The sequence below is a fragment of the Streptomyces sp. NPDC086549 genome (genome assembly GCF_044746205.1).
GTDB lineage: Bacteria > Actinomycetota > Actinomycetes > Streptomycetales > Streptomycetaceae > Streptomyces.
The window spans coordinates 55,804-280,276 of sequence record NZ_JBIVBS010000012.1 but is presented as its reverse complement, the minus strand read 5'-3'; the positions used below and the strand labels follow the sequence as shown (position 1 = coordinate 280,276).

Sequence of the window (224,473 nt, the reverse complement as noted above, 5' to 3'; positions counted from 1 at the left end):
CACCAGGCCGTCGACGTGGGTGACCGTCAGGCAGACCTGGAGCCCCGGATCGGCCTGGCCCGTCATCCGCAACGGGCGCGACCCCGTGGAGCCGTGCACGTACAGCCGCTCGCCGACCCGCCCGTACAGCGTGGGCAGCACGACGGGCGCGCCGTCACGGACGAAGCCGAGGTGGCAGACGTAGCCTTCGTCGAGTATCGCGTGCACCAGTTCCTTGTCGTACGACGCCTTCTCCGCGGCACGCGTGGGGACGGTGCGGTCGGTCGCGGTGTAGGCGGCGGGCCGCGGCGGTGTCTGCTGGGTCCCCTGCATGGCGCTCTCCATTGCACTAGTGCATAATAGGCTTTGTGCTAGGAGAGTATCCGATCGAAGGCCGCGGCGCAGCGGAGATCGCGGCGAGTGTCGAGCGCGCGGTGGGCGCCGGTGAGCTGGAGCCGGGCCAACTGCTGCCGCCCATGCGGGAGTTGGCTGCCCGACTGAGAGTGAATCCCAATACGGTCGCGGCCGCCTACCGCACCCTGCGCGAGCGCGGGGTCATCGAGACGGCAGGGCGCCGGGGCAGCCGTGTCCGGCCCAAGCCGGCCACGACAGGACGCGAGAAGCTGCACGTGGCCGTGCCGGCCGGGGTGCGGGACCTGTCCAGCGGCAACCCCGACCCCGCGCTGCTCCCACCGCTGGCGCCCGCCCTCGCGGCGGCGGCGGAGGAGGGGGACCGGGAGCCGGTGCTGTACGGGGCCGAGCCCATGGAGCCGGAGCTGGCCAGGATCGCGCGGGCCGAGCTCGACGCCGACGGGGTGCCCGAGGGCCCGCTCACCGTGGCCTCGGGATCGCTGGACGCCGTGGAGCGCGTCCTCGCGGCCCACCTCAAGCAGGGGGACGCCGTCGCCGTCGAGGACCCCGGCTGGGGCCGGACCCTCGACCTCGTACCGGCGCTGGGGCTGCGTACCGTCCCCGTGGCCGTCGACGACGAGGGCCCGCGCCCCGAGGACCTGCGTGCCGCCCTCGCCTCCGGAGCACGCGCTCTGATCGTCACCGACCGCGCCCAGAACCCCACCGGCGCCTCGGTGAGCGCCGCGCGCGCGCGTGCCCTGCGTGCCGTCCTGCGTGAACACCCGCAGACCCTGCTGATCGAGGACGATCACGGCCACGGCATCGTCGACCTGCCCCTGCACCCCCTCGCGGGCGTCACCCAGCACTGGGCCTTCGTCCGCTCCGTCGCCAAGGCGTACGGCCCCGACCTCCGCCTCGCCGTCCTCACCGGCGACTCCGTCACGGTCGACCGGGTGCGGGGGAGGCAGCGGCTGGGACCGGGATGGGTGAGCCGTCTGCTGCAGCGCGCGGTGGTCCGGCTGTGGACGGACGGCGCGGTGGACGGACCGGCGGTGGCGGCGGCGTACCGGACCCGCCGGGACCTGCTGATCGACGCGCTCGCGGACCGCGGCGTCCTGGCCCACGGCCGCAGCGGCATGAACGTCTGGGTACCGGTCCCCGACGAGACCGGCGCGGTCGCCCGCCTCCTGCACGCGGGCTGGGCCGTCTCCCCGGGCGCCCGCTTCCGTCTGAGCGCTCCGCCGGCCATCCGGATCACCGTCTCGACACTGACGCCGGAGGAGACCGGTCCCTTGGCGGAGGCGGTAGCGGCAGCGGTGGGCCCGGCACCGGTCCGGACTTATGTGTAGTGAAGGCCGGCCGACTCAGGGGCGCGGGGCCGTGTTCGATATGCGGCTCCGCCGCGTGGGCGCGACCAGCCACATGCGACCCGCAGTCGCGCACGCCCCACGCACCCCACCCCGTCAGGCGCCCCGCCTGACCTGAGTAAGCGCCGCCCCGGCAAGAACGATCACCGCCCCCACCGGAGTGGTCCACCGAAGCGCCTCCCCCAAAATGGCAACCCCCGCCGCGGTCGCGATGACCGGGATGAAGTAGGTCACCATCTGGGCAGTCGTGGGGCCGACCTCGGCGACGAGCCCGTACTGGACGAGGACGGCCAGTCCGGTCCCCAGCGCGCCCAGCGCGGCGACCGCGAGCAGGGGAACAAGGGAGAAGTGGTCCGGAACCGAAGTGAACAGCGGTGTCACAACGGCCAGTTGCACCGTGGCCAACAACAGTTGCGCCCCCGTCATCGACAGATGCGAGTGCCCCGACCCGGCCAGCGTCCGCCGGACGTAGATCCAGCCGACCGGGTAGCTGAGCGAGGCGAGCAGAGCCATCGCCGTACCCGTGGCATCCAGGCCGTGGAACCCCTGCCACGCGCCCAGCACCGTCAGCACGCCGAGGAATCCGACGCCGAGGCCGGCGAAGCGAACCCGCGTCGGGCGGTCCTCCGAGAGTGCGACCAGGGACAGCGCCATGCCCCACAGCGGGGACGTGGCGTTGCAGATGCCCGCCAGCGTGGACGGGATCGTGAGCTCCGAGTAGGCGAAGAGCGAGAAGGGCAGGGCGTTCAGCAGGAACGCGGCGACCGCCAGGTGACCCCAGGTGCGCGCACCGCGGGGCAGCCGCTCCCGCTTCACCGCCATCGCCGCCGCGAGCACCGCCGTACCGAACACCAGACGCCCCAGAGTGACCTGGAAAGGCGCGTACCCCTCCGTGCCCACCTTGATGAGCAGGAAGCTGAAGCCCCAGATCAGGGACAGGGCGCCGAAGCGGAGCCGCCAGTCGAGGCGGGCGCGGGGCTGCCGGACGGTGCCGGCCTCGGCGCGGGGGGTGGTGACGGTGCTCATGGACCCTACGATGCTGCAGACAACCTCGTAGCACAATCGAGAATCTTCGCTGGATACCTCGTAGTATTGCTTACATGTTGAACCTGGAGCGCCTGCGCACCCTCGACGCCCTCGCCCGGCACGGCTCGGTCAGCGGCGCGGCCGAGGCGCTGCACGTCACCACGTCCGCGGTGTCGCAGCAGATGGGGAAGCTGGAGCGGGAGGTGGGGCAGCAGCTCCTCGCCAAGAACGGGCGGGGCGTGCGCCTCACGGACGCGGGGCGGCTGCTCTCGGAGCACGCGGCGCGGATCCTCTCCCAGGTGGAGCTGGCCCAGTCGGATCTGGAGGCGCACCGCGGGCAGGTCGTCGGCGAACTGAGGCTGTCCGCGTTCCCGACCGCGGCCCGCGGCCTGTTCCCCACCGCGCTCGCGGCCCTGCGCACCCGGCACCCGGCATTGCGGGTGCGCTCCAGCGAGCTGGAACCCGAGAACGGCATCGCCGGTGTCGTCCGTGGCGACCTCGATCTCGCGGTCGTCCTGGACTGGTACAACAAGCCGATGCCGCTCCCGGACGGACTCGTGCAGGCGCCCCTCCTCGACGACCCGGCCGATGTGGCGATGCCGTCCGGCCACCGGCTCGCGGACCGTGACGAGGTGGACCTCGGGGAGTTCGCCGAGGACGAGTGGATCACCTGGGGCGAGGGCGAGTTCTGCCACGAGTGGCTGATGTTCACGCTGCGCTCGCGCGGCGTCGAGCCGATCGTCGGCCACCGCGCCGCCGAGACACACACCCAACTCGGCCTGGTGGCCGCCGGGTTGGGCGTGTGCATCGCACCTGTGCTGGGGCGGCACCCGGTGCCCGCCGGCGTCGTCATGGTCCCGCTCAAGCAGCGCGTGCGCCGCCATGTGTACGTCGTCTGGCGGGCCGACGCCGACCGCCGCCCGTCGATCCGCGCGGCGGCCGAGGCGCTGCGGGAGGCGGCCGCCACCGTCGGCTGAACGTCCTTGTGCGGGACGGCCGAACGCCCTTACGCGGTTGCGCGGGACGGCTGAACGTCCCTACGCGGCGCCCAGCTTGCGGAAGTCCCAGGAGACGACCTTCTCCGGCGTCAGCCGTGCCCAGGCGTGCCTGCCGTCGTGCGGCATCTCGTCCAGACCGAAGTTCTTGCGCGCGAACAGGGTCTCCGCGGTGTCGAGTTCGGCGCACAGCTCCCCGGTGCGCGGCACCTCGCCCACGAACTCCACGGCTCCGGACAGTTCGACGCCGCGCAGCTGGTCGTACTCCTCGCCCGAGTCCACCACGATCGCCACCCGCGGATCACGGCTCAGCTCGGTCCAGCGCTTGCTGCGCACCACCGAATACAGCCACAGCGACCTGCCGTCCCAGGCGAACCACAGCGCGCTCACGTGCGGTGCGCCGTCCGCGGACACGGTGGCGACCCGGCAGGTGCGCTGAGTGGTCAGGAATTCGTCCAGCTCGCCCGGCGTCATCATGATCTTCCGGCCCCTGCGCTGAGTGACGGTCATGCGGCCCCCTCTTCTCCCACGTCGTGCCAGAGGATACGGTCCAGGTCTTGTCGTTGCCCAGATCCTCTGACATCACGTCAGAAAAGAATGATTCGTCTTCCGTTCGGGCGCAATGGTGGCTAGTCTCGCCCGCTCCGCACCTCGGCGAAAGGGGGCCTCATGGCGTCGTACGAAGAGCTCGGAGAACTCCTCGACCCCGCGAGCACCGTGCTGCTCACCGTGGAGTGCCAGCAGGGGGTTGTCGGTCCCGACAGCGCGCTGCCCGAGCTCGCCCGCGAGGCCCGTGCCTCGGGTGCCCTCGGCAACGTCGCCCGGCTGGTCGCCGCGGCGCACGACACCGGGGTCCAGGTGATCCACGCCGTCGCCGAGCGCCGGCCGGACGGCCGGGGCGCCAACCGCAACGCCCGGCTGTTCCGCGCCGCCGAACGGCTTCCCGTCCAGCAGCTGTCCGGCACCACCGCGGTGCGTGTCGCCGCCCCGATCGAGGTCGCCGAGGAGGACTTCGTCGTACGACGGCTGCACGGGCTGTCGCCCATCCAGGGCACCGACGTCGACGCGCTGCTGCGCAACCTCGGCTGCCGCACGCTGATCGTCACGGGTGTCTCGGCCAACGTCGCCATACCCAACGCGGTGTTCGACGCGGTGAACCGCGGCTACACCGCCGTCGTGCCGCGGGACGCCATCGCGGGGGTGCCCTCCGACTACACCCCCGCGATGATCCGCAACACCCTCGCGTTGGTCGCCACGGTCGCGACCACGGACGAGGTGCTCGGATGCCTCAAGCGTCCACGCCGAGGCGCCTGAGGCTCACGCGAGCTTGATCTCGTCCCCGGACACGGTGATGTTCGCGGCCGTGAGCCCCGTGGTCGCGGGGCCCGCCTTGCGGCTGCCGTCCGTGACGGAGAACTGGCTGTTGTGGCACGGGCAGACGATCACACCGTTGGCGACGCTGCCGACGGCGCACCCGGCGTGCGGGCACTTGGACGTGAACGCCTTGTAGGTGCCCTTCGTCGGCTGCGTGACCACGACACCCTGGTCCTTGAAGATCTTGCCGCCGCCCTCCGGGATGTCCGAGGTCTTGGCGAGCGCGGTGCCGGAGCCGGCCGCGGCGTTGTCTCCGCCGCCCGAGCCGCTGGTGCCCGAACCGGTGTCCTGAGAGGCGGTACCACCGGTCGAACCGGCGGTGCCGGACGAACCGGACACGCTGGAGGAGTTCGAGGAGTCGTCGCCCGATCCGCAGGCGGTCAGCGCGGCGGCGAGCCCCGCTGCTCCGGCCGCCGCCACGACGGTACGGCGGGCCGGTCCCGCTACGGGCTTGGGCGATGCGCTGGTCATGTGGGGGTTCCCTTCCGCGGAGCTTTTTCGTGATCCGTCCAGGGGTACGGTCTGCGGGCACCACCTGTTCAGACGGTGTCGAGATCCTGGCGTCTTCGGGATCAGACGGCCGTAAGCCAGAGCTGTCGTTCCGCTGTCGGTCGGGGACCCGCCGACTCCCCAGTAACCTGGGGCGATGCTCAAGGAAGTCATCGCGACCCGCTACATCACGCCCCTGCGTGAGGGCGGCTCGCTGCCGGGGCTCGTCGAGGCCGACGACTTCGGCACGTACGTCATGAAGTTCACCGGCGCGGGGCAGGGCCGCAAGACGCTGGTGGCCGAGGTCGTCTGCGGGGAACTGGCCCGCCGCCTGGGCTTCCGGATGCCCGGCCTCGTGACGATCGAGCTCGACCCGGTGCTGGGGCTCGGCGAGCCGGACCAGCAGGTGCAGGAGCTGCTGAGGTCCAGCGGCGGCACCAACCTCGGTATGGACTTCCTCTCCGGTGCCCTCGGCTTCGACCCGCTCGCCTTCCGCGTGAGCCGGGAGGAGGCCGGACGGATCGTCTGGTTCGACGCGCTGATCAACAACGTCGACCGCTCCTGGCGCAATCCGAACCTGTTGATGCACCGGGGCGAGCTGTGGCTCATCGACCACGGCGCGACCATGATCTGGCACCACAACTGGCCCGGCGCCGAGGCCTCCGCGGCCCGGCCGTACGACGCCTCGGACCACGCGCTCGTCCGCTTCGGCCCCGATGTCGCGGGCGCCGCCGCCGAACTGGCCCCTCTGGTCACCGAGGACCTCCTCGCCGAGGTCACCGCCGAGATCCCGGACGCCTGGCTGGCCGACGAGCGCGGCTTCGACCGACCGGACGACCTCCGGCGGGCGTATGCGCGTCCCCTGCTCGCGCGGGCCGCCGTGATCCACGAGCGCGTCACCGGCATCGAGGGGGGCAAGTGAGCGAGCACTACATCCACATGGCCGGCCATGTGACCGAGCGATACATCACCAGGGCGGGCCAGGGGGGTGGCCGGGACGTCTTCGAGTACGCGCTGCTGCGGGTCGTACCCCGTGTCGAGCGTGGTGAGTGCATCAACGCGGGCGTGGTCGTGTACTGCCGTGCCAAGGGCTACATCGGCGCCCGTACCCACCTCGACGAGGCCAGGCTGCTGGCCCTCGACCCGGACGCGGACGTGGCGGGCGTGCGGGCCACGCTCGGGGCCGTCGAGGGCGTGTGCGCCGGCGGGGCGGCGGCGGGACCGGCGGCCCAGGACGACGCGGGGCGGCGCTTCCGCTGGCTGATCGCGCCGCGCTCGACGGTCGTGCAGCCCGGATCCGTCCACACGGGTCTGACCACGGATCCGGCGGCCGAGGCGGAGCGGTTGCTGGACCTCCTGGTGAGGTAATGGATCACACGCACCCGGTGTGCCGTTGACACCGGGTGCCAGGGCTTCTAGCGTCACGTGTATCGAAGGTACTAAGCGGTCGCTCAGCGCGGCTGGGGAATTCTCAAGGGCGAGGAGAAGCAGCAATGTCCACCACTGACCAGCGGGTCGCCATCGTCACCGGCGGTGCGCGCGGCATCGGCGCCGCCACCGCCGTACGACTGGCCGCCGAGGGGCGCGCGGTCGCGGTCGTCGACCTCGACGAGGCCGCATGCAAGGACACCGTGGAGCAGATCACCGCGGCCGGCGGCCGGGCGATCGCGGTCGGCGCGGACGTCTCCGACGAGGCGCAGGTCGAGGCGGCCGTCGGGCGCATCGCCGACGAGCTCGGCGCGCCGACGATCCTCGTCAACAACGCCGGTGTGCTCCGCGACAACCTGCTCTTCAAGATGACGGCCTCCGACTGGGACACCGTCCTGAACGTGCACCTGCGCGGCTCGTTCCTGATGACCAAGGCCGTCCAGAAGCACATGGTGGACGCGGGCTTCGGCCGGATCGTCAACCTGTCCTCGTCCTCCGCGCTCGGCAACCGCGGCCAGGCCAACTACTCCGCTGCCAAGGCCGGTCTGCAGGGCTTCACCAAGACCCTCGCCATCGAGCTCGGCAGGTTCGGCATCACCGCCAACGCCGTCGCCCCCGGCTTCATCGCCACCGAGATGACCAAGGCCACCGCGGAGCGCGTCAAGATGGGCTTCGAGGAGTTCAAGGCCGCTGCCGCCACCCAGATCCCCGTGCAACGCGTCGGCGAGCCCGAGGACATCGCCAACGCGATCGCCTTCTTCACGGCCGAGGCGGCCGGATTCGTCTCCGGTCAGGTGCTGTACGTCGCCGGCGGACCGCTCGACTAGCCGGTACCGGGCGATCCGAGGAAGCCAAGGAAGCCAAGGAAGCCAAGGAAGCCAAGGAACTCAAGGAACACGGACATGACTGAACTGCCTGAACTCTCCGGCAAGGTTGCGCTCGTCACGGGCGCCAGCCGCGGCATCGGCTACGGCGTCGCCGAGGCGCTCATCGCGCGCGGTGACCGCGTGGTCATCACCGGCCGCAACGAGGACGCCCTCAAGGAGGCCGTCGAGAAGCTCGGTTCCGACCGGGTCATCGGCGTCGCGGGCAAGGCGCACGACCTGGCCCACCAGACCGAGGCCGTCGAGCGCGCCATGGAGGCCTTCGGCCGCGTCGACTTCCTGGTCAACAACGCCGGTACGAACCCGGTGTTCGGACCCATCGCCGACCTCGACCTGGACGTCGCGCGCAAGGTGTTCGAGACCAACGTGATCTCGGCGCTCGGCTTCGCCCAGAAGACCTGGCACGCCTGGCAGAAGGACAACGGCGGCGCGATCGTCAACATCGCCTCGATCGCGGGCCTCGCACCTTCGCCGTTCATCGGCGCGTACGGCGTCAGCAAGGCCGCGATGATCAACCTGACCCAGCAGCTGGCGCACGAGTTCGCGCCCAAGGTGCGGGTCAACGCGATCGCCCCGGCCGTCGTGAAGACCAAGTTCGCCCAGGCTCTGTACGAGGGCCGGGAGGCGGAGGCCGCCGCGGCCTACCCGCTCGCCCGGCTCGGCGTGCCCTCCGACATCGGGGGCGCCGCCGCCTTCCTCACCTCCGTGCAGTCCGACTGGATCACCGGGCAGACGCTCGTCGTCGACGGCGGCATATTTCTGAATGCCGGGGTGGTCTGACCCCTCGTCCGGCCCCTCGTCCGGTTCCTCTTCCGGGCGTAACGATCGGGTGCACAAAGGCGCCGTTTCCTTGACGGAAACGGCGCCTTTGTCGTTCCGCGAGAGGGGTCGAGGAGGATGACAACGTCGTCATGAACAACTTGATCAAGACCCTGGTACGAACCTGGTTCCCCCGGCGTGTCCCTGCGGTATGGTCTGCCGACCCTTGGTATGGCGGATCGAGGAGCGTGCGCGTTGTTCAACCGGAACCGATGCCTGCAGACACTGGCGGCGGTTGCGTCCATATCCCTGGTGACCGGATGCAGCGTCTTTTCCGACGGCGACCAGGACAGCGGCGGACCGATCGTGGTGGGCACCACCAGCGCGCCCAGCACCCTGGATCCGGCGGCCTCCTGGGACCAGTCCTGGGAACTCTTCCGGAACATCTACCAGACCCTGCTCAGCTACCCCGGCGGCGCGAGCACGCCGCAGCCCGACGCGGCCGACAAGTGCACGTTCACACAGTCGAACACCGTGTACACCTGCGAGCTGCGCTCGGGCCTGACGTTCTCCAACGGGCACAAGCTGGACGCACAGGCGGTCAAGTACTCGATCGACCGGATCAAGAAGATCGACGTCAGCACCGGCCCCGCCGGTCTGCTGGGCAGCCTCGACCGGGTCCAGGCGGTGAGTGACCGCGAGGTCGTCTTCCACCTGAAAGAGCCGGACGCCACCTTCCCGTTCGTCCTGGCCACGCCCGGCATGTCGATCGTGGATCCCGCGGAGTACCCGGCCGACGCGCTGCGCAAGGACGGCAAGGTGCTCGGGTCCGGGCCGTACGACCTGCAGTCCTACCAGGAGGGTAAGCAGGCCGTACTGGTCGCGAACAAGAGCTACAAGGGAGCCGCTCAGCGCAGAAACGATGCGGTGACCATCCGCTACTACCAGGACTCGCATTCGCTGGCCACCGACCTGCGCGACAAGAAGCTCGACCTCACCTTCCGCGGCCTTGCCGCCGACGACGTCATCTCCTTCCAGGCCCAGAGCACCAAGGACATCGACGTCATCGACGGGCCCAGCAACGAGATCGAGTACCTGGTGTTCAACCCGAAGGACCCCTGGGCCGGCAAGACGGCCGTGCGCAGGGCCATCGCCCAGCTCATCAACCGGAGCGAGATCGCACACCGGGTCTACAAGGACACCGTCGAGCCGCTGTACTCCATGGTCCCGGCCGGCCTGACGGGGCACAGCACCGCCTTCTTCGACGACTTCGGAGACCCCAGCGTCACCAAGGCCGCCAAGATCCTCACCGACGCGGGCATCACCCAGAAGGTTCCTCTCACCCTCTGGTACACCACCGACCGCTACGGCTCGGCGACCGCGAAGGAGTTCCAGGAGATCAAACGCCAGCTGGAGACCTCCGGCCTGTTCACCGTCACGCTGCACGGTCGCGCCTGGAACAAGTACGTGCTGGGCTACCAGAAGGGCCAGTACCCGGTGTTCGGGCGCGGATGGTCACCCGACTTCCCCGACGCCGACAACTTCATCGCGCCGTTCGTCGGCGAGCAGAACGCCGTCGGCACGCCCTACGAGTCCCCCAAGATCACTGGTGACCTGCTGCCCGCCTCCCGCCGCGAGAGCGATCGTGCCAAGGTGGTGAAGGAGTTCCGGCAGGCCCAGACGATCCTGGCGGACGACGCGCGGCTGCTGCCGCTGTGGCAGGGCAAGCAGTACCTGGCCACGAGCGCCGACATCTCCGGCGCGGAGCGGTCGCTCGACCCGTCGGCGATCATGATGGTGTGGGAGCTGTTCCGGAAGACCAGCTGGTAGCCGGTGCGTTCACCGGAGCCGGGGTCCGATGTCAGTGGTCGCCTGTAGGTTCTGAGACCTGCACCACCTGCAAGTGACCACACATCGTGAGGACGTTGACGTGACCGACATCGCCATGCTGCCCGAGTCCTGGCGCGGGGCCCTGGGCGACGAGCTGCAGCAGCCCTACTTCAAGGAGCTGACGGAGTTCGTCGAGGAGGAGCGGTCGAAGGGTCCCGTCTACCCGCCGCGTGAGGAGGTCTTCGCCGCGCTGGACGCCACGCCGTACGACAAGGTCAAGGTCCTGATCCTCGGCCAGGACCCGTATCACGGTGAGGGCCAGGGGCACGGCCTGTGCTTCTCGGTCCGGCCCGGGGTGAAGACCCCGCCCTCCCTGCGCAACATCTACAAGGAGATGAAGGAGGAGCTGGGCACGCCGATCCCGGACAACGGCTATCTCATGCCGTGGGCCCAGCAGGGCGTCCTGCTGCTCAACGCGGTGCTCACCGTCCGCTCAGGCGAGGCCAACTCGCACAAGGGCAAGGGCTGGGAGAAGTTCACGGACGCGGTGATCCGCGCGGTGGCCGACCGGCCCGACCCGGCGGTCTTCGTCCTGTGGGGGAACTACGCGCAGAAGAAGCTGCCCCTGATCGACGAGACCCGGCACGTCGTGGTCAAGGGCGCACACCCCTCACCACTGTCCGCCAAGAAGTTCTTCGGCTCCCGACCGTTCACGCAGATCAACGAGGCGGTCGCGGCGCAGGGCCACGAGCCGATCGACTGGACGATCCCGAACCTGGGCTGACCGCCGCGCGGGCGGCCCCGTGTCGTACGCGGGGCCGCCTGACCGGGATTGCCGGTGCCGCCGGTTAGCGTCTGGACGGACGGCCGACGGGGCCTGTCTCTCGGATCAGCCTGGAGGACGCGGTGGCGGAGCGGCAGGAGCAGACGGCGCCGGACGCCGTGCTGACCAGGATCGGGCAGGTCGTCATGCTCCATCACGGCGGGGACCGCGAGGAGGCCAGGAGCCGTCTGCTGGACCTGTGGGCGGAGGTCGGGCAGGACGGGGACCCGGTGCACCGCTGCACGCTGGCCCACTACCTGGCCGACACCCAGGACGATCCCTCGGACGAACTGGCCTGGGACCTGAGGGCGTTGTCCGCGGCGGAGGAACTCGCGGCCGGCAGTGAGGGCCCCACGGCACTGCACACCTTCTACCCCTCCCTGCACCTGAACCTCGCCACCGACTACGTGAAACTGGGCCATTCCGAGGCCGCCCGCATCCATCTGCGCCGGGCCCGCGGCGCGGCCGGGGCACTCGCCGACGACAGCTACGGCGACGGGGTCAGAGCGGCGATGATCCGGCTGGAACTGCGGCTGGGCGAGGCGGACCCGCCGGGCGGAGACCCCTGGGGCCCACCCCGTCGGCAACCGACGTAGTCAGTACCCGTGCGTCTGCCGGGTCAGTGCCCGTACGTCTGCCGGCAGATCGCCGCCTCCGGGCTGTCCGCCCGCCAGCCACCGTACTGCGTGCCCAGCGCACACACGTCGGACGTCCTGGGCACGGACCCGGGCACATCCGCGATGCCGACGGGCGCTTGGTCCCGGGACTCACGGTGCGGCCGCGGCCGAGGGTGTGCGTTCGGCGAGGGGGCCCGGTGGGGCGCCGACCGGGGCGTGGGAGGGGATGGCGTGGGGGTGCGCAGGCGCGCCGGCCGCCGGGGCGGGCCGACCATCTCCAGCGCCTCCCGCGCCGGCGCCTGCACGGCTCTCGGTCCCGCGCTGCCGTCCGACCGGGCAACCAGGGCCCGCGACGGTGCCCCTCCCGGCGGCGGCCCCGGTGCCGACGTCCGCTGGACCGTCACACAGCCGGAGAGGGCCGAGACGGCCACGGTGACCAGAAGCGTTGCGGTGGTCGTCGTTCGATGCACCCGCGCAACTCTGCTGCGTCGGCGCCCGCCCGGGAACAGGGGACCGGCGGAAGATGCCCCGCATGAGTGATCTCTCGCCCCGTACGAGGGGCGCTGGCGGCCCCGGGCTGACGTCAGTCCCCGGTGGCTCCGTCGATCCGCTCACGGACCAGGTCGGCGTGACCGTTGTGCCGGGCGTACTCCTCGATCATGTGGGTGTAGATCCAGCGCAGGCTGAAGGGCTCACCGGTGCGGCGGCTCGTGCTCTTGGAGAGGTCGTCCAGACCGAAGCCGACCGCAGCCCGGCGGGCGGCCTCGATCTCGGCCTGCCAGGTGGTGTACGCCTCTTCCCAGGTGTCCGACTCGGTGAGGTGGAACTCGCCGTCCGGATCCTCCTCGGTGAAGTAGATGGAGTCCAAGTCGTCGCCCACCAGCACGTTACGGAACCAGCCGCGCTCCACCTCCGCCATGTGCCGCACCAGGCCCATCAGCGACAGCTCGGACGGCTCCACCGACGCGGTCCGCAGCTGCGCGTCGGTCAGACCCTCGCACTTCCAGGCCAGGGTCTGCCGGTGGTAGTCGAGCCAACCCTCCAGCATGGTGCGTTCGTCGGCGTTCTGGGCGGGTTCGGGGCGCTCGTTTGTCATGCCCTCATCCTTGCTCAACTCGCCTGCTCCCACCAGGAGTTTTCTGTCGGCCTGCGGCAGCCGGGCCGCAAGGGGCGACGGCTATGCTTCCGAGGAGGCACCGTGGGGACACCACGGACCGGGCAACCGCTGGAGGAGAGCCGTGAAGGTCGGCTGCATCGGACTCGGCGACATCGCGCAGAAGGCGTACCTGCCGGTAATCGCAGTGCAGCCGGGGGTCGAACTCCATCTGCAGACCCGGACACCCGAGACTCTCGCCCGGGTCGCCGACAGCCTCCACCTTCCGGCGGACCGGCGGCACGGCAGTCTGGACTCCCTGCTCGCCCAGGACCTCGACGCCGCCTTCGTGCACGCGCCCACCGTCGCGCACCCCGAGATCGTCACCCGGCTCCTGGAGGCGGGCGTGGCGACGTACGTCGACAAGCCGCTCGCCTACGAACTCGCCGACTCCGAGCGCCTGGTGGAGCTCGCCGAGCGGCGGAACGTCTCCCTCGCCGTCGGCTTCAACCGGCGCCACGCCCCCGCGTACGCGCAGTGCGCCGACCACCCGCGCGAGCTGATCCTGATGCAGAAGAACCGCATCGGGCTGCCGGAGAAGCCCCGCACGATGATCCTCGACGACTTCATCCACGTCGTGGACACACTGCGCTTCCTGGTCCCGGGCCCGGTCGACGACGTGACCGTGCGCGCCCGCCTGGAGGACGGGCTGCTCCACCACGTCGTGCTCCAGCTCGCCGGGGACGGCTTCACCGCGCTCGGCGTGATGAACCGGCTCAGCGGCTCGGCCGAGGAGATCCTGGAGGTCTCCGGCCAGGACACCAAGCGCCAGGTGGTCAACCTCGCCGAGGTGATCGACCACAAGGGGCAGCCGACGGTGCGGCGGCGCGGGGACTGGGTGCCGGTCGCCCGGCAGCGCGGCATCGAGCAGGCGGCGCTCGCGTTCCTCGACGCCGTGCGCGCGGGCAAGGTGCTCAGCGCCCGTGACGCACTGGCAACTCACGAACTCTGCGAGCGGGTGGTACGTGCGGTTCAGGAGCGCTCCGGCGCAGCCTGACCGCCCGCACGCCCTCGGTCGCGCACAGCGCGGCCAGCACGAGCAGGGCGCCGTGCACCGGCCAGTCGCCGTAGCGCACGTACGGCGTGATGCCATGGGCCAGCGGCACCTCGTACACCCGGGCGGTGCTCGCGTCGGTGCCGAGCCACGGGCCCAGGCGCTCTCCGCTCGGGCCGTAGACGGCGGAGACACCGGTCAGCGTCGAGTGCACCATGGGACGGCCGGTCTCGGCGGCGCGCAGCGCGGCCAGCGAGGCGTGCTGCTCGGGGGCCCAGCTCTGCTGGAACGTCGACGTCGCGGACTGGCCGAGGAGTACGTCGGCGCCGTCCTCGGCTAGATGACGGCTCATGTCGGGGAACGCGGTCTCGAAGCACACCATCGGGCCGATACGCAGCCCGTGGCCGACGTTCATCACCACCTGCTCGGTGCCGCGCCGCCGGTCCTCGCCCGCCGCCCTGCCCACGGAGGTGGCCCAGCCCAGCAGGGAGCGCGCCGGGATGTACTCACCAAAGGGGACGAGCCGCATCTTGTCGTACCGGTCGCCGGTGGGGCCGTCCGGGCCGATCAGGACCGAGCTCTTGTAGATGCCCGGGCGGTCGGAGCGGCGGGCATCGACATTGACCAGAATGTCGGCACCGGTCTGCCGGGACAGGGCCGCGATCCGCCGCGACAGGTCCGGCCGGTGGCCAAGGTCGAAGCCGACGCTGCTCTCGCCCCAGACGATCAGGCCGACGTCCTGCCCGGCGAGCTGCCGGGTGAGCCGCTCCTCCCGGTCGAAGCGCTGGTCGGGCCCTTTGATGACGCCGGGCTGTACGACGGCGATCCGGACCCGTCCGTCGACGTCCGGGCGAGGCGACCACACCCAGGCCGCCGAGGTCGCCGCCGCCGTGGCGACGAGCGTGGCGACAGCGGGTATGCGGGATTCACGCACCGCCACCAGCACGGCGACCGCGACATTGACGGCCACCACCAGGAAGCTGAGCAGCCACACACCGCCCACCGAGGCCAGCCGCAGCGCCGGCGCCACCTGCCACTGGCTGGACCCGAGCATGCCCCAGGGACCGCCGAGCCCCTGCCAGGACCGGACGAGCTCCACCGCCAGCCAGCCCGACGGCAGCACCACCAGGGCGGCCGCGCTCCGGCCCGGCGACGGCACCCCGCCCAGGAAGCGGCGCACCAGCCAGCCCCAGGGCGCCCAGAGAGCTCCCAGCAGCGCCGCTATCAGGAAGATGAAGACATGCAGGCTGGGCAGCAGCCAGTGGTGCACCGCCACCATGAACCCGAGCCCGCCCAGCCAGCCGTCGTACGCCGCCCGCCGTCCGGTCGGGGCGGAGCGGGCGAGCAGGATCCAGGGGACCAGGGCGACGTACGCGAACCACCACAGCGAGGGCGCGGGGAAGGCGAACACGGGCAGCGCGCCCGCGGTCACGGCGGTGGCGGACCGACGCCACGGGGAGGCGAGCCAGCGGTCGATCGTCTTCATACGTCGCCTCCTACCCAGCGGCTCCCTCCAGTGTGGCTGGCGGGACCCGCTCCCGGACAGGGGGCCTCGGCTCAGCCGCTCAGGGGAGCCGGGCGAGGGTCGGGCATACGACGCCACTTCTCCTGGACGACGACCTCGCGCAGCCGCCACCCCTCGGCGGTCCGCAGCAGCCCGAAGGAGTACCGGCCGCCGCACACGAGGTCGGGCGCCGTGGACCCGTCGTTGCCGCCCGCGAACCGCATCGGATTGACGTAGTCGGCCTGCACCCGCGCGGTGTCCCCGGTGTCCTGCTCCAGGACCCCGAACCGCACTCGCCGGTTCACGATCAGATGCTGCCGCATCGAGAACAGCCCCAGGCTCTCCGCCAGCCATCCGGCGACCTGGCCGGCGTCTCCCTCGATGCCGCCGGCGGAACGGTAGTCCGCCCGCCCGTCCGCCGTGAACAGTCCCTGGTACGCCGCCCAGTCACCGTCGTCCACGGCCACCGCGTACTCGGTGATCACGCTTTCCACGGCCAGCCGGTCCATCACGGTCGCGAGCTCCACGCGCTGCGTCATCGGCACAGTGTTGAGCACGGGACGGACGGATCCAAGAGGTGTGCGGGGACATTGCGGGAATATTCGGTGGTGTCCGTGCCGGTGGGCCCACGACCCTGTACGCGTGAACGATCAGCAAGCCGAACAAGAACCCAAGTTCCGGATACGGGCCCGGCACACGGAGTCCACGGTCACCGTCTACCAGGCGTACCGCCCCGAGATCGGCGGCCCGGCGGCCCGCGAGAGCCGCTTCCCGTCCACCTGGAAGCGGGATCGCATGACCTGGATCAAGCCCAGCTTTCTGTGGATGATGTACCGCTGCGGGTGGGGCACGAAGGAGGGTCAGGAGACCGTTCTGGCCGTGGAGATCAGCCGGGAGGGCTTCGAGTGGGCGCTGCGGCACGCGTGTCTGTCGCACTATGTCCCGGAGCTGCACAGCGATCAGGCTGAGTGGAAGCGCCAGTTGAAGCGGGCGCCGGCACGGGTGCAGTGGGATCCGGAGCGGGATCTGCGGTTGCAGCCCTTGCCGTATCGGTCATTGCAGTTGGGCCTCGCGGGCGAGGCGACCGTGCGGTATGCGGACGAGTGGATCGTCGGCATCGAGGATGTGACGCCACTGGCGCGGCAAGTTCACGAGCATGTGCGTGCGGGTGAACTGGAGCAGGCGGCCGCGTTGTTGCCGGAGGAGCGGCCGTATCCGGTGGCGGAGGAGGTGCTGACCCATCTGCGGCGATAGGTCCGCAGCGCATGAAGCCCTGACGGGTAACGGCGGTGAGGGCCGACCTTCGGTGAGGAGGGAAACTGGGGCGGATGTGAACTTCGCCTGGATGAGGCCGCGGCAGCTTGTCCGTGACGACAAGGGGCTGCCCGGCCGATCGGTGACCAGCGCCTCGAAACGCGTTCAGGGAGCAGCCGTCGCGTGCCATGATCAGCGTGTGCCCGAGTACTCCTGGCCTTCCGAAAACGGCTGGTGCCAAGCAGCCGGTGCCGCCGGGGCCTGAGCTTAGACGGTTCGCTCCCTGCCTGTGCAGCTTACGGACGAGGAATGGGAGTTCATCGAGCCCTGCCTGCCGATCGGCAGGTTCGGCCCGTATCCCGAGCGGCTGCGGCAGCAGTTCGAGGGGGTGCTCTGGCGGTTCAGGACGGGCGGGCAGTGGCGGGAGATGCCGGCCGAGTTCGGTGCCTGGCCGACCGTCCACAGCCGGTTCCGGCAATGGGGGGACCGCCGGCGTCTTCGAAGCCTTGCTGGAGGGGTTGATCGCGGAGGCCGCAAAACCGGGTGAGGTGGACTTGTCCCTGGTCAGCGTGGACTCCACTACCGCCCGGGCCCACCACGACGCCGCGGGGATGCACCTCGACGAAGACGTCGTGGTCGCCCTGGAGAAAGCCGCGGCAGAGGAGGAGAAGGCCCGTCAAAAGGGGGCAGCCCGGAGGACAAGACAGGCAGGCCTTCGGAAACGACCCCGAGCAGGAGGAACGGCGACGCGTCCGGCGCCGACGCAGGCTCCGGCTGAAGGCTGCCCTGCTCGGCCGGTCGAGGGGCGGGCAGACCAGCAAGGTCCACCTCGCCGCCGACCGGAGGCCCCGCCCACTCGCGTTACTGCTGACCGTGGGGCAGGGGGCGGACAGCCCGCAGTTCACCCCCATACTCGAGAAGGTGCCGGTGCGCGGGCCCGTCGGCCGTCCCCGCACCCGGCGGCGATCTCGAACAGCAGCCGGGCCTTGCCGAGCGGCCGCTCCTGCCCCAGGCAGTGGTCGTCCAGCACACCGGTCCGGCGCATGAAGTAGCGGTTGACCCGCTGAACGCGCCGACCTGTTCCGTCGATACGGGCTCCTTAGTTCTTTGACCCCAGTCAAAGAACCCCGGGACGTCCACGGCCACTTCGGGGTGCGTTCTGACTCACTGAAGTCCCCTCTTGACATTCCGCTTCCATGGACCTCTCTCCGCCCTCTATGCTGATAGTTCCTCAGTTCTGTTGTGAGTGGGGATCATTCGCACCTCGGGGGAGTGCCGTGAGCACCACATTCGTGCCGCAGCAACCACAACAGCCGCAGCCGACGCCGTCGGACGCGCCCCTACCCGTGCCGCCGCACGCCAGCGAGGCCACCCGGCTGCTGTGTGCGGGCACCTATCTGGACCCCGCCTTCCGGGACCGGGTCATCGAGGAACTGCATCTCAACGAGCAGCGGATAGCGGCCCCTTCCTTCGGGTTCGACGCGGGCCGCGTGCTCGCCCACGCTCTGCGCGCCCGCCGTGTGGAGGTGGGCTGGGCCGCGGCGATCGTGGGGCTGTGGATCGTGGGGTGGCCGTTGACCGATGGGCTGATGCTCGCCTATCTGCTGCCCAGCCTGCTGCTGGCGATGGGGGTGTCCGTCCGGAGCAACGACGACCGGGCGCCGTTCGGGCGCAAGGCGACGGCGTTCGTCATCCGGTGGGTGGGCCGTATCGTCTTCGCGCTCTTCCTCGTCGCCACCGGGGTCGCCGCGTTCTCCAGCTCCGACGATCTGGACGCCGCCCGCTACGGCTACTTGACGGGCTTCAAGGGCTTCATCCTGGGGCTGCTGACCTTGCTGCCCCACATGTTCGGCATCGACGCGAGCGTCACGGCGCTGCGGGCCTGGCTCGCGCTCGTGCTGTTCCTGGCCGTCGCCCTGTGCGCGGGCGTCCAGCGCAGCCAGTTCGTCCGCGCCCTGGGCAGCGAACTCGCCCCGGACCACTTCCCGGACGCCGCCTCCGACCCGGCGGAGCGCGCGGACAGCCCCCGCTTCCAGCGGCTGAAGGAGCGCATCCGGCTGGAGCAGCACCACCCGCTGATCATGTACCACGAGGCCCGGCCGTTCTGCGGCGCGGGACAGGCCTACGACACCTGGGTGCTCGCCGTTGAGATGCGGCCCGCGGACGGCACGGAGCCCCGCCCGCTGAGCAACCGCAGGGTCCTGGACACCGTCCGTCCGCTCCTGGAGGGCCTGCGGCTGCCCCCGGAGTACGCGGGCCACGCCGTGCGCGACCGTCTGCGCTGGCTGGAGATCGACGAGTGCGTGTTTCTGCCCGCCGAGGGCCTGGCCCGGCGCGAGGATGCCCCGTACAGCCGTGAGGCCTTCGAGTCGCACCGCGACCGCGCCGTGGAGGAGGGCGCCGAGAAGCGGCGGCACTTCCTGCGCGTGCGGGTCGGCGGCTGGGAGGAGGAGCTGGTCGTCACGGTCTACGTCCGCATCCACACCCAGGGCCGCATGCTGATGCTGGAGATTGCCCCGCATGTGCTGATGCCGGTCCGCGAGGAATTCAAGGACGCCGACCGCACGGCCCATCAGTTTCGCAACAACAGCCCGTTCGGCAAGGCGACCTGGGCCGCGGGACAGGTTCCGGCCTCGGCAATGCGCTCCTTCGCCACCCTGTTCCGGGCCGCCGGCCAGGCCTGGCAGCTGCTCACCGGCGGATACGCGGGCGCCCTGCCCGACGGCCCGGCGGTGTCCGTGCGCGAGCTGGGCGCGGCGGGCTCCCGGTCCCTCTTCCAGCAGATGGACGTCGACCGCTATCTGCGCAGCATCCAGGACCGCGTCGCGCACGGCGTCCGCACGGCGCTGTCCGAACACGGCTACCAGACCGGCGAGTTCGTGCAGAAGGTCGTCAACATCAGCAGCGGCGGCGTGCACATCGACTCCGTCGCGCGCAGCACGTTCGCGATCGGCGCTCACGCCCGCGCGACGTCCGACGGCGCCCAGGGCGACGGCGGCACCACCACGACCACCGGCGGCCCCGGGCCGCAGAAGGGATCCCACAGCGATGACCACGCCGGATGAGCCGGGCGTCAGTATCGGCGACGTCTCGCACAGCACCTTCGCCATCGGCAGCCACGCGCACGCCGAGAGCCACCACCACGAGAGGCAGCGCGATCAGGCCGACCACGAACTCCTTGCGGCCGTACGTGAGTTGCGTGCCGACCTGAGGCGCGTGAACACGAACGACCAGACCCGGGACCTGGACGGGGCTCTGGCCGACACCGAGGACGAGATCACCCGCAGCGGCACCGCCGGGGAGAGCCGGCGGCAGCGGCTGCGCGAGCTGCTCACCGACGCCCAGGCGGTACTGACCCTGTTCGCGTCGGCCGGGACGGTGGCCGGCCTGCTCGGGATGCAGTAGAGCTGGCCTGCTCGGGACACAGGAGACGCAGCAGAGGGGGAGCGCACCGTGACGAACGAGGGCGGGCGGTACTGGAACGAGGAGACCCAGCGCTGGGAGGACGGCAAGAGGGAGGCGGCTCACGCGACCCCGCCGCCGCCCGCCCGGCCCGACCACGCGCCGGCCCCGCCGCCCGGCACGGTCTGGGACCCGGACGCGCCCTCCGGCCAGTGGCCCGTGGTCGTCCCGCCGTCGGCGCCGGTCGCGTCCGGGGGATACAGCCGCTGGGTGGTGTTGACGGTGGTGGGCGGGGCCGCAGCCGTCGGCGTCGCCGTAAGCCTGGTGGTGACGCTCGGCTTCGGCGTAGGCAGCGACGACCACAAGCACGCCGCGCCCGCGAGCACTCCAGCGACCTTCGAGTCGTCAGCCCCCTCGTCGGGGTCGTCACCGTCGTCTACTTCGACGGACCTGTCGGAGGAGTCCACCACCGACACCCCGACCCCGATCGACGTGGAGCCCCCGTCCGGCTATGTCTCCTACGACGATCCGCAGGGCTTCAGGATCGCCGTGCCCGACGGCTGGCAGCGCTCCACGGTGGGTTCGCAGTACGGAATGGACATCGTCAACTACCGCAGCGACACGGGTGACCGGCGGCTCCAGGTGTACGAGGTGGAGGAGTCTTCGCCCGACGCGTCCTTCCAGCTGTACCTCTCCTCGGCCGTCCCGAAGCCCCCCGGCTTCCAGGAACTCGCCCTGGACCACGTGGACACCGCCGGCGTCACCGGCACCCGCCTGGAGTACCTCGCCGCCTCCCTCAAGGGCGAACCGGACAACGGCACCTGGCACGTCTACGACGAACGCTTCGGTGCCGTCGACGGCAGGATCTACGCGATCGCCTCCTACGGCCCTGCCGCCGGCGGCGGAGACGACGAACTGGCCATGCTCAACACGGCGTTGGACTGGTTCTGCCCGCCGGAGCAGACCTGTCCCGCGCCGACGAGCTGACCGCTCACGTGCTCTGCTGCTGCAGCTTCCCGCGAGCATGGCGCTGCGCCCCTATCGTGGCAGCAGGGTTGGCTCGCCCGAGGCCACCTCCCAGCGCCTTCAGGGTCCTCGCAGAACCCCTCCCGACCTGCGGAAACGTCGCGCACCAGAGAAACGGCCTGCGGCGCCCGAAAGGGCGAAACCGCAGGCCAGTAGGCATGTCGTTGCTCCAGAGGCTCCGAATTACGCGGAACGCGGGACAGAGCCGGTCCGTTATGCGCAGACTGCCGCGTCCCCCGGCCTTCGTGTCGGTTCCAGTCAAAGGTCTGTGAACAAGGCTTGACATGAGTCACCACGCCGCGTTCACAGACCGCATCAGTGGTGCTGGACTCGTCCGAGTTGATGGTTCACCGGGTTTTGCGGGAGCGTGTCTGCCTCGGTCAATGGGGAGCGGCGGACCCGTTCGAAAGCTGCAGGTAGTATCCGCGAGCGCTTTGGCCTCCTCGGGCTGTTGAACCATGTGGGTGGGGGATTTCTCGATGACGTTTCGACTGGGCGCTGTCCGCGCGTTCGCGTTGCTGGTCGGCTTCTTCCTGATGGGCGTGGTACTCCGGTCAGCCTGAGAAGCGCGTGAGGGAGGCCCTCCACCGACCGGCCGGATACGCCGCGTCGACAGACCCCGTCGGGGTCGCCGGCAGTCGTCCGGACTCAAGTGCGGATGATCTACTCCACTTCGACGCCGTAGTCCATGACGAGTTCCTCCAGGCCGCCTGTGTAGCCCTTGCCGCCGAGGACGAAGTCCCAGTCGCCGTTGGACCTTCGCCGGAAGGAGCCGAGTACCAAGGCGGTCTCGCGGGGCCGGCCGTCGGAGACCTCAAGCCGTCCCAATTCGGTCATCCCTGGGTCGAGAAGCCTGATACACGCGTCCGTGAAGCCGGAGAGGTCCGCGTCGGGGTTGATCTCTGGGTCGATGGCGGCCACGAGCACGAACCGGTCGGCAGTCTCGGGCAACTCGTCGAAGGTCACGCAGATCGCGGCCTTGTCGGGCGCAGTAGGAGGAAGGGCCCGTACTGTGCCATCGGGCGTTTGGTGGTTGTTGAAGAAGACGAAGTGATCGTCACTGAGGACGCGGTTGCCGTGGCAGACGAGAGCGCACACGTCCAAGGCGACGCTCCCGGTCCATGACATGCCCAGAATGTTGTAGTCGGCGGGCAGCCGCGTGTCCGGACCTGCCGGTGTCGGTTGCACCGTGGTGGGACGGCTTCCTTCGCCCAGTCGCCCACGCAGTCCATGACGATGCAGCAGGTCGACGAGCTCCGTTCCCGAGATCAGTTCCAGCGGTTTGCCGTTGGCGAAGGTGCGTGAGCCGGGGCCGAAGCCTGACGTCGTCACGAGGACGCCCTTGTTGGCGCCGGCGTCCTGCACGGTTCCGTACAAGTCACGCACAGCGGTGGGCGGCACCGTGTTGCGGTAGCGCTTCACCTGTACGACGATCTTGCCGCCGCGAATCGGTGTCGGGTCCAGCGCGTCGACGTCCACTCCGCCGTCGTTGGAGCGTTGGGTGGTCACCGCCTGCATTCCCATGGCCCGGAAGAGGTCGGCCACGAGGTTCTCGAATGCGATCGGATCCATGTCGTACAGGTCCGGCTCCTCGTCGCTGCCATGAGCGACAACGCGGTTGCCGACATCTTGCGGCCGGCGGCCCGGTCGTACTGGGGTGAGCTGGTCCGGTCGTGCCGAAAGCTGCCCTCGAAGTGCGTCGGTCAGGCAACTGACCGCGTCCACCTGCGCCAGGTGCAGATCACGGAACGACGATCGCGATGCCATGACAGTCGTGAGGAAGAGGTGGCCGCGCCGGCCGGTCGTGGGGTCGTGTTCATCCACGAACCCGTTGAAGGTCACGGACTCAAGCGCACCCTCCTCGTCCGCGGCGAAGAGTTCGTGCAGGACGAGCAGCACGCACTGCGCGACGACCTCTCGGTACAGGGCCCGACGCCGGCCCACCGGGCGGGGAGTTTCCTTGTCCTGGTCGAGGGAGGACACGTACCGAACGGACTTCGCTTCGGGGACGACGCCGTACCCGGGAAGCTCCCAATCGAGGACCAGCTGCCGCGCTGCCGAGTCGTACGCCGCGGAAATCTGTCGAGGGAAATTCTCAGGCCATGCGGTCGACGAGTAGAGGGCGGCGGAGAAGTACTCGACGACCGATTCCGGTTCTCTGCGTCTGACCCCCTCGGTCACCTCGCGAACGCCGGTGTTGTGTCGGTGAACCTCCGCAAGCCGGGCGCTGGCCCACTGCTCGTACTCCCGCTGCGATGCGGCGAGCTGCTGCTGTCGCTGAGTCTCTGCCGCTTGCGCGGCCTGCCGGTCCCGTTCGAAGCGCGCCCGCGCTTCGGCCTGTGCTTGCGCGCGGCGGCTCGCAGTCCAGCCGCCCTGTGGCTGGTACTGATCCGGGTTCGGCATGGGCACGGGGTAGGCCAATGCTCCCGGCGAGAAGGGCTGAACCTCCTCGGTCCGCATCAGCGCGGCTGCCCTGAAGGCCGGCGCCTGGCTACCGGCGGCGAGAAGGCCTTGGAGTGACGCCACCTGAGCGTCCAGCTCTTCCGTGCGACGCTGCGCCTCTGCCTGACGGTATTCGCGGTGGCTCTGGGCGGCTCGCCGCTGGTAGGCCCGCGCTTGCTGCTCCTCTTGTCTCCGCCGTCTGGCTTCGGCTTCCAGTTGGCGCTGCTGCTGTCGTTGCATTTCAGCCCAGACGCCGACAAAGCCAGTAGAGCGACGACTCATGTGCTGTTGGCCCTCCCCAGGACGTTGACAGCCGAAAGGCATTCTGGTTGTCCCCACAACCAGATGTAACGAGACGACTCTATCCAGCAATCGCCGACTCGCATGTCCACTCGGCAAAGGCAGCCTGCTCGGGTCATCCTCACAGGTCAGCGCGACTGAAGGGCAGCCAGGACCGCTCCGGGCCGCAGTGCCTGAACGGTTGATGACGTCATCCAGGAAGCGGTGGGTCAACTGAACCCCGGCGAAGCGCACTTCGGTGTCCCCGACCACCCCTGCTGCTCCGAGCTTCGAGCGTTCGGTTGCTCGCCTCCGGGCAGACCCTTGCCATCGCGACGAGCGGCGATCTGTCCCCGTGGTGACGATGGGGGATGGGGAATTGAGCGCCTGGGTACTGCGGGCGCTCACTGATCGCAGCGAACAATTGCTCACTCACCGGGTCGGCATGCCTCCGTGGGGGCTGTTGACCACCAGGGGCAGTGACCCTTCGGCGAGGTAGCAGTGCCCGGGAAAATAGTCGATGTGGAGGTGACCGCCGTCATCGGCAGTGGCCATGTCCCGCAGATTCTCCGCGAGTACTGCCCTGCCGGCGGCATCACCGCTGATGACAAGGATCTGCCGCTCGGCGTCCCGGTGGATGAGGACGCCGGGGCCGGGAGTACTTCTCACCTCGACCCCGGTCAGGGTGTCGCTGCCTGGCGAAAAGGTGGCCCTGGGCAGTGCCTCACCCAGGGCCACCGCGCTTGCCAGCTCCATCAGCTCCTCCGCCGAGGCGGAGAGATCCACTTCGCCGTATACGGGGTCGGAGACCAGTCTCATGTGCATCACTCCTCCAATGTCGGACTCCCATGGTGCCTGACTGTCAAGATCGCCAATCACGTCTCGGACACAGCGAAGACGCCCGAACGGGAGAGCGCGCGGCGGAGCAACTGGTCCGGTGTTCGACGCGCGCCTCTACGAGAGCTTGGCCCACGCAGGGGCTTGCGAACGCGGTTCGACGTGGGTCATCAAGCCGCGCCCACGGACCCGGTCGGTGTGCGAACCCTGTCAACCGACCTGGAAGATCCGGTTCAGGTGACGATTCAGGATCGCGGTTGCGGACTCCGGGCTGCGCCGGCCGACGAGGATGCTGGTGCCGAGCCCGGCTGACATGGCGAGCAGGCTGACCGCTTCGTCTCTCGCGTCGATTCCGGGCCCAGTGAGACCGTCCTCCTGTGTCTGCCGGAGGAGCCCGGTGAGGGTGTCCTCGGCGGCATCAGGGTTCGCGATGAAGGGCCGGGCCGCAAGGGCTTCGTCGGTCACGGCCAGGACGGCGTACGAGGACGCACGTCTACCGGTACGACCCCGACGACCCGGCCGGTGCCTCCCGCATCCCGGTGGTCCTGGTGCACGGCGCCGGCAGCTGCTCCGCGATGTGGTACCCGAACACTCCGGCGCTCAGCGCCGAACGCCCCGTCTACGCGATCGACACACCCGGCGACCCCGGCCGCAGTGTTCAGCGCGAACCCATTCACCAGCCCGAGCGTGCCGCCCAGTGGTTCTCCCTCCGGTCGGACCATTGCCGTCGCGACGAGCAGCGATCTGTCCCTGTGGACACGCAGGACGGACCGTAGCCGCGGCAGCAGCGCCGAGAACTGACCGAGCCGGCCCGAACCTGTCGCGAGCCGCGTCCGGAGCAGGTCGGTCCGAACCCGGCCAGGCTCCGTAAATCGGCTTGTGAGCAGGCGGCTTGACGTGGGTGATCAAGCCGGGTTCATGGCCTCTTCCCCGGCAGGCCTGCCCCACGCACGGCAGTGCCCTCGGCACCTGGTGCTGCCGTGCGTGAAGTCGGGGCGGCACTCGCGCGATGGTCTCCTCACCGGTGGATCTCCGGTGTCCGGATGGCCGCCGTGCGCTGTGCCAGCCACAGGGCGACCGCCTCGGACACCGGCTGCCCGGTCTCCAACTCGACGAAGCCGAACTGGCCACCCTGATTGCACTCCAGGAACCACCAGGCGCCCTCCTCGTCCTCGGCGAAGTCGAAGGCGGCGTACGCCAGTCCGGCGCGAGCGAGGTACTCGTGCACCGACCGGCCGATGCGTTCGGGTACCGGGATCGCCTCCCAGGTGTGCTCGGTCTCGCCGTACCGCCCGTCGACCTGGCCCGGCTCAGCCGTCTTCCGTGCGGCGAACAGCCGATCGCCGACACAGGTCAGACGGATGTCGGCACGCTTGGGTATGTAACGCTGCAGCAACGCGGGGCCCGCCGCGACGGCCGAGAAGTCCGCGTCGGGGCCGATCAGGGTGGTGGGCAGGGCCAGGCCGGGGTCACCGGGAGGCGGCCCCGAGGCGGATTTCACCACCACGTCCCCGTGCTCCTCCGCGAACTGCCGAGCCGAGCGGGGCGCCGTGGTGAAGACGGTCGGCGGTACCGCGAAGCCACTGAGGTGAGCCGTCTTCAACTGCCAGGGCTTCAGGCGGGCCCGGTCGGCGTTGCGCGGATGGTTCATCCACCGAGTGGCGGTGGAGAAGAGCATTCCGAACAGCGCCTGACGTGCCTCGGCCGTCAGCCACGGCGAGGGGTGCGCCGCGTGCGCCGCCGGTTCGCCCGGCCTGCGCACCCATACGGAGCGCAGACCTTCCATGCTGAGCACCTGTCCGTTCACGGACAGGTGTCCGTCGAAGTCGCCGTGGGCGTAGTGGGCGGACATCACTACCTTGTCCGGCAGGTCGGCAGGGTCCAGCCGCACGACGGGGGTCCCCATCTCGTGCAGCCTGGCCACCACCATGTCGGCGGTCACGTCCTCCTCGGACGTGAGGATCAGTACGGTCATTCGATTACGGGGCGTCAGTCATCGAAGTGTGTCTGGGAACCGGCGGTGGACGTGGTCGTGCCGACAGCCAGCAGCAGGTCCGGGTCACTGACGGCCGTCCGGCCGTCGGGAAGTACGTTCAGCTGACGCGACTCGTCGAAATGGTACGGCGTCACCGCGGTCGGAAACGCTTTCGGCAAGGCGTAGTTGAGGGTGAACGGTCGCACTCGGAACCTCCACGGGTGCAGATGGGCTGCATGCGGTGCTTGCGCGCCCTTGCGTAAGGAACTCTTGCTTTCTCCTGCATCACGGTGAAGGTCACCACATATCCGCCGCATGATTCGCACTGCCTGCATCAACGGCGTCACTGTGATCACCTTCCCCACACGTCACACATCGGATGGAGCATCAGATCTGTCACTGCGGTACGAATGGTGACCGTGCCCTCACTCCAAGAGGGTTCAGGCCTTCTCGCCGTCGAGATCGGCCGTGAGGTCTGCGTGTGGGCGCTGCGCGACGCGTGCCGGTCGCCTTGCGTGCGCGCTCTCCATGACGACCAGGCCGCCTGGAGGCGGGAGTTGAGGCGCGCCCTCGCGCTTCGAGGACGTGACACCGCAGGCCAGGGAAGTCCACGGCCTGGTGCCGGCGGGTGAACTCGACTGTGAGGCCGTGCTGTTGCCCGAGGAGCGGTCCTGTCCGCCGGGCGAGGCCGTGCTCGCGCATCCACGGCCGTGGGGCCGCTGGTCCTTGTTGTGTGTCGGGTGGGCGGTGCTGCGCCGAGCCGGTGTCCTCAGGCCGCCTCGATGATCGCGTCACGCATCGCCTCGGCCCATTCGACGACCAGCAGCTCGTACTCCGCGCGGTCCTGGGCCGACAGGTATCCGCCCGCACGCAGCCACAGTGCGCGGATCTGCTCGTTCACCTCGGCAGCAGACCGCACGGAACCAGAGGTCACGGAATCGGGGGACATGCGGACAAGCCTAGGCGCAAGGGCTGACACTGCGCTACCGGGCGGCTACTCAGACCGTATGGGGTTGGTCACGGCCGCGGCGGGGTCCGCCTGCACGCGCCACGGCTGTGCGTGGCCGTGACGCCCCGGGCCGCCAGGCCCGGTCCGGCCCGCCGACTCGGCGGCGTGCGGGCTCAACGCACCCGTCGACACGAGCGCGATGATGACGATCCCGAGGGCGATGCGGTACCAGACGAACGGCATGAAGCTCTTCGACGAGATGAACTTCATGAACCACGCGATGACCGCGTACCCGGACGCGAACGCGATCACCGTGGCGAAGAGCGTCGGCCCCCACGAAACGTGTCCGCTCCCGACGGCGTCCTTCACCTCGAACGCGCCGGACGCCAGTACCGCCGGGATGGCGAGCAGGAACGAGTACCGGGCCGCCGCCTCGCGCTTGTAGCCCATGAACAGGCCGCCGCTGATCGTGGCGCCGGAGCGGGAGACGCCCGGGATGAGGGCGCACGCCTGGCAGAGCCCGAAGATCAGGCCGTCCTTGACTCCGAGGTTCTCCAGGGTCTTGCGCTGCTTGGGCGTCCGGTGCCGGCCGCCGGTCTCGTCGCGCGCGGCCAGCCGGTCGGCGACGCCGATGACGATGCCGATGACGATCAGCATGGTCGCCGTGATCCGCAGATCGCGGAACGGCCCCTCGATCTGGTCCTTGAGCGTCACGCCCAGCACACCGATCGGGATGGACCCGACGATCACCAGCCAGCCCATCTGCGCGTCGTGGTTCCGGCGCATCGCCTTGTCGGACAACGACCGGAACCAGGCCGTGATGATCCGGCCGATGTCCTTGCGGAAGTAGATGAGCACCGCGGCCTCCGTGCCGATCTGCGTGATCGCCGTGAAGGCCGCGCCCGGGTCCTTCCAGCCCGAGAAGGCCGCGGTCAGCCGCAGATGCGCGCTGGAGGAGACGGGGAGGAACTCGGTCAGCCCCTGGACGAGTCCGAGGACGAGCGATTCAAACCAAGACATGGGGTTAGGGCGTCCAAGCGCAGATCGGGGAAAGTCCGGTGAAGGGGTGATCATTTGAGTGGTGATCATGTGTGCCTGAGGCAGCGTAGCGCCCCGCCCTGACGGGCCGGACACAGGGGGTTTGGTCAGTCCTTTACCAACCGGTCCCGGGCTCGGGGTGTTGACCGGCCGCCCGGCTGCCGCTTACTTTGCAGCGTGAGAAAGCGCTTGCTGCACGGCTTGCCGCGGCTTGCCGCACCGCGTGCCGTACCGCTTGCCACCCCGCTTGCCGTACGGGCCCGCCGTCCCGGAGGAGTGCTGATCACGCCCATGCCCCGCTCCACAGCCCCACTCACCGGCAGGCGCATCAGGGCCGCCGTCATCGGCACCGGCGCCATAGGACGCGGTTCCCATCTGCCCGCGCTCGCCCGGCTCGTCGAGGAGGGCGAGACGGAGGTCGTGGCCGCCGTCGACATCGACGCGGGCGCGGTCGAGGCCTTCTGCGCGCAGGCCGGCATCCCGCACGCCTACACCGACCTGGACCGGATGCTCCGGGAACAACGGCCTGACCTGGTCACCATCTGCACGCCGCCGACGCTGCACCGCGAGCAGACCGTGGCGGCGCTGCGCGCCGGCGCCTGGGTGTGGTGCGAGAAGCCGCCGGTGCCGACGCTGGCCGACTTCGACGCCGTCGAGGCGGAGGAGGGCGCCGACGGCGGCCCGTACGCGGCGATCGTCTTCCAGCACCGCTTCGGGTCCGGTTCCCGGCACGTCCGCCGGCTGCTTGCCGAGGGGGCGCTGGGGCGGCCGCTCGTCGCGCACTGCCAGACCACCTGGTACCGGGACAGCGCGTATTACGCCGTGCCCTGGCGCGGCCGCTGGCACACCGAGGGCGGCGGCCCGGCCATGGGCCACGGCATCCACCAGATGGACCTGCTCCTCGACCTGCTCGGCCCGTGGAGCGAGGTGCGGGCCATGGCCGCACGGCTGGTCCACGACGTGGAGACGGAGGACGTGTCGACGGCCCTGGTCCGCTTCGCGAGCGGAGCCCTCGCGACCGTCGTGAACAGCGTCCTGAGTCCTGACGAGGTCAGCCGCATCCGCATCGACTGCGAGCGCGCCACCGTCGAGCTGACCCACCTCTACGGCCACAGCAACGCCAACTGGCGCATCACCCCGGCCCCGGACGTGCCCGGCGACCAGGTGGCGGCCTGGCGTGACTTCGGTCCGGACGTGCCCAGCTCTCACCTGGCGCAGCTGCGGGAGCTGGTCGCGAGCATGCGCGCCGGGGAGCGGCCACGCAGCAGCGGCGCGGACGGGCGCACCAGCCTGGAGCTGATCACCGCGCTCTACAAGTCGGCGTTCACCGACACGACCGTACGTGCGGGGGAGATCGGGCCGGGAGATCCTTACTACACCGCCCTGCACGGGGGTGCCCCCGGCTGGGCGCCGGCCGAGCGCGAGGAGGTGTCCGCGTGAGCGGCGGGCTGCGCGTCGTCCATGCCCACGGTGACCGGATCACGGCGACCGAACCGGCCACCGGGGTGGAGCTGTTCGCCTACGTCTACCGGCCGGAGGCGGCCTGGGAGGCGCCGAAGCCGTACCTCCACCCGATGCGGACCCTGGCCGGCCACGTCGTCACCGACTACCGGCCCAACGACCACCGCTGGCACAAGGGCCTGTCCCTGACCGCCTCCCACCTGTCCGGCGCGAACCTGTGGGGCGGCAACTCGTACGTGCACGGCGAGGGCTATCTCGAACTCCCGGAGCGGGTCGGCTCGATGGCGCATACCGGGTTCGACGAGGTGACCTCGGACGACCAGCGGCTCGTCATCGCCGAGCGGCTGACCTGGCACCCCCGCGACGGTGCCCTGTGGGCGGAGGAGGAGCGCCGGATCGAGGTGCACGACATCGACCCGGCGTCCGGCTCCTGGGCGCTGACCTGGACCAGCGCGGTGACGAACCGCCGGGACGAGCCGCTGCGGTTCGGCAGCCCGACCACCGCCGGACGCGAGATGGCAGGCTACACGGGCCTGTTCTGGCGCGGTCCGCGAGCCTTCCGGGGCGGGCGGATCATCGGGCCGGACGGTGAGGGGCCCGAGCTGATGGGCAGCCAGTCGTCCTGGCTCGCCCTGTCCGGCGAACACGACGGCGCCGACGGCCACGCGACGGTCGTCGTCGCGCACGCCCCCGAGAACGACCACTCCGGTGCGGGCGGCGCCCACCCCGCCCACTGGTTCGTGCGCAACGAACCCTTCGCCGGGATCGCCCCCTCCTGGTCGTTCTTCGACGAACTGGAACTCGCCCCCGGCGACACGCTCCGGCGGCGCTACCGGGTCGTCGTCGCGGACGGGGCCTGGGAGCGGGAGGACATCGCGAAGTACCTGGAGACCCATCCGTGGTGAGCGCAGGGGAGTTCACCGGTCTGCCGGGCGGGATCGCGGTCTCGCGCCTGTGCGTGTACGACTGGCCCGCCGCCGACGGTGTCCGTGGCGGAACTCCCCATCTGCACCTCGCCTGTTCGGAGGCGTACGTCGTCACCGGCGGGCGGGGCGCCGTACAGACACTCACGACCCGCGGGTACGAGGTCACACCCCTCGCGCCCGGCACGGTGGCCTGGTTCACGCCGGGCACGGTCCACCGGCTCGTCAACGAGGACGACCTGCGCATCACCGTCCTCATGCAGAACAGCGGGCTGCCCGAGGCGGGCGACGCGGTGCTCACACTGCCCCCGGAGTACCTGACCGACCCCGAGACGTACGCCGCCGCGACGACGATCCCGGCGGACGCGCCCGAGGAGGAACAGGCGCGGGCCGCCCGTGCCCGCCGGGACCTCGCGCTGGAGGGCTACCGGGCGCTGTGCGAGGCCTCCGGCCCCGAGCCGCTGGCCGCCTTCCACAGGGCCGCCGCCGCGCTCGTACGGCCCCGGCTCGACGAGTGGCGCGAGCGCTGGCGGCGCGGCGCCGAGGCGGCCGCGACGGCCACGGAAGAGCAGCTCGACCGCCTCGGACGGGGCGATGTCTCCCACTTGGCCGAGGCCGTCGTTCGGGCCGAACAGCCTTCGGTCCAGGGGAAGTTCGGGATGTGCGGGCGGCTCGACGTGTACCGGCAGGGGATGCTCGACGTGTACCGGCAGGAGAGTTAGGACCGGCTACGCCGCCGACGGTCCCCTGAGCGTCCAGCCGGGGCTCTGCGGGTGGGGCGTCACGTCCCCGTGGCGCACGGGATCGCCGCAGGACGAGCAGGTGACGACCGGGACGAGCTCGTTGCCGCAGATGTGCTCGATCACCATGGGGCGGTCGTCGTCCCCGCGGAGATGGCGGTCGCCCCACGCCATGAGGGTCAGCAGGACCGGCTCCAGTTCGAGGCCCGCCTGTGTGGGCCGGTACTCGAAGCGCTGCGGGCGCTCGTTGTAGGCGTGCTTGACCAGGATCCCGGCGTCGACGAGCCGGCGCAGCCGGGTGGCCAGGATATCGCGCGGGGCGCCGATGTTGCGGACCAGCTGGTCGAAGCGGCCGTTGCCCAGGCACACCTCCCGCAGCACCAGCAGCGAGTACTTCTCGCCGACGAGCGCGAGGGCATCGGCGATGGAACAGGGGCGCGGATCTTTCGTGGCGGCCATGGAGCCCAGTCTAAAGGAGGGTTTGATTTTCCAACCCGGCGAGTTATGGTGAGTTCGGATTTCCTACTCACCGGTAATCGCGCCGGCCATCGCCCCGGCGGCCAAGGAGGCCCGCACCATGCGTGACGCAGTCATCGTCGAAGCCGTACGCACCCCCATCGGCAAGGGCAAGCCGAACGGCTCCCTGGCCCACGTCCATCCCGTGGAACTCCTCGCCCACACCCTGCGCACCCTCGTCGAGCGCTCGGGCGTCGACCCGGCCCTGATCGACGACGTCATCGGCGGAACCGTCGACCAGGTCGGCGAGCAGGCCATGAACACCACCCGCTACGCCGTCCTCTCGGCGGGCTTCCCCGAGTCCGTCCCGGCGACCACGGTGGACCGCCAGTGCGGCTCCTCCCAGCAGGCCGTGCACTTCGCCGCCCAGGGCGTGATCTCGGGCGCCTACGACATGGTCGTCGCCTGCGGCGTCGAGTCGATGAGCCGCGTGCCGATGTGGTCGAACGTGCCGCCCGGAAAGGACCCCTTCGGCCCCGGAGTCGCCGAGCGCTACCCCGAGGGCCTCGTCCCGCAGGGCGTCAGCGCCGAACTGATCTCCGCCAAGTGGTCCATCACGCGTGAGCAGATGGACGCCTTCGCCGTCTCCTCGCACCACAAGGCGGCGACCGCCTGGGACGCCGGCCTGTTCGACGCCGAGGTCGCGCCCCTGCAGGGCGTCACGCGCGACGAGTGCCTACGGCCCGGCAGCACCCCCGAGATCCTCGGCGGCCTCAAGCCCGCCTACTACGACCCCGGCTTCGCCGAGCGCTTCCCGCAGATCGAGTGGAACGTCACCGCGGGCAACGCCAGCCCCATCAACGACGGCGCGTCCGCCGTGCTGATCACCTCCAGCGAGACCGCCGCCCGCCTCGGCCTGCGCCCGCTCGCCCGCCTGCACAGCTTCGCCGTCACCGGCTCCGACCCGCTGCTCATGCTCACCGGCGTCGTCCCGGCGACCGAGAAGGTGCTCAGCAGGGCGCACCTCACGATCGACGACATCGACCTGTTCGAGGTCAACGAGGCCTTCTCCAGCGTGGTCCTGGCCTGGCAGCAGGAGACCGGCGCCGACCTCGCCAAGGTCAACGTGCACGGCGGCGCGATCGCCATCGGCCACCCGCTCGGCGCCAGCGGAACCCGCCTGACCACGACCCTCGTCCACGCGATGCGCGAGCGCGGCGCCCGCTACGCCCTGCAGACGATGTGCGAGGCGGGCGGACTCGCCAACGCGATGATCCTGGAAGCAGTCTGACCGAGCGTCACCGGGCGCGGAGATGGTGGCGCTTGCGCCAGGCCACCACCGCGCCCACCAGGGCCGGCACGGCGATGCACGCCATCGCGATCAGGAAGGCCGGCGACGTCGGCGACGAGGCGCGGGCCCCGGCGACGGCGTACGCGGCGGTGTTCGGGACCGAACCGAGCGCCGTCGCGAGCAGGAACGTCGGCCAGCCCATACGGGAGACGGCGGCGCAGTAGTTCGCGGCCCAGAACGGCACGCCGGGGAACAGCCGCGCCACCATCATCGCGCGAAAGCCGTGCCGGCTGAGCTGCCCGTCGGCGGCCTTCAGCCAGCGGCCGCGCAGCAACGGGCGCAGCGCGTCCTGGCCGAGCACCCGGCCCAGGCCGAAGGCGACCCCGGCGCCGAGCACCGTACCGACCAGTGCCGTGCCGAGCCCCACCTGGGAACCGAAGAGGGCACCAGCCGCCAGGTTCAGCAGCGGCCGCGGTACGAACGCCACCGTGCACAGCCCGTACGCCCCCGCGAACACCACCGCCGCCGCGGCACCGCCGAGCTGCGGCGGCCATCCGTGGGTGAGCAGTCTCTGCGGCTCGAACAGCAGCATGGTCGACGCGGCCGCGACGAGCAGCGCCACGAGCAGGGACAGCCGCGACCAGGGCGACAGCAGCGCGCGCGTGCAGCGCGACGCGAAACCCGCCCGCGTGAGCGACGGGATGGGAGCCGCCGTGGGTACGGCGGTGACGAGCTCCGTGACGGCGGCCCGGGGAGAGGCCGTCGCGGTGCCCCCAGAGCGGTTGGTGGCATCGAGCATCCGGTGACAGTAACCGACGAACATGTGTGAGCGCCGTATGGTTCGTCTCATGACCGTCACAGGTGCGGGCCAGGTGGACGTACCGCGCAGTGCTCTCGCCGACACCGTTCTGGAGCGGCTCACCGCCGCGTACCCCGCCGCGGCCGATCCCGGGCGGGCCGGAGCCATGCGGGCGTACATGAAGGACGTGGCCCCCTTCCTCGGCGTCCCCACGCCGGTCCGCCGCAGCCTGTCCCGCACGGTTCTCGCGGGCACCCCGCGCCCCGCCGAGGCCGACTGCACGGCGATCGCGCTGCGCTGCTGGGCGCTGCCGGAACGGGAGTACCACTACTTCGCCGTCGACTACCTGCGCCGCCACGCCGGACGCTGCTCCTCGGGCTTCCTGCCGGTGGTCCGGCACCTCGTCACCACCGTCCCCTGGTGGGACACGGTCGACCTGCTGGCCGCGCATGTCGTCGGCGCGCTCGTCGCCGCCGACCCGGAGCCGGCCGCCGACATGGACCGGTGGATCGCGGACGACGACCTGTGGGTCGCCCGTACCGCCCTGCTCCACCAACTGCGCTACAAGGAACGCACCGACGCCGACCGTCTCTTCGCCTACTGCCTGCTCCAGTCCGGGCACGGCGACTTCTTCATCCGCAAGGCGATCGGCTGGTGCCTGCGCGAGTACGCCAAGACCGACCCGGACGCGGTACGGGCCTTCCTGACCCGTGAGCGGGGGAGGTTCGCACCGCTGACGGTCCGGGAGGCGCTGAAGAACATCGGCGGCTGAGGAAGGCCGCCGCTCGAAGGAGTCCGGTGGCTGAACCCGCACCGGGAAAAACCATTCGACGCGGCACAAAGCGTCGGCAATGATCGGCGTCATGTTCCGGTACGCCTTCGTCCTCGCAGCATCCGCGGTCGCGGATGCTCCGAAGGCTGCCGTCCCGATCATCCTGGCCGCTGTCGACGGCGCCCGAAGCTGACCCTCTCCGGATCGTCCGGCGGACCCCGCAGGGGGAGGGTCGGCCAGTCCTTGGGGTCCCCATCACCACTGACAAGGCTTCGAGGTACAGCCATGCCCAAGACGGCATACGTACGCACCAAACCGCACCTGAACATCGGCACGATGGGTCACGTCGACCACGGCAAGACCACCCTGACCGCGGCCATCACCAAGGTGCTCGCCGAGCGCGGCACCGGCAGCACCACCGAATACGTTTCGTTCGACCGCATCGACCGCGCCCCGGAGGAGGCCGCCCGCGGCATCACCATCAACATCGCGCACGTCGAGTACGAGACCGACACCCGGCACTACGCGCACGTGGACATGCCGGGCCACGCCGACTACGTCAAGAACATGGTCACCGGGGCCGCGCAGCTCGACGGGGCGATCCTCGTCGTCTCCGCGCTCGACGGGATCATGCCGCAGACCGCGGAACACGTACTGCTCGCCCGGCAGGTGGGCGTCGACCACATCGTGGTCGCGCTCACCATGGCCGACCGGGCCGACGAGGAACTCGCCGAGCTCGTGGAACTGGAGGTGCGCGAACTGCTCACCGCGCAGGGATACGGCGGCGACTCCGTACCCGTCGTACGGGTCTCCGGCCTGAGGGCACTGGAGGGCGACCCGCGCTGGACGGCCTCGATCGAGGCGCTGCTCGACGCGGTGGACACGTACGTGCCCATGCCCGAGCGGTATCTGGACGCGCCGTTCCTGCTGCCGGTGGAGAACGTGCTCACCATCACCGGGCGGGGCACGGTGGTCACCGGCGCGGTCGAGCGCGGCACGATCCGGGTCGGTGACCGGGTCGAGGTGCTCGGCGTGGACGTCGAGACCGTCGTGACCGGGCTGGAGACCTTCGGCAAGCCGATGGAGGAGGCCCAGGCCGGGGACAACGTGGCGCTGCTGCTGCGCGGGGTGCCGCGGGACGCCGTGCGGCGTGGGCACATCGTGGCGGCGCCCGGCAGCGTAGAGCCCAGCCGTCGGTTCTCCGCGCGCGTGTACGTCCTGTCGACGCGCGAGGGCGGCCGTACTACCCCGGTGTCCACCGGCTACCGTCCGCAGTTCTACATCCGCACCGCGGACGTGGTCGGCGACGTCGACCTCGGGGAGACGGCCCTGGCCCGGCCCGGGGACACGGTCGAGATGACGGTGGAACTGGGCCGCGAGGTCCCGCTCGAGCCGGGGCTCGGCTTCGCCATCCGTGAGGGCGGCCGGACCGTCGGCGCGGGGACGGTGACGGCTGTCGGCTGACGGCTGTGCGGGTTGCGCCGGAGGAGCTGCGCGGCTGGTGGAGCGCGGGCGACTGCAGGTCGTTCGTGGCTGGTCGCGCAGTTCCCCGCGCCCCTTTCAGGGACGCTGCGGCGCCCGGTGCCATCTCTCACCGGCACAATGGAACCGTGAGTGAGTCCATACCCGTCATCCGCGCCACCGACCACGGCACCGCGAAGCTGATGCCCGACGTCGACCGTGAGCGGGCCTGGCTGCTGACGGTCGACGGGGCGCCGCAGTCCTACGTCGACCTGGATGCCCCGACGCATCTGGAGTTCGAGTACGCGCGACGGCTCGGATACGTGCTGGACACACTGGGGGAGCCGGGGCGGCCGCTGGACGTGGTGCACCTGGGCGGGGGCGCGCTCACGCTGCCCAGGTACCTCACGGCGACCCGGCCGGGCTCCCGGCAGGACGTGGTCGAGGCCGACCGGGGGCTGCTGGCGCTGGTGGCCGAGCATCTGCCCCTTCCGGACGGCGCCGGAATCACAGTGCACGCGGCCGACGCCCGCGCCTGGATCGAGGCCGCCCGGGACGACTCGGCGGACGTACTGATCGCCGACGTCTTCGGTGGCTCCCGGGTCCCCGCGCACCTCACCTCGCTCGCCTACGCCCGTGAGGCCGAGCGCGTCCTGCGCGCCGACGGCGTCTATCTGGCCAATCTTGCCGACGCCGCGCCGTTCGCCTTCCTCCGCTCCCAACTGGCCACGTTCGCCGCCGTGTTCGAGGAGCTGGCGCTGATCGCCGAGCCGGGCGTGCTGCGCGGCCGCCGGTTCGGCAACGCCGTGCTCGTCGCCTCGCACCACCCCGTGAACACGGCGGCCCTGGCCCGCCGCACCGCCTCCGACGCCTTCCCGGCCCGCGTCGAACACGGCCCTGCGCTACGGGACTTCACCGGCGGAGCCCGCCCGGTCCAGGACGAGGACGCCGTACCGTCACCCGAGCCCCCCGACGGAGCGTTCGGCATCGGCTGAACCCTTCTCGGGCTCCGGGGCGGTCAGCTCTGCGTGGGGTCCCCGTGCAGCCGTACCGTGCCGAGGATCTTCATGATGGTCGCCTTGTCGACTTCCTCGCTCACGCCCTTGACGCCGTAGAAGTTGAACGACGCGAGGTCTCCGGCCGAGTTCTCGAAGGCGAAGGTGAGTGACTTGCCGTCGGTGGCGCACTTGCCCTTGCGGGGTGTGCCGGTCGAACGTGCCCAGGCGTAGGCGCCCTTGAGGCCCGACCTGGTCGTGTAGGCGGTGGCCTTCTTGTCGTAGGTGATGCTCTTCTTGTCCGGCTGCGTGTAGCCGCCGTACACCCACCAGGGCACTTCGCGGACCGCCGCGTCGCCGGGGTTCTTGGCCCCGCTCTCGCCCTTGGTGCCCACCACGGCCAGCGCCGTGTCGTCGGTCTTTCCGTCCTTGTCGTCGTCCGACGTGCACCACTTCGACTTGTACTCGGCCGGCGCCGACATCGTGATGAGCGCCTTGCCGTCCTCCGACTTCCGGTCGGTGAAGCCGATGGAGGTGCCGGGGGTGTCGAGCTGCCAGTCCGCCGGCACGTCGAAGGCCGTGCCCCACCTCGGGTTGACGACGACCTTCCAGCCCGCGACGAGCGGCTTCTCGGTCTGGTCGCCGCGCGGATTGTCGCCCGAGCCGGACGATGTGGCGCTCGGCTCCGGGGTCGGCGACTGGCTCGCCGGCTGGCCCGAGCCGGCATCCGCCTTGTCGTCCTTGCCGCGGCCGAGGACCAGGAATCCGGTCACGCCGGCCGCGACGACCACGGCCGCCGCCGCGACGATCGCTATCAACTTCGTCCGGTTTCCGCCGCCACCGCCCTGCTGCGGCTGGGGCGCGCCCACGGGTGCCGGAGCGCCCCACTGTGGTTGCTGCCCATAGGGGTTGGGCTGCTGATACTGCTGGTAGCCGGGCTGTTGATACGGATTCGGCTGCTGGTAACCCGGCTGCTGGTACGGGTTGTTCTGCGGGTTCTGCTCGCCCCCGGGCGGCTGCTGTCCTGGCCACATGGGCAGCAACCCTAGTGGCGTCCGCGACACGATTCGGTCACCACCCCTTGTCAGGGTGGTACCGAATCAGGAGTCCGACCCGGTGTCGTACAGCCGCACCGTACGCAGGATGTCACGGACCGTCGACTCCGGAACCGCGCCGCTGACGCCCGTGGCGCCGACGAACGACCAGGACAGCACGCTCCCGTCCGGGTCCTTGAAGGCGAAGGTCGTCGCCGTTCCGTCCGAGTCGCACTTGTGCTGCTTGACGACGCCGGACGACCGCGAGGTGGCGAGGCTTCCCGTGATGCCGGAGGCGGTGGTGTACGACGTCACCGGGCCGGTGGTGACCTTCTTGCGGTCGGGCTGGGCGTACCAGCCGTAGACCCAGTCCGCCGAGTCGGCGCGGGCGGCCTCCGCGGGGCTCTTGGAGCTGTCGTTCCCGCGGGTGCCCACGCTCGCCAGGGAGGTGTTCTCGGTCCTGCCGTTCTTGTCGTCGTCGGAGCTGCACCACTTCTCCTTGTACACGGCGGGTGCCTTCATGCCTACGAGGACCTTGTCGCCGGAGCCGGAGTCGTCCGTGACGTAGGTGATCCAGTCCTTCGGCCGCGGCGCCCAGTCGGCCGGCACGTCGAAGGCGATGCCCACGTCCGGGTTGACCACGACCTTCCAGCCGGTGACGGTCGGCTTCAGGGCTTCGTCGCCGCGCGGGTTGTCCTGCGTGGCGGAGACAGCGGCGGACGGTGAGCCGGACGCCGACGACGGTGAGGCGGTGGGGCCGGGGCCGGCCTCGTCGTCCTTGCCGCCGCCCAGGACCAGGAATCCGGTGACACAGGCCGTGACGACGACGGCCGCGGCCGCGACGACCGCCACGAGCTTCGTGCGCCGGCCCCCGCCGTCCGGCTGCGGAGGCGGTACGGCCGTGGGCACGGCCCACTGGGCGGGCTGCTGTTGTCCGACGTACGGGTTCGGCTGCTGATAGCCGGGCTGCCGGTACGGGTTGTGCTGTGGTTGTGTTCCGCTCCCTGGCGGCTGTTCCCCTGGCCACACGGGCCGTAACGATACAGCGATCATCGGACCGGCTCTGGCCAGGTTCTGCTACTCGTGAGTAACATGGCGGCCATGAGCGCAGACCAGATGTCGATCGGCGAGTTGCTCGCCGCCACGGTCCCCATGGTCAGGACCCTGAACCTGGAGTACCTGGAGACCACTCCGGAGCGGGCCGTGCTGTCCCTGCCGGACCAGAGCGAGTACCGCAACCACGTCGGCGGACCGCACGCCGGGGCCATGTTCGCCCTCGGCGAGTCCGCCAGCGGTGCGATCGTTCTCGCCGCCTTCGGCGACCAGCTCTCGCGCGCCGTGCCGCTTCCGGTCACCGCGGAGATCGCGTTCAAGAAGATCGCCCTGGGCCCGGTCAAGGCCACCGCGACCCTCGGCCGCCCCATCGCGGACGTCGTCGCCGAACTCGACGAGGGCAAGCGCCCCGAGTTCCCGGTGGCCGTCGCCATCCAGCGCGAGGACGGCGCCGTGACCGGGGAGATGACCGTGACCTGGACCCTGCGTCCCAACAGCTGACGTCCGCCCCGCGGATCGCGGGGGAGGGCCCCTCGAATGCGCCGATCAGGCCGGGGCCCTCGTGCGCACGAGGGCCTCGTCAGGCGGCCCGGCGTCCCTCGTCCCGTTCCTCGCGCTCCGCCCCCCGGTTGTCCAGGCCGTCGATGAACTCCTTCAGCCAGGCCACGAATCCGGGACCCAGGTCCGGCCGGTCGCAGGCCAGGCGGACCACCGTGCGCAGGTAGTCGGCCTTGTCGCCGGTGTCGTAGCGCAGGCCGTCGAACACCACGCCGTGGACCGTGCCGTCCGAGGCGAGTTCCTGGAGGGCGTCGGTGAGCTGGATCTCGCCGCCGCGGCCGGGCGCAGTGCGCTCCAGGACGCCGAAGACGGCCGGGTCGAGGACGTAGCGGCCGATGACCGCGTAGGTACTGGGGGCGGCCTCGGGCGAGGGCTTCTCCACGAGGCCCGTCACGCGCACGACGCCCGCCTCGTCGGTCGGTTCGACGGCCGCGCAGCCGTAGAGGTGGATCTGCGACGGGTCGACCTCCATCAGCGCGACCACGCTGCCGGTGTACCGGTCGCGCACGTCCAGCATCCGACTGAGCAGGGTCTCCCGAGAGTCGATCAGGTCGTCGCCCAGGAGAACCGCGAAGGGCTGGTTCCCCACGTGGTGGCGGGCGCAGAGAACGGCGTGGCCGAGGCCCAGCGGGTCGCCCTGGCGGATGTGGTGGATGTCGGCCAGGCGCGCGGGGTCGCGCACGGCGTCCAGCCGCACGGTGTCGCCCTTGGCCGCGAGCGTCTGCTCCAGTTCGAAGGCGCTGTCGAAGTGGTCCTCGATGGCCCGCTTGTGGCGCCCGGTGACCATCAGGATGTCGTCGAGCCCGGCCGCGGCGGCCTCCTCGACGACGTACTGGATGGCCGGCTTGTCGACGACCGGCAGCATCTCCTTCGGCGTCGCCTTCGTGGCGGGCAGGAAGCGGGTGCCGAGCCCGGCGGCCGGGACGACCGCCTTGCGGACGGTGCGGGGGGCCGTGGGGGTGGTTGAGGAGCGCGGGGCGATCATGCGGCCCATGCTGGCGTACGGGGATGAGAGTGCGCCGAGAGATACATGGGAGCTCGCTGTGGAGGGAGCTGTTCCGCTTCCGGCCGGAACGCTGAAGATTTGGTGTGCCATCTGGCGTTCCGTGCACACGAGTTGACCCTTGCGTAACCAGTCCGTCCAATACTGATGCGGATACCGTCGGTAACTCGCCTGAATTCCCCGCACCTTGAACTTGGGTCTCGCGGACTTCTTGTTACCTGTGAGTCAAATGTGCGAAGGTGAGCCCTCCGCTTGGGAGGGCACAGGCCGGTGCCCGTACGGAAAGGCCGACCCCAAAGGTACGCACCAAACAGGAAGGTGTGCACCCGGCAGGCACTGCTTTCCGATGGGACGCCATTCCCTGTGCCCTCCTTCGGCTTGGAAGGAATTGGTTCCGTGCAGTCCCGGTCCGATCGCAACCTCGTGGCACAACTCCGCGCCGAGGGCGACAGCAGCCACTGTGCCGTCACCCTCCTGCTGGCCCGGCACTGGCGGGCGACCTGCGACTACGCGATCGTCTGCCTCGCATCCGCCACCGGAGCGGCCCAGTTCGTGGCCACCACGGCCTTCAACCGCGTGCTCGGCCGACTGGCCGGCGGGGCGGCCGACGGCGCGCTGCGGCCGCAGCTTCTCGTGGCCGTGCGGGAGACGGTCCGGGAGTGGGCCGCCGACGAGGGAATCTGCGTGGTTCTGCCGGAACTGCGCAAACCCACCGGTGGCCGCGGTCTACGCGCGGCAATGCCCGGTCCTCCCGAAAGGAGGCAACTCGCCGAGCTTGCTTTCCGGGCCCTTCCCGGAGCGTCCCAATGCCTGTTGTGGCACACCGAGGTCGAGGCGGATCCGATAACCATACCGGCCGGTCTGCTGGGTGTGGACACCGCCACCGCGGCTGCCACGCTGGAGCAGTCGCGAGAACAATTCCGGGCGGGTCTGGTGCGCGCCCACCGAGAACTCGCGCCCACCAGCGATTGCCGTTTCCACAACAGTCTCCTCGACGTCCCCAAGCGCCGCGGCGGCTCCTTGGCGCCCGATGTGCCACGGCATCTGACGGTGTGCCGGTACTGCCGCCAAGCCGCCGAACAGCTCAGCCATTTCGAGGGCAGGCTGGAGATCCTGCTCGCCGAGGCCGTGCTCGGCTGGGGTGCCCGCCGCTACCTCGACTCGCGCCCGGGACGCGGTGCCGTCGAGGAGCGGCCACCCGCGCCGGAGGCCGTCCATCCGGAGGCCGTACACCTGGAGAACGCACGCCTGGAGGCCGTACCTCCGGGGGCCGGCGGAGGCCACCGCACCACGGCTGGGAGCAGGCGGCGCAAGGCCTTGGCCGTCGGTGTCGGCCTCGCCTCCCTCGCGCTGCTCGCGACCGTGCTGGTGGCGAGGAGCTGGTCCGACGAGAACGGCGTCCCCCGGCCCGGCGTCACCTGGGGAGCCCCCGGCGGCAGCCGCGTCGGCCCCGCCGGGCCCGGCACCGCCGACAAGCCGTCCGTCGTCGCCTCCCCGTCGGCCGCCTCCGCGAGCGACCCCGTCGAGGTCGCCCATGGCAGGCTGCGCAGCCCCGCCACCGGACTCTGCCTGGACGTCGAGGGCGGCCGGGTCGGGCCGGGGGCGGGGACCGCGCTTGCGGCGTGCTCGTCCGCGGAGTCCCAGCAGTGGTCGTACCAGGACGACGGAAGACTCCGCAGCGCCGCCGACCCCGCCCTCTGCCTCGCCGCCGCCCCGGAAGCCCGTACGGTCCAGCTGTCCGGCTGCGGCGTGCGCGCGGGCGAGGTGTCCTACGGCCTGACCGTCAGCGGCGAACTCCTGCTCCGCCGGCACAAGGGGCTAGTCGTCGCCCCGGGTTCGGGCAGGGCGAGCACCCAAGTGGTCGTGGCGAAGCGGGACGGGACCGGGAAACAGCGGTGGGTGCTGGATGCCGGGGCCGACCAGTCGGAGCGGAAGGCGCCGGGGCGGGGCGGCCCCGAGCGGTTGCCGCCGCAGCCGGGGCCGAAGAAGAAGGCCGCCCCCGAGCCGCCGGGGGCGGACACCCCGCGCGAGAAGTCCGGGCAGCCTCGGGAGCGCTACGACACACGGATCGCGCAGGTCGGCTGCTGCGACGACAGCGGCCCGGCGGCGGGGCCGCCGACGCCCGTCGACACCGCGGACAGCTCCGTCCTCGGCGCCCTGAAGCCGCTGCCGTCGCGTGTGACCGGGACCGTGACGGACAACGGGCCGATCCCCGGGCCCGTCCTCGGCTGACGCCAGGGTCACCCCGTGGGGTGAGCCTCGTCCGGGGGCCGCGCGCACGCTGTCGCCCCGTTGCTTCAATGGTTTACAAGGTTTTTTCCTGGTTCGCGTTTGGCTGAATAGAATTCAGTTGCCGGCAGGCTTCTGTCAGGCTGGCGTCAGGCCGGGGTGCGTCCGTGCGGCCGTGGTTTCCGGGTGTCCCGATCTGGCCACGGGCTCGAAGTCATGTGGAATTTACAGAGGTCGGCCGGGCTGCCCGGCTTGTTGCGGACGGGCGACCGAAGGGTGAATCCACCGGACGCTTTGACGGGCTTGTGGTGTTGTGGCGCGTGTGGACCTCGGGGTGAGCGGCCGCACCGCGGACGGGAATTGCTCGGTTTTTCCGCTCTTGCGGCGAGTTTCGGTCGCTGGCCGAATTGATGCCACCGCAGGCGGATTGGCCGCGCCGTTATTGACCGGCGAGTAATGAAGTCGCTAGTTTCCGGTTGCCTCGCACCAGAGCCTCCATGTCGCACAAATCCCCCACCGTGCCGTCTCACCGATTATTCGGAGCATCATGACGTCAGCTGTGCGCGCCCTGGACCTGATCATCTGCATCACCCCTTTCGGGGAACCGGATGCCAGGCTCGCCGCGGCGGCCTGCCGCGCCGGCGCACTCGGGATCCTCGACCTCGGCAACGGCGGCCGAAGATCCCGCGAGGCGCTCGGACGCCTGAGACGGACGGCGCCGGGGCCGTTCGGGGTGCGGGTCACGGGGAGCTGCCGGATGCTTCCCGAGGACCTCGAACCGATCGACACCGTGGTCCTCACGGCCGATGCCTGGTGGCCGCCGCCCGCTGAATTCACCGCGAGACACCGGGTGCTGGCCGAAGTCACCGACCTGGCGCAGGCGAGGGAGGCGGTCCGTGCGGGCGCGTGCGGACTGATCGCCCGGGGCAGCGAGAGCGGCGGCAGGATCGGGCAGCTCAGCACCTTCGTACTGCTCCAGCAACTGCTCGCCGAACCCGGGTTGGATGTTCCGGTCTGGGCGTGCGGCGGCATCGGGCCCCGCACGGCTGCCGCCGCGGTGGCCGGCGGGGCGGCCGGAGTCGTCCTCGACACCCAGCTGGCGCTGCTGGCCGAGTCGACACTCCCCGAGGCGACCGCGGCCGCACTCCGTTCCCTGGACGGCTCCGAGACCGTCGTCGTGGCCGGTCACCGCATACTGCGCCGCCGCGGCCCCGATGCTCCGCACCCGCCGGCCGACGACCCCGGCGGGGTCGCCGCACTGCTGGGCGCGCAGGACCCGTACACCCAACTCCTGCCGGTGGGCCAGGACGGCTTCCTCGCGGCACGCTTCGCGGAGCGCTGGCAGGACGTGGGCCGGACGGTTCGGGGGCTGACGACCGCGATACGGAACACGCTGTCGGAGCCCTTACGGACCGCGGCCGGCCGGGAGACGGCAGCCGGCCCCGTCGGCGTGGCCGCCACAGCCGACCGACCAGCGGATTCGGACACCCCGGCCGACCCCGCGCCCGCCCGCGCACTGCGGCCCGGCTCCCCCATGAGCAGGGCCCTCGGCACACGGCTGCCCGTGGCGCAGGGGCCGATGACCCGGGTCAGCGACCAGGCCCGGTTCGCCGCGGCCGTCGCCGCCGACGGCGCCCTGCCCTTCCTGGCACTGGCCCTGGCCGACGGAAAACAGGCGCGGGCGATGCTGGAAGACACACGTGTCGCGCTGGACGGGCGGCCCTGGGGGGTCGGCATCCTCGGGTTCGCGCCCGAGGACATCCGCAACGCCCAGCTCGAAGCCGTACGGGAGCTACGGCCCAGCCACGCGATCATCGCGGGCGGTCGGCCCGCCCAGGCCGAGGCGCTGGAGCGGGCCGGGATCAGCACCTTCCTGCACGTGCCCTCGCCGGGGCTGCTGCGGCAGTTCCTGGAGGCCGGGTCCCGCAGGTTCGTCTTCGAGGGCTCCGAGTGCGGCGGACACGTCGGCCCGCGGGCCGCCTTCCCGCTGTGGGAGGCGCAACTCGCCGCACTGGAGGACTTCCTGGCCGACGCGGACGACGAAACGGCGCGACGGATCGAGGTGTTCTTCGCGGGCGGCGTCCACGACGAGCGCTCGGCGGCGATGGTCGCCGCGCTCGCCGCACCCCTCACCGCCCGGGGAGCCGCAGTCGGCGTCCTGATGGGAACCGCCTACCTGTTCACCGAGGAGGCGGTGGACCGGGGCGCGATCCAGCCCCTCTTCCAGCGCCAGGTCGTGGCGGCCGCCGCCACCACCCTGCTGGAGACCGCGCCCGGCCACGCCACCCGCTGCGTACCCAGCCGCTTCACCCTGAACTACCGGGAACGCGAGGCCGAACTGCGCGCCCGGAACGTGCCGGACCGTGCTGTCTGGGAGGAGCTGGAACGGCTCAACGTCGGCCGGCTGCGCATCGCCAGCAAGGGCCTCGACCGGTCCGAAAGCGGTGAGTTGGCGCCGGTCGACGAGCAACGACAGCTGGACGAGGGCATGTTCATGGCCGGAGACGTGACCGTCCTGCGCACGGCGACGACCACCGTCGAGGCCCTGCACCGTTCGGTCACCGACGGCGCGGCCGACTTCCTCGCGGTACGCGGCGAGGAACTGGGCCGGCAGCCGGGTGCGCACCCCGCCGCGGAACCGGCGGCTCCCGCCCCCCTGGACATCGCTGTCATCGGCATGGCCTGCATGTTCCCGCAGGCCCCCGACCTCGCCTCCTTCTGGGCGAACGTCGTCTCCGGACACGACGCCGTCACCGAGGTCCCGCCCGACCGGTGGGACCCGGCCGTGCACCACGCCGACGGCAGCACGGCCTCCAAGTGGGGCGGGTTCCTGCCCCGCATCCCCTTCGACCCGCTGAGCTACGGCATCCCGCCGGCCTCGCTCGGCAGCATCGAACCCGTCCAGCTGCTGTCCCTGGAGGCCGCCCGGCGCGCACTGGAGGACGCCGGATACGGCGACCGGGGACGGGAGTTCGACCGCTCGCGCACCTCGGTGGTCTTCGGCGCCGAGGCGGGCAGCGACCTGTCCAACGCCGCCACCCTGCGGGCCGTACTGCCGTCGTACTACGGCAAGGTGCCCGACGGGCTGGAGGAGCAGCTGCCCCGGCTGACCGAGGACTCCTTCCCCGGCATGCTCGCCAACGTCATCTCGGGCCGCATCGCCAACCGCCTCGACCTCGGCGGGGCCAACTACACCGTGGACGCGGCCTGCGCGTCCTCACTGGCCGCCGTGGACGTGGCGTGCAAGGAGCTCACGGCGGGCACCAGCGACGTCGTCCTGTGCGGCGGCGCCGACCTGCACAACGGCATCAACGACTACGTCCTGTTCTCCTCCGTGCACGCCCTCTCCCCGACAGGCCGGTCACGGGCCTTCGACGGCTCGGCCGACGGCATCGCCCTCGGCGAAGGCGTCGCCTGCGTGGTCCTCAAACGGCTCACGGACGCCGAACGCGACGGCGACCGGATCTATGCCGTCATCAAAGGCCTCGGCTCCTCCAGCGACGGCCGCTCGCTCGGCCTCACCGCACCCCGGCCCGAAGGACAACGGACCGCGCTGGAACGGGCGTACCGCAACGCCGGTGTCTCACCCGCAGACGTCGGCCTCGTCGAGGCGCACGGCACCGGGACCGTGGTCGGCGACCGAACCGAACTCACCATCCTCAGCGAGGTGTTCGCCGATGCCGGCGCACAGCCGGGCAGGTGTGTGCTGGGCTCGGTCAAATCACAGATCGGGCACACCAAGTGCGCCGCCGGTCTCGCCGGCCTGATCAAGACCACCCTGGCCCTCCACACCGGCGTGAAACCGCCCACCCTGCACCTCAAGAGCCCCAACCCCGCCTGGCAGGAAGGCACCAGCCCGTTCGCCTTCCACACGAAGACCCAGCCGTGGGCGGCACCGGCCGGTGAACGCGTGGCCGGGGTGAGCGCGTTCGGCTTCGGCGGCACCAACTTCCATGTGGTGCTCCGGGCCCACGGCGACGCCGTACCGCCGGAGCAGAGCCTGGACACATGGCCCGCCGAACTGTTCACCTTCCGCGGCAAGGACCTCGCGGCCGCCGGCCGCGCGATCGGGGACGTGCTGAAGGCCGCCGAGACCGACGGCCGTCCCTGGCGGCTGCGCGATCTCGCGCTGAGCGCGGCCCGGCGCTCCGACACCTCACCCGACCCGGTGCGAGTGGCGGTCGTGGCGACCGACGTGGACAGTCTCGTCGACCGGCTGCGCAGGGCCCTGGCCGGGGAACACGACCCGGCCGCGGGCATCCACCTGGCCGACCCGGCACCGGCGGACGACGACGGCAAGATCGCCTTCCTGTTCCCCGGCCAGGGCAGCCAGCGCCCCGGCATGCTCGCCGACCTCTTCATCACCTTCCCCGAACTCCAGCACTACCTCCGGCTCGCCCCGACCCACGCCGACCGGCTGTACCCGCCCGCCGCCTTCGACGACCCGGGCCACGAGCGCCGACGGGCCGAACTCACCGACACCCGGGCCGCCCAGCCCGCACTCGGCATCACCGGCCTCGCCGCCCACGCCCTGCTCACCACCGCGGGCGTCCTGCCCGACATGGCCGCCGGACACAGTTACGGCGAACTGGTCGCCCTGTGCGCGGCCGGCACCCTCGACCCCGAGACACTCCTGGAGCTGAGCACCGAGCGGGCTACGGCCATCCTGGCGGCCGCGGGCGACGACCCCGGCACCATGGCCGCCGTCTCCGCCGCCGCCGAGGACGTCGAACACGCCCTGCGCGCGGCGCAGACGCCCGCCTCGGTCGTCCTCGCCAACCGCAACTCACCCCAGCAGACAGTGATCTCCGGCCCGACGGAGCAGGTCGCCGCCGCCGTCCGCGCGCTGCGCGAGGCCGGATACGGCGCCAAGCGCATCCCCGTCGCCTGCGCCTTCCACAGCCCCCTGGTGGCCGGCGCGGGCGAACGGTTCGCCAAGGTCCTCCAGGACAAGACCGTACGCCCGCCCGAGTTCCCGGTCTGGTCCAACCGCACGGCCGCCCCGTACGCGCCGGACCCGGACGCCGTGCGCACGGAACTCGCCGCCCAGATCGGGGCCCCGGTCGCCTTCGCCGCCCAGATCGAGGCGATGTACGAGGCGGGAGCCCGGACCTTCGTCGAGGCGGGACCCGGCACGGTCCTCACCCGGCTCGTCGAACAGATCCTCGGTGACCGTCCGCACCGCACCGTCGCCTGCGAGCCCCGCGCCGACAGCGGCCTGCGCGGCTGGCTCGACGCCCTCGCCCGACTGGCCGTCGCGGGAGCGCCGGTACGCACCGGATGGCTCCTGCGGGGCCGTGACGCCGTCGACGCGGTCCGCACCCCGGCACCGAAGCGGCCCGGCTGGACGGTCGACGGCCACCTGGTCCGCACCGCCGCCGGAGAACTCCTCCCCGGTGCCCTGGCACCGGCCCGACGAGTCGTGGAGACGACTGTGACGACGAACCACCCGTACGGCGTCCCGGCCGGCCAGGACGCGCTGATCTCCGAATTCCTGCGCACCAGCCGGGAGATGATCGCCGCCCAGCGCGACGTGCTGCTCACCTACCTCGGCGCGGCGCCGGGCACGACGATCCCGGCACCGGCGGCCATCGGCCCGGTGCCGGGGCCGCAGATCCTGCCCGCCGAGCTCCCCGCCGCCCCGCAGCCCGCCCCGCAGCCCGCCCCGGAGCCGGTCCCGGCCACCGCCGAGACTGGCGCGGACACCCCGGCCGACGTGGAACGCGTCGTCCTGGAGATCATCAGCGAGCGCACCGGATACCCCGTCGACATGATCGAGCCCGACCTCGACCTGGAGGCGGACCTCAGCATCGACTCCATCAAGCGGGCGGAGATCGCGGGCGAACTCGCCAAGCGGCTGGGGATCGGGGCCGGCGCCGACGTGACGACCCTGGACGACGCGGAACTGGAGGAGCTCGCCAAGGCACGTACGGCGGCGGCCGTCACGGGCTGGCTGACGGCACGGCTCGACGGCGCCCGGGAGCAGACGGCAGCCGAGCCGGACATCACCCCGGCCGAACCGGACATCACCCCGGCAGAAACAGAGCTGCCGGAAGAGGCCACGGGCGTCGCCCCGAAGCGTCTCCTGCTCCGCCCGGTGCCCCTGGAACAGCCGGACCGACCGGCGGACCCCGCCTCCGCCCTGTCCGGCAAGCGGTTCGTCGTGCTCGGCGACGGAGAGGGCGCCGCGCCGGAGATCACGGCACGGCTCACTGCGTACGGCGCCGACGTGATGACCGCCGACGCGGAGCACCTGCTCACCGCGGCGGACGGCACGGTCGACGGCGTGCTGTACCTGGGCGCCCTGCCGGGCGCCGAGCCGCCGGTCCTGCCGGACGCCTTCCCCGTGCTGCGGGCCGCCCTGGCACGCGGGCCGCGCCGGCTGCTGGCCGCACGGTCCGCCGACGGCGACGACACGCTGCGGGCGGCGGGACTGGACGGCCTGTTCCGCACCATCGCCCGCGAGTACCCGCAGACCGACGCCCGGACCGTCGGCCTCGACGACACCGGACCGGCCGCGGTCGCCGACGCCCTGCTCGCCGAACTCCTCGCGCCCGATCCGGCACCCGTCGTACGGCGCACCGCCACGCACCGGCACGGCTTCGAACTCGTCGAGGCACCCCTCGGCCCGCTCGGCAGCACCGGCGCGGGACCGGCCGGCGACGGCGCCGCCGAGGCCGCAGCGCTCGGCCTCGACCGGGACTCCGTCGTGCTTCTGGTGGGCGGCGCCCGCGGGATCACCGCCAAGTTCGCGGCCACACTCGCCGCGGCCTGCCGCTGCCGTATCGAACTCATCGGCAGGACACCCGCCCCCACCGGCCCCGAAGACCCCCGGACCGCCGGCGCCCGCACCCCCACCGAACTCCGCGCTGCCCTCGTCGCCGGCGCCGACGGCCACCCGCTCAAGCCCGCCGAGGTCAACCGGACCGCCGAACTCATCCTCGCGCAACGGGAGATCACCACGACACTCGCGGAACTCACCGCGCTCGGCAGTCGAGTCCGCTACCACGCCGTGGACTTCCGCGAGGAGGACACCGCACTCCAGACGGTCAAGGAGATCCACGCCGAACACGGCCGCCTCGACGGGGCGGTGTTCGCCGCCGGGGTGATCGAGGACCGGCTGATCGCGGAGAAGACCCCCGACTCCTTCCAGCGGGTCTACGGAACCAAGACGGCCGGAGCCGCCACCCTGCTCACCGCACTCGAGGAACTGCCCAGCGGACCCGGCTTCACCGTCCTGTTCGGCAGCATCTCCGCCGTCCTCGGCAACCGCGGGCAGGCCGACTACGCGGCCGCCAACGACGCCCTGGAGACCCTCGGCACCGCCTGGTCCGCCCGCACCGGCAACCGCGCCCTGACCGTGCACTGGGGCCCGTGGGCCCCCACCGGCGGCCACACCGGCATGGTCAGTGCGGAACTGGGCCGGGAGTACGCCCGGCGCGGCATCCGGCTGATCGACCCCGACGAGGGCACCGCGGCCCTGCTGCGGGAACTCGCCTGGGGCGACGACTCGGCCCGCGCCGTCGTCTACACCGCATCGGGCTGGTGACATGACGGACACGATGGGTCGCCAGAAACCGGTCGCCATCGTGGGGATGGCGGTCCTGCTGCCCGGCGCCCCCGACCTCGACACCTACTGGCGCAACCTCCGCGACGGCGTGGACGCCATCGAGGACGTGCCCGAGGGCCGCTGGGACGCCGACTACTACCGCCCCGGCACCGCGACCGGCCCCGCCGTCCCCGACCAGGTGTACTGCCGGCGCGGCGGGTTCGTGGACGGCCTCGCCGAGGTGGAGGTCACCCGGTACGGCATCATGCCGACCTCGGTACCCGGCACCGAGCCCGACCAACTGATCGCGCTCCACGTGTCCGCCGCGGCCCTCGCCGACGCGGGGGCCGACAGACAACTGCCCGACCGGCACCGCATCGGCGTCGTCCTGGGCCGGGGCGGCTACCTCACCCCCGGCCTGGTCCGGCTCGACCAACGGGTGCGGACAGCGGGACAACTCGTACGCACCCTCGGCGAGTTACTGCCCGACCTGTCGCCCGGTCAACTCGCCCGAGTGAGAGAAGCGTTCACCGAACGCCTCGGCCCGGCCAGCCCCGAGTCCGCGATCGGCCTGGTCCCCAACCTGGCCGCCTCCCGCATCGCCAACCGCCTCGACCTGCGCGGCCCGGCCTACACCGTGGACGCCGCCTGCGCCTCCTCCCTCGTCGCCGTCGACCAGGCCGTGGCCGAACTCACCTCCGGGCGCTGCGACCTGATGCTGGCCGGGGGAGTGCACCACTGCCACGACATCACCCTCTGGAGCGTCTTCTCCCAACTGCGCGCACTCTCCCCCAGCCAGCGCATCCGCCCCTTCCACCGCGACGCCGACGGCATCCTCATCGGCGAGGGCACCGGCATAGTCGTACTCAAACGCCTCGAAGACGCCGAACGCGACGGCGACCGCGTCTACGCGGTGATCAGGGGCACCGGCGTGGCCAGCGACGGCCGCACGGCCGGACTCGCCAACCCCGACCCCGGCGGTCAGACACACGCCGTGCGCCAGGCCTGGCGAGCCGCCGGACTCGACCCCGCCGCACCGGGCTCGGTGGGCCTCCTGGAGGCGCACGGCACGGCGACCCCGGCCGGAGACGCAGCCGAACTGGCCACCCTCACCGAGGTGTTCGGGACCGGCGACGGCCACGGCGACGAGCGCGCGGTGATCGGCTCGGTGAAGTCGATGATCGGCCACACCATGCCGGCCGCCGGAGTCGCCGGCCTGGTCAAGGCCGCCCTCGCACTCCATCACGGCACCCTCCTGCCCACCCTCCACTGCGACGACCCCCACCCCGCCCTCACCCGCACTCGTTTCCGCCCGCTGCACAAGGCGGTTCCCTGGGAGACCGGCCCGCAGCGACCGGTGCGGCGAGCGGCCGTGAACGCCTTCGGCTTCGGGGGCATCAACGCCCACGTCGTGCTGGAGGAAGCACCCGCGCCGGCCGCCCGAACCAGGACGGACACGAGCCCGCGCACGACGGCCACCGCCACCGCCGCCGTAACCGTCACCGAACCCGAGCGCGTCCTGCTCCTCGCCGCCGACAACCCCGACCGGCTCGCCGCCGCGCTGGACACCGACGACTCCACCGTCCTCGCCTCCGGCCTCGACACGACCCGCACCCACCCGGAGGCCGGACCGGCCCGCCTCGGCATCGTCGATCCGACCGCCAAACGGCTCGCCCTGGCCCGCCGGACGGTGACCAAGAGCCGCGCCTGGCAAGGCCGCAGCGACGTATGGTTCCGCCCCCGGCCCCTCCTGGGCGGCGGCGGACACGGCAAGCTGGCCTTCGTCTTCCCCGGCCTCGAAGGAGACTTCACACCCCGCGTCGACGACATCGCCGCCCACTTCGGCCTCACCCCGGTCGCCGCCACCGACAAGCAGGTGCGGGTCGGCGACGTGGGCCGGCACGGATTCGGCGTCGTCGGCGTGGGCCGGCTCCTCGACGCCGCGCTGCGCCGCCTCGGCGTGGTCCCGGACGCGGTGGCCGGGCACAGCGTCGGCGAGTGGACGGCCATGGTCGTGGCCGGGCTCTACTCCGGCGACCAGGTCGACGCCTTCATGGCCGACTTCGACCCCGACTCCGTGAGCGTGCCGGGCCTGGCCTTCGGCGCCGTCGGAGCCTCCGCCGAGCGCGTCCTGGCCGCCCTCCGCGACGCCTGGGCGGGCACCGGGATCGTGCTCTCCCACGACAACGCGCCCAACCAGTCCATGGTGTGCGGGCCGGACGGGGCGGTGGAGGACTTCGTACGGTCCTTCCGCGCCCAAGGCGTGCTGTGCCAGGTGCTGCCGTTCCGGTCCGGCTTCCACACCCCGATGCTGGAACCGTACCTGGCGCCCATCAAACAGGCCGCGGGCCGCTTCCGGCTCCATCCGCCGACCGTACCCGTGTGGTCCGGGACCACCGCGGCACCCTTCCCCGAGGCGGAGACCGCAGCCCGCGAACTGTTCGTCCGGCACCTGCTCGAACCCGTCCGCTTCCGCCTGCTCGTCGAGGCCATGTACACGGCCGGCCACCGCACCTTCGTCCAGACCGGCCCCGGCCAGCTCGCCTCCCTCATCGGCGACACGCTCGGCGACCGCGACCACCTGGCCATCGCCGCGAACTCGCCCCACCGCACCGGCCTGGCCCAACTCCGCCGCGTGGCAACCGCGTTGTGGACGGCCGGGGCCGACGTGGCACCGGCACTGCCCAAGCCGAACGTGACGACCCCCGCCACCCGACCACACCGCCCACCCGTGCGGCTCGACCTCGGCGGCGCGCTGGTGTCCCTCGACGGCCCGGCCCTCACCGCACTGCGCGCCGACATACGCGGCACCGCCCCCACCGGGCAAGCACGAGCACGTGCCACCACCCCGGACCCGCTGGACGCACTCACCGGACGCTTCCCGGTCGCCGCCGAACTGAGCGCGCTGCTGCGCGACACCGCCGACACGGCGGCCGCACTGATCGGCGCGAGCGACCGCCGACCGGCCAGAGCCCAGGCACGGACCCCGGCACCCCGGCCACCCGCGAGAACACCCGGCCCCGCCCCGGCCACACCCCCGGAATCCACCCCGGCCACCGCACCACCCACCCCCCACACCCGGCACACCACACTCCGCGTCTCCCCCGACACCATGCCCCACCTCCTCGACCACTGCTTCTTCCCGCAACGCCCCGGCTGGCCGGACGTGCCCGACCGATGGCCGGTCGTCCCGGCCACCACGATCGTGCGGCACATGATGGACGCGGCCGAGAACACCGCCCCGGGCATGCGGGCGATCGCCGTACACGGAGCACGCTTCGACCGCTGGCTCACCGCCACGCCGGCCGTCGACGTCCCGGTCACCGTCACCCACACCCCGGACGACCCGAACCGCCTCACCGTCACCTTCGGCCCCACGGCCCGAGCCGTCGTCGAACTGGCCGCCCGCCACCCCGCACCGCCCGCGACCCGCACCGCACCCCCCACCCCGGAACGCGTCCCCGACCACACCGCCGCCCAGCTCTACACCGAGCGCTGGATGTTCCACGGACCGGCGTTCCAAGGCGTCACCGACCTCACCGCGATCGGCGACCAACACGTACGAGGGATCATCACCACCCCAGCCGCCCCGGGCGCCCTGCTGGACAACGTGGGCCAGATCCTCGGCTACTGGATCATGGCGACCCGCACCGAACGGACCGTCGTGTTCCCCGTCCAGATGCGGCACATGCGGTTCTACGGACCGCACCCCGCCCCGGGTACCGACGTCGAATGCCTGGTGCGGATCACCTCGCTCACCGACACCCTCCTCGAGGCGGACGTGGAGCTGACCGTCGCGGGCCGGGTCTGGGCGGAGCTCACCGGCTGGCAGGACCGCCGCTTCGACAACGACCCGCAGACCCGCCCCGTCGAACGCTTCCCCGAACGCAACACCCTCTCCGAGCCCCGCCCCGACGGCTGGTCCCTGCTCCACGAGCGATGGCCGGACCTCGCCTCCCGCGAACTGATCATGCGCAACTCGCTCGGCGGAGTGGAGCGCACGCAGTACGCCGAACACACGCCACGCGGCCGCCGGCAGTGGCTGCTCGGCCGGATCGCGGTCAAGGACGCGGTGCGCCGCTGGCTGTGGGAACACGGCGAGGGACCCGTCTACCCGGCCGAGATCCGGGTCCGCAACGACGACCTGGGCCGCCCCTACGTCACCGGCGTGCACGGCCGCACCCTGCCCCCACTGGACGTCTCGCTCGCACACCGCGCCGAGGCCGGCGTGGCGATCGTACGGCCCCACACTCCCGGACCCGGCCCCGGCATCGACATCGAAGAAGTCACCGAACGCGACCCCGCGGCCCTTGCCGCCGCCCTCGGCGCCGAAGAACTCCGGCTCCTGCGCGCCCGCTGCGCGGACGGCGAGGACACCGAGGCACTGTGGTTCACCCGGTTCTGGGCCGCCAAGGAGGCGGTCGCCAAGGCGGAGGGCACCGGATTCGGCGGACGGCCCCGGGACTTCACGGTGTTCGACGCGGCCCCGGACGGAGACCGGCTGCTGGTCTCGGGTCGCCTGGAACGCGCGTACACGGTGCACTGCGAACGCGTCCGCAATCCCCCCGCGCTGCCGGACCGGGACTACGTCGTGGCCTGGACGACAGGACCGGTACCAGGAGCGGAAGAAGCGGCAGAAGCGGCAGAAGCCGGAGAGGAGCACGGCCGATGAACCCCATCCAGCCGACCAGCGAACGCGCCGACGAGGAGGCCGTGCTCGCCGACATCAGGGGCATGCTCCTGATCGTCCTGGAGGAGTACGACGAGGAGTACGGCGAGGAAGACCTCGAGATCGGCATGACCACCACGTTCAACCGCGACCTGGAACTGGAGAGCATCGACCTCGTCACCCTGGCCGGGCTCCTGGACCAGCGGTACGCAGACCGGGTCAACTTCGCCGAGTTCCTGGCCGGCATGGACTTCGACGAGATCATCGAACTCACCGTCGGCAGGCTCGTCGAGCACGTCGTGCAGAGCCTGAAGGCCGCGGAGGCGGGCTGACACATGGCGATGGTCGACACCGGCGACATCCGGCTGCACGTACAGAGAATGCTCCCCCGGCAGGGGCGCGCGACCGTGGCGACCGCCGTGCTCGTGCACGGTCTGCTCACCGACAGCCTGGCCAGCTACTACTTCACCGTGGCCCCCGCCTTCGCCGCGGCGGGCATCGACACGGTCATGTACGACCTCCGCGGCCACGGCCGCAGCGAACGCCCGCCGAGCGGCTACACCCTCGACCACAACATCGACGACCTGGAGGCGCTCCTCGACCGCCTGGACATCACCGGCCCCGTCCACCTGGTGGGGAACTCCTACGGCGGCACCATCGCGTTCGGCTGGGCGGCCCGCCACCCCGGGCGGACGGCGAGCCTGAGCCTGATCGAGTCCGAGCCGGCGACCCCGGCCTGGGCGGCGAAACTGGGCCGCATCCTGGACCGGGTGGTCACCGAACTGGCATACAACGAGCCCGACACCATTGCCTGGATCACCGCGAACCGCAGCCACAACATGGCCCGACTGGCCAAAGGGGCGGCGCGGCTGGCCCGGGAGACCACGCTCGGCCGGGACATTCCCGCCAGCCGCGTGCTGACCGAGGACGAGATCAGATCCGTACGCTGCCCGGTCCTCGGTGTCTACGGCGCCGACTCCGACCTGGTGGAACTGGTGACCCTGATGGAGACGCTGCTGGGGGACTTCCGGTCCGTGGTGCTGCCGGGGCACGAGCACTCCGTGCTGGTGGAGGCGCCCGGGACTGTCGGCGGGCACGTCCTGGAACTGATCCGTGCGGCGAGCGGGGGCACGGTCACGCCGGTCGGGGCCGAGGCCCGGTGAGCGCCTTCCTGTTCGTCGTGCCGCCCCTGGTCGGGCACATCAACCCGACCGTCGGCGTCGCGGCCGAACTCAGCGCACGCGGGCACCGGGTGGCGTGGGCGTGTCCCGAGCCCGCGCTGGTAAGCCGGCTCGCCGGAACGGAGGCCGTCGTGTTCCCCTGCCGGGGCATCACCGGCATCGAGCGGCCGCCCGAACTGCGTGGACCGGAGGCTCTGAAATTCCTGTGGGAGCGGTACCTGGTGCCGCTCGCCGACGCCATGGCCCCCGGCGTGCGGTCGGCGGCGCAGGACTTCCGGCCGGACGTGGTCGTCGCCGACCAACAGGCCTTCGCCGGCGCCCTGGTGGCCGAGCGACTGAGCCTGCCCTGGGCCACCTCCGCGACCACGTCCGCCGAGTTCACCGACGCCTACGACGGCATGCCCAGGGTCGCCGACTGGCTGAAGGAGCGGCTGACCGAGCTGCGGGAACGCATCGGCGACCCCGCGGGCACCGCCGACCCGCGGTTCTCGCCCCACCTGGCCCTCGCCTTCAGCACGCCCGAACTCGTCGGCCCGACGGCCCGCGAGGGGGACGCGATCCGTTACGTCGGCCCCTCGATCGCGGACCGCCCCGCCGCGCCCGGCTTCCCCTGGGAGTGGCTGGACCCCGGCCGGGCCAAGGTCCTGGTGACCCTCGGCACCGCCAATGCCGACGTGGGCGGCCGTTTCCTCGCGGAGTGCCTGACCGCACTGCGCGAGCGGGCCGACCGGGTCCAGGCGGTGCTCGTCGATCCGGGCGGCGCCCTGGCTGCCACCGGCGAGGACAAGGACGTGCTGATCCTGCCCGTCGTGCCCCAACTCCCGCTCCTGGAACGGGCCGACGCGGTGATCTGCCACGCCGGGCACAACACCGTGTGCGAGGCCCTCTGGCACGGGGTCCCGCTCGTCGTCGCCCCCATCCGCGACGACCAGCCCGTGGTGGCCGCCCAGGTCGTCGATGCGGGAGCGGGCATCAGGGTGAGGTTCGGCCGGGTCACCGCCCCCAGACTGGGCGCGGCCCTCGACACGGTCCTGCACGAGCCGGCCCACCGCGCGGCGGCCGCCCGCCTCCGCACGGCGTTCCGCACCGCGGGCGGCGCCACGGCCGCCGCGGGTCACCTGGAGCAGCTGGCGGCCGGCCGCGTACCCGGGGCGGGCCTGTGAGGGCGGTGCCGTGGGTGGGGGCCGGTGAGCGCGGGGCGCCGCAGCGGAAGACGGCCAACAGTCGATCACCGACAGTCGACGGTCGGCAGGCGACAGTCGACGATCCATGATCGACGGTCGACGGCCGACCGTAGACGATCTACAGCCGACAGGCGCCCGGCCCGCAGCAGACAGTCGACTGTCGACTCATCTACGGCAGACGGCAGACAGTCCACAGTCGACAGTCGACAGTCGACCCCCAACAGCCGACAAGCGGAGATCCGATGAGCGACGAGACTGAGCCGGTCGGCGGGATCGGTCCCACCGCCGACACCGAGCCCACGCACGAGGCCGAGCGCGCCGCACAGGCGGACCGCACCACGCGGATCGCCGCCCTGCGCCCCCTCTATCAAGCGGACCTGGCCGCCGGCACCGACCGGTTCTTCGAGCCCCGGCGCACCACCTGCCCCTGGTGCGGTTCGGAGCGGCTGACCGCCCGCCTGCGCACCACCGACCTGCTCCAGCACAAGCCGGGCCGCTTCGAGCTCGACCGGTGCGAGGACTGCGGGCACACCTTCCAGAACCCGCGGCTGAACGAGGCCGGTCTGGAGTTCTACTACCGCGACTTCTACGACGGCCTCGGCGAAGAGAAGATGGGCGGTACCTTCGGCGGGCGGACCGGGATGTACCGCGGCCGTGCCGAATCCATGCTGCCGCACGACGCCACTCCGAAGAACTGGCTGGACGTCGGCACCGGCCACGGCCACTTCTGCGAGGCCGCCCGCGAGGTGCTGCCCGACACCGCCTTCGACGGCCTCGACTTCACCGACGGAGTCGAACTGGCCGAACACGAGGGCAGGGTGGAGCACGGTTACCGCGGCGCCTTCCCCGATCTCGCCCAGGAACTCACCGCCCGCTACGACGTGGTGAGCATGTTCCACTACCTGGAGCACAGCACCGACCCCGACCGCGAACTGCGCGCCGCGCACGAGGTCGTACGTCCCGGCGGTCACCTGCTCATCGAGGTCCCGGACCCGGAGAGCCGCTACGCCCGTCTCCTGGGCCGCTGGTGGCTGCCCTGGCTGCAGCCGCAGCACCTGCACTTCGTGCCCGTCGCCAACCTGCGCCACCGCCTGACCGACCTGGGCTTCACGGTGGTCGCGGAGCAGCACGCGGAGCCGCACGACCCGGTCGATCTGCTCGCCGCGGTCTGGCTGGCGCTGGACCACGCCGCCCCGCGCGAGGACACGCCGTGGCTGGTCCGGCCGCCGGGCGCGGCCCGGCGCGGGCTGCGCACCGCCGTGGTCCTCGCGGGCGTGCCGGCCCTGGCCCTGGCCACGCTCCTCGACCGGTTCGCGGTACGGCCCCTCTCGCACCGTCTGGGCCTGTCGAACGCCTACCGGCTCGTGGCGCGCCGGGACTGAGCCGGGGCTCAGAGCACCTTCGCGCGGATCAGAGCCGAGAGGACCAGGGCGCCCGGCAGCAACGGAAGCCAGTCCGTCAGGACGCGGAAGCCGATGACGGTCGCCGTGGCCAGGGCCACCGGGGAGCCGAAGGCGGCCAGCGTGAACACCAGCGCCGCGTCCACGGCGAGGCCGCCGGGCGCGGGGACCGCTCCGACGGCGGTGCCCGCGGCCAGATACGCGACGACCACCTCCACCCAGGGCACCGGCAGTGCCAGCGCGGCCCCGACCGACGCGACCGTGCACGCCTGGAGCAGCGGCGTCGCGGCCGCCCCGCCCCACAGGGCCAGCACGCGACAGGGCCGGGTGTGCAGCAGCCGGGCGTCGGCGAGGGCGGTGCGCAGCAGACCCGTCACGGGGCGGCGCAACGGACGTACGACCACGAGGACCAGGCCCGCGGCGGTCAGGGCCATGGCCGTGATCAGCAGGGTCCGCCCGTCCGGGACCAGTTCGCCGAGCCGTCGTCCGGCCGGTGACACCGCGATGAACACGAGCAGCACCAGCGTTTTGGCGATGGGCTTCACCAGCGAGTACAGGGCGAGCGAGGCGGTGGCCCGGTCGAGCGGGACGCCACGCCCGCGCAGGAAGCGCAGGGTGACGGCGTGGGCGCCGATGCCCGCGGGCAGTGCGTGGTTCGCGGCACCGGCGGCGAACTGCGAGGCGAGCAGCAGCCCCGGCGGAAGCCGCTCCGGCAGGGCGCCCTGCCGTACGCACGAGGCCGCGACCCAGCCCAGGCAGGTGAAGCCCAGCCCGGCCAGCAGCCACCAGGGGTCGGCCGCGACCAGGCGGGCGCCGCCCTCGTGGACGACGGACCGGTTGGTCAGTGCCCAGATCCCGGCCGGCAGGAGTGGGCTGAGGCACAGCGCCAGCCGGAGGGGACGGGCCGACAGCGGGAGCGCGGGTGCGCCGGACGGAGCGGGGGACGCCGAGGGCGGCGGGGAGAGTGGTGATGGTGAGGAGAGCGGGGAGAGCGGGGAAGGTGGGGACAGCGAGGACACGGGGCACGTCGTCCTTCCGCATCGGGCCGTGCGGCGGGGACCGGGAGATGAGAGGCGGCGGGGGAAACCGGGGTGAGCCTTCCCGTCCCGTGTGACCGGCGGATGTCCGAAAACCGAAGGACCGTCGGCGGGACGGTGCCATGGTGCGGGCGCGCTCCGGCCGCCGTCCGGCGGCGAGCAGGTAGCCTTCCCTTGGGCGCGTCTTTACGGGTGACGTCCCGGAGAACAAGGACGCGACAAGGGGAGGAACCGGCGTTGCACGTCCAGGAATGGCTCGACACCGTGCCCGCGGCCGCCGTCTATGCCGTGGTGGCCCTGGTCATCGGTCTGGAGAGCCTGGGCATCCCGCTGCCGGGCGAGATCGTCCTGGTCTCGGCGGCCCTGATGTCCTCACAGCACTCGGGCATCAACCCGATCGTCCTCGGTGTCTGCGCGACCCTCGGCGCCGTCGTCGGCGACTCCATCGGCTACGCCATCGGCCGCAAGGGCGGACGCCCGCTGCTGGCCTGGCTCGGCAAGAAGTTCCCGAGGCACTTCGGCGAGGGGCACGTCGCCACTGCCGAGCGGTCCTTCGAGAAGTGGGGCATGTGGGCCGTCTTCTTCGGCCGTTTCATCGCCCTGCTCCGGATCTTCGCCGGCCCGCTCGCGGGTGTCCTGCACATGCCGTACTGGAAGTTCCTGATCGCCAACCTCCTGGGCGGCATCTGCTGGGCGGGCGGCACCACGGCGGTCATCTACTACGTCGGTGTCGTCGCCGAGGACTGGCTCAAGCGCTTCTCGTACCTGGGCCTGGTGGCGGCCGCGCTGATCGGCCTGACGTCGATGCTGGTGCTGAAGCGGAAGGCGAAGAAGGCGGCGGCCGAGAAGCGGGCCTCGGAACAGGAACCCGTCCCGGCCACCGACTAGGAAAGCGCGGCCGTCACGGCTTTTCGTGCACGTCCCGGTGCGCCTTCGCCAGCTCCGCGTACAGCGTGCCGTTCAGGGTGACGCCCTCCCGCTCCTCGGCGGTCAGTTCCCGCTTCACCTTGGCCGGCACCCCCGCCACCAGTGACCCCGGCGGCACCACCATCCCCTGCGGCACCAGCGCCTGCGCGGCGACCAGGGAGCCCGCGCCGATCACCGCCCCGTTGAGGACGGTCGCTCCCATGCCGATCAGGCAGTCGTCCTCCACGGTCGCCCCGTGGACCACGGCGTTGTGCCCGATGGAGACGCGCTCGCCGACCGTGACCGGGAAACCGGGGTCGGCGTGAAGGGTGGCGTTGTCCTGGACGTTGGCGCTCGCACCGACGGTGATCCGCTCGGTGTCACCGCGCACCACCGCCCCGTACCAGACGCTCGCCCCCGCGTGCAGCGTCACGTCACCGATCACGGAGGCCGTGGGCGCCACGAAGGCCTCCGGCTCGATCCTGGGCTCCTTGCCGCCGATGCCGACGATCAGCGCCTTGTGTGTCATCCGCGTCCACCGTCTCTCTGCCGTGCGCTTGCCGAGTTTCCTGCCGAGGGAAGTACACCCGCACCGTACGTCACCCGGTGGGGCGAAGATCACAGCGGTCCGGTCTCATGAGCGCGGCCGGCGCTGAGTACCGTGAGCGGGTGCCCAAGCCCAAGAACACGTTCTCATCCTGGCGGCGTCGCCTCGCCCAGCGGGCGGTCCACGCGGGCTGGGCCTGGGTGCAGCGAACGGGATCCGTGACCGCCGAGCATCCGGGGCGGCTGCGCTTCGGCGCGATGGGAACAGGTACCAGACTCGCCTTCCCGCTCGGCACGGTCTTCGGCGAACCCTGGATCCACCTCGGCGCCTGCTGCATCATCGGCGAGCAGGTCACCCTGACCGCGGGTCTGATGCCCGACCTCGACCTCGGGCCCGACCCGATCCTGCGCATCGGTGACGGGGTGGTCCTCGGCCGCGGCAGCCACGTCATCGCCGACACCACGGTGACGATCGGCAGCGACTGCTACTTCGGTCCGTACGTCTACGTCACGTCCACGAACCACTCGTACGACGATCCGCACGAGCCCATCGGCAGGCAGTGGCCGCGGATGGAGCCGGTGGAGATCGGGCCGGGCTGCTGGATCGGGACGGGGGCGGTGATCCTGCCGGGCGCGCGGATCGGCCGGAACGTGGTCGTCGCGGCCGGTGCGGTGGTGCGCGGGACGGTCCCCGACCACGCCGTGGTCGCCGGGGCGCCCGCGCGGGTCGTACGGCGCTGGACTCCCGACGAGGGCTGGCAGCCGCCCCTGCGGACACCCGCCCCGGTGCCGATACCGGACGGCGTAACCCCGGACCAGTTGCGGGCGCTGGCGGACCTGGACGAGGAGGGGGCGGCCCGGCTGGCCCAGCTGGAGACCGAGCGCTGACTCAGCCCGTGGCCAGCAGCAGTGTCCCCAGCAGGGCGAGGCCCGCGCCCGCCGCCTGGACGGGGCGCAGGCGTTCGCCGAGGAAGCCGCGTGCGGCGAGGGCGGTCACCACCGGGTACAGGGAGGCGAGCACCGCCGCCACCGTGATCGGGCCGTGCTGTGCGGCGACCGCATAGGTGCCGTTGGCCGCGACGTCGGCAAGACCCACGAAGGCGAGAGCCGGCAGTGACGCCCAGGGGAAGCCGCCTTCCGGGAGGGCGGTCGTACCGAGTGCGGCCGAGACGTACAGTGCGGCGCCGCCCAGGGCGACGCTCGTCAGCCGTTGCACGAACAGCGCCAGGAACAGGCCGGTGACGGTGGTCGAGGCCTCGATGAAGAGCGCGAACACCGTGCCGAAGCCGAGCGCCGCGACGAGGGTGAGCAGAATTGTCTGCCGTTGTACGGGCGCCCCTCTGAGCTGCGGCCCGCCCGCGAGGACGACACCGGCGACGGCGACGGCGATGCCCAGGACCTGCGTCGGCCCGGGGCGCTCGCCGAGGAGGAGGCCCACGCCGACGGGGACGGCCACGCTCAGTGTGGCGAGGGGGGAGACGACGCCCATCGGACCCAGGGCGAGCGCCTTGTAGAAGGCGAGCAGCGCCACCGGCCCCGCCAGGCCCGCCGCGCACGCGAACCACAGCCGCGGACCGGTCTCGTTCCAGCCGTCGGCCGCCATCACGACCGTACCCAGGACGGCCGCCGCGATCGCCTGGGAGACGGCCACCACCGTCAGTACCGGGGTGCGCCGTGTCAGCAGCCCGCCGCCGAAGTCGGCCAGACCCCACAGGAGACTGGTGGCCAGGGCGAAGAATGCTGTCATGGCCGCCTCGCAGTACAGTTCGGTGAACGATCAGGTGCACCACACCGCAGTGCAATGAATTATACTCTGTTATTCAGAATATTGGACGTGGACGTAAAGTGTCGGACCTCGACCTGCTGACCCAGTCCCTGGCGCGCAATGTCAAGCACTGGCGCGCGGTGCGCGGCTTCACCCTGGACGTGCTCGCCGCCCGGGCCGGCGTGAGCCGCGGCATGCTCATCCAGATCGAGCAGGCCCGCACCAACCCCAGCCTCGGCACGGTCGTCAAGATCGGCGACGCGCTCGGCATCAGCATCACCACGCTGCTCGACTACGAGCAGGGCCCGAAGGTCCGTGTCGTCCCCGCCGAGCAGGCCGTACGGCTCTGGCACACGGACGCGGGCAGCTACAACCGGCTCCTCGCGGGCACCGAGGCCCCCGGACCGCTGGAGATGTGGGACTGGCGCCTGATGCCCGGCGAGCACAGCTCCTCCGACCCGCACCCCGTCGGCACGGTCGAACTGGTCCACGTCACGGCCGGGGAGCTGACGCTCACCGTCGACGGCACGGAGTACCGCGTCCCGGCCGGCGCGAGCGCCGCCTTCGAGGCCAACGCGCCCCACACGTACGGCAATGCCGGCGCCGTGCCGATGGAGATGGTGATGGCGGTCTCGGTCCCGCCCGTGCCCTGAGCCGCCCGGCCGCCCGCCGCCGTACGGCTGTTAGCGTGCGGCCATGCGCGCACCCATCGGACACTTCGACACCGCCGTCCCCGCTCCCGACTGCCTCGACGAGCTGACCCGACCGGTCGCCGACGCCGTACGCGACTGGCGCGGCACCGTCCCCGCCACCGAGATCGTCTACGTCGACACCGATCCGCAGTGGGCCGACACCGCCGTCTTCGTCGAACACTACGGCCGTGAGCTGCTGGAGCAGTCGGCCAACTGTGTGGTGGTCGCGGGCAAGCGGGGCGCCGAGACCACCCTGGCCGCATGCGTGGTGCTCTCCACCACCCGGGTCGACGTCAACGGCGTCGTGCGCCGCCGGCTCAGCGCCCGCAAGGCCTCGTTCGCCTCGATGGACACGGCGACGGGGGAGACGGGTATGGAGTACGGCGGCATCACCCCGGTCGGACTGCCCGAAGGCTGGTCCGTGCTGGTCGACTCGGCCGTCGTCGACCTGCCCTACGTCCTGGTCGGCAGCGGACGCCGGCGCGGCAAGCTGCTCGTGCCGGGCAAGGCGTTCGCGGAGCTGCCCGGTGCGGTGGTGCTCGACGGGCTCGGGGTCGCCTGAGCTCAGGCCGTCGGATGACCTGAGCTCAGGCCGTCAGATGATGGGCCAGCGCCAGATGCGGGTCCGTCTCACCCAACACCAATGCCGGGTCGGCGTGCACCAGGGCGGCCGTGAGCCTCGGTACGGCGTGCAGCAGGGCGTGCTCGGCCTCGACGGTGATCGCGTGTGCCTGGCGCACCGTCGCCCCGCCGTCCACCACGACCGCGATCTCGGCCCGCAGCCGGTGCCCGATCCAGCGCAGCCGCAGCTCGCCCACCCCGTGCACGCCCGGCACCTCTTTCAGCGCCCGTTCGGCCCGGTCCACCAGCGCCGGGTCGACGGCGTCCATCACCCGCCGGAACACCTCGCGTGCCGCGTCCCGCAGCACCAGCGCGATGGCGGCCGTGATGGCCAGCCCCACGAGCGGGTCGGCGAGTCGCCAGCCCAGCGCGGAACCTCCGGCGCCCAGCAGCACGGCCAGCGAGGTGAATCCGTCCGTCCGCGCGTGCAGGCCGTCGGCGACCAGCGCGGCCGAGCCGATCGCCCGCCCCACCCGGATCCGGTACCGGGCCACGCACTCGTTGCCCGCGAATCCGACCAGCGCGGCCACGGCCACCGCCGGCAGGTGCGTCACGGGGCGCGGGTCCAGGAGCCGGTCGACCGCCTCCCAGGCCGCGAAGGCCGCGGACGCGGCGATGGTCAGCACGATCGCGATGCCCGCGAGATCCTCGGCGCGCCCGTAGCCGTAGGTGAAGCGCCGGGTCGCCGCGCGGCGGCCGAGCACGAAGGCGATGCCCAGCGGTACGGCGGTCAGCGCGTCCGCGGCGTTGTGCACCGTGTCGCCGAGCAGTGCCACCGATCCGGACGCGACCACCACGACCGCCTGCACCAGCGCGGTCGCGCCCAGCACGGCCAGCGAGAGCCAGAGCGCGCGCATCCCGCGGGCCGAGGACTCCAGGGCCGGGTCGAGTTTGTCAGCGGTCTCGTGGGAGTGCGGGGTGAGGAGGTGGGTGAGGCGGTGGCGCAGGCCGGCGGAGGGGTGGGTGTGGGCGTGGTCATGCCCGTGGCCGTGGTGGTCCGGGTGCGCGTGCGCATGGCCGTGGTCGTGGGGGTGGTGCCGGTCGCTCACGTCGATGCCCTTCCGGTGCGCGGGAGTGGACGGGGGACGCCCATGGAGCCATTATGTGCGTATGAGCGCACGCATGCACCTATCACCTGCACATCATGCGCAGCCGCGCAGCCCGGGCGATGAGCAGTTCGCACTCGCCGCCGAACTTCTCGCCCTGCTCGGCGACCGCACCCGCCTCACGCTGCTGCACGCGCTCACGGCGGGGGAGGCCGACGTCACCACCCTCACGCACGCCTGCGGCGCGGCCCGGCCCGCCGTCAGCCAGCACCTGGCCCGGCTGCGGCTCGCGGGGCTCGTGAACACGCGCAAGGAGGGCCGCCGGGTGGTCTACTCGCTGCGCGACGGACATCTGCGCCGCCTGGTGGACGAGGCGCTGAACGTCGCGGACCACCGGCTCGGTGAAACCGGCCGCTGAGCCGCTCCGGCAGGGCGGGCGCCTCGTCCGGATCGCCGGCCGCCCTCGGCGCAAACGACGGTGTCCCGTCAGCCACGGCCGGGCGGCCGCGGCTGACGGGACACCGTCTGCGGAGTGCGGGTCAGTGCGCCGGGGCGTCGGTGACCACGACCTCGTCGATGCTCCGCTCGATCTCCTCGGGCCGCGACGCGGTCGCCTTGGCCCAGTAGTAGATGCCGAGGGAGAAGACGGCGACGACGAGGATGTCCCACCACAGGGGGATGTTGCCCTGGGCGCCCTCGCCGAAGCCGCCCTGCCAGGAGATCAGGCCCAGGCCCAGCAGGTAGCCCGGCAGCCACTGCGCGGACTTGAAGGACATCCGCGGCGCGTCGGGCAGGCCCTTCTTGGTCGCGTACCAGGCGTAGCCGCCCAGCAGGACGTAGCCGAGCACGATCGCGAAGCCGAGCCGCCACAGGGTGTTCCAGCCGGCCCAGTAGATGATCAGGTTGGCGACCACGAACGACAGCGGAGAAACGATTTTGCCGGCGGGCAGCCGGTACGGGCGCTCCAGGTTCGGCAGCCGGTCGGCGAAGACGCCGTACGCCAGCGGCGCGCCCGCGTACATCAGGACGCTCGCCGAGGTGATGAAGCCGACCAGTTCCTGCCAGCTCGGGAACGGCAGGAAGCAGACCACGCCGGTCACGAAGGACATGATGAGGCCGAACCACGGCACGCCGCGGGCGTCGGTCTTGGCGAACACCTTGGGCGCGTAGCCGTTCTTGGCCAGGCCGTAGGAGACGCGGGAGGTGGCGGTGGTGTAGATCAGGCCGGTGCCGCCGGGGGAGATGATCGCGTCGACGTAGAGGACGAAGCCCAGCCAGCCCAGGCCCACCAGGGTCGCCAGGCCCGCCCAGGGGCCGCTGATGCCGGGGAAGTCCAGCTTGGCCCAGCCGTGCGCGAAGGAGGTGTGCGGCAGCGCACCGATGAACACGACCTGGAGCAGGATGTAGATCACGGCGCCGATCGCGACCGAGCCGAGGGTGGCCCGGGGCAGGTCGCGCTTGGGGTTGCGGCTCTCGCCCGCCAGCTGGATCGCCTGCTCGAAGCCGAGCAGCGCGAAGATGATGCCGCTGGAGCTGATCGCGGCGAGCACGCCCTTGGCGCCGAACGGCGCGAAGCCCTCCGAGGTGAAGTTGCCGGCGTGGAAGTTGCCCGCGGCGATGATGAAGATCGCGCCCAGCGGGACGGCAATCTTCCACCAGGTGGCGGCGCTGTTGGTGTGGGCCAGGGCCCGGACGCCGAAGAAGTTGACGCCGACGAAGACGGCCATCAGGAGGACGGCGGTGGTGATACCGCCGGCCGTCAGCGTGCCGTCGGCGTGCTGCAGGCCCTGGGCCCACTTCCAGTGACCGGCGTAGCCGATCATGGCCTCGACCTCGATCGGGGCCACGGTCGCCGCCTGCAGCCAGGCGAACCAGCCGAAGGACATGCCGGCCAGGCCGCCGAAGGCGTAGTGCGGGTAACGGGCCGTGCCACCGGCCACCGGGAACATGCCACCCAGTTCGGCGTGCACCAGCGCCAGCAGGACGATCGCGATCGCGCCGATCACCCACGAGATGATCGCCGCGGGGCCCGCCACCACGACCGCCTTCTCGGCGCCGTAGAGCCAGCCGGAGCCGATGATGGAGCCCACCGAGGCCCACATCAGGCCGATCAGCCCGACGTGGCGCCGCAGGCCGTCGCTGGACTCCTTCGTGGCTTCGGGCACGGCATGGTCGACATTCACCATGTCAAGTGGCCTCTCAGTTTCTGAACGCTGCTTTAACGGACAAGAGGCCACAGGTTAGGGACGCATTCGAGATCCGCAAAAGACTGTAGCCCAAAATTTGACCCATTACTTGGCCTGCGGTTGGCACAGTCTTTACCCAGGTCAGTGGGTGGTAACGAATGTGCGTATTCAGTTGCGCATTGCGAGAAGATCGCGCAACAGCTACTGCAGAGTAGGAATTTCGATCGCCGGGCAGCGGTCCATTACCATGTCCAGCCCGGCGCCCCGGGTCCGTTCGTAGGCGCCCTCGTCGATCACTCCGAGCTGGAACCACACGGCCTTTGCGCCCTTGGCGACGGCCTCTTCCGCGACCGGACCGGCGAGCTCGCTGTTGACGAAGACGTCGACCACGTCCACCTCGAAGGGGATGTCCGCGAGGGAGGCGTAGCCGCGCTCGCCGTGGACCGTCTCCGCCGTCGGGTGCACGGGAACGATCCGCTTGCCGAACCTCTGCAGCACCTCGGCCACGCCGTACGCCGCGCGGCGCCGGTTCGAGGACAGGCCGACCACCGCCCAGGTGTCACCGAGCTCGGTCAGGATCCTGCGGATCGTCGCTTCGTCGCCGTACACGGTGGGCCTCCTCGGGCTCCGGGGGAACAGTCCTCCCGGCAACAGCACGGGCCGGAGCGGGATTCCCCGTCCCGCCCGGAGGGGGACCGATGTCCCGCCACGATGTCCGGATTCGGCGTCAAGTGCCTGCGTACGGCCGTTCGTCCGCCTACGCTCACCCCGTGCTGCGCATCACCGACGCCCGAACCGGCGAGACCGTCGACGCCGCCCCCGCCCGCCGTGGCCTCACCCGTGTCCAGGCGCACGCGTCGGAGCCCGGCCCCTCGGCCCTGCGCGTGCTCCTGGTCGCCGACCTCCTCGTGCGCGCCCTGGAGCTCGGCGGTACTCCCGTCCTGGCGATGCTGAGCGGCCACCGCGGCCGGGCCGAACTCCGCGCGGCCGCCGCGACCCTGGGCATCCGCCCCTTCGAGGACGCCCACGACCTCGCCTCGGGGCCCGGGGAGGCGCAGACCGTGCACGTGGTGGAGGAGGGCGGGGAGGTGCCCGGCAGCGGGGTGGTGGTCGGCGTCGCTCCTGTGGTCGGGGCGGACGCGCCCGGGCCAGCCGGACAGGCCGCCCCGTCCGGCAGTGCTCTGCCGGACCCGCTAACCGACCCCTCCGCCCTGCGCCTCGCCCTGCTGTCCGGCCCGCGCGGCACCCCGGTACGACTCGACACGGACGCACTCGACGAGGCCGGGCGGACACTCGCGCGCTGGCGGCGGGCCGTGGCCACCTGGGCGCGGCAGCCGTCGCGGCCGATCCCCGACGAGGTACGAGGGCGGCTGCGGGCCGCATGGGAGGACGATCTGGACGTGCCCGAGGTACTGAGGGTCCTGCGCCGGGTGGAGACCACCGCCGACCTGCCGGACGGCGCCCGCTTCGAGACCTACGCCTACACCGACCGTCTCCTGGGCCTGGAACTCGCCCGCGACCTCGGGACCCTCTCGTGAGCGCCCGTGCGGGAGCGGGCCCGCATCGCCGGCTGGTCGTGCTGCGGCACGCCAAGTCCGCCTGGCCCGAGGGCGTCCCCGACCACCAGCGCCCGCTCGCACCGCGGGGCCGCCGGGACGCCCCGGCCGCGGGGGTCGCCCTCGCCGAGGCCGACTGCCTCCCCGACCTCGCTCTGTGCTCCACCGCCGTACGCGCCCGCCAGACCTGGGAACTGGCCTCGGCCCAATGGGGCACGCCCCCTCCGGTACGGCACGACCGACGGCTGTACGCGGCCGGCCCGGAGGACCTGCTGGCCGTCGTGCGCGAGGTACCGCCCGAGGTGGAGACCCTGCTGCTGGTCGGGCACAATCCCGGCCTGGAGCAGCTGGTGCTGGAAATCGCGGGGGACAGTCTGGACGACGCGCTGGACGAGGTGCGGACGAAGTTCCCGACGTCCGCGATCGCCGTCCTGGCCTGGCACGGCACCGGCTGGGAGGCCCTCGGCCCGGGCACGGCGCTGCTGACGTCGGTGACCGTGCCGCGCGGGAAGAAGGAGCAGGAGTAGGAGCGGCCGGGCTCCGCGTCTCCCTGGTGACTAGGCTGTCCGGATGCAGGACGAGTACCGCACGGTCGCCCAGGCGGGCGTGCACGAGACCGAGGTCAACCGCTCCCGCTTCCTGTGCGCCCTCGCCCCGGCGGCCACCGAGCGGGAGGCCCAGGACTTCGTTGCCGCGATCCGCAAGGAGCACGCGGACGCCACGCACAACTGCTGGGCGTACGTCATCGGCGCCGACGCCGCCGTACAGAAGGCCAGCGACGACGGCGAACCGGGCGGCACGGCCGGCGTCCCGATGCTCCAGATGCTGCTGCGCCGCGACATGCGGTACGTCGTCGCCGTCGTCACCCGCTACTACGGCGGGGTCAAGCTGGGCGCGGGCGGGCTCATCAGGGCGTACGGCGGAGCGGTCGGCGAGGCCCTGGACACGCTCGGCACGATCACCCGGCGCCGCTTCAGGCTGGCCACGGTGACCGTCGACCACCAGCGCGCGGGCAAGGTGCAGAACGACCTGCGCGCGACCGGGCGCGCGGTGCGCGACGTCCGCTACGGGGAGGCGGTCACCATCGAGATCGGCCTGCCGGACGCCGACGTGGACGCCTTTCGCGCGTGGCTGGCCGACGCCACCGCCGGAACGGCCACCCTCGAACTGGGCGGGGAGGCCTACGGCAGCTAGCCAGCCGTGCGGGGGCGTGGAAGCCGCCGTACGGCTTCCGCGCCCCTCGCGTCGTCGTCGCCGTCGGTCAGCCGGCGGGATCGAGCACGACCGGCAGCTCTGCGAGGCCGCGGAAGGCGGGGAAGGGGACCTCCATCCACTTCGGCTCGCCCGCGGGGCCGGCCGGAGTCATCCTCGGGAACCGGCCGAACAGGGCGGTGAGGGCCAGCCGCATCTCCAGCCGGGCCAGCGGGGCCCCCAGGCAGTAGTGGCCGCCGTGCCCGAACCCCAGATGGCCGCTCAGCTCGCTCCCCGGCCGCGTCACGTCGAACTCGTCCGGGGCGTCGAACCTCCGCGGATCGCGGTTGGCCGCACTGAGCGCGATCTGGACCAGGGCGCCCTTCGGAATCCGTGTCCCGCTGTACTCCACGTCCTCGGTCGCGTAGCGGAAGGTCGCGCTCTCCACGGAGCCCTCGTAGCGCACCAGCTCCTCGACCGCCGGGCCGAGCAGCTCCGGGTTATCCCGCACGGAGCGCAGCTGCGCGGGATGCGACAGGAGATGGTGGACGGCGTTGCCGATCAGATACGCGGTCGTCTTGTGACCCGCGAACATCAGCAGGAACGCCGTGGAGACCAGCTCGTTCTCGGTCAGGCCGCCGTCGTTGTCCCGGACAGCGGTGAGCCCGCTCAGCAGATCGTCGCCCGGGTGGGCGCGCTTGGCCGCGATGAGGTCCGTGAAGTACGCGTGCAGGTCCTCCTCGGCCTTCTGCTGGGCCCGCTTGGACTCCTCGCCGAAACCGGTCTGCGCCACCGTGGTGGACAGCTGCTGCATCCGCGACCGCTCCTGCGGCGGGACACCGAGCAGCTCGCAGATCACGGCGATCGGCAGCGGGAACGCGAACGCGGGCAGCAGGTCGAAGGGCTCGTGGGCCGGGCACGCGTCGAGCAGCCGCTCGGCGATGTCCTGGATCCGCGGCCGCAGAGCCTCCACGCGCCGTGGGGTGAACGCGGAGTTGACCAGCTTGCGCAGCCGGGTGTGCTTGGGCGGGTCGGAGTTGAGCATGTTGTCGTCCAGCGCCACGGACGAGTCACCGAAGATCCTCCGGTAGGCGTCCATGGCCCCGTACATGTCCTTGCTCAACCGCGGATCCGCCAGGGCGGCCCGCGCGTCCTCGTACCGTGTGATCAGGTACGTCTCATTGCCGTGCGGCGGTCTCATGGGGCAGACCGGAGCCGCCTCCCGGAGCCGCGCGTACACCGTGTGAGGGTCGCGCCGGTACTCCGGTGTGCACCGCTCGGCCGCGGTGACGGCGTCCTGCGTGGTGGTCACGGCCGGCTCCTCAGGTCGAAGAGGGCCTCGGCGTTGCCGCCGAGGATGCGCTGCTGGGACGCCTTGTCGACCGGCAGCTTCTCGATCATGCGGAGGTAGTCCTCCAGCGGCGCCGCCATCGGCGGTGAGTCGGTGCCGAACAGCATCCGGTCGGGCCCCAGCACCTCAGCGTTGAGGCTCAGGTGCGCCGGGCTGAACGGGCTCGTGTCGACGTACATGCGCTGGAGCGCCGCGGCCGGGTCGGTCGCCGGTGCCTGAGACCTCGGCTCCGTCGCGGCCGGGGGCGCCCCTCCGGCCCAGTGCCGGGGGCGCGCCGCCGTCTGCAGGCGCTCCGGCAGCAGCGCCATCGCGCCGCCGCCGGTCGCGCCGATCAGCCGCAGACCCGGGTACTTGTCCAGCCAGCCCGCGAACGCGATCATGGCCATGCCGACGGTGACGTCGCCGAACCGGCCGATCTGCTCGACGAAGCCGATCTCGTCGACCCGTTCCGTGCCGACCGGCTCGGCCGGGGCGTGGACCAGGACCGGCACTCCGGCCTCCGCGGCCAGCGCGAAGAAGGAGTCGGCCCGCGGGGAGCCGAGCAGTTCCCCGTGGACGCTGGACGTGGTGATCAGGCCGACGAAGGCGGGGTCCGCCAGGGTCTCCCGCACCCCTTCCAGGTGATCGTCGTCACCGAACGGGTTGGCGTACACGTACCCGCGCAGCTGGTCCGGGAACTTGGCGATCAGGCCTGACATCCAGGCGTGGAAGCCGCGCAGCCGGTCGCGTGGTTGCGCGTAGTTGTCGACGCCCGGGACCCGCGCCATCGCGCCGGCGCCCACGGGGCTGCCGATGATGGTGAGGTCGATCCCGGCCTGGGCGCGGGCGGCGAGCATGCCGTCGACGTCGGTCAGGCTGGGGGGCATGGGGAAGCGCTCGGCCGCCTCCGGTGGGGACAGGTGCCCGTGGATGTCGATGATCATGCGTGGCTTTCCGGTTTCGGTGTGAGTGCGCGGGTGACCGCGGCACAGTCCTCGTCGCCCAGTCCTTGCGCGGTGGCGCGGACGTGGGTCTCGGCCGCGGCGGCCGCCAGCGGCAGGCTCAGGCCGACCGCCGCTGCCTGCTTGCAAGCGAGCATGAGGTCTTTGGCCATCAGCCGCAGCCGGAAGTCCGGCTCGCCGAACCGGCCGGAGGCCAGGCGCCTCGACTTGAAGGCCATGACCGGCGAGGCGAAGCCGCTGCCCGCGATCGTCTTGAGGACCTGCTGCCGGTCGAGTCCGGAGGCGGCCGCCAGCTCGGTGGCCTCGGCCAGGGCCTGCACCTCTATGCCCATCAGCAGATTGAGGAGCAGTTTCATCCGCATGCCGGAACCGAGTGCGCCCAGATGGACGACCTCCTTGCCCAGCATCTCCAGCAGCGGCCGGCCGGCCTTGAACGCCCGCTCCTCGCCGCCGACGAACAGTCGCAGCTCGCCGTCACGGGCGTGGTCTCGGTTGCCGAGCATGCCGACGTCCAGGACCGAGGGGACGTCCCCGGCGATCTGGACGACCTCTTCGGGGGCGACGGTGCTGGCGCAGATCAGGAGGCCGGGGTACGGGCCCTGGGCCAGCACGCCGTCCGGGCCGCGCAGCACGGAGCCGAGGGCTTCGCCGTCGTCGACCGCGCAGATCGCGGCACTCGTCCCCTCGACGGCGTGGCAGGGCCGGTCCGCCACGAAGGCGCCCGCCTCGGCGAGCGGTCCGGCCCGCTCCGAGGTGCGGTTCCAGACCCGCACTCGAATCCCCTGGTCGAGGAGGCGGGTGGCCAGGCCGGTGCCCATCCTGCCGAGACCGAGTACGGCGACGGGGCCGTGGGCCGTGCGCGTCATGACGCCACCCCCGCGGTCTCCTTGACGACCCGGAACCGCAGCGACTGCGTCGAGTCGACCCACTTGCGCATCGGGGCCACCAGTTCGCGGTGCTCCTCGCTCTGCTGCCAGGAGAAGAAGTGCTCGGGTGTCTCCCACTCGCTGGTGATCACCCACTGACGCGAGTCGTCCACGGGTTCGCCCAGCCTCTCGACGATGTGGCCGGGGGTGCGGGCGACGGACTTCCGCAGCTCCTCGTACATCTCCAGGAACCCCTGCTCGCCGCCCTCGATCACTCGGACCGTGAACACGACGGACAGCTTGTCGGCCGAACGGCCCTTCTTCGTGGTGCCCATGTCTCCTCCTGATGGTGAGATCCGGTAGGACACGACTCCAACCGACTCATGTCGCCCATGCGGACGCAACTCCGAATGGGGGACAGGCCAGCGGGGGCAAGGGCTCACGCTCCGTCATTGGCCTGTTCGGGTGAGTGATGAGATGATCCGTTTCGCGGCTTTCGTCCCCCGGGCGGCGTCACTCGGACGGGCTTTGCGCGCCGCTCGCGTATCGGCGTGTGTCGGCGCTTCCGGGGTTCGTGGTGGAGCAGGTGCCGACAGGCGTTAGCGTGGTGGGTGCTAATGACGAGCCCGTGCCGGTTCGTGCTGGTTGTTTGAGGTGCCATGGGGGGAAATGTGCGGGGCGGAGCGGTTTCTTGAGGTTGCTGCACACGTCCGACTGGCATCTCGGCCGCGCCTTCCACCGGGTGAACATGCTCGACGCCCAGGCCGGGTTCATCGGCCACCTCGTCACGACCGTCCGTGAGCGCGAGGTCGACGCGGTGGTGGTCTCGGGGGACGTGTACGACCGGGCCGTGCCGCCGCTCGCCGCCGTCGAGCTCTTCGACGACGCCCTGCACCGGCTCGCGGCACTGGGCGTACCCACCGTGATGATCTCCGGCAACCACGACTCGGCCCGTCGGCTCGGCGTCGGCGCCGGTCTCATCGGGCGGGCCGGCATCCACCTGCGGACCGAGCCGTCGGCGTGCGGCACTCCGGTGGTGCTGGCCGACGCCTTCGGGGACGTGGCCTTCTACGGGCTGCCGTACCTCGAACCGGCCCTGGTGAAGAACGAGTTCGGGGTGGAGAAGGCGGGCCACGAGAGCGTGCTCGCCGCCGCCATGGACCGCGTCCGCGCCGACCTCGCCGCACGCCCGCACGGCACCCGCTCCGTCGTCCTCGCGCACGCCTTCGTCACCGGCGGCGAGGCCAGCGACAGCGAACGGGACATCACCGTCGGCGGAGTGGCCGCCGTACCGGCCGGGGTCTTCGACGGCGTGGACTACGCGGCCCTGGGGCACCTGCACGGCTGTCAGACCATCACCGAGCGGGTGCGCTACTCGGGCTCCCCGCTGGCGTACTCCTTCTCGGAGACCGGCCACCGCAAGAGCATGTGGCTCGTCGATCTGGGTGCCGACGGCTCCGTCGCCGCCGAGCGCGTCGACTGCCCCGTGCCGCGCCCGCTGGCCCGGATCCGGGGCACGCTGGAGGAACTCCTCGTCGACCCCGCCCTCGCCCGTCACGAGGACGCGTGGGTCGAGGCGACGCTCACCGACCCGGTCCGCCCCGCCGACCCCATGGCCCGGCTCACCGAGCGTTTCCCGCACGCGCTCAGCCTCGTGTTCGCCCCCGAGCGGGCCCCGGACGACCCCGACGTGTCCTACGCCAAGCGCCTCGCGGGCCGCAGCGACCAGGAAATCGCCCAGGACTTCGTGGCCCACGTGCGGGGTGCCGGTCCCGACGAGCGGGAGCGGGCGGTGCTGCGCGACGCGTTCGACGCGGTGCGCACGGACGACGTGGCGCGGGAGGTGGCGCGGTGAGGCTGCACCGGCTCGACGTGACCGCCTTTGGTCCCTTCGGCGGCAGCCAGAGCGTCGACTTCGACGCGCTCTCGGCCGCCGGGCTCTTCCTGCTGCACGGACCGACGGGCGCCGGAAAGACCTCCGTCCTGGACGCCGTGTGCTACGCGCTGTACGGCTCGGTGCCCGGGGCCCGGCAGACCGGCCAGGGCCTCTCCCTGCGCAGCGACCACGCCGACGCGGCCACCCGCACCGAGGTACGCCTCGAACTGACCGTCGCCGGACGGCGGCTGGAGGTCACCCGGCAGCCGCCCTGGGAGCGGCCCAAGAAGCGCGGCAGCGGTACGACGCTGGACAAGGCCCAGACCTGGCTGCGCGAGTACGACGCGGCGGCCGGCGCCTGGAAGGACCTCAGCCGCTCGCACCAGGAGATCGGCGAGGAGATCACCCAGCTGCTCGGCATGAGCCGTGAGCAGTTCTGCCAGGTCGTCCTGCTGCCCCAGGGCGACTTCGCGCGCTTCCTGCGGGCCGACGCCGAGGCCCGCGGCAGGCTGCTGGGCCGCCTCTTCGACACCCGGCGCTTCGCCGAGGTCGAAAAGCGCCTCGCCGAACGCCGTCGTGCCACGGAGGCGCGGGTGCGCGAGGGCGACGCCGCGCTGCTGGCCGACGCGCAGCGCATGCGGCAGGAGGCGGGCGACGCCATGGAGCTGCCGGAGCAGGCACCGGGGGAGCCCGGCCTGGCCGAGGCCGTCCTGGGCGCCGCTGCCGTCGCCCGCAGCACCGCCCGCGAACGGCTCACCCTCGCCCACTGCCGCCTCACCGCGGCCGAGTCCGCCCAGGCCGCCGCCGACCGGGCCCTGGTCGACGTACGCGAACTGGCGCGGCTGCAGGGCAGGTTCACTCAGGCCCGGGAGCGGGCGGCGCGGCTGGAGGAGCGGGCCGGGGCCCACCATGAGGCGCAGGCGCGGATGGAGCGGGCCCGCAAGGCGGAGACCGTGGCCCCGGCCCTGGACGTGCGAGAGGCCGCCGACGCCGAGCACCGGGGGGCGGCCGCCGCCGAGGCACGCGCGCGTGGGGTGCTGCCGGACAGCTTCGCGGACGCCGGTCCGGCAGGGCTCGCGGCCGCCGCCCGCCGGGCCGCCGAGGAGCTCGGCGGTCTGGAATCGGCCCGCCGCGCCGAGCAGCGGCTCGCCGGACTCGTCGAGGAGCGGGCCGGCCTGGACCGTCAGGAGCGCACCGACGAGGACGTCCTGCGGGAGGCCGAGGGCTGGCTCGCCGTGTGGGACGCCACGCGCGCGGGACTGCAGTCCCGGATCGACTCCGCGCAGGAGGCCGCCACCCGGGCCGAGCAGCTCGCCGTACAGCGCGAGCCCGCGCGGCGGCGGCTCGACGCGGCCCGGATGCGCGATCAGCTGGCCGGTGACGCGCAGGACGCGCAGAAGCGGGCACTGGCCGCCGAGAAGCACGCCCTGGAGACCCGCGCCCACTGGCTCGACCTCAAGGAACAGCGTCTGAACGGCATCGCGGCCGAACTCGCCGCGAACCTCACCGACGGCGCACCGTGCGCCGTCTGCGGGGCCACCGAACACCCCGAGCCCGCCCGCAAGGTCGCCGGGCACGTCGACCGTGCGGCGGAGGAGCGTGCCCTGGAGGCCTCCCGGCGCGCCGACGAGCAGCGCGCCGAGGCCGGGCGGCGCCTGGGTGTCGTACGAGAGGCCCTGGCCGCCGCCACCGCCGAGGCGGGTGACGCGCCCACGGCCCGACTCGACGCCGAGTCCGACGAACTGGAGCGGGAGTACACCCGGGCCCGCCGGGACGCCTCCGGACTGCACGCCGCCCACGAGGAGCTGCGGCGGGCCGAGCACGAGCGCGAGAGGCGCCTGGCCGACCGCCAGGAGGCCGAGGTCAGGACCGCCGCCCGGATCGCCCGGCGGGACACCCTGGAGCGCGAAAGAGCCGCTCTGGAAGAGGAGTTGACGCAGGCGCGGGGCACCGTCGGCAGCGTGGCCGCGCGGGCCGCACAGCTGGAGCGGCAGGTCGCGCTGCTGACCGAAGCGGCCGACACCGCACGCGCCGCCGAGGAGGCCGCCCAGCGGCTCAAGGCCGCCGACGCCCGGCTCGCGGACGCCGCCTACCGGGCCGGCTTCGAGACCCCGCAGGCCGCGGCCGTCGCGCTCCTCGACGACGCGGGTCACCGCGAGCTCCAGCGACGCCTGGACGCCTGGCAGTCCGAGGAGGCCGCCGTACGGGCGGTCCTCGCGGAGGCCGACACCGCGGCCGCCGCCCAGCGGCCGCCCGCCGATCTCGGCACGGCGGAGCGCGACGCCGCCGCGGCCGCCCAGCGGCTGCGCGACGCCTCCTCCGCGCGCGACTGGGCCGCCCGCTGCTGCGCCGAACTCGACCGGCTCTCCGCCCGGGCGGCCGGCGGTGTGCGACGGCTGGCGCCGCTGCGCGAGGAGTACGACCGGGTGGCCCGCCTGGCCGCCCTCACCGCGGGCACCTCGGCGGACAACGAACGCAAGATGCGTCTGGAGTCGTACGTCCTCGCGGCCCGCCTGGAACAGGTCGCCGCCGCCGCGACCGTACGGCTGCGGCGCATGTCCTCCGGCCGCTACACCCTCGTCCACTCCGACGACCGCAGCGGCCGCGGCCGCAGCGGACTCGGACTGCACGTGGTCGACGCCTGGACCGGACGCGAGCGCGACACGGCCACGCTCTCGGGCGGCGAGACGTTCTTCGCCTCCCTCGCGCTCGCCCTCGGTCTCGCGGACGTCGTGACGGACGAGGCCGGCGGTGTCCGCCTCGACACGCTCTTCATCGACGAGGGCTTCGGCAGCCTCGACGACCAGACCCTGGACGAGGTCCTCGACGTGCTCGACTCGCTGCGGGAACGGGACCGCAGCGTCGGCATCGTCAGCCATGTCGCCGATCTGCGGCGGCGGATCCACGCGCAGCTGGAGGTCGTCAAGGGACGATCGGGTTCGGTGCTGCGCCAGCGGGGCGCCGGCTGAGTCAGCGCCCCAGTGGACGCCGGGGCAGCGGTGATGAGTACACGACGCTCGTGGTCACCGACCCCAGCGCGCCGATCTTCCCCGAGACCTCTTCCAGATGGGACATGGAGCGCGCGGCGACCTTGATGACGAAGCAGTCGTCGCCCGTCACATGGTGCGCCTCCAGGATCTCGGGCGTCGCGGCCACCAGGTCGTGGAACGGCTTGTAGTTGCCGTTCGGGTACCGCAGCCGTACGAACGCGAGGATCGTCAGGCCGAGACGCTCGGGGTCGACGACCGCCGTGTACCCCTGGATGACGCCGGCCTCCTCCAGCCGCCGGACCCGCTCGGTGACCGCGCTGGCGGACATCGAGACGGCGCGGGCGAGGTCCGCGAAGCTGACGCGGCCCTCGCGCTGCAGGACGTCGAGGATGCGCCAGTCGGTGGCGTCCGGGGAATACACGGTCATGCCGGTTGCATAGCAGGGAAATCCCCGGCAGATCAAGAGAATCCCCGGGGATCGTCACTTCAGGGATCCGGCCGGCGGCCATACATTTCTAGTCATGATCACAAACGCCGCGAACCCCGTACTGCGGGTCGCCCCCGCCGCTCCGGCCGAGGCCGCCGCCTACTTCCGGGCGAGCCTCGCCTTCCACGCCGACGTCTCCGACGTGGCCGCCGCGCTCGCGGCCGACGGCGACCCCGGCTTCGTCGTGGTCGACTCCCGCTCCACCGAGTCCTGGGACCAGGGGCACGTTCCCGGCGCCGTCCACCTGCCGACCGCTCTCGTCCCGGTGCAGGCCGAGCAGCTCCTCGACAAGTCGGTGCCGGTGGTGACGTACTGCTGGGGCCCGGGCTGCAACGGCGCCACCCGCGCCGCCCTCGCGCTCGCCGAACTCGGCTACCGGGTCAAGGAGATGCTGGGCGGCTTCGAGTACTGGGCGCGGGAAGGCTTCGCCTACGACACCTGGGAGGGCCCGGCACGGCGCGCCGCCGATCCGCTGACGGCGCCGGCCGAGGGCGAGTGCGGCTGCTGACGCAGGCCACGCCGGTACGCCCGATGCCGTCCGTGTAGGTTCGGCCCTGGCGCGATACGCGGATCCAGGCGCGGTGGAGTGGGTGGAGTCGGGCGGCGGCCCGCTGATAGTCGTCCCGGAGGCGGTGCTGCCGTTCTGGGCGGGAGCCGACGGCGAGGACATGGACACGGACTACGACCGGGCGTGCGAGGTCGACGGTTACGTCGGCCTGCTCCCCGTCGGGGACAGCGCGGCCCTGGTGCTCGGCGACGAATCGGCCTCCACCTCCTTCCTGGCCGACCACGGCACCTTCGTACGGTGGAGTGCCGCGAACTCCGAGGACGAGCTGCTGGCCGGCGTCCCCGCCGCCCTCGACGCGGCGGTGTGGCAGGACGAGGTGCGCTGGGACGTGCCCGGCCCGGTCGTCCTGTTCGACTCGGCCTGGTCCGGCAACGACACCGAGCACACGGAGCACCTGCGTGTCCCGCTGGAACCGGGCCCGGGTGCGCGCCGCCCACTCCAGGCCGGGACCGGAGACCTGGGTCGGGCTCGTCCAGCTGCGGCGGCTCCCGCACTGAGGGAGCGGGCCGCTGACCGGCGGCGTCCACGAGGGCGTCGTGGGCGTCGTGGGCGCCGCCGGTCAGCCGATCACCCGGTCGCTCAGAGCTGGGACAGCTCGTCCACCAGGTCGTCCAGGCCCAGCGAACCCTGCGAGAGGGCCGCCATGTGCCAGGCCTTCAGGTCGAAGGCCTCGCCGTGCCGCTCGCGCGCGTTCTCCCGGCCCTGCAGCCAGGCCCGCTCCCCGAGCTTGTAGCCGATCGCCTGGCCCGGCATGGTCAGGTAACGGGTCAGTTCGCTCTCCACGAAGTCCGCCGGGCGGCTGCTGTGCGCGCCGAAGAACTCCTGGGCCAGCTCCGGCGTCCAGCGCTCACCCGGGTGGAAGGGTGAGTCCGCCGGGATCTCCAGCTCCAGGTGCATGCCGATGTCGACGATCACCCGGGCCGCGCGCATCATCTGCGCGTCGAGGTAGCCGAGGCGGTGCTCGGGGTCCGTGAGATAGCCGAGCTCGTCCATCAGGCGCTCCGCGTACAGCGCCCAGCCCTCCGCGTTCGCGCTGACCCCGCCGACGGTCGCCTGGTAGCGGGAGAGGTTCCCGGCGACGTGCGCCCACTGCGCGAGCTGGAGGTGGTGACCGGGCACGCCCTCGTGGTACCAGGTCGACACCAGGTCGTACGCCGGGAACCGGGTCTGGCCCATCGTCGGCAGCCAGGTGCGGCCGGGGCGGGAGAAGTCCTCCGACGGGGGCGTGTAGTACGGGGCCGCCGCGCCTCCGGGCGGCGCGATGCGCGACTCCACCTTCCGCACCCGTTCGGCGAGTTCGAAGTGCGTGCCGTCCAGGTCCGCGATCGCCTGGTCCATCAGGCCCTGCAGCCACTCGCGGACCTCGTCGACGCCCTCGATGTGCGTGCCGTGCTCGTCGAGGTGTGCCAGCGCCACCCACGGCGTCTCGGCGCCCGGCAGGATCTTCTCGGCCTCATGCTTCATCTCGCCGAGAATGCGGTGGAACTCGGACCAGCCGTACGCGTACGCCTCGTCCAGGTCCAGGTCCGTGCCGTTGAAGTAGCGCGCGCAGCGCGCGTACCGCTCGCGGCCCACCGTGTTCGCGGAGCCCTCGACGGCCGGTGCGTAGACGTCCCGCATCCAGTCCCGCAGCTCCACGACGGCCGCGGTCGCGCCCCGCGCGGCCTCGTCCAGCTCCGCCCGCAGCGTCTCGGGCCCGGCCGAGGCGAAGTCCTCGAACCAGCCGAGGCCCTCGCCGTCGGTGTCCGACCACTCGGTGAGCTGGTCGACGAAGGTGGCGGTCGGGCGCGGAGCGGCGTACAGCTTCCGTTCCAGACCGAGCGCGAGGGACTCGCGGTAGCCGGCCAGCGCGGCCGGCACCGCGCGCAACCGCTCGGCGATCGCCGCCCAGTCCTCGTCCGTCTGTGCCGGCGTCACGGCGAACACGTCGCGCACCGAGTGCGCGGGCGTGTGCAGGTTGCCGACCGCGCGCAGGCCCTCCTCGGCCTCGCGCATCGCGAGTTCGGCGGTGAGCCGCTCACGCAGCAGACGTCCGCAGCGCCGCTCCACGTCGCTGTCCGCACCGGGCTGCCGCTCGGCCTCGTCCAGCTTCGCGAGCGTGGTCCGCGCCAGCTCCGCCAGGGCCTCCTGACCGGCCGGAGACAAGTCCGGCAGCCTGCTCGAACTCTCCTTCACGCCGAGGTACGTACCGGTGATCGGGTCGAGGGCGATGAGCTGGTCGACATAGGCGTCGGCGATCGCACGGGGCAGCGGGCTCTTGGTCTCAGACATGGCGCCCATCCTCATACGGCGACCATGTCCGCGTCACGTATACGGTGCCGATTCAGGCGTGGGCGTGTCCGGCGGCAGCAGGGGGCCGCACTCCCACTGCTGGAAGATCAACCGGGTCTCCACGCGGGCCACTTCGCGATGCGCGGTGAACTCGTCGAGGACCAGCCGCTGGAGGTCCGCCATGTCCGACACCGCCACGTGGACGAGGTAGTCGTCGGGCCCGGTGAGGTGGAACACCGTCCGCGACTCCGGCAGCGCGCGGATCCGCTCCACGAACGGTCCCACCAGCTCCCGGCGGTGCGGCCGCACCTGCACCGACAGCAGCGCCTCCAGACCGCGCCCCAACTTGGCCGGATCGAGCCGGAGCTGGTGCCCGAGGATCACGCCCGAGCGGCGCAGCCGGGCCACCCGGTCCAGACACGTCGACGGCGCGACGCCCACCTGGGCGGCGAGGTCACGGTAGGTGGTCCGGGCGTCGTTCTGCAGCAGCCGCAGCAGATGGAGGTCCACCGGATCCAGTACGACAGATTCGGCCATTGGCCGAACGTAGCACGGTGTTCGATTCTTGTGACCCGTTCGGTGTTCACCCTCTGCCCATGGACTCAGCGAGCAAGGGTGCCTACGACGCCGTACGCACCGCATCCAGGGCACTGGCCACCGAGGCCGTACACGCCGGCCGTGACGACCTCGCCCGGCAGGGTCTGCACGCCCCGCCCATCGACCTTTCCACCACCTACCCCTCCTACGACAGCCGGGCCGAGGCCGCCCGGATCGACGCCTTCGCCGCCACCGGCGCCCAGCTGGACGGGCCGCCGGTGTACGGACGGCTGGGCAATCCGACCGTGGCCCGGTTCGAGACCGCCCTGGCCCGGCTGGAGGGCACCGAGTCGGCGGTCGCGTTCGCCAGCGGCATGGCCGCGCTGAGCGCGGTCCTCCTCGCACGGTCCTCGACGGGCCTGCGCCACGTCGTGGCCGTACGCCCCCTCTACGGATGCAGCGACCACCTGCTCACCGCCGGACTGCTCGGCACGGAGGTGACCTGGACCGACCCGGCCGGCATCACGGCCGCGCTGCGCCCGGACACCGGGCTGGTGATGGTCGAGACCCCGGCGAATCCCACGCTGGCCGAGCTCGATCTGCGGGCCGTCGCCCACGCCTGCGGCTCGGTGCCGCTGCTCGCCGACAACACCTTCGCCACGCCCGTGCTCCAGCGGCCGGCCGAGCGGGGCGCCCGGCTCGTGCTGCACAGCGCCACCAAGTATCTGGGCGGTCACGGCGATGTGCTCGCGGGAGTGGTGGCCTGTGACGAGGAGTTCGCGCGACAGCTCCGGCAGATACGGTTCGCCACGGGTGGCGTGCTGCATCCGCTGGCGGGCTATCTGCTGTTGAGAGGGCTGTCCACGCTGCCGGTGCGGGTACGCGCCGCCTCCGCGAGCGCCGCCGAGCTGGCCCGGCGCCTCGCCGCCGACCCGCGTGTCGCCCGCGTCCACTATCCGCGGATCGGCGGCGCGATGATCGCCTTCGAGGTCCACGGGGACCCACACGAGGTCATCGCCCGGGTCCGGCTGATCACCCCGGCCGTGAGCCTGGGCAGTGTCGACACCCTGATCCAGCATCCGGCGTCCATCAGCCACCGCATCGTGGACGCGGACGACCGGCGCGGTGCGGGGGTGAGCGACCGGCTGCTCCGGATGTCGGTGGGGCTGGAGGACGTCGAGGATCTGTGGGCGGATCTGGACGCCGCGCTGGGAGCGGGCGCGCAGGTGCCGTCGCCCGTGGGGCTCCGGGAGGCCGTGGGCTGAGGTCTGCTGCGGGCGGCGGACGAACGGCCCGGCGGGTGCCGTGCCGCCGGGCCGTGCCGATCAGGCGGTCGCTCGCATGCTCAGTCCCGGCCGACCGGCCCGCCGAACTGCTCCTGCCTGCTGCCGTACGGCAGGCGGGAGGCGGCCGGAGCGGCGTCCAGGCGGGCGGTGATCACCAGGGTGCCCTCCTCGATCTGGTAGTCGAGGGGGAGGCCCAGGCCGCGCATCGCGGCGACCATGCCGGTGTTGGACGCCTGCGTGACGGCGTACACGCTCTCGCAGCCCGCCTCGACCGCCATCGCCACCAGACGGCCCAGCAACTCGCCGCCGATGCCGCGGTGCTGCCACTCGTCCTCGACCAGCAGCGCGACCTCCGTCTCGTCGCCGTCCCACAGCAGATGGCCGAGGCCGACGACGCGGCCCGACGCGGTCTGCACGGTGAGCGTCCGCCCGAAGCGCGGGCTGAGCAGATGGTTCAGATAGCGGTCCGCGTCGCCGACCGGCCCGTGGTACCGCATGCCGAGCGTCCGCGCCGAGCACCGCTCGTGCATCGCCTTCGCCGCGGCGACGTCGCTCGTGTCGGCCCGGCGCACGGTGATCGCGCTGCCCTCGGGCAGCGTCAGCACGTCCTGGCTGCGCGGGATGCGCGGGCCGAGCCGGGCGTCCAGCTCCACCAGCGCCCGCGCCCGCGCGAACTCGGTCGGGGTGAACGGCAGATACGGCCGCTCCACGGTGATCACTCCGCCTTCCGGCGCCCGCAGCCGCATCACCGTGTCCTCCAGCACACCCTCGACCGGCACTCCCTCCGGTGCGCGGCCGCCGCCGACCGGCTTGGCAGGCAGCGACCGGATCGTGCACCGTCCCAGCAACTGCCGCAGCGCCAGCGGGAGTTCCGCCGCGTCCAGCGCGGTGCGTGCCGCGAGACCCAGGACCCGGGTCGGGGCGTCCACCAGGTCGTGCGCGTCGGCCCGCTCCATCCAGGTGCCGGTGCCCCCGGCCACCGAGACCGCCCGGCTGATCTCCGCGGCCGGCAGCTCTCCCGGGGCGCGCAGCAGGAACTCGTCCACCGTGCCCTCGGCGAGTGGATGCGTCTGCAGGCTCAGGATGTCGACCCGCTGCCCGGCGAGAGCCGCGCACAGCGCGGCCAGCGACCCCGGTTCGTCCCTCACCGTCGTCCGCATCCGCCACAGCGTGCTCGACCCGGTCCCGGCCCCGGATGCCACCCGGGGCTCGTCGGACGGCCCGGCCTGCCGCCCCGCGGCGAACGGCCGGGCACTGGTATCGCTCGTCGGCGGTGCGTGACCGTGGCGTCGTGCCCACCAGATGTGGAACCCCGCCGTCGCGGCCAGTACGACCGCCGAGATCACCAGCAGTGCCGGGCCGTCGGGGCCGTGACCGATCAGGTTCGCCGCCGCGTCCGCCACCGCGACGGCGGTGAAGAGAGCGGCGAGTTCGACGACGTCCCGTCGCCAGTGGTGCACGGGACGCCCGTGCTTCGCCCGCGTCACATCAGACATTCCTCGATTCATGCAGCCACTGTGAAGGAACGGTGTTGCGTGATCACGAACGAACTGTGACCGATGGGTAAAGCATGCTTCTGCCCCTTTTTTATTGTTCTTTCCAATACCGGGCGGAAGCGGCTACTGGGCGGAGGCGGCCAGGGCGTCACGCAGCCGCCGGGCCTGGGTCGCCAGCCGGGACGAACCGGGCCGGGCGGCGGCCTGGGCGAGGTGCGGCAGTTCGCCGCGTGCCCCGGACCGCTCGGCGCACTCGGCGGCCACAGCCAGCAGGTCCCCGAGCCCACGGGGCGACGCGGTGGCTGGGTCCGCGAGCAGCACGGGGAGGGTGTGGCGGAGCATCTCCCAGATCGTCGCGTTCGCCCCCGTGGCCGCCGCCGTCCGGGCCGACTCGGCGAGCCGGAGCGGCTTCACCGCGCCGCAGTGGACCAGCACGCCGAGGTCCGAGCCCAGCCGCGCCGTGTCGAGCTGTCCGCGCGAGGCGAGCACCAGCAGCGCGTCCACGGCGGCGAGCCGGTCCTCCGACTGCCGGGCGCCCAGCCCGTACGCCACACACAGGTGCACGCTGTCGCCCGCCTCGCCGCCGGACTCGGCCAGCAGCGGGAGGACGCCGACGGGGCCCCGGGTGTCGTTCACGGCAGCCCTGGAGAGGTCGTGCACCATCCGTGCCGCCACCAGTTCGCGCTGCTCCGGGAGTGCGGCCAGCCAGTGCTGCCGTATCTCGTGGCTCCAGTGGGAGCAGTACGAGCCCTCCCCGTATGCGGTCAGCGGACGGCCGAGCCTTCGGTACTCCGCGGGAAGGTCCGCCTGGAGGTCGGGAAGTTCGCCCAGCTCGACCACGATCCGGGTCGCCGAGGTCCGGCGCCTGGCCAGGGGCAGCTCGGGCCCCTTCGAGGACAGCCGGCGGGCGAGCCGGTCGCCCTCCACGGTGCCGAGTGCCGCCGCCCGCCGTGCCGCCGCGGCGGCCGCCGTGGGGTCCGTGCGACGCACCCGCAGGAGCGCCTGCGCGAAGTCGGCCGCCGAGACGCGGGCGTCCAGGCGCCGGTAGGTGTCGAGGCGGTCCACCAGCTCGTCCGGCTCCAGGAGTCCCGTGCTCCAGGTGGGCGTCGACAGCAGCAGCGGCAGCGGGTCGGTGCGGAGCCGGTACGCCACCTCCCGCAGTCGGGCGCCGAACACCTGGGAGAGGCCGTCGTGTACGCAGCCGCGACCGGTCGAGTCGCTGCGGAGCCCGCGGTGGAGCGTGGCGGTCTCCACTCTTCCCCACAACGTCGCGAGGAGGAGGTCGAGACCGTCCTGGGCGCCGCCCAGCTCGTTGTGGACGTTGAAGTACGAGTTCGCGTGCCGCCACTGACCCGATTCCGCGGTGTGCCACCAGCGTCGGCCGGTCACCGGGTCGAGCGCGTCCAGCAGGGCGTCTGGGTTCTGGTACGCCTGGCGCACCAGGCCGTCCAGCACCCGCTCGAACGCGGCCACGTCACCGCCGGACGCCAGCAGCGCCCCCACCTCTTCGGCCAGTTCGACCGCCGTCCCGGGCGCCGGCGCGAGCCGCACCGGCTCCGGGGCGGGCGGCAGCACGTCCTCGTACACCGCCGGTGCCGGGTCCACCGCCGTGATGCCCAGGGCATCCGCCGCGCGGGTGCGCAGAGAGGGGGTCAACTGTTCCGTCGCGTGCGCGAGTTCGGCTCGCAGGTCGTCGGAGTCGAGTTTCTTCGTGTGGCGTTCGACCAGCTTGAGTGCCCGTTCCTGCACGTCGGTGTCCTCGTGCCCGAACGCCTGGGCCACGACGGGCAGCAGCTCCGCCGCCGCGGACGGATCGCGGGCCAGCACCTTGCCGAGCAGCACGAGCTGGGCCCGCACCAGCTTCTTCTCGGTGCGGAACAGCACGCCTTCGGACGCCTCGGCCAGCAGGCCCGTGGTCAGCTCCCCGTCCAGCGTGTGGGAGGCGAGGACCGACTGGGCGTGGGAGGCGACGGGGGAGGCGGCGTCGCGGGCCAGGGCGACCCAGTCGGCGGTCCGCTCCCGCTCCTCCTCCCGGGTGAGACCGAGCCGGACAAGCAGGGGGAGGAACACCCGGTGGTCGGTGGGGCCGCCGCCGCGCAGGAGGCGGGCGACACACGCGTCGACCACGGTCTTGCGGTCCAGGGTGCCGTCCCCGGCGAGCTCCGCGATGGCGTGCTGCCACGAGCCCGGTCCGTCGCCGAGGAGCCAGCGGATGTCCCTGAGGTCCGTGAGTACGAAGAGACCGGGCACGAGCCGGGCCAGGTCCTGTTCCCGGCGCAGCAGATCGACGAGGGTGCCCCGCTGCCGACTTGCGCTGACGTGCCGGATCCAGCCGACCACATAGGCGTCCGTCACCGGAACGTCGCAGCCCGCGCGGTGCGCGAGCCCCGACATCAGCTCGTACGGCACGTCCGCGGACACGGGCCGTTGCGCGAGCCGCTGCGCCACATCGGCCAGCCACCCCGCGTCACGGCCCTCCAGCGCGCGCAGCAGCGTCTCGGGCGACGCCCGCCACCAGCGCATGTCGGACGCCGACAGCCAGCTTGCGGCGGCCGCCGCGCCCGTGTGGCACGCCGCCCCGGCCGCATGCAGCGCGGGATGGGTGTTGCGGGACCCGATGCCCCAGGGAGCGGTCCTCCCCTCCTTGCGGAGCGCTCTCAACTCGGGCAGCACCGACCGCCGTTCGGCATCCGACATCCGCTTCACCAGACGCAGCGTGTCCTCCACCCGCCCGGCCCGCACGGCCTCGATCAGCGAACTCATCGCGCACCCCCCTCGACTCCCGCGAAGTCCAGCCCCACAGCGGCGCCCCGCCGCACCATCCGCACCGCCAGCGCGTGCTTGCACGGCCCGCGCCCGCCCCGGTACTTCGCCCACCACAGACAGCTGCAGCTGAGCACCCCCGCCTCGTCGCGCACCCGGTGCACATGCCCGTCCTCGGCGGTCACCGTCCCCAGGGGCCCGTCCAGCGCCACCGCACCCGCCTCCACCAGCGCACGGGCCGAGCGCAGCCGCGGATTGTGGCGCTCGACGCGCCCGGCGTCGTACGGCAGCTCACGGTGGAAGTAGGCGGCCTCCGCGGTGTCGTAGCCGACGCGACCGGAGGTGCCGAGGCGGACCAGGGCCGCGCGGACCCGCTCGGCGGTGAGACCGGAGGCGTCGGCGAGGTCGGCGACGTCGACGCGCGGCTCCCACGCCAGAAGCACCTCGATCAGCTCCGCGTCCTCGGCGGCTTCGTCGGTGGCCAGCGCGTCCAGGACGCCGCCCTCGCCGGAGAATCCGCGTGACGCGTCGGGCGACAGCGTGAGCGTGAGCCGCATGCCCGGCAGAACGGCCTCCCAGGCGGCGGCCGTGCCGGAGGCGCCGGCCCCGGCCCCGGCCGCGGCGCCGGTGACCGCGGGGCCGTACACCCGCAGGGCCGTCGCGTGCCGCAGGACCCGCTGGAGCGCGGCCAGCCGCTCGGGGCCGGGCAGGCACACCGCGCCCGGCACCGGCCGGGTCGTGGGCCGCAGCCCGCGGCCCACCGGCACCACCCAGCGCGGACCGCCCGCGGCACGCCCCGCCCCGCCGGCCCGGGGCAGCCCGCGCAGGAACCGCACCGCCTCGTCCGCGGGAAGCTCGGCTCGCAGATCGAACCCGGCCGCTATGACCTGGGCCTCCGCGAACCCGCGCAGCCACCGGTCCGGAAGCGGCACCTTCTTCTCGACCACCGGCCCGTCCAGCGTGGTGACGGCCAGCTCTTCAGGGCCCACGCGGAGATGGAGCGGGTCGGCCGTGCCGATCCGGGACAGGGCCTCGCGCAGGGGGTTGTTGACGTCGACGTTCGTCGTGCCGTGGCCCACCTCGCCGCCGTCGAGGCCGGGGCCGAGGACGTCCAGGCGGGCGTACACCCCGCCGCAGCCGGAGAAGGACTCGAAGCGCAGCCGGTCGCCGTTGCCGGTCACCACCGGGTCGAGCGAGGCGCGCAGCTGCGGCTGGTAGTAGCGCGCGGCCGCCACGTCGGCCACCGCGAGCAGCCCGGCGGCGGCGACCTGGGGAGAGGTCAGGAATCCCGCGAAGAACCGCGGATGGTCCTGGACGCCGGTGGGTGTCGCACCCCGGGAGGTCTCCAGTCCGAGGTGGCGTCCGTCTGCCGAGGATTCCAGCACGGAGGGTTGGCGATAGGCCACGGCCTGTACAGATCGCGTCATGGGAAAAACCGTAGAGGCGACCACTGACAACCGGCTCTGACCTGCGAAAACGCACCGCGGCGGGGGGAGTTGAGGGCCGGAGCGGCCGTGCCGCGCACCAGGGGATGACGCCGGTGCGCGGCACAGGGAAAGGGTACGGGAGTTACTGGCCGACCAGGCCCGGCTGCAGCGTCTGCGTGAACAGCACGGTGCCGTCCTGCTCGCGCAGCCGCACCGTCAGCTCACCGCTGTCGCCGTCGATGTCGACCTCGCCGAAGAACTGGTAGCCGCCGGCGGGTGAGACGTTCGACGCGGTCGGTGCCTTCACGAACACCCGCTCCGGACCGAAGGTGTTGTCGAGGGCGTTGGCGGGGAAGGCACCGGCGTTGAGCGGTCCGGAGACGAACTCCCAGAACGGTTCGAAGTCCGTGAACGCGGCCCGCGACGGCTGGTAGTGCTGGGCGGAGGTGTGGTGCACGTCGGCCGTGAGCCAGAGCGTGCCCGTGATCCGCCGGTGCTTGATGTACCGCAGCAGCTCGGCGATCTGCAGCTCACGCCCCAGCGGCGCGCCCGGGTCGCCCTGCGCCACCGCCTCGATGTTCGGCTTGCCCTCCATGGGGTCGGGCACGACCAGGCCGAGCGGCATGTCGGCGGCGATCACCTTCCACACCGCCCGCGACCGGGACAGCTCCCGCTTGAGCCACTCCAGCTGCTCGCGGCCCAGGATGCCCTGCGGGTCCACGGTCTGGTTGTCGGGGGAGTTGGCGTTGCGGTAGGTCCGCATGTCCAGGACGAACACGTCGAGCAGCGGACCCTGGCGCAGGACGCGGTGGACGCGGCCCTCCGTCGAGCCGGGCCGCAGCGTCGAGAGCGGGAAGTACTCGCTGAACGCCCGCCGGGCGCGCGCCGCCAGGACGTCGATGCTCTTCTCGGTGTAGCGGGTGTCCGAGTCGGCGATCACCTCGCCCGGGTACCAGTTGTTCCGCACCTCGTGGTCGTCCCACTGGATGACGGACGGGACCTGCGCGTTGAACCGCCTGAGGTTCTCGTCGAGCAGGTTGTAGCGGAAGTTGCCGCGGTACTCGGCGAGGGTCTCGGCGACCTTCGCCTTCTCCTCGGTGGTGATGTTCCGCCAGGTGCCGCCGTCCGGCAGGGCCTGGGTCGCCGAGATCGGTCCGTCGGCGTAGATGTTGTCGCCGCTGCAGATGAAGAAGTCCGGGTCGAGCTTCGCCATCGCGTCGTAGATCCGGTAGCCGCCGAGGTCGGGGTTGATGCCCCAGCCCTGGCCAGCCAGGTCGCCGGACCACAGGAACCGCACCCCGTGGCGCCGGTGCGCGGACACGGTGCGGAAGGTGCCCGCCACCGGCTCGCCGGCGCGCCGCGGGTCGTCCGGGTCGGCGAGCAGGACGCGGTAGTGGATCTGCTCGCCGGACGGCAGGCCGCACACCCGGGTGGTGCCGGTGAAGTCGGTGTCCTGGCCCAGCAGCGGACCGTGCCATCTGTGCGGGTTGCGGAACGACTCGGTGGCCGACGTCTCCACGATCATCCGGGCGGGCCGGTCCGAACGCACCCACACCAGACCGGAGTCGGAGGTCACGTCGCCCGCCTGCACGCCCCAGCCCGCCTCGGGGCGCCCGGACAGGGCGAATGCCGGTGCCGCGCCGAGGGCTGTGGGCAGGGTCAGGGCCGCCGACGCGGCCAGGGAGCCGCGCAGGACGCTGCGGCGGCCGGGGAACGGACGGTGTGACATCGATGTGCCTCCAGTACTCCGGTACGGGATCCGGCCAATGTGCACTGTCACAACTACTGGTGCGCCGCAGCGCACACGGAAACCACAAGTGAACAACTGACCGCATCGGCAGGGGACCCGACGTGCGCATCGGAGGGCGCCGGCCGCCCTGGCCGTCGTACGGCGGACGCCCCGGCCGTCGCACAGTGAGCGCCCCGGCCGTTGCACGGCGAGTGCCTCGGCCATCAGCCGCACGCCCGCCCGGATCCGCGCCGGTGACAGATGCGCGTGCGCGTACCCCAGGACCAGCCGCACCCCGGAATCGTCGGCGCGCGCGTGTGCGCAGGTGCTGAGCGGACGCACCGCGACTGCGGTGGCGGCGATCCGTTCCAGGAAGCGTTCGTCGGGCCCGTACCGCTCAAGCAGTTCGGCGATGGCGTGCGGGCCGGCGTGGGCGTGCAGCGGATCGGCGCGGAGCGCGCCACGCTGCTCTCCGGGCTCATCCCCCCGTGGCGGCCGCCTCCACCGCCCCGTTCGCCGGAACCGGCCCCTACGGTGTCGGCCAGGCCGCGGGCAGCGTCCTGGCCGGTGCCGGGGTCGCCTGGGGTCGGGCGCGTGGAGCGGGGTCCGGCGCCGGTCAGCGGCTGCCGTCGAGGATGACGCGCGCGACGAGCGCGGGGTCGTCGTTCATCGGGCAGTGCCCGCAGCCGGGGAGCCGCACCAGCCGGGCCCGCGGGATGACCTGCTTGGCACGGACGCCCTGGCGGCGCACCAGCAGCCAGTCCCTGGTGCCCCAGCCCACGGTGACCGGGATCCCGGGGAGGTCGTGGGTGAACTGGACGGAGGCGCCGGCCCGCAGGGTCGCGTCGAACCCGGTGGCCTGCGCCAGCGCGAGCGTCTCGGCGACCACCGCCTCGGGCGAACGACGGGCGGGGCGGGCGTAGATCGTGCTCGTCAGGGCGGTCCGGCCGGCCGCCGTGCGGGACAGCCGCTCGACCAGCGGCAGGGGGAGCCGCTGCGAGATCTGCCGCATCGTGAGCAGAACGCCGAAGGCGTAGCGCCGTTCGGCCTCCGACCAGAATCCGGCGGGGGAGAGGGCGGTGACCGACCGTACGAGCTGCTCGCGGCCCAGCTCCAGGGCCAGCAGGCCGCCCAGCGAGTTGCCCGCCACGTGCGGGCGGTCCAGCTCCAGTGCCTCGAACAGGGCGCCGAGCACGGTGTTGGTGGTGGGCAGGTCGTAGGTGAGGCCGTCCGGCAGGCCGGGGGACGCGCCGAAGCCGGGAAGGTCCACGGCGATCACATCGCGCTCGGCCGCGAGGATGTCCACCACGGGGTCCCAGGCCTGCCGGTGGTGGCCGATGCCGTGCAGCAGGACCAGCGGTTCGCCGTCTCCCACGCGCGCGTAGGAGACGGTCACCGGGCGCGGTCCCTGCGAGGTGGGGACCTTGAAGGAGACGGTGGCGGACATGGGGGTGCTCCTCGTCTGGACTGGCCGATCGACGCCGTAGACAGCTTGTCAGCAATTGCTACCGGCGGGTAGCCCCAAGCTATGGCGTGTCGCGCCGTGGCCCGGCCGTCAACGCGCCCGGCGCACCTCCAGGTTGAAGTCGGCGTGCCCGAGACTCTGGTACACATTCACCCAGAGCGGCAGGTACATCTCCAGGGACCGCGCCGCCCGGATGCCGCCCAGGTCCAGCACCCGGTGCGCCGGCCAGCCGAACTCCCCGAGCAAGGCCGTCACCTCTTCCTTGGCGCCGGCGTCCTCACCGCAGACGAACATCTGGTGCTCGCCCGGCACCCGCGCCGGATCCACCATCACCTGGCAGTTGACCGTGTTCAGCGTCTTCACCACGCGCGCGTGCGGGAAGGCCCGCTGGATCTGCTCACCCACACTGTCCGACTCCACCGGGTCCAGACGCAGCTGCCCCTCCTCGATCGCCAGGGGGTTGGACACGTCCACGATCACCTTGCCGTCGAGGTTCGCCACCCCGGCCGCCTCCAGCGCTGCCAGTGCCACCCGGCCGCCCACGGCGTTCACCACCACCTCGGCGGCCGCGGCCGCCTCCGCGAACGTGCCGGCGCTCCCCCCGGCGCCTGCGGCCCACTCCAGGGCGGTCGGATTGTCCTTCGTGCGCGACCCCAGAGTCACCTCGTGACCCAGCTCCGCCAGCTTGCCGCCCAGCGTGCGGCCCACCTCGCCCGTGCCCAGAACCGCGTACCGCATCGGCCACCTCCCGTGCGCGATCCGCCGACCACCGGCGGTCCGCCGGTCATTCTGGTCCGCGCGAGCCCCCGGACGGGTCGATTCCGCCCGGACGGCACGGGATGTGTCGGCAGGGCGACCTCGACGGGCCGATGTCGCTGCCGGGCCCGGGGTCAGCCTGTCTCCGAGTCGCGCCGGTGTCACGGACATGGCCCCGTGAGAACGCCTCGTGAACGCTCCGCGGTACACGGCCTGTGCGTTGCGTAAGGGATCGAGGATTGGTCTTGACCAAGGGTGGGGGCCGTCCTATGGTCGCAGATAAGTGCAACAACCTTTAATAAACAAGGGCGCTAAAACGCCGCCGGACCACGGCGATTGCGGAGGACAGGGTGGGGACCACGCAGCTGGAATCGGTGCCGGAACCGAAGTACTGGCACCTCAAGACCGTGCTCAGTGAGGCACTGGACTCCGAGTTCTCGGTCGGCGAGATCCTGCCCAACGAGCGCGACCTCGCCGCTCGCTTCGGGGTGGCCCGTGCCACGCTCCGCCAAGCCCTGGAACAGCTCGAACTGGAGGGCCGGCTCCAGCGCCGCCGCGGTGTCGGTACGACCGTCGCCCCGCCCCGTGTCGGCGTGGCCGTCGGTACCGAGCAGCACGCCTGGCCGGGCGCCGCCGGTGACGCCTGGCAGCCCGTCGACAGCACGCAGGCGGTGCCGCCCGCGGCCGTCGCCGCCGCCCTGGGGACCGACCCCGAGGAACCCGTGCACACCGTGCGCCGCTCCCGTGTCTCCCACGGCCAGCCGGTCGCCGCCGAACTGCTCTACATCCCGGCCTCCTCGGTGCCCGACCTGAGCGCGATCGACGCGCCGTCCGGCCCGGCACGCGCGCGTGCGGTGCTGCGCGAGCTGCAGCGCCTGGACCTGGAAGGTCAGGACCGCGCCGTGGAGCTCGGCTCGGCCCGCGCCGACGACGCCAAGGAACTCGACCGGCTCCCCGGGGCGCCCGTGCTCGTCGTCACCACCCGCTTCTTCACCCAGGGACGCACCGCGGCACTCTCCGTGGCCACGTACCGCGCGGACACCTGCCGGCTGACCTTCGGCGACTCCGGCGGAGTGGAGATCCACCACGGACCCGAGCGGCAGGCCTCGTAGGCCGTCTCCCCGCTCCAGGGCCGCCACCGGTCCTGCTCGGAGCCGCACCAGCCGTGCCCCGGAACTCCTCCGGGGCACGGCGCGTTTCTCATGCAGCCGCACGGAAAACCTGACCGCCTTCGGCGGCCGATCCGCCGCTGTGGCGCGTGCTGGGCTTCACCTGGAGCCGCGTGGAGAATCTCGTCGCCCCGGGGTCAGCGCCGCGCGGTCACCGTGCTCTCCACCGCGAACAGTTGCTCCTCCACGTGGTCGAGGGCGAGCCGCAGGGCGCCCGTGGCCACGGCGGCCTCGCCGAGGAGGGAGAGCGTCACCTTGGGGGGCCGCAGGCAGTAGCGGGCGAGTTCGTGGCGCAGCGGCTCCAGCACACCGTCCAGGCCGGCCGCCCAGCCGCCGATGACGACCAGCTCCGGGTCGAGGGCCAGGACGAGCGCCGCCACGTCGTGGACGAGCCGCTGGATGAACCGGTCGACGGCCGCGCGCGCCCGCTTGTCGCCCTCGCGCGCGAGCGCGAACACCTTGGCCACCGCCTGCTCGTCCAGTGGGTGCAGCGGCTCGTCCGTGGTGGACAGGAGCGTCTCGGGGGTCGCCTCCCGGCCCAGCAGGTGCAGCGCGCCGATCTCACCGGCCGCCCCGCCGTACCCGCGGTGCAGCCGGCCGCCGATCAGCGAGCCGGCGCCCGGACTCAGCCCGGCCAGCACCATCACGACGTCGTCCGACTCGGTCGCGGAGCCCTTCCAGTGCTCGGCGACGGCCGCGGCGTTGGCGTCGTTCTCCACCAGGACCGGGCACTTGAACGAGCGGCTGAGCCGTTCCCCGAGCCGCAGGCCCGTCCACTGCGGCAGCGCGGTGCCCAGCCGAACGGTCCCGTCGGCCTCGACGATCCCCGGCGTCCCGACCCCCACCGCGCGCAGCGAGCCGCGCGCGACCCCGGCCCGCCGCAGCAGTTCGGCGACGGCCGTGCGCAGCCGCTCGAGGCGCTCGTCCGCGTCGGCCGTCTCGTCGACGTCCTTGGCCTGCGCGCCCAGCACCCGGCCGTCCAGGTCGGCCAGGAGCGCGGCGACGCGGTGCGCCCCGATCTCCAGGCCCAGCAGGTGCCCGGCCTCGGCCCGGAACCGGAACCGCCGTGCCGGGCGGCCCTGACGCCGGGCGGCGCCCTCCTCGGCCGCCTTCTCGACGACGAGACCGGCCTCGATGAGCCCCTCGACCACGCCTTCGACGGTCGGCCGGGACAGCCCGGTCACCCGGGTGATCTCGGTGAGCGTCGCACAGTCCGTGGCACGCAGCGCGTGCAGCACCACCGCGGAATTGATCCTTCGCAGCAGCGAGGGATCGCCGCCGGTCAGCCGCCCCAACGTCCGTCCTCCCAGCTCGTGCGCGTGTTGGGCGGATCGTACTCGGCGCGGCGCGTCCCCGGCGAGGGCCCGGCACCCTGGACCCACGGGCGGACCGGATCAGCCGGGAGCCACGAAGCCCGACTCGTACGCCGCGATCACCGCCTGCGTACGGTCCCGAGCCCCGAGCTTCGCCAGCAGGGCGCTCACATGTGACTTGACCGTCTCGGTCCCGACGACGAGCCGTTCGGCGATCTCCGCGTTCGACAGCCCCCGCGCCATCAGCCGCAGCACCTCCGCCTCCCGCCCGGTCAGCCGGGCCCGCTCCAGCACGGCGCGCGCCGCCCGGTTGCCGCCACCGTCGCCGTACCGGGCGGCGAGCTCCCGGACCGAGGCCGGGAAGAGCAGCGACTCGCCCTCGGCGACCAGCCTGACGGCATGCACGATCTCGGCGGGCCGGGCCCGCTTCAGCAGGAACCCGTCGGCGCCCGCGCGCAGCGCCTCGTACACGTACTCGTCGTTCTCGAACGTGGTCACCACGAGGATCTTCGGCGGATCGCCGACGGTGCGCAGCACCGCGCGCGTGGCCTCGATGCCGTCCATGAGCGGCATCCGTACGTCCATGGCGACCACGTCCGGCCGCAGTTGCCGGACCAGCGGGATCACCGCCGCCCCGTCGGCGGCCTCGCCGACGACCTCGATGTCGGGCTGCGCCTCCAGCACGGCTCGCAGACCGGCGCGGACCAGGGGTTCGTCGTCGACGAGGAGAACGGTTACCGGCATCCGGCCAGCGTAGATCACACCGAGGGGGCGTCCTCCCGCACGGGGGTGCGCAGGGGCCTCATCTCGGGTTCGGCCTCCTCGAACCAGTCCTGGGCATCGTGGCGGAAGCCGTGGCGAGAGGCTTCGAGCGCCACCTCCCGGAACGGGCGGCCGAGGCGCACCGCCAGCGAGGCGAGCTCGGCGAGGGACACCTCGGCGCCGCTGCCCTCGCGCGGTTCGAACCGGTCCGCCTCGGCAGGGGCGAGGCACCGCGCGAGGAGATCGCCCGGCGAGGGGCTCAGGAAGGACTCGACCGGTGCTCCGATGCGGCAGCCCAGGGCCGCGAGGTTCTCGGCGATCTCGGCCGCCGGGCGGCCGAGGCGCTGCGCGGCGGCACGGACGTGCGCGGGCGGGATCACTTCGGCGGTGCTGCCGGGGTACAGCGCGTCAGGAATGTACCGGGCTATCAGGTCGTAGTCCTTGGAGGACAGCTCGTCGAGCACCGGATCGTCGTCCTGCACCGTGTAACCGAGTGCGATGAGGCGTCGGCGGACATCAGTCGGCGGGATCTCCAGGTCTTCGGAAGTGCTGAAAAGAAAGCTCCGTGCGACGGGTTTGTCCGGGTGGAGGTAGTTCCCCTGACGCTGGTAGCCGTCGCTCAGCAGAAGCAGGTCCTCGTGGGTGAGATCGGGCCAGGGGGGTCCGATGTCGGGCGGCGCGAACCCGTATGCGCGCAGTCGCCCGGTCAGGTCGTCCACGCTCAGACCGGTGATGTTCGACGCGGCGATCAAGTGCGGCGGGGGAACGTCGTCGTCCGGAGACAGCCAGGGTCCTCGCCCATCCAGATCCCGACTGAGAATGAGGCGATCGTCGTCGTCCAGAGGTGCTGTGCCCAGCTGTTGCCCGGGCACCTCGATACCCAGCTCCGCGAGGCGCTCGGCGGCCGCTGCGGGCGACATGTGCATCGCGGCGGCAGCGACGAGGACATGCCCGGTGGACAGGGCTTCGTGCTCGTGTGCGGGCGCCGATCCGTCGTGCCCTCGGTAGACCTTTTCCAACAGCCATCTGTCGCCCTCGCCGGGATCGACATGGCCCTCGGGCGGCGTCGGTACGACGTAGCCCAGTCGCACCAGATGCTCCGCTGTGTCCGCAACCGTGCTGTGGGCGTGTGCCGCCGAATAGACCAGCTGAGGCCAGGAGACGGTGTTCTCCGGGGACAGCCAGGTGTATGCGCCGACACGCCGGAGATAGGGCAGGTCTGCTTGCCCCAGGTCAGGGGCCACACACAGAGGAAGTACCCGGAAGCCCAGCGTGGCGAGCCGCTGTGCCACCTCCCCGGCGGTGGCGCCGGTTCCGTCCACCCAGTCGAGGATTCCGCCCAGATCCACGTCCTCCCCCTGATCCATCCACACGGGAAGAGTGTCGAGCGGGACGATTCCGGCGTCCGCCAGAGCACGGGGAGGCGTGTAGGAGCCGAGGTAGCGCCTGCTGTAGGGCTCTTCGCCTCGCCAGGACTCGCGGCGCCGCTGCCAGCCGGTGACGCCGTCGTGGTCGGAGTGGATGAGGAGTTTGAGATCGGTGGGCAGTGCGGTGAGAGGGCTGGATGCGGAGACGGTGTCGGTCGTGGGTCCACCGACGCCCGCGCGCAGCAGTGCCAGCAGCCGCCAGCGGACGACATACTCCGGCAGACAGGCGATGAGCAGGTGCTCGTCTTGGCTGCGTGTCTGGGAACGGGCTGGCGGCTCCCCGGTGAGGGCGTGCAGTACGAGGTCGTCCGGCAGGAACACACCGCTCGCGGCGACGGGCACCTCGAGTCCCGAGATCTCCCAGGTGATTCCGGCCGCGGCGGCACGCTCGACGCACGCCACGGCGAGCTTCTGGTCGACCTCGGCGACCTGCACCACCCAGTCGTATGTGAACACCGCACTGGTGATGAGAGCGGAGATGCTGTCGTGCTTGAGCCGCTCCACCGCCTCCTCGTCGTAGCGCTGCAGCTCGACGCGGTCGACGGAGAGGAGCTCGGGGCGCAGTTCGTCGCGGAGGTCGACGACCATCCCGAAGACGTTGTGGTCCGTCTTGATGCCGTCGGCCAGGAACACGCCCTGCCCCTGTACCCAGTACAGCCTGCCGTCGGCGGCCTTGGCCATCGGCGGTCCGGGCCGACTGGATCGCTGCACCACTCTTCCCCGTTCCTGCTGGAGCTCCAGCAGCGCCTGGACGCGGAGCTCGTTCGGTTCCCAGACGGCCGGTGCCCCTCCCGTGGAGACGACGGTTCGGTACGGAGCGATCCACAGGTGCTCGTTCAGGACGGCCAGACAGGACAGCGGAGGATCGTCGTGCTCCGGCGGGTTGAGGTAGAGGGTGACCGTGGTGCCGGCCTCCCTCGACGGGTCGTGCGGCAGCGGATCGATACGGAACAGTGTGCCGGGGCCGGCGATGGACACCCGCAGCGCCTGGCCGGGACGTCCTTCCATGCCGAAGCGGCAGGTCTCGACGGTGATTTCGTCGGCCAGCATGAAGTAGCTGAGCACGCCGATGCCGAACCGGCTGTTGGGGTGCAGTTTCAGGTCGTCGGCGTGCTGCTGCCACAGGGCCATCTCCCGTACGTACTCGGGGAGGTGCACGAAGCGTGCGCCCGCTTCGGCGAAGGCATTGCGGATCTCGCTCTTCCCCATGCCGATGCCGTTGTCGTGGCATCGCAGGTAGCGGCGGCCTTCGGCGTCGACGCCCTGGGTGAAGGTGATGGTGCCTTCCCAGTCGGGCAGATCGAGCCCCGTGCGGCGCAGGTACTCCGTGCGCAGCCCACGGTGCCGGCACGCGTCCAGAGCGTTCTGGTACATCTCGCGGACGGCCAGTGCGGTGTCCTTGTAGAGATTGCGCCCCATGAGCAGGTCGAGGACGCGTTCCTCGTCGGCGCGGAACCGGATCGCCCCGCGCAGGTGCGCCGGGGCGTCGAGATCCGCGCCGGCCCGTGCCGGCAGGCTCTCCAGCGGTCGCAGATCCCATGGCAGGTCGGTGATCTCCCCGATCTCCCGGAGCACCCCGTCCACCTGATCGCAGTACGACTCCACGGCGAGCGCTCCCACATGGTGCCGCGTGGCCGCCCGCAGCGTGATGCCCTTGCCGAGACGATCCCAGTACGAATCCTGCAGACACGCGCGGAGGTCCGGCAGGTCGATCTGGTCGCGGACCCCGAGATTCTGGACGACGACCTGGGGGAGCGAGAGCGGCGCGACCGCGCGGGCCCGGGCCAGCTTCAGCAGGACGGCGATCAGACGCTCGCGCACGTCGTGCTGGTCGGGGTGGCCGCGCGCGACGACGGCCTTGGTACGCAGTGACACGTCTCCGGCACTCGCATCGGCCTGCGACTGCGTACTCGAGCTGAGCACGGAGAACGGCGACAGGCGCAGTTCGTTGACCAGCCGGAGCAGCGGGACCGGCCCCAGCGCCTCGTCCATCCAGCTCTCCCGGCCATCGGCGGACGGAGGAACGAACGGGGCGATGACGGACGGGTGGTAGCTCTCGCCGCGGTGGAGCAGCCAGCGGTGGAACAGCCACCAGCGGATGTCCGTGACGGCGGAGGAGTTGTTCGCGCGTCGGGCCTGTTCCATGCGCCGCCGTTCGCGCGGGTAGCGCTCGGTGAACGTGGCGAACTGGGGTGGTTCCTCCCGGACCGCCGAGACTTCGGCTGCCGCGAGACCGACTTCGACGGTGTGCGTCAAGAAGGGGACGAGGGCGAGGAGCGCGGCTTCGGTGGGTTTGAGATCGGTCAGTGCTCTGGGTCTCTCGGACGGGGCGCCCTTCAGCAGCTGGGCCAGCTGAATGCTCGTGCGCTGGGCGTGGAGCGGATCGTGCCAGGGGTCGCCGGCCAGGAGCGGTTCGTCTCGCTCGTTCGATGCTGCCAGCCGGGCCGCGATGGCCGCACAGCGCTGCTTGAGCTCGGTCACGACGGCCGGCTGCGGCTCGGGGATCAGGCTCCAGGCAGCGTGTTCCGTCACGATGCGGACCCAAGGATGGTCCGCGTAGGAGCGCGGCGGCGCGTCCTCGGCACCGGGCGCGGCAGGCAGCACGACGATCTCGTCGGGTGAGGGCCCACTGGTGATCTGGTGGTCGACCTGCTGGGGACGACCACTCTTCCCGCAGAGCGTGTGCAGCTCCGTGATGCGGGTCTGCAGCGAATCCAGCAACTGGTGCAGTGCCACCTGGGGAGTCCGCTCCCCGACCAGGTCGGTCAGCGCCCGGGTGAAGAGACTGAACGCCCTCGTGTCCGCGTCGTCGCTGCCCGCGTCCCTCGCCGCGTCCCTCGCCCAAAGCGCCTTCTCCAAGGGCGAGCAGGCGAAGACACGGGCAACCCTGCGGCGCTGTTCCAGCTTCCAGTCCAGGTCCCTCTTGCGCGGCACCAGCCGAGGGCGCCCCTTGGTCTCGTGCCGCACCCCTTCGCGGCAGGTGTCGAAGAGGAAGACGACCGTGTCCGCCTCGCTGTTCGAGACCGCGCGGGCCGCCCAGTCGACGGGCACGGACTCCTCGACATGGTCGTCGTAGGGGTGCAGCCCCTCCGGTACGAGGTAGTCGCGGCCTTCGTGCTGGATGCCGTGGCCGCTCAGCACGATGAGGAGCGTGTCGCCCGGCTTGGCTTCGGCCAGCGCCTTGTTGACACTGCCGCGCACCAGGGAGCCGTTGATCCCGGTGCCGTGGTCCGTCACGAAACCGCGCGCCACCAGGTCGACACGGGCGAACCCCCGGTCCAGCAGAGCCCTGCGCAAGCGGCTCAGCTCTGCCGGGATGAAATCGAGAGAGGAGAAGTCTCCCTGGGACGACTGGTAGTCGCTCGCGCCCACCAGCAATGCCAGATAGCGCCCCATCCGGCTACTGCTTGAAGACCAGGGTGATCGCGCGTGTCCCCTGCACCTGTCCGGTGCCGATCAACTGGACACCACCGGTGGCAGAGATCTGGAAGGACAGCTGCGCCTCCTTCAGGGGCAGCGCGCCCCCTCGGGCGGCGACTTCCGCGAACAGCTGCTGCAGAGCGTCCACGGTCGCGGTGAGGTTCTTGCGGAGCGGGCCGAGCGGCACTTGCTGGAGTACGGCGTCACCACTGCGCCGCAGCAGTCCCTTGGACTCGTCGAGGAGATCCTCGATGTCGTCGGCGGACACCCACACGGGGAGGGTCGTTTCGGGTGACTCGGGCCGATCGAATGACATGAGGGCGCGGCTCCTGCTCTCCGGTCTGCTCACAGACAAGCAATGGTAGGACAACTGCAGCGAAACGGAGGGAAGTTGGCTTCATCGGGGGACACTCCCCTCCCGCAGGGCGCGGTGGCCGGGCAGGTTCACCCGGATCAGCCAGTCGCCCTCGTCCGGCCCGGTGTGCGCGCGACCCCCGAGCAGGGCCGCGCGCTCGCGTATGCCGCGCAGGCCGCTGCCCCGGCCGGGGCCGGGTACCGGGGCCGTGAGGGGGTTGCGCACCTCCAGGACGAGGGCGCCGTCGGTGACCGTGACACGGACCCGGACCGGTACGGCTCCGGCGTGCCGCAGCACATTGGTGAGCGCCTCCTGAAGGATGCGGTAGCCCTCTCGGGAGACGGGTCCGGGCACCGTGTCCAGCGCGCCGGTCACCTCGGCATCGACCTCGGCGCCGGAGGCGCGCGCCGACTCCAGGAGCCGGTCGGCGTCGGTCAGCGTCGGGCGGCCGCTCACCGGCCGCTCCGACTCCCGCAGGACACCGAGCACCCGCTCCAGGTCCTCCAGCGCGGCCCGCCCCGTCTCCTCGATGGCGCCCAGGGCCCGGTCGGTGAACTCCGGGTCGCCCGCCGCCCGCGCCGCGCCCGCCTGGACCACCGCCACGGTCAGGGCGTGCCCGATGGAGTCGTGCAGCTCGCGGGCTATGCGGGTGCGCTCCAGAAGCTGTTCGGTCCGCTCCTCCAGGGCGGCGAGCCGCTCGGCGGCGGTCGGACCGAGCAGGCGCCGGGCGGCGGTGGTGACGAGCTCGCCGAGACCGACGACGACGCCGTAGAACGCGACCACGGGGAGCGGGATCAGCAAGGCGTACGTCCAGTGCGGCTCCGCCTGGTCCAGGACCGGGACATCGACGGGCACGTGTCCCGAGGCGGCCCTGGCCAGGTCGTACGCGAGCAGCGGCAGCCACACCGTGGCGCACACGGCCGCCGCCCCCAGCGCCATCCGCACCTCCAGCCACACCACCGTGCGCAGCCGGTCCCGCCAGGTCGCCGAAGGCGTCACGGAGATTCCCGGATCCCCCTCGCCCGGCGTGAGCAGGAGCCGCGCCTGCACCCCCTCGCCCATCCGCACGGCGGGGACGAGCCCGACCGGCACCAGCACCAGCGCGGGCACCCACGGTGTCGCCATGTCGATGAACAACCACACGCTGACGACCAGCATGGGCACCCACAGGTGCAGCAGGCGCGTGTACGTCGTCCCCCGCAGCAGCGGGCGCAGGAACCGGGTCATTCGGCCATCGTGGCAGGCGCCACCGACAACGGGCCTCCCCCGAGCGGGGGAGACGATCTCCACCGGCGGGGGAGGAGCCGACTCCCGCGAACCGACAGGGTGTTGGCATGACCAGCATCGACGTACGAGACCTCAGCAAGGAGTACGGCACCCGGCGGGCCGTGGACCGGCTCACCTTCAGCGTCCGGCCCGGCCGGGTGACCGGCTTCCTCGGCCCCAATGGCGCCGGGAAGTCCACCACCATGCGGCTCGTCCTGGGCCTCGACCGGCCGACCTCCGGGACCGCCACGCTCGACGGCCGCCCCTACGCCGCGCTCCGCGAACCCCTGCGCCACGTGGGCGCCCTGCTCGACGCGCAGGCCGCGCACGGCTCCCGCACCGGACGCGACCATCTGCGCGCCCTGGCGGCGAGCAACCGCATCCCGGTCCGCCGGGTCGACGAGGTGCTGGCGGAGACGGGGCTCGCGCCGGCGGCACGGCGCCGGGTACGGACGTACTCCCTGGGCATGCGCCAGCGGCTCGGCATCGCCGCAGCTCTGCTCGGCGACCCCGAGGTCGTCATGCTCGACGAGCCCTCGAACGGCCTCGACCCCGAGGGCATCGTCTGGATCCGGGAGTTGCTCCGCCGGCTGGCGGCGGAGGGGCGCACGGTCCTGGTCTCCAGTCACCTCATGAACGAGACGGCGTCCTTCGCCGACCACCTGGTCGTCCTCGGACGCGGCCGCCTGCTGGCCGACACCCCGGTCCGGGACTTCATCGACGCGCGTGTGCGGCCCCGCGTACGCGTCCGCACGACCGACGGCACCGCCCTGGCCGGTCTGCTCTCCCGCCACGGGTACGACGCCGTCTCGAACGAGGACGGGGCCTGGACCGTGTCGCACGCGCGCGTGGAGGACATCGGCCGGCTCATGTCCGGTGCGGGCGTTCCCGTACTGGAACTCGCCGCGGAAGAGGCCACCCTGGAGCAGGCCTACCTCGATCTCACGTCCGCCGAAGCCGAGTTCACCGCACAGCCCCAGGAGGCCTGACCATGTCGTTCGCGCCCGCCCTCCACGCCGAGTGGATCAAGATCCGTACGCTGCGCTCCCTGGTCGGGAGCCTGTGCGCGGTGCTGCTCGCCACCGCCGCGTTCTCCGCGCTCGCCTCGGCCGACGCCGATGCGTCCGATCCGCTGTACTCCGCCTTCTTCGGCGTCAGCTTCGGGCAGATCGCGGCGATCGCCTTCGGCGCGACGGCCGTGTCGTCCGAGTTCCAGGGCGGTGCCCTCTGGCTGACGCTGGCCGCGGTGCCCGACCGCCGCCGGTGGTTCGCTGCCAAGGTCACGGCGATCGGGATGCCCGTCCTGGCCGTCGGCCTGGTCACCGGCCTGGTGACCCTGGTCCTGGCCAAGACCGCCCTCGGAACGGACGGACCGACCTGGACCGAAGGGCTGCGCGGCGCGGTGGGCTGCGGCCTCTACCTGACGTCGATGGCGCTGCTCGCGGCCGGACTCGCGGCGCTGCTGCGCAGCGGGATCGCGACGCTGAGCATCCTCATCCCGTTCCTGCTGATCGTGTCCTTCGTGGTCGGCGATGTGTCGGGCGGAGTCGCCGACTTCCTGCCCGACCGCGCGGGTCAAGTGGTGTTGCACGGCACCTGGGACGGCACCCTGGGGCCATGGACCGGGCTCGCGGTCACCGGGCTGTGGACGGCGGCCGTGCTGCTGGCAGGAGGCTGGAGCGTGCACCGGCGGGACGCCTGACACCGCGCCAATTGTCAGTGGTGCCCGCTTTACTGGATCACATGGACATCGCGAGGAGCCTGGCCCTCATCGAATCGCTGTGCGCCCAGGAGTTCCCGGCGGCGTACGGCAGGACCGAGCACGGCGAGAGCGGGCCCGGGTATCACATAGCCGCATTACGGACGAGCGGCGACTTCTGGGAGGGCGACGGGACGGAGCGGGAGGAGACGGAGGCCCAGTACGAGGCCGACCGGGACGGTCTGGGGGAGCGGCTCACCGAACGCTGGGGACCACCACAGGCGTTCAGCCTGTACAGCGTGCTGGAGCGGGCCATGGACGGTGAGGACATGGCCGAGCCCTGGGGCGTCCTGAGCAACCACGTTCCGGACGTCCAGCTGTGGAGGTCGGCCGAGTCGGGGCGCTGGGTCGCGTTGGGGGTCTCCCAGTGGGACAAGGAGCTCCCGTTCCAGCTCCTCGCGGTCGTCACGGAAACGGACCCGCCGTGACCCGCCGGCCCCCTGACGCGTCCCGCAACCGCCCGAACTCCTCCGCCATCGTCGCCGCCGTCCAGTGCGCGTTCAGACCGCTGGGGTTGGGCAGCACCCACACACGCGTGTCCCCGATCGTCCGCTCCTGGGGCCCGACCTGGGCCTTGCGGTCCCCGAAGGCGGCCCGGTACGCGGTCACCCCGACCACGGCCAGCCACGCCGGCCGCAGCCGCGTCACCTTCGCCGACAGCAGCCGCCCGCCCCGCACGTACTCCTCCGGCGCCAGCTCGTCGGCCCGCGCCGTCGCCCGCGCCACGACGTTGGTGATGCCGAGTCCGTACGACAGCAACTCCTGCTGCTCCGCGGGCTTCATCAGCCTCGGCGTGAACCCGGACAGATGCAGCACCGGCCAGAACCGGTTCCCGGGACGGGCGAAGTGGTGACCCGTCGCCGCCGTCATCAGACCCGGATTGATCCCGCAGAACAGGACATGGAGACCGTCCGCGACCACGTCCGGGACGGGACGGTCACGGGCGGCCTCCAGTTCCGCCTGGGTGAAGCGGGTCAGAGGATCGCCCCCGGGGTGTACCCGGCGGCCTCCGGGTGCTGCTTGACGATCTCCTCGATCCGGCCGGCGACGACGCCGACCTGGGCGGCGGCAGCGCCGGTGAAGGAGAGCTTGTCCGCCATCAGGGCCTCGAGCTGCGCGCGGTCGAGCGGGAGGCGCTCGTCGGCGGCCAGCTTGTCGAGCAGGTCGTTGCGCTCGGCGCCCTGCTCGCGCATCGCGAGCGCGGTGGCGACCGCGTTCTCCTTGATCGCCTCGTGCGCGACCTCGCGGCCGACACCCGCGCGCACCGCGCCCATCAGCACCTTGGTCGTGGCGAGGAACGGCAGATAGCGGTCCAGCTCACGGGCGACGACCGCCGGGAAGGCACCGAACTCGTCGAGCACCGTCAGGAAGGTCTCCAGGAGACCGTCGAGCGCGAAGAACGCGTCCGGCAGTGCGACCCGGCGCACCACCGAGCAGGACACGTCGCCCTCGTTCCACTGGTCGCCCGCCAGCTCGCCGGTCATCGAGGCGTAGCCGCGCAGGATGACCATGAGGCCGTTGACGCGCTCGCAGGAGCGGGTGTTCATCTTGTGCGGCATCGCGGAGGAGCCGACCTGGCCCGGCTTGAAGCCCTCGGTCACCAGCTCGTGCCCGGCCATCAGCCGGATCGTCTTGGCGAGCGAGGACGGCGCGGCGGCGAGCTGCACGAGCGCGGTCACGACCTCGTAGTCCAGCGAACGCGGATAGACCTGGCCGACCGACGTGAAGGCCTGCGAGAAGCCGAGGTGCCCGGCGATCCGGTCCTCCAGCTCGGCGAGCTTCGACGCGTCGCCGCCCAGCAGGTCCAGCATGTCCTGCGCCGTACCGACCGGGCCCTTGATGCCGCGCAGCGGGTAGCGGCCGAGCAGCTCCTCGACCCGGCCGTGGGCGACGAGCAGCTCGTCGGCGGCGGTCGCGAAGCGCTTGCCGAGGGTCGTGGCCTGGGCTGCGACGTTGTGGGACCGGCCGGCCATCACCAGCTCGGCGTACTCGCCGGCGAGCCTGCCCAGCCGCGCCAGGACGGCCACCGTACGGTCGCGCATCAGCTCCAGCGAGAGCCGGATCTGCAGCTGCTCGACGTTCTCCGTCAGGTCGCGGGACGTCATGCCCTTGTGCACGTGCTCGTGCCCGGCGAGGTCGTTGAACTCCTCGATGCGGGCCTTCACGTCGTGCCGCGTGACCTTCTCGCGCTCGGCGATGGAGGCCAGGTCGACGGTGTCGAGGACGCGCTCGTAGTCGGCGACGGCCTCGTCCGGCACCTCGATCCCGAGGTCCTTCTGGGCGCGCAGCACGGCGAGCCAGAGCTGTCGCTCCAGCTTGACCTTCTGCTCGGGGGACCAGAGCGTGGCGAGCTCGGCGGAGGCGTACCGTCCGGCGAGGACGTTCGGGATGCGGGGCTTGGCGGGCGCTGAAGTCACGTAGACGGATTCTACTGGCGATTCATGCAGGCCAGCGCCACGACGCCGTTCGGCGGAAGCTACAAGAAGCTGTAGAGGCTCCGAGACACCTACGTCACGTCGTCCGTGTCGGCCGGCTCCGCCGGCATGTCCGCGTGGTACGGCTCCGGCGCGCACCAGCAGGCGAGCGTCTTCCCACGCAGGTCAGGCACCAGCTCCAGGAGCTCCGGGCGCCCCCGAAAACGCTTGTGCCGCTTGGCCGGGCGGCCGTCCCCGGAAGAGCGGCCGGTGCGACACCCGCCCAGGTTCCCTGTACGTAGGGTATGGGGCGCATACGGTAAGGGGGGCGGCGCAATCCGAGCACCAAGGAGCACCACCCCCGATGGCCGTCAAGCCGCTCATGGACGAAGCTGTAGCCCTTGTCGCCCAGCACATGGGACGGCCGCACCCCGGGGCCGCCCAGGTCCGATGCGGGGAGCCCAGATTTCCTCCATGACGGCGGTGACCTGGGTGCAGTCGTTGGCGTTGCCGCCCGTGACGGTGAGGCCGAGCGGGCGGCCCACGCCGTCGCAGGCCAGGTGAATCTTGCTGGTCAGGCCGCCTCGGGAGCATCCGAGGGCCGGGCTGCGGAGCCCCCTTTTCGGGCGTCGGCGGCATAGTGGTGAGCGTGCACGACGGTGGAGTCGACCGACACCAGCCAGTCGATGCCGCTGGCCGCGCCCGCCTTCGCCTGGGCGGCGCGGAGCATCCGCTCGAACGTGCCGTCCGTCGCCCACCGGCGGAAGCGGGTGTGCAGCGTGGCCCACGGCCCATACCGCTCGGGCACGTCCCGCCAGGCCGTCCCGGTTCGGAACTTCCACACGATCCCGTTCAGAACCCTGCGGTCATCCAGCCGCTTACGCCCATGCAACGACTCGGGCAGCAACTGCCGGATGATCTCCCACTATGCGTCCGACAGTTCATGGCGACGTATCACCCCACCGTGATCCACCACCCAAGAGGGACTGTCGCCTCCGTGCCGCTCGATCCTCGATGTCGGAGCTACCCCCGCGTGTGCGGGGCCGACGGCGCCAAGAACCGCAAGCACTGGTCCGCGACACCTGGCAGCGGCGCTATGTGGGCCGCTTCGCTGGTTGACCTCGGCCTGCGGCGTGGACGAACCAGCCGAGCGCGGCTCCGACGGCGTACCAGAACAGGTCGGGCGTGTGGAAAGTGGAGCCCAGAACGAGGCGGGCGGCGACGCTCCGCCGGGACAGCTCCGCAGGCGCCCCGCTGAGCTGGAGGAACTCGACCGCCCAGCTGATCCCCAGTGCGATGCCGGCAGCCGTCAGGGGCTTCGCCCGGGGCGTGGCCAGGACGACAAGGGCGTAGATGAGGGTGGTGTAGAGCGCGTCCCCGGCGTACTTGGCGATGTCTCCTTCCACCCCGGCCCTGACTCCAAGCCCCACGGCCACTGTCAGCACGGCCGCCCCGGCCGCCATGAGGCGGGTGCGCACCGGGCCGCCGCCGGTCACCGGTGGATCTGTCATGCGGACACCCTCTCATCCGGCCGCGTCGGTGCTCAGCCGCTCTCGTCGTGCTCGCGCGAGCGCCGGCGCTTGGGCCGGGGACGGGTACGGTAGTGCCATTCCTGGAAATACGAGAGAGAAGCAGGTCAACTTTTCTGTTAGTGCAAAAGAATTGGGTCAAGCTTCAACCTGTATGTCGCCAAGAGTGTTTCAAGGCTGATCTCGCGGGAGAATTTCCGGCGGCCAACCCGCCTACCCGAGCCCGCTCGACACGTGACAGACCGGGCCGGTGGCAGCGGGAGGAACAGTCCGGGACGCTGCCGTGCGGGACCGCTTTGGGCGCCGCAGGATCTGTTGGAAATCGCCCCCAGTGATGGCTTTTTGGCGCATGAAGTACCCATAGTTCGGCGATGGTTAATGCTGTAGACACTTATCGGTTCGATTGCTAGCTTGATCACGGTCAACCTAATCAGTGAGCGATCGGCATAGGATGATGCACTTGCGCGAGGAAACCCAAACCGGCGGAGCATCCGCCGTAAGTCGTCGGACTCTCCTCCGAACTGGTACAGGCTTAGCAGTCGCCGCTGCGAGCGGCGGCCTTTCCATGTTCGCGGCCGGGTCGGCGTCCGCGGACGTCGGGCCGTCGCAGCGCTTCAAACTCGGCGGGGACGGTGGCAACTTCTTTTTGAACGCCCCGCTTCACCAGCCTTACTGGGCGATGCAGTCCTTCGCCTTCGACCACGTCAACGAGCATATCTACTACGTGCAGTCCAAGGTCGGGAGCACGAACGGCGACCTCTGGATGACCAGGACCGACATGGCCGGGAACATACTGGGCGCCATGGCAATCCACGGGTTCGACCACGGTTCAAATATGGCCATCGAGCCGGACACGTTTGGATCTCCGTATGTGTGGGTCGCGGGCGACTGGAGGAAGTTGCACCCGGAGGACCCCGACGACAAACCCAACAGCCACAACATCTGCCGTTTCAAGTACATCGACGGGGGCGACCTCAGCTACGCGGACTCGGCGGTCAGGAAATTCCCGATCTACCTCTCCGATTTCCATGACTGTCCGAGGCCGGCGATTGATCCCTACCACAACCGGGTGCTCCTCCGGTACATGGGGACCAACACCCCGTGGCGCCTCGCGCTGTTCGACCTCCCCACCGTCCTCAACAGGGGCTTCATCGACGACACTCCTCTTCCCCGCCTTGCCGAGCGTGAACTCCCGAGCAACAGCGATATCGGTCTCGGCCCCAACGACGACTTCCAAGGTGTGACCGTGTATGGCCAGTACGCGTACCTCCTGTACGGGGGGCATCCCGCCAACACCACGGACCCGGCCGTGCCGTCCTACCTGGTCACTCTCGACATGAACAACACCGGGACGTCGGTCAAGGAGATTTTCCAGACGCACGCGGGCGACACCTTGCTGCCCGGCCGCGAGCCCCAGGGAATCGCGGTCTACCGATCGCCGACCGGCCCCCGCCTCGCGTTCGGCTTCTCCAGCAAGTTCGCCGGCGATCCCGCCCAGTTCCGGTCGACCATCTTCTACAAGACCGAGCTCATCGATTAGCGGGACGCCCTCAGTGGTGGGCCCATGGCCGGCCGCCCCAAGCGGGCGGCCGGCCATGGGCCCGAATGCTGACGATCCGGGGGTGCTGGTGCCGCATCAGACACTTCACGTTGCTATGCCGTCAAGCCGCGCGGAGCCGGTCGGCCTCGGCCTCGATGCCCCGCTTCCGGCCAGCCCGCTTGAGTGCGGCCTGGATCTGCGTGCGGCTCAGCCGTGCGGCCCTGGCGGGCGACGGGGCGGTCTTGAGGAGTTCGCGGGCTTCGGGCCGGCACAGGCCGTTGGTCCACGTGGCGAAGGCGTCCAGGGCTGCTGGGTGGTACTCGCGCAGCAGGGAGCGGAGCTGGATGGCGGTCGCCATCGGGTTGATCGCGAACAGCTTCCGCTTGCCCGTCCGCGGTACCGTCTCCAGCAGGCCCCGGGACGTCTCGATCGCCACCGGGATCGGATTCTCCTCGGTGTCGCCGTGCTCGGCGAGCAGGGTCGGCAGCAGCTTGTAGCCGGCCGCGTCGTCGGTGATGTGCCGCTTGGCCAGTAACTCGCCGGTGTCGTCGACCAGGGCGACATCGTGCGTCCGTTCCGCCCGGTCGACTCCGCAGTACTCAAGCGCACGTCACCGACCGGGGCCGGCTTGCACGGAAGCGGCCGGGACCAGCCGACACCAGCCAGAGACCGCCGGTGCTCGACCGCCGGTGCTCGACTGCCGGAGCGGTGACGACACTTGGGCCGATGCCTCGTGCAACCGTGGCAGCCGGCTGCGCAGGGCGGGAAGACCTGATGAGATGCCGCGCTCACCCTGGTGCGGTGTCGCCGGGGGCTGAAGCTGGTCCCATCGTCCGGTGCCGAGGACGGTGGTGTCGTCGCGGTGCCGGGACGACGGCCATCCAGGGGGCTGGGGAAGACATCCCCCAGGTCACGGTCCCCGGCCCGGTGCGACTACGCGCTCGTCTTCTCGGAGTCTGCGGCCTGAGTGACGGAGCCGGAGGCGACGAGGGTGACGTGAGGATGATGCCTCGTCAGGCCCACCGTGGCCACGACCAGGGTGACCACCATCGCGCCGAGGGCGATCACGAAGCTCAGCGTGAACTGGGACTCCTGCGGCAGGTGCAGGCCGGCCGGCAGGCCAGGGATCGTCTTCGACGCCAGCAGCGAGGTGACCACCGCCGAGGCGACCGCCGAACCCACCGATCGGGAGATGGAGTTGATGCCGTTGGCGATGCCGGTCTGCTGCAGGGGCACGCTCGCCGCGATCAACGCGGGCATGGCGGCGTAGCCGAGGGCGATCGCGATGCCGGTGAACAGGCCGGCGCAGATGACGCTTGCGCTCTGCCCGTGGCCGAAGGCCAGCCAGGCGAAGCCGCCCGCACCGGCCAGGGCGCCGACGGCCAGCGTTGCGCGTGCGCTGATGCGGCGCACCAGGATTCCGCCGACCGGTGCGGCGACGAGCGCGATCAGTGAGCCCGGAAGCAGGTATTCGACGCTTGCCCGCAGTACGGAGGCGGTGAAGCCGTAGCCGGCGATCCGCTCGGGCATCTGCACGAGGTAGGAGACGCCGATGAACTGGGCGAAGGCTGCGAAGCCCACGAACAGACCGGCGAGATTGGTCATGGCGACCTGACGGTGGGCGAACATCCGCATGTCGACCAGCGGGGCGGTCACCTTCAGCTCCACCAGTACCCAGACGGCCGTCATGACCGCAGCGCCGACGAAGCAGCCGATGACCGAGCCGGAGCCCCACCCCCAGGTGTGGCCCTGGGAGATGCCGAGGAGCAGCAGCACCAGGCAGGCCGCCAGGGTCAGTGTGCCGAGCACGTCGACGCGTCCGCCGACGCGGTGGCCGCCGTCGGGGACCAGCAGTATGACGCCGAGCAGGGCCAGAGCCGAGACGCCGGTGGAGAACCAGAAGACGTAGTGGTAGTCGGGGTTGCTGCCCTGGGTGAGCAGTCCGGTGACCACCAGGGAGAGACCGGAGCCGAACGCCAGGGACGAGCTGACCAGGGCCATCGCACCGTGCAGTTTCTCGTGCGGAACCTGGTCCCGCACGATCGAGAGCGCCAGCGGGAAGATGGCGGTGGCGGAGCCCTGCATCACCCGGCCGACGAGAAGCAGGCCCAGCGATGTGGTGGTGGAGGCGAGCAGCGAGCCCAGGACCATCACCACGAGTACGGCGATCAGGGTGCGCCGTTTGCCGTAGAGGTCGCCGACGCGGCCCAGCAGGGGGGTGAAGACGGCGGCGGAGAGCAGGGTGGCGGTGGTGACCCAGCTGACGCCGGCCGCGTCGGCGTCCAGCTTGGCGCCGAGCAGGGACAGAATCGGTACGACCTGGGTCTGGGCCATGGCGACGACCATGGCAGCCAGGCCGAGCGCTGCTATCAGAGGCGTGCTGCCACGCTGCGCCGTGGACCCGGCGGCATGGGAAGAGCTCATCGCGTACGAAATTCCTTCGAATCTTGCGTGTTCAGGGAGCCTCATGTCTCACATCGCTATGAGACGCGAGGAGAATGCGAAATGGTGTTGCTCTGGGGCGGATCGGTTACCGCCCGCGCTATCGACGAGATGCGTGCGGGGGCGGAGCCGGGGCCGACCGCGATGGAGGCCGCGGCCGCGGGCACCCCGGGCGGACGCCCGTGGGGAGTTCGCGAGCTCCCCCACGGGATCCGGGCTGCGGCCTCTCAGTAGCCGATGGTGAAGCGGCGCTGGACGAAGCGCGGCAGCTCCGCCTCGTCGCCAAGGTGCGCCCCGCTTTCCCCGGCTTGCCTCCCGCGGCCGTCTCCCTGGCCCTGCGCATCTGGGGGCACCTGCATGGTCTCGTGTCGCTGGAGGTCTACGGTCACCTGCGCACCCAGACCACCGGACTGGACAAGCTCTTCCGGGAGGGACTCGCCCAGCTCACACAGTCATTGAACATCCCGCACCGGCATTGAACACGCGATGCGCCTTCCGTGGCGACGTTCGCCGGGCGGGTCCGCGGGCCGACCGGTCCGCGCGCCCTGACACGCGCCGCTGGTGCATCTCCCCTCACCTCGATTGCACAGTGCCCGGCAGCCGACCCGGCGCGCCGAGTGTCCGTGCCGCCAAGGACACCCTCCTCGAAGGTTCTTGATGTAGGTGCGCGCAGGCCAGGAAGGGGGCGGCCCGTGAGTGCGTGCTGCGTATTGCGTCCGGAAAGATCCGCGACAGGGGTGCGACTCACGCGTGGCGGTATCTCCGAGCACGTCGTACGGTCTGATCGTTGCAGCTGCCGCCCCCCGGCTGGCGCCCCCGGCTGCCGCCTCTCGGCCTGGCCGGTCCTCATCGATCCCTGCCTGGTGTCCGTTCGCCGCGACGAGCCCGCGCCGCCGACCGCGGCCTCGCCATGCTCGGCGCATCAACGGGGTGCGGACAGGGAAGCGCTGAGGATGCTGACCCGGCGCTCTCCTGCCACCGAATGGGACCGGACTTCTCACGAGCGCGCCTGCAGCGCTCGCGCACCATCGGCCGCGCGCAGACGCCGCCGGGGTAGCATCAGGATTACACACATCATCCTCATTCTGGAAGTCGTGGATCATCCAGGAGTGGGCTTGCGGGCGGCCGCTCGTACGGTTGCGCGTCGGCATCGCGGTGGCGCACCGCATTCGCGCCGGTCATGGGGTGCCGACCGTTGTCGAGGTCGCACGCGGCGGCTCAGGCGGCACCCGAGTCCGTTTGTATGATGGAAATCATCTTGATGTGTGAGCGGCTGGGCCGCTCCTCGAAGGGAGACCGGCATGGGGCACTCGCAGGCGGAGAAGGCAGCGACCCATGAGCGGGTGCTGCGCATCGCGTCCCGCAAGATCCGCGAGGACGGCATGTCCCGGCCCGGTGTCGCCGAGATCATGCAGGAGGCGGGGCTGACCCACGGCGGCTTCTACAAGCACTTCGCCTCCCGCGAGGACCTGATCGCCCAGGCCGCGACGGCTGCCCTGACGGAGGGCTCGGCGCAGATCGAGGACCTCGCGGGGAAGAGCGAGCAGGACCGGCGCACCGGCCTCATCGACACGTACCTCTCCAAGGAGCACCGCGATTCCCCCGGTATCGGCTGCGCCCTGGTCACCCTTGGTGCAGCCGCCGGACGCGGCGACGAAACCCTCAAGGAGGCGTACGAGAAGCGGGTGCGCGACTATCTCTCCCGCTTCGGCGGCAACGACTCCGAGGAGGCGCGCGCCGAGGCCATGCTCACTCTCAGCGCTCTCGTCGGCGCGACGTTGATCGCCCGGGCCGTTGCCGACCCCTGTCTTTCCGACGAACTGCTGGAAACCGTCGCCCAGCAGCTGACCCGGCACTGACGAGTTGGTACCGCCGACGATCAGCTGAACCGGCACTGCGGCTTGCCTGTCGAGCGGGTAGGTCAGTCGAGCGTGGCGAAACGCCGGCGGTCGGTGGCGGCATAGCCGGCGACCGCCTGGTCGGCGGCAACGGCCTGCCGCAGGCGGTCGATGACCGCGGGCAGGCTCGCGGCGGGCAGCGCGCAGGTCATCTCCTGTGCGGGAAGGCCGGTACGGGCGCGGCTGACCGCGCATCCCGGGCTGACCGCGATCTGGCCGTCGTAGGCCAGCGGAACGATCTGGCATTGCGGCCTGGAGGCGAGCCGCAGGTCCGGGCACGCGCCCTGGAGCGTCATGAGCGAGGAAGGCGAGAGCCGCACGAGCACGACGTCCGGGCCGGTCGCGGCCGTGAGCGGTTCGTAGCGGATCGACGTCGGCCGGAACGGCAGGCGTGCGACGAGGCCGAGGTCCGCCGGGGTGATCCAGCCATTGTTGATCAGGGTGGCGGTGTCGGCCCCGGACGCAGCGGTGGCCATGTCGATCAGTCCGTGTGTGTAGCTTCCGGTGCTGCAGTTGGCGTGGTCCGCGGTGCGCGTGTCGAGGGACTGCCGCTGGGCGGGTTCCCAGAAGCAGCAGCCTGCGGGCTGGGCGGGGAGACGCCCGTCGCCGGAGGTGGCGGGCTCTGTGCCGAAGGTGATCGCGACCGGCGGGTGCGCGAGGTCCAGGAGTTCGATGAGCGGGGCCGCCCATGCGGATGGGGACGTCATAGAGGCACCTTTCATGTGCGGGGACTGCCTCACCGGGAGCTGACGCCTGGGAAGGCGACCTGGATTCGGTGGTCATCGATGTCGAGGTCGAGCTGGATGGAATCGCCACCTGTGATGTGCCAGCCGGCCGAGTCCTGGTTGTCGACGGTGACCGAAACCTCAGCGGGGGCGGGGAGCCGATCGATGGTGAAACGGGTGGGTGTTCCTCGCCGTGAGGGGGTGGCGGCCGTGGTCTCGATGTCGAGGACGCGGTGGACCATGTCGTTCTGGGCGCGCCGGATGCCGATACCGGGGTAGTCGACGTCACGGAGTCGCGGTTCCGACGCCGAAGGCAGCAGGGGTTCGTTGAAGATCCGCCACCACGCGCCCGGGCTGCCGCTCTCGACGAGCATCAGGATGGCGTTGACCTGCCCGCGGGGCCAGGTGGAGTCGTAGCCGAACCAGAATCCGAAACGGTCGCTCTCCTCGCCGAAGAACCGGGGCTGGTACTCACTCTCGATGTAGTCCCGGAGGCGATCCTCGGTGGCTGTGTCCTCGACTTCATGTGCCATCCACATGGCCGTGCTGAGGTGGTTGGGGTCGGCCTGGAGTCTGCTCAGCGGGAGATCCGGGTCGAACCAACCGAGTCGCCGCATCGCCAACTCGTAGATCCACAGAGAGAACTCGCGGTCCTGCGGGTACATGTACAGCAGGCAGGGGAACACCCCGTGGGCCACGGAGGGGCCGGGCAGCGAGTGGAGGCGTTGCTCCATCGGGTCGTAGTAGAGCGCGAAGGTGCGCAGCTCGCCGGAGCGGGTCAGGCTCATGTAGTGCCGGCGGAGATAGTCGAACCAGCGCGGGACCGGCTCGCTCAGGTTGGCTCCGAGCAGCGCGTCGTAGAGCTTGAGGCCGAGCCCGGTGGCGCTGACGCAGAACGGCCAGATCTTGGTGTTCTCGCAGTGCGGCCCCTGCGGGCGGCTACGGAACTGGGCGGAGATGAATTCCGCGATCCGTGCGTGGGTCCAGGTGAACTGACGGCTCTGGTATCCGGTGATCTCGATCGGTTGGTGCTCGGTGGCCTCTCCGGAGACGTAGCGGCGTATGCCGAGGACCAGGTTCAGCCAGCCCCGGTAGAAGACGTTCCCGTCGGCGCCGCACGGGTCCGGCTGCAGCCCCCATGGTTCGATCCCGTTTCCGGTCCATCCCGGTACCGAGTAGCGGCCGCGAAGCGGTTCGGGGATGAAGGCCTGCCACGCGGGGGGATAGCGGTCCGCACCGGGATCGGGCCCGATCAGTGTGCACCAGTCGACCGCGCCCCAGAACGAGGTGTAGCGGCGGACGAGTTCGTCCGCGATGCGGGTGTAGACCTCCCGCCATGCCGGGGTCGCCTCGAGCATGACCGGGAGGACGTAAGCCATGTTGTGGACGTCGAAGCGGGGGAAGGAGCACATGGGCGGCGCGGTGTAGCGGTCCCACCACGGGAGGGGTTCGCCTTGGTCGCTCCAGTCGTCCGGGGTGGTCGCCTTGTCCCAGATGAACCGCAGCCAGCCCAGAGCGCGGTCGTTCAGCGCGGGAGAAGGGGCTGCCTCCTGAGGGGGCACGGCGTGGGCGCTCATCATGGCTCCCGCAGTGGTTCCCCATTGGTCCCGCGGACGATCCACAGCTTGGCCCGTGCGTTCCAGGCACCGGTCCACTGCGGATCGAGCTGTCGCACAGCCGGCTCGATGATGATCTTCTCGACACCGTTCGCGGCCGGGTCGTGTTCCACGTAGGCGCCCGGGAGGGCCCGCCGGGCAGGACCGGCCCCGCCGATGGGCACCACTTTCCGGAGCAGGCCGCGGAACCACATCAGGAGCAGATGGTTGCCCTCGACGCGGACGGTTCCGTCGATGCGGTCACGCATGATGGCGTCGATGGCATCCGGCGAGACCAGGTCACGAAGTGCGTGACCGCTGCTGCTGAAGCGGACAGCGAAGTCGGGCGTTGCGGCCCGGCCCGCCGAGGTGGCGACGCGGCGCCGCTGTCCGTCGAAGTCCCAGTGCCGTGCCGGACCGTCGTCGGCGGAGATCTCCACGGTGAGACTGCGCGTGATCTGGGACCGGAGCGCTGCGCTGAGCCTCGCCGCCAGCACCAGCCCGTGCCCGAGCCACCACAGCAGCACCCGCAGTCCGGCGGTCGCCAACGCATCTGACGCTCGCCGCCGCCTGCGTACCTGGCTGGTCATGTCCATCATGGGGCCTTTTCTTCGCCGGCCCCGGACAGGAAACCGTGGACCAGCGCGGCGAACTCCTCGGGCCACTGCCAGAGGAATCCGTGTCCGGAGTCGGGGTAGATCCTGACGCGCGCGTTGGGCAGGTGTTCGGCCAGCAGCCAGGTGTTCGGCGTCGGGATCATGATGTCGTTGTCACCGTTGGCGACCAGAACCGGCTGGGTGATCCCGGCCAGCCGGTCCAGCTGGGACGGGTCGGGGACACCCCATTCGGTGATGGCGTCCATCTGGGCGTCGCGGGCCTGCAGACCGGCGGGCTTGTCCCGGTCTTCGGTGCGGGAGGCGCGCCGCTCCAAGAACTCCCGGCCCTTTTGCTGGCTGGTCGGGGTGACTTCGAAGAACAGGGAGAGCAGATCCTCGGGATGATTGTCGGCAACGTTGGCGAGGGCCTGGACGTCGTTGATCCAGCCGTGCATCAGCACGCCGCTGCGCGGCCCGGTGCCTGCCAGTACGAGCCGGCGGACGAGCTGGGGACGGATCAGGGTGAGTTCCTGGGCGACCATTCCGCCGATGGAGAACCCGAACAGGTCGATCCTGGACAGCCCGAGTGCCTCGATGAAGGTGATGGCGTCACGGGCCATCCCGGTGATGGTGGGCGGCACCGTCCCGGTTGACAGGCCGACACCGGCGTTGTCGACCGGGATGACCTCGCGGTGGGCGGCGAGGGCGCCGAGCAGCAGCGGATCCCAGTTGTCCAGGTTGCCGCGGAAGTGCTGCAGCATCACCAGCGGAAGCACGCCTGGGGAGGGAGTGCCGAACCGCCGGTAGGCGTAGGTGATCCCGTTGGCACCCTCGGCGAACTGGTTCGGGGCAGTCAGCGCGATGTCGCTGGTCGACATGATCAATCAACTCTTCCGTCTCAGTCGCTTCTGGATCCCGGCTCGCCGCACATGGACAACCAGAGCCAAAGCCCGCAGCCGGTTGCCTTGCCACCGCCCCACCGGGTGCCCCGGACCAGGTGACCGGGCGTGGACCGGCGCAGCCGTGTTGTGCCCGAATGTTGTGCCCGAATGTTGTGCCTGAATGGAGTGAGGCCTCGTACGGCCTTCCCTCGCGCGGGCCAGCCTCTCGCTTCAGTGAGCGGGGATCGGCGACATCGCCTCGGGCCAGTGCACAAATCGACCCTACGGCGCAGCCCGTCACGTCGCATCCTGAGCTGCTCCGGGTTTCGTGGAGTCCACGGCCTGTCCCGAGTTGCTCATCCGGAAAGAGGACCACTGGCCCCTGGCTTCACTGACCGAACCGCTCGATGTCGATGCCGGAACCGGCGTATGGAACGGTGCCCGAGCCGCGCCCGCCGCATACGCTGACAAGGGACCGGGATACCGTCCAGCCAGGCGCTGCGTCCAGCCGCAATCGTGCAGCAGCTCCCTCCCGATGAGCGCCGCAGGCCGGTCCGGACCCGCAATCACCCTTATCGGCCTGCCTACCCGAAGAGGGCAGGCAGGTGGCAAAGGAAGCACCATGGACATCAAGGGTTCGGTTGCCCTGGTAACGGGAGCCAACCGTGGAATCGGCCGCGCATTCGTCAACGCACTGATCGGGCATGGCGCAGCCAAGGTCTATGCCGGCGCCCGGGACCCGGCAACCGTGACCGGCGAGGATCTCATCCCACTCCGTTTGGACGTCACCAGCCCCGAGGACGTTGCCGCGGCCGCAGCGACCGCGGATGACGTCACCATCGTCATCAACAATGCGGGTATCTCAGGCGGCGACACCCGCCTGCTGGAGGGTTCCTTCGACGGCGCACGCCAGGCCATGGAAGTCAACTACTTCGGTACCTGGGCCGTCTGCAGGGCCTTCGCCCCGATCCTGCAGCGCCACGGCGGCGGCGCACTGGTCAACATGCTCTCCCTGACCTCCTGGACCGGGCGGCCCGACTTCCCCGGATACGCGGCCTCCAAGGCGGCCCAGTGGTCACTCACCGACTCCCTGCGCCAAGGCCTGCGGGAGCAGGGAACCCTGGTGGTGGGTGTCCACGCGGGCTTCGTCGAAACCGACCTCAGTGCCAGGATCGACGAACCCAAGATCACCGCAGCCGAGGTCGCTGAGCAGACCATGCAAGCGATCGCCGACGGCCGTGCCGAAGTCCTCGCTGACGAGCCCACCAGGCAGCTCAAAGCCTCCCTCTCCCAATCCCCTCAGCACTGAGCTTGCCGTCGTCTACTCATCCAGCGTCGATTGGGTCGCGTCTCGAAGGATCTGGTCCCGACGATGATCGACGACTGTGGCATGCTCGTCCGCATGATCGATGTGCCGGCCGATGGCTGGTCGTTCGCAACAGCGCGGGAGCCGGCCCGATTCGGTGCCTGCGAGGTGAACGGCGCTCCTGGCGTCGAGCACGCGGCAGGCGCGCGCGGGACCCTGTGCGGAAAATCGGCGCGGCATACCACTCGATATCTGCACCTGTTCGATCCTGGTGCTCTGCATTCATGTCCGCGGTGCCGTGAGAAGGCTGAGGCCGCTCCCACAGAGCCGTGCGCACAGGAACGCCTTCACGACAGGGTCCAGGCCGCCGCGCAGGAGAGAGTCCGCGATGACCTGCTCGCCGCCCTTCGCAAAGGCGCAAGGGTCGCCTTGTGGATCAACGGTCCATCCGCAAGCCTGGCGAGGCACTACGCGAAGCTCGACGAGTTGACCGACGGAGCCGGGCCCGTCGCCGATGCGCTCGATGCCGCCGCGACGATCGGCTTGGCCCGCGTCGAGGACGGCCCTTGGCGGTTCATCGTTGTCCTGCCGGAGGACGGCGGCCGCCCGCTGGTCTCACGTGGACCACGCGACCTTCACTCACGGGGCAACTGAGACGAGCAGCACGGGCCACGCGCATCGGACCGGATCGGCTGGGATTCCCGCTCCCGCCTCGTCTCAACCGATCTGGTCGCCGCAGGCAGGAGTTGGCTACCGCGGTGTGCGTGGAGTTGTGCCCGCACAGGTGCACGGTGTCGTCCGGGGCCGGCGCGGATAAGGAAGGAGGATCGGATCTTGTGCTTACGACATCGAGCCGCTCTGAAGGTCCGTGCGATTCGCACGGCTGCGGCGGCACGAAACCGCCGGCAGCCCCTCAGCCTGCCCGGGATCAACCTCGTCGCCGACACCACCTGACGTACCCGGCGTGACGGGTCGGCTCTGCCTGGACAACGACGGCGACCCGTACGACAAGGCGGGTCGCCGTCGTTGCTCTGTACGCAGCCCGATGCGGCGCGCCCTGCGAAGGCCGGCTCGGTCCAGGGGTACCTGTCAGGACAGACTCCACTGCTGGCTGGTCGCGCCGGTGCCGGTCTCCTGGTCCACTGCGGCCCCGCTGGTGGTGGAGCTGCCCGAGACGCCGATGTCCAGGTCGCTGCCCACGCCGGCGAGCATGTAGGTGCTGCCGGTGTAGCTGCCGACCAGGTCGAGGAACCACTGTTGGCCGGTCCCGCCGTTGCAGGTCCACTGCTCCAACTGCAGGCCGGTGGCGGTCGACTGGTTCGGTACGTCCAGGCACAGGCCGCTCTTCACGCTCTTCAGCGTGTAGACGTTGTCCGCCACCTTCGTGAGCGTCCACTGCTGGTTCGTGCCGCCGGTGGACGGCCACTGGATGATCTTCGCGCCGTTCGTGGTGGAGCCGCTCGACACGTCCATCAGCATGGAACTCTTGCCGTTGGTCAGGGTGTGGACTCCCGCTGAGGGCACCCCGCTGTCGGGCGTCCAGGTGCCGGCGGCCGGGTCGAGGGACCAGGTGGGGTACTGGCCGACGTTCACCGTCGTCCCCCTGATGGTCATCGGCAGCCAGATCAGCTTCGAGGAGCCCAGGTCGGAGGTGTTCCACCGGTCGCCGGCGTAGATGTAGGCGGTGCCGGAGGAGCCCTGGACGGTGATGACGTTCGCCGTCTGGCTGCCGTAGGTGTGGGTGCCGGGAGCGGCGAAGTTGCGGAACGACGACCAGGTGCCGCCGAGTGACGTGGCGGTGGCGTAGATGTTGTCGTTCAGGCTCCACCCGGTCAGGTGCGAGCCGAAGACGTAATAGGTGCCGTTGGCCTTCACCATGGCGGGCGCCTCGACGCTGCCGCTGCCGCTGCTGCCCAGCACCGCCACCGCGCTGTCCACGGAAAGGTAGTCGGCGGACAGTTTGTCGATGCGCAGGCCGTTGTTGCGGTCCTCGCTCAGCAGATAGGCGGTGCCGTCGGTGTCCTGGAACAGGCCGAGGTCACGGCTCAGGTTGCCCAGCGGCCGGAAGCTGCCCCGGTAGGTGTAGGGGCCGCACGGGGTGCTGCTGGTCGCCACACCGACCTTGGCCTCGGAGTAGTTCGTGCTGTCGATGTGCATGTACATCACGTACGTGCTGGTCGACGCGTTGTATATGACCTTGGGCCGTTCCACGACGCGGCTCGGGCCCAGGTCGCCGCCGGCCTGCTCGGCCAGGGCGACACCCTGGTAGGTCCAGTTGGAAAGGTCGGTCGAGGTGTAGCACGGGATGTCCTGGAACGACGTGTCCGACGACGTCTCGCCGGTCTTGTCCTCGCCGAAGCCGTACCAGGTGCTTCCCACCTTGACGATGCCGAGGCCGTGCAGTTGAAGCGTGTTCCCGTTCTGGTCGGTGCGTGCGGCGCCCGTCGTGAACGACACCGAGGCCGCGTGCGCCTCGGTGGCCGGAAGCAGGAGCGCCGCGAGGCCTCCCAGCAGGGTCAGGAACGCGACGGCTTCGCGCCGCCATCGGCCGGCGGGTGGCCGGGGAACTCCCTCGAACATGCGTGCCTCTCTTCCGAGATTTGACGATCCCTTGGTGTCGGCGGGCCCAATGAGAGTCGCGGTACGTTCGCGGCGTCAAGGATCACGTTCGATTTTGTTTAATCTTGACCGGCTCGTGGCGGTCGAAGTCGGGCTCGGCAACTCGTAACTCGCGCGGACTGTCCGGGATTTCAGACATGCGATGGGTGCCCGCGACTGGTTGACCTTTCGGTCGAGTGGGCGTAGAAACTTCGCGGCAGTCGGGATCTGTTTCTTGCTGGTTGGGTTTGTTTGAAACCAGGTCGAGCGAGGTGGGCCGGCAGTGACTGTTTCAGGGCGTCAGGAACCCTCCCGCCGCAGGGTGCTCAGGGGCGCGGCGGTCGCCGTCGCGACGGCGGGGCTGGGCATCGGCGCCACGCGTCCGGCCGAGGCCGCCGACGCCTCGGTCACCGCGACGTCGCTCGACGGCACCACCGCCATCACCATGTCGCTGACGGGCGGGGCACTCCGGTGGTCCGCCCGGCGCAACGGCGCGACGGTCGTGGCCAGTTCGGCCATGGGTCTGCGGCTGGGCGACGGAACCGCCCTAGGTACCGACGCGGTCCTGACGAGCTATCAGCACTGGCACGTCGACATCGCCTGGAACCCGGTGTACGGACGCAATGCCACCGTCTCCGACACCTACCAGGAGATGCGCTGGAACCTCCGGGACAACGGCACCTCCATCAACTTCGGTGTCCAGATCCGTGCCTACGCGTCCGGCGTCGCGTTCCGCTACGTCCTGCTGGATTCCGGCACCGCCTCCATCGCCGAGGAACTGACGACGTTCGTCTTCCCCGACGGCACTCTCGTCTACAGCGCGCGGGACGAGGACCCCTACAACCCGGTCGCGCCCGGTTCTGTCCCGTCCACCGGAACCTCCTCCACGGACACCGGCCCGCTCACCGACCTGCCCCTGACCGCCACCTACGCGAGCGGCCTCATCGCCTGCGTCTGCGAGTCGGCCCGTCTCGACTACCCGCGGATGATGCTCAGTTCCGTTTCGGGACAGCCTGACACACTGGCCACGTACCTGATGCAGCACACGGCCCGCGGCTCCGGAACGGTCCAGACGACTTCCACGGCCACGACACCGTTCGCCACGCCCTGGCGCGCGGTGGTGATCGGCTCCACCCACGCCGAACTGGTCGACAACGCGGAGCTGGTGCTCAACCTCGCCCCGGCCGGCGCCCTGGCCGACACCTCGTGGATCAGGCCGGGCAAGGTCTTCCGGTGCAATCTGACCACCGCCGACGGACTGGCGGGCGTGGACTTCGCCGTCGCCCGCGGCCTGCAGTACATCGAGTACGACGCGGGGTGGTACGGCCCGGAGACCACCACGACCGACGCCACGCAACCGATCTCCGCCATCGACATGCCCACGGTCATCTCCTACGCCACCGGCAAGGGAATCGGAGTCATCCTCTACGTCAACCGCATCGCCCTGAACAGCCCGGACAGCCTGTTCGCCCGCTACCGGAGCTGGGGTGCCGCGGGCGTCAAGCTGGGCTTCATCAACGACGGCACACAGGCGATGACGAACCAGATCACCGCCTGGGCCAGGACGGCGGCCACGTACCAGCTGCTGATCGACATGCACGACGACGTACGGCCGTTCGGTTACGAGCGGACCTACCCCAACTGGATCAGCCTGGAGGGCGTCCGGGGCAACGAGCGCTTCCCGACCGCCACCCACAACGTCACCCTGCCCTTCGCCCGCAACATCGGCGGGCCGATGGACTACACCATCTGCTACGGCCAGTCCCGCGACCGGACGACCAACGCCCACCAGATGGCGATGGCCGCCGTGTACTACCAGCCTCTGGACTTCCTGTACTGGTACGACACGCCCTCGAAGTACTCCACCCCGTCCAAGTGGCCCGGGCTGCCCTGGTTCGACGCCATCCCCACCGTCTGGGACCAGAGCAGGACCCTCGCCGGTTCGATCGGCGAGTACGTCGCCGTCGCCCGGCGCAGCGGCACCACCTGGTACCTGGGGGTGATGACCAACGAGACCGCCCGGACCCTGTCGATCCCGCTGTCCTTCCTCGGCAGCGGCACCTACACCGCGACGATCTACGCCGATGGAACACCGGGCAGCAGTCCGTATCAGACCCCCGTCGCCGTGAACACACGGACCGTGACCTCGGCGACCACGCTGAGCGTCGCGATGGCTCCCGCGGGCGGCCAGGCAGTCGTCCTGAAGCCGGGTTGAGCGCCGGAGGTTCTGCCACCGGCGCCGCCCCGCCGTCCCGGACCCCACGCTCCTGTACCGCCGGCCTCACGCACCCCGGCACCGGGCTCAGCCGACGGTGCCGCCGCCGACCGTGGGCGACGTCGTACTCGGTCCGCCGGGAACCACCCCGGCGGACATCACCGACAACGGGGAAGCCCAGCCCGGCCGCTGACCTGAACACCGCCGGGCTGTGGCCGGGACCGGTGGTCCGCAGACCGGGCTCAGCCGCCGGCCGTGTGCCGGTCGTCGAGGCCGGCAGAACGCAGGTCCTCGCTCAGGATGCTGTACGACTCGCGGCGTGACGTCGGTCCGTCGGCTTCAGGGGGCGTGCGGGTGCGGCCCCGCGTTCAATCGGTGCATGGCAGCCGGGCGGCGCTCCGGGTCAGGGCCCCACCCGTCGCCAGTCCGTCACAGGGCCGGGGTCTGTGTGGTCCGCAGGGGTGACCCAGAAGGCCTTGCCCAGCTCAGCGCTGAACTGGGCGCCTGTCCGGCCGTCCCCGGAAGAGCGGCCGGTCAGGCGGCGGCCTATCCACGGCAGCAGGTGCTGCTTGGCGAACCGCACGTCCGTGACCCGCCGCGTGACCCATCCCGGCGGCGGGGTGGCCGGGATCGGCGTGCGCCATTCGGTGTCCTCGGGCACGTAGCCGAGCGTCTGCCAGACCGCCTCCGCGACCCGGCGGTGTCCCTCGGCCGTCAGATGCAGCCGGTCCACGTCCCACATCCGGGGGTCGGCCAGCGAGGGCGCCCCGTAGAGGTCCACCACCAGCGCGCCGTGCCGCTCCGCCAGCTCGTCGACGCAGGCGAACAGCTCCTCCATGCGCGGCCGGAACCGTTCCAGGACCGGGCCGTTGCGGCCGGGGCTGCGCATCAGCACCAGCTGCCCGCAGGCGGGCGCCAGGCGCTCCACGGCCTCCGTCAGCAGACCTCGTACCCGGCCCATGTCGCACTTGGGCCGCAACGTGTCGTTGAGCCCGCCGACCAGCGTGATCACATCGGGGTTCATGGCGGCCGCGACGTCGACCTGCTCGTCGACGATCTGCCCGATCAGCTTCCCGCGCACCGCCAGGTTGGCGTACCGGAAGCCGGGGGTGCGGGCGGCCATCCGCGCGGCGAGGAGGTCGGCCCAGCCCCGGTAGGAGCCGTCCGGCAGCAGGTCCGACATGCCCTCGCTGAAGGAGTCGCCGACCGTGACCAGGCTGGTGTGTGTGGGGTGCGTGGGATTCGTGTGCATGGCAGGAGCGATGGTATCCCGGCTCCATACCCGTCGGTCGGTCGGCCCTCGACCGCCCGCGGCGCTCAGGCGTGCTGCCCGAACAGCTCCCGCAGCACGTCCTCCATCGTCACCAGCCCCGCCAGCCGTCCGTCCGCGCCGAGCACGGCCGCCAGATGCGTACGGCTGCCCCGCATCGCGGTCAGCACGTCGTCCAGCGGCGTCGTCTCCCGCACGCGCGCGATCGGCCGCATGTCGCGCAGCCGGAACGGCACGTCCCGCGGCAGGGCGTCCAGCGCGTCCTTGACGTGCAGGTAGCCGGTGATCCGGCGGCCCTCGTCCACCACGGGGAACCGGGAGAAGCCCGACTCCGCCGACAGCCGCTCCAGCTGCTCCGGCGTGACGCCCACGCGCGCGTAGACGACACCCTCCAGCGGGACCACCACGTCCCGCACCGGGCGACGGCCCAGCTCCAGGGCGTCGTGCAGCCGCTCCCGCGCCCGGTCGTCGATCAGACCCGCCGTACTGGCGTCCATGACGATCTCGGCCAGTTCCGCGTCCGAGAAGGTCGCCACCACCTCGTCCCTGGGCTCCACCCTCAGGAGCTTGAGCAGGCCGTTCGCGAACGCGTTGATCGTGAAGATCACGGGACGCAGCGCCCGGGCCAGCGTGACCAGCGGCGGTCCGAGCAGCAGCGCGGTGCGCACCGGTTCGGCGAGCGCGACGTTCTTCGGCACCATCTCGCCGAGCAGCATGTGCAGATACGTGGCCAGCGCCAGCGCGATCACGAAGGAGACGGCGGCGCCGGCGCCCTTCGGCACGCCCAGCGCGTGGAACACCGGCTCCAGCAGATGCTCGATCGCCGGTTCCGCGACCACACCCAGGACCAGCGTGCACAGGGTGATGCCGAGCTGGGCGGCGGCCAGCAGCGCGGAGACGTGCTCCAGGCCCCACAGCACACTCTTCGCGCGCCGGTCGCCCTCCTCGGCGTGCGGCTCGATCTGGCTGCGGCGCACCGAGATCAGGGCGAACTCGGCGCCCACGAAGAAGGCGTTGAGGACGAGGGTCGTCAGACCGATCAGCAGTTGTACGGCGGTCACTTCTCGCCCTCCCCCTTCAGACTCTGCTCGTCGTCGAGCGGCGCGTGCAGCAGCACCCGGGCCGCCCGGCGACCCGACGCGTCCACCACGTCCAGCCGCCATCCGGTGACCTCGACGCGGTCGCCGGTCCGGGGTATGCGGCCCAGCTCGGTCGCGACGAGGCCGGCGAGCGTCTCGTACGGCCCCTCGGGCGCCTTGAGGCCCACACGGGCGAGCTGGTCGATGCGGGCGGCACCGTCCGCCGAGTACAGCGCACGGCCGTCCCCGTCGGCCCCGGCGGGGGCGAGATCGGGGGTCTCGTGCGGGTCGTGTTCGTCCCGCACCTCGCCGACGACCTCCTCGACGATGTCCTCCAGGGTCGCGACGCCCGCCGTACCGCCGTACTCGTCGATGACGACAGCCATCGTGCGCCCGCCGGAGAGCCGGTCGAGCAGCCGGTCGACGGTGAGCGACTCGGGGACGAACAGGGGTTCCCGCATCACGTGGGAGACGGGCCGGTGCCGTCGTTCCTCGGCGGGCATGGCCAGGACGTCCTTGATGTGGGCGATGCCGACGACCGAGTCGAGGCTGCCGCGGTAGGCGGGGAACCGGGACAGTCCGGTCGCCCGGGTCGCGTTCGCCACGTCCTCGCAGGTCGCCTGGACGTCGAGGCAGACGACCTGGACGCGCGGCGTCATCACGTTCTCCGCGGTGAGGTCGGCGAGGTTCAGGGTGCGGACGAACAGTTCGGCGGTGTCCGCCTCCAGGGCGCCCTGCTTGGCGGAGTGCCGGGCCAGCGCCGCCAGCTCCTGGGGGCCGCGCGCGGAGGCCAGCTCCTCGGCCGGCTCCAGGCCGAAACGGCGCACCACGCGGTTGGCCGTGTTGTTGAGGTGGGTGATGAAGGGGCGGAAGGCGGCGCTGAACAGGCGCTGTGGGGTGCCCACCCGCTTCGCCAGGGCCAGCGGCGAGGAGATCGCCCAGTTCTTGGGCACCAGCTCGCCGACGACCATCAGGAACACCGTCGACAGGGCCGTGCCCAGGACCAGCGCGACCGAGCTCGCCGTCGACGACGGGATGCCGAGCGCCTCCAGCGGGCCCGCGATCAGTTTGGCGATCGACGGTTCGGAGAGCATGCCGACGACCAGGTTGGTGACCGTGATGCCGAGCTGCGCCCCGGAGAGCTGGAACGTCAGAGTCCGTACGGCCTTGAGGGCGCCCGCCGCTCCGCGCTCGCCACGCTCCGCGGCCCGCTCCAGCTCGCCGCGTTCGACCGTGGTCAGCGAGAACTCGGCGGCGACGAAGGCGCCACAGGCGAGCGAGAGCAGCACCGCCACGAGCAGGAGAAGTACTTCGGTCATCGGGTCACCCCTGTCCCATGATCGGACAGGGCAGGGGGGAACGCGCGATGTCGTCGACTGGGAGGCTCGCCCATGGTCGGACGTTCACACCTTTCATTGGAGGACCGTGCTCGGTGACCGTGCTCGCCTCCAATGGTAAAGGATGAGCAAAGAAGCTCAGTCGGTGAGGGGCTTCACCCAGCGCCGCCACTGCTCCTGCGGCGTGTACCCGGCCGCCCGCCAGGCGTGCTGCGCGGTCTCGTTGCGGACCAGTACCATCGCGTCCCCGCGCCGCCCGCCGAGCCGCACGAACCGGTCGTCTGCGGCGGCCAGCAGCGCCGAGCCGATGCCCTGACGCCGCCGCTCCGGATCCACCGCCAGCCGGTACAGATGGCAGCGCCAGCCGTCGAAGCCCGCGATCACCGTGCCGACCAGCGCTCCGTCCCGCTCCGCCAGGATCAAGGCCTCGGGATCGCGGGCGAGCAGCCGTTCCACACCGTCCCGGTCGTCGCTGATGCTCGTGCCCTCGGCGGCCGACTTCCAGAAGGCCAGCACGGTGTCGAGGTCGTCTGGCCCGGCGGTCCGTATGCGCAGTTCCGTCATGCGGACGATCACACCACGGGCCACGCACCCTCACGCGGAATTCCGGCATGCGGACGGCCGCCCGCCGCTACTCGCCCCGCAACTCCGCGATCACCGGCGCGAACGCCTCCATGTACGGCTCCAGCACGGTCAGGTACGAGAACCCGTACCGCCCGCGCCGCTCCCGCAGCTGCTCGGCGAGCTGGGCCGGCGGGCCGGCCAGCACGATGGGCAGCGCCAGTGCCTGTCCGGCGGTCAGCTGCGGCTGGCGGTCCAGCAGCGGCTTGATCGCGGACTCGGGGTCGTCCGTGACGGCCACCAGCTGGAGGAGCAGATTCAGCTCGGCGGGCACCTCGCGCCCCGAAGCCAGTTCCCGGTAGCGGCCCACGCGCTCGTCCAGCTCCTCGGGCGTGATGGGCCGCAGCTGTCCCGTCGTCGTCCCCGGCACCAGCGTGACCCCGGTGAACCCGGCGATGTCGGCGTGCTCGGCGGTCAGCCGCAGCATCCGGTCGCCGTTCCCGCCGACCAGTAGCGGCACCCGCGACTGCACCGGACGCGGCTCGAACTCCGCGGAGCCGAGCAGCCGGTCGAGCTCCGCCACGGTGTGCCGGAGATGGTCCACCCGCTCGCGCGGCGAACCGAAGGGCAGTCCGGCCGCGTCGTGCTCCGCCTGTACGTAGCCGGTGCCGAGCCCGAGTTCGAGGCGGCCGCCCGTCAGCGCGTCGGTCGTCGCCACCTCGCGGGCCAGCAGCGCCGGGTTCCAGAAGCCCGCGTTGAGCACGAACGTGCCCAGACGCGGCCGCTCGGTCGCCTCGGCGGCCGCGACCAGCGCCGGGAACGGCGCGGGCATGCCGAGGTGGTCGGGCACGAGGATCACGTCGTACCCGAGCTCCTCGGCACGCCGGCACTTGGCGCGCCACTCCGCGGCGGGCGCGGAAGTGAGCAGATTGACCCCGAAGCGGAACGGATGCGGCATGAACTCTCCCCGACGCCAGGTGACTTGAGTCTCCGCCGCGATTCCATCACTCGTGCGCGATGGCCGCCAGTACGTTCATGCGGGACGCGCGCAACGCCGGCAGGAGTGCCGCCACGATGCCCACCACGGCCGAGCCGATCACGACCGCGACGATCGTGCCCCAGGGGATCGCGAGAGCCGTCATGCCCTGCAACGCCAGCACCTGCTGCGTGCACACGCCCCACACCAGTCCCAGCGTCAGCCCCAGGACCGCGCCGAACACCGCGATCACGACCGACTCCAGCCGGATCATCCGGCGCAGCTGCCGCCGGGCGAGTCCGATCGCGCGCAGCAGCCCGATCTCCCGGGTGCGCTCCACCACCGACAGGGCGAGGGTGTTGACGACGCCGAGCACCGCGATGACGATCGCGAGCCCGAGCAGCGCGTACACGAGGTAGAGCAGCACCGCGATCTGGTCGTGGACCAGCTTCTTGTAGTCGGCCTGGTCGCGCACCTGCACCTGCGGATACGCGGCGAGCGTCTTCTCCAGGCGTGAGCGCAGCTGGTCGGCCGTGGTGCCCGCGGTCTTGTCGACGTAGAGCGCGGAGTCCTGCCCGTCGGGCACGTACTTCTCGACCGCGGCGATGCCGAAGAACAGCCCGCCCTGCATCCCGAACCCGCCGGAGCCGGCCTGGTCGGTGAGGGCGCCCACCTTCATCTCGGCCGTCCGGCCGCCCTGGAACTCGACCGGGACCGTGCTCCCCAGGCGCACCTTGTGGTCCTTGGCGAAGTCGGCGTCCATGCCGATGCTGCCGTCCGCGAGCGCCGCCGCGGTGTCACCGCTCGCGTAGGTGACGTGGGCGACGTCGTCGACCCGCGTGTCGTATCCGGCGGCGGTCGTCTCGATCCGCTTGCCGTCCGGAAGCCTCACCGCCAGGGGCGCGAACCGCTGGCGGACGACCAGGCCCACACCCTGTGTGGCGCGCACCTTGTCCGTGATCTCCTGCGTGAAGGGCAGGAAGTTGCTGTTCTGGACGACGAAGTCGGCGCCGAGGGTCTTGTCGATCTGCCGGTCGAACGACTTGGACATGGAGGCGCTCGCCACCGACATCCCGCCGACCAGGGCCAGGCCCACCATGAGGGCGGCCGCGGTGGCGCCGGTGCGGCGGGGGTTGCGCAGGGCGTTGCGCTGGCTCATCCGGCCGACCGAGCCGAACAGCGCGGGGAAGGCCGCGCCGAGGACGCGGATCACCGGCCGGACGAGCAGGGGGCCGGCGATCACGGTCGCGATCAGCGTCAGGACGACACCGAGGCCGAGGAGGGAGGCCGCCGAACCCGTCCTGGTCGCGGCCGCGCAGCCGGCGAGCGCGGCCGCACCGGCCGCTCCGACGACGGATCCGACGATCGCCCGCGTCTTCAACGGCCGCCCCACACCGGCGATCTCCGCGTCCGCGAGCGCCGCCATCGGCGACACGGTCGCCGCGCGCCGGGCTGGGAGGTACGCCGCGACGAAGGTGACGCCGACGCCGACGACGTACGCCGCGACGGGCGTCGGCCATCCGATGACCATCTCGGTGGCCTTGAGGTTCATGCCGAACGCGCTCATGAGCCTGATCAGCCCGAACGCGAGCCCGATCCCGGCCGCCAGACCCAGCGTGGAGCCGACCAGGCCGAGCAGCACCGCCTCCGTCAGCACGGACCGCCGCACCTGCCGCCGGTCGGCGCCCAGGGCGCGCAGCAGGCCCAGTTCGCGGGTGCGCTGAGCGATCAGCATGGAGAAGGTGTTGACGATGAGGAAGATGCCGACCAGCACCGCGATACCGGCGAAGCCGAGCATCACGTACTTGATGACGTCGAGGAATCCGCCGAGGTCGGCGGCGTCCGACTTGGCCTGCTCGTCGGCGGTCTTCAGCTCGTAGGCGCCGGTGCCGACCGCCTGGCCGACGCGCCGCTTGAGCACGTCGTCGGTCACGCCCTTCGCCGCGTCCACCGAGATGCTGGTGGCCTTGCCGGCGGCGCCGAGCAGCTCGCGCGCGGCGACCGCGGGGTCGAGGAAGACGAGCGCCGCGCCCGGGTTGGTGGTGGTGAAGGTGGCGATGCCGACGACCTTCACCTTGAAGGTGCCCGGCTGCGCCTGCACCGTCAGCGTGTCACCGATCCGGACGTGCTTCTTGTCGGCGGTGTCCGCGTCGAGCAGTGCCTCGCCCGCGCCGCTCGGGGCGTGGCCGGAGGTCAGCTTCACCGGGCTGCGGGCGGTGAGGTACCAGTCGGTGGCGATGGTCGGGGCACCTGTGGTCGGTCCCACGGACTTGTTGTCGCCGTCGACCACCACGATGTTCTGGACGGACACGTCCGCGTGGGTCGCCGCGACCCCGTCGACCTGCGAGACCTGCTCCGCGAGCGCCGCCGGGACGGTCTGGACGGCGCCGGTCGGCACGGACGACTTGAGGTCCTCCTTCGGCCCCACCGTCACATCGGCGGCGGTGGAGGCGAAGAGCCGGTCGAAGGTACGGGTGACCGTGTCGGAGAAGATCAGGCTGCCCGACACGAACGCCACGGACAGGACGACGGCCAGCGCGGACAGCATCAGCCGTCCCTTGTGGGCGAGGAAGCTCCTGAGGGTCGCTTTCAGCACCGGGTCAGTCCTCCTCGACGGCGCCGGCGCCGTCGCCGTCGACCTGGGTCGGGATGACGTCGGAATCGGGGGTCTGGGGGTTTCCCCCGGAGAAGAGGCGCATGCGTTCGAGCACCGCCTCCGCCGTCGGCTGCTCCATCCGGTCCACGATCCGCCCGTCGGCGAGGAAGAGGACCAGGTCGGAATGGGCGGCCGCACCCGGGTCGTGGGTCACCATGACGACGGTCTGCCCGAGGTCGTCCACGGCGTCCCGCAGGAATCCGAGGACTTCGAGACCGGCCCGCGAGTCGAGGTTGCCGGTCGGTTCGTCGGCGAAGATCAGCTCGGGCCGGGAGGCCAGCGCCCGCGCGCAGGCGACGCGTTGCTGCTGCCCGCCGGAGAGCTGTGTCGGCCGGTGCTTCAGCCGGTTCCGCAGTCCGAGTGTGTCGATCACCTGGTCCAGCCACTTCTCGTCGGGCTTCTTGCCCGCGATGTCCATGGGCAGGGTGATGTTCTCGGCCGCGTTCAGCGTCGGGATGAGGTTGAACGACTGGAACATGAAGCCGATCCGGTCCCGGCGCAGCCGGGTCAGCTCACGCTCCTTCAGCCCCGTTATCTCGGTGTCGCCGAGCCATACCTGACCGGCCGAGACGGTGTCGAGTCCCGCCAGGCAGTGCATGAGGGTGGACTTCCCGGAGCCCGAGGGCCCCATGACCGCGGTGAAGCGGCCACGCGCTATGTCCACGTCCACCGAGTCCAGGGCGAGCACCGTGGTCTCGCCGGAGCCGTACGCCTTGGTCAGTCCCCGGGCGCGGGCGGCGATCCCGTCGGCCGACCGCCCCGGCGGGTGTTCCGCAGCAGGTGTGGACAAGGCCGCCTCCTCGCTCGCTGGACTTCAGCACTCCCTTGCCGCGGCCGAGCCTAGTGTGACGGTGGGCACAGCCGGTATCCCCCCTGTGGTCGAGGCGGTCTCCGCCCCCAGGTAGGGCCCCCGATACCGGTGTAAGGGGCAATCTCCACCCGTGGGTAGACGCCGGGCCGCGCCGGGGCGGCACCGGATCACGTTCGGGTGGTGTAGTGGTGTCGTCGCCGTGCCGAGGGGCCGGATCACGTCCGGGCGGTGTCCTCGCTGAGGCCCGGGCGCCAGGCCGTGCCCAGCACGCAGTACGACGTGGGCAGCTTCGGCCCCTTCTCCGGCATCAGCATCCGACGGTAGGGGCCGAGTTCGAACCCGGCGTCCCGCAGCGCGGCGACCGGGTCCCGGGCGACGTGACAACCGCCGCTCAGCAGGGGCCACAGTGTGCGGTCCAGGGCGAGCTGGGTGAAGGTCATCGCCGGGCCGCCGCCCCGGCCGTGCTCGAAGAACCGCACCTCGCCGCCGGGCCGCAGCACGCGCCGCACCTCGCCGAGAGCGCGCGGCACGTCACGGACACTGCACAGCACCAGGGACAGTACGGCCGCGTCGAAGGCCTCGCTCTTCACCGGCAGCGCCTCGGCCGCGCCCGGCACCACATCGACCGGCACCTCGCAGCGCAGGGCGGCCTGCACGGCCAACCGCCGCAGCAGGCGCTCCGGTTCGATCGCGACGACCTCGGAGACGGCGCTCGGATAGCGGGCGAAGTTCAGTCCGTTGCCCGCGCCGATCTCGATCACCCGCCCGGACAGTCCGGCGAGCATCCGCTCACGCACTCCGGCCAGGCCCAGCCTGGTCTCGGCGCGCGTACTGACACGGGCGTAGCAGCGGGCGAACAGCGGGTGGTGGACGGGATCCCGCACCGGCTTGCCGGAGCCTGCGGGCCGTATCCCCATGGCAACCTCCCAGACAGGACGGCCAGGACGGACCTAGGAGGATTCTCCCCCGTGCGGGCCCGTCACACCCCCCGCGGCACGCTCACGCGATGAAGTCGCGCACCTGTCCGTACACGCCGTGGTCGTTGTTCATGTCGTTGTGCGAGATACAGCCGACGTCGACGTTGGTCGCCCCGCTCAGCTCCGCCGAGGTGTCCGGGTTGATCGCCTCGTCGCAGTCCGACCAGTAGGCCGCGTACGACACGCTGCCCGGCGTCTCGTCACCGGAGTTGAGCGCGGTCAGGAACGAACTGCCCGTCTGCATCTCCTTGCAGGACGTGTACAGCCACCCGCACAGGGAGGCGATGTTCGTGCCGTGGTTCACCCCGGCGACCGACACGAAGTCGTCGACGTACGACGTCCCGCCGAGGTTCTTCAGGTAGTACCGGCTGCTGAGCGCGCCCATGGAGTGGACCACCAGGTCGACCTTCGAGGCGCCGGTCTTCGCCAGCACGCTCTTGACCTCGGTGGCCAGCTGCGAGGCGGTGGTGGCGTTCGACTGGGACCAGTCGTACGACCACGCGAACAGCTCCGAGGACGAGTAGCCGTCGGCCTCGAAGTCCGCGACCCAGTCGTCCCAGCTGCTCGACGAGCTGCTGATGCCGTGCACGAACACGATCGGATTGTGGCTCGCCGCGTGCGCCGGGGCGGCCGTGAGGGGGAGTGACAGAAGGAGCGATGCGGTCATAGCCGACAATGCCGTGACGACGCGACGCTTGTGGCACTGCATGGTTGCCTCCTGAACTAGTGGGGTTGTTCAGGAGTGTCGGGACGGGTCTACGCGCGCCGCATCGGTAATTTCGCCAGTCTTTACGAGTCAACTAACTCGCCAGTAACATCAATTGTGTGGTAACGCCGGTGAACCCCCCACCCCTTGACGGCATTTCGCCACCGCAGCCCCTGGGCGCGGGGCCGTGCCTGGATCCCGCGCTCCCCGAAGGCGTCCGCGCCCGGGTCCTGCGTGTCGTATACGACGACCGGCACGCCGCGGGCGAACTCGCCGCCCGGCTGACCGAGCGGCAGACCGCGGGCCTCGACCCGCTGCCCACCGAACCTGCCGATGTCGCACCCGAGTTGCTGCGCACCCACCGCGGCGAGATCCGCGCGCTGCCGGACCCCACCCGGCTGCTGCTGCTCCTCGCCGCCGCGGACCAGTACCCGGTCGCCACCCACGGGTTCCTGCGCGCCGTCGCGGCGGCTCGCCTCGACACCCGGCCCCTGGAGGCGGCCGAGGTGGCCGGCATCGCGCACGCCACCGCGGGCGGGGTGGTCTTCCGGGACGCCTGGACGCGGATCGCCGCCTACGAGACCGCGTCACCGGCGGACCGCCGCGACGCCCACCGGCTGCTCGCCAGCGTGCTGAGCGGGGCGGAGGAAACGTCCCGCCGCTCCTGGCACCGAGGAGCGGGCGCACTGGGCCCCAGCGGACGGCTCGCGGCGGAACTCCGCACGGCCGCCGACCGCTCCCGGGCCACCGGACAGCTCACCCTGGCCGGTGCGCTCGCCGAACGCGCCGCCGCGCTCTGCCCCGAACCGGCCGAACGGAACCGGCTGGTGGCCAGGGCCGCGGCCGACGCCTGGTCGTCGGGAGACGCCGACCGGGCGCGCGGGCTCGCCGCCCGCACCGAGGACTCCGCACTGAGCGGTGTCCTCGCTCTGCGGGCAGGCAACGCCTCGGAGGCCTTCGACGCCCTGCTCTCGGCCGCGGTCCGCCAGCGACAGGCCGAACACTCCACCGAACTGCTGGCCCTGGCCACCGAAGCGGCCGTCTACACCGGGGACCTGAGGAGGTGCCGGGAGGCGTTCGTCGTCGCGCACTGGCTGGGCGTCGCACCTCCCGGCGCCCTCGCCGGGCTCTGCGCCGCCGTCGAGGGCCGCTACGAGGACGCCCGCAACGTGCTCAAGGCGACGGCAGGCCGGTGCGGACCCGGCGGCGACCCCACCCTGCTGATCCACGCCGGCATCGCCGCCCTCATGCTCGGCGACCACACCCGCGCCGCCACCGCCACCCTCCGCGCCGCCGCCTCCGCGCATTCCCGCGGCACCCCCGTCACCGCCGTACAGGCCATGGAGTTCCGCGCCTACGCCGACTTCTGGACCGGCCGGACCCGTGCCGCCGAGGCCGCCGCCCAGGACGCGCTGGGCCGGGCGCACGCCACCGGGCAGGACAACGGCGCGTGCCATCTGCGGGCCGCCCTCGCCATGTTCGCCGCGGTCACCGGCGACGAGGACGCCTGCCGGGAGCGTGCCGCGGCCGCCCGCTCCCACGCCCTCGCCCACGGCCTGGGCCTGCCCGCCGCGCTGGCCCAGTGGGCCCTCGCCTTCCTGGACCTCAGCAGCGGCCGCTACCCCGCCGCCGTGGCCCGGCTGCGCGCCCTCGCCGGCTTCGGGCCCGGACACGGCCACCGCGCCGTCCGGCACCTGGCCACCCCGCACTACGTCGAGGCCGCCGTACGCACCGGGGACACCCGGGCCGCACGCGCCGCCCACGCCGACTACCAGCGGTGGGCGAGCGTCGTCCGCAGCCCCGACGACCTGGCGCTCAGCGCCCGCTGCCGGGCCCTGCTCGCGCCCGGCGCCGAGGCCGTCGAGCACTACCGAGCGGCCCTCGACCTACACGCCCGCGGAACCCGGGACTTCGAACGCGCCCGCACCGAACTGTTGTTCGCGAGCGCCCTGCGCAGGCTGCGCCACCGCACCGAGGCCCGCGACCGGCTGCACAGTGCCCTGGAGGCCTTCGAGGCCTTCGGCGCTCCGCACTGCGCAGCACAGGCCCGCGCCGAACTGCGCGCCCTGGGCACCCCGGTGCACGCGCCCGCCGCGGCGGACCCGGCCGCCCTGCTCACCGCCCAGCAGCTGATGGTCGCCCGCATGGCCGCCGAGGGCGCCACCAACCGCGAGATCGCCGACCGCCTCGCCCTCAGCCCCCGCACGATCGACCACCATCTGCGGGGGGTCTTCGCCCGGCTGGGCATCCGGTCACGCATCGAGCTGGTGCGGCTGCTCGGGGCGGGAGACGGCTGAGCCGGACGCCCCGGACCCGGGCCGCGGGGCAGCGCCTCGGCAAGCGGATGCCGTCGGCGAAGGGCCGGAGTGCGCCCACCCGTCGAGGGCGGGGCGCGCAGGCGCGACCCGGCGCGCGGTGGCCGGAGCGTGCCGCCGGGAAGGCGACGGCGGCCTGAAGCGGCGGCCCCTTCCCGCTGCCGTCCGGCGAGGTCCGCCCCGGCGGCCCAGCGCCCGTCGTGCCGGAGCCCGGACCGTTCGGCACGGCAGGCCACGGAGGCACGGAGGCCGGTTGCCGAGGCGGCCGGCGGCGGGGGCCGAGGCCCGTGAGGGGCGGCTCGGGGTCCGTGAGGGGCGGCTCGGAGTCCGTCGTGCGGGAGACCGGTCCGTTCCTCGTGCGGCTGGTCGCGGACAGCGGCTGCTGATACGGCCGGGCGCGGGCCCGCCAGGTGCGGGTCCGCGCCCGGCGCACCGGAGCCGGTCCGTCACGGCGCCTCGCGCACCCGGAACGCCTCCGCGTCCCAGCTTCCGTCCAGCCGAGGTGACAGCCAACCGGGAGCCGCCGTACGGAAGTCGGCCGGCGCGAGCGCCCCGGCCCCGGCGGGCAGCGCGCCCAGCAGCGGGGCCCCGGCCACCTCCGGCAGGTCCGCGAGGTTGCAGCGCGAGGCGAGATCGGGCGCCTCCGGCCAGCTGCCGATCACCACACCGAGCAGCCCGATCTCCCGGGACCGCAGTTCACGCGACGTCAGCTCCGTGGTGTTCAGGGTGCCGAGCCCGGCGCTGGCGACGACCAGCACGGGCGCGTTCAGCAGCCGGGCCGCGTCCGCCAGCGTGCCGCCCGCCGCGTCGAACCGTACGAGCAGCCCGCCCGCCCCCTCGACCAGCACCAGGTCGTGGTCGGTGGCCAGCTTGGCCGCGGCCTCGGCCACCTCGTGCGGGTGCACGGGAACGAGACCCGCCCGCCGCGCCGCCGTGCCGGGAGCCAACGGATCCGGGTAGCGGGCCAGTTCGGTCGCCGTCACCGCGCCGGCGAGGCGCACGACCTCGTCGGCGTCCCCGCGCTCGTCCGGCCGTACGCCGGTCTGCGCGGCTTTCAGCACGGCCACCGACCGTCCGGCCGCGAGCGCGGCGGCGGCCACCGCGGCGGTCGTGACCGTCTTGCCGACCTCCGTGCCCGTGCCCGTGATCACCAGTACCGGCATCTCATCCCTCCCGCGCCGCCGCGCACACCGCGCGCGCGATCCGTGCCAGGTCCGCGTCGCCGGTGACGTACGGCGGCATCGTGTAGATCATGTCGCGGAACGGCCGCAGCCACACGCCCTCCCGCACGGCCGCCCGGGTGGCCGCCGCCATGTCCACCTGATGGTCGAGCTGCACGACCCCGATCGCGCCGAGGACGCGTACGTCCTTCACCCCCGGCCGGTCCGCCACCTCGGCGAGACCCTCCCGCAGGCCCATCTCGATCCGCTTGACCTCGGCCTGCCAGTCCTGCCCGAGCAGCAGTCCGATCGAGGCACAGGCGACGGCAGCCGCCAGCGGATTGCCCATGAACGTCGGACCGTGGGCCAGCACCGGCACCTCGCCCTGCGAGATGCCGTCGGCCACCCGTGAGCTGCACAGCGTCGCCGCCATGGTCAGGTAGCCGCCGGTGAGCGCTTTGCCCACGCACATCACGTCCGGCGCCACCGCCGCGTGGTCGGCCGCGAACAACGCGCCCGTCCGGCCGAATCCCGTCGCGATCTCGTCGAACACCAACAGCACGTCGTGCGCGTCGCACGCCTCGCGCAGCACCCGCAGATAGGCGGGGGAGTGGAAGCGCATCCCGCCCGCGCCCTGCACCACCGGCTCGACGATCACCGCGGCCAGTTCGCCGGCATGCCGTTCGACCGCCGCGCGCAGATGCTCGGCGTACGACTCCTCGTAGTCCGCGGGCGGCGCGTCCGCGAACACCTGGCGCGGAAGGATGCCGGTCCACAGCTCGTGCATGCCCCCGTCGGGGTCGCAGACCGCCATCGGCTGCCAGGTGTCGCCGTGGTAGCCGCCCCGCCAGGTCAGCAGGCGCCGCTTCTCCGGACGGCCGAGCGAACGCCAGTACTGCAGGCACATCTTGACCGCGACCTCGACCGACACCGAGCCGGAGTCCGCGAGGAAGACATGTTCGAGGCCGTCCGGTGACATGTCGACAAGGAGCTTCGCGAGGCGTACGGCGGGCTCGTGCGTGAGCCCGCCGAACATCACGTGACTCATCCGCCCGAGCTGCCCCTGCACGGCCTCGTTGAGCACCGGGTGGTTGTAGCCGTGGATCGCCGACCACCAGGACGACATGCCGTCGACGAGTTCGCCCGAGCCGTCCGCCAGCCTCAGCCGGACCCCGCTCGCCGCCTCCACGACGAGCGGTTCGACGCGCCCGGGCATCGGGCCGTACGGATGCCACACGTGCCGCCGGTCGAGCTCCAGCAGCTCGGGCACGCTCAGGTCAGGCATTGGGTGCGAGATCCGTTCCGGCGCCCCGGCGACGGACGGAGACCAGATCCGTGCGCGGCTCGTTCGCCGACGCGGCGGCGTCCACCGACGCGGCGACGGAACCGCAGAGACCGCCGCCCTCGTGGGAGCCGCAGCCCGCGCCCTCGTGCGAGCCGCAGCCACCGCCCTCGTGCGACCCGCAGCCCGCCTCGGCGTGCGAACCGCACCCGCCCCCGGCGCTCGCCCGGTGCTCCGGAAGCGTCACCTGGTCGGCGCCCTCCACCTCGAAACCGGCGTCCGCGATCATCTCCAGGTCGGCCTTGCCCGCCTGGCCCTCGCTGGTGAGGTAGTCACCGAGGAAGATCGAGTTGGCCAGGTTCAGGGCGAGGGGCTGCATGGTGCGCAGGTGCACCTCGCGGCCGCCCGCGATCCGCACCTCGGCGTCCGGGCAGACGAACCGGACCATCGCCAGGATGCGCAGACACCGCTGCGGGGTGAGGTTCCACTCCTTGGCGAGCGGGGTGCCCTCGAACGGGATCAGGAAGTTCACCGGAACGGAGTCCGGGTCGAGCTCGCGCAGCGAGAAGACCACGTCCACCAGGTCCTCGTCGCTCTCGCCCATGCCCGCGATCAGACCGGAGCACGCGGACAGACCGGCCGCATGGGCCTTCTGCACCGTGTCCACCCGGTCGGCGTACGTGTGCGTGGTCGTGATGTCCGCGTACGTTTCCTCGGAGGTGTTGAGGTTGTGGTTGTACGCGTCCGCGCCCGCCTCGCGCAGCCGTTCGGCCTGACCGTCCGAGAGCAGACCGAGGCACGCGCACACCTCGACGCCCTCGTTCTGCTCCTTGATCGCCTTGATGGTGTCCGACACCCGGTCCACGTCCCGGTCCGTCGGGCCGCGTCCGCTGGCCACCAGGCACACGCGCTTGGCGCCTCCGGCCAGGCCCGCGGCGGCGGCCTCGGAGGCCTCGTCGGGCTTGAGCCAGGTGTACTTCAGGATGCCGGCCGTGGAGCCGAGCCGCTGCGAGCAGTACGAGCAGTCCTCCGGGCACAAGCCGGACTTGAGGTTGACCAGGTAGTTAAGTTTCACGCGCCGGCCGAACCAGTGCCGGCGCACCTTGCCGGCCGCGGCCACCACATCGAGCACGTCGTCGTCGGAGGTGGCGAGCACGGCGAGTGCTTCCTCGCGGGTCGGCAGCTCGCGCCGAAGCCCCTTGTCCACCAGCGTGTTCAGCAGGTCCATGAGGTCCGATCCTGTCCTACGGGACCGCCCCGGGCCAAGGAGAGTTTGCACAACGGAGACGGATCACCGTGTGGGTATTGCCACACCCTGGGCGGCTGGTCGTCCGGCTAGTGTCTGTCCGCTACCTACAAATGCCCCGGAGGACCCATGGCGTTCGGCTGGATCGACGACCAGGCGGAGCAACGCCGCCGCGCCGGACTCGTACGGACGCTGCGTCCCCGTGTCGCGGATTCGCCGCTCCTCGACCTGGCGGGCAACGACTACCTGGGGCTGGCCCACCACCCCGAGGTCACCGAAGGAGCCGCGGCCGCGGCACGGACCTGGGGCGGCGGCTCGACCGGCTCCCGGCTGGTCACCGGCACCACCGAGCTGCACACCGAGCTCGAGCGCGAGCTCGCCGACTTCTGCGGCTTCGAAGCCGCCCTGGTCTTCTCCTCCGGATACGCCGCCAACCTCGCCGCGGTCACCACGCTGGGCCCGCACGGCTCCCTGATCGTCTCCGACGCCGGCAACCACGCCTCCCTGATCGACGGCTGCCGGCTGGCCCGCGGCACCACGCAGGTCGTCGGGCACGCCGACCCGGACGCGGTGCGCAAGGCGCTCGGCACGCGCGAGGGGCCCGCGGTCGTCGTCTCCGACACGGTGTTCTCGGTCGACGGGGACGCCGCGCCGCTGGCCGCGCTCGCCGAGGCCTGCCGGGAGCACGGCTCGGGGCTGCTCGTCGACGACGCCCACGGGCTGGGCGTTCTCGGGGACGGTGGCAGAGGAGCGCCGAACGCGGCCGGACTCGCGGGCGCCGAGGACGTCGTCGTGACCGTCACCCTGTCCAAGTCGCTGGGCAGCCAGGGCGGCGCCGTGCTCGGTCCCGCCCGGGTGATCGACCACCTGGTCAACGCGGCACGGACGTTCATCTTCGACACGGGCCTGGCCCCCGCCTCGGTCGGCGCGGCCCTGGCAGCCCTCAGGCTGCTGCGCCGCGAGCCGGCGCGGGCGGCGCGGGCCCGCCAGGTGGCCACCGAGCTGCACGCACGCCTGACCGCCGCGGGTCTGGAAGCGGTACGTCCGGACGCCGCGGTGGTCTCCGTGCGTGCGCCGTCCCCCGAGGGGGCGGTGCGCTGGGCGGCCGACTGCCGTACGGCAGGCCTGTCCGTGGGCTGCTTCCGTCCTCCTTCCGTGCCCGACGGCATCTCACGGCTCAGGCTGACCGCCCGCGCGGACCTCTCCGAGGCCGAGATCGAACGCGCTGTACGTGTGATCGGCGAGACGCGACCATGAGTCGGCGTGACACGGCCGTGCGCCGCCTGGGCTGAGTCGGATCAGTAGGAGTCGGTCGGGTCGGGGTGTCCGGGGATCAGCTGACCGTGGTCAGGAAACCCGCCCAGCTCCCGGGGGAGAAGAGCAGCGCGGGTCCGGCCGGGTCCTTGGAGTCGCGCACGGCGAGCAGTCCGGTCAGCGGACCGGAGAGCGGCTGTGCCGTCTCCACGCAGTTGTTCGCTCCGGTGCTGTAGCTGCTGCGCAGCCACCGCACGCCGTGCAGATCGGTACTGGAAGGTACGTGCCGAGGCAGTGCAGTCATGGTGCCTCCTTATGAGCCGTCACCTATCCCGGCGATGTAATCCAACGATTCCTCGGGTGAAAGGGCGTGGATCTGAAGGGTGTTGAAGGCCTCGGAGTAGGCCTGGAGGTCTTCTTTCCGTTCGAGATAGAGGCTACTCGTCAACTGGTCGAGAACAACCACGTCCAGATCAGATGTGCTCGGAAATGAGAAGATAACGAAAGGGCCGGTGATGCCGATGTGCGCTCCGGCGGCGAACGGCAAGACCTGAAGCCTCACTTGGGGCAGACGTGCCGCCTCCAGCAGGCGCTCCAGCTGCCGCGCCATGACGTCCGGACCACCGACCTCCCGTCGCAGCACCGCCTCGTCCAGCACGGCGCTCAGCTCCAGCGGCGGCTCCGACCGCAGCACGTCCTGCCGGGCCAGCCGCACCTCCACCAGCGCGTCCAGCCGCTCCTCGGCGTCGTCGAGCCCGCCCACGGCCGCCCGGGTCACCGCCCGCGCGTACTCCGGCGTCTGCAGCAGTCCCGGGACCACCGACGTCTCCAGCGTGCGCATCCCGCTCGCCTGCGACTCCAGGCTGATGAAGTCCCGGTAGGTGTGCGGCAGTACCCCGCGATAGGCGTGCCACCAGTGATGACGGCCGCCGACGTCGTCCGATCCCGCCAACACCATGAGCAGCTCGCGCAGTTGGCCGTCCGTCACGCCATAGGCGTCCAGGAGTAACCGCACATCGGCTGGTTTCACCCCACTGGCGCCCGTTTCGATACGGCTTACTTTCGACTGGTGCCAGCCCACCAGCCGGGCCGCCTCACCGCTCGTGAGACCCGCCTCGGTGCGCTGCATGCGCAGTTCGGCGCCCAGTTTCCGGCGGCGCACCGCGGGACCGTTCTGCATGGGCTACTCCTTACTCCTTCCGAGTCGCCCAAATACGGTCTGCCGTCGCAGAGTTCACCGCTTCGAGCGACAGATATATGCATATCTTGGTGGATCGCCACCCGTGACCGGCGCGGTAATGGCAGTCTGGCGACGAAGCACCAGTCCGGGACCGTACTCGAACCATCCGCACAGTGTCGGACTCCGGTCCCGTGGGAAAGGGACGACGTCGCCATGGCAGACCATCTGGAAGCATCCATCACTCTGCCGAGCGATCCCGCCTCGGTCTCCGCCGCCCGCTCCTACGTGATCGCCACCCTCGCGGAATGGGGCCTGCCCCCGGACACGGAAGTGGCCGACACCATCCGGCTCATCGTCTCCGAACTCACCACCAATGCCGTACAGCACACCTTCGGGCAGTCACCCACCTTCACGGTGGACATCGCGCTCGACCGCGACGAACACCTGCGCATCGGCGTCACCGACAGCCATCCGCGCTTCCCGAAGAGACTCCCCGCAGCTGTCCAGCAGGACAACGGCCGGGGCATGGTCATCATCCGCTGGCTCACCGTCGAGTGCGGTGGCAAGCTACGGGTCCGGCCCACCCGCGAGGGCGGCAAGACCGTCTCCATCGAACTGCCCTGGACAGTACCGGCCCAGCCGGTCACGGCCGCGGGACAACAGGAGCCGTAGCACTCACACCCCCTGTGTCTGGTGCGCACGCCCGAACGCGCCCCGCAGCAGGGCCCGGAAGGCGTCCGCGGCGGGCGTCGAGCCGTCGGCCCGGTACGCGACCGAGATCGTACGCCGCAACTCTCCCCCTTCCAGCGGGCGCACCCCGACCGGAGTCACCGCCGTCCGGGCCACCATCTCCGGTACGACCGCCACCCCGAGCCCGGCACTCACCAGCGCGCACACCACGGCGTACCCGGGGGTCGGCACCAGCAGCGCCGGAGCGGCCCCGGCCTCGACCAGGAGGGCCTCCACCGCACGCCGGGCCGCATGGTGCGGCGCCATGCTGACCAGCGGCTGCCCGGCGAGCCCGGCCAGCGGAAGCCGGGAGGAGGCGCTGCTCAGTTCGTGACCCGGGGAGGTCACCAGCACCAGCTCCTCGACCAGGACCGGCTCCAGGCCGACCGAGGACGGCACGGGGACGGACTCGGCCGGGTGATACGTGTGCGTCAGGGCCAGGTCCACCTCCCCGGCCGCCACCGCCGTCATGCCCGCCGGAGGGTCGTAGTCCGCGACCGACAGCTCGACGTGCGGATGCGCCCGGCGGAACGCGCTGAGCGCCGGCGGAAGCAGATGGACGCCCGCGGTGGGAAAGGTTCCCAGCCGGAGGGCGCCGCCCGACACCCCGGCCAGCCGCGCCAGCTCGTGCCGGGCCTGCTCCAGCTCGTCGAGGACCCGGCGGGCCCGTGCCGCCAGCAGCTCACCGGCGTCCGTCAGCCGTGCCCCACGGTGGTGGCGGACGAGCAGCGCCGTGCCCGCCTCCCGTTCCAGCTTGGCCAGCTGCTGGGAGAGCGCGGGAGGCGTGTAGCCGAGGCGCTCCGCGGCACGGGTGATCGATCCCGCTTCCGCGACGGCGACGAGGGCCGCGAGTCGTGTCGGGTCGTACATGGCCGGATCGCCTGCCTGGAGGTGCCTGTCTGAAGGCGCGTGCCTGAAGGCGCGAGCCCAAAGGATTGCTTAAGGACTACCCAGACTATTCGAAATACCTGCTGAAGGCCTCGGCCGGGCAGGCTGGACGCCATGGATGGACAGCTCATCGCCTTCACCGGCATCGCGGCCGGACTCGTCGCCATGCCGGGTGCGGACTTCACGGTCGTCGTACGCAACGCGTTGGTCTCCCGCCAGGCCGGCGCGGTCTGCGCGCTCGGCATCGCGGGAGGGCTCCTGGTGCACACCACGCTGGCGGTCGCCGGGGTCGCCACCGTGCTGGTGGCCGTTCCGGCGCTGTTCCGCGCGCTGCAGCTGCTGGGCGGCGCCTACGTCCTCCATCTCGGCGTCCGGACCCTGTGGACGCTGCGCGGGCCCACGGGGGAGCCCGAGGCGGCCGCGGCGGCCAAGACGCGCCCCCTCAGGCAGGGATTCGTCACCAACGTCCTCAACCCCAAGGCCTCACTGACCTTCCTGAGCCTGCTGCCGCAGTTCGTCCCGTCGGGCCACGCGGCGCTCCCCAGGACGCTGCTGCTCGCGCTGATCGTGTGCGCGCTGGCGCTGGCCTGGTTCCAGGTGGTGGCCCTGCTGGTCGACCGTCTCGGCCGGTGGCTGCGCCGGCCGCGGGCCGCCAGGGTCCTGCAGACGGGCACCGGAGTCGCGCTGACGGCCCTGGGCGCGGCCCTGCTCGTCGAACCGGTCCTGACGCTCCTGGCGTGACACCGCATCAGGCCGGGCCGGGAACCGAAGGGGTGGCGGCCCGGCAGGAGCCGTCACCCCCTCGGCGGGTCAGCTGACCCGGCCGTACCAGACGCTCCTCGTCCAGATCTTCTCCAGCTTCACCACGTCCCCGCTCTTCGGGGCGTGCCAGATCTTCCCTTTGCCGGCGTAGATGCCGACGTGGTAGACGCTGGAGCCAGAGTGGAAGAACACCAGGTCTCCGGCCTTGCGGCTCCTGGCCGAGATGTGGTGCGTCTTGTTGTACTGCTGGGCGGCCGTACGGGGCAGGGCCTTGCCCGCCTTCTTGTACGAGTACAGCGTCAGCCCGGAGCAGTCGAACCTCCGCGGCCCGGTGGCGCCCCACTTGTAGGGCGACCCCTTCTTGGAGGCCGCGACCTGGAGTGCCTTCGTCGCCATCGTCGCGGCCGAGGCGTCGGTGGCGACACCCGGGACCACGATCGAGCCGCCCACGGCGGCGATGGTGAGGGCCGAGGCCGTACCGGCCCGGGCCATGAGCGACGGGACACGATTGAGCGCAGTCATGCGCAACCCTTCGTCAGCCGCCTGTGAAGGATGACCTGTCGGATTCGGGCTGGCGAAGTTGCCCGGCCGTGTTGCCACGGCTTCACCCCAAGGGCTGCTCGGAACGAACAAACAGACGAACGAACATCCGTTCCGGCGACCCGTCTTGCTTGGGTCCTCCACTCCTGCCGATCCACTCCTGTCGACCGGTCATCCGGGCGGCGGCAGGATTCGGCGTCCGCCCGGACCGCCCCGCCGGTGTGGCGGGGGCTTGTCGTCAGACAGGGATCTTCACTCACAGGTGTCCGAAATACCCAATGGAATCGGGGATTTGTGGCGTTACTCACCACTCACCCGTTCGGGTGGACACTGCTGTGTTCGAGTCATGATCGAGGGGGTGAAGGACCTCCGGACCAGCATCGAAGCACCTCACCGTCCGTCTCGGGCAGGCGTGTTGCGCAACTCCGACGGCCTCACGAACGGACGCTCGACTACTCCGAACGGGGGTAAGCCTTTTGGGCCGTTTCAACTCCGCACGGGATCGGCACCGGACGGGCGTGCGTCAACCCGCGCCAACGGGCGGGACGGTGACCCGCGCGGTGCGGCGCTCGCCGTCCAGCACCCGCATCGCCCGCGCGAGAGTGTCCGCGTGCAGTTCCCTCTCGCCCCGCTGGTGCATCAGGGCCAGCGCGTCACGCAGGTCCGCCGCGGTACGGACCAGCGCCTGGGCGGCCCGCAGCCCGCGGTACGTGTCCCCGTGCTGTGCCGGGTTGATCCGGCCCAGCAGGTCGACCGCGTCGAGGTAACGGTCGATCAGTTCGCCCTCGGCCCGGGTCAGGGCGGGCAGGGGCGGCAGCTCCGGAGGCAGCATCGGCGGCTCACCTTCCGCCCGGCGCGGTGCGGGACGCCTTGCGGCTGGGGATGATCCCGTCCACCAGCCCGTATTCCAGCGCGCCTCGCGCGTCCAGGATCAGGTCCCGCTCCAGATCCTCGTGGACCTGCTGCGGACTGCGTCCCGTGTGCTGAACGAGCATTCCTTCGAGGAGTACGCGGACCCGGTCCAACTCCCTGGCCTGGATGTCGAGGTCGCTCGGCTGCCCCTCCACCGGCTCGGGCAGCGACGGCTGCCGGAGCAGCATGCGCGCGCCCGGCAGCGCGAACCGCTTGCCCGGCGTGCCGGCGGCGAGCAGGACCGCGGCGGACGAGCCGGCCTGCCCCAGGCAGATCGTCTCCACGTCGCAGTTGATGTACCGCATCGTGTCGTAGATCGCCGCCATCGCACTGAACGAGCCGCCCGGCGAGTTCAGGTACAGCGAGATGCCGCGGTCGGGGTCGGCGTGCTCGAGGTGCATGAACTGCGCCATCACATCGTTCGCCGCAGTGTCGTCGATCGGCGTGCCGAGGAACACGATCCGCTCCTCCAGCAGCTTCGAGTACGGATCGAGCGTGCGATGACCGGTGCTGGTGCGCTCGGTGAACTCGGGCAGGACGTAGCGGGCGGTCGATCGGGTCATGACATACCCCTCCTCGCGGCAGAGCCGTTTCCGGCAGAGCTCTCTGTAGAAAATGTACAGGACGTACAGACCGCGGGAGTGGTTTCCCACCGACGACGCCGAACCTGCGGGCCCCCGGAAGGGTCCCCGTAAGCTGGGGGCATGGCCTACGAGATTCCGGTGACGCAAGCCAGGGCTGAACTCGCCGACCTGATCAACCGGGTGGTGTACGGCGGTGAGCGCGTCGTCGTGACGCGGCACGGAAAGCCTCTCGTCGCCCTCGTCTCCGCCGCCGACCTCGAACGGCTGGAGGAGCTCCAGGAGCCCGAGGGGGACCAGGTGATCAACACGGTCTCCAGCGTTCGCGAGTCCGCGCCGACGTCCGCGTCCCACGATCGCCGCCGCTTCGGCATCGTGGCGGAGCACCGGGGAGCCAACGGCGCGTAGCCGCGCGACGTTCCCTGCGCCGTCCTTCAGCGGGGCGCCGACAGGGGCGAGGGCCGGGACGACAGGGTGAAGGCCGGGATGGCGGGGCCGAGGGCCGGGACGGCAGGGGCGAAGGCCGGGGTGACGGGACCGAGGGCCGGGACGGCAGGGGCGAAGGCCGGGGTGACGGGACCGAGGGCCGGGACGGCAGGGGCGAAGGCCGGGACGACGAGGCCGAGGGCCGAAAAGACCGTGTGCCCCTTCCGTCGCAGCGGGAGGGGCACACGGCCGTCTGTTCGGGTGCCGGGTCAGCCGACGGGCGCGAGCGCCGGCTCGGGCGCCGGCTCGACGCTCCGGGCGCGTGCCTTCAGGGCGCTCCCGAGCAGCACCGCGCCCAGGCCCAGTGCCGCCCACCAGGCCAGCGTGAGGGCGGGAGCGGTCGCTGCCGCGCCGTCGAAGAACGACACCGACCGCAGCAGGGTCGTCCCCGCACCCGGCGGCAGCCACTGACCGATCGTCCCGGCCGGGTCGGGCAGCATCTGCGGAGCCGAGGAGGCCCCGGAGAACGGGTTGCCGAGCAGCATGACCACACCGGACATGACACCGATCCCGGCGGGGCCGACGAGCGCGGCCAGACCCGTGACGGCAGCGCTCACCGCCAGCGTCGAGAGCCCGAACGCCGCGGCCTCCGCCCACCAGTCGCCCGTGATCATCTTGAGCCAGCTGTCCGCGATCCCGGCCGCGGCCAGGCCCACCAGAGCGGCGGCCCCCGCCAGAGCCGTCACCGCACGTGCGCCTCGTAGCCCGAGCAGGGTCACCACGGCGCCCGCCGCGATTCCGGCCAGCGCGAGCGGCAGCACGCTCGCGGTCAGGGCCGCGCCGCGCGGGTCCTTCGAGGAGGCGGCGACGACGTCGACGGTCTTCACCGGCGTGCCCGTGACCGTGCCTGTGCCTGTGCCTGTGCCTGTGCCTGTGCCTGCGCCTGTGGCCGAGGCCGAGGCCGAGTCCTGCCCGGCCACCGCCTGCCGCAGCAGCTGCGCGACGAGCGGACTCGCGGCGGACGCGGTGAGGAGTTCGGGGCCGCGGGCGGTCACGACCACCGCGCCGTACACCGTCCGGTTCTCTACGGCGTCGCGGGCGGCTGTCTCGTCGGCGTAGTGGTGGATGTCGAACGCGCCCTCGTGCCGCTCCAGTTGCCGCTCGACCTGGGCCGTCGCGGCCGCCGGGCCGGCCACGCCCAGCGGCAGGTCGCGGGGTGCGGTGCGGGCGGCGGGCCAGGCGAACGCCCACAGGGCGAGGGCGGTGAGGACGGGGAACGAGGACGATCACCGCTATCAGGCGCCGGGCGGGTGCCCTGGTGGCCCCGGTGGGGGTCGCGAAGGCGGTGGACATGGCTTCTCCTCGGGTCGGTCGGCGGTGCCGGGGTGGCCCGCTAAAAAGATGGATCGTTCGTTTTGCGGCGGTCTCACCATCCTCGCGGCGGTGCCCCTTGTAAAGAAGGAACGTTCGTTTTGAGTTGTGGACCATGGCCCGTGTATCCCAGGCACACCTGGACGCCCGCCGCCGCCAGATCCTCGACGGCGCCGCCCTCTGTTTCGCCCGCAACGGGTTCCACGCCACGTCCATGCAGGACGTGCTGAAGGAGGCTGACCTCTCCGCCGGCGCCGTCTACCGCTACTTCAGCGGCAAGGAGGAGTTGATCGGCGCGATCGTCGGCGAGGTGCTCGAGGTGCTGCGGGAGACCTATGAGGGGGCGGCCGTGGAGACCCCGCCGCCCCTGCCCGACGTACTGATCCCCCGGGCCCTGAGGCAGCTGAGGGAGGTCAGGCCGGGGCTGCTGGAGAGCGGGGAGTGGGTCTTCCCCCGGGTGATGGTCCAGGTATGGACCGAGACTCTGCGCAATCGCGAACTGGCGGACCTGGTGCACACGGGCTACGACCGCGTCCGGGCCGCCTGGGCGAGGGTGGTGGAGAGCTACAAGGCCGCCGGCCTGATCGCCGTCGATGCCGACGCGGACGCCATGGCCCGGGTGATGATCGCGCTCGCGCAGGGATACGCCGCACAGCTCGCCGTCATCGGCGACCTGCCGCCGGGGACCCTGGAGGAGGGGCTGCGGGCGCTGATGAGCATGCGGGACCCGCGCCCGGCTGTCTGACGATCACAGTTTGTTTAACGTGCCGGAAACTCGGTCCAACTAGCCTGCCGCTCCACGCCACCAGGGACTTTGCCCCGTGGCCGCGGCATCCGGACCCCGCACGGTCCGGAGCGAGGACTGTGAGGTGGGACGTGCAACTGACCCCGCACGAACAAGAGAAGCTGCTGATCCACGTGGCGGCCGACGTGGCCGAGAAGCGCCGGGCCCGTGGGCTCAGGCTCAACCACCCGGAAGCCGTCGCCCTCATCACGTCGCACATCCTCGAAGGCGCGCGTGACGGTCGTACCGTCGCCGAACTGATGTCCTCCGGGCGCAAACTGCTCACCCGGGACGACGTCATGGAGGGCATTCCCGAGATGATCCACGACGTCCAGGTGGAGGCGACCTTCCCGGACGGCACCAAGCTCGTCACCGTCCACGACCCGATCGTCTGACGGGGGAGCCGCCGCCGATGATTCCCGGAGAGATCCTGTTCGCGGACGAGCCCGTCGTCTGCAACGAGGGCCGCGAGGTCACCCGCCTCACCGTCCTCAACGCCGCCGACCGGCCCGTCCAGGTCGGCTCCCACTACCACTTCGCCGAGGCGAACCCCGGCCTGGAGTTCGACCGCGCCGCCGCGCACGGCAAGCGGCTGAACGTCGCGGCCGGCACCGCCGTACGCTTCGAGCCCGGGATCCCCGCCGACGTCGAACTCGTTCCGCTCGCCGGCGCCCGTGTCGTGCCCGGACTGCGCGGGGAGACCGGAGGTTCCCTCGATGCCTGAGATCTCCCGTGCCGCCTACGCGGACCTGTTCGGCCCGACCACGGGTGACCGGATCCGGCTCGCCGACACCGACCTGCTGATCGAGATCGAGGAGGACCGCTGCGGTGGGCCCGGACTCGCCGGTGACGAGGCGGTCTTCGGCGGCGGCAAGGTCATCCGTGAATCCATGGGCCAGTCGCGTGCCACGCGCGCGGACGGCACCCCCGACACCGTCATCACCGGTGTCGTCATCGTCGACCACTGGGGGATCGTCAAGGCCGACGTCGGCATCCGGGACGGCCGGATCACCGGGATCGGCAAGGCGGGCAACCCGGACACGATGGACGGGGTGGACCGCAATCTGGTCATCGGTCCGGAGACCGAGGTGATCGCGGGCAACGGGCGGATCCTGACGGCGGGCGCGATCGACGCGCACGTCCACTTCATCTGTCCGCAGATCGCCGACGAGGCGCTCTCGGCGGGTATCACCACGCTGGTCGGCGGCGGTACCGGGCCGGCCGAGGGATCGAAGGCGACGACGGTGACCCCCGGGCCTTGGCACCTGGCCCGGATGCTGGAGTCGATGGAGGCCTACCCGCTCAACATCGGTCTGCTCGGCAAGGGCAACACCGTCTCGCACGAGGCGATGCTGTCGCAGATCCGTGGCGGAGCGCTCGGACTGAAGCTGCACGAGGACTGGGGGTCGACGCCGGCCGTCATCGACGCCTCCCTCACCGTCGCCGACCGGACCGGGATCCAGGTCGCGATCCACACGGACACCCTGAACGAGGCCGGGTTCGTCGGCGACACGCTCGCCGCGATCGGCGGGCGCGGCATCCACGCGTACCACACCGAGGGCGCGGGCGGCGGGCATGCGCCGGACATCATGACCGTGGTGTCCGAGCCGCACGTACTGCCGAGTTCGACGAACCCGACGCGGCCGTTCACCGTCAACACCGCCGAGGAACACCTCGACATGCTGATGGTGTGCCACCACCTGAACCCGGCAGTGCCGGAGGATCTGGCGTTCGCCGAGTCCAGGATCCGGCCGTCCACGATCGGGGCGGAGGACATACTTCACGACCTGGGTGCGATTTCCATCATTTCGTCGGACTCGCAGGCGATGGGGCGGGTCGGCGAGGTCGTCATGCGGACCTGGCAGACGGCCCATGTGATGAAGCGGCGGCGGGGTGCGCTGCCCGGCGACGGGCGGGCGGACAACCGGCGGGTACGGCGGTACGTCGCCAAGTACACGATCAACCCGGCGCTCGCGCAGGGCCTCGCTCGGGAGGTGGGCTCCGTGGAGACCGGCAAGCTCGCCGACCTCGTGCTGTGGGAACCCGCGTTCTTCGGGGTCAAGCCGCACCTCGTCATCAAGGGCGGGCAGATCGCGTACGCGCAGATGGGCGACGCGAACGCGTCGATCCCGACCCCGCAGCCGATCCTGCCGCGTCCCATGTACGGGGCGATCGGGCGGGCACCGGCGGGCAACTCGTTCAACTTCGTGGCACCGCTCGCCGTCGAGGACGGGCTTCCCGAGCGGTTGCAGCTGGGGAAGCGCTTCGTCGCCATCGAGTCCACGCGCGGGGTGACCAAGGCGGACATGAGGGAGAACGACGCGCGGCCCCACGTGCGGGTCGATCCGGACAGCTTCGCCGTGCACATCGACGGGGAGCTGGTCGAGGCGACACCGGCCGCGGAACTGCCCATGGCCCAGCGCTACTTCCTGTTCTGATGTCCAGGGCAGCGCTACTCGTCCTGGCCGACGGCCGCTTTCCCGCCGGGGGGCACGCGCACTCAGGCGGGGCGGAGGCGGCCGTCAAGGCCGGGCGGATCACCGGGGCCGCGAGCCTGGAGGACTTCTGCCGGGGGCGGTTGCACACGGTGGGGCTGGTGGCCGGCGCGCTGGCCGCTGCGGCCGTACTCGGCGTGGATCCGGGAGAGTTGGACGCGGCTGCCGATGCGCGGACGCCTTCGGCCGCGTTGCGGGTCGCCGCGCGGCGGCTCGGGCGGCAGTTGATGCGTGCGGGGCGGGCCACGTGGCCCTCCGGGGAACTCGACGCGCTCGCGCGGGAGTTTCCCAAGGGGGCGCATCAGCCGGTGGTGCTGGGGGTTGTGGCGCGGGCGGCCGGGCTCGGGGCGGACGACGCGGCGTACTGTGCGGCGTATGAGAGCGTGAGCGGGGCGGCTACGGCCACGGTGCGGTTGCTGAGTCTGGATCCGTTCGACGCCACGGCGGTGTTGGCCCGGTTGGCGCCGGAGCTGGATCGCGTCGCGGATTTGGCGGTGGAGGCGGGTCGGCGGGTGGTCGATGGCGGGGTCGATGTGTTGCCTGCGGGGTCGGCGCCGTTGTTGGAGGTGGGGGCGGAGGCGCATGCCGCTTGGGCTGTGCGGTTGTTTGCGTCGTGAGTTTCTTGCCCACCCGCCCGCCCGACTCGGTGGGTCGAGAAGTGACCGTTCCCGGGGCTCCGCCCCGGACCCCGCTCTGCCCACCCGCCCGCTCGACTCGGTGGGCTGAGAAGTACCCGTCGCCCTGGGGCTCCGCCCCAGACCCCGGCGGGGACTCCGTCCCCTGCACCCCTGCGGGGCTCTGCCCCTGCACCCCTGCGGGGCTCTGCCCCTGCACCCCTGCGGGGCTCTGCCCCCGCACCCCCTCGGCCCGAAGGGCCCGTCTCAATTGGAGCCGTTGTTATGCACCTTGACCATGTCACCCATGGACCCGCCGCTGTCAGTGCCGATGCCCGGCGGGCGGATGGGGCGCGTCGGGCGTTGCGGGTGGGGCTCGGTGGGCCCGTGGGGTCCGGGAAGACTGCCACCGTTGCCGCGCTGTGCCGGGCGTTGCGGGACGAGTTGTCGCTCGCTGTCGTGACGAACGACATCTATACGCGTGAGGATGCCGAATTCCTGCTCCGTGAGGCCGTTCTGCCGCCCGAGCGGATCACGGCCGTGGAGACGGGGGCCTGCCCACACACGGCGATCAGGGACGACATCTCCGCCAATCTGGAAGCGGTGGAGGATCTGGAGGACGAGGTCGGGCCGCTGGATCTGATCCTCGTCGAGTCCGGTGGGGACAATCTCACCGCGACCTTCTCCAGGGGGCTCGTCGACGCGCAGATCTTCGTGATCGATGTGGCCGGCGGGGATGATATTCCCCGCAAGGGCGGGCCTGGTGTCACTACTGCCGACCTGCTGGTCGTCAACAAGACCGACCTCGCCCCGTACGTCGGCTCCGACCTCGCGCGCATGGCCGCCGACGCCAAGGCTCAGCGGGCCGAACTGCCCGTCGTGATGCAGTCGTTGAGGAGTGAGGCCGGCGTGGCGGAGGTGGCCGACTGGGTGCGTGCGCGGATCGCCGCGTGGACGGCATGAACGGGAGCGGGGTGCGGGCTGTCGCGCGGATCGTCGCCCGGGAGGACGGGCGAGGCGGTACCTCGCTGCCCGTGCTCGACGGTGAAGGGCCGCTCGCGCTGCGGCGTGTCCGGGCGAGCGGGACCGAGGCGCGGGTCATGCTCGTCGGGGCGATGAGCGGGCCGCTCGGCGGCGACCGCTTCGCCGTGGAGGCGGACGTGGGGGCGGGAGCCCGGCTGGAGGTGCGGTCGGCCGCCGCGACCATCGCGCTTCCGGGGCAGGGGAAGGGCGAGGCGCGGTACGACGTGCGGCTGCTCGTCGCCGACCGGGGTGAACTGCGTTGGCTGCCCGAACCGTTGATCTCTGCCGGTGGGAGTGAGCTGTACGTGACCACCCGGGTCGAGCTCGGGGGCGAGGCGCGACTCGTGCTGCGTGAGGAACAGGTGCTCGGACGGGCCGGCGAGGAACCCGGCCGGCTCGGCAGCCGTCTCACGGTGCGGATCGCCGGGCGGACCGTGCTGGACCAGGAGCTGGCCTGCGGGCCGGGCGCGCCCGGTGGCTGGGACGGGCCCGCCGTGCTGGCGGGACACCGCGCGGTGGGACAACTCGTCGTCGTACGACCGGAGTTCCGGGGGGATCCGCCGGCGGCCCGCCCGCTGGGGGACTGCGCGGCGCTGACTCCGCTCGCCGGACCGGCCGTACTGGTCACCGCCGTCGCCGCCGACGGACTGCGGCTGCGCAGGGTGCTGGACGAGGCGTTGACGCATCTCGGGTGACGTTCTGTCAGCGGGACATGATCGTCCGGTTATCGGATTGGTAAAGATGGGTGACGGCCCCTGTTCTCAGCCTCCTCACAGCGGCGAGGATCCCCCGTGACCATTCGCAACGATGTACGGGAGGGGCCCACTTGAGGGACATCAGACCGAAGAGCCGTGCGCTGGCGCTCGGTTCGGCCGGAGTACTCGTCACGGCGACCATGATCACCGGCGCCCTCGCGGCGCCCGCGGCCGGCGCGGAGAGCCGGCACGGCCAGGACCGGGAGGCCCAGGGCGCCACGATCGCCGCCGCGCGGGCCGCGAAGGCCGGCATCGACTGGCAGGACTGCCCCGCCGACTGGGGCTTCGAGAAGCCGATCCAGTGCGGCTGGGTCAGCGTGCCGCTCAACTACGCGAACCCGTACGGCAAGCAGATCAAGCTCGCCGTCGACCGCATCGGCAGCACCGGGACGAAGGAGGAGCGCCAGGGCGCCCTCGTCTACAACCCCGGTGGTCCGGGCGGCTCCGGAATGCGTTTCCCGCGCCGGGTCACCACCAAGAACCCGCTGTGGGTCAACACGTCCAAGGCGTACGACTTCGTGGGCTTCGACCCGCGCGGCGTCGGCCACTCCGCGCCCATCTCCTGCATCGACCCGCAGGAGTTCGTCAAGGCGCCCAAGGCCGACCCGGTGCCGGACACCGAGGCCGACAAGACGGCGCAGCGCAAGCTGGCCCGCGAGTACGCGGACGGCTGCTACAAGCGCAGCGGCGAGATGCTGCCGTACATGACCACGCTGAACACCGTCCGCGACCTGGACGTCATCCGGGCCGCCCTCGGTGAGAAGAAGCTCAACTACCTCGGTGTCTCCTACGGCACCTACCTCGGAGCCGTGTACGGGACGCTGTTCCCGGGCCACGTCCGCCGGATGATCGTCGACAGCGTCGTCAACCCGGCGCGGAAGAACATCTGGTACCAGGCCAACCTGGAGCAGGACATGGCCTTCGAGGGCCGCTGGAAGGACTGGGAGGACTGGGTCGCCGCCAACGACGCCGCCTTCCACCTGGGGACGACCCGCGACGCCGTCCAGGCCAAGTGGCTCCAAGTGCGTGCCACCGCCAAGAAGAACCCGATCGGCGGTGTCGTCGGACCGGCCGAGCTGATCTCCTTCTTCCAGAGCGCCCCGTACTACGACTCCTCGTGGGTGCCGGTCGCCACGGTCTTCAGCAAGTACGTGGCCGGTGACACGCAGGCGCTCGTCAACGCGGCCGCCCCGGATCTGTCCAACACCGCGGGCAACATCACGGCGGAGAACGGAAACGCCGTCTACACGGCCGTCGAGTGCACCGACGCCAAGTGGCCCACGAGCTGGAAGAAGTGGGACCGGGACAACACCCGGCTCAACAAGGACTACCCGTTCATGACCTGGGCCAACGCATGGATGAACCTGCCGTGCGCCACCTGGCCGGTCAAGCAGCAGACCCCGGTGAACGTCAAGACCCACAAGGGCCTGCCGCCGGTGCTCATCGTGCAGTCCACGCGTGACGCCGCCACTCCCTACGCGGGCGCGGTCGAACTGCACCAGCGCTTCAAGGGCTCCCGTCTGATCACCGAGAAGGACGCGGGCTCCCACGGCGTGACCGGCCTGGTCAACCCGTGCATCAACCAGCGGGTGGACGACTACCTGCTCACCGGCAAGCTGGACGCCGCGGACGTGACCTGCACGCCGCACGCGACGCCCAAGCCGTAGCAGTACTGCGGGAGTTCGGTACGAAGGCGGGGCGGCCGGAGTGTTCCGGCCGCCCCTTCCCCATGGTGACCGCAGCCGGGGTCCTCCCACGGCGGAGGTCAACCGAGTGGCGCCCGCGGGAACTTGCGCGCCCTCTCGCCCTTCGCCGCGGCCTCCTCCGCCTTGACGACGGCCGCGTACTGGTCGACGTACTCCTGCTCGGACAGCGACAGGATCGCGTACATGATCTCGTCGGTGACGGCGCGCAGGATGGCCTTCTCGTTCTCCATGCCGGCGTAGCGGGAGAAGTCGAGAGGCTTGCCGAAGCGGATGACGACGGGGTGGATGTTCGGGATGACCTTGCCCGGCGGCTGCGCCTCGAAGGTGCCGATCATCGCGCACGGGACGACCGGCACTCCGGCCTTCAGCGCCATCACGGCGACACCGACCTTGCCCTTGTAGAGGCGGCCGTCGTGGGAGCGGGTGCCCTCCGGGTAGACGCCGAGCAACTCGCCCTTGCGCAGCACGCCGAGACCCTCGCGGATCGCCGCCTGGCCCGCGTCCTTGCCGGAGCGGTCGACCGGGATCTGGCCCGCGCTGCGGAAGAACGCCGCGGTCAGACGGCCCTTGAGGCCCGGTCCGGTGAAGTACTCCGCCTTGGCGAGGAACGTGATGCGCCGCCGGAGTATCGCGGGCATCAGGAAGTGGTCCGAGAAGGACAGATGGTTGCCGGCGACGATGGCCGGGCCCGACGCCGGCACGTTGTCCAGCCCCTCTATTCGAGGCCGGAAGACCAGTCTCAACAAAGGCCCCAACAGCACATATTTGAGCAAGTAATAGAACAAGGGGGGTCGCTCCTCACTCCGGCGGATCGCCTGGGTCGCCGTGTTCTCGCAGGTCAACCGGCGTGTGATGGGGTGCCAGTGTATGTGCAGGCGCTGTGAGCCGGAACCGTCGCGGACGCCTGCCGCCGGACCACACTGGTGGCTCGGACGGCCACGCGGCAAGCCGATGCCGCAGCCTGGCGTGATCATTGCGCCGACTGGCAGGCGCGCCGGTCTTGCCGCCGGACCGTCCGGTGCTCACCCGGCGTCCGTCCGGGGCGTCGCGCGGCTCTTCGGCCTGCCCGTACGGTGTCTGACGCTCTGCCAGGCCGCCGTCAGCAGGCCGCTGAACAGGACGGCCAGGACCGCGATCGCGCCCAGGGCGACGAGCGGGTGCCACCACGGCGCGCGCAGCCAGGGCAGTACGTCCCGGCCGACCACCCCGATGTCGCGGCCCCCGGTGCCGAACAGCACTCGGCGGCCGACCGGGCAGCCGAGGAAGAAGACCGCCACGACGGCGGTGAAGGCTCCCGCGGCGACCAGCACCCTGCGCCAGTGGGCATAGGTGCCGAGGGCCAGGAGATAGCCGCCGATGAGCGCGAGGACCGTGCCGGTGAGGCCGAGCCAGGTGGCCCGCTGGATCATCGAGAGGACGCCCACCGCCAGGGCCGCGAGGCCGGTGAGGATCAGGGTGCGGGCGCGGCCGCGGGTGAGGGCGGAGACGCGGTGGCCGGCCAGGGTGACGGTGCGGGCCGAGGCGAGGAAGGGTTTCAGGGGCGCGGGGATCCGGGGGAACCCGGACACCGCCGACGCGGCGACGGCGGCCGCCTTGCCCGCCGTGCGGGTCAGCAGTGGCTCTCCCAGTTCGCCGGCGAAGGTCTCGTCGGGCACGGGGCAGGTCGCGAGCAGGGCGGCGAGCGCGTCCGGGTTCGCGGCGGTGACGCCGGCACCGGCCGTCAGCGGTGATCGGCTGGTGGGGTGGGCCTGCGTGCCGACCGGCTGTGCCGATCCACCGGTGGGGTGGGCGGGCGCGTCGACCGGCTGTGCTGGTTCACCGGTGGGGTGGGCCGGTGCACCGACCGGTCGTGTCGGTCCGCCGGTCCGCTGCGCCCGCGTACCGGACTGCTGCCCAGGGGCGGCGACTTGCTGCTGTGACCCGTCGGCCGGTCGTGCGGGGTCCGTGGCGTGGTGCGCGGGATCGGCGGGGTGGTGCACGGGATCGGTGGCGTGCCGCGCCGGGGCTGCGGTCTGCGGCGCGGGGTCGGCCGGCTGGGCGGGGTCTACGGTCTGCCGCCCGGGGTTGGCGGTCCGGTGCGCGGCATCGGGCGCCCGCCGCGCAGCGTCCGCGGCGCTGCCCTCGGCGTCGGCGTCGGCGTCAGCGGCGCTGCGCTCGGCGTCGGCGTCGGCGTCGGCGTCAGCGGCGCTGCGCTCGGCGTCTGCGGCCTGGCGCTCGCTCTCGATCAGGCGGCGCTGTTCGGCGGTCCAGTTGCCGTCCATGACCGCGGCGACGGCGGTCCGGGCCGCTGCCTGGGCCCGGGCGGGGCTGCCCGCCGCGTCGAGTACCCGGGCGGCCCACACGTGTGGCCGCGCGGACGGCGTACTCATCATCTCCCGGGCGATCACCGGCAGTTCGACCTCGGCGACGCACCTCTGCCAGGCCTTCGCCACCCACATCGACGTCAGAGGCAGGCTGGGCGGCATGGGTGCGGTGGGGTCGTCGAGGAAGCTCAGTTCGTCGAAGACCGCCTCCCGGGTCAGCCGGATGTCGGTCCCGTCGGCGCGCACGTCGACGAAGTCGTCCGGGTCCGTGCCGTGGGCGAACAGGTCACGCAGCCGCTCGTAGAACCATGCGCGTCGGCTGCCGTCGACCGGGGCGTCCTGCGCGACGGTGAGGACGCGCCGCGGGTCCAGCACGAGGTGTACCAGCCAGCCGGCGCCGTCCAGCCGCCCCCACGTCCAGTCGTTCGCCCGCCACGAGGACTTGTAGAAGGCGCCGAAATGGTGCAGTTGCAGCCCGGTGAGCTTCGACGCGGCGGTCGCGCGCCGGGGCGCGAGCAGGCACCGGGTGTCGGCGCTGACCTGCACCAGTTCGATGGGTTGTTCGACCTCGGTGCCCACGGGGAGGACGGAACGGGTCGCCACGTGCAGCTCGAACAGGGCGAGGGCGATGCCGTCGGTGTCTTCGGGCAGGAACTCGAAGTAGGTCCGCAGTTCCGCGGCCGCCTTCTGCCGTCGCCCCTCGGAGGTGGTGGGCGGCGCGGGCGAAGGCGCGTCGTCGGCGGGGGGCGCGAGGACCGATTCCGGGAGTACCGCGCGCAGCTTCACCACGGCGGCGGCGAGCCGAGCCCATCCGTCCTTGAGGCCGGGACGCGGTCGGGCGTCGGCGCCCGGGTCCGAGGGTGCCGGTGTGTTGCGGCGGCCCCAGTAGACCTTCATGGCCTCGGCCGCCACGTCCGTGAGCGGTCGTCGCTCCGCCAGCCCGTCGTTCAACGCCGTCTCGGCCAGGCACTCCACGTCCGGCGGCCTGCCGGGTTCGTACGCCTGGTGAACCAGGAGTACGACGTCCGCCAGCTCCCGGCGCTGTTCCGGACGGCAGACATACGCCGCCCGGAGCATGGTCCGCACCGTCGCCTTGGCGCCGAGGAAGGGGGCCACACCGAACGCGGCCAGCCGCCCGTACAGGACAGCGCCCCGCTCGCCCGGCGCCGGGAACCTCCACTCCTTGGTCACCTCGTCCACCGCGGCGGCCCGGCACTCCTCCTCGGCACTGCGGCCGGGCGCCAGGGCGTCCAGCCAGTCACGGGCCATGGCCTCCGGCGGCCGGGTGGTCAGGGTGCGCATGAGGGAGGTGATCACCGGACGGGCCAGCCAGGCGGCCTCACGAGTCCGGAAGTCGTCGCGCATCGGTTCGGTGAGGAGCTCGAACGCGGGGGGCCGCGCGCCCGTCGCCCGCATGTGTCCGGCCAGGGCAGCCACGGCCTTACGGCCCTGGCTGCCGAGCTCGGCCATACGGCGCCGGGTGTCGCGGAGCGCGTCCATGCGGTCGTTGTGGTCGCGCAGTTCCGTCAGCTCGGCGCTGATGGACTGGCTGAGGGCGGCACCGAGGTCCTTCATGAGGGCCTCTCCCAGGGTCCACGGCTGCTCGAAGGACTCCTGGTCCGGCATGGCACGGGGGTCGGGCGCGCCGCCGGCGGTGGGGACGACGTAGAGCAGGACGCGCCGGACCTGGCGTACGGCCGGGCGGTCGAAGACGGCCCGCAGCAGGGGTCTGATCGGGCGGTTCGCCAGGAGACCGCCGTCGGCGGCCCAGTGGGGCCGGGTGATGTTGGCGTATCTCTTCATCGCGGGCCGGCCGGGGGCGCCGGGCCGCCCCGCGACCGGGTTCCCGTACGGCAGGAACGAGGGCTCGAACGCGCAGGGGAAGGAAGCGCTGCTGCGCGCCGCCAGTGCCACGGCCAGGGCACCGGTGCCGCTGCGCAGGCTGTCCTCGTCGAAGACGAACAGGCCCCGGTGGTCCTCGTCCTGGACCTGGGTGCCGTAGGAGTCGGTGAACCGGCCCGTCTCCCCGGTGAGGAGTGTCGTGGTGATGAAGACCTGCGTCTGGCCGGTGACGTCGTGGGCCACCGTGCCGGACGGCTTCGGTATCGACCGCGCCGCGACGTCCAGCTCGTCGATGCCGTGGACGAGGTCCTGGAACAGGACGCCGTCGCCCTGGAGCAGTGAAGGCGGCTTCTTCTGCGTGGGGTCGCGCAGCAGGGTCTCGAACGCGCCGGACTTCAGCCAGAAGTCGCGCAGTGGCCCCAGGTCCCAGGACCTGGCCCGCGCCAGCCCCAGCAGCGCGGCGTTGATGCCGCCCGCGCTGGTGCCGGACAGGACGTCGACGGAGACGGTGGTGTCCAGCAGGTCCAGGAGCCGCAGATACAGGACCCTGGCCCGCTCGTCGCCCCCTGCCGTGGCGGCCGGATCCGGGAGGGGAGCGTCCTCGGGGAGGGCGTTGCGCCACCACGCCGCCTGTTGCAGCAGGTTCAGCTCGCGGGCCACACCTCCCATCCACACGGCCAGACTCACGCCGCCGGTCATCGCCGTGGCGATCCGCAGTTCCAGGGTGCCGGGCCCGAGCCTCGACGTACTGCCCATAGACGTACTGCCCATATCAAAGGGTGTGCCCGTACAGCGCGCGACAGACAGGGGAGCGAAGCGCATATCACCCGATCGTGGTCCTCCGCTTCCGTCCGGGTGGGCCCCGGCGGGACCCGTTGCTGTGGCCCCGCTTAGGATGAGCCCGATGAACCGGACCGAGCAGCTCTCTTCGCGACCGCCCCTGCGGCGGTGGCGGGCGCTGCTCGTGCTGGGGCTGCTGGTCGGACTCCTCGGCATGCACGCCCTGGCTCCCGGTGGTGCCATGGGCCATCCGGAACAGGCCCGTTCCGCGCACGTGACGGCCGAGATCACCGCGGTGGACGGGTGCGCGGACGACGGACACTGCGATGGGCATCATCTGCGGCACGCCGACGCGACCTGCGCCTCGGGCGCCGTGAGCGGCGGACCGGTGCTGCCCGCGCTGGTTCCCGACCCGGTGACCGCGCCCGCACAGGCCGACTCCGCCCGCTCCCGCCCGGCCACGGCACCGGACGACGCACGCGCGCCACCGTCCCTGGCGGAACTCCAACTCCTGCGGATCTAGAGGCCGCGACGCCGCACCGCTCTGAGGCGGATGCGGTCCTCGATGCGCCCGAATCCCATCAGTACAGCAGGAGTTCCAGCATGACCATCCGTACCCTGACGCGCCGTGCCGCCCTCGTCGCGGCCACCGCCACCGCCGCGTTCGTCCTCACTGCCTGCGGCGGCAGCAGCGACGACAGCGCCGGCCACACCGGCAACGGCGCCACAGCGTCCCCGACCGCCGCGGTCACCGCCGGTGCCCACAACGCCCAGGACGTCTCCTTCGCGCAGGCCATGATCCCGCACCACCAGCAGGCCCTGGAGATGGCGAAGCTCGCCGCGAGCCGGGCCTCCTCCGCCCAGGTCAAGGACCTCGCCGCGCGCATCGAGAAGGCGCAGGACCCGGAGATCACGACGATGACCGGCTGGCTCAAGGCCTGGGGCGAGGACATGCCCATGGCCGGCATGGACCACTCGGGTCACTCCGGCATGCCCGGAATGATGAGCACCGCCCACATGGACGAGATGAAGAAGATGTCCGGCAAGGCCTTCGACACCATGTTCCTGACCATGATGGTCGAACACCACAAGGGCGCCGTGGAGATGGCCACCACCGAGAAGAACAAGGGGCAGTACGGCGCCGCCACGAGCATGGCCGACGGCATCGTGACCGCGCAGAACGCCGAGATCAAGGAGATGAACCAGCTCCTCGGCAAGAGCTGACCGCAGCGGGCAGGGGGCCGGCCCGGCGCCGGCCCCCTGCCCCGGCCTCAGCGGCCCTGGTCCAGCACCTTCTCCAACGCGCCGAGCGCGGAACCCAGTTCCTCGCCGGTGATGGTCAGCGGCGGGGCCAGCCGGATCGTGGAGCCGTGGGTGTCCTTGACCAGGACGCCCTCCCGCATCAGGCCTTCGCTGACCTCACGGCCGGTGCCGATGGCCGGGTCGATGTCGACGCCCGCCCACAGCCCGCGGGCCCGGAAGCCGACCACACCCTTGCCGACCAGCGTCGACAGCCCGTCCCGCAGGATCACGCCCAGCTCGTCGGCCCGGCGCTGGAACTCACCCGTCTCCAGCAGCTCCACCACCGCCGTGCCGACCGCCGCGGCGAGCGGGTTGCCGCCGAACGTCGAGCCGTGCTCGCCCGGCCGCAGCACGCCCAGTACGTCACGCCGGGCCACCACCGCCGACACCGGCACGATGCCGCCGCCCAGCGCCTTGCCGAGCAGGAGTACGTCCGGGACGACCTGCTCGTGCTCGACGGCGAGCGTACGGCCGGTGCGGCCGAGGCCGGACTGGATCTCGTCGGCGATGAACAGGCAGCCCTTGCGCCGCGTCAGCTCGCGCACGCCGGCCAGGTAGCCCTCGTCCGGGATGACCACCCCCGCCTCGCCCTGGATCGGCTCGATCAGCACCGCGGCCGTCGTCTCGTCGACGGCGGCCTCCAGCGCGGCCAGGTTGTTGTAGGGGACGATCCGGAAGCCCGGGGTGAAGGGCCCGAAGCCCGCGCGGGCCGTCTCGTCGGTGGAGAAACTGACGATCGTCGTCGTACGGCCGTGGAAGTTCTCCGCCGCGACCACGATCGTGGCCCGGTCGGCGGGGACGCCCTTCACCTCGTAGGCCCACTTGCGGGCCACCTTGATGCCGCTCTCCACCGCCTCGGCACCGGTGTTCATCGGCAGCACCATGTCCAGACCGGTCAACTCCGCGAGCCGCTCGGCGAATTCGGCCAGCTGGTCGTTGTGGAAGGCGCGCGAGGTGAGGGTCAGCCGGTCGAGCTGGCGGTGCGCCGCCTCGACCAGGGCCGGGTGGCGGTGCCCGAAGTTGAGGGCCGAGTAGCCCGCCAGCATGTCGAGATAGCGGCGGCCCTCGACGTCCTCCACCCAGGTGCCCTCGGCGCGGGCGACGACCACCGGCAGCGGGTGGTAGTTGTGCGCGAGCACCGGTTCTTCGGCACGGATCAGGTCGGCGGAGGTGCGGGTGCGGGCGGGAGCGGTCATGAGCGGATCTCCTGGGTGCAGCACTTGATGCCGCCGCCGGCCTTGTGGAACTCCGACAGGTCGACGGGGACGGGGGTGTAACCGTGGTCGGCGAGACACGAGGCCAGGCGCTCGGCCTGCGGCGCGATGAAGACGTGGCGCCCGTCGGAGACGGAGTTCAGGCCGAATGTCATGGCGTCCTCGCGGGTGGCGAGCACCGCGTCCGGGTACAGACGCGCCAGCACCTCACGGCTGCCCGGGGAGAACGCCTCCGGGTAGTACACGATATTGCCCTCGGGGCCGTCGTCGAGGACGAACAGCGCCGTGTCCAGGTGGTAGAAGTACGGGTCCACGAGCGTCAGGCTGATCACCGGCACGCCGAAGAACTCCTGCACCTCGCGGTGCGCCTCGCGGGTCGTCCGGAACCCGGTGCCGGCCAGCACGTACCGGCCGGTCGGGACGAGGTCGCCCTCGCCCTCGCACACGGCTTCGGGCCGGTGGACGTCGAAGCCGGCCGCCTTGAACCACGTGTCGTAGTGGGTCGACTCCGGACGGCGCTCGGCCGCGTGGAAGAGGGAGCCGAAGACGCGGCCGCCGACGACGACCGCCGAGTTCGCCGCGAAGACCATGTCGGGGAGACCGGCGACCGGCTCCACGGTGTCCACGGCGTGTCCATGGGCACGATAGGCGCGGATCAGCGCCTGCCACTGATCCTGGGCCAGGTCCACGTCGATCTGGGAGTCGGGCTGCATCCAGGGGTTGATCGCGTACTGCACGGCGAAGTGTCTGGGTTCACAGACGAGGAAGCGCCGAGGGCGCGGCACACGGCTGTCGGGCACAGAGGTGTTCCTCCGCTTTCCTGCGGTGTCGGCTGGGGGTGACACAAAGGTAGGAAGTGACGGGGACGGACGACAAGGAATGACAGCTGCGTATGTGCGCAGGAATGCTGCGTTGTGACCAGGAAGAACGCACGAGTGCTGCGCGCCGGGACGTTTAGTCCGGTGCCACAAGGTTGGCGCCCGCCTCCGGGCTCTCCGGCAGGAGATGGGACAGCACCATCACGCTGATCGTCTTCCGGATGAACGGCTCCACGCGGATCCGCTCCAGCACCTCCTCGAAGTGCCCCACGTCCCGCGCGCGCACGTGCAGCAGCGCGTCCGCACCTCCGGTCACGGTCATCGCGGCCGTGATCTCCGGATGGTTGCGGACCACCTCCGCGAGGCGCCGGGGCGGGGCCGCGCCCTCGCAGTACACCTCGACGTACGCCTCCGTGCGCCAGCCCAGCGCCGCCGGCTTCACCGTGGCCGTGAACCCCGTGATCACACCGGTCTCGCGCAGCCGGTCGACCCGCCGCTTGACCGCGGTGGCCGACAGGCCGACGGCCGCCCCGATCTCGGCGAAGCTCGTCCTGGCATTCGCCATCAGCGCTGTGATGATCTTCCGGTCGAGCTCGTCGAACGGGGCGGTCGTGCTGTTCATGTCGGCACTGTATCCAGCACGAACGTCCACGCCGGGCACATGTCGTGCCGTACGGATTCCTCCTACACTCCACGTTCATGCTGCGCGCCCTCGCCGTCGACGACGAACGCCCCTCGCTGGAGGAACTCCTCTACCTGCTGCACGCCGACCCACGCATCAGCAGTGTCGAGGGCGCAGGTGACGCGACCGGGGCGCTGCGCCGCATCACCCGCGCCCTGGAGTCCGGTCCCGACGGGCCCGAGGCCATCGACGTCGTCTTCCTCGACATCCAGATGCCCGGCCTCGACGGCCTGGAGATGGCCCGGCTGCTCACCGGTTTCGCCCGCCCCCCGCTGGTCGTCTTCGTCACCGCCCACGAGGACTTCGCCGTGCGCGCCTTCGACCTCAAGGCCGTCGACTACGTCCTCAAGCCCGTACGCAAGGAACGGCTCGCGGAGGCCGTGCGCCGGGCCGCCGAACTGCGCGGCGCCGCCCAGCGGATCCCCGTCCACGAACCCGACCCCGACCACATACCCGTCGAACTCGGCGGCGTGACCCGCTTCGTGGCCGTCGACGACATCACCCACGTCGAGGCCAGGGGCGACTACGCCCGTCTGCACACCGACCGGGGCAGCCACCTCGTCCGCATCCCGCTGTCCACCCTGGAGGACCGCTGGCGCTCCCGCGGCTTCGTCCGCATCCACCGCCGCCACCTCGTCGCCCTGCGCCACATCGGCGAACTCCGCCTGGACGCGGGCACGGTGAGCGTGCTGGTCGGCACCGAGGAACTTCAGGTCAGCCGCCGCCACGCGCGCGAGTTGCGGGACCTGCTGATGCGCCGGACCACGGGATAGGGGAGGCCGAAGTGGAGCCCACCGAACGCCGAGTCGTCGTCACCGGACCGCCCCGCCACACCCGGCGCACCCGCCGGGCCTCCGGCTACTACCGGCCGCGCACCGAGATCGACGAGCAGACCACCCTCGGCCACACCTACGTCCGCTCCCTGATGCGTTCCCAACTCCGCTCCGCGCTCGCCGCGTTCGCCGTCCTCATGCTGCTCGTCGGCCCGCTTCCGCTGGTGTTCGCGGCCGCCCCGGACGCCCGCCGCCTGAAGTGGCTGGTGCTGGGCTTCTGCCTCTACGCGCCGCTGATCCTGCTCGCCCGCTGGTACGTGCGCCGCGCCGAGCGCAACGAGCGGGACTTCGTGCGCCTCGTCGAGGACCGCTGACGGCCGTGAACTCCAGCTACGCCGTCCCCGCGGTCGCCCTCGTCGTCGTCGCGACCGTCCTCGTCGGAGCCTTCGGCCTGCGCGTCTCCCGCACCACCTCCGACTTCTACGTCGCCTCGCGCACCGTCGGCCCCCGCCTCAACGCGGCCGCCATCAGCGGCGAGTACCTCTCCGCCGCCTCCTTCCTCGGCATCGCGGGCCTGGTCCTGGTGCAGGGCCCGGACATGCTCTGGTACCCGGTGGGCTACACGGCCGGCTATCTCGTCCTGCTGCTGTTCGTCGCCGCCCCGCTGCGCCGCTCCGGCGCCTACACGCTCCCCGACTTCGCCGAGGCCCGCCTCGCCTCGCAGCCGGTACGGCGGCTGGCGGGCGCCTTCGTCGTCGGCGTCGGCTGGCTCTACCTGCTGCCCCAACTCCAGGGAGCCGGACTCACCTTGGCGGTGCTCACCGGGGCACCCGACCCGCTCGGCGGACTCATCGTGGCCGTGGTCGTGGTGGCCACCGTCGCCGCGGGCGGGATGCGCAGCATCACCTTCGTGCAGGCCTTCCAGTACTGGCTCAAGCTCACCGCCCTCCTCGTCCCCGCCCTCTTCCTGATCCTCGCCTGGCAGAGCGACGGCGCACCCCGCCACGCCTTCGAGGAGCCCGCGTCCTTCCGCGAGCAGCGGACCTTACGCGTCGAGGACACCGTCGACCTGGACCTCGACCGGCCGCTGACCGTCACCGTCAGCGGCCGGGTCGACGACCGTCCCTACGACGGCACCCGCCTCAGGCTGCCCGCGGGCGCCCACCGCATCGCCTCCGGAACCCGCCTGACCTTCACCCCGGGCACCCCCGTCCCGGCCGCCGACCGGGGCAGCGGCGGCATGTCCACCTCGCTCGCCACCGGCCGTGAGGAACGCCCGCTGTACGCCACGTACGGACTCATCCTCGCCACCTTCCTCGGCACCATGGGCCTGCCGCACGTCGTCGTCCGCTTCTACACCAGCCCGCACGGCGTCGCCGCCCGCCGCACCACCGTCGCCGTCCTCACCCTGATCGGCGGCTTCTACCTGCTGCCGCCCGTGTACGGCGCGCTGGGCCGCCTCTACGCCCCCGAACTCACGATCACCGGCAACGCCGACGCGGCCGTGCTCCTGCTGCCCGACCGGATGATCGGCGGACTCGGCGGCGACCTGCTCGGCGCACTGGTGGCGGGCGGCGCCTTCGCCGCGTTCCTGTCGACCGCGTCCGGGCTGACCATGGCGGTGGCCGGAGTGCTCACCCAGGACGTCCTGCCGTCGCGCGGGGTACGGCACTTCAGGCTCGGCACGGTGCTCGCCATGGCCATACCGCTGGCGGCGAGCGTGCTGGTCGGCGGTCTGCCGGTGGCCGACGCCGTCGGGCTCGCCTTCGCCGTCTCGGCCTCGTCCTTCTGCCCGCTGCTCGTCCTCGGCATCTGGTGGCGGCGGCTCACCCCACCCGGCGCGGCCGCGGGCATGCTGGTGGGCGGCGGCTCCGCGTTCCTCGCCGTCGCCGCCACCATGGCGGGCCTGCCCGGCACCGGCCCCCTGCACGCCCTGCTCGCCTGGCCCGCCCTGTGGTCGGTGCCGCTGGGCTTCCTCACCATGGTGCTGGTGTCCCTGGCCACCGCGGCACGGGTGCCCGCCGGGACGGCGGCGATCCTGGCCAGGTTCCATCTGCCGGAGGAACTGACCGGGGGAGCGGTGCGGGGCGAGGCGAAGGCATGAGCGGATTCCTGGCCGGACTCTGCGTCGCCGTACTCCCGTTGCTGGCCGCCGGCTTCTGGCTCGGGCGGCGCACCGCGCGCCCCGAGAGCCTGGGCGGGCTCGGCACCCCCGTCGAGCACGCCACCTTCCAGACCCTGCACACGGCCTCGCTCGCCGCGCCCCCACTGCGGGCGGGCCTCACGGAGGAGACCGCGCGCAGATCGGCCCGCAGACTCCGCTCGCTGCTCGGCACGGACGCGCTCTGCCTCACCGACCGGAAGGAGGTGCTGGTCTGGGACGGCGTGGGTGGCCACCACCGCGGCGAGATCATGGAACGGCTGGCCGGAGCGCTGGAGACCGGGCGCGGGGAGGCGTTCCGCCTGTCCTGCGAGGCCCCCGACTGTCCGGTCCGCTGGGCCGTGGTCGCCCCGCTCACCGTCGACGACCGGGTGCACGGCGCGCTCGTCGCCTGCGCGCCGCGCGAGTCAGCCGTCCTGGTACGGGCGGCCGGCGAGGTGGCCCGCTGGGTGAGCGTCCAGCTGGAGCTGGCCGACCTCGACCAGTCCCGGACGAAACTCATCGAGGCCGAGATCAAGGCCCTGCGCGCCCAGATATCCCCGCACTTCGTCTTCAACTCGCTGGCGGTCATCGCCTCCTTCGTCCGCACCGACCCCGAGCGCGCCCGTGAACTCCTCCTGGAATTCGCCGACTTCACCCGCTACTCGTTCCGCAGGCACGGCGATTTCACCACCCTCGCCGACGAACTCCACGCCATCGACCACTACTTGGCGCTCGTCCGGGCCCGCTTCGGTGACCGCCTCTCCGTCACCTTGCAGATCGCGCCCGAGGTGCTGCCGGTCACCCTGCCGTTCCTGTGCCTGCAACCCCTCGTCGAGAACGCCGTCAAGCACGGCCTGGAGGGCAAGGCCGACGCCTGCCACATCCAGATCACCGCACAGGACGCCGGCGCCGAGGCCCTCGTCGTCATCGAGGACGACGGCGCCGGCATGGACCCCGAGCTGCTGCGCCGCATCCTCGCCGGCGAGATCAGCCCGTCCGGCGGCATCGGCCTGTCCAACGTCGACGACCGGCTCCGCCAGGTCTACGGCGACGACCACGGCCTCGTCATCGAGACCGCGCCCGGAGCGGGCATGAAGATCACCGCCCGGCTGCCGAAGTACCAGCCGGGCGTCCACTCGGCGGGCCGCCTCGCCGCCGAGTGACCGTCAGGTGCTCTGCGTGACGACCATCGCGAGCGTGAGCAGCCCCAGCACGACCCATCCGAACCACAGCCAGCCGTTGCTGCCCAGAGCCACCGTGTACGCCGTCACCACGACGAGACCGCCGAGGGTGAGCACCCCCATCGCCTTCGTGGAACCGTTCGTCGAACCGGGCATCGCGACACCCTCCTCAAGGTCCGTTCCCCTCCATGGTGCCCCCGTTCTGCTTCCGCACGGCGCAGACGACGAAATGTGTGCCCGACTTCCAGGGGACCTCGCTCGTCCATGAAGCGGCCTGGTGGACGGAAGGATCGAATCCGTAGTCACTCGACGGTACGTCCCGCGCACAGCCCGCGTCCGACGCGGTACGCGCCAGAGCACGAGACCAGGCGGGCGTCCCGCGGGGAGCGCGCCCGCAGACAGTCCCGCTTCCGCATGGCGGCCGTGTCCGTGAAGGCCTCTCCCGGCCTGCGGCGGCCGCCGAGCGGCCCGTACACCGGCCCGCGCGCGCCGAGCACCAGGCCGGCGGTGCGCCGTCCGGCGGCGTCGAAGCCCGCCGCGGTCGGTACGATGGCCGGCTCGCGCACGTCGGCGAGCTTCCCGGGCAGCTCCCGCGTCCGCTCCGCGCACCCGGCCCGGCCGGGCCGAGCCTGCGCGCCTCGGCTGTGATGTGGCCGTCCGGCGCCTTGTCACGTCAGGTCGGGTCGACCGTGAGGCGTGGCGTGCCGGAGAAACGCGACCCGCCGGGCCAGCCGGCGAGAACGCAGTCACCGTCCGCGAGCCGGTACGCGAGCCCGACGGCCGTGCCGTACGGAGGCCCCGTCCCGTCGGCCGTCCGCTGGGCCGTCGCCCACCAGACACCGGCCAGGGCGACCACCGGACCGAGAGCGACCGCGAGCGCGGCACGCTCAGCGTCACGTCCTCCCCGAACCGAAGCTCGGTCCCGGCCGGTGGGTCCGACGCCGTCACGCGCACGTCGTCCGGCGGCAGCCCGCGCCCGTCGTACGCGACCGCCGGCCCCCGCCGCGCCAGCCGTCGGCCCGCCTCCCCGAAGCAGGAGAACCAGCAGCACGCCGACCCCGTTGAACAAAGCGCGAATTGCCTTTCAGGCCGCGTCAGCTCTCGCGTGCGTTCAGTGAGGCCAAATAGGCGTTGTACGCCTCGAGTTCCTTGTCCCCGTCCCGGTCGGCCTGGCGGTCCTTGCGCTTGGCCTGCCGCTGCTCCGAGCCGTACCACTGGAACAGCAGTGCGATCAGCACCAGAACGGACGGGATCTCGCTGAACGCCCAGGCGATGCCGCCGGCCGCGTTCTGGTCGGAGAGGGCATCGATGCCGAGGGAGGCGGGCGGGTTCTTGAACGTCTCGACCATCGGGGTCGACGCCATCATCAGCGCGATGCCGAAGAAGGCGTGGAACGGCATGCCCGCGAACAGCTCCAGCATCCGCATCAGATGGCCGGGCCGGTGCGGACCCGGGTCCACCCCGATGATCGGCCAGAAGAACGCCACGCCCACCGCCAGGAAGTGCACCATCATCGCGGTATGTCCGGCCTTCGAACCCATCAGGGTGTCGAAGATGGAGGTGAAGTACAGCGCGTACAGGCTCGCGATGAACATCGGGATCGTGAACGCCGGGTGGGTGACGACCCTCATGTAACGGCTGTGCAGCAGCGCCAGCAGCAGCTCGCGCGGACCCTTGCGGCCCTTGCCCGCGACCGGCAGCGCGCGCAGCGCCAGCGTGACCGGGGCGCCGAGCAGGATCAGGATCGGCGACAGCATGCTGATCACCATGTGCTGGACCATGTGCACGCTGAACATCACCATGCCGTAGTCGTTCAGCCTGGTGCACATCATCAGCATGATGGTCAGCACACCGACGACGTACGACGCGGTCCGCGCCGGCGACCACGCGTCACCGCGCTGCCGCAGCCGCACCACACCCCACCCGTACAGCCCGAGCCCGGCCAGGCAGGCGACGAGGAAGAACGGGTCCGCCGACCACTCAAGACCTCGTCCCAGCGTGAACGGCGGCAGATCCATCGTCATGCCGTGCCCGCTGTGATCCATCCGCCGGCTCCTGATTCGTGGGGGTTGTGCGCTGTCTGTCCACAGCTGTCTGTCCGCACCCACACTAGAACCGCCCCCGGTCACTGCCGTGACCGGGGGCGGTTTCGCGCACAGGCGGGTTACAGACCTACAGGACGCACTCCGCCTCTTCGTACCGCTCCTGAGGAACCGTCTTCAGCGTCTCCACGGCCTCCGCCAGCGGCACCATCACGATGTCGGTGCCCCGCAGCGCGGTCATGTGGCCGAACTCGCCCCGGTGCACCGCCTCCACCGCGTGCCACCCGAAGCGCGTCGCCAGCACCCGGTCGTACGCCGTCGGCGTCCCGCCCCGCTGCACATGGCCGAGGATGACCGGACGCGCCTCCTTGCCCAGCCGCTCCTCCAGCTCGACGGAGAGCTGGCGGGCGATCCCGGCGAAGCGCTCGTGGCCGTAGATGTCCTTGCCGCCCTCGTCGAAGTCCATGCTGCCGGCCTTCGGCTTGGCGCCCTCCGCGGCGACGACGATGGCGAACCGCTTGCCCGCCTCGAAACGCTCGCCGACCCGCTTCGCCAACTCCTCGATGTCGAAGGGGCGCTCCGGTACGACGATGGCGTGGGCGCCGGCCGCCATGCCGGAGTGCAGCGCGATCCAGCCGGTGTGGCGGCCCATGACCTCCACGATCAGCACGCGCTGGTGGGACTCGGCGGTGGTCTTCAGCCGGTCCAGGGCCTCGGTGGCGACGCCCACGGCCGTGTCGAAGCCGAAGGTGACGTCCGTGACCGCGATGTCGTTGTCGATGGTCTTCGGCACGCCCACGATGGGCAGACCGGCGTCCGACAGCAGCCGGGCGGCTTTCAGCGTGCCCTCGCCGCCGATCGGGATGACCGCGTCCAGGCCCAGGTCCTGGAGGTGGCCCTTGGCCCGGGCGACGCCGTCCCGCAGGTGCTCGGGACGGACCCGGGAGGAACCGAGGATGGTGCCGCCGCGGGCCAGGATGCCGCTCACGGCGTCCAGGTCCAGCTTGAGGTAGTCGCACTCCAGGAGGCCTTTCCAGCCGTCCCGGAAACCGATGACCTCGTCGCCGTGGTCGGCGACGGCACGGTGCACGACGGACCGGATGACGGCGTTCAGGCCGGGGCAGTCGCCGCCGGACGTGAGGACACCAATGCGCATAGCCCGAAATACCTTCTCAACGTGGGCCGGGGACCGGACCGCGCTGTCCGGCTGGATCCCGGTCACCCTACCGGCGTTGGGGGGTGGCTCCGTAGCGGGCGTCCGCCTGCTGGACGCGCCCGCACATGTGAGCGGACGGCCTGCCAGGCGGGCCCTGTGAAGACCATGCCGGTAGGTGCTAAAAGGTGCCTACAGTACTTCTGGAACGCGATGGTCACGCAGGCTGCTGCGCAGCAATACCTACGCAGGCTGCTGCGCAACTGCCACTACGCAGGCTGCTGCGCAACTGCCACTACGCAGGCTGCTGCGCAACTGCCACTACGCAGGCTGCTGCGCAGCCGCGATGCGCTCGTTGCGGAGCGCCTCGTACCAGCGGTCGTCGATCGGCGGCAGTGCGTTGACGTCGAGCGCCAGCTTCAGCAGCAGGTCGGCGATCTGCGGGTTGCGGGCGAGCACCGGCCCGTGCATGTAGGTGCCGAACACGGTGTCGTTGTACGCCCCCTCCGTGCCGTCCCCGGTGCCGTTGCCCTTGCCCAGGCGGACCTGGGCGAGCGGGCGGGCGGTGGGGCCGAGGTGGGTGACGCCCTGGTGGTTCTCGAAGCCGGTCAGCGGGGGCAGGCCCAGACGCGGGTCGATGTCTCCGAGGACGTCGCCGACGCAGCGCTCGCCCTCGCCGCGCACCGTGGTGACGTCGAGCAGACCGAGGCCGGGCTCCCGCTGGCCGAGGTCGTTGACGAACTCGTGGCCGAGGATCTGGTAGCCGGCGCACACCGCGAGGACAATCGCGCCGTTGTTCACCGCCTGGTACAGGTGCCCGTCGCGACGCAGCCGCTCGGCGGCCAGACGCTGCGGCCGGTCCTCGCCGCCGCCGATCAGGTAGATGTCGCCGGAGGTCGGGATCGGCTGGTCGCTGCGCACGTCCAGCCGGGCCACGTCGAGGCCGCGCTGGCGGGCCCGCCGCTCCACGACGAGCGCGTTGCCCTGGTCGCCGTAGGTGCTGAGCAGGTCGGGGTAGATCCACACCAGCCGCAGTTGGTTGTCGCTCATGAAGTGATCTTCCTCCCTGTTCAGTTGCCGACGATCCGGCGCAGGTCCTGGAACGCGGTGTAGTTCGCGATGACCTCGATCCGGCCCGGCGGGGCCTGCTGGACCGCCTGGTCGAGGTTCTCGCACACCTGGAAGTGCTGGTTCGCGACCTCCAGACGCACCGCGAGGTCCAGCTTCCGGTCACCGATGACGAAGATCGGGTGGCCGGTCAGGCGCGTGTAGTCGACGTCCCACAGCCAGGAGGTGTCGGTGCCGTCGGCGCCGCGCGCGTTCACGGACAGGATCACCGGGGCCGGCGGCGGGTCGATCAGGGAGAACGTCTCCAGCCAGCCGGCCGGGTTCTTCGCCAGCAGCAGGCGCAGATCACGGTTCTGGTACTGGACGACGTCGTAGCGTCCGGCGACCGCCTGCACCTGGTACATGCGCTCCAGGGCGACCTGCGGGGGCACGCCGAAGACGGCGGCGACGGCCGCGGAGCTCGCGGCGTTGGCCTTGTTGGCGCGGCCGGGCAGCTGGAGGTGGATCGGCCAGGCCGAACCGTGCGGGTCGAGGACGTGGTCGCCGGAGAGCGCCCAGCTCGGCGTCGGGCGGCGGAAGCCGCACTCGCCGCAGTACCAGTCGTCGCCGGGGCGCTGCATCACACCGCCGCAGGACGGGCAGGACCAGGCGTCGTCCTTCCACATCTGGCCGGCTGCGACCCAGATCACATTGGGGGAGGACGAAGCCGCCCACACCACCAGCGGGTCGTCGCAGTTGGCGACGATCACGGCCTTGGAGCCGGCCAGGCCCTCGCGCCAGTTCTCCGCGAGCATGCGGGTCTCGGCCGCGCGGTCGAGCTGGTCGCGGGAGAGGTTGAGCAGCGCGATGCACTTGGGGGAGGTGTCCCGGGCGACGCCCGCGAGGTACTTCTCGTCGACCTCGATCACACCGAACTTGGCCTCCGAGCCGCCGGCCAGCGCCGAGGTGATGCCGGCCGGCATGTTCGCGCCGAGCGCGTTCGAGACGACCGGGCCCGCGGCGCGCAGCGCCTCGGCGATGAGCCGGGTGGTCGTGGTCTTGCCGTTCGTCGCCGAGACCAGGACGCAGTCCAGGTTCTGGGCGAGCCGCCCGAGCAGGTCGGGGTCGAGTTTGAGCGCCACCCGGCCGCCGATCACCGATCCGCTGCCGCGTCCCGCGGCACGGGACGCCGCCGCGACCGCCTTGCCCGCGGTCACGGCGAGCTTGGCCCGCGGCGTGAGCGGGTCCGAGTTGCCTGCCATCAGTTCTCGATCCTCCTTGCGTACGCGCCGCGCCTTAGCCATTCGGCAACGTGATGTGGACATCAGCCTATCGAGATCTATTCGCACACCCGAATCCCGGCCCATGCCAGCGCGGCGGGGGTGGGCCCAGGGAACCGTACCCTTGCCGCCATGCGACACGGTTCCATTGCGGGCGCCCGCGGGCGCGTCCGGCCTCTCACGCTGCTCGGCGACCCGGTGCTGCACGCACCCTGCGCGGAGGTCACCGACTTCGGCCCCGAACTCGCCCGGCTGGTGGAGGACTTGTTCGCCACGATGTACGCGGCCCAGGGCGTGGGCCTGGCCGCGAACCAGGTGGGGGAGTCTTTGCGGGTGTTCGTGTACGACTGTCCGGACGACGAGGATGTGCGACATCTCGGACATGTGGTGAACCCACGGTTGGTGGAGGCGGACGGTGTGGTGATCCGGGGCCCGGAGGGCTGCCTGTCCCTGCCGGGGCTGGAGGCGGGGACCGAGCGCTACGACCACGCTGTCGTCGAGGGCTTCACGGTGACCGGGGAGCCGGTCACCGTGCACGGCACGGGGTTCTTCGCCAGGTGCCTGCAGCACGAGTGCGATCACCTGGAGGGCAGGGTGTACGCCGACCGCCTGGCCGGCCTGCGCCACCGCCGGCTGATGCGGCAGGTGCGGCGGGCCTCCTGGCACCGGTGAGGGTCAGAACCCCGGACCGCCGATTTTGTCCCCCGCGGCCGCCAGCCGCCCCCAGAGCAGGTCGGCCAGACTCTTCACCAGTTCGGCACGGGTACAGGGCCGTTCCCCCAGCCACCAGTCGCCCGCCGCGTGCATCATGCCGACGATCCCGTGTCCCCAGACCCGGGCCAGCTGCTGGCTCCCCGGTCCGAGGTCCAGCCGGTCCTCGATGACCTGGGCCAGTTCCTCGCCCATCCTGCGGAGCAGCGGCGCGGAGTGCTTGCCGACATCGAAGCCCTGGTCGCCGCCCTGGCCGCCCTCCGCGGGGTGCATCAGGAAGCGGTAGACCTGAGGCCGCGCCTCGATCGCCGCGAGGTAGGTGTCCAGCGTGGCCTCGACCCGTTCCCGGCGGTCGGCGGGGGCATCGAGCGCCGCCCGCAGCGAGTCCAGGAGCGCGTCGGTGTGCCGCTGGGCGAGGGCGGCGTAGAGTCCGCCCTTGTCGCCGAAGTGGCGGTAGAGGATCGGTTTCGTGATGCCGGCCTCCGCGGCGATGGCGTTCATCGAGGCCTGCGGGCCGTCGCGCAGCACTACCCGGTCGGCGGCCTCCAGCAGCTCGCGCCGTCGGCGGTCGGCGGACCGCTGCTGATCGGTCCGCTGCGTGGTGTTCATGAGCTCTCCCCACCCGTGCTGTTTCGGTGACGCCTGCGCAAACTAACACTGACTGTGCCCCTGACATCGAACGGGATGCCGACAGGTCATCAGGAGTTGACTTTTCCTACTCGCGGGTAACACACTTTGGTTACCGCTAGTAACACCCGAGTTTTCCGCCGCTGGAGGGGACATGGCCGAGTTCACCATGGAGCTCAACGACGAACAGAAGGAGGTCCGGGACTGGCTGCACGGTTTCGCCGCCGACGTCATCCGCCCCGCGGCCGCCGAATGGGACGAGCGTGAGGAGACTCCCTGGCCGGTCATCCAGGAGGCCGCCAAGGTCGGCATCTACTCCCTCGACTTCTACGCCCAGCAGTACTTCGACCCCACCGGCCTCGGCATCCCGATGGCCATGGAGGAGCTGTTCTGGGGCGACGCGGGCATCGCCCTGTCCATCGTCGGCACGGGTCTCGCGGCCGTGGGCGTCCTCGCCAACGGCACCGAGGAGCAGATCGGCACCTGGATCCCCCAGATGTACGGCGACACCAACGACGTCAATGTCGCGGCCTTCTGCTCCTCCGAGCCCGACGCCGGCTCCGACGTGTCCTCCATGCGGACGCGCGCGGTGTACGACGAGGCCAAGGACGAGTGGGTGATCAACGGCACCAAGACCTGGGCGACCAACGGCGGCATCGCCAACGTCCACGTGGTCGTCGCCGTGGTGGACCCCGGGCTCGGCTCCAAGGGCCACGCCTCCTTCATCGTCCCGCCGGGCACGCCCGGTCTGTCCCAGGGCCAGAAGTTCAAGAAGCACGGCATCCGCGCCTCGCACACCGCCGAGGTCGTCCTGGAGAACGTCCGCGTCCCCGGTTCCTGCCTGCTCGGCGGCAAGGAGAAGCTGGACGAGCGGCTCGCCCGGGCCCGTGAGAAGGCGAAGTCGGGTGGGGAGAGGGTGAAGAACGCGGCGATGGCCACGTTCGAGGCCTCGCGGCCGGCGGTCGGCGCGATGGCCGTCGGCACGGCCCGGGCCGCGTACGAGGTGGCCCTCGACTACGCGATGACCCGTGAGCAGTTCGGCCGGCCGATCATCGACAACCAGGGTGTCGCCTTCCAGCTCGCGGACATGCGTACGCAGATCGACGCCGCGCGTCTTCTCGTGTGGCGTGCCTCCTGGATGGCGGTCAACGGGAAGCCGTTCACCGCGGCCGAGGGCTCGATGTCCAAGCTGTTCGCCAGCGAGACCGCGAAGCAGGTCACCGCCCAGGCGGTCCAGATCCTGGGCGGCAACGGGTACACGCGGGAGTATCCGGTGGAGCGGATGCACCGGGACGCGGCCATCTACACGATCTTCGAGGGCACGAGTGAGATCCAGCGGCTCGTGATCGCGCGCACGCTGTCGGGCATGCCGATCCGGTAGCGCCGCGGGGGTTCGTCACCGGTGTTTCAACGGTGTCAGTTGCTCGATGTCGTAGCGGCGCCGTAGCTCCTCGATCGCCTCGTGGTCCGGTGGGCCCCCGTTCCCCAGGATCTCCAGCAGCTCCTCGAAGTAGCGCTCGTGATCCGGGGGCGGGGACGCCTGGAAGAACACCCTCGCGGGGGTGTCCGTCGGGTTGGCGAAGGCGTGCGGGCAGCCGGGGGGTACGACGATGACCGTGCCGGGGGTCGCTCGTACCACGCGGCTGCCCGAACTCGACTCCCACTTCTGCCAGTTGTCGGGGGTGCGGATGCGCGGCTCGAAGGCAAGCACATCCAGCTCGCCCTCCAGCATGTAGAACAACTCCTCGCTGCGCGTGTGCACATGGGCGCCGACGTCGAAGCCCGGCGGGACCTCCACCTCGAAGGTGGAGGCCATCCGCGAGTGTGTGCCGGTCACCTTGAACGTCACGCGCTGGGCGGGCGTCTGCACGACGCGGCCATGGCCCGGAGGGACGAGCAGTCCCTCCGGCCGCGCCGCCTCCTGGGGCGGCGCGGCCGCCTGGGCCATGGGTCCTTCGGGTACCGCCAGTCCTTCGGTCGTCGTCATCGGCAATCACCACGTCACGGGAAGGGCCTCGGGCCCGCGGATCAGCGCGCCCTTCTTGAAGGGCACCTGGTCGGCGGGCACGGCCAGTCTCAGCCCGGGCACCCGGTCGAGCAGTGTGTCGACCAGCAGCTCGGACTCGAGCCGGGCGAGCTGGGCGCCTGGGCAGTAGTGCGGGCCGAAGCCGAACGACAGGTGCGGGTTCGGGGTGCGGGAGACGTCGATCGTCTCCGGGTCGGGGAAGACGTCCGGGTCGCGGTTGGCGGCCAGGTAGGAGACGTACACCGGGTCGCCCGCGCGGATCCGTACGCCCCGGATCTCCACGTCCGCCGTGGCGATCCGGGACAGTCCGACCGCGTTGCGGTGCGGGATGTACCGCAGCAGCTCGTCGATGGCCTTCGGCCTGACCACCGGCTCGTCGCGCAACTGTTCGACGAGATCGGGCCGGAGCAGCAGGAGGTAGAACAGCTGCCCGCTGTTGTCGGTGACCGCCTCGCCGCCGATCTGCAGCAGCACCGCGAGCCCCGTGGCCTCCTCCGGGGTCACCTCGCCTCGGCCCGCGGCGGCGCCGAGCAGCGAGGTGACGTCCTCGGCCGTACTGTCCGCGCGCAGTCCGATGAGGTCACGGAAGTACGCGCCCATCTGCTCCTTGGCCCTCTCGCTGACCTGTTTGCCGTGCGAGGAGGACAGGATGAGCTGGGTCCAGGTGTGCATGCGGTAGCGGTCGGCCGCCGGGACCCCCATCAGCTCGCAGATCACCGCGATGGGGAAGGGGCTGAGCACCGCACTTGTGAGGTCGGCGGGCGGACCGTCCTGGAGGAGCTCGTCGACCAGTTCGCCGAGCAGGGCCCCGGACCTCTCGCGGAGCCGTTCCACGCCCTTCGCGGTGAACGCGGGCGCGACCGCGCGGCGCAGCCGGGTGTGGTCCGGCGGATCCAGGATGCCGACCGCGCCATGGGTCGGGATGAAGTGCGGGGCGAGCCGGGTGACCGGGTGGTCCATGACCGCCTCGCGGCTGAACCGGGGGTCGTTGGTCACCATGCGTACGTCGTCGTACCGGGTGAGCAGCCAGGCCCAGCCCTCGCCGTTGGGCAGTTCGATACGGTTGACCGGGCCCTCGCGCATCAGCTCGGTCAGTACCGGATCGAAGTCCACCCCGGCCAGGTCGGCCGCCGGCCAGTGTCGGACCGGCGGCGGGACCTCGGAGAGCGTCTCGTCGATCATCGCGTCTCTTCGTCCGTACCGACCCAGCGGCCCACCGTCATCTCGGCGGTGATGCCGGGACCGAACCCGGCGAGCAGCCCGCGCGCCCGGTCCTCGGCACCGCCCTCCTCGAAGAGTCGGCGCAGCGCGTCCAGCACGACGGCGCTGGCGATGTTGCCGTACTCGGTGAGGGTGGCCCGGCTGAACCGGAACGCGTGCGGGTCGACCTGCAGGAACTTGCTGAGGTCGTCGAGTATTCGGGGCCCGCCCGCGTGGATGATGTAGAAGTCCAGGTCGGACGCGTCCCAGCCGTGCGTGCCGGCCAGGTCCTGGAGCGCCGGGGCGAGCGGCTCCATGGTCGTGGGCACCCGCTTGTCCAGCAGGAAGTGGAACCCGGTCTCCCGGACGTCGTACGCGATCCACTCCTCCGTCTTCGGGATCAGATACGACCCGTTGCGCTCCAGGTGGACGCCCGTGCCGCCGCGCCCGCGCACCACGGCCGCGGCGACGCCGTCGCCGAACAGCCCGTTGGAGAGCAGGGAGCCGACGCCGAGGTCGGTGGGCTGGTAGCACAGCGAGCAGAACTCGCAGGCCACGATCAGCGCGTTGGTGTCGGGGTAGGCCGTGCAGAAGTCGTGCGCCCGGTTGATGGCCGCACCGCCTGCCGCGCAGCCCAGCTGGGCTATCGGCAGCTGTCGGGTGGTGCTGGGGAAGTCCATCTCGTTGATCAGCCACGCGGTCAGCGAGGGCATCATGAAGCCCGTGCACGACACGTAGATGATGACATCGATGTCGGAGGTGAGCAGTTCGGCGTCGTCCAGCGCCCGCTGGATCACTGCGGGGACGCGGGCCTTCGCCTCCGCCTCGTAGAGCTTGTTGCGCTCCTGGAAGCCGGGGTGTTTCAGGGTCTCTTCGATGGGCTGCACGATGTGCCGGGTGCGGACGCCTGTGTTCTCGATCAGTCGGAGGGCCAGCGGGAGCTGTGGGTGGTCCGCATGGTGTTCGCGGGCCAGCTCCAGGGTGTCCTCCATCGTGATCACGTGTTCGGGTACGGACACCGAGGGTCTGCACAAAGTAGCCATGAGCCGTCCCTGCTTTCGCCTTCCGGAAGGCCTTCGCCCGCCGGTCAGAAGGTGGTCCACCCAGGTTCACCCGACGGGGCGACGATCTCGCGCCGGATTACTCCGAATCGGGGACAACGGGTAAGGGCCGGTTCGGATGCCCGGTCGACCCGACGGGGCATCCGAAGCCCCTCAGGACCGCTGTACTTCTGGCGACGACGGCCCCGAGACCCGCTCCGGATCCGCGGGACGGCCGGCTCCCTCACCGGGGGCGAGGAACTGGCGGGGCGTCAGCGACCCGCCGAGCCGCGGCGAACCCGCACCCGCACCGAACAGAACGCCTACGGCGCACCGCTGCTGTGGGCGATGCACGCCACGTCGATCCGATCGGCCAGCTTGGCGAGCTCGATCGTCAACGCGGCGACCGTGTCCTCGTCGAGCCCTTCCTGCCCGGCCTCCACGAGATGCAGCCACCTTCCGCCCACCGTGCGGAGCAGCTTGCTCACGTCGGCCGCGGCCACCTGCAAGGTACCGCGGTCGTCGACGATCAGAGGCAGAGTCACTTCGCGGTTCACAGACGGGATCGTAGCCGCGGAAACGTCACGCACCCTGCCAAACAGTGGTGATGTTGCAGAACTCGCGGATCCCGTGCCCGGACAGCTCACGCCCGTACCCGGACCGCTTGACCCCGCCGAACGGGAACGCGGGATGGGACGCGGTCATCCCGTTGACATACACGGACCCCGCCTCCAGGTCGCGTGCGAACCGGTCCACCTCGGCCGCGTCCCGCGTCCACACGTTCGAACTCAGGCCGAACGGCGAGTCGTTGGCGACCAGCACCGCCTCGTCCAGGTCACCCGCCCGGTACAGCGTGGCCACCGGCCCGAACGCCTCCTCGCGGTGGATCCGCATCTCGCGGGTGATACCGGCCAGGACGGTCGGCGGGTAGTACCAGCCGGGCCAGTTGGGGCGTTCGCCCCCGCACAGCACGGCCGCCCCGCTGCGCTTCGCGTCGTCGACCAGCTCCTCCAGGTCGGCCCGCCCCCGCTCGCTGGCGAGCGGCCCGACCTCCGTGTCCTCCTGCATCGGGTCGCCGATCTTGAGCGCCTTCATGCCCTCGACGAACCGCTCCGCGAAGTCGTCGTAGACGTCCGTGTGCACGATGAACCGCTTGGCGGCGATGCAGGACTGCCCGTTGTTCTGCACCCGGGCGGTGACCGCGGTCCGGGCGGCGCGGTCGATGTCGGCGGACGGCATGACGACGAACGGGTCGCTGCCGCCCAGTTCCAGCACCGTCTTCTTGACCATGTCCCCGGCGGTGGACGCGACCGCCCGCCCCGCGGGTTCGCTGCCGGTGAGGGTCGCCGCCCTGACGCGCTCGTCGCGCAGGATGCCGTCGACCGCGCCGGAGCCGATCAGGAGGGTCTGGAAGCAGCCCTCGGTGAAGCCCGCGCGATGGAAGAGGTCCTCCAGATAGAGGGCGGTCTGCGGGACGTTGGATGCGTGCTTGAGCAGCCCCACGTTGCCCGCCATCAGGGCCGGCGCCGCGAAGCGGATCACCTGCCACAGCGGGAAGTTCCACGGCATCACGGCGAGCACCGGCCCGAGCGGCCGGTAGCGCACCCGGACCCGGGACGCTCCGGAGTCCTTCACATCGGACTCGGCGGGCTTCTCGTCGGCGAGCAGCGCCTCGGCGTGCTCCGCGTACCAGCGCATGGCCCTGGCGCACTTGGCGGCCTCCGCGCGGGCCTGCGTGATCGGCTTGCCCATCTCGGTGGTCATGATCCGCCCGATGTCCTGCCGGTCCTCGTCCAGCAGATTGGCGGCCTGGAGGAGGAGGCGCCCGCGGTCGACGAAACTGCTCAACCGGTAGGTGCGGAACGTGGCCTCCGCGAGCTGGAGCCGGCGCTCGATCTCGTCCTCGTCCATGGACTCGTACGTCTCGAGCGTCTCGCCGTTCGCCGGGTTGATCGTCGCGATGGGCATGGCTGACCTCCCTGGGAGCGGGCTTGCTTCGACCTTCCCGCGCGGCGATGGCGCCCGCAACGCGTGTGTCGGCTACTCGGCCGAGTGCTCCGCCAGCCGGTCCAGGAACGTGGCCTGCGCCTTGACGATCAGGCCGCGGGCACGGTCCAGTCCGAACCAGTCCACCCGGTCCAGTTCGGGAAACTCCCGGACCCGCCCCGACCGCGGCGGCCACTCCATCGTGAAGGTGCCCGGATCGATGGACTCCGGGTCCAGGTCGGCCTCGACCGCCCACGCCGTGACGATCTTGCTGTTGGTCTGTCTCACCTCGCCGAGTGGTACGGCCTCCCCGTCGGGCGGCGGCAGGCCGAGCTCCTCCCGGAACTCGCGGCGGGCCGCGTCCCAGGCGGGCTCGCCGGGCTCGTACTCGCCCTTGGGGACGGTCCACGCCCCCGCGTCCTTCCTGGCGAAGTAGGGGCCTCCCATGTGACCGAGCAGCACCTCCAGGCCGTGATCGGTGTGCCGGAACAGGAGCAGGCCGGCGCTCCGCTTCTCCTTCAAGGCCTCACCTCCGGGTGGGCTGCCAGCAAGGTCTCCACGGCGTCGGCCTCCTCCGGCCGCTTGTCCTCCCGGTAACGGACCACGCGGGCGAAGCGGAGCGTGACGCCGGCCGGGTAGCGGGAGGAGCGCTGCAGGCCGTCGTAGGCGATCTCGACGACGAGTTCGGGGCGTACGGTCACCACCCAGCCGTTGTCCTCGACGGCCAGCTCCCGGAGCCGCTCGGTCTGCCAGGTGAGCATCGCGTCGGTCATGCCCTTGAAGGTCTTGCCGAGCATGGCGAAGGTGCCGTCCGGGTTGCGGGCGCCCAGGTGGAGGTTGGACAGCTTGCCCGTGCGGCGGCCGTGACCCCACTCGGCGGCCAGGACGACCAGGTCGAGGGTGTGCACCGGCTTGACCTTCAGCCAGGAGGCGCCGCGCCGGCCCGCGCTGTAGGGGGAGTCCAGGGCCTTGACCACGACGCCCTCGTGGCCGCGCCCGAGCGTCTCGGCGAGGAACTCCTCCGCCTGGCGGACGTCCTCCGGGCCGGACACCAGTGTCCGCCGCACCCGCATCGGCCCGGGCACCAGCAGTGCCAGTTCCGCGTGCCGCTGGGCGAACGGCAGGTCGAGCAGATCGCGGTCGCCCACCGCGAGCGCGTCGAAGAAGACCGGGGAGACCGGGATTTCCTGGGCCGCCCTCGCCACGTCCACGCGCGAGCCGACCCGGCCCGCGGTCTCCTGGAAGGAGCGGGGCCGCCCGTCCGTGTCGAAGGAGATCACCTCGCCGTCCAGGATGAACCGGTCGCCCGTCAGCTCCAGGGCGGCGGAGGTGACTTCGGGCAGCCGGTCGGTGATGTCGTCAAGGGTGCGGGTGTGGACCCGTACCGTGTCGCCGTCCCGGTGGACCTGGACCCGGATGCCGTCCAGCTTCTCCTCGACGGCGCACGCGCCCAGCTTGCCGACCGCCTCCGCCACCGAGGAGGCGGTCTGCGCCAGCATCGGCAGGACCGGGCGGCCGACCGTGAGCCGGAACCGGTCCAGGGCCGCCGGGCCGTCGGCCAGCAGGGCCTGGGCCACCGTCCGCAGCGAACCGGCGAGCATCACCGCCCGCCGCACGTCCGCCGCGTCCGCGCCGGCCGCCTCTGCCAGCCCCTCCACGGCCACGGCGTCCAGCGCGCCCTGCCGCACCTCGCCGGTGATCAGCCCGAGCAGGAAGCGCTGCTCGTCCTCGGTGGCCGCACCCATCAACGCACCCACCAGCCGGGCGCGCTCCGCCTGCGAGCCGGGCCCGGAGAGCTTGCCGAGCTCGGTGAGCCGGGCGTCGACCTCGCGGACCGTGAGCGAGGGCTCCGCGGCCGGGGGGACCCGGTGGCCCAGCACCTTCCAGCCGACGCCGAGCCGCCCCTGCGGCAGCCGTCCCGCCAGATACGGGATCACGATCGGCACGTCGTCCGCCTCCGCCTCCCGGAACAGCTCCGCGAGCAGGGCGGTCTTCCGGGACCGTGCCGCGGTGGCGGCGACCTCCCGGGACACATCGGCGAGCCGGGTCAGCAGCATGCAGCCATGGTGCAACGGGGGAGCCCCGACTACACCCGCACGGACGCGTCGAGGTCGGCGAAGAGCAGCTCCCCGTTGATCGCCGCCCCGGCCCGGTAGCCCCGGCTGGCGGCGTTCACCACCTGCTCGGCGAAACCGCTCGCGTTGCCCGCCGCCCACAGGCCGGGGACGGTCGTCAGACCGCGTTCGTCGATGACGGGGTAGCTGCCGAAGGGCGTCTCGCGCATCTCGGCGCCCAGCCGCGCCAGGAGATCCGTCCGCGGCACGGCGCGCGGCGCCACGAACAGCACCTCGCGGTCGTACGCCGTCCCGTCCGCGAGCCGGACCCCGGTGAGCCGGTCCTCGTCGACGACCACCTCCGCGACCTCGCCCGGCACCACGGTGACCCCGGCCGCAGCCAGCCTGCGCAGGTCGTCGTCCGTGAGCTCCTCCTCGGCGACCCGGTGCAGGAAGAGGGTCACGTCCTTGGACCACTGGGTCACCATCAGCGCCTGGTGCACGCTCATCGGGGTCGTGGCGAGCACGCCGAACGCCCGGTCGCGCACCTCCCAGCCGTGGCAGTAGGGGCAGTGCAGCACATCGCGGCCGTAGCGCCCGGCGAGGCCCGCGACCGCCGGGAGCTCGTCCTTCAGACCGGTGGCCACGACCAGCTGCCGGGCGCGCACACCGCGCCCGCTCGCCAGCGCCACGGTGAAGTCCCCGTCCCTTCGAACGTCCACCACCCTGTCCCGGACCAACTCCACGCCGTACCGCGCGATCTCCTCCCGCCCCACGGCGAGGAACTCGGCCGGTGACATGCCGTCCCGGGACAGATAGCCCTGCATGTGCGCGGCCGGCGCGTTGCGCGGCTCGCCCGCGTCGACGACCAGCGTGCGGCGCCGGGCCCGGCCCAGGACCAGCGCGGCGGACAGCCCGGCCGCGCCGCCCCCGATGACGACGACCTCGTACTCGCCGGTGTTCTCGGTCATGGTGACCACCTCCACCCGAGAAGGTGGACCGGGTGCTGCGGGATTGACAAACATGTTTGCCGAATCTGCAATACGGTCATGAGCACCGACGACGTTCTCGCGGGCGTGGGCCCGAGGCTGCGACGGATCCGGAAGGAGCGGGAGGTCACCCTCGCGGGGCTGTCCGAGGCGACCGGTATCTCCGTCAGTACCCTCTCCCGGCTGGAGTCCGGCCTGCGCAGACCCAGCCTGGAGCTGCTGCTGCCGATCGCGCAGGCCCACCAGGTGCCGCTGGACGAACTGGTGGGCGCCCCTCCGGTCGGCGACCCGCGGGTCCGGGCCAAGCCGATCGTGCGGAACGGGCGCACCCACTGGCCGCTCACCCGCCAGCCCGGCGGGCTCCAGGCGTTCAAGGTGCTGGAGCCGTGGCGGAAGCAGGAGCCCGACCCCCGGACCCACGAGGGGTACGAATGGCTGTACGTCCTGTCCGGACGGCTGCGGCTCGTGCTGGGGGAGCACGACGTGGTGCTGACGGCGGGGGAGGCCGCCGAGTTCGACACCCGGGTGCCGCACTGGTTCGGATCCACGGGGGAGGGGCCGGTGGAGTTCCTCAGCCTGTTCGGGCCGCAGGGCGAGCGGATGCACGTACGGGCGCGGCCGTCGCGCGCGTGACGCGGCCGGCCGTTCTCCGGAGGGACTGTTCCCTGGTGGCAGTGTTCCCTGGTGGCGCTGTTCCCTGATGGGCAAGCGACCGCTTAGTATGCGGTGGACCCCGGTCAGACGAAGCAGTCCCGTGGAGGCACCGCATGCAGGCATGGCAAGTGCACGAGAACGGCGAGCCGAGCGAGGTGATGCGGCTCCAGGAGGTGGAGCGGCCCACGCCCGCCGACGGCCAGGTTCTGCTGAAGGTGCGCGCCGCCAACATCAACTTCCCGGACGTGCTGATGTGCCGCGGCCACTACCAGGTGCGGCCGCCACTCCCGTTCACGCCCGGGGTGGAGATCTGCGGTGAGACCGAGGACGGGCGCAGGGTGATCGCCAACCCGGCGCTGCCCCACGGCGGTTTCGCCGAGTACGCCGTCGCCGACGCGGCCGCGGTGCTGCCGGCGCCCGACTCGCTGGACGACGCCGAGGCCGCGGCACTGCACATCGGCTACCAGACGGGCTGGTTCGGCCTGCACCGCCGGGCTCACCTGGACGCCGGCGAGACGCTGCTCGTGCACGCCGCCGCCGGCGGGGTCGGCAGCGCGGCCGTGCAGCTCGGCAAGGCGGCCGGCGCCACGGTCATCGGCGTCGTGGGCGGCGCCGACAAGGCCGCGGTCGCCCGTGAGCTGGGCTGTGACGTGGTGATCGACCGGCGGAGCGAGGACGTCGTCGCCGCGGTGAAGGAGGCCACCGGCGGCCGAGGCGCCGACGTGATCTACGACCCGGTCGGCGGCGAGGCCTACACGCAGTCCGCCAAGGTCGTCGCCTTCGAGGGCCGGATCGTGGTCGTGGGCTTCGCCAGTGGCACCATCCCCAGCCCGGGACTCAACCACGCCCTGGTGAAGAACTACTCGATCGTCGGCCTGCACTGGGGCCTGTACAACACCAAGAACCCGAAGCTGGTCCAGCACTGCCACGAGCAGCTCACCGAGCTGGCCGCCCGGGGCGCGATCAAGCCGCTGGTGAGCGAGCGCGTGCCGCTGGACGGGGCCGCGGCCGCCGTACAGCGGGTCGCCGACGGCGTCACCACCGGCCGGGTCGCCGTCGTACCGTCGCTGGAGAACGGAGCCGCCGCATGACCGACGAAGTCGAACTCACACGCCGTACCGCCGAGTTGCTGGCCACGCACCCGCCCGCGACGACCGACCGTCTGGACTTCCTGAGGGCCCGCTTCGACGCGGGACTCGCCTGGGTGCACTACCCGGAGGGCCTCGGCGGCCTCGGTGCCCCGCGCTCCCACCAGGTCGTCGTGGACAGCGAGCTGGAGGCCGCGGGCGCCCCCGACAACGACCCGAGGCGCATCGGCATCGGCCTCGGCATGGCGGCGCCGACGATCCTGCGCTACGGCACCGAGGAACAGAAACGTCAGTACCTCAGGCCCCTGTGGACGGGCGAGGAGGTGTGGTGCCAGCTGTTCAGCGAGCCGGGCGCCGGGTCCGACCTGGCCGCGCTCGGCACCCGGGCGGTCAGGGAAGGCGACGACTGGGTCGTCAACGGGCAGAAGGTGTGGACGTCCAGCGCCCACCTCGCCCGCTGGGCGATCCTCATCGCCCGCACCGACCCGGACGTGCCCAAGCACGCCGGCATCACGTACTTCATCTGCGACATGACCGACCCCGGCGTCGAGGTCCGTCCGCTGCGGCAGATCACCGGTGAGGCCGAGTTCAACGAGGTCTTCCTCACCGACGTCCGCATCCCCGACTCCCGCCGCCTCGGCGAGGTCGGCGACGGCTGGCGGGTCGCCCAGACCACGCTGAACAACGAACGCGTCGCCATCGGCGGCATGCGGCTGCCCCGCGAGGGCGGCATGATCGGACCGGTCTCCAGGACCTGGCGCGAGCGCCCGGAGCTGCGCACCCACGACCTGCACCAGCGCCTGCTCAAGCTGTGGGTCGAGGCCGAGGTCGCCCGCCTCACCGCCGAACGCCTGCGCCAGCAGCTCACCGTCGGCCAGCCCGGCCCCGAAGGCGCCGGCATGAAGCTCGCCTTCGCCCGCCTCAACCAGGAGATCAGCGGCCTGGAGGTGGAACTCCTCGGAGAAGAGGGGCTGTTGTACGACGACTGGACCATGCGCCGCCCCGAACTGGTGGACTTCGTGGGCCGTGAGGCCGGCTACCGCTACCTCCGCTCCAAGGGCAACAGCATCGAGGGCGGGACCAGCGAGGTCCTGCTGAACATCGTCGCCGAGCGCGTCCTGGGCCTGCCCGCCGAGCCGCGCACCGACAAGGACGTCGCCTGGAAGGACCTGGCCCGATGAGCACACAGCCGGATCTCCTCTACTCCGAGGAGGAAGAGGCGCTGCGCGCCGCCGTCCGTGACCTGCTCACGGACCACTGCGACGCGGCGGGCGTCATCGCCCGCACCGAGTCGGACGCCCCGCACGACCTCGCCCTGTGGAAGGCGCTCGCCGACGGCATGGGTCTCGCCGGGCTCCTCGTGCCCGAGGAGCAGGGCGGCCAGGGCGCCACGCACCGCGAAGCCGCCGTCGTACTGGAGGAGCTGGGGCGGGCCGTCGCGCCCGTGCCGTATCTGTCCAGTGCCGTGGTGGCCACCGAGGCGCTGCTGGAGTGCGCGGACGACGAGCTGCTCGGCCGGCTCGCCTCCGGCCGGGCGATCGGCGTGCTGGCCGTCGGGCTGCACGTCGCCCCGGGCGGTGCCGTCAAGGCCGTACGGCACGAGAACGGCGCCCTGCACGGCGAGCTGACCGGAATCGCCGACGCGGCCGCCGCCGACGTCCTGCTCGTGCCGGCCGACGACGGCGAGCTGTACGCCGTGGAGGCCGGCGCCGTGACCATCACCGCGCAGGTCTCCCTGGATCTGACCCGCCCGCTGGCGACCGTCACCCTCGACGGTGCCCCGGGCCGCCGTCTCGGCGCCGCCGAACCCGCCGTACGACGGGCCCTGCGCGCCGCTGCCGGGCTGCTCGCCTCCGAACAACTCGGCGTCGCCGACTGGTCGTTGACCGAGACCGTCCGGTACCTGAAGGAGCGCAAGCAGTTCAACCGGCCGGTCGGCGGCTTCCAGGCGCTCAAGCACCGGCTCGCCCAGCTGTGGCTTGAGGTCGTCAACCTGCGCGCCGCCGCGCGGAACGCCGCCGACGCGCTCTCCACCGGCCAGGACGCCGACGTGGCGGTCGCCGTCGCCCAGGCCTACGCGGCCCCCGTCGCCGTGCACGCCGCCGAGGAGGCGCTGCAGCTCCACGCCGGCATCGGCATGACCTGGGAGCACCCGATCCATCTGCACCTCAAGCGGGCCAAGGCGGACTCCATCGCCTACGGCACGGCGGGCGCCCACCGCGAGGCACTGGCCGAACTGGTCGACCTCCAGGCTCCCTGACGCACACCCGGAACACCCCGTAAGAAGCCCGCCCCACCTGGGGCGGGCTTCTGCGCGCACTGCTCCGATGAAATGAACAGAGGGCAGCGGTCCGGACAACTCCCTTCCGGAACGGGTCACTTGAGCTCCGTTCGAACGCATACTCCCTTCGGTCTATCCGGCCCCACAAGGGAGGCAGAGCATGGCCCTCACCACCCGTCGCAGAGCCCTCACCACCCTCGGCGCCGCCCTGGCGGGCGCGGTCGCGCTGCCCGCCACCCAGGCATGGGCGGGCGGCGGCCACCACGGCCCGCGTCCGCTGTGGCGCGCCCACGCCCACAACGACTACGAGCACCCGCGCCCCCTGTTCGACGCCCTCGACCACCGCTTCGGCAGCGTCGAGGCCGACATCTTCCTCGTGGACGACCAGCTCCTCGTCGCCCACGACGTATCCGAACTCGACCCGACCCGCACGCTCGAATCCCTGTACCTGGACCCGCTGGCAGCCAGGGTCAAGGCCAACCGGGGCTCCGTCTACCGGGGTTGGCACAGGCCCCTGCAGCTCCTCATCGACATCAAGACCGAGGGCTCGTCGACGTACCTCGAACTCGACCGCCACCTCCAGCGCTACCAGCACCTGTTCACGACGTTCGCACACGGGTGCGTGCACCCGGGCCCGGTCACCGCCGTGATCTCCGGCGACCGCGCCGCCCGTACGCCGATGGAGGCCCAGACCGTGCGCCGGGCCTTCTACGACGGCCGGCTCACCGACCTCGGCACCTCCGCGCCCGCCTCCTTCATCCCGCTGATCTCCGACAACTGGACGCTCAACTTCACCTGGCTGGGCGACGGGCCGTTCCCGGACGCCGAGCGGCAGAAGCTGCGGAGCATCATCCAGGCTGCCCACGCGCGCGGGCAGCGGGTCCGGTTCTGGGCCACACCCGACGTGGCCGGTCCGGCGCGGGACGCGCTGTGGAGTGAGCTCCTCGCCGCCGACGTCGACTACTTCAACACGGACGACCTCGCGGGCCTGGAGGCATTCCTGGACGCCCACGCCACGGCCTGAGACCCCCGGCCCGCACCACACGTTCAGAAGACACCACACGATCGGAGGACACGTCAGCCGCCCGGACGAACCCTCCGTTACGCCACACTTACGGCCGAACACCGCGAATGGGCGTGGCGGAGGAGGTTCGCGATGGCCGTTTCCATCTCTGTGGTGCTGCTGCTCCTGATCCTGGCCGTGATCTTCATGCGCAACGGCGCACTGAAGCTCACCCACGCCCTGGTCTGTATGCTGCTCGGCTTCTACCTGGCCAGCACGAGCATGGCGCCCACGATCACCAACGGGCTCACCGCGACCGCTGACCTCGTCAGCGGCCTGCGGCCCTGAGTCACGGTGCCGAGAAGACCCCGATGCCGTTCGGCACCGGGCGCTCGGCGCCTCCGCTGGGGTGGTTGCGGACCGACACGGCGTCCGCGCCCGGTGCGCGGGCGACCAGCGTCGACGAGCCGCCGCCGTCCAGGCTGAACGCGCCGACCGACCCCAGCTTCCGCATCTCCGTGGCGACTTCGGCGACCGTCAGGCCGCTGCGGAAGGCGGGCGCGCCGTCCAGCGCGAGCAGCAGCAGCCGTCGCCTGTCGGCCGTGAAGCCCACGGCGGTGCGCACGGCGGAGGTGACGTTGTCGAGGCCAGGCAGCGGCTGTCCGTCGCGCAGGACCGGGCAGCCGCCGAGGGCGAAGCGGTACCGGGTCCTGGAGACGGCCGCCACCAGCCGGGTCCGTACGGACACCCGCTCGCCCGTGGTCAGCTTCCGCAGCCGCTGCGCGCCCGCCTCCCGGCCCACCAGGACCGTGGTGCCCACGGCGATCGGTCCGCTTCCCGGGGTGTCGGAGGCCGACACGACGCGGCCGCCGCGGACCGTCACCTCGTAGGTGTCCGTGCTGCACGGAGCCCCCCGCTCGGTGTCCGTACCGCACGTGGCGCGCACCCGGGAGGCACTGCCCCACCGCGTGGTGAACGCGCCGACGGAACCCACCGGCAGGGCGTACTGGTTGAGCCCGCCGAGCGGCAGCAGCCCCTCGGGCGTGCGGAGGGAGCCTCGCAGGAACAGGCGGTCCGTGCGGGCCCGCCGGTCGATACCCACACCGAAGACGTCCCTGGTGTTCGTGCCGGGCGGCAGCGCGGGCCCGAACCGCTGGCCGTCGGGCACCGCCGCCTTGAGCACGTGCCGGTTCGCGATCGCCGGTCCCACGCTCGCGCCCGTCACCTGGACGCCCGGGTGCTGGGTCTCGGTGATGTCGAAGAAGTCGCCGTTGATGCCCGCGACCGCGCCCACGGAGTCGGCGAGCCGCGAGACGGGGGCGCGGGCGGCCACCGCGCCCGGGTGGAGCAGATCCAGGTGCACGTGCGGGTCGCGCAGGTCGACGATCACCACATGGGCGTGCGTCACCCCCTTGGCCGCGGCGATGTCGAACTGCTCGTAGGTGACGCCCCGCGCGATCCGTTCGACGTCCGGCACGGCGCCGGCCGGTGCCGCCCCCGTCAGGGCCGCACCGGCCAGAACACCTAACGCCGTGAGGACCGTCAGTACCGTTCTTCCGGCTGGCCGCCGCTTCTGACGATGGGTCATTCCGCGCCCCCTGATGTCTCGTCGACTGTTCCAGGACTCAGGGGAAGTGCACCAGAACGCGGTTTCCGCCGGGGTGGCTAGACGTCCACTACACGAGAACGGGTGAGGAAACGTACCCCCTCGGGTGCTTCCAGGGAGAAACCGCTGCCCCGGCCGGGCACGACGTCCACGATCAGCCGCGTGTGGCTCCACACCTCGTACTGGCTCCGGGACATCCAGAACGTGACCGGTTCGCCGACGCCCTCGACCTCCAGTTCGGCCAGCAGCACATCGGAGCCGCCGGTGCGGAACTCGCCGTCCGGATAGCACATCGGCGCGCTGCCGTCGCAGCAGCCGCCGGACTGGTGGAACATCAGCGGGCCGTGGGCGGCACGCAGCCTGCGCACCAGGTCGGCGGCGCTTGGGGTGAGTTCGACGCGGGGCATTTCCTGGTCCATGGTCACCGTCCTGAGGCGTGGCGTCGGGTCCGCCCAGTTTCACGGCTCGTCAGGTACGCGTCCACCACCCGTGGGTCACCGCACCGGGTGCTTGCTCATGATCGAGACCCGGTTGAACGCGTTGATGGTGACCGCCACCCAGATCACCGCGGACATCTGGTCGTCGGCGAGCACCTCCCGCGCGGCCGCGTACGCGGATTCCTGGGCGGCGGCGTCGGACGGTTCGGTGGTCGCCTCCGCCAGGGCGAGTGCCGCGCGCTCCACGGGGGTGAACACCTCGGTGTCCCGCCAGGCCGCCAGCACTCCCAGACGCCGGGTCGTCTCGCCCGCGCGCAGGGCGGCCCGGGTGTGGAGGTCCAGGCAGTACGCGCAGCCGTTGATCTGCGACACGCGGAGGTTGACCAGTTCCACGAGGGTGCGGTCGAGGCCTGCCTCGGCGGCGGTCGTCCGCACGGCCTCGGCCGTCTGCAACAGGGCGTGGTACGGCTTGGGGCTCTGCTTGTCGACGAAGATCCGGCGGCCCGCCGGACCGGGCGCGGGGCTGCTGCTCACTCTGGGGCTCCCTCGGGCATCATCACTGGATCAATATTGTTGAATGTGAAACTATCATGTCCGCCGGCTCGCACTGATCGTGTCCGCACAGCGCACCGTTGCGCCGCCCCTTCGTGCGTCGTCGGAACAGTAGCGGTGCGCTGATGGGCAATTGCCGCCCGCCCAACGGATCTAGCGTGACGGACGGCATCGCATCGAACACCCGAGAACAGCAGGAGACGCACGTGTCCGAGGCCGTCGAGCCGGTTCAGCCGGTCCTGGAACCCGCGGCAGCAGCCTTCGCGAAGGCGACCGCCAATCCGCCCTACCTGTTCGACCTGCCCCCGGCGGAGGGACGCAGGGCCGTCGACGAGGTGCAGTCCGGCGAGATCGGCAAACCGGCGACCGACGAGGAGTGGATCACCGTCTCGGGCGGCCCGACGGGCAGCGTCCGGGCCCGCATCGTCAAGCCCGCCGGTGCGGAGGGCACCCTGCCGGTCATCCTCTACATCCACGGCGCGGGCTGGGTGTTCGGCAACGCCCACACCCACGACCGCCTCGTGCGCGAACTCGCCGTCGGGGCGGGCGCGGCGGTGGTCTTCCCCGAGTACGACCTCTCCCCGGAGGCCCGCTACCCGGTCGCCGTCGAGCAGAACTACGCGGTCGCGAAGTGGGTCGTGGAGCAGGCCGCGGACAAGGGACTCGATGGCTCCCGGCTGGCCGTGGCCGGTGACTCGGTCGGCGGCAACATGACCGCCGCCCTGACCCTGATGGCCAAGGAGCGCGGGGACGTCCCGCTCGTGCAGCAGGTCCTGTTCTACCCGGTCACCGACGCCTCCTTCGACACCGGCTCCTACCACCAGTTCGCCACCGGCTACTTCCTGCGCCGCGACGGCATGCAGTGGTTCTGGGACCAGTACACGACCGACGAGGCCGAGCGCGCCCAGATCACCGCCTCCCCGCTGCGCGCCACCACCGAGCAGCTCGCCGGGCTGCCCCCGGCCCTCGTCATCACCGGCGAGGCCGATGTGCTGCGCGACGAGGGCGAGGCGTACGCCGCCAAGCTCCGTGCCGCCGGTGTCCCCGTCACCGCCGTGCGTTACCAGGGCATCATCCACGACTTCGTGATGCTCAACGCCCTGCGCGAGACGCACGCCGCCGAGGCCGCCATCGCCCAGGCCGTCGCCACGCTGCGCGCCGCCCTGCACACCGCCTGAACCCGAGGAGACACCGCAGACATGACCACCCCCACCGTCGTTCTCGTCCACGGAGCCTTCGCGGACGCGACCAGCTGGTCCGGCGTCATAGCCGAGCTGCAGAGCCAGGGCGTCCCGGTCGTGGCCCCGCCCAACCCGCTGCGCGGCCTCGCGGACGACGCCTCGTACATCTCGTCCGTGGCGTCGCAGATCGACGGCCCCGTCGTCCTGGTCGGCCATTCGTACGGCGGCGCGCTGATCACGGTGGCCGGCACCACCGAGAACGTGGTCGGACTCGTCTACGTGGCGGCCTACGTCCTCGAGGAGGGCGAGAGCCTCGGCGAGCTGCAGGGCCGCTTCCCCGACTCCCCGCTGGTGAGCAGCCTGAAGCAGTGGACGTACCCCGTCGCCGGCGGCGACCGCGCTGTCGAGGTCACCATCGCCGAGGACGCCTTCCCCTCGGTCTTCGCCGCCGACGTGCCCGAGGACGTCACCAAGGTCCTGGCCGTGGCACAGCGCCCGCTGGCGGTCGCGGCCTTCGAGGAGACGGCCTCCGCGGCCGCCTGGAGGACCAAGCCGTCCTGGGCGCTGGTGGCCGGCGCGGACCACGCGATCAACCCGGACGTGCAGCGCTTCGCCGCGAAGCGGGCCGGGGCGACGGTCGTGGAGATCGGGAGCGCCTCGCACGCGGTCGCCCTCTCCCGGCCGAAGGAGGTCGCCGGCCTGATCCTCGAAGCGGTACGCGCGACCGGCTGACCCGCCGGCACGGCCGGCCGTGCGGACACGTGTCCCCGGATACGCGTCCGCGCGGCTTCGCCGTCCGAGACCGCCGACCGTCCCCTGGCGCGGGGCGGGATCAGGCAGGCGCGGGTGATCCCGGTGGTGGTCAGCCCGGAGGGGCCGCCGCCGGTCGTCGTTCGGTGTAGCGGAGCAGCACGCCCACGCCCTCGTACAGTCTCAGGTGCTGCTCGGGCACGAGGACGAGTTCGGCCCGGGTGCCGACCAGAGCGCGGGTGAGCGCCGCGTCGGCGCGCTCCTCGCGGACGTCCTGGATTCCGTAGGAGCGCAGTTCCTGTTCGGTGAGGGCGAGTTGGCCGGGTTCGGGGCCCGTCCACAGGCGCAGCCGGGACTCCGGGTGGTTGTTGAGGAAGAGGGCCTTGACCCGGCCGCGTTGCAGGGCCGACACGGCCGCGGCAAGGCCTTCGGCCGAAGCTCTGTCGTGTGCGGGCCGTGCGCGCTGTGCGAGGAAGGTCGCCAGCAGAGACCGGTCGTGGGCGGCCATGCGTCCGCTGAAGAGGCTGTCGAGCCAGTGCTCCAGCAGCGCCCGTCGCGGCGGTGACTCACCGGCGCCCTCGACGGTGATGACCTGTCCGCGCAGGGGATGGGGCAGCCGGCGGACGAGAATGCCCCGGGCCCACACATCCCCGGCCACGACCACCGCCTCGGCGTTGACGCGTCGCGCGTGGCCCCCCAGCTCCCGGCCGATGGCTTCGGCGGCGTTCAGCCAGTCGGTGACCGGGATCTCCTCGTGGAGATGGTGCCCTGGTGTGACCTTGGTCAGGGGCCACACGCCGACCTCGGCCTCGAACCGCACGGTACCGCCGGCGTCCGTGGAGTGACGGCCGCTGTAGTGGACGTGCGCCGCCACGTAGGGAATCCCGGGTGAGTGCTGGACGATCAGCGGCATGGTGTCCGGCAGTGTGCCGAAGTGCGCGGTGTCCCGTGCGGGTGGGGCGGGCAGTTCCTGCAGCAGGGCCAGCCGACCGTGCGCGGTGAAGACCGCCTGCCCGTGGGTGCCGGGGACGTCGGTGTCGCCGCCCATGGCCAGCGTCGCGGCGGTGACGGAGTCCCGGTCCGCTCCCTCGGACGTCAGGGTGTCCTGCAGGCGCCGCCGGCGCAGCGCTATGGCGGCGTCGGGATCGGCTACGGCGCTGTCGCGGGAGGTGTCCAGATAGACCGATGCGTAGGGGCCGGCCTGCTTGTACAGGGGTTCGAGGAAGGAAAGCCTCATGCTCCACTCCTGAGAGCGGTCCTGTCGGGAGTGCCGCTGGTGGTCCCGCTTCGGGGCAATATCCATCGTGCGCGTCATCGGGCGCCCCAACCACCAGCGTGCAGGCGCCGCCTGCGCGGATACGAGCGTCCACTCGGCGTACGGAGCCGGCGAAGTCGCAGTGCCGCATCGATCGGCCCCGGACGGGTACCCGGATCCCGCAGGATCACGACGCACATGGGAAGGGCGGCTACCGCCGCTACGACGAACGCACGTCCGCCTCCTGAAAGCCCCACGATCCACGGAACTGCTCTGATGTCTCTTCGAATCCTGGTCCTCGACCACCCCCGCATCCGGTTGCTCCTCGGGCACCCCGTCCTCGCACTCGCGAGTGCCGGCGATGCACGGAAAGGAAGCGGAATCGTCCGGCCCTGTTCCGCACGACCTGCCGCCCACGGAGGACATGCCGGAAGAGGTCCAAGAGCCTTCCCCCGACCCGGAAGAACAGCAAGAAGGCGACAGCGAAAAGTCCGGGGAAATCCAGGAACGACCGGATTGAGACCAACGTTTCCGTCTGGCCTTGTGGCTCTATCTGGCCTTGTGGCTCTATCTGGCCTTGTGGCTCTATCCGGCCTTATGGCGCTGATAGTGACGGGCGACGCGGACCCGGTTGCCGCAGCGGGTGGCCGAGCACCAGCGGCGGCGCGGATGGGTGGCCAGGAAGAGCATCACGCAGTCCTCGGCCTCGCACTCCCGGATCCTGGTGACCGCCGGATCGGCCAGCAGTTCGGCGGCGGCCTCCGCGAGGCAGGCGGCCAGCCGCCGCCCGGGTGATCCGTCGCGTCGGCGCGTGGCGGCCACCGCCGACCCGTTCCATGCCAGCTCGTTGATCGCCGGCGCGGCACGCTGCGCCTGGTTGAGCGCCTCCAGATCGGTGGCCAGGGGCTCGTCGCCCCGGCGGACGCGGTCGAGGGCCCGGGCGGTGTGCTCCCGTACGGCCCGCACGGCGGCCAGGTCCGCGGCGGTCGCCTCTCCCTGCGGCACCTCCTCCGGGAGGCGTTCGGCCTGGAGGGCCCACCACGCCCGCAGGTCGCCCGGGGTCGCGAGCAGGTCGTCGGCGGTCGGACGCGTGTTGACCAGGTCCAGCGCGAGCGGTTCTCCCGTCAGCGGCACGAGTTCACTCATGCCGCTAATGGTACATCGGCGGGTTGACACGTTAGCCAGGTCCGCGCTACACCTTATGTATCAACCTAATGCATCAAACCGCAATCGAGGGATTAGACATGCTCGCTCCGATCGCTCGCACCGTCCACCGTCACCTGGATGTGGACGGCGTCCGCGTCTTCTACCGGGAGTCCCTCCCCGACCGGGCCGACGCGCCCGTACTGCTGCTCCTGCACGGCTTCCCGTCCGGTTCTCACCAGTTCCGCCGCCTCATCGACGAGCTCGGTTCGCACTACCGGCTGATCGCCCCGGACTACCCCGGCTTCGGCCACACCGAGGCCCCGGACGGATTCACCTACTCGTTCGACCGGCTCGCCGACATCACCGAAGGCTTCGTCCAGCGCCTCGGCCTCGACCGGTTCGCGATGTACGTCTTCGACTTCGGCGCGCCCATCGGCTTCCGAATCGCCGAACGCCATCCGGAGTGGATCGCGGGGCTGGTCGTCCAGAACGGCAACGCCTACGAGGAAGGACTCTCGGACGCGGCCCGCGGCCTTCTCGCCCTCACCCCCGAGACCCCCGGCGCCGAGGACGCCATCCGAGGCGTGCTCTCCCTCGACGGCACCCGCATGCAGTACGAGACCGGTGTCACCGGCCCGGACCTGATCGCCCCGGAGGGCTGGACCCTCGACCAGCACTTCCTGGACCTGCCCGGCCGCAAGGAGGCCCAGCGGGCGCTGATCTTCGACTACCACTCCAACGTCGAGCGGTATGACGACTGGCAGGCGTGGCTGCGGCGGCACACCCCGCCCACCCTCATCACCTGGGGGAGCCATGACCCCTTCTTCGTCGAGCCCGGGGCCCGCGCCTACCTCCGCGACCTGCCCGACGCCGAGCTCCACCTCTTCGACACCGGCCACTTCGCCCTCGAGACCCACCTGCCGGAGATCGCCCCGCTGATCGCCGACTTCCTCGACCGCGCCTGGAAGTAGGCAGGACCGGCGCAAGTGCGCGCATCGGGGCGCCTTGCGGACGGGCCGCCGCTCATGCGGTGCGATTAGTCGTCCTTGGATTCCCCCGACGCAGGTGCCACTCCGGATCGCCGGGATGGTCCTGCCGTCTCCGTCGGCCTTGCGGGGAGCTTGGTGGCTGCCCAGCCGGCCAGGAAGGTCAGGGCCTGGGCGCTCGGTGAGTGTGGTTCCGGCGTGTAGACGAGCAGGCTCTGGTCCGTGGTGCCGCGCATGTCCAGTACCTGGAAGTCCAGGCTCAGTTCTCCGGCGATCGTGTGGACGAACTCCTTGCGCCGGGCCGCTGGGCCCGCACCCTGTGGTCGGACCACCATCGGCGGAAGTCGGGGTCCTTGAGGGAGAGTTCTCCGACGAGGCGCGCGAGCTCGGGGTCGTTCGGGTAGCGGCCGGCGTCCATGCGGAGGTAGGTGACGCACTCCTGGGCGACCTTCTCCCAGTTCGCATACAGCCCGCGGACCTCGGGATCGAGGAAGGTGAGCCATATGTGGTTGCGGCGCTTGGCCGGCAGCCTGGAGTAGTCGGTGAACAGCGCGGCGCTCAGGCTGTTCCAGGCCAGGATGTCCATGCGCCGGCCGAGCACGAGTGCGGGGATGTTCACCATGCTGTCCAGGAGGACCTGTGTCGCGTGCGAGACCTGCTGGTGTCTGGGTGCGGCCGGCTTGGCCGGGCCCCCGGTGCCGGCTTCCGCGGCGCACCGCAGCAGGTACTCCTCCTCGTCGGGGCGCAGTTCGAGTGCCCTCGCCAGAGCGGTGAGGATGCCGGGAGATGCGGACTTCACGCGGCCTTGTTCCAGCCTGACGATGTAGTCCACGCTGACGCCGGCCAGCGACGCGAGTTCCTCACGCCGTAGTCCCGGCACCCGGCGGTGCCCGTTCGTGGGCAGCCCCACTTGCTCCGCGCTGATCCGGGCGCGGCATGCGCGCAGGAATTCACCGAGTTCTGTCACGGCGGCCCTCCCTCTTGTTCGGCCGGAGTGTCGTACGCCGGGTCAGTTGCCGGCCTTCACGTCGTCGTGGTCGGTGGACAGGGCCAGCTTCCGCCAGGCGTCGGTCTCCTCGCGGAGCTGAGCGATCTTGTGGTCCATGGCCGCCGCGCAGTCGCTGCCGAGCTGGGCGCGCAGCGGCGGGTTGGCGGCCTCGGCGAGGGTGAGGACGGCCGTGGCACCCTTGACGGGGTCGCCGGGCTGGGCGCGGTTGAGGCCGGGGACGGCCTGGCGCACGGCGCCGGCGGTGCCGGCGTAGTCGGAGATGACCTGGCCCTCCGTGTGCAGGCTGGTGGCGTCGAGGAAGTCGGTGCGGAAGTATCCCGGCTCCACGATCGTGACGTGGATGCCCAGCGGTGCCAGTTCTTTGCGCATGGCCTCGGAGAGGCCCTCCACGGCGAACTTGGTGGAGCAGTAGACGCCGAAGCCCGCCGCGCTCTCGAAGCCTCCGATGGAACTCAGGTTGAGAATGCGGCCCGACCTCTGCCGACGCATGACCGGCAGGACGGCGCGGGTGACGTTGGCCAGACCGAACACGTTGGTGTCGTAGACCGAACGGAACGCCGCGTCGGAGGTCTCCTCCACCGCGCCCAGCACACCGCGTCCCGCGTTGTTCACCAGGACGTCGATCGTCCCGAACCTCTCGACCGCCGCCTCCACGGCTTCGGGGGCCTGTGCCTCGTCGGTGACGTCCAGGGCGACGGCGAGCAGGCTGTCCCCGCAGGGGGAGAGCGTGTCCCGTACGTCCTGGGGCTTGCGGGCCGTCGCCACGACCTTGTCGCCCCGCTCCAGCGCTTGGCGGGCGATCTCCAGGCCGAAACCGCGGGACGCACCAGTGATGAACCAAGTGGTCATGCCACTACCTCTCATTTGTTTAATATTAGAAAAATCGGATCAGATGTAGCGAATTTTCGTATCGCTGCGTGGAGCAGCGCTCGCTGCTCCCGGTGGCCGGTGATGGCGCCTGCCGCGTCGAGTAGTGCAGACGCCGTCGATGTGCAGCTCGCTGTAGTCACGCATGTCCTCTCCGTCAGGTGCGCGGTTCCTCACACGGGCGGCCATGTGATGAGGCGGCCTTTCGTGTGGCGAAGGCGCCATGTGCGATCCATCGTCATGACGGAGAGCCTCGGCATACAGGGAGGCCTTTTCCTGGGTATCGGTCCCTGGGAAAGCCAGTACCAGGCACGCCGAGAAGGCCGGGCGGACGTGGCCGTCGCCGGAGTCGTGACGGTCCATCAGTTGTTATGGCTCAGGGGTTTCATCCCCTTGCTTGCGTTCCCGGCCAGTTGACAGTGCGTCAACTTTTGTGGTGTGCGGCCGTGTGCCGGGCCGTGGTCCGGTTGCGGGGCATTCCGGGCGGAGTAGCCTGGAGTTGATCGTTCCTGCCTGGTTCTGGAGGTGGGCGGATGATTCTCCGATTGCTGCGGCGTCGTAAGCCGCACCGGCTGGTCCTTCTCGGCAACGGCCGTCTGATCCGGGGCTTCAGCGGCGGACTCTACGACGGTCACGGCTACCAGTCGTGACACCGTTCACGGTGGAATCCTGGAGGATGTGCGGTGGCAGAAGACACTGATGCCCTGGCAGCCATGGCAAGGATTCTGTCACCGCATTGCCGTGTCACCGGGATGTCCGACGGAGCGCTGATCGCGGACTGGAAGCGGACGCGTTTTCTGGGCATGGCGGCGGCGGACGTTCGGAAGTTCGCCGAAGGAAGCCCCGAGGAACGCGCCGAGCTCGTCACCGTCCTGATGCGTGCCGGGTGTGCGCCGGACTGCCGGACGCGGCACGCGGACGCGGGCGTCGGGCTCTGGCTGCGTGGAGTGCACCTGCTGATCCGGGCCGTCGGATTTGGGCGCGTCCTGCGGCTGCTGTCCCTGGCCGCCCCGGGTTACGCCCGTGCGGACGTCCCCTCCGCGGAGGAGGTCGGACGGCTGAAACGAGCGGTGCAGTCGCACAGCCGCAGCAGTTGGCTGGTCAACGGCGACTGCAAGTCCGAGGCGGTGACGGCCTTCGTCCTGTTGCGGCGGAGCGGCAAGGAGGCCGTCCTGCACATCGGTGTGCGCGAACATCCGTTCGCCATGCATGCCTGGACGGCCTCGGCAGGCCTGTGCATCCCCGACTCCGATCCGCGGGGGCACGCCTTCACACCGGTGCTCTCGATCAGCTGCGGGGGACGGTGACATGGACGCGCTCCGTCTGGAGTGGGTCGGTGGCGCACCCAGGCTCCGGACCGCCGACGCGATGGTGCGTCAGGGACTCGTGACGACGGTCTCCTCGCCTTCGGGCACCGCGGCCGTCGTCGGCTGGGCCGGCTCGGCCCGCGACCGGGCGGCGGGCGCACGCGGCCTCCTCGACGCCATGGGACAGCGGGGAGCCGCCCCGCTGTTGCCGCCCGGCGACTACGCGGCCGTTCTGGTGTGCCGCGACCGCATCCTTCTGACACGCGACGAGCAGGCACGCGTTCCCCTGTTCTTCAGCGAGTCCGATGGCCGCGTGAACGCCGTGAGCACCTCCGCCCGCAGCCTGGGGAGCGCCACCGAGCTGGACCCCCGCTACTTCTGCCGGTACCTCACCGGGAACATGGCGCAACCGCACACGGACCTCACCCCTTTCACCGGGGTGCACCGGGTCCTCGGCGGCGAGGTGGTGGAGCTCTCCCTCACCGGGCGGATGCGCGGTCGTACGCTGCGACGCGTCCCACCGGTCACCGGCCCGGCCGCGTCGGCAGCCGACGGACCCCGACGCGGTGAGGCCGCGCAGGAGCTCCGCCTGGCGCTGGAGAACGCCGTCGGGCGCCGTATGGGCACCGCGACGGCATGCCATGTCTCGGGCGGCACCGACTCCACCAGCGTCGCGCTGCTCGCCGCACGTCTGCTGGCCGCGGGACGCGGCGGCCCGGGGGAGCTCGTCCTGCTCGCCGGGCATTTCTCCCACGGCGAGTTGGCCGCGGAGCGGCCGTACCTGGACATCGCGATGGAGGAGATCCGGCGGCACACACCCGCAGCCCGCCCGTTGATCGTCGATGCCGACGACGTGGCCGACTTCGACGACTTCCAGCACCACGCGGGAGACGCGGACGAGCCTCATGCGCACGCTTTCCGCGCCCCGTTCTGGAGCAGGCTCCATGCCGCGGCCGCCGAGCTGGGCTGTGACACCCTCCTGACCGGCTGCGGAGCCGATCCGATCGCGGACGCCAACCCGTTCCACCTGCACATGCTCGCCCGCACGGGCCGGTTCCGGCGGATGACCCAGCAGGCACGTGCCTGGGCCGCGGGAAGCGAGCGGGGCCTGCGGGACGTCGTCCGCGCCTACGTGGTCCAGCCGGCTCTTCCGCTGGCGGCCGAACGGATCACCGCACTGGCCCGCGGCGGCACGGTGCTCGGCGGACTCGGCACCTTCAACCGCCCCCGATGGCTGCGGTCCGGATTCGCGCGGGCGCACGGCTACCGGGAGGCCGGCGTCGAGGAGAGCCGCTTCGTGTACGGGCGCCGGCCGGAACAGTCGCTGTACCACGCCGCCAACTACGCGGCCGCTCCCGACCTGCTGTCCTGGCACCGTGCACCACGCGACGGGTTCCTCCTCTCACACCCCTTCCTCGACCCGGACGTCATCGCCACGATGAGCCGCCTCCCCGCCGCGGTCACGTTCGAGCCGGGCCGTCCGAAGGCCGTCCTGCGCGCAGCCATGGCGGACCTGCTCCCCGCTCCGATCAGCGGCAGGGCGGTCAAGGTCCCCTTCGACGACCTCTACGCCCGCGGCCTGCGGGCACACGGCGACGAACTCATCGACCTGTGCCGTTCCGCCCGGCATCCGCTTATCTCGGAGATGTTCGACGTGGAGACGCTGTGCCAGGCGGTGCGGGAAGCCCGGCTCGGCACAGGGGACTCGTACTCCTGGGATCGTCTGAACAGCTCCCTCGCCCTGGTGGCCTGGCTGGAGCGACTGGAGCAGCGCTCCGGGCCGACCGGCGCGGCGCTGTCCGTCACCGCTGGCTCTTGACGTCCCACAGGTTCCGCACGTAAGGGCCCGTGAGGAGGTTGACGAGGCCGTACCGGCTCGTCACCTCGCCTTCTTCCGCAGGGCTGGGTTCGTGGCCCTCCTCGCCCTCGCGCGCGATGGACGTCGCTACGAACGCGCCGTGCGGGCCGAACTTCCAGTAGACGGTGAGGAAACGCGCATCCCTCGTGTACTCGTCGATCGCGTTGTTCTCGAGCAACCTGGCACGGTAGACGAGGAAGTCGTATTCCTTCGTCCGTTGCTTCTTCACCCATCCGGGGACTTCTTTTCCGTTGTCCCAGGATTTCGCGCGGAATTGGATTGGTGGCTGCAGCACGAGCCGGTCCTTGCGTGCGAGGCTCGCGGTGGCATAGAACGACACCTGGTCGTACGGCGTGCTGATGGGCAGTTGTACGACCAGTCGCGTGGCGAACGTGTCGTTCGACTCGATCCACTGCCCCGAGGTCATCCACGGTTGTGCCGCCACCAGATCTCCGGGCTGGTGGATCTCCCTGCGGGAGAGCGGGTTCACTTCCGAGGGTTTGGTCCACTGATCGGCATCATCTCGCCACTGCTGGCGGAGCCGGTCCTTGGGGCTGAGCGTCACCTTTTGGGCCATCGCGTGGAATTCGGAGCCGAGCACATAGAAACTCCTGTCGCCGCGTGGTGCGAACCCCGCTGCGGCAGCCGTACCGATTCCCCGTACTGGTCTTTGAGATCGCTCATGTTGACGAACGCGCCGCCGGGCTCCGGCATCGCGAGCACGGTCGCGGCGACCTGATCCCGGTCCGTCCAGTGGAACGAGTTGGCGAACACCTCGGCTCGGAACTCGCCCGGACCGGCGGGCACAGGGAAGGCGTCCGCGCCAGTGATAGGCGGAAGTTCAGTTGCAGCCACCGACTACCCACCGACTGGTGCGCTCGCGGCGTCTGGCCCGGGACTACAGAGGGCCGGCCACGCCGACACACGCCTCGTTCCCCTCGGGGTCGGCCAGCACCCAGTTCGACGGCGCGTCGGCGTCGTTCACCAGGCGGCCCCCGGCCGCGAGCGCTGCGGCTATCCGGGCCTCGGCCTGGTCGTACGGCACCCACACGTCAACGTGGACCCGGTTGCGCTGCGGGCGCGGTGCGTCCATCTGCTGAAAGTAGAACGGTGCCCCGCGGCGGCGCGGGTCGATCAGATCCTCGCCGCTGTTCGCGCGGTCCTGGTAGCCGAGCAGGGCACGCCAGAACGCCACCACGTCGGGACCGGCGAGGGCATCGATGGTGACCTGGACGGTCTGCACGACGGACGGGTCGGCCGGTATGTCCAGCGTGCGGGCCACCGCCGAGATCTGCCGGGCCAGCTCGACGTGCCGTTCGGTCAGCCCGTAGTAGTCGTCCTTGACCGTGATCAGCCGTACGATCACGCCCTCCTGTCTCACGTCCACGTCCGGGTGATCATCCCCAACTCCCGGCATCTCACTGATCGCCTGCACGAACTGGGCGCCGGCCGCGAATGACCCGGTGCGGAAGTACGTACACGCTCCCTCACCCACGACGCGCCAGTCCTCCAGGCCGACGGTTTCGTGGAACTCCTTCGGCCTGATGCGCTCGATCTTGCTCTCCGTGTAGGTCATGCGCTCAACGTAGCGTGCAGGTCGGACAACCTCCTCCGACCATCCGGTACTTCGGAACCACCCGTCCGGCGGCGAAGCGACCGAAAGATCATCGAGCTCATGGGAACGTCCTGGAGCCCCGGGGGCAGTCGCTCTCGCCCTCAGCTCGCGGACCTTCTTGACCACGAGATGTCCGTTCTCAGATCCTCAAGATCCAGTGTCTCGCGTTTCCAAGATGCACCGATATGCAGAGCTATTTGCATAAAATAATGTATATTCCGCCGCGTGCAGTAACGGGCGCAATGACATGGATTCGGTGCATGGCCCCGGCAGGGATGCTGTCCGGGTCGAGAGCAGACCTGACAGCCGGCTCGACCTGGAGGAGTCTCATGAGGAATCGTGTTGACAGGCAGGCTACGTCGGCCGGCCCTGGGATGATCACGCTGATCCACCTTTCGCAGCTTATCCGACAAATGCGATCCACTGTGGTTCTCTCACGCGTCGGGCAATGTCCAACTTGCCGCCCCGACAGGGCTTGAAGCACTGGTTCAACGAAATACACATGTAGCGATCGATAACTCGTCGCCGCCGCGACAGACTCGCGACGTGGAGTTCCACCTTCTCCAACCTCTTGTCACTTACGCTGTCGCCGTCACACACCGAGGGGGTCATGTGAACAGCGTGAGAGAAAAACTAGGAAACCTGCTGCGGCGTCAGAACGTACTCGGCACAGTGCTGGTCGTTGTGCTTCTCGTGCAGTCGATTGTGATCGTCGCCCACCGAATGCAGATTTACGATCTGGAGACGCAGCGGCTGGAGATCGGTCCGTCCGGTCCGCCCGGCCCCAAGGGTCCCCCCGGCCAAGCCGGTCCCCCCGGCCCCACCGGCTTGCCAGGCAGACCCGGCAACAACGGCAGGAGGGGCCGGGACGGGGTGGACGGGGAAGACGGCAGGGATGGAAGGAGGGGCAAGCGCGGAAGGGATGGCAGGAACGGAAGGAACGGAGAAACCGTATCCCCTGAACCGATTCGGAACAGGTCACGGTGAGGTGCCGGCAATCACGGGACTCCGGGCGACGCGTCCGCTATGACGAGAAGCCGTTGAACCACCACCTGGCGGAACAGCGCTTCCAGCAATTGTAGTTTCCGGCGATCCGCGGGTTTGATCACCCGAACAGGTGCCTGTTCGGGTGATCAAACGAGGAAAAGGTGCTGGCGCGCTGTGTCACATGCGAAACCAGCGGAACTTTGCGACAGGCTTGCGGCATGTAGGTTCCTCTCCTTCCATTTCTTTTTAGTCACTTACACTGTCGCCGTCACACACCGAGGGGTCATGTGGACAGCATGAACAGGCTGAGCGAAAAACTGAGAAAACTGCCGCGGCGTCACGTAATCGGTGCAGCGCTGGTCGCTGTGATCGTCGCGCAGTCAAGTGCGCTCGTCGTCGACCATCTGCGGATTTACGATCTGCAGACAGTGCAGGAGCAAGAACCTATTCCTTCCGGTCCGCCCGGCCCCTCGGGCCCGCCCGGCCCCACTGGTCCGCCCGGCCCCCTCGGTCCGCAAGGCAAGGACGGGAAGGACGGGAAGGACGGACAGGACGGGCAGGACGGAACTAACGGGGAACGCGGAACAAACGGTAAGGATGGGACCAGCGGTAAGGACGGCACGAACGGTAAGGACGCAACCGCCCCTGAGGCGTCGAAGTCCGGATCGATGTCTCCTCGGCCATCGTAAGGAAACTACGATCGCGGGCTTTCCCGGGCGACTCGTCCTCCACTTCAACACCTGTCGTGCGTCGTGGTGCCCTTCGCAAGCCCGTAGCTTCCCCTTGACCAGGACGGGATCTCATATTCCGCAAAGCAGCCCTGGGAGTGCACGGTAGCCGCCGTCCGCGATCACCGTCGTGTGACCGACGGCGGCCGCCGCACCGGACATCTCCTCGGGGCGCCCAGCTCGGTCCTCAAGGAGGGGCGGGACGCCTGGCGCGGCGACGCCTGCTGTGCCGTACCCGCCGCTACGGCGGCAGTCGAGGAGACGGACGGCTGCGGCTGCGCGCCGGGCTGCGCCTGCTGCTTCTGACCGGCGGCGGACTCCTACATCGCGTCGTCCGTGTCCAGCTCATCGAAGAGCTTTAGTCCGTCCTTGGCCCGGGCAGCCACCCCAGCACATCGCGCACGGTGAGCGGTGCGTGTTGCTCAGACGACATCCATGAGCCCCGGGGTTGTCTCTAGTCGGCAGGTTCGGCGGTCCAGGCGATGGCCGGAGGGACGACACGTGCGCACAGGGGGCAGCCGTGCGCGTCGGTCAGGCCGGGGTGTCCGACGAGCAGGCCGGTGTGTACGGCGGAGGCGAGTACGGCGTCGGGGATGGCGTCGAGCAGGAGCTTGGCGCGGCGGAACATGGTGAAGGTGCCGGGCTCGTCGACGGTGCCCCACGACAGGTAGATGAATCGTTCGCCCGGACGGCCCTGGACATAGGGGCCTTTGATGTCCGTGCCGGTGGGCGTGGCGGTCGTGGTGCACGGCAGCGTCCAGGTCGCGGAATCGGCATCGCCGGGCTGGATGTCGAGGACTTCGTCGCGGCGGGCGCGGCGTTGTACGGCGACGTGGATGTTGCCGTACGTCTGTACGCTGCCGTCGCCGGAAGCTCGGGGCGAGCACGTGAGACCGGGCAGGTCGACGGCATCGATGCGGGTACTCAGGTCGCTCATCGACTCCACCCTCCCAGCTGGGGTTCAGACGGGTTCCGAGTCTGCCGGCAGGGAGGCGAAGGTGGACCGGCCCAGAGCCTCGGCGCGGTCCTGGGAGATGGTCTTGCCGGTGAAGTCGGGGTGCCGGGCGGCCCAGCGGCGCGCCGTGCGGGGGCCGGCGAAGAAGTTCAGGGCCCCGCAGGCGACGTCTGCGGCGGGCCCGGCGCAGGAGCGCTGCCCCAGGTAGACGACGGCGGAGGATGGACGCCAGGTCAGGTGGCCGCCCGTGGACGTGACGGTGATCGTCTCGCCGGTGACCGGGTCGGTGGAGGTGATCACGGCGTCCGTGCCGAGCATGTCCGGTATGCCGAGAGCGTCGATCGCGCACATCGCCCGCACCTCGATGCCGTCGGCGAGTTGGACCCGGTGGGCGGTGGGCACGGCGGAGAAGGGGTACGCCGCCCGGATCCGGCCGTGCTCGTCGCGGGTGAGGAAGTCCTCGGCCGCCAGGTCGGCCAGGACGTCGGTGGCGGTACGGCCGTGGGCGGCGGCCTGGGGTTCCAGGTCGGCGGCTTCGGGTGCGCCGCCGGTCGTGGCGAAGTGGCGGAGGACGGCCTGCTGGACGTCGCGCAGTCCACCGTCCACCGGCGCCAGTCGCCCGCGTCCGTCCCGGCCGACCGTGTCTACTGGCAGGCATTCGCTCTCGCCCTCGCTGTCGGCTGTCCGCAGGGCACTGCGCAGTTCGGCGACGCTCGGTGCCCCGTCGACCCTGCCGTCCGATCCCCGGAACAGGCGGCAGGAGATGGACGGCCGGGCTCCCTGCAGCGCGAAGGGATCCACGCCGTCGATCAGGATGGTGGGTGAGCCGGTCATCTCCAGCTGCGCGGCCTGCTCCTCGTCGGTTACCTCGACGAACTCCACGCGCGCGTCTCGGCCGTCCAGCGCGTGGGTGATCCGCTCCTCGACCACGGGGGCGTTGCGGCAGTCGGGCACGGTCAGCACGGTGATGCGCATGTCGGCGTCCTCCCAGTTCAGAGCCTCTGCGTCAGACGCTAGACCTTCCAGTGCGGTGGAAGGTCAAGTCGTACGCTGACAGGTATGCGCATCGGCGAGCTGGCCGCCGCCTGCGGGGTGACGGCCAAGACCATCCGTTTCTATGAGCAGGCCGGCCTGTTGCCCGAACCGGCCCGCACCCCGGGCGGCTACCGCGACTATCCGCCTGCAGCCTCGACACGGTTGGCCTTCATCCGCGAGGCCCAGAGCGCCGGGCTCACCCTCGCCGAGATCCGGTCGGTCCTCACCCTGCGGGACTCCGGGCAGGCCCCGTGCGATCACGTCAGTGAACTCATCCAGCGGCACCTGGCCGACATCGAGCACCGCGTGGCTGAGCTGCGCACGGGAGGTGACAACGGAGAGGAAGGCGGCGCGAGCGGTGGGGTGCCCGTTCTCACCGGTCCTCGGTGAGGGTGAGCTGTCGGTGGTGGAAGTCGAAGTGCTGCGTCGGGTACCGGTAGAGGTCCGTGATCGTCATGACGTCCTGGAAGAACGGGTCCCAGCGGGTCGGGTAGTCCATGGCGAGCGCGAGGTCGGCCTCCCGCTCGGCGTCGAGACGGCGGTGCAGCCACGCGATCATGTGGTCGAACGTCGCTCCCATCCGGCGGCGGCCGATGATGCCGGCGGCGCCGACCGGGCCGAGGTAGTTGACGACGTCGAAGGGCTTGGTCGCGGCGTTGAGGATCCGGGCGAAGGCGCGGCTCGCCCCCGTTGGCAGCCGCCCGAACACCCGCAGCAGCGCCAGCAGGGGCCGGATGAGGATGTAGCCGAAGAGCATGTGGAACAGCAGCTGCTCGTTGGTCCACCGGGTTCCCTCGGTACGTCGGCGCAGGTCGGCGTCGGTGGCCCCGTCGAGCAGTCGGTGGAACGTCGTGCGGGCCCGCTCCAGTTCCTCGTGGATCGCCTGACGATCCACCGACGTCGCGTCCTGCACGAGTCTCACCTGCCCTCCGGCTGCCGCCGCCTCCTCCATGGTGACGGCCATCCGCACGGGAAGGGAGTCTCTGCTTGATGGGCCGCGCGAGATACGCCACTCAGCTCCGGCAGCCGCATCCCGAAGCGGCCTTGGCTTCGGCCACCGTGGTCGAGGGGGCGGTGGCCCGTTCGTCCGTCGTGCAGCAGGCGGAGACGCCGCAGCACGCGCCCTCTGTTGCGGCCGTGCCCGCTGTCTCGGTCGCGTCGGCAGGCTTGGTCGCACGGACGATGGCGGAGTGCAGGCCGTCGGCGACGGAGTGGGTCGGGTTGACCTCGATGTCCGTGAAGCCCGCGGCCGACAGGCCCTGGCGGTACTCCGCGAAGGAGAGGGCGCCGGCGATGCAGCCGACGTAGTCCCCGCGCTCGGCCCGCTGTGCGGGGGTGAGGGCGTCGTCGGCGACGACGTCGGACACCCCGATGCGCCCGCCGGGCTTCAGTACGCGGAAGGTCTCGGCGAAGACGGCGGACTTGTCGACGGACAGGTTGATCACGCAGTTGGAGATGACGACGTCGATGGTGTTCGCGGGCAGCGGGATCGCTTCGATGGTGCCCTTGAGGAATTCGACGTTGGTCGCCCCTGCCTTCGCGGCGTTGCGCAGGGCGAGTTCGAGCATCTCGTCGGTCATGTCGAGGCCGTATGCCTTGCCGGTGGGGCCGACGCGGCGGGCGGAGAGCAGGACGTCGATGCCGCCGCCGGAGCCGAGGTCCAGGACGCGCTCGCCCTCGCGGAGTTCGGCGACGGCGGTGGGGTTGCCGCAGCCGAGGGAGGCGGCGAGGGCTTCGGCGGGCAGGGCGTCGCGCTCATCGGTGGCGTAGAGGGTGGAGCCGAAGTTCTCGTCGACCTCGACGGGCTCGGGTCCGCAACAGGCGACGCTGCCTTGCGTGACCTTCAGGGCTGCGGCGGCGTACCTCTCGCGGACGGTTTCCCGCAGGTCGGTGGACTGCTCGCTCATGACTCACTCCCGGGTGAGGTGGCAGGGCATGGCGGTGCCCCGGAACGGCTTGTATCGACGTTCGTTGATACAACCTTGCGCCTTGAATCGAAAGACGTCAACATAGAGGCATGTCGAAACAAGAGCTTGAGGTGATCGGTCAGGGCGACGCCTGCTGCCCGGGGGTGTCCGAGGCACCGCTGGCCGCGGAGCGGGCCACGGAGCTGGCCACGGTCTTCAAGGCCCTGGGCGATCCGGTCCGGCTGAGGCTGCTGTCGATGATTGCCTCGCGTGGGGAGGGCGGCGAGGTCTGTGTCTGCGAGCTGACCCCTGCCTTCGAGCTGTCCCAGCCGACGATCTCTCACCACCTCAAACTGCTTCGCCAGGCCGGCCTCATCGACTGCGAGCGCCGTGGCACGTGGGTGTACTACTGGGTGCTGCCGGGAGTCCTCGACCGGCTCGCCCTCTTCCTCACATCACCGCAGGCGACGGCACCGCAGACCGCAGGGGTGAGCGCGTGAGCGCCTCCTTGGCGCGGCGCGCCCTGGCCGAGGCCGTCGGCACGGCGCTGCTGGTCGCGGTGGTGGTCGGCTCCGGCATCCAGGCCACCGACCTCTCCCCGGACGTCGGCGTGCAACTCCTCGCCAACTCCCTGGCCACCGTCTTCGGCCTGGGCGTCCTCATCCTGCTGCTCGGACCCGTCTCCGGCGCCCACTTCAACCCCGTCGTCACGCTCGCGGCCTGGTTCACCGGCCGTCGCACCGGCGACGGACCGAGCGGGCGGGACGTGGTCGCGTACATATCCGCCCAGACGGTGGGCGCGATCGCGGGTGCGGTCCTGGCTGATGCGATGTTCGGGAAGCCGCTGGTGCGCTGGTCCAGCCACGACCGCTCGGCCGGTCACCTCTGGCTGGGTGAGATCGTCGCCACCGCCGGGCTCGTCCTGCTGATCTTCGGCCTGTCCCGGGTCGGGCGAGCTCATCTCGCCCCGGCCGCGGTGGCGTCGTACATCGGCGCGGCCTACTGGTTCACGTCCTCCACGTCGTTCGCCAACCCGGCGGTGACGGTGGGCCGGGCTTTCACCGACACCTTCGCCGGCATCGCACCCGGCTCGGTCGCTCCCTTCGTGGTGGCACAGGCAATCGGCGCGGCGCTCGGACTGGCCCTCGTGGCGGCGGTCTTCGAGCGCCCGGCGCCGACGCGGGCCGACCCGGCCGCGCTCCCGGCCGAACCGGAACTCGCCGCCCCCGCAAACCCATGACCCGTCCCCTCCCCGGAAAGCAGTTGCCATGAGCACTCCCACCCCCGAGCGCCCCTCCGTCCCCTCGGTTCTCTTCGTGTGCGTCCACAACGCGGGCCGCTCCCAGATGGCCGCCGCCTTCCTCAGCCACCTCGCCGGGGACGCGGTCGAGGTCCGATCTGCCGGATCGGCGCCGGCCGACACCGTCAACCCAGCGGTCGTGGAGGCGATGCGGGAGAGCGGCATCGACATCTCCGCCGAGAGCCCGAAGATCCTCACCACCGAGGCCGTCCGGGCGTCCGACGTCGTGATCACCATGGGCTGCGACGACACCTGCCCTGTCTTCCCCGGCAAGACGTACCTGGACTGGAAGCTGGACGACCCGGCCGGGCAGGGCGTCGACGCCGTACGCCCCATCCGCGACGAGATCGAGGGCCGCATCCGCGGCCTGCTCGCCGACCTGGGCGTGGTGGCGCGCGCCTGAGCGGTACGCCATTGACGGTTGCCTGCCCCGTGTGTCGAATTGCGGGGCCGCCGGCGAGGCGCCGGCCCGGGCGGGTCCGTCGGGTGCAAGGGACACCGAACGGCCTGGTCAGCTGCCTCTAGGCTGTCCGGAGAGTGCGGCACATGCTGGGCAGAGGAGCGAACAGGCGTGATCGGCGAGGGACTGGGGCTGGCGGAGGCGCAGCGGGCGCATTGGCAGAGCACGTACACCGCCCACCCGGGCATGTACGGCGAGCAGCCGTCCAGGCCCGCTCTCTACGCCGCGGAGGTGTTCGGTGCCGTCGGTGCGCGTGACGTTCTGGAGCTGGGTGCGGGGCGTGGCCGCGACGCGCTCTTCTTCGCCCGGCAGGATTTCACGGTGCAGGCGGCCGACTTCAGCAGGACGGGTCTGGAGCAGCTTCAGGCCGCGGCCCTCGACCAGGGTGTCGGCGAGCGGGTAACCACTGTGGTGCACGATGTGCGCGAGCCGCTGCCGCTGCCGGACGCCTCGGTGGACGCGGTGTTCGCGCACATGCTGCTGTGCATGGCCCTGTCCACCGAGGAGATCCACCTCCTGGTGGGCGAAGTCCGGCGCGTGCTGCGTCCCGGTGGAGCGTTCGTCTACACCGTCCGGCACACCGGTGACGGCCTCCCCCAGTTCTCGGCTTCGCTCGAACCGGGGGGACCCCCATCGGAGCCGGCACCGCCCACGGTGACGACATCTTCGAACACGGTGGCTTTGCGGTGCACTTCTTCGACCGCGGCCTGGTCGACTCTCTGGCCGACGGCTGGCTCCTCGACGACGTGCACGCCTTCGAGGAGGGCGACCTGCCGCGCCGCCTGTGGCGAGTCACCCAGTTCCTGTCCGGTGTTCGGTGATCCAGCGGGCGGCGAGCAGTCCTGAGGCGGCAGTGAGGACGGCGGCGGCGATGACGGTCGCGTTGAGACCGAGAGCGTCGGCGAGGACGCCGGCCACCAAGGCGCCGGCCGCGTAGCCGATGTCGCGCCAGAAGCGGTACGTGCCCAGGGCGTTGGCCCGCCAGGTGGGGTGGGCGTGGTCGGAGATGGAAGCGATCAGGGCCGGGTAGACCATGGCCGTGCCCAGGCCGAGGAAGACCGCGGAGAGGACCCCGGCGAGCAGGGGGCGGCTGAGAAGGACGAGGGCCAGGACGAAACCGACCGCCTGCACGAGCATGCCGTAGACGATCAAGGGTTTGCGTCCGAGGCGGTCGGCGAGGTGGCCGGTGGCGATCTGGCCGAGGCCCCACAGGATCGGGTAGAGGCCCTTGATCAGGCCGACGGCCGCCAGCTCGAGGCCGTGATCGGTGAACAGGAGTGGGAAGACACCCCAGGTCAGGCCGTCGTTGAGGTTGTTTACCAGGCCGGCCTGGCTGGCGCCACGCAGCGAACGGTTGCGCCAGGAGGTGCGAGTGAACGTGGCCTTGAGCCCGGTGTCCTCGCCGGTCGGTAGGGGCTTGGTGTGGTGGGCGAGTTCGAGGGCGACATGGGCGGCGGTGTCGCGGACGACGAGGGCCAGGGCGAGGCCCGCGGCGACGAAGACGACCCCGATGAGTTCGGGGACGGGGCGCAGTCCGTGGGTGGTGGCGAGGTAGCCGGTGAGGAGCGCGGTGGCGCCGACCGCCGTGTAACCGGCGGCCTCGTTGAGGCCGGTGGCCAGGCCCCTGCGGGCCGGCCCGACCAGGTCGATCTTCATGTTGACGGTCATCGACCAGGTCAGGCCCTGGTTGAGGCCGAGCAGCACGTTCGCGGCGACGATCCAGCCCCAGGACGGTGCCCAGGCGAGGGCGAAGGGCACGGGGATGCCGAAGAGCCAGCCGGTGACGAGGAGTTGCTTCCGGCGGAAGCGGGCGGTCAGCGCGCCGGCGGCGAGGTTGGTCAGGGCCTTGGTGACGCCGAAGGCGATGATGAAGGAGAAGACGGCCAGGTCGCTGGTGAGGCCGAAGACGTGGGCACCGATGAGCGGGACGGTGGTGCGTTCCAGGCCGACCAGGCCGCCCACGCAGATGTTGACGATCACCAGCAGGGTGAACTGGAGCCAGTTCTCCCGCAGGCCGAGCCGTACGGGCCGTCCGTGGGCGTCCGTCGGTGCGGTGGCCGGGGTGGTGGCGTTCACGGGGTCGCGTCCTCGGTGCCCTGGACGAGGTGGTGGCCGTGTGCCGCCGCGTAGTCGGCGGGTCCGCCGTCGAGGACGGCGACGTTGGTGTGGCCGGCGCGTTCGAGGAGGCTGGCGGCGGTCATGGCCCGCTCACCGTGGCCGCAGGCCACGACCGGCCGCGCCGGGGCGTCGACGGCCTGCGCGGCCAGAGTGCCCAGCTCGATACCGAGCGCGCCGGGTACGTGCCCGGCGGCGAACTCGGCCCGCTGACGCACATCGAGATAGGGGCGGTTCCCGGCGCGGTCGGCGGTGAGGAACGCGGTGGTGGCCCGGGGGTTGCCGTCGGCGAGCCAGGCGGCCATGCCCCCGGCCAGGCGGCCCGCGAGCCGCTCGTAGCCGATCTTGTACGACTGCCAGACCAGCTCGCTCAGATCCTGGTCGTCGGCGGTGACGAAGGCGAGCGGGGCGGTGTCGGGCAGGAGCCAGCCCAGCCAGGTGGCGAACTGGTCGCGCAGCGGGATGGAGAGGGAGCCCGGTATGTGACCGGCCGCGTATTCGCCGGCCGGGCGGACGTCGACCACCTGACCGCCGTCGGCGAGCAGGGCCTTGACCTGTCCGACGTCGAGGTCGGACAGGCGAGGTTGCCCGGCCAGGATCCCGGGGCCGCGCCGGTTGGCCTCGGCGAGCCGGTCGAAGTAGGCGGGGTAGCTGCCCAGGCTCGCGACAAGTTGCCGTACGAAGGTGTCCTCGTCCGGGGCGGCGAGCAGCGGGTTGGTCTTCTTCTGCGCGCCGATGGTCGTCGTGCGCTCGGTGCCGGGCGGGGCCGAGCAGAAGGAGCCGGCGCCGTGGGTGGGCCAGACGGCGGTGCCGTCCGGCAGGGTGGCCAGCCGCCGCAGCGAGCGGTACTGGGCGCGGGCCAACTCCTCCCTGCGGTCGGCTCCCTGGAGGTCGGTGCGTGCGGCGGAGTTCACGATCATCGAGCCGCCGGTGAAGACGCCGAGTTCGCGGTCGCCGTCGAGCAGCAGGAAGGAGAGGTGCTCGTCGGTGTGGCCGGGGGTGGCCAGGGCCCGCAGGGTCAGGCCGCCAAGGTCGGTCTCGTCCCCGTCCGCCAGCGGCGTGTGCGGGAAGGCACGGTGTCCGGCGGCGGAGGCCAGGACGCTCGCGCCGTCGTCGTGGGCGAGCTGGACGGCGCCGGAGAGGAAGTCCGCGTGCAGGTGGGTGTCCGCCGCGTACGCCACGGTCAGGCCGCGCCGCCCGGCCGCTGCCCGCAGGGCCCGCAGGTCGCGGCTCGCGTCCACGGCGAGGGCCCGTCCGTCGCCGAGATCGACCAGGTAGGCACTGTTGCCCAGCCCCTGGTCGACCAGCGGTATCAGGTGGTCGTCGGAGAGGCCCATCACGCGTCCTTCCAAAGGGGTGAACCGAGCGGGTGGCACTACCGCCCACCTCAGTTACAATAATCCATAGATTTTTGGAGGAAGCAATGCGGGACGCCACCACCAGCGGCACCAAGGCCGCCCTCTACGACGCCTTCGCGGCCAGCGGCAAGGCGCTGGCCAGCGGAAAGCGACTGGAACTGCTCGATCTCCTGGCGCAGGGCGAGCGGACGGTCGATGCGCTGGCGAAGGCGGCGGGCCTGAACCTGACCACCGCCTCGGCACACCTTCAGACCCTCAAGCAGGCCGGGTTCGTCGCCACCCGGCGCGAAGGCGTGCGCATCCACTACCGGCTGGCCGGCGAGGACGTCGCCCAGCTGTTCGCGCTGCTGCGCAAGGTCGCCGAGACCCACCAGGCCGCCGTCCCCGCGGCCCGGGACGCCTACCTCGGCGAGGACGGCGCGGCGGAGGTCACCCACGAGGAACTGCGGGCCCGGGTCGAGGCCGGAGAAGCACTGCTGCTCGACGTACGGCCGGCGGAGGAGTACCGCGCCGGGCACATCCCGGGCGCCCTGTCCATCCCGGTCGGGGAACTGGCCGAGCGGATCGGTGAGCTGCCCGAGGAGACGGAGATCGTCGTGTACTGCCGGGGCGAATACTGCGTCCTCGCCTACGACGCCGTACGCCTGCTGACCGGCCGCGGCCGCCGGGCGATCCGCCTGAACGACGGCATGCTGGAGTGGCGCCTGGCCGAACTCCCCGTCGAAGCCGGGGACTTGGCGTGACGGGCGGACATCCGGGGCTGGCGGGCGGGCCGGTGTACCTCGACTACAACGCCACGACCCCGGTCGATCCCCGGGTGGCCGAGGCGATGCTGCCGCACCTGACGGCCTTCTTCGGCAACCCCTCCAGTGGCCACTCCTACGGCACGGAACCCCGGCAGGCCCTGACCGGCGCCCACGCCCAGGTCGCCGCCCTGATCGGCGCCCGTGCCGACGAGATCGTGTTCACCTCCTCGGGCTCGGAGGCCGACCTGCTCGCCGTGCGCGGTGCGGTGCTCGCGTCCGGCCGCCGGCACGTGTTCACCCAGGTCACCGAACATCCGGCCGTCCTGGAGACCTGCCGGGCGCTGGAACGCCTGCACCGCGTGCGGGTGACGGGGCTACCGGTCGACGGCGACGGGCTGGTCGAGCCCTCCGCCCTCGCTGAGGCGCTGGACGAGGAGACGGCGCTGGTGTCGGTGATGGCCGCCAACAACGAGACCGGCGCCCTCCAGCCGATCCCGGAACTCGCCGCCCTCGCCCACGAGTACAGGGCGCTGTTCCACTGCGACGCCGCCCAGGCGGCAGGGAAGATCCCCCTCGACGTCACGGCGCTCGGCGTGGACCTGCTCACCGTGGTCGGGCACAAGATGTACGCCCCGAAGGGCGCCGCCGCGCTGTACGTGCGTGACGGGGTGCGGCTGGAGCCGGTGGTCTACGGCGGTGGCCAGGAGCGCGGGCTGCGGGCCGGGACGGAGAACGTCGCGCTGGCCGTCGCCCTCGGTACGGCCGCCCGGATCGCCGCGGGCGAACTCGCCGACGGTGCCGCCCTGGAGATCGCCGCCCTGCGCGACGACCTCCACCGGAGGCTCGCCGCCGCGCTGCCCGGCCGGGTCCAGCTCAACGGGCCGGAGGAGGACCGCCTGCCGAACACGCTGAACGTCAGCGTCGACGGCACTCTCGGCCATGAACTCCTCGCCGCCGCCCCCGAGATCGCCGCCTCGACCGGCTCGGCCTGCCACAGCGGATCCCACACCCCGTCCCCGGTCCTGACCGCCATGGGGCTCGATCCGGCCCGCGCGCTCGGGGCGCTGCGACTGTCGCTGGGCCGCTGGACCACACCGGCCGACATCGAGACGGCGGCAGCCGCACTCACCAGGGCGGCTGCCGCGCACTGACCGGGCTCACCGGCCCGTCATCGATCCGACGAAGAGCAGGAGAGGCATGACGGACTCCACCGCGCAGGGACTGTCCACCCGCAGCGTGCACGCCGGAGAACACCGCGACTCCGAAGGGGCCGTCCACACCCCGCTCTACAACCACTCCACCTTCGCCTTCGACTCCACCGCCGACCTCCTGGACGTCGTCGAGGGCCGCAAGCCGGGCAACCCCTGCACCCGCTACGGCCTCAACCCCACCATCCGCTCCACGGAGACCAAACTCGCCGACCTCGAAGGCGGTGAGCAGGCGCTCGCGTTCTCCTCCGGCATGGCCGCCGAGGCCGCCACCTTCCTCGCCCACTGCCGTACCGGCGACCACATCGTGTGCATCGGCGAGGTCTACGGCGGCACCTTCGAACTGCTCGGCGCCAACCTGCCCCAGGTCGGCATCACCACCACCTTCCCGCGCGCCGACGAGGTCGGCCGGCTGCCCGAGATCCTCACCGGCCGCACCCGGATCGTGTTCTTCGAGACCCCGGCCAACCCCACCCTGACCGTCTTCGACATCGCCGCACTCGCCGAACAGGCCCGTACAGTGGGGGCTTTGACAGCGGTCGACAACACCTTCGCCACCCCCGTCAACCAGAACCCCCTCCAGCACGGCGCCGACCTGGTCGTCCACTCCGCGACCAAGTACCTCGGCGGCCACTCCGACCTGACCGCGGGCGCCCTGATCGGCCCCGCCGGACTCCTGGCGCCCGTCGCGATGTGGCGCAAGAACCTCGGCCAGACCATCGCCCCCGAGACCGCGTTCCTGCTCGCCCGCTCGATCCGCTCCCTGCCCGTCCGGGTCCGCGCGCAGAACACGACGGCAGCGGCGGTGGCCGCCTTCCTCGCCACACACCCGCGGGTGAGCCGCGTGCACTACCCGGGTCTGGCGACCGGCGAGCAGAAGCGCATCGTGGACGCCCAGATGCACGCGGGCGGCGGCATGCTCAGCGCCGTACTCAACACGGACGCAGTGGGAACCGCGGCGGTGGTGGACCGCCTGACCCTCTTCGCGATCGCACCCAGCCTCGGAGGTGTGGAGTCCCTGGTCACCCAGCCGATCACCACCACCCACCACGGCCTCGACCCGGCCGAACGCGCCCGGCGTGGCATCGCCGACAGCATGATCCGGCTGTCCGTCGGCCTCGAAGACGCCGACGACCTGATCGCGGACCTAGCCCGGGCCCTCGACGGCGACTGAAGCTCTCTCGTGCACCGGCCCGCTGTCTCCGCGCCGGAGCGGACCGGTGCACGACCCGCGCCGACGCATCGCGCTGACCGGCTTCCCGTCACCGCCGAGACCACCACTCCCGCAGCGGCGCGCTCACACCCCGGTCGCCCCCGGCCGGGCACGACCAGCAGCGGACACCTCCGCCGCCACCGCCTCCCGACGCCACCCGCAGTCAACTCGCCGCTTCGGAAAGAGACATGACCAGCACCCGACCTGCCGCACCCACCTCCATACCCGACGCCGCCCAAGCACAGCGCCGTATCCTGCGGGTCCTGGTCGCCTCCCAGATCCTCAGCGGGGCCGGGCTCGCCGCCGGTGTCACCGTAGGCGCCCTGCTCGCCCAGGACATGCTCGGCACCACCAGCCTCGCCGGCCTGCCCAGCGGACTCTTCACCGCCGGATCCGCGCTCACCGCCGTCGCCGTCGGCCGCATCTCCCAGGCCCGCGGCCGCCGCCCCGGCCTGGCCCTCGGCTACCTCACCGGAGCCATCGGCAGCGTCGGCGTCATCACAGCCGCCGTCCTGGACAACCCGGCACTCCTCTTCATCGCCCTGTTCGTCTACGGCGCCGGCACCGCCACCAACCTCCAGGCCCGGTACGCCGGAGCCGACCTCGCCGCCCCCGGCCACCGCGCCCGCGCCGTCTCCACCGTCCTGGTCGCCACCACGCTCGGCGGCGTCGCGGGCCCCAACCTCGCCGCCCCGACGGGCGACTTCGCCGAGCGTCTCGGCATCCCCGCCCTGGCCGGCCCCTTCCTCCTCTCCGGCACCGCCTACGCCCTCGCCGCCCTCGTCCTCGGCATCTGGCTGCGCCCCGACCCCCTGCTCACGGCCCGCACCCTCGCGGAAGCCGAACAGCGCACCACCTCCACCACAGAACCGGCTTCGCCCGCTGACGAGAGCCGCGGAGGCGTGGTCCTGGGCGCGCTGGTCATGGTCCTCACCCAGCTGGTCATGGTCGCGATCATGACGATGACCCCGGTCCACCTCCACGACCACGGCCACGGGACCGCCGCCTCCGGCCTCGTCATCGCGATCCACATCGCCGCCATGTATATGCCCTCGCCGCTGACGGGCCGGCTCGTCGACCGCCACGGCCCCACGAAGATCGCCGCCGCCTCCGGCCTCACCCTGCTGGCCGCGGGCGTCCTCGCCGCCACCGCCCCCGGCGACTCCGTCGCACTTCTCGCACTGGCCCTGGCACTGCTCGGCCTTGGCTGGAACCTCGGCCTGGTCTCCGGCACCGCGATCATCACCGACACCGTGCCGCTCGCCACCCGAGCCAAGACACAAGGGCTGGTCGACGTCTCGATCGCCCTCGCCGGCGCCACCGGCGGCATCTCCTCCGGCATCGTCGTCGCCGCCGCGGGCTACCCGGTCCTCGCCCTCACCGGGGGCGTCCTGGCCCTGGCCGTCCTGCCCGCTATCGCCGCGACCGCGAGCAGCCGGTGAACGACCGCTCTGCTGCACCACCGGATCTCACCGTCGACGGTACCGGCCTGCTCTGCGTCACCCTCCTGTTGCGCCTCCGCAAGGAGATCGACGGCGCAGAACCGGGCACCGTGGTGCATGTCGTGGCCACCGATCCCGCGGCCCCGCTCGATCTGCCCGCCTGGTGCCACATGACCGGCCACGACTACCTCGGCCCCGTCCCCGGCGACCGTCCGACGTACGCCCTCCGGCTCACCGCCGACGCCCGCACGACCCGCCCAGACGCGCCGTGGCACACAGCCACACCTTGACGCACGAGTTCAGCGAGGGCGCAGCAGCACGGCGGGCAAAGCTCATGACGACCCCTCACCGACACGCGCCTGCTGTGCAGAAGTTGTCCAACCGGATCTCGGACATCTGGCGGGGTGCGCACCAACTCGTTAGTGCGAGCCGGTCAATGTCGGCGCTGCTGATGGCCATCGGTGAGGTAGCCGACGATGTCGGCGCCCAGGTCGCCGCTCTTGCCGCTGGCGATCCCTGATCGCGCCGCTCGCCTTCGTGTGCTGTTGTGCCCGGCAGGGATCAGGTTCGGGGTGTTGCGTGAAGGGGACTGAGCATGTCCTGCGATTCCTGGGCGGTATTGAGATGGGGGGCGGGAGGATGGGTGGGTGCTGTCCCGGGGCCGGGGTCTGACTCATGATTTCTCTGACCGAAGTGTCTCGATCACACGGTGTCGGCTGTTGGCCGGGGATGGTGCGTTGTCGGTGCCGGGTCGGCGGGGTGTGTCCCGATAGGGGCCTGCCGATTGTTGTGGCGTCCTCACGTTGCACGCGATCTGGACCGGCTAATTGACAACGGACTCGGGGTGTTCGTGACGGACGGCGCGGCCTCGTTCTCCGATCGCGCCGACTGGCCCCCTGTGTTTCGTCCGTTGCAATCGTCCGTGAGTTCCCCTGCGGGGCGCAACATAGACCACGATCGCCGGTTAGCCAAACCGGCGATCGTGACGACCATTGAGGTGTTCTCAACGGCTGTGCTTGGCGGTGGAGCCGTTCGGACACCATGGCCCTTCATGTCGGCGCCCAGCAGTCCCCGTAACTGACAGCGTGTACCCATCAGCTGTGGCGCAGTGGGTGCAAGTCGCGCGCTGCCGCCTGGGCGGCCGACATATCTGGAATACCCGAGGAAACATCAATGGTCCGTCCACCTGCGCTGCCGCCGCGCCGATCTGGATGCGTGGTGGGAGGCGTGTGAAAGGGATACGCCTGGATGGCCATGAGTTATAACGTCCGCTTCTGGGAGATACGCGAGCGTCTCGACCGGCGCAAGCCTTTCCAGATTCGGTGGACGGTTAACGGGCGAGAGAAGTCTGAGTCTTTCATCACGTTCGCGCTTGCTGATAGCCGACGTGCGAAGCTGATGACAGCTGCGCGCGAGGGTGAGCCGTTTGATGAGCACACAGGTCTGCCAGCATCCGAGTTGCGGGTCATCAAGCAGCGCACTACGTGGTACGACCTGGCGCACGAATACGTCGAGCAAAGATGGGACCGCACGCCAGGGAACACGCGCCGCACCCTGGCTGATGCCTTCGCTACGGTCACGCCCGCCCTGGTACGCCCCGGTGCAGCGTATTCCGATCCGCGGGTACTGCGGCGTGCCTTGTACTCGTGGGCATTCAACAAGAAAGCCTGGCAGTGCGAGCCCACCGAGGAGTGGCTCCACGCGCTGGACTGGATGAAGCGGAACTCGCTGCCGGTCAGAGCCCTCGCGGAAGACGACGTTCTGAGGCGGGCCCTCGATGCGATGTGCCGCAAGCTGGACGGCAAGGCGGCTGCTGCTAAAACAGCCCGACGCAAGAGGGCTGCGTTCAACGAAGCTCTCAACACTGCGGTGGAGAAGGGGTACTTCGCAGAGAACCCCCTCAAGGGGCTCCGGTGGCAAGCGCCAGCAGTCAATGAGGAGGTGGATCCGGCCGCCGTTCCCAATCCAGCCCAGGTGCTTCGGCTGCTCGAGGCCGTTGCTCGCCAGCGGGGGCGGGGTCCTCATCTTGAAGCATTCTTCGGTTGCATGTACTTCGCGGCTATGCGGCCAGCTGAGGTCATCCACCTTCGGATCGATCAATGCCACTTGCCGAAGACGGGATGGGGGATGCTGAACCTCTCGGGCGGGGTTGTCACGTCTGGCAAGGAGTGGACCGACGACGGTGAGGTGCACGAGGTGCAATCGCTCAAGCGTCGCGCGGCAAGCGCGACGCGGCCTGTTCCCATCCCGCCGCAGTTCGTACGCATGCTGCGTGCCCATGTGAATCGGTTCGACGTGGCACCTGACGGTCGACTTTTTCGGAACCAGGCTGGCAACTACGTGGACGTTGCCGCCTACGGCATCACGTGGGCGCGGGCCCGGGAATACGCCCTGACTCGCACTGAGCGCACTTCTCGTCTGGCCAAGCGGCCTTACGATCTCCGGCACGCCGGGATCTCGTTCTGGCTCTACTCCGGAGTGGACCCGGCCGAGTGCGCCCGCCGCGCCGGCCAGAGCATCGAGGTTCTCTTTCGCCACTACGCCAAGTTCCTTGACGGCCTTCGAGAGCAGGCGAACCGTCTCATCGAGCAGTCCATGAACGAGTGGCAGCGCGTCAGTCAAGGTGACGTACCCGAGGGCTGAACCGGGGGTTTGGTCCGTGACTGGTCCGGAAGCACTGGTCAGGAGGGGTGCAGTCGTGGGAGGAATTGTGAGTTAGCGCGCAAGCCGGGCTCGG

The 224,473-nt window shown here is 71.3% G+C and carries 203 protein-coding genes, 8 pseudogenes and 1 riboswitch (1 of these 212 cut by a window edge); of the genes and pseudogenes, 99 read left to right on the top strand and 112 right to left on the bottom strand.

What is annotated here, in order from left to right; genetic code table 11:
- A protein-coding gene (locus tag ACIPSA_RS33040; RefSeq protein WP_402641170.1) for a pyridoxamine 5'-phosphate oxidase family protein crosses the window boundary here: on the bottom strand, positions 1–312 show its beginning. 378 nt of this gene lie to the left of the window's left edge; only the first 312 of its 690 coding nucleotides appear in the window; the start codon lies at positions 310–312; its stop codon lies beyond the left edge, outside the window.
- 35 nt (positions 313–347) lie between these two features.
- Here ACIPSA_RS33040 and ACIPSA_RS33035 point away from each other — a divergent pair, with 35 nt between their 5' ends.
- Entirely contained in the window at positions 348–1,679 is a 1,332-nt protein-coding gene (locus tag ACIPSA_RS33035; protein ID WP_402641167.1) for an aminotransferase class I/II-fold pyridoxal phosphate-dependent enzyme, read from the top strand.
- 114 nt (positions 1,680–1,793) lie between these two features.
- Here the strand turns inward: ACIPSA_RS33035 and ACIPSA_RS33030 are convergent, their stop codons facing one another.
- Positions 1,794–2,723: a DMT family transporter gene (locus tag ACIPSA_RS33030; protein WP_402641165.1), complete on the bottom strand. Its 930-nt coding sequence runs from the start codon at positions 2,721–2,723 to the stop codon at positions 1,794–1,796.
- A 74-nt stretch (positions 2,724–2,797) separates the two neighbouring features.
- Between ACIPSA_RS33030 and ACIPSA_RS33025 the strand changes: the two genes are divergently transcribed.
- On the top strand, positions 2,798–3,700 hold the full coding sequence (locus tag ACIPSA_RS33025; RefSeq protein WP_402641162.1) for a LysR family transcriptional regulator: 903 nt from the start codon (positions 2,798–2,800) through the stop codon (positions 3,698–3,700).
- A gap of 60 nt (positions 3,701–3,760) precedes the next feature.
- Here the strand turns inward: ACIPSA_RS33025 and ACIPSA_RS33020 are convergent, their stop codons facing one another.
- Positions 3,761–4,228 carry a pyridoxamine 5'-phosphate oxidase family protein gene (locus ACIPSA_RS33020; RefSeq protein ID WP_402641159.1) on the bottom strand — a complete coding sequence of 156 codons (468 nt, stop codon included), beginning with the start codon at positions 4,226–4,228 and terminating at the stop codon, positions 3,761–3,763.
- Positions 4,229–4,387: 159 nt separating this feature from the next.
- Here ACIPSA_RS33020 and ACIPSA_RS33015 point away from each other — a divergent pair, with 159 nt between their 5' ends.
- On the top strand, positions 4,388–5,032 hold the full coding sequence (locus tag ACIPSA_RS33015; protein WP_402641156.1) for a cysteine hydrolase: 645 nt from the start codon (positions 4,388–4,390) through the stop codon (positions 5,030–5,032).
- A 3-nt stretch (positions 5,033–5,035) separates the two neighbouring features.
- Here the strand turns inward: ACIPSA_RS33015 and ACIPSA_RS33010 are convergent, their stop codons facing one another.
- A complete protein-coding gene (locus tag ACIPSA_RS33010; RefSeq protein WP_402641153.1) occupies positions 5,036–5,563 on the bottom strand; it encodes a Rieske (2Fe-2S) protein in 528 nt (175 codons plus the stop codon).
- Positions 5,564–5,738: 175 nt separating this feature from the next.
- Between ACIPSA_RS33010 and ACIPSA_RS33005 the strand changes: the two genes are divergently transcribed.
- The 7 genes from ACIPSA_RS33005 to ACIPSA_RS32975 all read left to right on the top strand — a co-directional run bounded on the left by ACIPSA_RS33005 (position 5,739) and on the right by ACIPSA_RS32975 (position 11,901).
- On the top strand, positions 5,739–6,503 hold the full coding sequence (locus tag ACIPSA_RS33005) for a HipA family kinase (protein WP_402641151.1): 765 nt from the start codon (positions 5,739–5,741) through the stop codon (positions 6,501–6,503).
- Entirely contained in the window at positions 6,500–6,949 is a 450-nt protein-coding gene (locus ACIPSA_RS33000; protein WP_402641148.1) for a DUF3037 domain-containing protein, read from the top strand. Before ACIPSA_RS33005 ends, ACIPSA_RS33000 begins: the two co-directional genes overlap by 4 nt.
- Positions 6,950–7,074: 125 nt before the next feature.
- Entirely contained in the window at positions 7,075–7,836 is a 762-nt protein-coding gene (gene fabG, locus ACIPSA_RS32995; RefSeq protein WP_402641146.1) for a 3-oxoacyl-ACP reductase FabG, read from the top strand.
- A gap of 75 nt (positions 7,837–7,911) precedes the next feature.
- A complete protein-coding gene (locus ACIPSA_RS32990; protein ID WP_402641143.1) occupies positions 7,912–8,673 on the top strand; it encodes an SDR family oxidoreductase in 762 nt (253 codons plus the stop codon).
- 234 nt (positions 8,674–8,907) lie between these two features.
- Positions 8,908–10,482 (top strand): ABC transporter substrate-binding protein, encoded by a 1,575-nt coding sequence (locus tag ACIPSA_RS32985; RefSeq protein ID WP_402641140.1) that lies wholly within the window; start codon positions 8,908–8,910, stop codon positions 10,480–10,482.
- 100 nt (positions 10,483–10,582) lie between these two features.
- Positions 10,583–11,266: a uracil-DNA glycosylase gene (locus ACIPSA_RS32980; protein WP_402641137.1), complete on the top strand. Its 684-nt coding sequence runs from the start codon at positions 10,583–10,585 to the stop codon at positions 11,264–11,266.
- A gap of 122 nt (positions 11,267–11,388) precedes the next feature.
- Positions 11,389–11,901 carry a hypothetical protein gene (locus ACIPSA_RS32975; RefSeq protein ID WP_402641134.1) on the top strand — a complete coding sequence of 171 codons (513 nt, stop codon included), beginning with the start codon at positions 11,389–11,391 and terminating at the stop codon, positions 11,899–11,901.
- A gap of 604 nt (positions 11,902–12,505) precedes the next feature.
- Here ACIPSA_RS32975 and ACIPSA_RS32970 read toward each other — a convergent pair.
- Entirely contained in the window at positions 12,506–13,018 is a 513-nt protein-coding gene (locus ACIPSA_RS32970; protein WP_402641131.1) for a DinB family protein, read from the bottom strand.
- Between the two features lie 142 nt (positions 13,019–13,160).
- On the opposite strand from ACIPSA_RS32970, the gene ACIPSA_RS32965 reads away from it, so the two are divergent.
- Positions 13,161–14,072, top strand: a complete 912-nt coding sequence (locus ACIPSA_RS32965) for a Gfo/Idh/MocA family protein (RefSeq protein WP_402641128.1) — start codon at positions 13,161–13,163, stop codon at positions 14,070–14,072.
- Here the strand turns inward: ACIPSA_RS32965 and lnt are convergent.
- Positions 13,990–15,555 carry an apolipoprotein N-acyltransferase gene (gene lnt, locus ACIPSA_RS32960; RefSeq protein ID WP_402641126.1) on the bottom strand — a complete coding sequence of 522 codons (1,566 nt, stop codon included), beginning with the start codon at positions 15,553–15,555 and terminating at the stop codon, positions 13,990–13,992. The genes ACIPSA_RS32965 and lnt overlap by 83 nt on opposite strands.
- Before the next feature lie 71 nt (positions 15,556–15,626).
- Positions 15,627–16,112 (bottom strand): nuclear transport factor 2 family protein, encoded by a 486-nt coding sequence (locus ACIPSA_RS32955; protein ID WP_402641123.1) that lies wholly within the window; start codon positions 16,110–16,112, stop codon positions 15,627–15,629.
- Between the two features lie 103 nt (positions 16,113–16,215).
- On the opposite strand from ACIPSA_RS32955, the gene ACIPSA_RS32950 reads away from it, so the two are divergent.
- Both ACIPSA_RS32950 and ACIPSA_RS32945 read left to right on the top strand, forming a co-directional pair.
- Positions 16,216–16,827, top strand: a complete 612-nt coding sequence (locus tag ACIPSA_RS32950) for a DUF4291 domain-containing protein (protein WP_402641120.1) — start codon at positions 16,216–16,218, stop codon at positions 16,825–16,827.
- 283 nt (positions 16,828–17,110) lie between these two features.
- Positions 17,111–17,787 (top strand): annotated as a pseudogene (locus ACIPSA_RS32945) (transposase); the annotation flags it as partial.
- On the opposite strand, the gene ACIPSA_RS32940 reads toward ACIPSA_RS32945, so the two are convergent.
- Positions 17,729–17,872, bottom strand: coding sequence for a hypothetical protein (locus ACIPSA_RS32940; protein WP_402641360.1), 144 nt, complete (start codon positions 17,870–17,872; stop codon positions 17,729–17,731). The pseudogene ACIPSA_RS32945 and the gene ACIPSA_RS32940 sit on opposite strands and share 59 nt — an antisense overlap.
- Positions 17,873–18,104: 232 nt before the next feature.
- On the opposite strand from ACIPSA_RS32940, the gene ACIPSA_RS32935 reads away from it, so the two are divergent.
- From ACIPSA_RS32935 to ACIPSA_RS32925, 3 genes are read left to right on the top strand one after another with little or no spacing between them, the layout of a single operon-like run.
- Complete coding sequence (locus ACIPSA_RS32935; protein ID WP_402641117.1) at positions 18,105–19,892, top strand: hypothetical protein; 1,788 nt, start codon at positions 18,105–18,107, stop codon at positions 19,890–19,892.
- Positions 19,876–20,232, top strand: a complete 357-nt coding sequence (locus ACIPSA_RS32930) for a hypothetical protein (protein ID WP_402641114.1) — start codon at positions 19,876–19,878, stop codon at positions 20,230–20,232. The genes ACIPSA_RS32935 and ACIPSA_RS32930 overlap by 17 nt, the downstream gene beginning before the upstream one ends.
- Positions 20,233–20,280: 48 nt before the next feature.
- The gene (locus ACIPSA_RS32925; RefSeq protein WP_402641111.1) at positions 20,281–21,216 is read left to right on the top strand and encodes a hypothetical protein; all 936 of its coding nucleotides are present in this window, start codon (positions 20,281–20,283) and stop codon (positions 21,214–21,216) included.
- A 702-nt stretch (positions 21,217–21,918) separates the two neighbouring features.
- Here the strand turns inward: ACIPSA_RS32925 and ACIPSA_RS32920 are convergent.
- The 3 genes and pseudogenes from ACIPSA_RS32920 to ACIPSA_RS32910 all read right to left on the bottom strand — a co-directional run.
- Complete coding sequence (locus ACIPSA_RS32920) at positions 21,919–23,979, bottom strand: restriction endonuclease (RefSeq protein ID WP_402641108.1); 2,061 nt, start codon at positions 23,977–23,979, stop codon at positions 21,919–21,921.
- Between the two features lie 429 nt (positions 23,980–24,408).
- Positions 24,409–24,795, bottom strand: coding sequence for a hypothetical protein (locus tag ACIPSA_RS32915; protein WP_402641105.1), 387 nt, complete (start codon positions 24,793–24,795; stop codon positions 24,409–24,411).
- Positions 24,796–25,023: 228 nt separating this feature from the next.
- Positions 25,024–25,299 (bottom strand): annotated as a pseudogene (locus ACIPSA_RS32910) (TetR family transcriptional regulator C-terminal domain-containing protein); the annotation flags it as partial.
- Between ACIPSA_RS32910 and ACIPSA_RS32905 the strand changes: the two are divergent.
- A pseudogene (locus ACIPSA_RS32905) lies at positions 25,299–25,514 on the top strand (alpha/beta fold hydrolase); the annotation flags it as partial. The pseudogenes ACIPSA_RS32910 and ACIPSA_RS32905 overlap by 1 nt on opposite strands.
- A 317-nt stretch (positions 25,515–25,831) precedes the next feature.
- Here the strand turns inward: ACIPSA_RS32905 and tgmB are convergent.
- The 4 genes and pseudogenes from tgmB to ACIPSA_RS32885 form a co-directional block, all read right to left on the bottom strand.
- Positions 25,832–26,788 (bottom strand): ATP-grasp ribosomal peptide maturase, encoded by a 957-nt coding sequence (gene tgmB, locus ACIPSA_RS32900; RefSeq protein ID WP_402641102.1) that lies wholly within the window; start codon positions 26,786–26,788, stop codon positions 25,832–25,834.
- Positions 26,789–26,802: 14 nt separating this feature from the next.
- A complete protein-coding gene (tgmA, locus tag ACIPSA_RS32895; protein WP_402641099.1) occupies positions 26,803–26,994 on the bottom strand; it encodes a putative ATP-grasp-modified RiPP in 192 nt (63 codons plus the stop codon).
- A gap of 563 nt (positions 26,995–27,557) precedes the next feature.
- Positions 27,558–27,737, bottom strand: a complete 180-nt coding sequence (locus ACIPSA_RS32890) for a hypothetical protein (RefSeq protein WP_402641097.1) — start codon at positions 27,735–27,737, stop codon at positions 27,558–27,560.
- Positions 27,738–27,884: 147 nt separating this feature from the next.
- Positions 27,885–28,757, bottom strand: a pseudogene (locus ACIPSA_RS32885) (undecaprenyl-diphosphate phosphatase); the annotation flags it as partial.
- Between the two features lie 309 nt (positions 28,758–29,066).
- Here ACIPSA_RS32885 and ACIPSA_RS32880 point away from each other — a divergent pair.
- Genes ACIPSA_RS32880 through ACIPSA_RS32870 form a run of 3 tightly spaced genes read left to right on the top strand, consistent with a single transcriptional unit; the run spans position 29,067 to position 31,881 of the window.
- Positions 29,067–30,215 (top strand): Gfo/Idh/MocA family protein, encoded by a 1,149-nt coding sequence (locus tag ACIPSA_RS32880; protein ID WP_402641094.1) that lies wholly within the window; start codon positions 29,067–29,069, stop codon positions 30,213–30,215.
- Positions 30,212–31,141 carry a PmoA family protein gene (locus tag ACIPSA_RS32875; RefSeq protein ID WP_402641091.1) on the top strand — a complete coding sequence of 310 codons (930 nt, stop codon included), beginning with the start codon at positions 30,212–30,214 and terminating at the stop codon, positions 31,139–31,141. The genes ACIPSA_RS32880 and ACIPSA_RS32875 overlap by 4 nt, the downstream gene beginning before the upstream one ends.
- A complete protein-coding gene (locus ACIPSA_RS32870; protein ID WP_402641088.1) occupies positions 31,135–31,881 on the top strand; it encodes a cupin domain-containing protein in 747 nt (248 codons plus the stop codon). The genes ACIPSA_RS32875 and ACIPSA_RS32870 overlap by 7 nt, the downstream gene beginning before the upstream one ends.
- 6 nt (positions 31,882–31,887) lie before the next feature.
- Here the strand turns inward: ACIPSA_RS32870 and ACIPSA_RS32865 are convergent, their stop codons facing one another.
- Positions 31,888–32,358, bottom strand: a complete 471-nt coding sequence (locus ACIPSA_RS32865; RefSeq protein ID WP_402641085.1) for a winged helix-turn-helix transcriptional regulator — start codon at positions 32,356–32,358, stop codon at positions 31,888–31,890.
- A gap of 118 nt (positions 32,359–32,476) precedes the next feature.
- On the opposite strand from ACIPSA_RS32865, the gene ACIPSA_RS32860 reads away from it, so the two are divergent.
- A complete protein-coding gene (locus tag ACIPSA_RS32860; protein ID WP_402641082.1) occupies positions 32,477–33,646 on the top strand; it encodes a thiolase family protein in 1,170 nt (389 codons plus the stop codon).
- Positions 33,647–33,653: 7 nt separating this feature from the next.
- On the opposite strand, the gene ACIPSA_RS32855 is transcribed toward ACIPSA_RS32860, so the two are convergent.
- Positions 33,654–34,445, bottom strand: a complete 792-nt coding sequence (locus ACIPSA_RS32855; RefSeq protein ID WP_402641079.1) for a TVP38/TMEM64 family protein — start codon at positions 34,443–34,445, stop codon at positions 33,654–33,656.
- A 49-nt stretch (positions 34,446–34,494) separates the two neighbouring features.
- Between ACIPSA_RS32855 and ACIPSA_RS32850 the strand changes: the two genes are divergently transcribed.
- The 3 genes from ACIPSA_RS32850 (at position 34,495) to ACIPSA_RS32840 (ending at position 37,673) form a co-directional block, all read left to right on the top strand.
- Positions 34,495–35,217, top strand: coding sequence for a DNA alkylation repair protein (locus tag ACIPSA_RS32850; RefSeq protein WP_402641077.1), 723 nt, complete (start codon positions 34,495–34,497; stop codon positions 35,215–35,217).
- A gap of 285 nt (positions 35,218–35,502) precedes the next feature.
- Positions 35,503–36,681: an elongation factor Tu gene (tuf, locus tag ACIPSA_RS32845; protein ID WP_402641074.1), complete on the top strand. Its 1,179-nt coding sequence runs from the start codon at positions 35,503–35,505 to the stop codon at positions 36,679–36,681.
- Between the two features lie 146 nt (positions 36,682–36,827).
- Entirely contained in the window at positions 36,828–37,673 is an 846-nt protein-coding gene (locus tag ACIPSA_RS32840) for a spermidine synthase (protein ID WP_402641072.1), read from the top strand.
- A 23-nt stretch (positions 37,674–37,696) separates the two neighbouring features.
- Here ACIPSA_RS32840 and ACIPSA_RS32835 read toward each other — a convergent pair whose 3' ends face one another.
- Both ACIPSA_RS32835 and ACIPSA_RS32830 read right to left on the bottom strand, forming a co-directional pair.
- Entirely contained in the window at positions 37,697–38,707 is a 1,011-nt protein-coding gene (locus ACIPSA_RS32835) for a hypothetical protein (RefSeq protein WP_402641070.1), read from the bottom strand.
- Between the two features lie 66 nt (positions 38,708–38,773).
- Positions 38,774–39,736: a hypothetical protein gene (locus tag ACIPSA_RS32830; RefSeq protein ID WP_402641067.1), complete on the bottom strand. Its 963-nt coding sequence runs from the start codon at positions 39,734–39,736 to the stop codon at positions 38,774–38,776.
- 87 nt (positions 39,737–39,823) lie between these two features.
- Between ACIPSA_RS32830 and ACIPSA_RS32825 the strand changes: the two genes are divergently transcribed.
- The gene (locus tag ACIPSA_RS32825; RefSeq protein ID WP_402641356.1) at positions 39,824–40,261 is read left to right on the top strand and encodes a DUF4442 domain-containing protein; all 438 of its coding nucleotides are present in this window, start codon (positions 39,824–39,826) and stop codon (positions 40,259–40,261) included.
- Between the two features lie 79 nt (positions 40,262–40,340).
- On the opposite strand, the gene galU is transcribed toward ACIPSA_RS32825, so the two are convergent.
- Entirely contained in the window at positions 40,341–41,303 is a 963-nt protein-coding gene (gene galU / locus ACIPSA_RS32820; protein ID WP_402641065.1) for a UTP--glucose-1-phosphate uridylyltransferase GalU, read from the bottom strand.
- 414 nt (positions 41,304–41,717) lie between these two features.
- Here galU and ACIPSA_RS32815 point away from each other — a divergent pair, with 414 nt between their 5' ends.
- The 7 genes from ACIPSA_RS32815 to ACIPSA_RS32785 all read left to right on the top strand — a co-directional run bounded on the left by ACIPSA_RS32815 (position 41,718) and on the right by ACIPSA_RS32785 (position 59,515).
- On the top strand, positions 41,718–43,553 hold the full coding sequence (locus tag ACIPSA_RS32815; protein ID WP_402641062.1) for a ricin-type beta-trefoil lectin domain protein: 1,836 nt from the start codon (positions 41,718–41,720) through the stop codon (positions 43,551–43,553).
- 544 nt (positions 43,554–44,097) lie between these two features.
- Positions 44,098–51,099: an SDR family oxidoreductase gene (locus tag ACIPSA_RS32810; RefSeq protein ID WP_402641059.1), complete on the top strand. Its 7,002-nt coding sequence runs from the start codon at positions 44,098–44,100 to the stop codon at positions 51,097–51,099.
- A gap of 1 nt (position 51,100) precedes the next feature.
- Entirely contained in the window at positions 51,101–55,771 is a 4,671-nt protein-coding gene (locus ACIPSA_RS32805; RefSeq protein ID WP_402641057.1) for a beta-ketoacyl synthase N-terminal-like domain-containing protein, read from the top strand.
- On the top strand, positions 55,768–56,100 hold the full coding sequence (locus ACIPSA_RS32800; RefSeq protein ID WP_402641055.1) for an acyl carrier protein: 333 nt from the start codon (positions 55,768–55,770) through the stop codon (positions 56,098–56,100). The genes ACIPSA_RS32805 and ACIPSA_RS32800 overlap by 4 nt, the downstream gene beginning before the upstream one ends.
- A 3-nt stretch (positions 56,101–56,103) precedes the next feature.
- Complete coding sequence (locus ACIPSA_RS32795; protein ID WP_402641052.1) at positions 56,104–56,931, top strand: alpha/beta fold hydrolase; 828 nt, start codon at positions 56,104–56,106, stop codon at positions 56,929–56,931.
- Positions 56,928–58,112: a glycosyltransferase gene (locus tag ACIPSA_RS32790; RefSeq protein WP_402641049.1), complete on the top strand. Its 1,185-nt coding sequence runs from the start codon at positions 56,928–56,930 to the stop codon at positions 58,110–58,112. The genes ACIPSA_RS32795 and ACIPSA_RS32790 overlap by 4 nt, the downstream gene beginning before the upstream one ends.
- A gap of 365 nt (positions 58,113–58,477) precedes the next feature.
- Complete coding sequence (locus tag ACIPSA_RS32785; protein WP_402641354.1) at positions 58,478–59,515, top strand: class I SAM-dependent methyltransferase; 1,038 nt, start codon at positions 58,478–58,480, stop codon at positions 59,513–59,515.
- An 8-nt stretch (positions 59,516–59,523) separates the two neighbouring features.
- On the opposite strand, the gene ACIPSA_RS32780 is transcribed toward ACIPSA_RS32785, so the two are convergent.
- The gene (locus tag ACIPSA_RS32780; RefSeq protein ID WP_402641046.1) at positions 59,524–60,552 is read right to left on the bottom strand and encodes a YbhN family protein; all 1,029 of its coding nucleotides are present in this window, start codon (positions 60,550–60,552) and stop codon (positions 59,524–59,526) included.
- Positions 60,553–60,807: 255 nt separating this feature from the next.
- Between ACIPSA_RS32780 and ACIPSA_RS32775 the strand changes: the two genes are divergently transcribed.
- A complete protein-coding gene (locus ACIPSA_RS32775) occupies positions 60,808–61,458 on the top strand; it encodes a DedA family protein (RefSeq protein WP_402641044.1) in 651 nt (216 codons plus the stop codon).
- A 13-nt stretch (positions 61,459–61,471) separates the two neighbouring features.
- Here ACIPSA_RS32775 and ACIPSA_RS32770 read toward each other — a convergent pair whose 3' ends face one another.
- Complete coding sequence (locus tag ACIPSA_RS32770) at positions 61,472–62,005, bottom strand: gamma carbonic anhydrase family protein (RefSeq protein WP_402641041.1); 534 nt, start codon at positions 62,003–62,005, stop codon at positions 61,472–61,474.
- Positions 62,006–62,112: 107 nt separating this feature from the next.
- On the opposite strand from ACIPSA_RS32770, the gene ACIPSA_RS32765 reads away from it, so the two are divergent.
- A complete protein-coding gene (locus ACIPSA_RS32765; RefSeq protein WP_402641038.1) occupies positions 62,113–62,910 on the top strand; it encodes an acyltransferase in 798 nt (265 codons plus the stop codon).
- A 1-nt stretch (position 62,911) separates the two neighbouring features.
- On the opposite strand, the gene ACIPSA_RS32760 is transcribed toward ACIPSA_RS32765, so the two are convergent.
- Positions 62,912–63,769, bottom strand: coding sequence for an EamA family transporter (locus ACIPSA_RS32760; RefSeq protein ID WP_402641036.1), 858 nt, complete (start codon positions 63,767–63,769; stop codon positions 62,912–62,914).
- Between the two features lie 98 nt (positions 63,770–63,867).
- Here ACIPSA_RS32760 and ACIPSA_RS32755 point away from each other — a divergent pair, with 98 nt between their 5' ends.
- Together ACIPSA_RS32755 and ACIPSA_RS32750 are read left to right on the top strand one after the other, a co-directional pair.
- The gene (locus ACIPSA_RS32755; protein WP_402641033.1) at positions 63,868–64,440 is read left to right on the top strand and encodes a helix-turn-helix domain-containing protein; all 573 of its coding nucleotides are present in this window, start codon (positions 63,868–63,870) and stop codon (positions 64,438–64,440) included.
- A 43-nt stretch (positions 64,441–64,483) separates the two neighbouring features.
- Positions 64,484–65,041, top strand: coding sequence for a YbaK/EbsC family protein (locus ACIPSA_RS32750; RefSeq protein WP_402641030.1), 558 nt, complete (start codon positions 64,484–64,486; stop codon positions 65,039–65,041).
- A gap of 25 nt (positions 65,042–65,066) precedes the next feature.
- Here the strand turns inward: ACIPSA_RS32750 and ACIPSA_RS32745 are convergent, their stop codons facing one another.
- Complete coding sequence (locus ACIPSA_RS32745; RefSeq protein WP_402641027.1) at positions 65,067–66,149, bottom strand: cation diffusion facilitator family transporter; 1,083 nt, start codon at positions 66,147–66,149, stop codon at positions 65,067–65,069.
- Between the two features lie 61 nt (positions 66,150–66,210).
- On the opposite strand from ACIPSA_RS32745, the gene ACIPSA_RS32740 reads away from it, so the two are divergent.
- Positions 66,211–66,564, top strand: a complete 354-nt coding sequence (locus ACIPSA_RS32740) for an ArsR/SmtB family transcription factor (protein WP_402641024.1) — start codon at positions 66,211–66,213, stop codon at positions 66,562–66,564.
- A 121-nt stretch (positions 66,565–66,685) separates the two neighbouring features.
- On the opposite strand, the gene ACIPSA_RS32735 is transcribed toward ACIPSA_RS32740, so the two are convergent.
- Both ACIPSA_RS32735 and ACIPSA_RS32730 read right to left on the bottom strand, forming a co-directional pair.
- The gene (locus ACIPSA_RS32735; RefSeq protein ID WP_402641021.1) at positions 66,686–68,332 is read right to left on the bottom strand and encodes an APC family permease; all 1,647 of its coding nucleotides are present in this window, start codon (positions 68,330–68,332) and stop codon (positions 66,686–66,688) included.
- A gap of 201 nt (positions 68,333–68,533) precedes the next feature.
- Positions 68,534–68,941 carry a CoA-binding protein gene (locus ACIPSA_RS32730; protein ID WP_402641019.1) on the bottom strand — a complete coding sequence of 136 codons (408 nt, stop codon included), beginning with the start codon at positions 68,939–68,941 and terminating at the stop codon, positions 68,534–68,536.
- A gap of 122 nt (positions 68,942–69,063) precedes the next feature.
- Between ACIPSA_RS32730 and ACIPSA_RS32725 the strand changes: the two genes are divergently transcribed.
- From ACIPSA_RS32725 to ACIPSA_RS32715, 3 genes are read left to right on the top strand one after another with little or no spacing between them, the layout of a single operon-like run.
- On the top strand, positions 69,064–69,870 hold the full coding sequence (locus tag ACIPSA_RS32725) for a hypothetical protein (RefSeq protein ID WP_402641016.1): 807 nt from the start codon (positions 69,064–69,066) through the stop codon (positions 69,868–69,870).
- Positions 69,867–70,415, top strand: coding sequence for a SixA phosphatase family protein (locus ACIPSA_RS32720; RefSeq protein WP_402641014.1), 549 nt, complete (start codon positions 69,867–69,869; stop codon positions 70,413–70,415). Before ACIPSA_RS32725 ends, ACIPSA_RS32720 begins: the two co-directional genes overlap by 4 nt.
- Positions 70,416–70,458: 43 nt before the next feature.
- Positions 70,459–71,082 carry a YigZ family protein gene (locus ACIPSA_RS32715; RefSeq protein ID WP_402641011.1) on the top strand — a complete coding sequence of 208 codons (624 nt, stop codon included), beginning with the start codon at positions 70,459–70,461 and terminating at the stop codon, positions 71,080–71,082.
- Between the two features lie 67 nt (positions 71,083–71,149).
- Here ACIPSA_RS32715 and ACIPSA_RS32710 read toward each other — a convergent pair whose 3' ends face one another.
- The 4 genes from ACIPSA_RS32710 to ACIPSA_RS32695 are packed head-to-tail and all read right to left on the bottom strand — an operon-like array spanning position 71,150 to position 74,572.
- Positions 71,150–72,391 (bottom strand): cytochrome P450, encoded by a 1,242-nt coding sequence (locus ACIPSA_RS32710; RefSeq protein ID WP_402641009.1) that lies wholly within the window; start codon positions 72,389–72,391, stop codon positions 71,150–71,152.
- The gene (locus ACIPSA_RS32705) at positions 72,388–73,353 is read right to left on the bottom strand and encodes an amidohydrolase family protein (protein WP_402641006.1); all 966 of its coding nucleotides are present in this window, start codon (positions 73,351–73,353) and stop codon (positions 72,388–72,390) included. The genes ACIPSA_RS32710 and ACIPSA_RS32705 overlap by 4 nt, the downstream gene beginning before the upstream one ends.
- A complete protein-coding gene (locus tag ACIPSA_RS32700; RefSeq protein ID WP_402641003.1) occupies positions 73,350–74,237 on the bottom strand; it encodes an NAD(P)-dependent oxidoreductase in 888 nt (295 codons plus the stop codon). Before ACIPSA_RS32700 ends, ACIPSA_RS32705 begins: the two co-directional genes overlap by 4 nt.
- Entirely contained in the window at positions 74,234–74,572 is a 339-nt protein-coding gene (locus tag ACIPSA_RS32695) for an antibiotic biosynthesis monooxygenase family protein (RefSeq protein ID WP_402641000.1), read from the bottom strand. The genes ACIPSA_RS32700 and ACIPSA_RS32695 overlap by 4 nt, the downstream gene beginning before the upstream one ends.
- A 356-nt stretch (positions 74,573–74,928) precedes the next feature.
- Between ACIPSA_RS32695 and ACIPSA_RS32690 the strand changes: the two genes are divergently transcribed.
- Together ACIPSA_RS32690 and ACIPSA_RS32685 are read left to right on the top strand one after the other, a co-directional pair.
- The gene (locus ACIPSA_RS32690) at positions 74,929–76,092 is read left to right on the top strand and encodes an exonuclease SbcCD subunit D (protein WP_402640997.1); all 1,164 of its coding nucleotides are present in this window, start codon (positions 74,929–74,931) and stop codon (positions 76,090–76,092) included.
- Positions 76,089–79,082 carry an AAA family ATPase gene (locus ACIPSA_RS32685; RefSeq protein ID WP_402640994.1) on the top strand — a complete coding sequence of 998 codons (2,994 nt, stop codon included), beginning with the start codon at positions 76,089–76,091 and terminating at the stop codon, positions 79,080–79,082. The genes ACIPSA_RS32690 and ACIPSA_RS32685 overlap by 4 nt, the downstream gene beginning before the upstream one ends.
- A 1-nt stretch (position 79,083) precedes the next feature.
- Here the strand turns inward: ACIPSA_RS32685 and ACIPSA_RS32680 are convergent, their stop codons facing one another.
- Positions 79,084–79,530, bottom strand: a complete 447-nt coding sequence (locus ACIPSA_RS32680) for an Lrp/AsnC family transcriptional regulator (RefSeq protein WP_402640991.1) — start codon at positions 79,528–79,530, stop codon at positions 79,084–79,086.
- A 94-nt stretch (positions 79,531–79,624) separates the two neighbouring features.
- On the opposite strand from ACIPSA_RS32680, the gene ACIPSA_RS32675 reads away from it, so the two are divergent.
- Both ACIPSA_RS32675 and ACIPSA_RS32670 read left to right on the top strand, forming a co-directional pair.
- Positions 79,625–80,098, top strand: coding sequence for a rhodanese-like domain-containing protein (locus tag ACIPSA_RS32675; protein ID WP_402640988.1), 474 nt, complete (start codon positions 79,625–79,627; stop codon positions 80,096–80,098).
- A gap of 46 nt (positions 80,099–80,144) precedes the next feature.
- A pseudogene (locus ACIPSA_RS32670) lies at positions 80,145–80,655 on the top strand (immunity 21 family protein).
- Positions 80,656–80,737: 82 nt separating this feature from the next.
- Here the strand turns inward: ACIPSA_RS32670 and ACIPSA_RS32665 are convergent.
- Together ACIPSA_RS32665 and ACIPSA_RS32660 are read right to left on the bottom strand one after the other, a co-directional pair.
- Positions 80,738–82,429 (bottom strand): DUF885 domain-containing protein, encoded by a 1,692-nt coding sequence (locus tag ACIPSA_RS32665; protein WP_402640985.1) that lies wholly within the window; start codon positions 82,427–82,429, stop codon positions 80,738–80,740.
- Positions 82,430–82,462: 33 nt separating this feature from the next.
- On the bottom strand, positions 82,463–82,966 hold the full coding sequence (locus ACIPSA_RS32660) for an Lrp/AsnC family transcriptional regulator (protein WP_402640982.1): 504 nt from the start codon (positions 82,964–82,966) through the stop codon (positions 82,463–82,465).
- Positions 82,967–83,025: 59 nt separating this feature from the next.
- Here ACIPSA_RS32660 and ACIPSA_RS32655 point away from each other — a divergent pair, with 59 nt between their 5' ends.
- A complete protein-coding gene (locus ACIPSA_RS32655) occupies positions 83,026–84,231 on the top strand; it encodes a trans-sulfuration enzyme family protein (RefSeq protein ID WP_402640979.1) in 1,206 nt (401 codons plus the stop codon).
- Positions 84,232–84,311: 80 nt separating this feature from the next.
- On the opposite strand, the gene ACIPSA_RS32650 is transcribed toward ACIPSA_RS32655, so the two are convergent.
- The 6 genes from ACIPSA_RS32650 to ACIPSA_RS32625 form a co-directional block, all read right to left on the bottom strand.
- Positions 84,312–85,748 carry a GNAT family N-acetyltransferase gene (locus tag ACIPSA_RS32650; RefSeq protein WP_402640976.1) on the bottom strand — a complete coding sequence of 479 codons (1,437 nt, stop codon included), beginning with the start codon at positions 85,746–85,748 and terminating at the stop codon, positions 84,312–84,314.
- Positions 85,749–85,871: 123 nt separating this feature from the next.
- Complete coding sequence (locus tag ACIPSA_RS32645; protein WP_402640973.1) at positions 85,872–88,511, bottom strand: DUF6493 family protein; 2,640 nt, start codon at positions 88,509–88,511, stop codon at positions 85,872–85,874.
- Complete coding sequence (locus ACIPSA_RS32640) at positions 88,508–89,938, bottom strand: SWIM zinc finger domain-containing protein (RefSeq protein WP_402640970.1); 1,431 nt, start codon at positions 89,936–89,938, stop codon at positions 88,508–88,510. Before ACIPSA_RS32640 ends, ACIPSA_RS32645 begins: the two co-directional genes overlap by 4 nt.
- 142 nt (positions 89,939–90,080) lie before the next feature.
- The gene (locus ACIPSA_RS32635; RefSeq protein ID WP_402640967.1) at positions 90,081–91,667 is read right to left on the bottom strand and encodes an alkaline phosphatase D family protein; all 1,587 of its coding nucleotides are present in this window, start codon (positions 91,665–91,667) and stop codon (positions 90,081–90,083) included.
- Between the two features lie 616 nt (positions 91,668–92,283).
- Complete coding sequence (locus tag ACIPSA_RS32630) at positions 92,284–93,114, bottom strand: alpha/beta fold hydrolase (RefSeq protein ID WP_402640964.1); 831 nt, start codon at positions 93,112–93,114, stop codon at positions 92,284–92,286.
- A gap of 108 nt (positions 93,115–93,222) precedes the next feature.
- On the bottom strand, positions 93,223–93,870 hold the full coding sequence (locus ACIPSA_RS32625; protein ID WP_402640961.1) for an NADPH-dependent F420 reductase: 648 nt from the start codon (positions 93,868–93,870) through the stop codon (positions 93,223–93,225).
- A 368-nt stretch (positions 93,871–94,238) separates the two neighbouring features.
- Between ACIPSA_RS32625 and ACIPSA_RS32620 the strand changes: the two genes are divergently transcribed.
- Positions 94,239–95,000, top strand: a complete 762-nt coding sequence (locus ACIPSA_RS32620) for a GntR family transcriptional regulator (RefSeq protein ID WP_402640958.1) — start codon at positions 94,239–94,241, stop codon at positions 94,998–95,000.
- Between the two features lie 194 nt (positions 95,001–95,194).
- On the opposite strand, the gene ACIPSA_RS32615 is transcribed toward ACIPSA_RS32620, so the two are convergent.
- The 5 genes from ACIPSA_RS32615 to ACIPSA_RS32595 all read right to left on the bottom strand — a co-directional run bounded on the left by ACIPSA_RS32615 (position 95,195) and on the right by ACIPSA_RS32595 (position 103,561).
- A complete protein-coding gene (locus ACIPSA_RS32615) occupies positions 95,195–96,352 on the bottom strand; it encodes an ROK family transcriptional regulator (protein ID WP_402640955.1) in 1,158 nt (385 codons plus the stop codon).
- A 99-nt stretch (positions 96,353–96,451) separates the two neighbouring features.
- Positions 96,452–97,114, bottom strand: a complete 663-nt coding sequence (locus ACIPSA_RS32610; RefSeq protein WP_402640952.1) for a response regulator — start codon at positions 97,112–97,114, stop codon at positions 96,452–96,454.
- A 14-nt stretch (positions 97,115–97,128) separates the two neighbouring features.
- Complete coding sequence (locus ACIPSA_RS32605; RefSeq protein ID WP_402640949.1) at positions 97,129–101,955, bottom strand: caspase family protein; 4,827 nt, start codon at positions 101,953–101,955, stop codon at positions 97,129–97,131.
- A gap of 4 nt (positions 101,956–101,959) precedes the next feature.
- Positions 101,960–102,295 (bottom strand): hypothetical protein, encoded by a 336-nt coding sequence (locus ACIPSA_RS32600; RefSeq protein WP_402640946.1) that lies wholly within the window; start codon positions 102,293–102,295, stop codon positions 101,960–101,962.
- An 81-nt stretch (positions 102,296–102,376) separates the two neighbouring features.
- A complete protein-coding gene (locus ACIPSA_RS32595; protein ID WP_402640943.1) occupies positions 102,377–103,561 on the bottom strand; it encodes a sensor histidine kinase in 1,185 nt (394 codons plus the stop codon).
- Positions 103,562–103,668: 107 nt separating this feature from the next.
- Here ACIPSA_RS32595 and ACIPSA_RS32590 point away from each other — a divergent pair, with 107 nt between their 5' ends.
- The 3 genes from ACIPSA_RS32590 to ACIPSA_RS32580 are packed head-to-tail and all read left to right on the top strand — an operon-like array spanning position 103,669 to position 105,787.
- A complete protein-coding gene (locus tag ACIPSA_RS32590; protein WP_402640940.1) occupies positions 103,669–104,589 on the top strand; it encodes an ABC transporter ATP-binding protein in 921 nt (306 codons plus the stop codon).
- A 2-nt stretch (positions 104,590–104,591) separates the two neighbouring features.
- Complete coding sequence (locus ACIPSA_RS32585) at positions 104,592–105,302, top strand: ABC transporter permease (RefSeq protein WP_402640937.1); 711 nt, start codon at positions 104,592–104,594, stop codon at positions 105,300–105,302.
- A gap of 41 nt (positions 105,303–105,343) precedes the next feature.
- Positions 105,344–105,787, top strand: coding sequence for a hypothetical protein (locus ACIPSA_RS32580; RefSeq protein ID WP_402640935.1), 444 nt, complete (start codon positions 105,344–105,346; stop codon positions 105,785–105,787).
- On the opposite strand, the gene mug is transcribed toward ACIPSA_RS32580, so the two are convergent.
- The 5 genes from mug to ACIPSA_RS32555 all read right to left on the bottom strand — a co-directional run bounded on the left by mug (position 105,765) and on the right by ACIPSA_RS32555 (position 109,284).
- A complete protein-coding gene (mug, locus tag ACIPSA_RS32575) occupies positions 105,765–106,337 on the bottom strand; it encodes a G/U mismatch-specific DNA glycosylase (protein WP_402641352.1) in 573 nt (190 codons plus the stop codon). The two genes, ACIPSA_RS32580 and mug, sit on opposite strands and share 23 nt — an antisense overlap.
- Positions 106,334–107,776: an adenylosuccinate lyase gene (gene purB, locus ACIPSA_RS32570; RefSeq protein ID WP_402640932.1), complete on the bottom strand. Its 1,443-nt coding sequence runs from the start codon at positions 107,774–107,776 to the stop codon at positions 106,334–106,336. Before purB ends, mug begins: the two co-directional genes overlap by 4 nt.
- An 89-nt stretch (positions 107,777–107,865) precedes the next feature.
- Positions 107,866–108,129, bottom strand: coding sequence for a DUF4326 domain-containing protein (locus ACIPSA_RS32565; protein WP_402640929.1), 264 nt, complete (start codon positions 108,127–108,129; stop codon positions 107,866–107,868).
- A 218-nt stretch (positions 108,130–108,347) separates the two neighbouring features.
- Positions 108,348–108,689 (bottom strand): transposase, encoded by a 342-nt coding sequence (locus ACIPSA_RS32560; protein WP_402641350.1) that lies wholly within the window; start codon positions 108,687–108,689, stop codon positions 108,348–108,350.
- 178 nt (positions 108,690–108,867) lie between these two features.
- On the bottom strand, positions 108,868–109,284 hold the full coding sequence (locus ACIPSA_RS32555) for a DUF2809 domain-containing protein (RefSeq protein ID WP_402640927.1): 417 nt from the start codon (positions 109,282–109,284) through the stop codon (positions 108,868–108,870).
- 478 nt (positions 109,285–109,762) lie between these two features.
- Here ACIPSA_RS32555 and ACIPSA_RS32550 point away from each other — a divergent pair, with 478 nt between their 5' ends.
- Entirely contained in the window at positions 109,763–110,842 is a 1,080-nt protein-coding gene (locus ACIPSA_RS32550; protein WP_402640924.1) for a hypothetical protein, read from the top strand.
- Between the two features lie 130 nt (positions 110,843–110,972).
- Here the strand turns inward: ACIPSA_RS32550 and ACIPSA_RS32545 are convergent.
- Both ACIPSA_RS32545 and ACIPSA_RS32540 read right to left on the bottom strand, forming a co-directional pair.
- Positions 110,973–111,398, bottom strand: a pseudogene (locus ACIPSA_RS32545) (IS110 family transposase); the annotation flags it as partial.
- Between the two features lie 377 nt (positions 111,399–111,775).
- The gene (locus tag ACIPSA_RS32540) at positions 111,776–113,266 is read right to left on the bottom strand and encodes an MFS transporter (RefSeq protein WP_402640921.1); all 1,491 of its coding nucleotides are present in this window, start codon (positions 113,264–113,266) and stop codon (positions 111,776–111,778) included.
- Positions 113,267–113,340: 74 nt separating this feature from the next.
- Between ACIPSA_RS32540 and ACIPSA_RS32535 the strand changes: the two genes are divergently transcribed.
- Positions 113,341–113,763, top strand: coding sequence for a TetR-like C-terminal domain-containing protein (locus ACIPSA_RS32535; protein WP_402640919.1), 423 nt, complete (start codon positions 113,341–113,343; stop codon positions 113,761–113,763).
- 822 nt (positions 113,764–114,585) lie between these two features.
- Positions 114,586–115,143, top strand: a complete 558-nt coding sequence (locus ACIPSA_RS32530) for a TetR/AcrR family transcriptional regulator (protein WP_402640916.1) — start codon at positions 114,586–114,588, stop codon at positions 115,141–115,143.
- Positions 115,144–115,205: 62 nt separating this feature from the next.
- Here the strand turns inward: ACIPSA_RS32530 and ACIPSA_RS32525 are convergent, their stop codons facing one another.
- Genes ACIPSA_RS32525 through ACIPSA_RS32510 form a run of 4 tightly spaced genes read right to left on the bottom strand, consistent with a single transcriptional unit; the run spans position 115,206 to position 118,976 of the window.
- Positions 115,206–115,889: a DUF169 domain-containing protein gene (locus ACIPSA_RS32525; RefSeq protein ID WP_402640913.1), complete on the bottom strand. Its 684-nt coding sequence runs from the start codon at positions 115,887–115,889 to the stop codon at positions 115,206–115,208.
- Between the two features lie 29 nt (positions 115,890–115,918).
- The gene (locus ACIPSA_RS32520; RefSeq protein ID WP_402640911.1) at positions 115,919–117,484 is read right to left on the bottom strand and encodes a hypothetical protein; all 1,566 of its coding nucleotides are present in this window, start codon (positions 117,482–117,484) and stop codon (positions 115,919–115,921) included.
- Positions 117,484–118,092, bottom strand: coding sequence for a hypothetical protein (locus ACIPSA_RS32515; protein WP_402640908.1), 609 nt, complete (start codon positions 118,090–118,092; stop codon positions 117,484–117,486). The genes ACIPSA_RS32520 and ACIPSA_RS32515 overlap by 1 nt, the downstream gene beginning before the upstream one ends.
- Positions 118,093–118,097: 5 nt before the next feature.
- Positions 118,098–118,976: an alpha/beta fold hydrolase gene (locus ACIPSA_RS32510; RefSeq protein ID WP_402640905.1), complete on the bottom strand. Its 879-nt coding sequence runs from the start codon at positions 118,974–118,976 to the stop codon at positions 118,098–118,100.
- A 625-nt stretch (positions 118,977–119,601) separates the two neighbouring features.
- On the opposite strand from ACIPSA_RS32510, the gene ACIPSA_RS32505 reads away from it, so the two are divergent.
- Positions 119,602–120,288, top strand: a complete 687-nt coding sequence (locus ACIPSA_RS32505) for an SDR family oxidoreductase (RefSeq protein ID WP_402640903.1) — start codon at positions 119,602–119,604, stop codon at positions 120,286–120,288.
- 63 nt (positions 120,289–120,351) lie between these two features.
- Entirely contained in the window at positions 120,352–120,939 is a 588-nt protein-coding gene (locus ACIPSA_RS32500; RefSeq protein WP_402640901.1) for a hypothetical protein, read from the top strand.
- A 435-nt stretch (positions 120,940–121,374) separates the two neighbouring features.
- Here the strand turns inward: ACIPSA_RS32500 and ACIPSA_RS32495 are convergent, their stop codons facing one another.
- Positions 121,375–122,865: an RICIN domain-containing protein gene (locus ACIPSA_RS32495; protein WP_402640899.1), complete on the bottom strand. Its 1,491-nt coding sequence runs from the start codon at positions 122,863–122,865 to the stop codon at positions 121,375–121,377.
- Between the two features lie 301 nt (positions 122,866–123,166).
- On the opposite strand from ACIPSA_RS32495, the gene ACIPSA_RS32490 reads away from it, so the two are divergent.
- Entirely contained in the window at positions 123,167–125,098 is a 1,932-nt protein-coding gene (locus ACIPSA_RS32490) for a glycoside hydrolase family 97 catalytic domain-containing protein (protein WP_402640897.1), read from the top strand.
- A 403-nt stretch (positions 125,099–125,501) separates the two neighbouring features.
- Here the strand turns inward: ACIPSA_RS32490 and ACIPSA_RS32485 are convergent, their stop codons facing one another.
- The 9 genes from ACIPSA_RS32485 to ACIPSA_RS32445 all read right to left on the bottom strand — a co-directional run bounded on the left by ACIPSA_RS32485 (position 125,502) and on the right by ACIPSA_RS32445 (position 135,474).
- Positions 125,502–126,350, bottom strand: a complete 849-nt coding sequence (locus ACIPSA_RS32485; protein WP_402640895.1) for an SGNH/GDSL hydrolase family protein — start codon at positions 126,348–126,350, stop codon at positions 125,502–125,504.
- A 65-nt stretch (positions 126,351–126,415) separates the two neighbouring features.
- A complete protein-coding gene (locus tag ACIPSA_RS32480; RefSeq protein WP_402640892.1) occupies positions 126,416–127,429 on the bottom strand; it encodes a hemolysin family protein in 1,014 nt (337 codons plus the stop codon).
- Positions 127,426–128,766, bottom strand: a complete 1,341-nt coding sequence (locus ACIPSA_RS32475) for a hemolysin family protein (RefSeq protein ID WP_402640889.1) — start codon at positions 128,764–128,766, stop codon at positions 127,426–127,428. The genes ACIPSA_RS32480 and ACIPSA_RS32475 overlap by 4 nt, the downstream gene beginning before the upstream one ends.
- A 156-nt stretch (positions 128,767–128,922) precedes the next feature.
- Positions 128,923–129,348, bottom strand: coding sequence for a GNAT family N-acetyltransferase (locus ACIPSA_RS32470; RefSeq protein WP_402640887.1), 426 nt, complete (start codon positions 129,346–129,348; stop codon positions 128,923–128,925).
- 67 nt (positions 129,349–129,415) lie between these two features.
- Entirely contained in the window at positions 129,416–130,303 is an 888-nt protein-coding gene (locus tag ACIPSA_RS32465) for an LLM class F420-dependent oxidoreductase (protein WP_402640885.1), read from the bottom strand.
- 46 nt (positions 130,304–130,349) lie between these two features.
- Entirely contained in the window at positions 130,350–132,917 is a 2,568-nt protein-coding gene (locus tag ACIPSA_RS32460) for an ABC transporter permease (RefSeq protein WP_402640883.1), read from the bottom strand.
- A gap of 4 nt (positions 132,918–132,921) precedes the next feature.
- Positions 132,922–133,767: an ABC transporter ATP-binding protein gene (locus tag ACIPSA_RS32455; protein ID WP_402640881.1), complete on the bottom strand. Its 846-nt coding sequence runs from the start codon at positions 133,765–133,767 to the stop codon at positions 132,922–132,924.
- A gap of 236 nt (positions 133,768–134,003) precedes the next feature.
- Positions 134,004–134,705: a class I SAM-dependent methyltransferase gene (locus tag ACIPSA_RS32450; RefSeq protein ID WP_402640878.1), complete on the bottom strand. Its 702-nt coding sequence runs from the start codon at positions 134,703–134,705 to the stop codon at positions 134,004–134,006.
- Between the two features lie 82 nt (positions 134,706–134,787).
- The gene (locus tag ACIPSA_RS32445) at positions 134,788–135,474 is read right to left on the bottom strand and encodes an esterase/lipase family protein (RefSeq protein WP_402640877.1); all 687 of its coding nucleotides are present in this window, start codon (positions 135,472–135,474) and stop codon (positions 134,788–134,790) included.
- A gap of 116 nt (positions 135,475–135,590) precedes the next feature.
- On the opposite strand from ACIPSA_RS32445, the gene ACIPSA_RS32440 reads away from it, so the two are divergent.
- Positions 135,591–137,768, top strand: coding sequence for a LuxR C-terminal-related transcriptional regulator (locus ACIPSA_RS32440; protein ID WP_402640875.1), 2,178 nt, complete (start codon positions 135,591–135,593; stop codon positions 137,766–137,768).
- Positions 137,769–138,232: 464 nt separating this feature from the next.
- Here ACIPSA_RS32440 and bioD read toward each other — a convergent pair whose 3' ends face one another.
- Genes bioD through bioB form a run of 3 tightly spaced genes read right to left on the bottom strand, consistent with a single transcriptional unit; the run spans position 138,233 to position 141,456 of the window.
- The gene (gene bioD, locus ACIPSA_RS32435) at positions 138,233–138,949 is read right to left on the bottom strand and encodes a dethiobiotin synthase (RefSeq protein WP_402640872.1); all 717 of its coding nucleotides are present in this window, start codon (positions 138,947–138,949) and stop codon (positions 138,233–138,235) included.
- A gap of 1 nt (position 138,950) precedes the next feature.
- A complete protein-coding gene (locus ACIPSA_RS32430) occupies positions 138,951–140,231 on the bottom strand; it encodes an adenosylmethionine--8-amino-7-oxononanoate transaminase (protein ID WP_402640871.1) in 1,281 nt (426 codons plus the stop codon).
- Positions 140,224–141,456 (bottom strand): biotin synthase BioB, encoded by a 1,233-nt coding sequence (bioB, locus tag ACIPSA_RS32425; protein ID WP_402640868.1) that lies wholly within the window; start codon positions 141,454–141,456, stop codon positions 140,224–140,226. Before bioB ends, ACIPSA_RS32430 begins: the two co-directional genes overlap by 8 nt.
- A gap of 147 nt (positions 141,457–141,603) precedes the next feature.
- On the opposite strand from bioB, the gene ACIPSA_RS32420 reads away from it, so the two are divergent.
- Positions 141,604–142,731 (top strand): 8-amino-7-oxononanoate synthase, encoded by a 1,128-nt coding sequence (locus ACIPSA_RS32420; protein WP_402640866.1) that lies wholly within the window; start codon positions 141,604–141,606, stop codon positions 142,729–142,731.
- 76 nt (positions 142,732–142,807) lie between these two features.
- Here the strand turns inward: ACIPSA_RS32420 and ACIPSA_RS32415 are convergent, their stop codons facing one another.
- A complete protein-coding gene (locus ACIPSA_RS32415; protein WP_402640863.1) occupies positions 142,808–143,032 on the bottom strand; it encodes a DUF397 domain-containing protein in 225 nt (74 codons plus the stop codon).
- Between the two features lie 9 nt (positions 143,033–143,041).
- Positions 143,042–143,908, bottom strand: a complete 867-nt coding sequence (locus ACIPSA_RS32410; RefSeq protein ID WP_402640860.1) for a helix-turn-helix domain-containing protein — start codon at positions 143,906–143,908, stop codon at positions 143,042–143,044.
- Positions 143,909–144,121: 213 nt separating this feature from the next.
- Here ACIPSA_RS32410 and ACIPSA_RS32405 point away from each other — a divergent pair, with 213 nt between their 5' ends.
- Positions 144,122–144,580: an ATP-binding protein gene (locus ACIPSA_RS32405; protein ID WP_402640859.1), complete on the top strand. Its 459-nt coding sequence runs from the start codon at positions 144,122–144,124 to the stop codon at positions 144,578–144,580.
- A gap of 3 nt (positions 144,581–144,583) precedes the next feature.
- On the opposite strand, the gene ACIPSA_RS32400 is transcribed toward ACIPSA_RS32405, so the two are convergent.
- Positions 144,584–145,507, bottom strand: coding sequence for a LysR family transcriptional regulator (locus ACIPSA_RS32400; RefSeq protein ID WP_402640857.1), 924 nt, complete (start codon positions 145,505–145,507; stop codon positions 144,584–144,586).
- Positions 145,508–145,639: 132 nt separating this feature from the next.
- On the opposite strand from ACIPSA_RS32400, the gene ACIPSA_RS32395 reads away from it, so the two are divergent.
- Positions 145,640–146,266: a LysE family translocator gene (locus ACIPSA_RS32395; protein WP_402640854.1), complete on the top strand. Its 627-nt coding sequence runs from the start codon at positions 145,640–145,642 to the stop codon at positions 146,264–146,266.
- A gap of 69 nt (positions 146,267–146,335) precedes the next feature.
- On the opposite strand, the gene ACIPSA_RS32390 is transcribed toward ACIPSA_RS32395, so the two are convergent.
- From ACIPSA_RS32390 to ACIPSA_RS32380, 3 genes are all read right to left on the bottom strand, one after another.
- Positions 146,336–146,809, bottom strand: coding sequence for a C40 family peptidase (locus tag ACIPSA_RS32390; protein WP_402640852.1), 474 nt, complete (start codon positions 146,807–146,809; stop codon positions 146,336–146,338).
- Positions 146,810–146,812: 3 nt separating this feature from the next.
- A riboswitch (cyclic di-AMP (ydaO/yuaA leader) is annotated at positions 146,813–147,035 on the bottom strand.
- Positions 147,036–147,350: 315 nt separating this feature from the next.
- On the bottom strand, positions 147,351–147,659 hold the full coding sequence (locus ACIPSA_RS32385) for a hypothetical protein (RefSeq protein WP_402640850.1): 309 nt from the start codon (positions 147,657–147,659) through the stop codon (positions 147,351–147,353).
- A 7-nt stretch (positions 147,660–147,666) separates the two neighbouring features.
- Positions 147,667–148,302 (bottom strand): ATP-dependent Clp protease proteolytic subunit, encoded by a 636-nt coding sequence (locus ACIPSA_RS32380; RefSeq protein WP_402640848.1) that lies wholly within the window; start codon positions 148,300–148,302, stop codon positions 147,667–147,669.
- A 141-nt stretch (positions 148,303–148,443) separates the two neighbouring features.
- Here ACIPSA_RS32380 and ACIPSA_RS32375 point away from each other — a divergent pair, with 141 nt between their 5' ends.
- Positions 148,444–148,728, top strand: coding sequence for a type II toxin-antitoxin system Phd/YefM family antitoxin (locus tag ACIPSA_RS32375; RefSeq protein WP_402640845.1), 285 nt, complete (start codon positions 148,444–148,446; stop codon positions 148,726–148,728).
- 26 nt (positions 148,729–148,754) lie between these two features.
- On the opposite strand, the gene ACIPSA_RS32370 is transcribed toward ACIPSA_RS32375, so the two are convergent.
- Both ACIPSA_RS32370 and ACIPSA_RS32365 read right to left on the bottom strand, forming a co-directional pair.
- Entirely contained in the window at positions 148,755–148,991 is a 237-nt protein-coding gene (locus tag ACIPSA_RS32370; RefSeq protein WP_402640843.1) for a hypothetical protein, read from the bottom strand.
- A 24-nt stretch (positions 148,992–149,015) separates the two neighbouring features.
- Positions 149,016–150,099 (bottom strand): annotated as a pseudogene (locus ACIPSA_RS32365) (ABC transporter permease).
- A 133-nt stretch (positions 150,100–150,232) separates the two neighbouring features.
- On the opposite strand from ACIPSA_RS32365, the gene ACIPSA_RS32360 reads away from it, so the two are divergent.
- The 8 genes from ACIPSA_RS32360 (at position 150,233) to ACIPSA_RS32325 (ending at position 157,455) form a co-directional block, all read left to right on the top strand.
- The gene (locus ACIPSA_RS32360; RefSeq protein WP_402640840.1) at positions 150,233–150,862 is read left to right on the top strand and encodes a TetR/AcrR family transcriptional regulator; all 630 of its coding nucleotides are present in this window, start codon (positions 150,233–150,235) and stop codon (positions 150,860–150,862) included.
- A gap of 131 nt (positions 150,863–150,993) precedes the next feature.
- Entirely contained in the window at positions 150,994–151,296 is a 303-nt protein-coding gene (locus tag ACIPSA_RS32355) for an urease subunit gamma (RefSeq protein ID WP_402640838.1), read from the top strand.
- Between the two features lie 17 nt (positions 151,297–151,313).
- Complete coding sequence (locus tag ACIPSA_RS32350; protein ID WP_402640836.1) at positions 151,314–151,625, top strand: urease subunit beta; 312 nt, start codon at positions 151,314–151,316, stop codon at positions 151,623–151,625.
- A complete protein-coding gene (locus ACIPSA_RS32345; protein WP_402640834.1) occupies positions 151,618–153,339 on the top strand; it encodes an urease subunit alpha in 1,722 nt (573 codons plus the stop codon). Before ACIPSA_RS32350 ends, ACIPSA_RS32345 begins: the two co-directional genes overlap by 8 nt.
- Positions 153,339–154,013 carry an urease accessory protein UreF gene (locus ACIPSA_RS32340; protein WP_402640831.1) on the top strand — a complete coding sequence of 225 codons (675 nt, stop codon included), beginning with the start codon at positions 153,339–153,341 and terminating at the stop codon, positions 154,011–154,013. Before ACIPSA_RS32345 ends, ACIPSA_RS32340 begins: the two co-directional genes overlap by 1 nt.
- A 282-nt stretch (positions 154,014–154,295) precedes the next feature.
- Complete coding sequence (gene ureG / locus ACIPSA_RS32335; protein WP_402640829.1) at positions 154,296–154,973, top strand: urease accessory protein UreG; 678 nt, start codon at positions 154,296–154,298, stop codon at positions 154,971–154,973.
- Positions 154,970–155,728: an urease accessory protein UreD gene (locus tag ACIPSA_RS32330; RefSeq protein ID WP_402641348.1), complete on the top strand. Its 759-nt coding sequence runs from the start codon at positions 154,970–154,972 to the stop codon at positions 155,726–155,728. Before ureG ends, ACIPSA_RS32330 begins: the two co-directional genes overlap by 4 nt.
- A gap of 131 nt (positions 155,729–155,859) precedes the next feature.
- Complete coding sequence (locus ACIPSA_RS32325; protein ID WP_402640827.1) at positions 155,860–157,455, top strand: alpha/beta hydrolase; 1,596 nt, start codon at positions 155,860–155,862, stop codon at positions 157,453–157,455.
- Positions 157,456–157,553: 98 nt separating this feature from the next.
- On the opposite strand, the gene ACIPSA_RS32320 is transcribed toward ACIPSA_RS32325, so the two are convergent.
- On the bottom strand, positions 157,554–158,279 hold the full coding sequence (locus tag ACIPSA_RS32320; RefSeq protein ID WP_402640824.1) for a lysophospholipid acyltransferase family protein: 726 nt from the start codon (positions 158,277–158,279) through the stop codon (positions 157,554–157,556).
- Positions 158,280–158,516: 237 nt separating this feature from the next.
- Positions 158,517–162,410, bottom strand: a complete 3,894-nt coding sequence (locus ACIPSA_RS32315; RefSeq protein WP_402640821.1) for a patatin-like protein — start codon at positions 162,408–162,410, stop codon at positions 158,517–158,519.
- Positions 162,411–162,543: 133 nt separating this feature from the next.
- On the opposite strand from ACIPSA_RS32315, the gene ACIPSA_RS32310 reads away from it, so the two are divergent.
- Together ACIPSA_RS32310 and ACIPSA_RS32305 are read left to right on the top strand one after the other, a co-directional pair.
- Positions 162,544–162,942 carry a DUF6153 family protein gene (locus tag ACIPSA_RS32310; protein ID WP_402640819.1) on the top strand — a complete coding sequence of 133 codons (399 nt, stop codon included), beginning with the start codon at positions 162,544–162,546 and terminating at the stop codon, positions 162,940–162,942.
- Between the two features lie 80 nt (positions 162,943–163,022).
- Entirely contained in the window at positions 163,023–163,643 is a 621-nt protein-coding gene (locus ACIPSA_RS32305) for a DUF305 domain-containing protein (protein WP_402640816.1), read from the top strand.
- A 47-nt stretch (positions 163,644–163,690) separates the two neighbouring features.
- Here ACIPSA_RS32305 and rocD read toward each other — a convergent pair whose 3' ends face one another.
- The 3 genes from rocD to ACIPSA_RS32290 all read right to left on the bottom strand — a co-directional run bounded on the left by rocD (position 163,691) and on the right by ACIPSA_RS32290 (position 166,375).
- Positions 163,691–164,917, bottom strand: coding sequence for an ornithine--oxo-acid transaminase (gene rocD / locus ACIPSA_RS32300; RefSeq protein WP_402640814.1), 1,227 nt, complete (start codon positions 164,915–164,917; stop codon positions 163,691–163,693).
- Positions 164,914–165,735, bottom strand: coding sequence for a dimethylargininase (gene ddaH, locus ACIPSA_RS32295; protein ID WP_402640811.1), 822 nt, complete (start codon positions 165,733–165,735; stop codon positions 164,914–164,916). The genes rocD and ddaH overlap by 4 nt, the downstream gene beginning before the upstream one ends.
- A gap of 154 nt (positions 165,736–165,889) precedes the next feature.
- Complete coding sequence (locus ACIPSA_RS32290; RefSeq protein ID WP_402640809.1) at positions 165,890–166,375, bottom strand: Lrp/AsnC family transcriptional regulator; 486 nt, start codon at positions 166,373–166,375, stop codon at positions 165,890–165,892.
- A 77-nt stretch (positions 166,376–166,452) separates the two neighbouring features.
- Here ACIPSA_RS32290 and ACIPSA_RS32285 point away from each other — a divergent pair, with 77 nt between their 5' ends.
- From ACIPSA_RS32285 to ACIPSA_RS32270, 4 genes are read left to right on the top strand one after another with little or no spacing between them, the layout of a single operon-like run.
- Positions 166,453–167,208, top strand: a complete 756-nt coding sequence (locus tag ACIPSA_RS32285; protein WP_402640807.1) for a LytR/AlgR family response regulator transcription factor — start codon at positions 166,453–166,455, stop codon at positions 167,206–167,208.
- A gap of 11 nt (positions 167,209–167,219) precedes the next feature.
- Positions 167,220–167,582 carry a hypothetical protein gene (locus tag ACIPSA_RS32280; RefSeq protein ID WP_402640805.1) on the top strand — a complete coding sequence of 121 codons (363 nt, stop codon included), beginning with the start codon at positions 167,220–167,222 and terminating at the stop codon, positions 167,580–167,582.
- A gap of 5 nt (positions 167,583–167,587) precedes the next feature.
- Positions 167,588–169,312 (top strand): cation acetate symporter, encoded by a 1,725-nt coding sequence (locus ACIPSA_RS32275; protein WP_402640802.1) that lies wholly within the window; start codon positions 167,588–167,590, stop codon positions 169,310–169,312.
- Entirely contained in the window at positions 169,309–170,514 is a 1,206-nt protein-coding gene (locus tag ACIPSA_RS32270; protein ID WP_402640799.1) for a sensor histidine kinase, read from the top strand. The genes ACIPSA_RS32275 and ACIPSA_RS32270 overlap by 4 nt, the downstream gene beginning before the upstream one ends.
- A 3-nt stretch (positions 170,515–170,517) precedes the next feature.
- On the opposite strand, the gene ACIPSA_RS32265 is transcribed toward ACIPSA_RS32270, so the two are convergent.
- The 7 genes from ACIPSA_RS32265 to ACIPSA_RS32235 form a co-directional block, all read right to left on the bottom strand.
- Positions 170,518–170,688: a hypothetical protein gene (locus tag ACIPSA_RS32265; RefSeq protein WP_402640796.1), complete on the bottom strand. Its 171-nt coding sequence runs from the start codon at positions 170,686–170,688 to the stop codon at positions 170,518–170,520.
- A gap of 146 nt (positions 170,689–170,834) precedes the next feature.
- Positions 170,835–171,098 carry a hypothetical protein gene (locus ACIPSA_RS32260; protein ID WP_402640793.1) on the bottom strand — a complete coding sequence of 88 codons (264 nt, stop codon included), beginning with the start codon at positions 171,096–171,098 and terminating at the stop codon, positions 170,835–170,837.
- Between the two features lie 107 nt (positions 171,099–171,205).
- Positions 171,206–171,388: a hypothetical protein gene (locus ACIPSA_RS32255; RefSeq protein WP_402640791.1), complete on the bottom strand. Its 183-nt coding sequence runs from the start codon at positions 171,386–171,388 to the stop codon at positions 171,206–171,208.
- A gap of 238 nt (positions 171,389–171,626) precedes the next feature.
- Positions 171,627–172,577: a cytochrome c oxidase assembly protein gene (locus tag ACIPSA_RS32250; protein ID WP_402640788.1), complete on the bottom strand. Its 951-nt coding sequence runs from the start codon at positions 172,575–172,577 to the stop codon at positions 171,627–171,629.
- A 127-nt stretch (positions 172,578–172,704) separates the two neighbouring features.
- The gene (locus tag ACIPSA_RS32245; protein WP_402640786.1) at positions 172,705–173,730 is read right to left on the bottom strand and encodes a 6-phosphofructokinase; all 1,026 of its coding nucleotides are present in this window, start codon (positions 173,728–173,730) and stop codon (positions 172,705–172,707) included.
- A 318-nt stretch (positions 173,731–174,048) separates the two neighbouring features.
- The gene (locus ACIPSA_RS32240) at positions 174,049–174,777 is read right to left on the bottom strand and encodes a type 1 glutamine amidotransferase (protein WP_402640783.1); all 729 of its coding nucleotides are present in this window, start codon (positions 174,775–174,777) and stop codon (positions 174,049–174,051) included.
- A gap of 20 nt (positions 174,778–174,797) precedes the next feature.
- Complete coding sequence (locus ACIPSA_RS32235; RefSeq protein WP_402640781.1) at positions 174,798–176,036, bottom strand: MurT ligase domain-containing protein; 1,239 nt, start codon at positions 176,034–176,036, stop codon at positions 174,798–174,800.
- Positions 176,037–176,186: 150 nt separating this feature from the next.
- Here ACIPSA_RS32235 and def point away from each other — a divergent pair, with 150 nt between their 5' ends.
- Positions 176,187–176,726, top strand: coding sequence for a peptide deformylase (gene def, locus ACIPSA_RS32230; protein WP_402640779.1), 540 nt, complete (start codon positions 176,187–176,189; stop codon positions 176,724–176,726).
- Positions 176,727–176,729: 3 nt separating this feature from the next.
- On the opposite strand, the gene ACIPSA_RS32225 is transcribed toward def, so the two are convergent.
- Complete coding sequence (locus ACIPSA_RS32225; protein WP_402640776.1) at positions 176,730–177,374, bottom strand: TetR family transcriptional regulator; 645 nt, start codon at positions 177,372–177,374, stop codon at positions 176,730–176,732.
- 172 nt (positions 177,375–177,546) lie between these two features.
- On the opposite strand from ACIPSA_RS32225, the gene ACIPSA_RS32220 reads away from it, so the two are divergent.
- On the top strand, positions 177,547–178,773 hold the full coding sequence (locus ACIPSA_RS32220; RefSeq protein WP_402640775.1) for an acyl-CoA dehydrogenase family protein: 1,227 nt from the start codon (positions 177,547–177,549) through the stop codon (positions 178,771–178,773).
- A gap of 15 nt (positions 178,774–178,788) precedes the next feature.
- Here ACIPSA_RS32220 and ACIPSA_RS32215 read toward each other — a convergent pair whose 3' ends face one another.
- The 8 genes from ACIPSA_RS32215 to ACIPSA_RS32180 form a co-directional block, all read right to left on the bottom strand.
- Positions 178,789–179,340, bottom strand: a complete 552-nt coding sequence (locus tag ACIPSA_RS32215; protein ID WP_402641345.1) for a cupin domain-containing protein — start codon at positions 179,338–179,340, stop codon at positions 178,789–178,791.
- 45 nt (positions 179,341–179,385) lie between these two features.
- Positions 179,386–180,600 (bottom strand): cytochrome P450, encoded by a 1,215-nt coding sequence (locus ACIPSA_RS32210; RefSeq protein WP_402640772.1) that lies wholly within the window; start codon positions 180,598–180,600, stop codon positions 179,386–179,388.
- Entirely contained in the window at positions 180,597–181,661 is a 1,065-nt protein-coding gene (locus ACIPSA_RS32205) for a type III polyketide synthase (protein WP_402640769.1), read from the bottom strand. Before ACIPSA_RS32205 ends, ACIPSA_RS32210 begins: the two co-directional genes overlap by 4 nt.
- A 320-nt stretch (positions 181,662–181,981) precedes the next feature.
- Positions 181,982–182,215 (bottom strand): DUF6213 family protein, encoded by a 234-nt coding sequence (locus ACIPSA_RS32200; RefSeq protein ID WP_402640765.1) that lies wholly within the window; start codon positions 182,213–182,215, stop codon positions 181,982–181,984.
- Between the two features lie 25 nt (positions 182,216–182,240).
- The gene (locus ACIPSA_RS32195) at positions 182,241–183,626 is read right to left on the bottom strand and encodes an NADP-dependent succinic semialdehyde dehydrogenase (RefSeq protein WP_402640762.1); all 1,386 of its coding nucleotides are present in this window, start codon (positions 183,624–183,626) and stop codon (positions 182,241–182,243) included.
- Between the two features lie 72 nt (positions 183,627–183,698).
- Entirely contained in the window at positions 183,699–184,166 is a 468-nt protein-coding gene (locus ACIPSA_RS32190) for an NUDIX domain-containing protein (protein ID WP_402640760.1), read from the bottom strand.
- Positions 184,163–185,701: an ATP-dependent DNA ligase gene (locus tag ACIPSA_RS32185; RefSeq protein ID WP_402640757.1), complete on the bottom strand. Its 1,539-nt coding sequence runs from the start codon at positions 185,699–185,701 to the stop codon at positions 184,163–184,165. The genes ACIPSA_RS32190 and ACIPSA_RS32185 overlap by 4 nt, the downstream gene beginning before the upstream one ends.
- A 29-nt stretch (positions 185,702–185,730) precedes the next feature.
- Complete coding sequence (locus ACIPSA_RS32180) at positions 185,731–186,669, bottom strand: NAD(P)/FAD-dependent oxidoreductase (RefSeq protein ID WP_402640756.1); 939 nt, start codon at positions 186,667–186,669, stop codon at positions 185,731–185,733.
- Between the two features lie 78 nt (positions 186,670–186,747).
- Between ACIPSA_RS32180 and ACIPSA_RS32175 the strand changes: the two genes are divergently transcribed.
- The 6 genes from ACIPSA_RS32175 (at position 186,748) to ACIPSA_RS32150 (ending at position 192,061) form a co-directional block, all read left to right on the top strand.
- Positions 186,748–187,320, top strand: coding sequence for a helix-turn-helix domain-containing protein (locus tag ACIPSA_RS32175; protein ID WP_402640754.1), 573 nt, complete (start codon positions 186,748–186,750; stop codon positions 187,318–187,320).
- A 134-nt stretch (positions 187,321–187,454) separates the two neighbouring features.
- Positions 187,455–188,432: an NADPH:quinone oxidoreductase family protein gene (locus ACIPSA_RS32170; protein WP_402640753.1), complete on the top strand. Its 978-nt coding sequence runs from the start codon at positions 187,455–187,457 to the stop codon at positions 188,430–188,432.
- Entirely contained in the window at positions 188,429–189,610 is a 1,182-nt protein-coding gene (locus tag ACIPSA_RS32165) for an acyl-CoA dehydrogenase family protein (protein ID WP_402640750.1), read from the top strand. The genes ACIPSA_RS32170 and ACIPSA_RS32165 overlap by 4 nt, the downstream gene beginning before the upstream one ends.
- A complete protein-coding gene (locus tag ACIPSA_RS32160) occupies positions 189,607–190,689 on the top strand; it encodes an acyl-CoA dehydrogenase family protein (RefSeq protein WP_402640747.1) in 1,083 nt (360 codons plus the stop codon). Before ACIPSA_RS32165 ends, ACIPSA_RS32160 begins: the two co-directional genes overlap by 4 nt.
- A gap of 181 nt (positions 190,690–190,870) precedes the next feature.
- Complete coding sequence (locus ACIPSA_RS32155; protein ID WP_402640745.1) at positions 190,871–191,734, top strand: phosphatidylinositol-specific phospholipase C/glycerophosphodiester phosphodiesterase family protein; 864 nt, start codon at positions 190,871–190,873, stop codon at positions 191,732–191,734.
- Positions 191,735–191,866: 132 nt separating this feature from the next.
- Complete coding sequence (locus ACIPSA_RS32150; RefSeq protein ID WP_402640742.1) at positions 191,867–192,061, top strand: hypothetical protein; 195 nt, start codon at positions 191,867–191,869, stop codon at positions 192,059–192,061.
- Position 192,062: 1 nt separating this feature from the next.
- On the opposite strand, the gene ACIPSA_RS32145 is transcribed toward ACIPSA_RS32150, so the two are convergent.
- The 3 genes from ACIPSA_RS32145 to ACIPSA_RS32135 form a co-directional block, all read right to left on the bottom strand.
- A complete protein-coding gene (locus ACIPSA_RS32145) occupies positions 192,063–193,301 on the bottom strand; it encodes a phosphodiester glycosidase family protein (RefSeq protein ID WP_402640740.1) in 1,239 nt (412 codons plus the stop codon).
- Between the two features lie 77 nt (positions 193,302–193,378).
- The gene (locus ACIPSA_RS32140) at positions 193,379–193,738 is read right to left on the bottom strand and encodes a DUF779 domain-containing protein (RefSeq protein WP_402640738.1); all 360 of its coding nucleotides are present in this window, start codon (positions 193,736–193,738) and stop codon (positions 193,379–193,381) included.
- Positions 193,739–193,813: 75 nt separating this feature from the next.
- A complete protein-coding gene (locus ACIPSA_RS32135; RefSeq protein ID WP_402640735.1) occupies positions 193,814–194,290 on the bottom strand; it encodes a carboxymuconolactone decarboxylase family protein in 477 nt (158 codons plus the stop codon).
- 224 nt (positions 194,291–194,514) lie between these two features.
- On the opposite strand from ACIPSA_RS32135, the gene ACIPSA_RS32130 reads away from it, so the two are divergent.
- Positions 194,515–195,486 carry an alpha/beta hydrolase gene (locus ACIPSA_RS32130; protein WP_402641343.1) on the top strand — a complete coding sequence of 324 codons (972 nt, stop codon included), beginning with the start codon at positions 194,515–194,517 and terminating at the stop codon, positions 195,484–195,486.
- 21 nt (positions 195,487–195,507) lie between these two features.
- A complete protein-coding gene (locus ACIPSA_RS32125) occupies positions 195,508–196,221 on the top strand; it encodes an alpha/beta fold hydrolase (protein ID WP_402640733.1) in 714 nt (237 codons plus the stop codon).
- Between the two features lie 130 nt (positions 196,222–196,351).
- Here the strand turns inward: ACIPSA_RS32125 and ACIPSA_RS32120 are convergent, their stop codons facing one another.
- Positions 196,352–197,476 carry a hypothetical protein gene (locus ACIPSA_RS32120; protein WP_402640730.1) on the bottom strand — a complete coding sequence of 375 codons (1,125 nt, stop codon included), beginning with the start codon at positions 197,474–197,476 and terminating at the stop codon, positions 196,352–196,354.
- A 603-nt stretch (positions 197,477–198,079) separates the two neighbouring features.
- Positions 198,080–198,640 carry a CGNR zinc finger domain-containing protein gene (locus ACIPSA_RS32115; RefSeq protein WP_402640727.1) on the bottom strand — a complete coding sequence of 187 codons (561 nt, stop codon included), beginning with the start codon at positions 198,638–198,640 and terminating at the stop codon, positions 198,080–198,082.
- A 98-nt stretch (positions 198,641–198,738) separates the two neighbouring features.
- Here ACIPSA_RS32115 and ACIPSA_RS32110 point away from each other — a divergent pair, with 98 nt between their 5' ends.
- Entirely contained in the window at positions 198,739–199,611 is an 873-nt protein-coding gene (locus ACIPSA_RS32110; protein ID WP_402640724.1) for an alpha/beta fold hydrolase, read from the top strand.
- Between the two features lie 65 nt (positions 199,612–199,676).
- Here the strand turns inward: ACIPSA_RS32110 and ACIPSA_RS32105 are convergent.
- A pseudogene (locus ACIPSA_RS32105) lies at positions 199,677–200,536 on the bottom strand (helix-turn-helix domain-containing protein).
- A gap of 99 nt (positions 200,537–200,635) precedes the next feature.
- Entirely contained in the window at positions 200,636–201,484 is an 849-nt protein-coding gene (locus tag ACIPSA_RS32100) for an oxidoreductase (RefSeq protein ID WP_402640722.1), read from the bottom strand.
- 731 nt (positions 201,485–202,215) lie between these two features.
- Between ACIPSA_RS32100 and ACIPSA_RS32095 the strand changes: the two genes are divergently transcribed.
- Together ACIPSA_RS32095 and ACIPSA_RS32090 are read left to right on the top strand one after the other, a co-directional pair.
- Entirely contained in the window at positions 202,216–202,809 is a 594-nt protein-coding gene (locus ACIPSA_RS32095; protein WP_402640720.1) for a lasso peptide biosynthesis B2 protein, read from the top strand.
- 1 nt (position 202,810) lies between these two features.
- Positions 202,811–204,628 (top strand): asparagine synthase-related protein, encoded by a 1,818-nt coding sequence (locus tag ACIPSA_RS32090; protein ID WP_402640717.1) that lies wholly within the window; start codon positions 202,811–202,813, stop codon positions 204,626–204,628.
- On the opposite strand, the gene ACIPSA_RS32085 is transcribed toward ACIPSA_RS32090, so the two are convergent.
- Both ACIPSA_RS32085 and ACIPSA_RS32080 read right to left on the bottom strand, forming a co-directional pair.
- Positions 204,612–205,268: a hypothetical protein gene (locus ACIPSA_RS32085; protein ID WP_402640716.1), complete on the bottom strand. Its 657-nt coding sequence runs from the start codon at positions 205,266–205,268 to the stop codon at positions 204,612–204,614. The two genes, ACIPSA_RS32090 and ACIPSA_RS32085, sit on opposite strands and share 17 nt — an antisense overlap.
- Positions 205,269–205,565: 297 nt before the next feature.
- Complete coding sequence (locus tag ACIPSA_RS32080) at positions 205,566–206,243, bottom strand: VOC family protein (RefSeq protein WP_402640714.1); 678 nt, start codon at positions 206,241–206,243, stop codon at positions 205,566–205,568.
- A 1,886-nt stretch (positions 206,244–208,129) separates the two neighbouring features.
- Here ACIPSA_RS32080 and ACIPSA_RS32075 point away from each other — a divergent pair.
- Positions 208,130–208,303 (top strand): hypothetical protein, encoded by a 174-nt coding sequence (locus ACIPSA_RS32075; protein ID WP_402640712.1) that lies wholly within the window; start codon positions 208,130–208,132, stop codon positions 208,301–208,303.
- 148 nt (positions 208,304–208,451) lie between these two features.
- Here the strand turns inward: ACIPSA_RS32075 and ACIPSA_RS32070 are convergent, their stop codons facing one another.
- Both ACIPSA_RS32070 and merB read right to left on the bottom strand, forming a co-directional pair.
- Complete coding sequence (locus tag ACIPSA_RS32070; RefSeq protein ID WP_402640710.1) at positions 208,452–208,934, bottom strand: DUF5990 family protein; 483 nt, start codon at positions 208,932–208,934, stop codon at positions 208,452–208,454.
- A gap of 24 nt (positions 208,935–208,958) precedes the next feature.
- The gene (gene merB, locus ACIPSA_RS32065) at positions 208,959–209,927 is read right to left on the bottom strand and encodes an organomercurial lyase (RefSeq protein WP_402640708.1); all 969 of its coding nucleotides are present in this window, start codon (positions 209,925–209,927) and stop codon (positions 208,959–208,961) included.
- 84 nt (positions 209,928–210,011) lie between these two features.
- Here merB and ACIPSA_RS32060 point away from each other — a divergent pair, with 84 nt between their 5' ends.
- Positions 210,012–210,377 carry a heavy metal-responsive transcriptional regulator gene (locus tag ACIPSA_RS32060; RefSeq protein WP_402640706.1) on the top strand — a complete coding sequence of 122 codons (366 nt, stop codon included), beginning with the start codon at positions 210,012–210,014 and terminating at the stop codon, positions 210,375–210,377.
- Here the strand turns inward: ACIPSA_RS32060 and ACIPSA_RS32055 are convergent.
- Both ACIPSA_RS32055 and arsM read right to left on the bottom strand, forming a co-directional pair.
- Positions 210,361–210,951, bottom strand: coding sequence for a DinB family protein (locus ACIPSA_RS32055; protein ID WP_402641341.1), 591 nt, complete (start codon positions 210,949–210,951; stop codon positions 210,361–210,363). The two genes, ACIPSA_RS32060 and ACIPSA_RS32055, sit on opposite strands and share 17 nt — an antisense overlap.
- A gap of 49 nt (positions 210,952–211,000) precedes the next feature.
- The gene (gene arsM / locus ACIPSA_RS32050) at positions 211,001–211,894 is read right to left on the bottom strand and encodes an arsenite methyltransferase (RefSeq protein ID WP_402640704.1); all 894 of its coding nucleotides are present in this window, start codon (positions 211,892–211,894) and stop codon (positions 211,001–211,003) included.
- Between the two features lie 110 nt (positions 211,895–212,004).
- Here arsM and ACIPSA_RS32045 point away from each other — a divergent pair, with 110 nt between their 5' ends.
- The 4 genes from ACIPSA_RS32045 to ACIPSA_RS32030 all read left to right on the top strand — a co-directional run bounded on the left by ACIPSA_RS32045 (position 212,005) and on the right by ACIPSA_RS32030 (position 214,500).
- Positions 212,005–212,394, top strand: coding sequence for an ArsR/SmtB family transcription factor (locus ACIPSA_RS32045; RefSeq protein ID WP_402640701.1), 390 nt, complete (start codon positions 212,005–212,007; stop codon positions 212,392–212,394).
- Positions 212,391–213,134, top strand: a complete 744-nt coding sequence (locus ACIPSA_RS32040; RefSeq protein ID WP_402640699.1) for an aquaporin — start codon at positions 212,391–212,393, stop codon at positions 213,132–213,134. The genes ACIPSA_RS32045 and ACIPSA_RS32040 overlap by 4 nt, the downstream gene beginning before the upstream one ends.
- Before the next feature lie 28 nt (positions 213,135–213,162).
- Positions 213,163–213,597, top strand: coding sequence for an arsenate reductase ArsC (locus ACIPSA_RS32035; protein ID WP_402640697.1), 435 nt, complete (start codon positions 213,163–213,165; stop codon positions 213,595–213,597).
- 168 nt (positions 213,598–213,765) lie between these two features.
- Positions 213,766–214,500: a class I SAM-dependent methyltransferase gene (locus ACIPSA_RS32030; RefSeq protein ID WP_402640694.1), complete on the top strand. Its 735-nt coding sequence runs from the start codon at positions 213,766–213,768 to the stop codon at positions 214,498–214,500.
- Here the strand turns inward: ACIPSA_RS32030 and ACIPSA_RS32025 are convergent.
- Positions 214,447–215,730: an MFS transporter gene (locus ACIPSA_RS32025; RefSeq protein ID WP_402640692.1), complete on the bottom strand. Its 1,284-nt coding sequence runs from the start codon at positions 215,728–215,730 to the stop codon at positions 214,447–214,449. The two genes, ACIPSA_RS32030 and ACIPSA_RS32025, sit on opposite strands and share 54 nt — an antisense overlap.
- Positions 215,727–217,106, bottom strand: coding sequence for a rhodanese-like domain-containing protein (locus tag ACIPSA_RS32020; protein ID WP_402640689.1), 1,380 nt, complete (start codon positions 217,104–217,106; stop codon positions 215,727–215,729). The genes ACIPSA_RS32025 and ACIPSA_RS32020 overlap by 4 nt, the downstream gene beginning before the upstream one ends.
- A gap of 86 nt (positions 217,107–217,192) precedes the next feature.
- Here ACIPSA_RS32020 and ACIPSA_RS32015 point away from each other — a divergent pair, with 86 nt between their 5' ends.
- The 6 genes from ACIPSA_RS32015 (at position 217,193) to ACIPSA_RS31990 (ending at position 224,379) form a co-directional block, all read left to right on the top strand.
- The gene (locus tag ACIPSA_RS32015; RefSeq protein WP_402640686.1) at positions 217,193–217,870 is read left to right on the top strand and encodes an ArsR/SmtB family transcription factor; all 678 of its coding nucleotides are present in this window, start codon (positions 217,193–217,195) and stop codon (positions 217,868–217,870) included.
- Positions 217,867–219,024 (top strand): cysteine desulfurase family protein, encoded by a 1,158-nt coding sequence (locus tag ACIPSA_RS32010; protein WP_402640683.1) that lies wholly within the window; start codon positions 217,867–217,869, stop codon positions 219,022–219,024. Before ACIPSA_RS32015 ends, ACIPSA_RS32010 begins: the two co-directional genes overlap by 4 nt.
- Before the next feature lie 46 nt (positions 219,025–219,070).
- Positions 219,071–220,255, top strand: coding sequence for a trans-sulfuration enzyme family protein (locus tag ACIPSA_RS32005; protein WP_402640679.1), 1,185 nt, complete (start codon positions 219,071–219,073; stop codon positions 220,253–220,255).
- Between the two features lie 227 nt (positions 220,256–220,482).
- Complete coding sequence (locus ACIPSA_RS32000; protein WP_402640677.1) at positions 220,483–221,736, top strand: MFS transporter; 1,254 nt, start codon at positions 220,483–220,485, stop codon at positions 221,734–221,736.
- Entirely contained in the window at positions 221,733–222,026 is a 294-nt protein-coding gene (locus ACIPSA_RS31995) for a sulfurtransferase TusA family protein (RefSeq protein WP_402640674.1), read from the top strand. The genes ACIPSA_RS32000 and ACIPSA_RS31995 overlap by 4 nt, the downstream gene beginning before the upstream one ends.
- 958 nt (positions 222,027–222,984) lie before the next feature.
- Complete coding sequence (locus ACIPSA_RS31990; RefSeq protein ID WP_402640672.1) at positions 222,985–224,379, top strand: integrase; 1,395 nt, start codon at positions 222,985–222,987, stop codon at positions 224,377–224,379.
- The last annotated feature ends 94 nt before the right edge of the window (positions 224,380–224,473 follow it).

What these genes read in the sequence shown, in the direction of transcription:
- ACIPSA_RS32610 (WP_402640952.1), bottom strand. Translation starts at nt 97,114, where the DNA reads ATGCCGGTAACCGTTCTCCTCGTCGACGACGAACCCCTGGTCCGCGCC.
- ACIPSA_RS32070 (WP_402640710.1), bottom strand. Translation starts at nt 208,934, where the DNA reads ATGAGCGACCTGAGTACCCGCATCGATGCCGTCGACCTGCCCGGTCTC.
- ACIPSA_RS32110 (WP_402640724.1), top strand. Translation starts at nt 198,739, where the DNA reads ATGCTCGCTCCGATCGCTCGCACCGTCCACCGTCACCTGGATGTGGAC.
- ACIPSA_RS32555 (WP_402640927.1), bottom strand. Translation starts at nt 109,284, where the DNA reads ATGACAGATCCACCGGTGACCGGCGGCGGCCCGGTGCGCACCCGCCTC.
- ACIPSA_RS32525 (WP_402640913.1), bottom strand. Translation starts at nt 115,889, where the DNA reads ATGACGTCCCCATCCGCATGGGCGGCCCCGCTCATCGAACTCCTGGAC.
- ACIPSA_RS32375 (WP_402640845.1), top strand. Translation starts at nt 148,444, where the DNA reads ATGGCCTACGAGATTCCGGTGACGCAAGCCAGGGCTGAACTCGCCGAC.
- ACIPSA_RS32760 (WP_402641036.1), bottom strand. Translation starts at nt 63,769, where the DNA reads ATGACAGCATTCTTCGCCCTGGCCACCAGTCTCCTGTGGGGTCTGGCC.
- ACIPSA_RS32915 (WP_402641105.1), bottom strand. Translation starts at nt 24,795, where the DNA reads ATGAGACTGGTCTCCGACCCCGTATACGGCGAAGTGGATCTCTCCGCC.
- ACIPSA_RS32145 (WP_402640740.1), bottom strand. Translation starts at nt 193,301, where the DNA reads ATGACCCATCGTCAGAAGCGGCGGCCAGCCGGAAGAACGGTACTGACG.
- ACIPSA_RS32520 (WP_402640911.1), bottom strand. Translation starts at nt 117,484, where the DNA reads ATGAGCGCCCACGCCGTGCCCCCTCAGGAGGCAGCCCCTTCTCCCGCG.
- ACIPSA_RS32715 (WP_402641011.1), top strand. Translation starts at nt 70,459, where the DNA reads ATGCAGGACGAGTACCGCACGGTCGCCCAGGCGGGCGTGCACGAGACC.
- ACIPSA_RS32020 (WP_402640689.1), bottom strand. Translation starts at nt 217,106, where the DNA reads ATGGGCCTCTCCGACGACCACCTGATACCGCTGGTCGACCAGGGGCTG.
- ACIPSA_RS32410 (WP_402640860.1), bottom strand. Translation starts at nt 143,908, where the DNA reads ATGCAGAACGGTCCCGCGGTGCGCCGCCGGAAACTGGGCGCCGAACTG.
- ACIPSA_RS32990 (WP_402641143.1), top strand. Translation starts at nt 7,912, where the DNA reads ATGACTGAACTGCCTGAACTCTCCGGCAAGGTTGCGCTCGTCACGGGC.
- ACIPSA_RS32500 (WP_402640901.1), top strand. Translation starts at nt 120,352, where the DNA reads ATGATCGACGACTGTGGCATGCTCGTCCGCATGATCGATGTGCCGGCC.
- ACIPSA_RS32595 (WP_402640943.1), bottom strand. Translation starts at nt 103,561, where the DNA reads ATGACCCGGTTCCTGCGCCCGCTGCTGCGGGGGACGACGTACACGCGC.
- ACIPSA_RS32805 (WP_402641057.1), top strand. Translation starts at nt 51,101, where the DNA reads ATGACGGACACGATGGGTCGCCAGAAACCGGTCGCCATCGTGGGGATG.
- ACIPSA_RS32540 (WP_402640921.1), bottom strand. Translation starts at nt 113,266, where the DNA reads ATGAGCTCTTCCCATGCCGCCGGGTCCACGGCGCAGCGTGGCAGCACG.
- ACIPSA_RS32485 (WP_402640895.1), bottom strand. Translation starts at nt 126,350, where the DNA reads ATGCACACGAATCCCACGCACCCCACACACACCAGCCTGGTCACGGTC.
- ACIPSA_RS32430 (WP_402640871.1), bottom strand. Translation starts at nt 140,231, where the DNA reads ATGCCTGACCTGAGCGTGCCCGAGCTGCTGGAGCTCGACCGGCGGCAC.
- ACIPSA_RS32835 (WP_402641070.1), bottom strand. Translation starts at nt 38,707, where the DNA reads ATGTGGCCAGGACAGCAGCCGCCCGGGGGCGAGCAGAACCCGCAGAAC.
- ACIPSA_RS32245 (WP_402640786.1), bottom strand. Translation starts at nt 173,730, where the DNA reads ATGCGCATTGGTGTCCTCACGTCCGGCGGCGACTGCCCCGGCCTGAAC.
- ACIPSA_RS31990 (WP_402640672.1), top strand. Translation starts at nt 222,985, where the DNA reads ATGGCCATGAGTTATAACGTCCGCTTCTGGGAGATACGCGAGCGTCTC.
- ACIPSA_RS33015 (WP_402641156.1), top strand. Translation starts at nt 4,388, where the DNA reads ATGGCGTCGTACGAAGAGCTCGGAGAACTCCTCGACCCCGCGAGCACC.
- ACIPSA_RS32535 (WP_402640919.1), top strand. Translation starts at nt 113,341, where the DNA reads ATGCGAAATGGTGTTGCTCTGGGGCGGATCGGTTACCGCCCGCGCTAT.
- ACIPSA_RS32000 (WP_402640677.1), top strand. Translation starts at nt 220,483, where the DNA reads ATGACCAGCACCCGACCTGCCGCACCCACCTCCATACCCGACGCCGCC.
- ACIPSA_RS32955 (WP_402641123.1), bottom strand. Translation starts at nt 16,112, where the DNA reads ATGACGCAGCGCGTGGAGCTCGCGACCGTGATGGACCGGCTGGCCGTG.
- ACIPSA_RS32415 (WP_402640863.1), bottom strand. Translation starts at nt 143,032, where the DNA reads ATGACTGCACTGCCTCGGCACGTACCTTCCAGTACCGATCTGCACGGC.
- ACIPSA_RS32625 (WP_402640961.1), bottom strand. Translation starts at nt 93,870, where the DNA reads ATGCGGTACGCGGTTCTGGGCACGGGCGAGGTGGGCCGCACGCTGGGC.
- ACIPSA_RS32350 (WP_402640836.1), top strand. Translation starts at nt 151,314, where the DNA reads ATGATTCCCGGAGAGATCCTGTTCGCGGACGAGCCCGTCGTCTGCAAC.
- fabG (WP_402641146.1), top strand. Translation starts at nt 7,075, where the DNA reads ATGTCCACCACTGACCAGCGGGTCGCCATCGTCACCGGCGGTGCGCGC.
- ACIPSA_RS32475 (WP_402640889.1), bottom strand. Translation starts at nt 128,766, where the DNA reads ATGACCGAAGTACTTCTCCTGCTCGTGGCGGTGCTGCTCTCGCTCGCC.
- ACIPSA_RS32270 (WP_402640799.1), top strand. Translation starts at nt 169,309, where the DNA reads ATGAGCGGATTCCTGGCCGGACTCTGCGTCGCCGTACTCCCGTTGCTG.
- ACIPSA_RS32175 (WP_402640754.1), top strand. Translation starts at nt 186,748, where the DNA reads ATGAGCACCGACGACGTTCTCGCGGGCGTGGGCCCGAGGCTGCGACGG.
- ACIPSA_RS32330 (WP_402641348.1), top strand. Translation starts at nt 154,970, where the DNA reads ATGAACGGGAGCGGGGTGCGGGCTGTCGCGCGGATCGTCGCCCGGGAG.
- ACIPSA_RS32470 (WP_402640887.1), bottom strand. Translation starts at nt 129,348, where the DNA reads ATGACGGAACTGCGCATACGGACCGCCGGGCCAGACGACCTCGACACC.
- ACIPSA_RS32180 (WP_402640756.1), bottom strand. Translation starts at nt 186,669, where the DNA reads ATGACCGAGAACACCGGCGAGTACGAGGTCGTCGTCATCGGGGGCGGC.
- ACIPSA_RS33020 (WP_402641159.1), bottom strand. Translation starts at nt 4,228, where the DNA reads ATGACCGTCACTCAGCGCAGGGGCCGGAAGATCATGATGACGCCGGGC.
- tgmB (WP_402641102.1), bottom strand. Translation starts at nt 26,788, where the DNA reads ATGACCGTACTGATCCTCACGTCCGAGGAGGACGTGACCGCCGACATG.
- ACIPSA_RS32095 (WP_402640720.1), top strand. Translation starts at nt 202,216, where the DNA reads ATGGCAAGGATTCTGTCACCGCATTGCCGTGTCACCGGGATGTCCGAC.
- galU (WP_402641065.1), bottom strand. Translation starts at nt 41,303, where the DNA reads ATGATCGCCCCGCGCTCCTCAACCACCCCCACGGCCCCCCGCACCGTC.
- ACIPSA_RS32405 (WP_402640859.1), top strand. Translation starts at nt 144,122, where the DNA reads ATGGCAGACCATCTGGAAGCATCCATCACTCTGCCGAGCGATCCCGCC.
- ACIPSA_RS32240 (WP_402640783.1), bottom strand. Translation starts at nt 174,777, where the DNA reads ATGAGCGACAACCAACTGCGGCTGGTGTGGATCTACCCCGACCTGCTC.
- bioB (WP_402640868.1), bottom strand. Translation starts at nt 141,456, where the DNA reads ATGGACCTGCTGAACACGCTGGTGGACAAGGGGCTTCGGCGCGAGCTG.
- ACIPSA_RS32420 (WP_402640866.1), top strand. Translation starts at nt 141,604, where the DNA reads ATGGCGTTCGGCTGGATCGACGACCAGGCGGAGCAACGCCGCCGCGCC.
- ACIPSA_RS32005 (WP_402640679.1), top strand. Translation starts at nt 219,071, where the DNA reads ATGACGGACTCCACCGCGCAGGGACTGTCCACCCGCAGCGTGCACGCC.
- ACIPSA_RS33025 (WP_402641162.1), top strand. Translation starts at nt 2,798, where the DNA reads ATGTTGAACCTGGAGCGCCTGCGCACCCTCGACGCCCTCGCCCGGCAC.
- ACIPSA_RS32100 (WP_402640722.1), bottom strand. Translation starts at nt 201,484, where the DNA reads ATGACCACTTGGTTCATCACTGGTGCGTCCCGCGGTTTCGGCCTGGAG.
- ACIPSA_RS32345 (WP_402640834.1), top strand. Translation starts at nt 151,618, where the DNA reads ATGCCTGAGATCTCCCGTGCCGCCTACGCGGACCTGTTCGGCCCGACC.
- ACIPSA_RS32510 (WP_402640905.1), bottom strand. Translation starts at nt 118,976, where the DNA reads ATGTCGACCAGCGACATCGCGCTGACTGCCCCGAACCAGTTCGCCGAG.
- ACIPSA_RS32530 (WP_402640916.1), top strand. Translation starts at nt 114,586, where the DNA reads ATGGGGCACTCGCAGGCGGAGAAGGCAGCGACCCATGAGCGGGTGCTG.
- ACIPSA_RS32635 (WP_402640967.1), bottom strand. Translation starts at nt 91,667, where the DNA reads ATGTCACACCGTCCGTTCCCCGGCCGCCGCAGCGTCCTGCGCGGCTCC.
- ACIPSA_RS32090 (WP_402640717.1), top strand. Translation starts at nt 202,811, where the DNA reads ATGGACGCGCTCCGTCTGGAGTGGGTCGGTGGCGCACCCAGGCTCCGG.
- ACIPSA_RS32680 (WP_402640991.1), bottom strand. Translation starts at nt 79,530, where the DNA reads ATGACCGTGTATTCCCCGGACGCCACCGACTGGCGCATCCTCGACGTC.
- ACIPSA_RS32770 (WP_402641041.1), bottom strand. Translation starts at nt 62,005, where the DNA reads ATGACACACAAGGCGCTGATCGTCGGCATCGGCGGCAAGGAGCCCAGG.
- ACIPSA_RS32940 (WP_402641360.1), bottom strand. Translation starts at nt 17,872, where the DNA reads ATGCGCCGGACCGGTGTGCTGGACGACCACTGCCTGGGGCAGGAGCGG.
- ACIPSA_RS32385 (WP_402640850.1), bottom strand. Translation starts at nt 147,659, where the DNA reads ATGCTGCCTCCGGAGCTGCCGCCCCTGCCCGCCCTGACCCGGGCCGAG.
- ACIPSA_RS32515 (WP_402640908.1), bottom strand. Translation starts at nt 118,092, where the DNA reads ATGACCAGCCAGGTACGCAGGCGGCGGCGAGCGTCAGATGCGTTGGCG.
- ACIPSA_RS32035 (WP_402640697.1), top strand. Translation starts at nt 213,163, where the DNA reads ATGAGCACTCCCACCCCCGAGCGCCCCTCCGTCCCCTCGGTTCTCTTC.
- ACIPSA_RS32590 (WP_402640940.1), top strand. Translation starts at nt 103,669, where the DNA reads ATGACCAGCATCGACGTACGAGACCTCAGCAAGGAGTACGGCACCCGG.
- ACIPSA_RS32400 (WP_402640857.1), bottom strand. Translation starts at nt 145,507, where the DNA reads ATGTACGACCCGACACGACTCGCGGCCCTCGTCGCCGTCGCGGAAGCG.
- ACIPSA_RS32080 (WP_402640714.1), bottom strand. Translation starts at nt 206,243, where the DNA reads ATGACCTACACGGAGAGCAAGATCGAGCGCATCAGGCCGAAGGAGTTC.
- ACIPSA_RS32465 (WP_402640885.1), bottom strand. Translation starts at nt 130,303, where the DNA reads ATGCCGCATCCGTTCCGCTTCGGGGTCAATCTGCTCACTTCCGCGCCC.
- ACIPSA_RS32930 (WP_402641114.1), top strand. Translation starts at nt 19,876, where the DNA reads ATGACCACGCCGGATGAGCCGGGCGTCAGTATCGGCGACGTCTCGCAC.
- ACIPSA_RS32445 (WP_402640877.1), bottom strand. Translation starts at nt 135,474, where the DNA reads ATGCAGTGCCACAAGCGTCGCGTCGTCACGGCATTGTCGGCTATGACC.
- ACIPSA_RS32125 (WP_402640733.1), top strand. Translation starts at nt 195,508, where the DNA reads ATGACCACCCCCACCGTCGTTCTCGTCCACGGAGCCTTCGCGGACGCG.
- ACIPSA_RS32165 (WP_402640750.1), top strand. Translation starts at nt 188,429, where the DNA reads ATGACCGACGAAGTCGAACTCACACGCCGTACCGCCGAGTTGCTGGCC.
- ACIPSA_RS32585 (WP_402640937.1), top strand. Translation starts at nt 104,592, where the DNA reads ATGTCGTTCGCGCCCGCCCTCCACGCCGAGTGGATCAAGATCCGTACG.
- bioD (WP_402640872.1), bottom strand. Translation starts at nt 138,949, where the DNA reads ATGCCGGTACTGGTGATCACGGGCACGGGCACGGAGGTCGGCAAGACG.
- ACIPSA_RS32630 (WP_402640964.1), bottom strand. Translation starts at nt 93,114, where the DNA reads ATGTCCGCCACCGTCTCCTTCAAGGTCCCCACCTCGCAGGGACCGCGC.
- ACIPSA_RS32340 (WP_402640831.1), top strand. Translation starts at nt 153,339, where the DNA reads ATGTCCAGGGCAGCGCTACTCGTCCTGGCCGACGGCCGCTTTCCCGCC.
- ACIPSA_RS32220 (WP_402640775.1), top strand. Translation starts at nt 177,547, where the DNA reads ATGGCCGAGTTCACCATGGAGCTCAACGACGAACAGAAGGAGGTCCGG.
- ACIPSA_RS32580 (WP_402640935.1), top strand. Translation starts at nt 105,344, where the DNA reads ATGGACATCGCGAGGAGCCTGGCCCTCATCGAATCGCTGTGCGCCCAG.
- ACIPSA_RS32660 (WP_402640982.1), bottom strand. Translation starts at nt 82,966, where the DNA reads ATGGCCGAATCTGTCGTACTGGATCCGGTGGACCTCCATCTGCTGCGG.
- ACIPSA_RS32155 (WP_402640745.1), top strand. Translation starts at nt 190,871, where the DNA reads ATGGCCCTCACCACCCGTCGCAGAGCCCTCACCACCCTCGGCGCCGCC.
- merB (WP_402640708.1), bottom strand. Translation starts at nt 209,927, where the DNA reads ATGCGCATCACCGTGCTGACCGTGCCCGACTGCCGCAACGCCCCCGTG.
- ACIPSA_RS32880 (WP_402641094.1), top strand. Translation starts at nt 29,067, where the DNA reads ATGCCCCGCTCCACAGCCCCACTCACCGGCAGGCGCATCAGGGCCGCC.
- ACIPSA_RS32665 (WP_402640985.1), bottom strand. Translation starts at nt 82,429, where the DNA reads ATGTCTGAGACCAAGAGCCCGCTGCCCCGTGCGATCGCCGACGCCTAT.
- ACIPSA_RS32360 (WP_402640840.1), top strand. Translation starts at nt 150,233, where the DNA reads ATGGCCCGTGTATCCCAGGCACACCTGGACGCCCGCCGCCGCCAGATC.
- ACIPSA_RS32765 (WP_402641038.1), top strand. Translation starts at nt 62,113, where the DNA reads ATGAGCGCGGCCGGCGCTGAGTACCGTGAGCGGGTGCCCAAGCCCAAG.
- ACIPSA_RS32675 (WP_402640988.1), top strand. Translation starts at nt 79,625, where the DNA reads ATGATCACAAACGCCGCGAACCCCGTACTGCGGGTCGCCCCCGCCGCT.
- tuf (WP_402641074.1), top strand. Translation starts at nt 35,503, where the DNA reads ATGCCCAAGACGGCATACGTACGCACCAAACCGCACCTGAACATCGGC.
- ACIPSA_RS32450 (WP_402640878.1), bottom strand. Translation starts at nt 134,705, where the DNA reads ATGGGGATACGGCCCGCAGGCTCCGGCAAGCCGGTGCGGGATCCCGTC.
- ACIPSA_RS32235 (WP_402640781.1), bottom strand. Translation starts at nt 176,036, where the DNA reads ATGGCAGGCAACTCGGACCCGCTCACGCCGCGGGCCAAGCTCGCCGTG.
- ACIPSA_RS32735 (WP_402641021.1), bottom strand. Translation starts at nt 68,332, where the DNA reads ATGGTGAATGTCGACCATGCCGTGCCCGAAGCCACGAAGGAGTCCAGC.
- ACIPSA_RS32380 (WP_402640848.1), bottom strand. Translation starts at nt 148,302, where the DNA reads ATGACCCGATCGACCGCCCGCTACGTCCTGCCCGAGTTCACCGAGCGC.
- ACIPSA_RS32225 (WP_402640776.1), bottom strand. Translation starts at nt 177,374, where the DNA reads ATGAACACCACGCAGCGGACCGATCAGCAGCGGTCCGCCGACCGCCGA.
- ACIPSA_RS32860 (WP_402641082.1), top strand. Translation starts at nt 32,477, where the DNA reads ATGCGTGACGCAGTCATCGTCGAAGCCGTACGCACCCCCATCGGCAAG.
- ACIPSA_RS32290 (WP_402640809.1), bottom strand. Translation starts at nt 166,375, where the DNA reads ATGAACAGCACGACCGCCCCGTTCGACGAGCTCGACCGGAAGATCATC.
- ACIPSA_RS32210 (WP_402640772.1), bottom strand. Translation starts at nt 180,600, where the DNA reads ATGATCGACGAGACGCTCTCCGAGGTCCCGCCGCCGGTCCGACACTGG.
- ACIPSA_RS32695 (WP_402641000.1), bottom strand. Translation starts at nt 74,572, where the DNA reads ATGGGCACCACGAAGAAGGGCCGTTCGGCCGACAAGCTGTCCGTCGTG.
- ureG (WP_402640829.1), top strand. Translation starts at nt 154,296, where the DNA reads ATGCACCTTGACCATGTCACCCATGGACCCGCCGCTGTCAGTGCCGAT.
- ACIPSA_RS32640 (WP_402640970.1), bottom strand. Translation starts at nt 89,938, where the DNA reads ATGACGCGATCTGTACAGGCCGTGGCCTATCGCCAACCCTCCGTGCTG.
- ACIPSA_RS32055 (WP_402641341.1), bottom strand. Translation starts at nt 210,951, where the DNA reads ATGGCCGTCACCATGGAGGAGGCGGCGGCAGCCGGAGGGCAGGTGAGA.
- ACIPSA_RS32250 (WP_402640788.1), bottom strand. Translation starts at nt 172,577, where the DNA reads ATGGATCACAGCGGGCACGGCATGACGATGGATCTGCCGCCGTTCACG.
- ACIPSA_RS32800 (WP_402641055.1), top strand. Translation starts at nt 55,768, where the DNA reads ATGAACCCCATCCAGCCGACCAGCGAACGCGCCGACGAGGAGGCCGTG.
- ACIPSA_RS32140 (WP_402640738.1), bottom strand. Translation starts at nt 193,738, where the DNA reads ATGGACCAGGAAATGCCCCGCGTCGAACTCACCCCAAGCGCCGCCGAC.
- ACIPSA_RS32705 (WP_402641006.1), bottom strand. Translation starts at nt 73,353, where the DNA reads ATGATCATCGACATCCACGGGCACCTGTCCCCACCGGAGGCGGCCGAG.
- ACIPSA_RS33010 (WP_402641153.1), bottom strand. Translation starts at nt 5,563, where the DNA reads ATGACCAGCGCATCGCCCAAGCCCGTAGCGGGACCGGCCCGCCGTACC.
- ACIPSA_RS32150 (WP_402640742.1), top strand. Translation starts at nt 191,867, where the DNA reads ATGGCCGTTTCCATCTCTGTGGTGCTGCTGCTCCTGATCCTGGCCGTG.
- ACIPSA_RS32750 (WP_402641030.1), top strand. Translation starts at nt 64,484, where the DNA reads ATGCGCGCACCCATCGGACACTTCGACACCGCCGTCCCCGCTCCCGAC.
- ACIPSA_RS32495 (WP_402640899.1), bottom strand. Translation starts at nt 122,865, where the DNA reads ATGTTCGAGGGAGTTCCCCGGCCACCCGCCGGCCGATGGCGGCGCGAA.
- ACIPSA_RS32170 (WP_402640753.1), top strand. Translation starts at nt 187,455, where the DNA reads ATGCAGGCATGGCAAGTGCACGAGAACGGCGAGCCGAGCGAGGTGATG.
- ACIPSA_RS32700 (WP_402641003.1), bottom strand. Translation starts at nt 74,237, where the DNA reads ATGACGCGCACGGCCCACGGCCCCGTCGCCGTACTCGGTCTCGGCAGG.
- ACIPSA_RS32920 (WP_402641108.1), bottom strand. Translation starts at nt 23,979, where the DNA reads ATGAGTCGTCGCTCTACTGGCTTTGTCGGCGTCTGGGCTGAAATGCAA.
- ACIPSA_RS32195 (WP_402640762.1), bottom strand. Translation starts at nt 183,626, where the DNA reads ATGCCCATCGCGACGATCAACCCGGCGAACGGCGAGACGCTCGAGACG.
- ACIPSA_RS32305 (WP_402640816.1), top strand. Translation starts at nt 163,023, where the DNA reads ATGACCATCCGTACCCTGACGCGCCGTGCCGCCCTCGTCGCGGCCACC.
- ACIPSA_RS32600 (WP_402640946.1), bottom strand. Translation starts at nt 102,295, where the DNA reads ATGTCATTCGATCGGCCCGAGTCACCCGAAACGACCCTCCCCGTGTGG.
- ACIPSA_RS32810 (WP_402641059.1), top strand. Translation starts at nt 44,098, where the DNA reads ATGACGTCAGCTGTGCGCGCCCTGGACCTGATCATCTGCATCACCCCT.
- ACIPSA_RS32045 (WP_402640701.1), top strand. Translation starts at nt 212,005, where the DNA reads ATGTCGAAACAAGAGCTTGAGGTGATCGGTCAGGGCGACGCCTGCTGC.
- ACIPSA_RS32115 (WP_402640727.1), bottom strand. Translation starts at nt 198,640, where the DNA reads ATGAGTGAACTCGTGCCGCTGACGGGAGAACCGCTCGCGCTGGACCTG.
- ACIPSA_RS32740 (WP_402641024.1), top strand. Translation starts at nt 66,211, where the DNA reads ATGAGCGCACGCATGCACCTATCACCTGCACATCATGCGCAGCCGCGC.
- ACIPSA_RS32505 (WP_402640903.1), top strand. Translation starts at nt 119,602, where the DNA reads ATGGACATCAAGGGTTCGGTTGCCCTGGTAACGGGAGCCAACCGTGGA.
- ACIPSA_RS32215 (WP_402641345.1), bottom strand. Translation starts at nt 179,340, where the DNA reads ATGGCCCAGGCGGCCGCGCCGCCCCAGGAGGCGGCGCGGCCGGAGGGA.
- ACIPSA_RS32265 (WP_402640796.1), bottom strand. Translation starts at nt 170,688, where the DNA reads ATGCCCGGTTCGACGAACGGTTCCACGAAGGCGATGGGGGTGCTCACC.
- ACIPSA_RS32605 (WP_402640949.1), bottom strand. Translation starts at nt 101,955, where the DNA reads ATGGGGCGCTATCTGGCATTGCTGGTGGGCGCGAGCGACTACCAGTCG.
- ACIPSA_RS32890 (WP_402641097.1), bottom strand. Translation starts at nt 27,737, where the DNA reads ATGTCCCCCGATTCCGTGACCTCTGGTTCCGTGCGGTCTGCTGCCGAG.
- rocD (WP_402640814.1), bottom strand. Translation starts at nt 164,917, where the DNA reads ATGACCGCTCCCGCCCGCACCCGCACCTCCGCCGACCTGATCCGTGCC.
- ACIPSA_RS32015 (WP_402640686.1), top strand. Translation starts at nt 217,193, where the DNA reads ATGCGGGACGCCACCACCAGCGGCACCAAGGCCGCCCTCTACGACGCC.
- ACIPSA_RS32285 (WP_402640807.1), top strand. Translation starts at nt 166,453, where the DNA reads ATGCTGCGCGCCCTCGCCGTCGACGACGAACGCCCCTCGCTGGAGGAA.
- ACIPSA_RS32160 (WP_402640747.1), top strand. Translation starts at nt 189,607, where the DNA reads ATGAGCACACAGCCGGATCTCCTCTACTCCGAGGAGGAAGAGGCGCTG.
- def (WP_402640779.1), top strand. Translation starts at nt 176,187, where the DNA reads ATGCGACACGGTTCCATTGCGGGCGCCCGCGGGCGCGTCCGGCCTCTC.
- ACIPSA_RS32060 (WP_402640706.1), top strand. Translation starts at nt 210,012, where the DNA reads ATGCGCATCGGCGAGCTGGCCGCCGCCTGCGGGGTGACGGCCAAGACC.
- ACIPSA_RS32205 (WP_402640769.1), bottom strand. Translation starts at nt 181,661, where the DNA reads ATGGCTACTTTGTGCAGACCCTCGGTGTCCGTACCCGAACACGTGATC.
- arsM (WP_402640704.1), bottom strand. Translation starts at nt 211,894, where the DNA reads ATGAGCGAGCAGTCCACCGACCTGCGGGAAACCGTCCGCGAGAGGTAC.
- ACIPSA_RS32390 (WP_402640852.1), bottom strand. Translation starts at nt 146,809, where the DNA reads ATGACTGCGCTCAATCGTGTCCCGTCGCTCATGGCCCGGGCCGGTACG.
- ACIPSA_RS32795 (WP_402641052.1), top strand. Translation starts at nt 56,104, where the DNA reads ATGGCGATGGTCGACACCGGCGACATCCGGCTGCACGTACAGAGAATG.
- ACIPSA_RS32850 (WP_402641077.1), top strand. Translation starts at nt 34,495, where the DNA reads ATGACCGTCACAGGTGCGGGCCAGGTGGACGTACCGCGCAGTGCTCTC.
- ACIPSA_RS32650 (WP_402640976.1), bottom strand. Translation starts at nt 85,748, where the DNA reads ATGTCTGATGTGACGCGGGCGAAGCACGGGCGTCCCGTGCACCACTGG.
- ACIPSA_RS32395 (WP_402640854.1), top strand. Translation starts at nt 145,640, where the DNA reads ATGGATGGACAGCTCATCGCCTTCACCGGCATCGCGGCCGGACTCGTC.
- ACIPSA_RS32120 (WP_402640730.1), bottom strand. Translation starts at nt 197,476, where the DNA reads ATGAGGCTTTCCTTCCTCGAACCCCTGTACAAGCAGGCCGGCCCCTAC.
- ACIPSA_RS32970 (WP_402641131.1), bottom strand. Translation starts at nt 13,018, where the DNA reads ATGACAAACGAGCGCCCCGAACCCGCCCAGAACGCCGACGAACGCACC.
- ACIPSA_RS32865 (WP_402641085.1), bottom strand. Translation starts at nt 32,358, where the DNA reads ATGGCCGCCACGAAAGATCCGCGCCCCTGTTCCATCGCCGATGCCCTC.
- ACIPSA_RS32315 (WP_402640821.1), bottom strand. Translation starts at nt 162,410, where the DNA reads ATGGGCAGTACGTCTATGGGCAGTACGTCGAGGCTCGGGCCCGGCACC.
- ACIPSA_RS32185 (WP_402640757.1), bottom strand. Translation starts at nt 185,701, where the DNA reads ATGCTGCTGACCCGGCTCGCCGATGTGTCCCGGGAGGTCGCCGCCACC.
- ACIPSA_RS33030 (WP_402641165.1), bottom strand. Translation starts at nt 2,723, where the DNA reads ATGAGCACCGTCACCACCCCCCGCGCCGAGGCCGGCACCGTCCGGCAG.
- lnt (WP_402641126.1), bottom strand. Translation starts at nt 15,555, where the DNA reads ATGAAGACGATCGACCGCTGGCTCGCCTCCCCGTGGCGTCGGTCCGCC.
- ACIPSA_RS33005 (WP_402641151.1), top strand. Translation starts at nt 5,739, where the DNA reads ATGCTCAAGGAAGTCATCGCGACCCGCTACATCACGCCCCTGCGTGAG.
- ACIPSA_RS32825 (WP_402641356.1), top strand. Translation starts at nt 39,824, where the DNA reads ATGTCGATCGGCGAGTTGCTCGCCGCCACGGTCCCCATGGTCAGGACC.
- ACIPSA_RS32855 (WP_402641079.1), bottom strand. Translation starts at nt 34,445, where the DNA reads ATGCTCGATGCCACCAACCGCTCTGGGGGCACCGCGACGGCCTCTCCC.
- ACIPSA_RS32645 (WP_402640973.1), bottom strand. Translation starts at nt 88,511, where the DNA reads ATGAGTTCGCTGATCGAGGCCGTGCGGGCCGGGCGGGTGGAGGACACG.
- ACIPSA_RS32310 (WP_402640819.1), top strand. Translation starts at nt 162,544, where the DNA reads ATGAACCGGACCGAGCAGCTCTCTTCGCGACCGCCCCTGCGGCGGTGG.
- ACIPSA_RS32655 (WP_402640979.1), top strand. Translation starts at nt 83,026, where the DNA reads ATGGACTCAGCGAGCAAGGGTGCCTACGACGCCGTACGCACCGCATCC.